Annotated in this window: 216 protein-coding genes, 1 tRNA gene and 5 pseudogenes (1 of these 222 cut by a window edge); 59 read left to right on the top strand and 163 right to left on the bottom strand. The window is 63.6% G+C overall.

Annotation, left to right across the window (positions count from 1 at the left end; translation table 11 throughout):
* Positions 1-501: 501 nt before the first annotated feature.
* Together tyrS and ABH922_RS11210 are read right to left on the bottom strand one after the other, a co-directional pair.
* On the bottom strand, positions 502-1,779 hold the full coding sequence (gene tyrS / locus ABH922_RS11205; RefSeq protein WP_424806994.1) for a tyrosine--tRNA ligase: 1,278 nt from the start codon (positions 1,777-1,779) through the stop codon (positions 502-504).
* Between the two features lie 19 nt (positions 1,780-1,798).
* On the bottom strand, positions 1,799-2,407 hold the full coding sequence (locus ABH922_RS11210; protein ID WP_424806995.1) for a DNA-3-methyladenine glycosylase: 609 nt from the start codon (positions 2,405-2,407) through the stop codon (positions 1,799-1,801).
* Between the two features lie 85 nt (positions 2,408-2,492).
* Here ABH922_RS11210 and ABH922_RS11215 point away from each other — a divergent pair, with 85 nt between their 5' ends.
* Genes ABH922_RS11215 through ABH922_RS11225 form a run of 3 tightly spaced genes read left to right on the top strand, consistent with a single transcriptional unit; the run spans position 2,493 to position 4,587 of the window.
* Positions 2,493-3,227 carry an ABC transporter ATP-binding protein gene (locus tag ABH922_RS11215; RefSeq protein WP_424806996.1) on the top strand — a complete coding sequence of 245 codons (735 nt, stop codon included), beginning with the start codon at positions 2,493-2,495 and terminating at the stop codon, positions 3,225-3,227.
* Complete coding sequence (locus ABH922_RS11220) at positions 3,224-3,979, top strand: ABC transporter permease (protein ID WP_424806997.1); 756 nt, start codon at positions 3,224-3,226, stop codon at positions 3,977-3,979. The genes ABH922_RS11215 and ABH922_RS11220 overlap by 4 nt, the downstream gene beginning before the upstream one ends.
* The gene (locus ABH922_RS11225) at positions 3,976-4,587 is read left to right on the top strand and encodes a TetR family transcriptional regulator (protein WP_424806998.1); all 612 of its coding nucleotides are present in this window, start codon (positions 3,976-3,978) and stop codon (positions 4,585-4,587) included. Before ABH922_RS11220 ends, ABH922_RS11225 begins: the two co-directional genes overlap by 4 nt.
* Here ABH922_RS11225 and ABH922_RS11230 read toward each other — a convergent pair.
* From ABH922_RS11230 to ABH922_RS11285, 12 genes and pseudogenes are all read right to left on the bottom strand, one after another.
* The gene (locus tag ABH922_RS11230) at positions 4,584-4,790 is read right to left on the bottom strand and encodes a Trm112 family protein (protein WP_424806999.1); all 207 of its coding nucleotides are present in this window, start codon (positions 4,788-4,790) and stop codon (positions 4,584-4,586) included. The genes ABH922_RS11225 and ABH922_RS11230 overlap by 4 nt on opposite strands.
* 62 nt (positions 4,791-4,852) lie before the next feature.
* Complete coding sequence (locus ABH922_RS11235) at positions 4,853-7,834, bottom strand: acyl-CoA synthetase (protein ID WP_424809632.1); 2,982 nt, start codon at positions 7,832-7,834, stop codon at positions 4,853-4,855.
* Between the two features lie 136 nt (positions 7,835-7,970).
* Positions 7,971-9,392 (bottom strand): argininosuccinate lyase, encoded by a 1,422-nt coding sequence (argH, locus tag ABH922_RS11240; protein WP_424807000.1) that lies wholly within the window; start codon positions 9,390-9,392, stop codon positions 7,971-7,973.
* 2 nt (positions 9,393-9,394) lie between these two features.
* The gene (locus tag ABH922_RS11245; RefSeq protein WP_424807001.1) at positions 9,395-10,594 is read right to left on the bottom strand and encodes an argininosuccinate synthase; all 1,200 of its coding nucleotides are present in this window, start codon (positions 10,592-10,594) and stop codon (positions 9,395-9,397) included.
* 47 nt (positions 10,595-10,641) lie between these two features.
* The gene (locus tag ABH922_RS11250) at positions 10,642-11,157 is read right to left on the bottom strand and encodes an arginine repressor (protein WP_424807002.1); all 516 of its coding nucleotides are present in this window, start codon (positions 11,155-11,157) and stop codon (positions 10,642-10,644) included.
* A complete protein-coding gene (argF, locus tag ABH922_RS11255; RefSeq protein WP_424807003.1) occupies positions 11,118-12,068 on the bottom strand; it encodes an ornithine carbamoyltransferase in 951 nt (316 codons plus the stop codon). Before argF ends, ABH922_RS11250 begins: the two co-directional genes overlap by 40 nt.
* Positions 12,065-13,282 carry an acetylornithine transaminase gene (locus tag ABH922_RS11260; RefSeq protein ID WP_424807004.1) on the bottom strand — a complete coding sequence of 406 codons (1,218 nt, stop codon included), beginning with the start codon at positions 13,280-13,282 and terminating at the stop codon, positions 12,065-12,067. The genes argF and ABH922_RS11260 overlap by 4 nt, the downstream gene beginning before the upstream one ends.
* Positions 13,279-14,202 carry an acetylglutamate kinase gene (gene argB / locus ABH922_RS11265; RefSeq protein WP_424807005.1) on the bottom strand — a complete coding sequence of 308 codons (924 nt, stop codon included), beginning with the start codon at positions 14,200-14,202 and terminating at the stop codon, positions 13,279-13,281. The genes ABH922_RS11260 and argB overlap by 4 nt, the downstream gene beginning before the upstream one ends.
* Positions 14,199-15,401, bottom strand: a complete 1,203-nt coding sequence (gene argJ, locus ABH922_RS11270; protein ID WP_424809633.1) for a bifunctional glutamate N-acetyltransferase/amino-acid acetyltransferase ArgJ — start codon at positions 15,399-15,401, stop codon at positions 14,199-14,201. The genes argB and argJ overlap by 4 nt, the downstream gene beginning before the upstream one ends.
* 50 nt (positions 15,402-15,451) lie before the next feature.
* Positions 15,452-16,507: an N-acetyl-gamma-glutamyl-phosphate reductase gene (gene argC, locus ABH922_RS11275; RefSeq protein ID WP_424807006.1), complete on the bottom strand. Its 1,056-nt coding sequence runs from the start codon at positions 16,505-16,507 to the stop codon at positions 15,452-15,454.
* Between the two features lie 50 nt (positions 16,508-16,557).
* Entirely contained in the window at positions 16,558-17,046 is a 489-nt protein-coding gene (locus ABH922_RS11280; RefSeq protein WP_424809634.1) for a PspA/IM30 family protein, read from the bottom strand.
* A gap of 88 nt (positions 17,047-17,134) precedes the next feature.
* Positions 17,135-17,323 (bottom strand): annotated as a pseudogene (locus tag ABH922_RS11285) (winged helix-turn-helix transcriptional regulator); the annotation flags it as partial.
* A gap of 31 nt (positions 17,324-17,354) precedes the next feature.
* On the opposite strand from ABH922_RS11285, the gene ABH922_RS11290 reads away from it, so the two are divergent.
* Positions 17,355-17,822 carry a hypothetical protein gene (locus ABH922_RS11290; protein WP_424807007.1) on the top strand — a complete coding sequence of 156 codons (468 nt, stop codon included), beginning with the start codon at positions 17,355-17,357 and terminating at the stop codon, positions 17,820-17,822.
* A 301-nt stretch (positions 17,823-18,123) separates the two neighbouring features.
* Complete coding sequence (locus ABH922_RS11295; protein WP_424807008.1) at positions 18,124-19,395, top strand: restriction endonuclease; 1,272 nt, start codon at positions 18,124-18,126, stop codon at positions 19,393-19,395.
* Between the two features lie 178 nt (positions 19,396-19,573).
* Here the strand turns inward: ABH922_RS11295 and pheT are convergent, their stop codons facing one another.
* From pheT to infC, 6 genes are all read right to left on the bottom strand, one after another.
* A complete protein-coding gene (gene pheT / locus ABH922_RS11300) occupies positions 19,574-22,060 on the bottom strand; it encodes a phenylalanine--tRNA ligase subunit beta (RefSeq protein WP_424807009.1) in 2,487 nt (828 codons plus the stop codon).
* A gap of 63 nt (positions 22,061-22,123) precedes the next feature.
* Positions 22,124-23,194, bottom strand: a complete 1,071-nt coding sequence (gene pheS, locus ABH922_RS11305; protein ID WP_424807010.1) for a phenylalanine--tRNA ligase subunit alpha — start codon at positions 23,192-23,194, stop codon at positions 22,124-22,126.
* A gap of 121 nt (positions 23,195-23,315) precedes the next feature.
* Complete coding sequence (locus ABH922_RS11310) at positions 23,316-24,119, bottom strand: TrmH family RNA methyltransferase (RefSeq protein ID WP_424807011.1); 804 nt, start codon at positions 24,117-24,119, stop codon at positions 23,316-23,318.
* 23 nt (positions 24,120-24,142) lie between these two features.
* A complete protein-coding gene (rplT, locus tag ABH922_RS11315) occupies positions 24,143-24,532 on the bottom strand; it encodes a 50S ribosomal protein L20 (protein ID WP_424807012.1) in 390 nt (129 codons plus the stop codon).
* A 62-nt stretch (positions 24,533-24,594) separates the two neighbouring features.
* A complete protein-coding gene (rpmI, locus tag ABH922_RS11320) occupies positions 24,595-24,789 on the bottom strand; it encodes a 50S ribosomal protein L35 (RefSeq protein ID WP_424807013.1) in 195 nt (64 codons plus the stop codon).
* A 42-nt stretch (positions 24,790-24,831) separates the two neighbouring features.
* Entirely contained in the window at positions 24,832-25,470 is a 639-nt protein-coding gene (gene infC / locus ABH922_RS11325; RefSeq protein WP_424809635.1) for a translation initiation factor IF-3, read from the bottom strand.
* A gap of 391 nt (positions 25,471-25,861) precedes the next feature.
* Between infC and ABH922_RS11330 the strand changes: the two genes are divergently transcribed.
* Both ABH922_RS11330 and ABH922_RS11335 read left to right on the top strand, forming a co-directional pair.
* The gene (locus ABH922_RS11330; protein ID WP_424807014.1) at positions 25,862-26,230 is read left to right on the top strand and encodes a DUF1844 domain-containing protein; all 369 of its coding nucleotides are present in this window, start codon (positions 25,862-25,864) and stop codon (positions 26,228-26,230) included.
* 7 nt (positions 26,231-26,237) lie between these two features.
* A complete protein-coding gene (locus ABH922_RS11335; RefSeq protein ID WP_424807015.1) occupies positions 26,238-26,651 on the top strand; it encodes a DUF1801 domain-containing protein in 414 nt (137 codons plus the stop codon).
* A 6-nt stretch (positions 26,652-26,657) separates the two neighbouring features.
* Here the strand turns inward: ABH922_RS11335 and ABH922_RS11340 are convergent, their stop codons facing one another.
* Complete coding sequence (locus ABH922_RS11340; protein ID WP_424807016.1) at positions 26,658-27,362, bottom strand: helix-turn-helix transcriptional regulator; 705 nt, start codon at positions 27,360-27,362, stop codon at positions 26,658-26,660.
* 85 nt (positions 27,363-27,447) lie between these two features.
* On the opposite strand from ABH922_RS11340, the gene ABH922_RS11345 reads away from it, so the two are divergent.
* Complete coding sequence (locus tag ABH922_RS11345) at positions 27,448-28,155, top strand: alpha/beta fold hydrolase (RefSeq protein ID WP_424807017.1); 708 nt, start codon at positions 27,448-27,450, stop codon at positions 28,153-28,155.
* A 60-nt stretch (positions 28,156-28,215) separates the two neighbouring features.
* On the opposite strand, the gene uvrA is transcribed toward ABH922_RS11345, so the two are convergent.
* Positions 28,216-31,191 (bottom strand): excinuclease ABC subunit UvrA, encoded by a 2,976-nt coding sequence (gene uvrA, locus ABH922_RS11350; RefSeq protein WP_424809636.1) that lies wholly within the window; start codon positions 31,189-31,191, stop codon positions 28,216-28,218.
* A 172-nt stretch (positions 31,192-31,363) separates the two neighbouring features.
* Between uvrA and ABH922_RS11355 the strand changes: the two genes are divergently transcribed.
* From ABH922_RS11355 to ABH922_RS11365, 3 genes are all read left to right on the top strand, one after another.
* Positions 31,364-32,050: an MBL fold metallo-hydrolase gene (locus tag ABH922_RS11355; RefSeq protein ID WP_424807018.1), complete on the top strand. Its 687-nt coding sequence runs from the start codon at positions 31,364-31,366 to the stop codon at positions 32,048-32,050.
* Positions 32,051-32,204: 154 nt separating this feature from the next.
* Entirely contained in the window at positions 32,205-32,771 is a 567-nt protein-coding gene (locus tag ABH922_RS11360; protein ID WP_424807019.1) for a hypothetical protein, read from the top strand.
* A 341-nt stretch (positions 32,772-33,112) separates the two neighbouring features.
* Positions 33,113-34,009: a nucleoside hydrolase gene (locus ABH922_RS11365; RefSeq protein ID WP_424807020.1), complete on the top strand. Its 897-nt coding sequence runs from the start codon at positions 33,113-33,115 to the stop codon at positions 34,007-34,009.
* Between the two features lie 23 nt (positions 34,010-34,032).
* On the opposite strand, the gene ABH922_RS11370 is transcribed toward ABH922_RS11365, so the two are convergent.
* Positions 34,033-34,596, bottom strand: a complete 564-nt coding sequence (locus ABH922_RS11370; protein WP_424807021.1) for a PadR family transcriptional regulator — start codon at positions 34,594-34,596, stop codon at positions 34,033-34,035.
* Between the two features lie 122 nt (positions 34,597-34,718).
* Between ABH922_RS11370 and ABH922_RS11375 the strand changes: the two genes are divergently transcribed.
* Positions 34,719-35,135, top strand: a complete 417-nt coding sequence (locus tag ABH922_RS11375) for a nuclear transport factor 2 family protein (protein ID WP_424807022.1) — start codon at positions 34,719-34,721, stop codon at positions 35,133-35,135.
* 10 nt (positions 35,136-35,145) lie between these two features.
* Here the strand turns inward: ABH922_RS11375 and ABH922_RS11380 are convergent, their stop codons facing one another.
* Positions 35,146-35,397, bottom strand: coding sequence for a WhiB family transcriptional regulator (locus ABH922_RS11380; protein ID WP_424807023.1), 252 nt, complete (start codon positions 35,395-35,397; stop codon positions 35,146-35,148).
* A 723-nt stretch (positions 35,398-36,120) separates the two neighbouring features.
* Between ABH922_RS11380 and ABH922_RS11385 the strand changes: the two genes are divergently transcribed.
* From ABH922_RS11385 to ABH922_RS11395, 3 genes are all read left to right on the top strand, one after another.
* Positions 36,121-37,089, top strand: coding sequence for a DoxX family membrane protein (locus tag ABH922_RS11385; RefSeq protein ID WP_424809637.1), 969 nt, complete (start codon positions 36,121-36,123; stop codon positions 37,087-37,089).
* Between the two features lie 156 nt (positions 37,090-37,245).
* Positions 37,246-39,528: a HelD family protein gene (locus tag ABH922_RS11390; protein WP_424807024.1), complete on the top strand. Its 2,283-nt coding sequence runs from the start codon at positions 37,246-37,248 to the stop codon at positions 39,526-39,528.
* Between the two features lie 68 nt (positions 39,529-39,596).
* On the top strand, positions 39,597-40,046 hold the full coding sequence (locus tag ABH922_RS11395) for a DUF732 domain-containing protein (protein WP_424807025.1): 450 nt from the start codon (positions 39,597-39,599) through the stop codon (positions 40,044-40,046).
* Between the two features lie 4 nt (positions 40,047-40,050).
* On the opposite strand, the gene ABH922_RS11400 is transcribed toward ABH922_RS11395, so the two are convergent.
* From ABH922_RS11400 to uvrB, 3 genes are all read right to left on the bottom strand, one after another.
* Positions 40,051-40,503, bottom strand: a complete 453-nt coding sequence (locus tag ABH922_RS11400; RefSeq protein ID WP_424807026.1) for a universal stress protein — start codon at positions 40,501-40,503, stop codon at positions 40,051-40,053.
* Positions 40,504-40,781: 278 nt separating this feature from the next.
* Complete coding sequence (locus tag ABH922_RS11405; protein ID WP_424807027.1) at positions 40,782-41,657, bottom strand: SCO6745 family protein; 876 nt, start codon at positions 41,655-41,657, stop codon at positions 40,782-40,784.
* Between the two features lie 53 nt (positions 41,658-41,710).
* A complete protein-coding gene (gene uvrB / locus ABH922_RS11410; RefSeq protein ID WP_424807028.1) occupies positions 41,711-43,873 on the bottom strand; it encodes an excinuclease ABC subunit UvrB in 2,163 nt (720 codons plus the stop codon).
* A gap of 86 nt (positions 43,874-43,959) precedes the next feature.
* Here uvrB and ABH922_RS11415 point away from each other — a divergent pair, with 86 nt between their 5' ends.
* On the top strand, positions 43,960-44,478 hold the full coding sequence (locus ABH922_RS11415) for a DUF402 domain-containing protein (protein WP_424807029.1): 519 nt from the start codon (positions 43,960-43,962) through the stop codon (positions 44,476-44,478).
* Positions 44,479-44,481: 3 nt separating this feature from the next.
* Here the strand turns inward: ABH922_RS11415 and coaE are convergent, their stop codons facing one another.
* Positions 44,482-45,693, bottom strand: a complete 1,212-nt coding sequence (gene coaE / locus ABH922_RS11420) for a dephospho-CoA kinase (protein ID WP_424807030.1) — start codon at positions 45,691-45,693, stop codon at positions 44,482-44,484.
* Between the two features lie 162 nt (positions 45,694-45,855).
* Between coaE and ABH922_RS11425 the strand changes: the two genes are divergently transcribed.
* Positions 45,856-46,074 (top strand): hypothetical protein, encoded by a 219-nt coding sequence (locus ABH922_RS11425; RefSeq protein WP_424807031.1) that lies wholly within the window; start codon positions 45,856-45,858, stop codon positions 46,072-46,074.
* Between the two features lie 197 nt (positions 46,075-46,271).
* On the opposite strand, the gene rpsA is transcribed toward ABH922_RS11425, so the two are convergent.
* Positions 46,272-47,759 carry a 30S ribosomal protein S1 gene (rpsA, locus tag ABH922_RS11430; protein ID WP_424807032.1) on the bottom strand — a complete coding sequence of 496 codons (1,488 nt, stop codon included), beginning with the start codon at positions 47,757-47,759 and terminating at the stop codon, positions 46,272-46,274.
* A 303-nt stretch (positions 47,760-48,062) separates the two neighbouring features.
* Between rpsA and ABH922_RS11435 the strand changes: the two are divergent.
* A pseudogene (locus ABH922_RS11435) lies at positions 48,063-48,907 on the top strand (class I SAM-dependent methyltransferase).
* Between the two features lie 3 nt (positions 48,908-48,910).
* On the opposite strand, the gene ABH922_RS11440 reads toward ABH922_RS11435, so the two are convergent.
* The 6 genes from ABH922_RS11440 to ABH922_RS11465 all read right to left on the bottom strand — a co-directional run bounded on the left by ABH922_RS11440 (position 48,911) and on the right by ABH922_RS11465 (position 54,089).
* Complete coding sequence (locus ABH922_RS11440) at positions 48,911-49,672, bottom strand: amino acid ABC transporter ATP-binding protein (RefSeq protein WP_424807033.1); 762 nt, start codon at positions 49,670-49,672, stop codon at positions 48,911-48,913.
* A complete protein-coding gene (locus ABH922_RS11445) occupies positions 49,669-50,679 on the bottom strand; it encodes an amino acid ABC transporter permease (RefSeq protein WP_424807034.1) in 1,011 nt (336 codons plus the stop codon). The genes ABH922_RS11440 and ABH922_RS11445 overlap by 4 nt, the downstream gene beginning before the upstream one ends.
* An 85-nt stretch (positions 50,680-50,764) precedes the next feature.
* Entirely contained in the window at positions 50,765-51,646 is an 882-nt protein-coding gene (locus tag ABH922_RS11450) for an ABC transporter substrate-binding protein (protein ID WP_424809638.1), read from the bottom strand.
* 171 nt (positions 51,647-51,817) lie between these two features.
* The gene (locus tag ABH922_RS11455; RefSeq protein ID WP_424807035.1) at positions 51,818-52,915 is read right to left on the bottom strand and encodes an isocitrate/isopropylmalate dehydrogenase family protein; all 1,098 of its coding nucleotides are present in this window, start codon (positions 52,913-52,915) and stop codon (positions 51,818-51,820) included.
* A 53-nt stretch (positions 52,916-52,968) separates the two neighbouring features.
* On the bottom strand, positions 52,969-53,904 hold the full coding sequence (locus ABH922_RS11460) for a DMT family transporter (protein ID WP_424807036.1): 936 nt from the start codon (positions 53,902-53,904) through the stop codon (positions 52,969-52,971).
* Entirely contained in the window at positions 53,901-54,089 is a 189-nt protein-coding gene (locus ABH922_RS11465; RefSeq protein ID WP_424807037.1) for a hypothetical protein, read from the bottom strand. The genes ABH922_RS11460 and ABH922_RS11465 overlap by 4 nt, the downstream gene beginning before the upstream one ends.
* A gap of 29 nt (positions 54,090-54,118) precedes the next feature.
* Here ABH922_RS11465 and ABH922_RS11470 point away from each other — a divergent pair, with 29 nt between their 5' ends.
* Complete coding sequence (locus ABH922_RS11470) at positions 54,119-55,117, top strand: helix-turn-helix domain-containing protein (protein WP_424807038.1); 999 nt, start codon at positions 54,119-54,121, stop codon at positions 55,115-55,117.
* Positions 55,118-55,190: 73 nt separating this feature from the next.
* The gene (trxA, locus tag ABH922_RS11475; RefSeq protein ID WP_424807039.1) at positions 55,191-55,562 is read left to right on the top strand and encodes a thioredoxin; all 372 of its coding nucleotides are present in this window, start codon (positions 55,191-55,193) and stop codon (positions 55,560-55,562) included.
* 60 nt (positions 55,563-55,622) lie between these two features.
* Here trxA and polA read toward each other — a convergent pair whose 3' ends face one another.
* Complete coding sequence (polA, locus tag ABH922_RS11480) at positions 55,623-58,370, bottom strand: DNA polymerase I (protein ID WP_424807040.1); 2,748 nt, start codon at positions 58,368-58,370, stop codon at positions 55,623-55,625.
* Positions 58,371-58,707: 337 nt separating this feature from the next.
* Here polA and ABH922_RS11485 point away from each other — a divergent pair, with 337 nt between their 5' ends.
* The 4 genes from ABH922_RS11485 to ABH922_RS11500 are packed head-to-tail and all read left to right on the top strand — an operon-like array spanning position 58,708 to position 62,615.
* Complete coding sequence (locus ABH922_RS11485; protein ID WP_424809639.1) at positions 58,708-59,922, top strand: branched-chain amino acid ABC transporter permease; 1,215 nt, start codon at positions 58,708-58,710, stop codon at positions 59,920-59,922.
* Positions 59,923-59,927: 5 nt separating this feature from the next.
* Positions 59,928-60,917: a branched-chain amino acid ABC transporter permease gene (locus ABH922_RS11490; protein ID WP_424809640.1), complete on the top strand. Its 990-nt coding sequence runs from the start codon at positions 59,928-59,930 to the stop codon at positions 60,915-60,917.
* Positions 60,910-61,839, top strand: a complete 930-nt coding sequence (locus ABH922_RS11495) for an ABC transporter ATP-binding protein (protein WP_424807041.1) — start codon at positions 60,910-60,912, stop codon at positions 61,837-61,839. Before ABH922_RS11490 ends, ABH922_RS11495 begins: the two co-directional genes overlap by 8 nt.
* Positions 61,836-62,615 carry an ABC transporter ATP-binding protein gene (locus tag ABH922_RS11500; protein ID WP_424807042.1) on the top strand — a complete coding sequence of 260 codons (780 nt, stop codon included), beginning with the start codon at positions 61,836-61,838 and terminating at the stop codon, positions 62,613-62,615. The genes ABH922_RS11495 and ABH922_RS11500 overlap by 4 nt, the downstream gene beginning before the upstream one ends.
* A gap of 39 nt (positions 62,616-62,654) precedes the next feature.
* Here the strand turns inward: ABH922_RS11500 and ABH922_RS11505 are convergent, their stop codons facing one another.
* Positions 62,655-63,977: an ABC transporter substrate-binding protein gene (locus tag ABH922_RS11505; RefSeq protein WP_424807043.1), complete on the bottom strand. Its 1,323-nt coding sequence runs from the start codon at positions 63,975-63,977 to the stop codon at positions 62,655-62,657.
* A gap of 182 nt (positions 63,978-64,159) precedes the next feature.
* Complete coding sequence (locus tag ABH922_RS11510; protein WP_424807044.1) at positions 64,160-64,789, bottom strand: ANTAR domain-containing response regulator; 630 nt, start codon at positions 64,787-64,789, stop codon at positions 64,160-64,162.
* Between the two features lie 98 nt (positions 64,790-64,887).
* Here ABH922_RS11510 and ABH922_RS11515 point away from each other — a divergent pair.
* Positions 64,888-64,964, top strand: a tRNA-Leu gene (locus tag ABH922_RS11515).
* 176 nt (positions 64,965-65,140) lie between these two features.
* On the opposite strand, the gene ABH922_RS11520 is transcribed toward ABH922_RS11515, so the two are convergent.
* The 6 genes from ABH922_RS11520 to ABH922_RS11545 all read right to left on the bottom strand — a co-directional run bounded on the left by ABH922_RS11520 (position 65,141) and on the right by ABH922_RS11545 (position 69,839).
* Positions 65,141-65,884, bottom strand: a complete 744-nt coding sequence (locus ABH922_RS11520) for a tetrahydrofolate dehydrogenase/cyclohydrolase catalytic domain-containing protein (RefSeq protein ID WP_424807045.1) — start codon at positions 65,882-65,884, stop codon at positions 65,141-65,143.
* A gap of 184 nt (positions 65,885-66,068) precedes the next feature.
* Positions 66,069-66,392, bottom strand: coding sequence for a transcriptional regulator (locus tag ABH922_RS11525; RefSeq protein WP_424807046.1), 324 nt, complete (start codon positions 66,390-66,392; stop codon positions 66,069-66,071).
* Positions 66,382-66,969: a hypothetical protein gene (locus tag ABH922_RS11530; protein ID WP_424807047.1), complete on the bottom strand. Its 588-nt coding sequence runs from the start codon at positions 66,967-66,969 to the stop codon at positions 66,382-66,384. Before ABH922_RS11530 ends, ABH922_RS11525 begins: the two co-directional genes overlap by 11 nt.
* Before the next feature lie 33 nt (positions 66,970-67,002).
* A complete protein-coding gene (locus ABH922_RS11535; protein ID WP_424807048.1) occupies positions 67,003-68,202 on the bottom strand; it encodes an MFS transporter in 1,200 nt (399 codons plus the stop codon).
* 75 nt (positions 68,203-68,277) lie between these two features.
* Positions 68,278-68,886, bottom strand: a complete 609-nt coding sequence (locus ABH922_RS11540) for a TetR/AcrR family transcriptional regulator (RefSeq protein WP_424807049.1) — start codon at positions 68,884-68,886, stop codon at positions 68,278-68,280.
* A 20-nt stretch (positions 68,887-68,906) separates the two neighbouring features.
* Positions 68,907-69,839, bottom strand: coding sequence for a zinc-binding dehydrogenase (locus ABH922_RS11545; protein ID WP_424807050.1), 933 nt, complete (start codon positions 69,837-69,839; stop codon positions 68,907-68,909).
* A 246-nt stretch (positions 69,840-70,085) separates the two neighbouring features.
* On the opposite strand from ABH922_RS11545, the gene ABH922_RS11550 reads away from it, so the two are divergent.
* Positions 70,086-70,589 carry an SRPBCC domain-containing protein gene (locus ABH922_RS11550; RefSeq protein ID WP_424807052.1) on the top strand — a complete coding sequence of 168 codons (504 nt, stop codon included), beginning with the start codon at positions 70,086-70,088 and terminating at the stop codon, positions 70,587-70,589.
* 12 nt (positions 70,590-70,601) lie between these two features.
* Here the strand turns inward: ABH922_RS11550 and ABH922_RS11555 are convergent, their stop codons facing one another.
* The 9 genes from ABH922_RS11555 to ABH922_RS11595 form a co-directional block, all read right to left on the bottom strand.
* Positions 70,602-71,483 (bottom strand): acyl-CoA thioesterase, encoded by an 882-nt coding sequence (locus tag ABH922_RS11555; RefSeq protein WP_424807053.1) that lies wholly within the window; start codon positions 71,481-71,483, stop codon positions 70,602-70,604.
* Complete coding sequence (gene pyk / locus ABH922_RS11560; protein ID WP_424807054.1) at positions 71,484-72,902, bottom strand: pyruvate kinase; 1,419 nt, start codon at positions 72,900-72,902, stop codon at positions 71,484-71,486. It lies immediately after the preceding gene.
* Positions 72,903-73,119: 217 nt separating this feature from the next.
* Positions 73,120-73,929 (bottom strand): NINE protein, encoded by an 810-nt coding sequence (locus ABH922_RS11565; RefSeq protein WP_424807055.1) that lies wholly within the window; start codon positions 73,927-73,929, stop codon positions 73,120-73,122.
* 135 nt (positions 73,930-74,064) lie between these two features.
* On the bottom strand, positions 74,065-75,072 hold the full coding sequence (gene lgt, locus ABH922_RS11570; protein ID WP_424807056.1) for a prolipoprotein diacylglyceryl transferase: 1,008 nt from the start codon (positions 75,070-75,072) through the stop codon (positions 74,065-74,067).
* Positions 75,069-75,872, bottom strand: a complete 804-nt coding sequence (gene trpA, locus ABH922_RS11575) for a tryptophan synthase subunit alpha (protein WP_424807057.1) — start codon at positions 75,870-75,872, stop codon at positions 75,069-75,071. The genes lgt and trpA overlap by 4 nt, the downstream gene beginning before the upstream one ends.
* A complete protein-coding gene (gene trpB / locus ABH922_RS11580) occupies positions 75,869-77,212 on the bottom strand; it encodes a tryptophan synthase subunit beta (protein WP_424807058.1) in 1,344 nt (447 codons plus the stop codon). The genes trpA and trpB overlap by 4 nt, the downstream gene beginning before the upstream one ends.
* 75 nt (positions 77,213-77,287) lie before the next feature.
* Positions 77,288-78,097 (bottom strand): indole-3-glycerol phosphate synthase TrpC, encoded by an 810-nt coding sequence (gene trpC / locus ABH922_RS11585; protein ID WP_424807059.1) that lies wholly within the window; start codon positions 78,095-78,097, stop codon positions 77,288-77,290.
* Between the two features lie 131 nt (positions 78,098-78,228).
* Positions 78,229-78,861 (bottom strand): TIGR02234 family membrane protein, encoded by a 633-nt coding sequence (locus ABH922_RS11590; protein WP_424809641.1) that lies wholly within the window; start codon positions 78,859-78,861, stop codon positions 78,229-78,231.
* Positions 78,862-78,923: 62 nt separating this feature from the next.
* The gene (locus tag ABH922_RS11595) at positions 78,924-80,510 is read right to left on the bottom strand and encodes an anthranilate synthase component I (protein WP_424807060.1); all 1,587 of its coding nucleotides are present in this window, start codon (positions 80,508-80,510) and stop codon (positions 78,924-78,926) included.
* A 57-nt stretch (positions 80,511-80,567) separates the two neighbouring features.
* Here ABH922_RS11595 and ABH922_RS11600 point away from each other — a divergent pair, with 57 nt between their 5' ends.
* Complete coding sequence (locus ABH922_RS11600; protein ID WP_424807061.1) at positions 80,568-81,032, top strand: peroxiredoxin; 465 nt, start codon at positions 80,568-80,570, stop codon at positions 81,030-81,032.
* On the opposite strand, the gene ABH922_RS11605 is transcribed toward ABH922_RS11600, so the two are convergent.
* The gene (locus ABH922_RS11605; RefSeq protein WP_424807062.1) at positions 81,020-81,802 is read right to left on the bottom strand and encodes a dioxygenase; all 783 of its coding nucleotides are present in this window, start codon (positions 81,800-81,802) and stop codon (positions 81,020-81,022) included. The two genes, ABH922_RS11600 and ABH922_RS11605, sit on opposite strands and share 13 nt — an antisense overlap.
* A 156-nt stretch (positions 81,803-81,958) precedes the next feature.
* Between ABH922_RS11605 and ABH922_RS11610 the strand changes: the two genes are divergently transcribed.
* Positions 81,959-82,468, top strand: coding sequence for a MarR family winged helix-turn-helix transcriptional regulator (locus ABH922_RS11610; RefSeq protein WP_424807063.1), 510 nt, complete (start codon positions 81,959-81,961; stop codon positions 82,466-82,468).
* A gap of 129 nt (positions 82,469-82,597) precedes the next feature.
* Here the strand turns inward: ABH922_RS11610 and ABH922_RS11615 are convergent, their stop codons facing one another.
* The 6 genes from ABH922_RS11615 to ABH922_RS11640 form a co-directional block, all read right to left on the bottom strand.
* Positions 82,598-82,777, bottom strand: coding sequence for a tautomerase family protein (locus ABH922_RS11615; RefSeq protein ID WP_424807064.1), 180 nt, complete (start codon positions 82,775-82,777; stop codon positions 82,598-82,600).
* Positions 82,778-82,810: 33 nt separating this feature from the next.
* Entirely contained in the window at positions 82,811-84,238 is a 1,428-nt protein-coding gene (locus ABH922_RS11620; RefSeq protein ID WP_424807065.1) for an FAD-dependent monooxygenase, read from the bottom strand.
* Positions 84,239-84,435: 197 nt separating this feature from the next.
* Positions 84,436-85,053 (bottom strand): SRPBCC family protein, encoded by a 618-nt coding sequence (locus ABH922_RS11625; RefSeq protein ID WP_424807066.1) that lies wholly within the window; start codon positions 85,051-85,053, stop codon positions 84,436-84,438.
* A 440-nt stretch (positions 85,054-85,493) separates the two neighbouring features.
* A complete protein-coding gene (locus tag ABH922_RS11630; protein WP_424807067.1) occupies positions 85,494-85,625 on the bottom strand; it encodes a hypothetical protein in 132 nt (43 codons plus the stop codon).
* 10 nt (positions 85,626-85,635) lie between these two features.
* Positions 85,636-85,980 (bottom strand): phosphoribosyl-AMP cyclohydrolase, encoded by a 345-nt coding sequence (hisI, locus tag ABH922_RS11635; protein ID WP_424807068.1) that lies wholly within the window; start codon positions 85,978-85,980, stop codon positions 85,636-85,638.
* A gap of 50 nt (positions 85,981-86,030) precedes the next feature.
* Positions 86,031-87,521 carry a flavin-containing monooxygenase gene (locus tag ABH922_RS11640; protein WP_424807069.1) on the bottom strand — a complete coding sequence of 497 codons (1,491 nt, stop codon included), beginning with the start codon at positions 87,519-87,521 and terminating at the stop codon, positions 86,031-86,033.
* 87 nt (positions 87,522-87,608) lie between these two features.
* On the opposite strand from ABH922_RS11640, the gene ABH922_RS11645 reads away from it, so the two are divergent.
* Positions 87,609-88,223, top strand: coding sequence for a TetR/AcrR family transcriptional regulator (locus tag ABH922_RS11645; RefSeq protein ID WP_424809642.1), 615 nt, complete (start codon positions 87,609-87,611; stop codon positions 88,221-88,223).
* A 23-nt stretch (positions 88,224-88,246) separates the two neighbouring features.
* On the opposite strand, the gene hisF is transcribed toward ABH922_RS11645, so the two are convergent.
* From hisF to hisD, 10 genes and pseudogenes are all read right to left on the bottom strand, one after another.
* Positions 88,247-89,020: an imidazole glycerol phosphate synthase subunit HisF gene (hisF, locus tag ABH922_RS11650; protein ID WP_424807070.1), complete on the bottom strand. Its 774-nt coding sequence runs from the start codon at positions 89,018-89,020 to the stop codon at positions 88,247-88,249.
* Positions 89,017-89,851: pseudogene (locus tag ABH922_RS11655) on the bottom strand (inositol monophosphatase family protein). Before ABH922_RS11655 ends, hisF begins: the two are co-directional and overlap by 4 nt.
* Before the next feature lie 11 nt (positions 89,852-89,862).
* Entirely contained in the window at positions 89,863-90,597 is a 735-nt protein-coding gene (priA, locus tag ABH922_RS11660) for a bifunctional 1-(5-phosphoribosyl)-5-((5-phosphoribosylamino)methylideneamino)imidazole-4-carboxamide isomerase/phosphoribosylanthranilate isomerase PriA (RefSeq protein ID WP_424807071.1), read from the bottom strand.
* Between the two features lie 19 nt (positions 90,598-90,616).
* Positions 90,617-90,868: a hypothetical protein gene (locus ABH922_RS11665; protein ID WP_424807072.1), complete on the bottom strand. Its 252-nt coding sequence runs from the start codon at positions 90,866-90,868 to the stop codon at positions 90,617-90,619.
* Entirely contained in the window at positions 90,865-91,500 is a 636-nt protein-coding gene (gene hisH, locus ABH922_RS11670) for an imidazole glycerol phosphate synthase subunit HisH (RefSeq protein ID WP_424807073.1), read from the bottom strand. The genes ABH922_RS11665 and hisH overlap by 4 nt, the downstream gene beginning before the upstream one ends.
* A 10-nt stretch (positions 91,501-91,510) precedes the next feature.
* On the bottom strand, positions 91,511-92,632 hold the full coding sequence (locus ABH922_RS11675) for an MFS transporter (RefSeq protein WP_424809643.1): 1,122 nt from the start codon (positions 92,630-92,632) through the stop codon (positions 91,511-91,513).
* A gap of 44 nt (positions 92,633-92,676) precedes the next feature.
* Positions 92,677-92,826 carry a hypothetical protein gene (locus tag ABH922_RS11680; RefSeq protein ID WP_424807074.1) on the bottom strand — a complete coding sequence of 50 codons (150 nt, stop codon included), beginning with the start codon at positions 92,824-92,826 and terminating at the stop codon, positions 92,677-92,679.
* Positions 92,827-92,956: 130 nt separating this feature from the next.
* Positions 92,957-93,571 (bottom strand): imidazoleglycerol-phosphate dehydratase HisB, encoded by a 615-nt coding sequence (hisB, locus tag ABH922_RS11685; protein WP_424807075.1) that lies wholly within the window; start codon positions 93,569-93,571, stop codon positions 92,957-92,959.
* Positions 93,568-94,716 (bottom strand): histidinol-phosphate transaminase, encoded by a 1,149-nt coding sequence (locus ABH922_RS11690; protein WP_424807076.1) that lies wholly within the window; start codon positions 94,714-94,716, stop codon positions 93,568-93,570. The genes hisB and ABH922_RS11690 overlap by 4 nt, the downstream gene beginning before the upstream one ends.
* Positions 94,713-96,035 carry a histidinol dehydrogenase gene (gene hisD / locus ABH922_RS11695; RefSeq protein WP_424807077.1) on the bottom strand — a complete coding sequence of 441 codons (1,323 nt, stop codon included), beginning with the start codon at positions 96,033-96,035 and terminating at the stop codon, positions 94,713-94,715. Before hisD ends, ABH922_RS11690 begins: the two co-directional genes overlap by 4 nt.
* Positions 96,036-96,280: 245 nt before the next feature.
* On the opposite strand from hisD, the gene ABH922_RS11700 reads away from it, so the two are divergent.
* Positions 96,281-99,538: an arabinosyltransferase domain-containing protein gene (locus ABH922_RS11700; RefSeq protein ID WP_424807078.1), complete on the top strand. Its 3,258-nt coding sequence runs from the start codon at positions 96,281-96,283 to the stop codon at positions 99,536-99,538.
* A gap of 106 nt (positions 99,539-99,644) precedes the next feature.
* Here ABH922_RS11700 and ABH922_RS11705 read toward each other — a convergent pair whose 3' ends face one another.
* The 7 genes from ABH922_RS11705 to ABH922_RS11735 form a co-directional block, all read right to left on the bottom strand.
* Positions 99,645-100,304 (bottom strand): nitroreductase family protein, encoded by a 660-nt coding sequence (locus ABH922_RS11705; RefSeq protein WP_424807079.1) that lies wholly within the window; start codon positions 100,302-100,304, stop codon positions 99,645-99,647.
* A 56-nt stretch (positions 100,305-100,360) separates the two neighbouring features.
* Positions 100,361-100,801 carry a GGDEF domain-containing protein gene (locus ABH922_RS11710; protein ID WP_424807080.1) on the bottom strand — a complete coding sequence of 147 codons (441 nt, stop codon included), beginning with the start codon at positions 100,799-100,801 and terminating at the stop codon, positions 100,361-100,363.
* A complete protein-coding gene (locus ABH922_RS11715; protein ID WP_424807081.1) occupies positions 100,785-101,474 on the bottom strand; it encodes a hypothetical protein in 690 nt (229 codons plus the stop codon). The genes ABH922_RS11710 and ABH922_RS11715 overlap by 17 nt, the downstream gene beginning before the upstream one ends.
* Before the next feature lie 106 nt (positions 101,475-101,580).
* The gene (locus ABH922_RS11720; protein WP_424807082.1) at positions 101,581-102,969 is read right to left on the bottom strand and encodes an ATP-binding protein; all 1,389 of its coding nucleotides are present in this window, start codon (positions 102,967-102,969) and stop codon (positions 101,581-101,583) included.
* Positions 102,970-102,971: 2 nt separating this feature from the next.
* Positions 102,972-103,631 (bottom strand): DUF1345 domain-containing protein, encoded by a 660-nt coding sequence (locus ABH922_RS11725; protein WP_424807083.1) that lies wholly within the window; start codon positions 103,629-103,631, stop codon positions 102,972-102,974.
* A gap of 21 nt (positions 103,632-103,652) precedes the next feature.
* Positions 103,653-104,975: a class I SAM-dependent methyltransferase gene (locus tag ABH922_RS11730; RefSeq protein ID WP_424807084.1), complete on the bottom strand. Its 1,323-nt coding sequence runs from the start codon at positions 104,973-104,975 to the stop codon at positions 103,653-103,655.
* Between the two features lie 115 nt (positions 104,976-105,090).
* Entirely contained in the window at positions 105,091-105,789 is a 699-nt protein-coding gene (locus ABH922_RS11735; protein ID WP_424807085.1) for an SDR family oxidoreductase, read from the bottom strand.
* Between the two features lie 97 nt (positions 105,790-105,886).
* Here ABH922_RS11735 and ABH922_RS11740 point away from each other — a divergent pair, with 97 nt between their 5' ends.
* Positions 105,887-106,396 carry a winged helix-turn-helix transcriptional regulator gene (locus ABH922_RS11740; protein WP_424807086.1) on the top strand — a complete coding sequence of 170 codons (510 nt, stop codon included), beginning with the start codon at positions 105,887-105,889 and terminating at the stop codon, positions 106,394-106,396.
* Positions 106,397-106,400: 4 nt separating this feature from the next.
* Here the strand turns inward: ABH922_RS11740 and ABH922_RS11745 are convergent, their stop codons facing one another.
* The gene (locus tag ABH922_RS11745) at positions 106,401-107,915 is read right to left on the bottom strand and encodes a pyridoxal phosphate-dependent decarboxylase family protein (RefSeq protein WP_424807087.1); all 1,515 of its coding nucleotides are present in this window, start codon (positions 107,913-107,915) and stop codon (positions 106,401-106,403) included.
* Complete coding sequence (locus tag ABH922_RS11750) at positions 107,912-109,330, bottom strand: MFS transporter (protein ID WP_424809644.1); 1,419 nt, start codon at positions 109,328-109,330, stop codon at positions 107,912-107,914. Before ABH922_RS11750 ends, ABH922_RS11745 begins: the two co-directional genes overlap by 4 nt.
* Before the next feature lie 275 nt (positions 109,331-109,605).
* Here ABH922_RS11750 and ABH922_RS11755 point away from each other — a divergent pair, with 275 nt between their 5' ends.
* Positions 109,606-110,643 (top strand): iron-siderophore ABC transporter substrate-binding protein, encoded by a 1,038-nt coding sequence (locus tag ABH922_RS11755; RefSeq protein WP_424807088.1) that lies wholly within the window; start codon positions 109,606-109,608, stop codon positions 110,641-110,643.
* Between the two features lie 62 nt (positions 110,644-110,705).
* Here the strand turns inward: ABH922_RS11755 and ABH922_RS11760 are convergent, their stop codons facing one another.
* Together ABH922_RS11760 and ABH922_RS11765 are read right to left on the bottom strand one after the other, a co-directional pair.
* Positions 110,706-111,224, bottom strand: a complete 519-nt coding sequence (locus ABH922_RS11760; RefSeq protein WP_424807089.1) for a GbsR/MarR family transcriptional regulator — start codon at positions 111,222-111,224, stop codon at positions 110,706-110,708.
* A 71-nt stretch (positions 111,225-111,295) separates the two neighbouring features.
* Positions 111,296-111,772: an Lrp/AsnC family transcriptional regulator gene (locus ABH922_RS11765; RefSeq protein ID WP_424807090.1), complete on the bottom strand. Its 477-nt coding sequence runs from the start codon at positions 111,770-111,772 to the stop codon at positions 111,296-111,298.
* 144 nt (positions 111,773-111,916) lie between these two features.
* Here ABH922_RS11765 and pdhA point away from each other — a divergent pair, with 144 nt between their 5' ends.
* From pdhA to ABH922_RS11790, 5 genes are all read left to right on the top strand, one after another.
* Entirely contained in the window at positions 111,917-113,002 is a 1,086-nt protein-coding gene (gene pdhA, locus ABH922_RS11770; protein WP_424807091.1) for a pyruvate dehydrogenase (acetyl-transferring) E1 component subunit alpha, read from the top strand.
* Positions 112,999-114,021: an alpha-ketoacid dehydrogenase subunit beta gene (locus tag ABH922_RS11775; protein ID WP_424807092.1), complete on the top strand. Its 1,023-nt coding sequence runs from the start codon at positions 112,999-113,001 to the stop codon at positions 114,019-114,021. Before pdhA ends, ABH922_RS11775 begins: the two co-directional genes overlap by 4 nt.
* A gap of 18 nt (positions 114,022-114,039) precedes the next feature.
* Positions 114,040-115,353, top strand: coding sequence for a dihydrolipoamide acetyltransferase family protein (locus tag ABH922_RS11780; RefSeq protein ID WP_424807093.1), 1,314 nt, complete (start codon positions 114,040-114,042; stop codon positions 115,351-115,353).
* Between the two features lie 73 nt (positions 115,354-115,426).
* Positions 115,427-116,806, top strand: coding sequence for a dihydrolipoyl dehydrogenase (gene lpdA, locus ABH922_RS11785; protein WP_424807094.1), 1,380 nt, complete (start codon positions 115,427-115,429; stop codon positions 116,804-116,806).
* 77 nt (positions 116,807-116,883) lie between these two features.
* Positions 116,884-118,176 (top strand): MFS transporter, encoded by a 1,293-nt coding sequence (locus tag ABH922_RS11790; protein ID WP_424807095.1) that lies wholly within the window; start codon positions 116,884-116,886, stop codon positions 118,174-118,176.
* On the opposite strand, the gene ABH922_RS11795 is transcribed toward ABH922_RS11790, so the two are convergent.
* Entirely contained in the window at positions 118,151-119,173 is a 1,023-nt protein-coding gene (locus ABH922_RS11795; protein WP_424807096.1) for an ABC transporter substrate-binding protein, read from the bottom strand. The two genes, ABH922_RS11790 and ABH922_RS11795, sit on opposite strands and share 26 nt — an antisense overlap.
* A gap of 176 nt (positions 119,174-119,349) precedes the next feature.
* Here ABH922_RS11795 and ABH922_RS11800 point away from each other — a divergent pair, with 176 nt between their 5' ends.
* Positions 119,350-119,913: a peptide deformylase gene (locus ABH922_RS11800; protein ID WP_424807097.1), complete on the top strand. Its 564-nt coding sequence runs from the start codon at positions 119,350-119,352 to the stop codon at positions 119,911-119,913.
* Between the two features lie 126 nt (positions 119,914-120,039).
* On the opposite strand, the gene ABH922_RS11805 is transcribed toward ABH922_RS11800, so the two are convergent.
* The 21 genes and pseudogenes from ABH922_RS11805 to ABH922_RS11905 form a co-directional block, all read right to left on the bottom strand.
* On the bottom strand, positions 120,040-120,303 hold the full coding sequence (locus tag ABH922_RS11805; protein ID WP_424807098.1) for a GlsB/YeaQ/YmgE family stress response membrane protein: 264 nt from the start codon (positions 120,301-120,303) through the stop codon (positions 120,040-120,042).
* Between the two features lie 151 nt (positions 120,304-120,454).
* Positions 120,455-120,636: pseudogene (locus ABH922_RS11810) on the bottom strand (ABC transporter ATP-binding protein); the annotation flags it as partial.
* A gap of 71 nt (positions 120,637-120,707) precedes the next feature.
* Positions 120,708-120,830, bottom strand: a complete 123-nt coding sequence (locus tag ABH922_RS11815) for a hypothetical protein (RefSeq protein WP_424807099.1) — start codon at positions 120,828-120,830, stop codon at positions 120,708-120,710.
* Positions 120,831-120,911: 81 nt separating this feature from the next.
* Positions 120,912-121,823 carry a GGDEF domain-containing protein gene (locus ABH922_RS11820; protein WP_424807100.1) on the bottom strand — a complete coding sequence of 304 codons (912 nt, stop codon included), beginning with the start codon at positions 121,821-121,823 and terminating at the stop codon, positions 120,912-120,914.
* Between the two features lie 135 nt (positions 121,824-121,958).
* Positions 121,959-122,882: a GGDEF domain-containing protein gene (locus tag ABH922_RS11825; protein ID WP_424807101.1), complete on the bottom strand. Its 924-nt coding sequence runs from the start codon at positions 122,880-122,882 to the stop codon at positions 121,959-121,961.
* Positions 122,883-123,297: 415 nt separating this feature from the next.
* The gene (locus ABH922_RS11830; RefSeq protein ID WP_424807102.1) at positions 123,298-124,941 is read right to left on the bottom strand and encodes a PucR family transcriptional regulator; all 1,644 of its coding nucleotides are present in this window, start codon (positions 124,939-124,941) and stop codon (positions 123,298-123,300) included.
* A gap of 501 nt (positions 124,942-125,442) precedes the next feature.
* Positions 125,443-125,922 carry a hypothetical protein gene (locus tag ABH922_RS11835; protein ID WP_424807103.1) on the bottom strand — a complete coding sequence of 160 codons (480 nt, stop codon included), beginning with the start codon at positions 125,920-125,922 and terminating at the stop codon, positions 125,443-125,445.
* Positions 125,919-126,545, bottom strand: a complete 627-nt coding sequence (locus tag ABH922_RS11840) for a hypothetical protein (protein WP_424807104.1) — start codon at positions 126,543-126,545, stop codon at positions 125,919-125,921. The genes ABH922_RS11835 and ABH922_RS11840 overlap by 4 nt, the downstream gene beginning before the upstream one ends.
* A complete protein-coding gene (locus ABH922_RS11845; protein WP_424807105.1) occupies positions 126,542-127,054 on the bottom strand; it encodes a hypothetical protein in 513 nt (170 codons plus the stop codon). Before ABH922_RS11845 ends, ABH922_RS11840 begins: the two co-directional genes overlap by 4 nt.
* Positions 127,021-127,581, bottom strand: coding sequence for a hypothetical protein (locus ABH922_RS11850; protein ID WP_424807106.1), 561 nt, complete (start codon positions 127,579-127,581; stop codon positions 127,021-127,023). The genes ABH922_RS11845 and ABH922_RS11850 overlap by 34 nt, the downstream gene beginning before the upstream one ends.
* Positions 127,578-128,999 (bottom strand): MCE family protein, encoded by a 1,422-nt coding sequence (locus tag ABH922_RS11855; RefSeq protein WP_424807107.1) that lies wholly within the window; start codon positions 128,997-128,999, stop codon positions 127,578-127,580. The genes ABH922_RS11850 and ABH922_RS11855 overlap by 4 nt, the downstream gene beginning before the upstream one ends.
* Complete coding sequence (locus ABH922_RS11860; protein WP_424807108.1) at positions 128,996-130,159, bottom strand: MCE family protein; 1,164 nt, start codon at positions 130,157-130,159, stop codon at positions 128,996-128,998. The genes ABH922_RS11855 and ABH922_RS11860 overlap by 4 nt, the downstream gene beginning before the upstream one ends.
* A complete protein-coding gene (locus tag ABH922_RS11865) occupies positions 130,156-131,433 on the bottom strand; it encodes an MCE family protein (protein ID WP_424807109.1) in 1,278 nt (425 codons plus the stop codon). Before ABH922_RS11865 ends, ABH922_RS11860 begins: the two co-directional genes overlap by 4 nt.
* Positions 131,430-132,569: an MCE family protein gene (locus ABH922_RS11870; protein WP_424807110.1), complete on the bottom strand. Its 1,140-nt coding sequence runs from the start codon at positions 132,567-132,569 to the stop codon at positions 131,430-131,432. The genes ABH922_RS11865 and ABH922_RS11870 overlap by 4 nt, the downstream gene beginning before the upstream one ends.
* Positions 132,570-132,583: 14 nt before the next feature.
* Complete coding sequence (locus ABH922_RS11875; RefSeq protein ID WP_424807111.1) at positions 132,584-133,603, bottom strand: MCE family protein; 1,020 nt, start codon at positions 133,601-133,603, stop codon at positions 132,584-132,586.
* Positions 133,600-134,760 carry an MCE family protein gene (locus ABH922_RS11880; protein ID WP_424807112.1) on the bottom strand — a complete coding sequence of 387 codons (1,161 nt, stop codon included), beginning with the start codon at positions 134,758-134,760 and terminating at the stop codon, positions 133,600-133,602. The genes ABH922_RS11875 and ABH922_RS11880 overlap by 4 nt, the downstream gene beginning before the upstream one ends.
* A gap of 41 nt (positions 134,761-134,801) precedes the next feature.
* Positions 134,802-135,611, bottom strand: coding sequence for an MlaE family ABC transporter permease (locus tag ABH922_RS11885; RefSeq protein WP_424809645.1), 810 nt, complete (start codon positions 135,609-135,611; stop codon positions 134,802-134,804).
* A gap of 43 nt (positions 135,612-135,654) precedes the next feature.
* Positions 135,655-136,371 (bottom strand): MlaE family ABC transporter permease, encoded by a 717-nt coding sequence (locus ABH922_RS11890; RefSeq protein WP_424809646.1) that lies wholly within the window; start codon positions 136,369-136,371, stop codon positions 135,655-135,657.
* A 331-nt stretch (positions 136,372-136,702) separates the two neighbouring features.
* Positions 136,703-138,325: a diflavin oxidoreductase gene (locus ABH922_RS11895; RefSeq protein ID WP_424807113.1), complete on the bottom strand. Its 1,623-nt coding sequence runs from the start codon at positions 138,323-138,325 to the stop codon at positions 136,703-136,705.
* Between the two features lie 57 nt (positions 138,326-138,382).
* A complete protein-coding gene (locus ABH922_RS11900; RefSeq protein ID WP_424807114.1) occupies positions 138,383-139,627 on the bottom strand; it encodes a cytochrome P450 in 1,245 nt (414 codons plus the stop codon).
* Between the two features lie 185 nt (positions 139,628-139,812).
* The gene (locus ABH922_RS11905; RefSeq protein ID WP_424807115.1) at positions 139,813-140,709 is read right to left on the bottom strand and encodes a dihydrodipicolinate synthase family protein; all 897 of its coding nucleotides are present in this window, start codon (positions 140,707-140,709) and stop codon (positions 139,813-139,815) included.
* 71 nt (positions 140,710-140,780) lie between these two features.
* Between ABH922_RS11905 and ABH922_RS11910 the strand changes: the two genes are divergently transcribed.
* Positions 140,781-141,674: a LysR substrate-binding domain-containing protein gene (locus ABH922_RS11910; RefSeq protein ID WP_424807116.1), complete on the top strand. Its 894-nt coding sequence runs from the start codon at positions 140,781-140,783 to the stop codon at positions 141,672-141,674.
* A 14-nt stretch (positions 141,675-141,688) separates the two neighbouring features.
* On the opposite strand, the gene nadC is transcribed toward ABH922_RS11910, so the two are convergent.
* Genes nadC through nadA form a run of 3 tightly spaced genes read right to left on the bottom strand, consistent with a single transcriptional unit; the run spans position 141,689 to position 145,166 of the window.
* Positions 141,689-142,561 carry a carboxylating nicotinate-nucleotide diphosphorylase gene (gene nadC, locus ABH922_RS11915; protein WP_424807117.1) on the bottom strand — a complete coding sequence of 291 codons (873 nt, stop codon included), beginning with the start codon at positions 142,559-142,561 and terminating at the stop codon, positions 141,689-141,691.
* A complete protein-coding gene (locus ABH922_RS11920; RefSeq protein WP_424807118.1) occupies positions 142,561-144,132 on the bottom strand; it encodes an L-aspartate oxidase in 1,572 nt (523 codons plus the stop codon). The genes nadC and ABH922_RS11920 overlap by 1 nt, the downstream gene beginning before the upstream one ends.
* Positions 144,129-145,166, bottom strand: coding sequence for a quinolinate synthase NadA (nadA, locus tag ABH922_RS11925; protein WP_424807119.1), 1,038 nt, complete (start codon positions 145,164-145,166; stop codon positions 144,129-144,131). Before nadA ends, ABH922_RS11920 begins: the two co-directional genes overlap by 4 nt.
* Before the next feature lie 99 nt (positions 145,167-145,265).
* Between nadA and ABH922_RS11930 the strand changes: the two genes are divergently transcribed.
* From ABH922_RS11930 to ABH922_RS11940, 3 genes are all read left to right on the top strand, one after another.
* Positions 145,266-145,994, top strand: coding sequence for an NUDIX hydrolase (locus tag ABH922_RS11930; protein WP_424807120.1), 729 nt, complete (start codon positions 145,266-145,268; stop codon positions 145,992-145,994).
* A gap of 224 nt (positions 145,995-146,218) precedes the next feature.
* On the top strand, positions 146,219-147,991 hold the full coding sequence (locus ABH922_RS11935; RefSeq protein WP_424807121.1) for a diguanylate cyclase: 1,773 nt from the start codon (positions 146,219-146,221) through the stop codon (positions 147,989-147,991).
* A gap of 79 nt (positions 147,992-148,070) precedes the next feature.
* On the top strand, positions 148,071-148,256 hold the full coding sequence (locus ABH922_RS11940) for a transposase (protein WP_424807122.1): 186 nt from the start codon (positions 148,071-148,073) through the stop codon (positions 148,254-148,256).
* A 177-nt stretch (positions 148,257-148,433) separates the two neighbouring features.
* On the opposite strand, the gene ABH922_RS11945 is transcribed toward ABH922_RS11940, so the two are convergent.
* The 5 genes from ABH922_RS11945 to bioB all read right to left on the bottom strand — a co-directional run bounded on the left by ABH922_RS11945 (position 148,434) and on the right by bioB (position 152,126).
* The gene (locus tag ABH922_RS11945) at positions 148,434-148,766 is read right to left on the bottom strand and encodes a short-chain dehydrogenase (RefSeq protein ID WP_424807123.1); all 333 of its coding nucleotides are present in this window, start codon (positions 148,764-148,766) and stop codon (positions 148,434-148,436) included.
* Between the two features lie 107 nt (positions 148,767-148,873).
* Positions 148,874-150,247, bottom strand: coding sequence for a DUF2252 domain-containing protein (locus ABH922_RS11950; RefSeq protein ID WP_424807124.1), 1,374 nt, complete (start codon positions 150,245-150,247; stop codon positions 148,874-148,876).
* Between the two features lie 27 nt (positions 150,248-150,274).
* On the bottom strand, positions 150,275-150,877 hold the full coding sequence (locus ABH922_RS11955; protein ID WP_424807125.1) for a DUF2567 domain-containing protein: 603 nt from the start codon (positions 150,875-150,877) through the stop codon (positions 150,275-150,277).
* Positions 150,878-150,888: 11 nt separating this feature from the next.
* Positions 150,889-151,113 carry a hypothetical protein gene (locus ABH922_RS11960; protein WP_424807126.1) on the bottom strand — a complete coding sequence of 75 codons (225 nt, stop codon included), beginning with the start codon at positions 151,111-151,113 and terminating at the stop codon, positions 150,889-150,891.
* On the bottom strand, positions 151,110-152,126 hold the full coding sequence (gene bioB, locus ABH922_RS11965; RefSeq protein WP_424809647.1) for a biotin synthase BioB: 1,017 nt from the start codon (positions 152,124-152,126) through the stop codon (positions 151,110-151,112). Before bioB ends, ABH922_RS11960 begins: the two co-directional genes overlap by 4 nt.
* Before the next feature lie 184 nt (positions 152,127-152,310).
* Between bioB and ABH922_RS11970 the strand changes: the two genes are divergently transcribed.
* Both ABH922_RS11970 and ABH922_RS11975 read left to right on the top strand, forming a co-directional pair.
* Positions 152,311-152,967 carry a TetR/AcrR family transcriptional regulator C-terminal domain-containing protein gene (locus ABH922_RS11970; RefSeq protein WP_424807127.1) on the top strand — a complete coding sequence of 219 codons (657 nt, stop codon included), beginning with the start codon at positions 152,311-152,313 and terminating at the stop codon, positions 152,965-152,967.
* Positions 152,968-153,127: 160 nt separating this feature from the next.
* Positions 153,128-154,483: a hypothetical protein gene (locus tag ABH922_RS11975; protein WP_424807128.1), complete on the top strand. Its 1,356-nt coding sequence runs from the start codon at positions 153,128-153,130 to the stop codon at positions 154,481-154,483.
* A 9-nt stretch (positions 154,484-154,492) separates the two neighbouring features.
* Here ABH922_RS11975 and ABH922_RS11980 read toward each other — a convergent pair whose 3' ends face one another.
* On the bottom strand, positions 154,493-154,813 hold the full coding sequence (locus ABH922_RS11980; protein ID WP_424807129.1) for an AzlD domain-containing protein: 321 nt from the start codon (positions 154,811-154,813) through the stop codon (positions 154,493-154,495).
* Positions 154,810-155,487 carry an AzlC family ABC transporter permease gene (locus tag ABH922_RS11985; protein ID WP_424807130.1) on the bottom strand — a complete coding sequence of 226 codons (678 nt, stop codon included), beginning with the start codon at positions 155,485-155,487 and terminating at the stop codon, positions 154,810-154,812. The genes ABH922_RS11980 and ABH922_RS11985 overlap by 4 nt, the downstream gene beginning before the upstream one ends.
* A gap of 64 nt (positions 155,488-155,551) precedes the next feature.
* Here ABH922_RS11985 and ABH922_RS11990 point away from each other — a divergent pair, with 64 nt between their 5' ends.
* The 3 genes from ABH922_RS11990 (at position 155,552) to ABH922_RS12000 (ending at position 156,997) form a co-directional block, all read left to right on the top strand.
* Positions 155,552-156,127: a helix-turn-helix domain-containing protein gene (locus ABH922_RS11990; RefSeq protein WP_424807131.1), complete on the top strand. Its 576-nt coding sequence runs from the start codon at positions 155,552-155,554 to the stop codon at positions 156,125-156,127.
* A gap of 85 nt (positions 156,128-156,212) precedes the next feature.
* Complete coding sequence (locus ABH922_RS11995; RefSeq protein WP_424807132.1) at positions 156,213-156,626, top strand: VOC family protein; 414 nt, start codon at positions 156,213-156,215, stop codon at positions 156,624-156,626.
* Positions 156,626-156,997 (top strand): VOC family protein, encoded by a 372-nt coding sequence (locus ABH922_RS12000; protein ID WP_424807133.1) that lies wholly within the window; start codon positions 156,626-156,628, stop codon positions 156,995-156,997. Before ABH922_RS11995 ends, ABH922_RS12000 begins: the two co-directional genes overlap by 1 nt.
* A gap of 23 nt (positions 156,998-157,020) precedes the next feature.
* Here ABH922_RS12000 and ABH922_RS12005 read toward each other — a convergent pair whose 3' ends face one another.
* The 4 genes from ABH922_RS12005 to ABH922_RS12020 all read right to left on the bottom strand — a co-directional run bounded on the left by ABH922_RS12005 (position 157,021) and on the right by ABH922_RS12020 (position 160,920).
* Positions 157,021-157,185 carry a hypothetical protein gene (locus ABH922_RS12005; protein WP_424807134.1) on the bottom strand — a complete coding sequence of 55 codons (165 nt, stop codon included), beginning with the start codon at positions 157,183-157,185 and terminating at the stop codon, positions 157,021-157,023.
* Between the two features lie 344 nt (positions 157,186-157,529).
* Positions 157,530-158,930 (bottom strand): diguanylate cyclase, encoded by a 1,401-nt coding sequence (locus ABH922_RS12010; RefSeq protein ID WP_424807135.1) that lies wholly within the window; start codon positions 158,928-158,930, stop codon positions 157,530-157,532.
* A 158-nt stretch (positions 158,931-159,088) separates the two neighbouring features.
* Positions 159,089-159,778: a dethiobiotin synthase gene (bioD, locus tag ABH922_RS12015; protein WP_424807136.1), complete on the bottom strand. Its 690-nt coding sequence runs from the start codon at positions 159,776-159,778 to the stop codon at positions 159,089-159,091.
* A complete protein-coding gene (locus ABH922_RS12020; protein WP_424807137.1) occupies positions 159,775-160,920 on the bottom strand; it encodes an 8-amino-7-oxononanoate synthase in 1,146 nt (381 codons plus the stop codon). The genes bioD and ABH922_RS12020 overlap by 4 nt, the downstream gene beginning before the upstream one ends.
* A gap of 38 nt (positions 160,921-160,958) precedes the next feature.
* Between ABH922_RS12020 and ABH922_RS12025 the strand changes: the two genes are divergently transcribed.
* The 4 genes from ABH922_RS12025 to ABH922_RS12040 all read left to right on the top strand — a co-directional run bounded on the left by ABH922_RS12025 (position 160,959) and on the right by ABH922_RS12040 (position 168,007).
* Complete coding sequence (locus tag ABH922_RS12025) at positions 160,959-162,254, top strand: adenosylmethionine--8-amino-7-oxononanoate transaminase (RefSeq protein WP_424807138.1); 1,296 nt, start codon at positions 160,959-160,961, stop codon at positions 162,252-162,254.
* Between the two features lie 54 nt (positions 162,255-162,308).
* Positions 162,309-164,639 carry a glycogen debranching protein GlgX gene (gene glgX, locus ABH922_RS12030; protein ID WP_424807139.1) on the top strand — a complete coding sequence of 777 codons (2,331 nt, stop codon included), beginning with the start codon at positions 162,309-162,311 and terminating at the stop codon, positions 164,637-164,639.
* Positions 164,640-164,650: 11 nt separating this feature from the next.
* A complete protein-coding gene (gene treY / locus ABH922_RS12035; RefSeq protein WP_424807140.1) occupies positions 164,651-166,996 on the top strand; it encodes a malto-oligosyltrehalose synthase in 2,346 nt (781 codons plus the stop codon).
* A gap of 81 nt (positions 166,997-167,077) precedes the next feature.
* Positions 167,078-168,007, top strand: a complete 930-nt coding sequence (locus ABH922_RS12040; RefSeq protein ID WP_424807141.1) for an NADP-dependent oxidoreductase — start codon at positions 167,078-167,080, stop codon at positions 168,005-168,007.
* Positions 168,008-168,031: 24 nt separating this feature from the next.
* On the opposite strand, the gene ABH922_RS12045 is transcribed toward ABH922_RS12040, so the two are convergent.
* From ABH922_RS12045 to ABH922_RS12065, 5 genes are all read right to left on the bottom strand, one after another.
* Positions 168,032-168,790 carry a MerR family transcriptional regulator gene (locus ABH922_RS12045; RefSeq protein ID WP_424807142.1) on the bottom strand — a complete coding sequence of 253 codons (759 nt, stop codon included), beginning with the start codon at positions 168,788-168,790 and terminating at the stop codon, positions 168,032-168,034.
* Positions 168,791-168,899: 109 nt separating this feature from the next.
* A complete protein-coding gene (locus tag ABH922_RS12050) occupies positions 168,900-170,420 on the bottom strand; it encodes a flavin-containing monooxygenase (protein ID WP_424807143.1) in 1,521 nt (506 codons plus the stop codon).
* Complete coding sequence (locus tag ABH922_RS12055) at positions 170,417-171,337, bottom strand: ferritin-like domain-containing protein (RefSeq protein WP_424807144.1); 921 nt, start codon at positions 171,335-171,337, stop codon at positions 170,417-170,419. Before ABH922_RS12055 ends, ABH922_RS12050 begins: the two co-directional genes overlap by 4 nt.
* A 1-nt stretch (position 171,338) precedes the next feature.
* Positions 171,339-172,232, bottom strand: coding sequence for an SDR family NAD(P)-dependent oxidoreductase (locus ABH922_RS12060; protein ID WP_424807145.1), 894 nt, complete (start codon positions 172,230-172,232; stop codon positions 171,339-171,341).
* Between the two features lie 2 nt (positions 172,233-172,234).
* Entirely contained in the window at positions 172,235-173,266 is a 1,032-nt protein-coding gene (locus ABH922_RS12065; protein ID WP_424807146.1) for an alpha/beta hydrolase, read from the bottom strand.
* Positions 173,267-173,368: 102 nt separating this feature from the next.
* Here ABH922_RS12065 and ABH922_RS12070 point away from each other — a divergent pair, with 102 nt between their 5' ends.
* A complete protein-coding gene (locus ABH922_RS12070) occupies positions 173,369-174,439 on the top strand; it encodes a 2Fe-2S iron-sulfur cluster-binding protein (protein WP_424807147.1) in 1,071 nt (356 codons plus the stop codon).
* Between the two features lie 13 nt (positions 174,440-174,452).
* Here ABH922_RS12070 and ABH922_RS12075 read toward each other — a convergent pair whose 3' ends face one another.
* The 8 genes from ABH922_RS12075 to ABH922_RS12110 all read right to left on the bottom strand — a co-directional run bounded on the left by ABH922_RS12075 (position 174,453) and on the right by ABH922_RS12110 (position 183,082).
* Complete coding sequence (locus ABH922_RS12075) at positions 174,453-175,640, bottom strand: lipid-transfer protein (RefSeq protein ID WP_424807148.1); 1,188 nt, start codon at positions 175,638-175,640, stop codon at positions 174,453-174,455.
* Between the two features lie 36 nt (positions 175,641-175,676).
* Positions 175,677-176,948, bottom strand: a complete 1,272-nt coding sequence (locus tag ABH922_RS12080; RefSeq protein WP_424807149.1) for a PucR family transcriptional regulator — start codon at positions 176,946-176,948, stop codon at positions 175,677-175,679.
* Positions 176,945-178,363, bottom strand: coding sequence for a phytoene desaturase family protein (locus ABH922_RS12085; protein WP_424807150.1), 1,419 nt, complete (start codon positions 178,361-178,363; stop codon positions 176,945-176,947). The genes ABH922_RS12080 and ABH922_RS12085 overlap by 4 nt, the downstream gene beginning before the upstream one ends.
* The gene (locus ABH922_RS12090; protein WP_424807151.1) at positions 178,360-180,165 is read right to left on the bottom strand and encodes a DUF3556 domain-containing protein; all 1,806 of its coding nucleotides are present in this window, start codon (positions 180,163-180,165) and stop codon (positions 178,360-178,362) included. The genes ABH922_RS12085 and ABH922_RS12090 overlap by 4 nt, the downstream gene beginning before the upstream one ends.
* 83 nt (positions 180,166-180,248) lie before the next feature.
* A complete protein-coding gene (locus ABH922_RS12095) occupies positions 180,249-181,718 on the bottom strand; it encodes a class I adenylate-forming enzyme family protein (RefSeq protein ID WP_424807152.1) in 1,470 nt (489 codons plus the stop codon).
* Between the two features lie 171 nt (positions 181,719-181,889).
* Positions 181,890-182,045 carry a hypothetical protein gene (locus tag ABH922_RS12100; protein ID WP_424807153.1) on the bottom strand — a complete coding sequence of 52 codons (156 nt, stop codon included), beginning with the start codon at positions 182,043-182,045 and terminating at the stop codon, positions 181,890-181,892.
* Positions 182,045-182,401 (bottom strand): PLD nuclease N-terminal domain-containing protein, encoded by a 357-nt coding sequence (locus ABH922_RS12105; protein WP_424807154.1) that lies wholly within the window; start codon positions 182,399-182,401, stop codon positions 182,045-182,047. Before ABH922_RS12105 ends, ABH922_RS12100 begins: the two co-directional genes overlap by 1 nt.
* A gap of 54 nt (positions 182,402-182,455) precedes the next feature.
* A complete protein-coding gene (locus ABH922_RS12110) occupies positions 182,456-183,082 on the bottom strand; it encodes a TetR/AcrR family transcriptional regulator (RefSeq protein ID WP_424807155.1) in 627 nt (208 codons plus the stop codon).
* 192 nt (positions 183,083-183,274) lie between these two features.
* On the opposite strand from ABH922_RS12110, the gene ABH922_RS12115 reads away from it, so the two are divergent.
* The 3 genes from ABH922_RS12115 (at position 183,275) to treZ (ending at position 187,674) form a co-directional block, all read left to right on the top strand.
* On the top strand, positions 183,275-185,272 hold the full coding sequence (locus tag ABH922_RS12115; RefSeq protein ID WP_424807156.1) for an MFS transporter: 1,998 nt from the start codon (positions 183,275-183,277) through the stop codon (positions 185,270-185,272).
* A complete protein-coding gene (locus tag ABH922_RS12120; protein ID WP_424807157.1) occupies positions 185,269-185,808 on the top strand; it encodes a TetR family transcriptional regulator in 540 nt (179 codons plus the stop codon). The genes ABH922_RS12115 and ABH922_RS12120 overlap by 4 nt, the downstream gene beginning before the upstream one ends.
* A gap of 144 nt (positions 185,809-185,952) precedes the next feature.
* The gene (gene treZ, locus ABH922_RS12125; protein ID WP_424807158.1) at positions 185,953-187,674 is read left to right on the top strand and encodes a malto-oligosyltrehalose trehalohydrolase; all 1,722 of its coding nucleotides are present in this window, start codon (positions 185,953-185,955) and stop codon (positions 187,672-187,674) included.
* 28 nt (positions 187,675-187,702) lie between these two features.
* Here treZ and ABH922_RS12130 read toward each other — a convergent pair whose 3' ends face one another.
* Positions 187,703-189,247 carry an MFS transporter gene (locus ABH922_RS12130; protein ID WP_424807159.1) on the bottom strand — a complete coding sequence of 515 codons (1,545 nt, stop codon included), beginning with the start codon at positions 189,245-189,247 and terminating at the stop codon, positions 187,703-187,705.
* A 127-nt stretch (positions 189,248-189,374) separates the two neighbouring features.
* On the opposite strand from ABH922_RS12130, the gene ABH922_RS12135 reads away from it, so the two are divergent.
* Positions 189,375-189,896 (top strand): TetR/AcrR family transcriptional regulator, encoded by a 522-nt coding sequence (locus tag ABH922_RS12135; RefSeq protein WP_424807160.1) that lies wholly within the window; start codon positions 189,375-189,377, stop codon positions 189,894-189,896.
* 23 nt (positions 189,897-189,919) lie between these two features.
* On the opposite strand, the gene ilvA is transcribed toward ABH922_RS12135, so the two are convergent.
* From ilvA to ABH922_RS12150, 3 genes and pseudogenes are all read right to left on the bottom strand, one after another.
* Entirely contained in the window at positions 189,920-191,269 is a 1,350-nt protein-coding gene (ilvA, locus tag ABH922_RS12140; RefSeq protein ID WP_424807161.1) for a threonine ammonia-lyase IlvA, read from the bottom strand.
* A gap of 64 nt (positions 191,270-191,333) precedes the next feature.
* Positions 191,334-193,111 (bottom strand): annotated as a pseudogene (locus ABH922_RS12145) (pyruvate dehydrogenase).
* Between the two features lie 94 nt (positions 193,112-193,205).
* Positions 193,206-193,640 (bottom strand): nitroreductase family deazaflavin-dependent oxidoreductase, encoded by a 435-nt coding sequence (locus ABH922_RS12150; protein WP_424807162.1) that lies wholly within the window; start codon positions 193,638-193,640, stop codon positions 193,206-193,208.
* Between the two features lie 197 nt (positions 193,641-193,837).
* Here ABH922_RS12150 and ABH922_RS12155 point away from each other — a divergent pair, with 197 nt between their 5' ends.
* Positions 193,838-194,065, top strand: coding sequence for a hypothetical protein (locus ABH922_RS12155; protein ID WP_424807163.1), 228 nt, complete (start codon positions 193,838-193,840; stop codon positions 194,063-194,065).
* Between the two features lie 98 nt (positions 194,066-194,163).
* Here ABH922_RS12155 and dnaE read toward each other — a convergent pair whose 3' ends face one another.
* Genes dnaE through lspA form a run of 5 tightly spaced genes read right to left on the bottom strand, consistent with a single transcriptional unit; the run spans position 194,164 to position 200,781 of the window.
* Complete coding sequence (gene dnaE, locus ABH922_RS12160) at positions 194,164-197,700, bottom strand: DNA polymerase III subunit alpha (protein WP_424807164.1); 3,537 nt, start codon at positions 197,698-197,700, stop codon at positions 194,164-194,166.
* A 36-nt stretch (positions 197,701-197,736) separates the two neighbouring features.
* A complete protein-coding gene (rarD, locus tag ABH922_RS12165; protein ID WP_424807165.1) occupies positions 197,737-198,669 on the bottom strand; it encodes an EamA family transporter RarD in 933 nt (310 codons plus the stop codon).
* A complete protein-coding gene (locus tag ABH922_RS12170) occupies positions 198,666-199,310 on the bottom strand; it encodes a hypothetical protein (protein WP_424807166.1) in 645 nt (214 codons plus the stop codon). Before ABH922_RS12170 ends, rarD begins: the two co-directional genes overlap by 4 nt.
* Positions 199,307-200,233 (bottom strand): RluA family pseudouridine synthase, encoded by a 927-nt coding sequence (locus tag ABH922_RS12175; protein WP_424807167.1) that lies wholly within the window; start codon positions 200,231-200,233, stop codon positions 199,307-199,309. The genes ABH922_RS12170 and ABH922_RS12175 overlap by 4 nt, the downstream gene beginning before the upstream one ends.
* Entirely contained in the window at positions 200,230-200,781 is a 552-nt protein-coding gene (gene lspA / locus ABH922_RS12180) for a signal peptidase II (protein ID WP_424809648.1), read from the bottom strand. The genes ABH922_RS12175 and lspA overlap by 4 nt, the downstream gene beginning before the upstream one ends.
* A 174-nt stretch (positions 200,782-200,955) precedes the next feature.
* Here lspA and ABH922_RS12185 point away from each other — a divergent pair, with 174 nt between their 5' ends.
* Positions 200,956-201,894 carry a hypothetical protein gene (locus ABH922_RS12185; protein ID WP_424807168.1) on the top strand — a complete coding sequence of 313 codons (939 nt, stop codon included), beginning with the start codon at positions 200,956-200,958 and terminating at the stop codon, positions 201,892-201,894.
* Positions 201,891-202,667, top strand: coding sequence for a sensor domain-containing protein (locus ABH922_RS12190; protein ID WP_424807169.1), 777 nt, complete (start codon positions 201,891-201,893; stop codon positions 202,665-202,667). Before ABH922_RS12185 ends, ABH922_RS12190 begins: the two co-directional genes overlap by 4 nt.
* 242 nt (positions 202,668-202,909) lie before the next feature.
* Here the strand turns inward: ABH922_RS12190 and ABH922_RS12195 are convergent, their stop codons facing one another.
* The 24 genes from ABH922_RS12195 to ABH922_RS12310 all read right to left on the bottom strand — a co-directional run.
* A complete protein-coding gene (locus ABH922_RS12195) occupies positions 202,910-203,428 on the bottom strand; it encodes a hypothetical protein (RefSeq protein WP_424809649.1) in 519 nt (172 codons plus the stop codon).
* 116 nt (positions 203,429-203,544) lie between these two features.
* Positions 203,545-204,897: a DNA polymerase IV gene (locus ABH922_RS12200; protein WP_424807170.1), complete on the bottom strand. Its 1,353-nt coding sequence runs from the start codon at positions 204,895-204,897 to the stop codon at positions 203,545-203,547.
* Between the two features lie 131 nt (positions 204,898-205,028).
* Entirely contained in the window at positions 205,029-208,142 is a 3,114-nt protein-coding gene (ileS, locus tag ABH922_RS12205) for an isoleucine--tRNA ligase (RefSeq protein ID WP_424807171.1), read from the bottom strand.
* A gap of 368 nt (positions 208,143-208,510) precedes the next feature.
* Positions 208,511-208,660 (bottom strand): hypothetical protein, encoded by a 150-nt coding sequence (locus ABH922_RS12210; RefSeq protein ID WP_424807172.1) that lies wholly within the window; start codon positions 208,658-208,660, stop codon positions 208,511-208,513.
* A 50-nt stretch (positions 208,661-208,710) separates the two neighbouring features.
* Positions 208,711-209,526, bottom strand: a complete 816-nt coding sequence (locus ABH922_RS12215) for a DivIVA domain-containing protein (protein WP_424807173.1) — start codon at positions 209,524-209,526, stop codon at positions 208,711-208,713.
* Positions 209,527-209,651: 125 nt separating this feature from the next.
* Positions 209,652-209,930 carry a YggT family protein gene (locus ABH922_RS12220; RefSeq protein WP_424807174.1) on the bottom strand — a complete coding sequence of 93 codons (279 nt, stop codon included), beginning with the start codon at positions 209,928-209,930 and terminating at the stop codon, positions 209,652-209,654.
* A 210-nt stretch (positions 209,931-210,140) separates the two neighbouring features.
* A complete protein-coding gene (locus ABH922_RS12225) occupies positions 210,141-210,788 on the bottom strand; it encodes a cell division protein SepF (protein WP_424807175.1) in 648 nt (215 codons plus the stop codon).
* 85 nt (positions 210,789-210,873) lie between these two features.
* Positions 210,874-211,620 carry a YggS family pyridoxal phosphate-dependent enzyme gene (locus ABH922_RS12230; RefSeq protein ID WP_424807176.1) on the bottom strand — a complete coding sequence of 249 codons (747 nt, stop codon included), beginning with the start codon at positions 211,618-211,620 and terminating at the stop codon, positions 210,874-210,876.
* 5 nt (positions 211,621-211,625) lie between these two features.
* On the bottom strand, positions 211,626-212,357 hold the full coding sequence (gene pgeF, locus ABH922_RS12235; RefSeq protein WP_424809650.1) for a peptidoglycan editing factor PgeF: 732 nt from the start codon (positions 212,355-212,357) through the stop codon (positions 211,626-211,628).
* Between the two features lie 198 nt (positions 212,358-212,555).
* Positions 212,556-213,746: a cell division protein FtsZ gene (gene ftsZ, locus ABH922_RS12240; RefSeq protein ID WP_424807177.1), complete on the bottom strand. Its 1,191-nt coding sequence runs from the start codon at positions 213,744-213,746 to the stop codon at positions 212,556-212,558.
* A gap of 201 nt (positions 213,747-213,947) precedes the next feature.
* Positions 213,948-214,586: a cell division protein FtsQ/DivIB gene (locus ABH922_RS12245; protein ID WP_424809651.1), complete on the bottom strand. Its 639-nt coding sequence runs from the start codon at positions 214,584-214,586 to the stop codon at positions 213,948-213,950.
* A gap of 164 nt (positions 214,587-214,750) precedes the next feature.
* Positions 214,751-216,262: a UDP-N-acetylmuramate--L-alanine ligase gene (gene murC, locus ABH922_RS12250; protein ID WP_424807178.1), complete on the bottom strand. Its 1,512-nt coding sequence runs from the start codon at positions 216,260-216,262 to the stop codon at positions 214,751-214,753.
* A complete protein-coding gene (gene murG / locus ABH922_RS12255) occupies positions 216,259-217,428 on the bottom strand; it encodes an undecaprenyldiphospho-muramoylpentapeptide beta-N-acetylglucosaminyltransferase (RefSeq protein ID WP_424807179.1) in 1,170 nt (389 codons plus the stop codon). Before murG ends, murC begins: the two co-directional genes overlap by 4 nt.
* The gene (gene ftsW / locus ABH922_RS12260) at positions 217,425-218,912 is read right to left on the bottom strand and encodes a putative lipid II flippase FtsW (RefSeq protein WP_424807180.1); all 1,488 of its coding nucleotides are present in this window, start codon (positions 218,910-218,912) and stop codon (positions 217,425-217,427) included. Before ftsW ends, murG begins: the two co-directional genes overlap by 4 nt.
* Positions 218,912-220,426, bottom strand: a complete 1,515-nt coding sequence (gene murD, locus ABH922_RS12265; RefSeq protein WP_424809652.1) for a UDP-N-acetylmuramoyl-L-alanine--D-glutamate ligase — start codon at positions 220,424-220,426, stop codon at positions 218,912-218,914. Before murD ends, ftsW begins: the two co-directional genes overlap by 1 nt.
* A gap of 11 nt (positions 220,427-220,437) precedes the next feature.
* The gene (gene mraY, locus ABH922_RS12270) at positions 220,438-221,520 is read right to left on the bottom strand and encodes a phospho-N-acetylmuramoyl-pentapeptide-transferase (RefSeq protein WP_424807181.1); all 1,083 of its coding nucleotides are present in this window, start codon (positions 221,518-221,520) and stop codon (positions 220,438-220,440) included.
* Entirely contained in the window at positions 221,517-223,058 is a 1,542-nt protein-coding gene (locus ABH922_RS12275; protein WP_424807182.1) for a UDP-N-acetylmuramoyl-tripeptide--D-alanyl-D-alanine ligase, read from the bottom strand. The genes mraY and ABH922_RS12275 overlap by 4 nt, the downstream gene beginning before the upstream one ends.
* Entirely contained in the window at positions 223,055-224,680 is a 1,626-nt protein-coding gene (locus ABH922_RS12280; RefSeq protein WP_424809653.1) for a UDP-N-acetylmuramoyl-L-alanyl-D-glutamate--2,6-diaminopimelate ligase, read from the bottom strand. Before ABH922_RS12280 ends, ABH922_RS12275 begins: the two co-directional genes overlap by 4 nt.
* A 141-nt stretch (positions 224,681-224,821) precedes the next feature.
* On the bottom strand, positions 224,822-226,696 hold the full coding sequence (locus ABH922_RS12285; RefSeq protein WP_424807183.1) for a peptidoglycan D,D-transpeptidase FtsI family protein: 1,875 nt from the start codon (positions 226,694-226,696) through the stop codon (positions 224,822-224,824).
* A complete protein-coding gene (locus ABH922_RS12290) occupies positions 226,693-227,355 on the bottom strand; it encodes a hypothetical protein (RefSeq protein WP_424807184.1) in 663 nt (220 codons plus the stop codon). Before ABH922_RS12290 ends, ABH922_RS12285 begins: the two co-directional genes overlap by 4 nt.
* Positions 227,352-228,356, bottom strand: coding sequence for a 16S rRNA (cytosine(1402)-N(4))-methyltransferase RsmH (gene rsmH, locus ABH922_RS12295; RefSeq protein ID WP_424807185.1), 1,005 nt, complete (start codon positions 228,354-228,356; stop codon positions 227,352-227,354). Before rsmH ends, ABH922_RS12290 begins: the two co-directional genes overlap by 4 nt.
* A gap of 156 nt (positions 228,357-228,512) precedes the next feature.
* The gene (mraZ, locus tag ABH922_RS12300) at positions 228,513-228,944 is read right to left on the bottom strand and encodes a division/cell wall cluster transcriptional repressor MraZ (RefSeq protein WP_424807186.1); all 432 of its coding nucleotides are present in this window, start codon (positions 228,942-228,944) and stop codon (positions 228,513-228,515) included.
* Between the two features lie 507 nt (positions 228,945-229,451).
* A complete protein-coding gene (locus tag ABH922_RS12305) occupies positions 229,452-229,886 on the bottom strand; it encodes a DUF3040 domain-containing protein (RefSeq protein ID WP_424807187.1) in 435 nt (144 codons plus the stop codon).
* A 240-nt stretch (positions 229,887-230,126) separates the two neighbouring features.
* Positions 230,127-230,686, bottom strand: partial view of an SAV_6107 family HEPN domain-containing protein gene (locus ABH922_RS12310; RefSeq protein WP_424807188.1) — the 3' portion only. It continues 37 nt past the right edge of the window; the window shows 560 of its 597 coding nt (coding positions 38-597); the start codon falls outside the window, past its right edge; the stop codon is at positions 230,127-230,129.

Below are 230,686 nucleotides of genomic sequence, written 5' to 3' on the forward strand. Positions count from 1 at the left end.
TTCAGACGGAAGAATGAACAATCACCGACAAAAAATACTCACACCACACACAAACCAACCAAACCCCAAAAGGCAGTTGATCATTCGCGGATGTGAAGCACCAAAAAATTGGCACTGACATTCATCGACACACTGTTGAGTTCTCAAAGAACACGCACACACCATCGCTTCAACCAAGTTGAGCTCCGGGGCAAGGCCTATAACCTTAACGTATTCGCTCCGAGGAAGCAAGTTCCCGCAGAGCATCTTGTGCGACCGAGATTCGTAAGGATTCCCTGTCGCGACCGTCTCCGACTGCGTACTACCTCGTGTCACTCACCCTCACAGGTGGGAGTCGGTGTCCGTGTCACTCTGACTTGGACAAAGTTACGCGAATGAAAACTGAGCGTCAAACTGCCAGGTCGCAGGTGTTCTTCTGGTTAAATCCGCTGGTAGCCCGCCTGTCCGGCGGACCACCAGCGACCACGCGGGCCACTTCGGCCTACTGTGACCCCTCACACGTCAGCCTTGCAACACCTTCACGCCCGCAAAGTTGCGCTTTCCACGGCGAACCACCAGCCAGCTGCCATGTAGCAGATCGGTCGCGGCCGGCTCCCAGTCCTCGGCCGACACCTTCTCGTTGTTCACGGCAGCACCGCCCTCTTTCACCGCCCGGCGGGCAGCGCCCTTGCTCTCACACAATCCGCTCACGACGAGAAGGTCGACGATCGTGCGCGGCTCGCCAGGCTGCAACTCACTGACGGAGGCTTCCTCGAGTGCGGATGCCAACGTCGCCTCGTCCAGCTCGGATAGTTCCGCCTTGCCGAACAACGCCTGGCTGGCCAGTTCGACAGCGCGGGTGTTCTGTTCCCCATGCACCAGCGTCGTCATTTCCGCAGCCAGACGCTTCTGCGCTTGACGAGCGTGGGGACGCTCGGTGGTGGCGGTCTCGAGTTCGGCAAGCTCTTCTGCCGAGAGGAAGGTGAACCAACGCAGGTATTTGACGACATCGGCGTCACCGGTGTTCACGAAGTACTGGTACCAGGCATACGGGCTGGTCATCTCCGGATCCAGCCACAAGCTGCCACCACCGGTGGACTTGCCGAATTTCTTCCCGTCCGCCGACGTCACCAGGGGAACTGTCAGAGCATGGACACTTTCACCGTCTGCCCGGCGATTCAGTTCGACACCGGCGATGATGTTGCCCCACTGATCGGAACCACCGATCTGCAAGGTGCAGCCGCGATCGCGTCGCAACTGCAGGTAGTCGTTGGCTTGGAGCAGCATGTAGCTGAACTCGGTGTAGGACATCCCATCGGTTTCGAGACGCCGTTTTACCGTGTCGCGGGCCAGCATCACGTTCACCGAGAAGTGCTTTCCCACGTCTCGAAGGAAGTCGATCACCGACATCTTGCCGGTCCAGTTCATGTTGTTCTCGATCACGGCACTACTGGGCGAATCGTCGAAGTCCACGAAGCGCTCGAGTTGACCCCGGATGCGGCCGGCCCAGTCCGCGACGGTGTCGGCGGAGTTCATGGTGCGCTCTCCGACATCACGGGGATCGCCGATGAGACCGGTAGCCCCGCCGGCGAGGACCACTGGACGGTTTCCGGCCCGCTGGAATCGCCTGAGCGCGAGGAGGGGAACGAGGTGTCCGGCATGAAGGCTGGGGCCGGTGGGGTCGAATCCCGCATAGAGCGTGACCGGCCCGGTCTCGAGATCCTTACGCAGAGCATCGAGATCGGTTGATTGGGCGATGAGCCCACGCCAGGTCAGTTCGTCGAGAATATTCTCAGTCACGGATTCGATCATCCCATCCTCACGAGGGGGCCGGTGCTCGCGGGCTTCGCCGGTACTCCGAGAGAGCGGCCGAATTCGGAATCCAGAGTCGCCAGGGCACATCTGCCGCCGTACTGACGCCGACCCGAGGACCTGACATCCAGCAGTCGACCTCGTCCAGCTCGAGGCGAATCCTCGATTCCGGATCGAAAACATCTGTTCCGTTGTCGGACAAAGTAATTCCCGCTGATTCCCCAAGGTTGCCCGGCCCTGCAGCCCAGCGGTGGGGCGACTGGCTCGCGGGCCGTCGTGTAGCCACCACGTCGTGACCGCTCTCGATCTCGGCGGCTCGGAGCAGCACTCCTCCGGCAACACCGGCAGGACCGTACGAGATGTTCATGCACAGATGTATTCCGTAACTGCGATAGACGTACAGAAGTCCTGCCCGCTCGAACATGATCCGGTTTCTCGATGTCAGCCCGCGATAGGAATGCGCTGCGGAGTCCGGCCACGGACCGTTCTCTTCGCCCCCGTAGGCCTCTACTTCGACGATCCGCAGCGACACGTCGTCGACCGTCAACAGCGAACCGAGGACGACCAGACCCGCCGCCAACGGGCCGTCCACGTCCGACAACGCCTCGATACTCACTCCCCGATTGTGCCCACCCCATTGACCGATCGTCGACCGGACCCACATAATTCAACACACGATGAATTCATGAGACGAGGCAGACATGACAACTCCCGCAGCTGTCCACATCCGCGACCTGCGCGTCACGCGCGGCCAACACGAAGTCCTGCACTCGCTCAGCATGCAGGTGCCGTCAGGCTCGATCACGGGACTCCTCGGACCGTCAGGTTGCGGGAAGACGACGTTGATGCGCGCGATCGTCGGCACACAGGTTGTAGCGAGCGGCACCGTCGCTGTGCTCGGCGACGCCGCCGGTTCACCCGCCCTTCGCCATCGCGTCGGATACGTCACGCAGTCCCCCAGCGTCTATTCCGATCTCTCCGTCGCTCGCAATGTCGCCTACTTCGGCGCCCTGTTCGGCAAGGGCAGCACCGAAGTCGCGGCCGCACTCGACTCGGTAGGCCTCACCGGCCATGCCGGACAGCTCGCCGGCAATCTCTCCGGCGGGCAGCGTGGCCGGGTCTCCTTGGCCTGCGCGTTGGTTGCCGAACCCGAACTGCTGATCTTGGACGAGCCCACCGTCGGGCTCGATCCTGTTCTGCGAGTAGAACTCTGGGACTACTTCGCAACCCTGGCAGCGGGCGGAACCACCCTGTTGGTCTCGAGTCACGTCATGGACGAGGCGGATCGCTGCGCGCAACTGATTTTGATGCGAGACGGGCTGATCCTCGCGCAACTCACTCCGCATCAGCTCCGAACGGATACCGGTTGCGACAGCCTCGAAAATGCTTTTCTCGAGCTCATCCGCGAGTCCCCGAGTGAAGGCGGATTGCGGTGAACATCAAGATCTTCGGAGCCACCACGGTGAGGCTTCTCCTGCAACTCGCGCAAGATCGCCGAACGGTGGCGATGATTCTGGTAGTGCCGTCCCTATTGATGGGACTGCTCTACTTCCTCTATCAGGACGTCCCGACTGCCCCCGGACAGGAGTCGCTCTTCCAGCGTGTTGCCGTCACCATGCTGGGGATCCTCCCCTTCGTGGTGATGTTCCTGGTGACGTCGATCGCCATGCAGCGTGAGCGTAGCTGCGGCACGTTGGAACGGCTGCTGACCACACCCATGGGCAAACTCGATCTGTTGGCGGGATACGCCGCGGCGTTTTCGCTGTCCGCGGCCGCGCAGGCAGCACTGGCCTGCGCCGTCGCATTCGGCCTGCTCGGACTCACGATCGCCGGCAACCTGGCGTGGGTGTTCGTCATCGCGATTCTCTGCGCAACGCTTGGTGTAGCACTGGGACTGTTGGCCAGCGCATTCGCGAAGACAGAATTCCAGGCCGTCCAATTCATGCCACTCGTGGTGATCCCCCAGCTGTTTCTGTGTGGACTCCTCGTGCCCCGTGACCAATTACCCACCTGGCTCGAGTGGATCAGCAATGCACTCCCGTTGAGCTACGCCGTCGACGCACTGCAACAGGTCTCGGCACATGCGGAAATCACTGCTCAGATGAGGCGAGACCTCGCGGTGATGGTTTCCTTTACCGCCGCGGCACTCGCGGTGGCAGCTGCGACTTTGGATCGGCGAACACCGTGAACGACTCGGCGCCACGTCCCGTCCGCGCGGGCCGACGTCGCGGAAAATCCGAAACGCGGACTCACATTCTCGACAGTGCGCGACAAGAGTTTTCGAAAAACGGCTTTCGGCGAGCAACTGTCCGTGCGATAGCAAAGAACGCCCGTGTCGACCCGGCGATGATCAACCATTATTTCGGTAGCAAGGAGCAGTTGTTCGCTGCCGCCGTCTCGTTACCGGTCGATCCGACCGAAGTGCTCCGGCCGGTGCATGCGGCCCCGGACGATCAACTTGGTGCCGCACTCTTGACGGCCGTGATCGGTCTGTGGGAATCCGAGCACCAACCTGCGATCCTCGCAGCGTTTCGATCGGTGATCGCGGGAGACGACGTCCAGCTGATCCAAACTTTCCTGCTCGACATCGTGCTCCGCGGTGTGATCGAACGGGTGGATTCACCTACCGGCACCGGACTGGTCCGTGCCGAGCTGGTCGCATCGCAGATGGCCGGACTGCTTCTGACGCGCTACGTACTCGAACTCGAACCACTACGGTCGGCGAGTGTCGACGCGTTGGTACAGCTGGTGGCTCCGAACCTCCAGCACTATCTGACCGGCGAGTTGCCGATCTAGCTCTCGGAGCGGGTCAGGAGCTGCTCGTGTTCGCTCTCGGCCACATCGCGTGCTTCGTCTATCAACAGAACCGGGATACCGTTCTCGATCGGGTATGCCCGGCGAAGACGTGGATTGTAGAGCAACTCGTCTCCGATCAGCAGTAAAGGTCCCTTGTCTTGCGGGCAGGCCAGAATGCCGAGCAACGTCGAATCAATAGCCACGTGAGTCCTCCCGAACCGATCACTTCAGAACAGGTTCAGGCTACCCGCAGCACCGCTGCGACCTACCCCGCACCCGTTCCCACTCGCGTCGGCATCATCTGCGCCGCTATCGCCTTGGTCAACGGTCGGTATGTCTGCGAATCTGCGTCGAGGTACCAGGCCCGTGGCCCTGGAGTCGGAATCCCGGCTTCGATCAACGACGACGGATTCGGGCGGAACGACGAACCCACCGGAATCCGGTCGACGACGTGCACGATATCCGGCTTCGCCGAGGGCGCCAGCTTCGACAGGGCCTCGTCGATCTCGGTAAATCGGAACTCGCGCTCGTTCTGCCACGTCAGGGCTGCGACAACCAGCTGGCGGGGAGCAGATCCGACTCCGTACGCCACCGACAGATCCACGTGCGGCACGTCCGAGAGCACGTCGACGATCGGCTGGGTGAACACCGCTCCGCGCACCGTCGACATCACGGTGTTCTTGTGATCCACGAGCCAGAAGTCGCCGTCGGCATCGCGTCTGAACAGATTTTCGGTGGGAATCCACGAATCGCCTGCCTGGAACAGCCCGCGCAGTGCAGTGCCGGAGAAGTCGCCGTACGATCCGGTGCGACCGAGTAGCAGCCCCACCTCGTCGACCGCACACTCGCGGACGAAGCCGTTCTCGTCCTCGAGCAGCCGACCGGCAAGGGGGTCGTAAGCTCCCAGGCGTACCCACGCACTACCCGGCAGCGGTCGACCTTTGGAACCGACCTTCGCTCCGGCGACGTTCGCGAGGATGACCTCGCCTTCGGTGGAGGCGTAGAACTCGAGAACCTTGGCCGGATCGAACACCTCGACGGTGCGCCGCCAGAGTCCACGCGGCATCCCCGAACCGATGAAGAGCCGCACCGGATGACTGCCGTCGAGAAGGAGAAGGTCCTCGTCGAGAATGTCGCGCATCATCGCCCAGGTGTAGCTGACGACCGTCACTCCGTATCGATGGATTTCCTCCACGAAGCGCGCCGGATCGAGCCCACGCGAGAGCGCAATACGCGACCCACCGGCCATCGCTCCCCCTATCGTGGACAGCAGGCTCGACGAATGGTGCAGCGGTGCAAGGCAGTAAACCGTATCGCCGCGATCGAGATCGGCGGCGCTCGCCGTTCCGAACGCCGACAGCGCCCAGCGGTGGTTGGTGATGTGTTTGGCCTCGAGTTTGCCGCCGGACTCCGCGAAGATGACGAAGGCCAGTTCGCGGGCAAGCCCGGGGTCGGGTCGGTACCAGCCGGGTAGGTCGACAGCTGACGGATTTATCTGTTCGAGGTCGACCACCCCCAAGGACGGGTCGACCGGCAGTCCACGGGCATCGCCACCACCCAGAACCAGTACCGGACGACCAGTGTCGACGGCAACGGCGACGTTCTCGGGGTCGGTGATGATCCGATCCACGCCGCCCAGCGCCACCGCGGTCACCAGGTCGGAACCCGGAGGCAGCATCACCGCCACGGCACCGAGTCGCGACAGAGCCGCAATAGCCGCGAGGGCACTCGGTCTGGTTTCCATCAGAACACCGACATGCGCGGCGGGCCGAACCCCTACCGAGATCAAACCACGGACGACGTTGTCGATCCGGGTATTGACAGCCTCGTAGGTGTGCACCCGGTTGTCGAAGAGGAAGCACTCCCCGTTCGGCGCCTTACGCCGCTGCTCGGCCAGTAACTGACTCAACGAGATCTTGGTGTGCGGCTGAATCTGATGCAAGCGGGCCAACCGTGGCAGCGCCCGGGCGGCCTCACCGGACAACTCGAACGTGCCGCGCAGCGCGCCGGTGGCAAGATCGCTGATCCCCTTGGCAACTCCCGTACCGACCTCCGCCACCGAGGCCACGGTGTGGATGATCCGATTGGTCAGCGACACCCCGGTCTCGTCGTCGACGTGCGCGCCCGCGACCATCGCCGCGACCCGATCCGGAATTGGGCCCCCGGCTTCGGTCCAGTGCACGAACTCCCCGGTCACCGGCCAGGTGTGACCGGCCGCCGTCGAACCAACTACCAAGCCGAAATGTCCAGCTCGTAAGGTAGTTTCGTACGTCTCGGCTCGGGGCGCCGCCTTGCTGATCCCACGCACAGCCTGCGGCTGGCCGATATCGTCGACCTCACCGATGAACGCGAGTACCGGACAGGTGATCTCGGCCAGGGTGACCAGTTGGTCCTTGATGACGAACCCGCCCGTCATCATGCGGTTGTGCACGACGAACTGTTTGAGCAGCTCGGCGACGGCGGGCCCGGACCATGCCACCCACCCGTCGGTAGCGAGGAACCGACGCTGTTGTTCGCGGGGCAACAGCGCCTCACGGTCGTGCAGCTGCAGCAGGAAATCGACACGCATCTTCAGCGACTTGACGGGATCGAGGAGTTGGAAACCGGTCTTTGCCATCCAACCGGTGACAGCAAGACGGTTGAAGACGTGATCGGCGAGGAAATCTGCGCCGGTGCTGGCGATCCCGGCAGGAATGCCGAACGGCAAGGCCGCCAATGTGTCGACCGGACTTCCGAAGGTGACGAGGCTGGCGATATTGCGGCTGCGGCGGTAGGCAGCAGCTTGGTAGGCGAACATTCCGCCTTGCGAGTACCCGGACAGATGGACATCACGTCCGGTATGTCGGTGTACGTGATCGACGATGTCACTGAGCGCGATGATGTGGTCGGCGAGAGTGCGATCCCAACCACCCTCTTCGACGTCCGGGGAACCGAAGTCGACCACCCACGGGTCGAGCCCCATCCCATGCAAGATTCCGACCGCACCCTGATCTCTGGTGACGTCGTACAGATTTGCCGACATCATCATGGGCGGAATCAAGACCACCGGCGGACCGGCATCTTCGCGGGCACGGTCCGGGAAGTAACGGCGTAGACGGTACATCGGTGCAAGCTCGACAATCTCGAACGGCGAGGTACTCGAGTCTGTTTCCAGACCTCCCAACCGCACCACTTCGAGCCCGTTCTGAGCCGTGGCGATAACACGACGTATCGGACCGAACACCGATTTGGAATTAAACCGCACCAGTTCACCCCCGCGCCTCTCGCAATGTGACGTCGGACTCACCGACTCACGCATTGACAGCCTACTGTCGTCGAAAAGGACTACGCGGCCGGGAGCACTCAACGATGCACCCGGCCGCGTACGAACAATTCATCCCGCCCTACAGGGCCCACTCCCGCAGTGACTGCGCTCGTGCACGAACACCGTCCAACTGCTCGGCTACTCGCACCCCGGCGGTACCGCCGCGGGCATCACGGGAGGCAATCGACCCTTCGACGGTCAGCACCTCTCGAACTGCAGGGGTCAACGCACTGTCCACGCCGGCCAACTCGTCGTCGGTCAGATCCTCGAGACCGACGCCGCGAGCTTCGGCGACACGCACGCACGCACCGGCAGCCTCGTGCGCCACCCGGAACGGAACGCCTTGCCGGACCATCCACTCCGCTATGTCGGTGGCCAAGGTGAATCCGGCCGGAGCCAGTGCCGCCATCCGCTCGGTGTGGAACTCGAGTGTCTGTACCAGACCGGTGATGGCCGGCAGCAGCATCTCGAGTTGAGCAACCGAATCGAAGACCGGTTCCTTGTCCTCTTGCAGATCACGGTTGTACGCCAGCGGCTGTGCCTTGAGTGTTGCCATCAGACCGGTGAGGTTACCGATCAAACGACCCGACTTACCGCGCGTCAGTTCCGAGACATCCGGATTCTTCTTCTGCGGCATGATCGACGATCCGGTCGACCAAGCGTCGGCGAGAGTGATGTATCCGAACTCCGGAGTGCTCCAGATGATGACCTCTTCGGCCATCCGCGACAGATCCACACCGATCATGGCGAGAACGAAGGCCGCCTCGGCCGCGAAGTCTCGTGACGCGGTGGCGTCGATCGAGTTCTCGGCCGAACTGTCGAACTCGAGTTCCGCCGCGATGGCCTCGGGGTCGAGGCCGAGCGAAGAACCGGCCAGTGCGCCGGACCCGTACGGGGACACCGCAGCCCGGACGTCGAAGTCACGAAGGCGCTGCACGTCGCGCAGCAGCGGGTGCGCATGTGCAAGCAGATGATGCGCCAGCAGAACCGGCTGAGCTGCCTGCAGATGCGTCTTGCCCGGCATCACGGCATCCGGATGGGCACCGGCCTGCGCGGCGAGGGCATCGACCACGTCGAGAACACCTGTAGCGACACGACGTACCGCATCTCGCAGCCACATCCGGAAGAGCGTAGCCACCTGGTCGTTTCGCGAACGACCGGCGCGTAGCCGCCCACCGACCTCGGGCCCGACCCGCTCGATCAGGCCACGTTCGAGCGCCCCGTGCACATCCTCGTCCGAATCACTCGGACCGAAGGCGCCGCTCGCGACGTCGGCTGCCAGACGGTCGAGACCGTCGAGCATCGTCGCGAGATCGGCCTCACCGAGAAGTCCGGCCTTGTTCAATACCCGGGCGTGCGCCTGCGAAGCCCGGACGTCGTACGGGGCCAGAACCCAGTCGAAGTGAGTCGACTTGCTCAGCGCCGCCATGGCGGCGGCCGGTCCGGACTCGAACCGACCACCCCACAGTGCACCTTCGTTGGTACCGTGATGTGCGGTCACGATCAGAGTCCCAGATCGCGCTTCGCCGCGACCTTCGACGACAGTCCGTGAATCTCGACGAAGCCCTTCGACGCGGACTGGTCGAAGCTGTCGCCCTCGTCGTAGGTGGCGAGGTTGAAGTCGTAGAGCGACTCCGGGCTGCGACGGCCGTTGACAGTGATCGCTCCGCCGTGCAGGAAGAGACGGATGTCGCCGGTGACGCGTTCTTGCGTCTTGTTCACGAACGTGTCCAGCGCGTCCTTGAGGGGCGAGAACCAGAGACCGTCGTAGACCAGCTCGGACCAGCGCTGCTCCATCTGGCGCTTGTAACGGCCGAGTTCGCGTTCGAGGGTGACGTGCTCGAGTTCCTGGTGCGCGGTGATGAGAACCATCGCACCGGGAGCTTCGTAGATCTCGCGGCTCTTGATGCCCACGAGGCGGTCCTCGACGACGTCGAGGCGTCCGACGCCCTGCGCCCCCGCGCGCTTGTTCAGTTCCTGAATCGCCTCGAGAACCGAGACGGGGCGTCCGTCGATGGCGACCGGGCGGCCGGCTTCGAAGCTGATGATGAGCTCGTCGGGTGCGTTCCAGTTGACCGTCGGATCCTGGGTGTAGTCGTAGACGTCCTTGGTGGGCGCGTTCCACAGATCCTCGAGGAAGCCGGTTTCGACGGCGCGGCCCCACACGTTCTGGTCGATCGAGAACGGCGACTTCTTGGACACGTTGATCGGGATGCTGTTCTCCTCGGCGAAGGCGATGGCCTTCTCCCGGGTCCAGGCGTAGTCACGGACCGGCGCGATGACCTTCAGGTCGGGCGCGAGAGCGCCGAAGCCGACCTCGAACCGAACCTGGTCGTTTCCTTTGCCGGTGCACCCGTGCGAGACGATGGTGCCGCCGTGCGAGCGCGCAGCTTCGACGATGTGCTTGACGATCAGCGGGCGGCTGATGGCCGAGACCAGCGGGTAGCGATCCATGTACAGCGCGTTGGCGGCGATGGTCGGCAGGCAGTACTCGTCCGCGAACTCGTCACGAGCGTCGACGACGACGGATTCGACTGCACCGCAGTCGATCGCGCGCTGACGCACGACCTCCATGTCCTCGCCGCCCTGTCCCAGATCGATGGCGACGGCGATGACTTCAGCGCCCGTCTCCTTGCCGATCCAACTGATGGCGACAGAAGTGTCCAGCCCGCCCGAGTAGGCGAGTACGACGCGATCGGCCATGGTTTTTGTGCTCCTTCGGTTGAAAATCTCTAACAAAGAATAAGGGGTCAGGCCAGAGATTCGATCTTGGCCGCGAGTTCCGCTCCGGAAAGCGGTTCGCGAGCGACGACGACGATGGTGTCGTCCCCGGCGATGGTGCCCACGATCTCGGGCATCGACGCACGGTCGAGTGCACTCGCGAGGTAATGCGCTGCACCCGGTGGGGTTCGTAGAACGGCGAGGTTTCCACTGTGGTCGGTGGAGACCAACAACTCCCCCAACAGGCGCGAGAGCCGATCGGTGCCGCCGGACACGCCACGGACCGGGCTACCGTCCTCAGGCACCACGTACACCCCCGCGCCACCGTCGGCGGCACGTAGTTTGACCGCTCCCAACTCTTCGAGGTCACGGGACAACGTGGCCTGGGTGGCTTCGATGCCCTCGGCCCCGAGCAGCGCCGCCAGCTCGGTCTGGCTGCGGACCGGATGAGCCGCCAGCAGCGCGATGATGCGCGACTGGCGACCGGCCCGGGTGGGAGCGAGGCTCACCCCTGGTCCTGGTTCGTTCGCTGTTCCAGCAGCCACACCAGCAGCGCCTTCTGCGCGTGCAGGCGGTTCTCCGCCTCGTCCCAGACGACGCTCTGCGGGCCGTCCATGACCTCGTCGGTGATCTCTTCGCCCCGGTGCGCGGGCAGACAGTGCAGGACGACGGCCTTCGGGTCGGCCTTCGCGAGCAGTTCGGCGTTGATCTGGAAGGGACGGAACGGTCCGACGCGATCCAGGCCGTCGTTTTCCTGGCCCATCGACGTCCAGGCGTCGGTGACGAGGGCGTCGGCGCCGACGACGGCCGCTTGCGGGTCTTGGGTCACCGTGATGGTCGCACCGGTTTCCTCGCCTCGCTTGCGGGCCGCGTCGACGATCCATTCGGCGGGCTCGAAACCTTCGGGGCTGGCGATGGTGACGTGGATTCCGGCAGTCGCACCGCCGAGCATCAGGGAGTGCGCCATGTTGTTGGCACCGTCACCGAGGTAGGTGAGCTGGAGGCCCTTCAGGTCACCCTTCTGCTCCGCGAGGGTCTGCAGGTCGGCGAGAACCTGACACGGGTGGAACTCGTCCGAGAGCGCGTTGACGATGGGAATGGTTGCACCGAGCGCCATCTGCTCGAGACGCTTCTGGCCGAAGGTACGCCAGACGACGGCTTCGACGTAGCGGGAGAGCACACGACCGGTGTCCTGCAGCGTCTCCTCGCGGCCGAGCTGAGTGCTCCGGCCGTCGACGACCACGGCATGACCGCCCATCTGCGCAATACCCATCTCGAACGAGAAACGGGTACGCGTCGAGTTCTTCTCGAAGATCACGCCCACCCCGCGGGGTCCCTCGAGTGGGCGGCGCGAGAACGGATTCTTCTTGAGTTCCGCTGCGAGCGCGAGCACCTCGGCCTGTTGTACAGGCGTCAGATCGTCGTCCCTGAGAAAGTGTTTCACCACGGTTGTCACTTCTCCTCCGGCTGGTCAGCCGTTTGTGCGTTGTCGAAAATGGCAGGCAGTGCCGCCACGAAGGTCTCGGCCTGCTCGTCCGTGAGAACGAGCGGCGGCGCCAACCGGATCACTCCGGGTTGCGCCGCATTGACAAGGTACCCGGCTTCACGTGCAGCATTTTCCACCGCAGGTGCGATGTCCTCGGTGAGCACGACGCCCAGTAACAGTCCCGATCCTCGAACGTGGTCGACCAGGGGGTGCGCGAGTTCTTCGATGCCCGCCGTGATGGCCTTGCCGAGACTGTCCGCGCGGGAGACGAGGTCTTCGTCGGCGACCGTCTTCAGGACGGCAAGAGCCGCTGCCACGCACACCGGGTTTCCACCGAAGGTGGTGCCGTGCTTGCCCGGCCCGAGCAGCTCCGCCGCCGCACCGGTCGCGATGGCGGCGCCGATGGGCAGCCCGCCTCCCAGTCCCTTCGCCAAGGTGATGACATCGGGCACGATGCCGACCGCCTGGTGTGCGTAGAACCAGCCGGTGCGTCCGATTCCGGTCTGGACCTCGTCGAGCACGAGCAGGGCCCCGCGCTCTGCTGTGATCCGACGTGCCTCGACCAGGTAGCCCTCGGGAGGTACGACGACTCCGCCCTCACCCATGATCGGCTCGAGGAACACCGCTGCGGTGTCGGAGTCGACGGCGCGGTCGAGTGCCTCGATATCGCCGTAGGGAACGTATTCGACGCCGGCAGGCATCGGCTCGAACGGTGCCCGCTTGGCCGGCTGACCGGTCAAAGCCAGTGCACCCATCGTGCGGCCGTGAAAGGAGTTCTCGGCCGAGATGATCTTGCTCCGGCCGGTGGCCCGAGCGATCTTGAATGCAGCTTCGTTCGCCTCGGTACCGGAGTTGCAGAAGAACACCTTGCCGGTGACGTTGCCGTGTTCGCCGCCCGCACCCAGATGTGCGAGCAGCTGCTCGGCCAGCTCGATGGCAGGCTCACTGGCATAGAGGTTCGACACGTGACCGAGGGTCGACAGTTGCGTGGTGACGGCTTCGACGACAGCCGGATGCGCGTGTCCGAGGATGTTCACGGCGATACCGGCGAGGAAGTCGACGTACTGCTTGCCGTCGGCATCGGTCAGTACGGCGCCCTCACCGCGGACCAGAGCCACCCGAGGTACGCCGTAGTTGTTCATCAGCGAGGCGGACCACCGCTGCTGCAGGTCGACAGTGCTCATGAGGTAACTCCTTGGTGGCGGTCTGCGACGTCGGCACCAGGCACGACCATCGTGCCGATACCCTCGCCGGTGAACAGTTCGAGTAGTACGGAGTGTTCGAGTCGGCCGTCGATGACGTGCGCCGACGGCACTCCCCCGCGCACCGCGCGCAGGCAGGCCTCCATCTTGGGGACCATGCCGGCGTCGAGGCTGGGCAGTAGTCTCGCCAACGCTTCGGTATCGATTTCAGTGGCCAGCGACGAGCGGTCCGGCCAATCCGTGTACAGCCCTTCGACATCGGTGAGGACGACAAGCTTTTCCGCGCCGATCGCCTCTGCCAGTGCGGCTGCTGCCGTGTCCGCGTTGATGTTGTGGACCACCCCGTCCATGTCGGGCGCAATGGTCGAGACCACCGGAATGCGTCCTGCCGCAATGAGATCGAGAACAGCATCCGGATTGACGGTGGTGACGTCGCCGACCAGGCCGATGTCCGTCTGCTGCCCGTCGACGGCGACAGTGCGCCGGGTAGCGGTGAACAGGTGAGCGTCCTCACCGGAGATACCGACCGCGTACGGACCGTGCGCGTTGATCAGGCCGACGAGTTCACGCCCGACCTGCCCGAACAGCACCATCCGGACGACGTCCATCACCTCGGGAGTCGTGACGCGGAAACCGCCGCGGAACTCACCCTTCATGCCCAGACGCGCCAGCATGGCATTGATCTGTGGACCGCCACCGTGCACGACGACGGGGTGGATGCCGACTGTGCGCAAGAACGCCATGTCTGCCGCGAATGCCGTCTTGAGGGTGTCGTCCACCATGGCGTTTCCGCCGTACTTGACCACGACGACCTTGTCGCGGAACTGCTGCAGCCAGGGCAACGCTCCGGCGAGGACGTGCGCCTTCTGATGCTCGCTGATCGCGGCGAACTCCGCGCTCACGACGAGTACGCCGAGTTCTCTTCGACGTACGCGTGCGAGAGGTCGGTGGTCCGGATGGTCACCGAATCGGTACCGAGGCCGAGGTCGATATCGAGGTCGATATCGATTCCGCTCAGGTCCACCTCGCGGGCGCCCGGCGCGCCCACCCCGTCGATACAGACAGGATTGCCGTTGAACGACACACTGATTCGATCGGGATCGAGTTCTATCGGCGCGATGCCGACAGCGGCGAGAACTCGTCCCCAGTTGGGATCGGAGCCGAAGAGCGCCGTCTTGACGAGGCTGTCGCGAGCGACGGTTCGCGCACCGATCAACGCGTCGGATTCCGACACCGCGCCGCGGACGGTGACTTTGACCCGCTTGGTGACGCCCTCGGCGTCGGCCATCATCTGATCGGCCAGGTCGTCACACACGGCAAGCACTGCGGCGTTGAGTTCCTCCTGGCTCGGCGTGACTCCACTGGCGCCGGACGCGAGGAGTAGCACGGTGTCGTTGGTGGAGGTGGCGCCGTCGACGTCGAGCCGGTCGAAGCTCAGATGTGTTGCGGCACGCAATGCGGTGTCGAGTTGCTGCGCCGTGGCAACCACATCGGTGGTGACCACGCACAACATGGTGGCCAATGCGGGCGCGAGCATGCCTGCGCCCTTGGCCATGCCGCCGACGTTCCATTTGTTCGCATGGTGGAGCGACGCCTGCTTGGGGACGGTGTCCGTGGTCATGATCGCGTAGGCCGCGTCGGTGCCGCCGGAAATTCCGCCGGCCAGCTCGTGCACCACTTCGGTGACGCCGGGCAGGAGCTTGTCCATCGGAAGCCGGTCGCCGATCAGTCCGGTCGAGCACACCGCCACCTCGACGGCGCCCGTGTCGGTCCCCCAGTTGCTCAGCGCCGCCGCGACCTCTTCGGCCGTCTTGTGCGAGTCCTGGAATCCGCCCGCACCCGTACAGGCGTTGGCGCCGCCGGAGTTGAGGACCACAGCGCGCAGCTTGCCGGTCGTGAGCACCTGCTGCGACCACAGCACCGGAGCGGCCTTGACCTTGTTGAGGGTGAAGACACCGGCGGCAGCCAGCTCCGGCCCTTCGTTGACCACCAGGGCGAGATCGGACTTTCCACTGGCCTTGATCCCGGCGGCGATCCCGGCGGCGCGGAAGCCTGCCGGTGCCGTGACGCCCTGCGTGCGCACGAGGCGACCGCCGGCGATTTCGACTGCATCGGCCTGCGCGGCGTCGTCGGCCTGTGAATTGTCGGTGGTCACGGAGCTACTCCCACGGTAGAGAGACCGGCGGTCTCGGGTAGGCCAAGGGCGAGGTTCATCGATTGCACAGCGCCACCGGCCGTGCCCTTGGTGAGATTGTCGATTGCGGAGATGACGACGAGTTGCCCGGCGTCGGCGTCGACCGTGACGCCGATCTGCACGGCATTGGATCCGATCACGGCACCGGTCTGCGGGAACACTCCGGCAGGCAGCACGTGAACGAAAGGCTCGTCGGCGTACGCCTTTTCGTAGACCGCCTGCGCGTGCTCCGCGGTGACCGTGGTGGCTGCGGTGCAGGTGGCCAGAATGCCACGCGGCATCGGAGCGAGGACCGGAGTGAACGAGACGGTGATGTCCCTACCACCCGCTGCAGTGAGGTTCTGCACGATCTCGGGAGTGTGCCGATGGACGCCGCCGACGCCGTATGCACGGACCGATCCCATGACCTCCGAGCCCAACAAATCGGCCTTGGGTGCCCGGCCCGCACCCGACGTGCCGCTGACGGCAACGACGTTGACATGCGAGTCGATGATGCCTGCCACAACGGCGGGCGCCAGCGCGAGGCTCGCTGCCGTCGGGTAGCAACCGGGAACGGCGATGCGCGTGGCTCCGATCAATTTCTCACGGGCGCCCGGCAATTCGGGAAGTCCGTACGGCCATGTACCGGCATGGGCACTCTTGTAGAACTTCTCCCACGCGCCTGCATCGGTGAGCCGGAAATCTGCGCCGCAGTCGATGATGATCGTCGACTCGGGAAGCGCCTTCGCGTACGCGGCGGAGTTTCCGTGCGGAAGTCCGAGATACACGACATCATGGCCGGAGAGGATCTCCACCGTGGTCTCCTCGAGGACCCGTGAACTGAGCGGAAGCAGATGCGGATGGTGCTCGCCAAGCGTCGAGCCGGCATTTCCGCCGGCTGTGAGCGAGCCGATCACCATGCTGCCGTCGGCGTAGGACGGGTGGCCGAGAAGCAGACGCAGAATCTCACCACCGGCATACCCACTGGCACCGGCGACGGCGACTCTGATCGGCTTACGCGTTTCCTCAGTCATGCCCACAAGTATGCATCATTCTGCACTAGAATGCATAATTACTTACCAGGCTACTTGCCCATCGAACGTCGAATCTCGTCGAGCTTCGCCCGTGCTGCGTTCTGCCGCTCGTCCCACTGCTCGTCGATGGATTTTCCGGCCGGGCTCTCGTGCGCCAGTTCCGCAGATCCGATCGAGGTTCCGACACGCCCCTCTATCTTCTCCCGGACCCGGTCGAAAGTGGGAACCCCGCCTTCGGTGTAGTCCGGCTCCGGCGCAACCGGACCTGCGGTCGACACGATCGGGACGTCGATGATCTCGTCGACGTCCACCACGACGGGAAGATCGACCACCTCTGCCTCGTGGACCAGAGTGACGTCGTCGACGCTGTCCACCTCCACGTTGTCCACATCGTCGGCGAAAGGCCGGATCGAGGGAAGAAGACCGGACAAACCCGGCCGCTGTTCGACGAGAGCGCGGATCACCGCAAGCACATCATCGTCACCGAGCGTCTTCATCGCCTCGACAACACTGCGCACGGAACTGTTCTGCTCGGGCATCGCCAGTCCTTCCTCCACCGAATCCGTCGACAGCCGACGGGCACTGCCGATCATTCCACGGTCGGTCGGACCACTTTCGAACGCAACATCAGGCCATGGACCGTATCCAGCCGAGAAAGGGCCCGAGGTGTGTCGTTGCGGCAGTGCCGAGATCCGTCAGTTCATAGGTCACGGCGGTCGGCGACGTGGGAACGACGGTGCGTTCGACCAATCCGTCAGCAGCGAAGTTCCGCAGAGTCTGGGTCAGCATCTTGTCGCTGATGCCGTCGACAGCCGATCGGAGCTCGTGCGTCGGCCACCATGATCACATGCACAACACACACGACATGGTCGTCATACCAGGAGCGAGAGGTGGGATCGGCGCTGCGATTGCGCACAGGCTCGCCGGACGCGGCGCTCGGGTTGTCGTGAACTACCGCTCGAACCGGGCGGCCGCCGACGACACCGAACCCGAAGACGTGGCGAATCTGGTTGCCACAGTTCTCGATCCAGCGATGCGAATCGCCCCCGGCTCGGTCGTCCACGCCGACGACCTGACTGCCGTGGAGCGCCGACTCCCCGCACTGCCGCCGCGACAACCCTGGCCTCCGACGACGCGCCGGAAGCCCGCAAAAGTCCGAACCATCAGAGTGTGCTGCGCAAGTGCAGGCAGTCGAACACTGCTGCGATTGGATCGTCGACATACTCCACTCGGGTTGTGTCACCAGCTGCAGAGCTCATATCGGTTACAGATGAGATTCATCAGTCGACATACACGCCACAAGGTCGGTCGATGATCGACAAGTTCCGGAGCCAATTCGAGTTCGACGGTGAGCCGATATGAGAACATCACAGCACCAACCGGCCGAGTCGAGGTCTGATCGAAAACTGTCATCCAGACCAATTCCAGATGGACCGGCAGACCGAATGACGAAATCGAGGATACGAGACGGCAGGCAACGTCCAGGTGAAGCTTGAGAATTCGATGATCCCGAACCTCGACGAATACTACGGATAACCATCATCGGTCGGATTGGCATCGGTCAGCCTGGACACGAGCCGAAGCTATTCGATGACTGCACGCTCTGAGAGGAATACATGGCTGAGATGATCACCCCGGCCGAAGCGGAAGAATTCGCTGCATCGCACATGCGCAAGGTCGGCTTCGAGGACGCGTGCGTAACGGGCCGTGGTTCGGACGGTGGCGTGGACGTGACCTCATCCGGAGCAGTCGCTCAGGTCAAACTACATTTCAAGCCGACCGGTCGACCAGATCTGCAACGGCTGTTCGGTGCTCGTGCACACGAAACGTCCAAGGCGATGCTGTTCTACACGTTTGCCGGCTTCTCCAAAGCCGCAGTGACATATGCGGACTCCGTGGAAATGGCACTGTTCCGAGTGGATATCGGCGGTACCGTCACCCCCTTGAACGAGTCTGCTCAATCAATCGCCACCCGACGCCCCAAGCCTGCCGTCTGGGTAGCGCCACCGCCTCGCGTCTTCTACAGCACGCCCGCAGAATTTGCCACACCCGACCCGGTTCGACAACCTGATACGCCGGAACCGAAATCGAAACGTACCCCCAGCGATAAACCAAAGTGGTATGACACCAGCGACGTCGAAGTCACCCAATCCGCGAAGGTGAAGCAGAAGGTCTCTTCCAAGACCAGGACCGTCGGTAAACCAAGAGGTATCGGCAAAGGGCTCCCTCCGAAACCGGTCGAACCCGTACTGACTCGATCGGAACAACGAAGAATTGCCCACCGCGAGCTGTTGGCCGAACAGAAGGCAACTCGCCACGCGGCGATGTCGTCTCGGACCAAGTCGCTCATCGCGGAGTGGAAAAAACTCCCACTCGATACCGTCATTGTTCAGATGTCTGCCCCACGCAAGAAAGCTGTGCACGAAGATCAACTCGAGGAATACGTTCGTCTTCGACGTGAGAACGAGCCACTACCCGTCCCGGTAGCCGTGAAGTCGTTACCCGCGAAATCCAATCGAGAATCCGAGCGTCCGCCCAGCGAGAAGGAATCAGACACCCGCACACCACACCAGATTTCCGCACCGACAGTTACCTACTCCGGCGTCCCGGAGCAGCTGACGTTCGATCCATCCCAGGCTCCTGCATCAAAACCGAAACGCCAGGCACCACCCGAAACATCGACGTTGCAACAGTCTCCGGTCGACCCCACACTGGAAGCGGAGAATCGGCGGGCGCGACGCATCTTGGTACCTGTTTTCGGTGCATGCTCGATGGCGACGCTGCTCCTGGTAATCGTGAGCGGTCTCTACGGCATGATCGCCCTCCCTCTGATCTTCGCCGTTTTCGCCGCGCTGGTGACTATCTATTCGAGAAGCCCGCACGAGTAGAGGCCTCGTATTCCCCGAGGACAATTTGCGCTGTTCTACCCGTCTGACGTTCTGCAACGCGCGGCGTCACTTACATGGTTCGTGCGCGCACTGTTCTGATTTGGACAAGAGACCACAAAGACAGAGGAGCCCACGATCACCGAGTGGCGATCGTGGTCTCCTGGTGGATATTCGGGTATCAGCCGCGCATCTGGGCGCCGACGGCCTCGGCCGCAGCCGCGACAGCCGCGTCACGCGCCGCGCTGGCCTCGTCCTCGGTCAAGGTGCGATCCGCGCCGCGGAAACGCAGAGCGAAGGCCAGCGACTTGCGTCCCTCACCGACCTGCTCCCCCTCGAACACGTCGAACAACCGGATGTCCTCGAGCAGGTCGCCGCCGCCCGATCGCAATGCTTCCTGGACCTTCGCGGCCGGAACGTCACGATCGACGACCACGGCGACGTCCTGAAGGACGGCGGGGAACGGTGACACGCGCGGAGCCGGCAGGTTCTCCACCAGTGGCAACGCGTCCAGATCGATTTCCAGCGCGCAGGTTCGAGCCGGCAGACCGGCCCGCTCGAGCACAGCTGGATGCAGTTCACCGGCATGACCGACCACGACGCCGTCGACCAGGACCTCGGCGCACCGCCCCGGATGCCACGGCAGGTACTGCGCCGAACGCAATTCGACGTCCACGCCTGCCGCCGCTGCGACGACTCGCACCGCCGCGAACGTGTCCGACGCCTCGGCCGCGCGGCCGGAGCCCCACGGACCACTCGGCTCACGCAGGCCCGTCAACACAGCCGCGATGTGGACCGGCTGGGACGGCAACGACGCGATCAGGTCGGCGATCTGATCGTCGGTGGGGCGACGGTCCACCGGCAGAGCGTCGACAGGCTTGGTGTTCGGTCCTGGCTCGACCACCTGCGCGATGCCGTACAGCGACAGATCACGCTGCCCACGTGAGGTGTTGCGGGCCAAGATCTCCAACAGACCCGGGAGCAACGTGGTAGCCAGTTCGGGGCGATCTGCCTCGAGGGGGTTGAGCACCTTGCTGGTGTTTCGACGCGGATCGTCGACGTCCAGACCCCAGACGTCGAAGACGTCGGTGGGTAAGAACACCGGCGGCAATACCTCGACGTACCCGGCGTGCGCAACAGCTTTGGATACAGTCCGCTTGCGACGTTGGGCAGGTGTCAGTCCGCGTCCGGCGGGCGCGGTGGGCAACACCGACGGAATCTGCTCGAGCCCTTCGAGGCGGAGCACTTCCTCGACCAGATCTGCAGGCTGTGTCAGGTCCGGGCGCCACGACGGCGGTGTCGCCACCAACTGGCCGTGTCCGTTGTCGCTGACACCGACCTCGACGACACATCCGACCTGGGTGAGCCGTCGTGCCGCGGTGCCGTTGGCGTAAGTGACGCCGGCGACCCGATCGGGCAGGTCGATGTCCATTCGAATGGCGTCACGAGGAGCGACGGAACCCACATCGGTGAGCAGTGATTCGATCTGGCCGCCCGCGATCTCGACCAGCAGCGTGGCCGCGCGATCAACCGCCGCCAACGGAATCTCCGGATCGACGACCCGCTCGAAACGCTTGCTGGCCTCACTGGGCAACTTGTGGCGGCGCGCCGTTTTGAACACGGAGATCGGATCCCAGGTGGCAGCCTCGAGGAGGACGTCCGTGGTCTCGGAACCGACCTCGGTGGTGGCGCCACCCATGACCGCGGCCAGGGAGATCACACCGGAATCGTCCACGATGACAACGTCGTCGAGGTCGAGGGTCCGCTCTACGTCGTCGAGGGTGCGAAGCGTCTCCCCCGCTTTGGCACGCCGTACCACCAGTTCACCCTGCACTGCATCGGCGTCGAAGGCGTGCAGTGGCTGACCCAGTTCGAGCATCACGTAGTTGGTGACGTCGACGGCCGGCGAGATCGGCCGGACACCCGAAAGCAGGAGTCGACGCTTGAGCCACCACGGGCTGACTGCCGTGGGATCGATACCGGTGACCTTACGTAGGACGAAGCGCGATGCCTTCGACTCCGGCTCCAGACGAACCGGCAGACCCGGACCCTCGACCGGATGCGTGGGAACCGTAGCGGGATCGGCAAATTCGAGATCGAACCCGCAGGCCAGTTCGCGAGTGAGACCACGAACGGAGAAGCAGTAGCCGCGATCCGGCGTCACGTTCAATTCGATGATCGTGTCCCCGAGACCGAGCAAGTCGTTGCCGTCGTCACCAGGAGTGGCGCTACCGGGCTCGAGGACCAGGATTCCCGAATGATCCTTGCCGATGCCGAGTTCCGAAAGCGAACAGATCATGCCGTCGGAGACCTGGCCGTACGTCTTGCGAGTCGCGATGGCGAATCCACCAGGCAGAACAGCGCCGGGCAGGGCAACCACCACCAGGTCACCTTCGGCAAAGTTCCGCGCGCCGCACACGATGCCACGCGGTTCGGATTCCCCGACCTCTACCTGGCAGAACCGGATGGGCTTCTTGAACTCGGTGAGTTCGGTGATCGACACGACCTTGCCCACCACGAGTGGTCCGTCGATCTTCTCGAGTGTGTCGAGTTCCTCGACTTCGAGTCCCACTCGGACGAACCCCGCGTCCAACTCCTCGGGGGTCACCTCCCACTCGGGGGTTGCCCGCTGCAGGATCTCGGTCAGCCAGGATTGCGCTACTCGCACGTCTGCTCAGCTCTCTCGTTTGTCGATAAGTCCGTAATCGATTTGTCCGCGTACCGGGACCGGTCAGCCTGCAACACCGAAGGGCAGCGTGAACCGCACGTCACCTTCGACGATGTCGCGCATGTCCGGGATGCCATTGCGGAATTGCAGGGTGCGCTCGAGGCCCATGCCGAACGCGAATCCCGAGTACACCTCAGGATCGATTCCACTGGCGCGCAGGACCTTCGGGTTGACCATGCCGCAGCCGCCCCACTCGACCCAGCCCGCCCCACCCTTCTTGTTCGGGAACCAGACGTCGACCTCGGCCGACGGTTCGGTGAACGGAAAGTAGTTGGGGCGCATACGCGTACGAGTCTCCGGCCCGAACAGAGCGCGAGCGAACGCGTCGAGAGTGCCACGAAGATTCGCCATGGTCAGGCCCTTGTCGACGGCCAGACCTTCGACCTGCGAGAAGACCGGGGTATGGGTCGCGTCGAGCTCGTCCGTGCGGAACGTGCGACCGGGGCACACCACGTAGATCGGCACCTCACGCGCGAGCATGGTGCGAACCTGAACGGGAGAAGTATGCGTACGCAGCACCTGCCGCGAATTCTCGGGCGCCACGTGGAAGGTGTCCTGCATGGTGCGTGCCGGATGGTCGGGCAGGAAGTTCAGCGCATCGAAGTTGAAGTGTTCGGTTTCCACCTCCGGGCCCTCCGCAACCTCCCAACCCATCGCTACGAACACGTCGGCGACCTGCTCGGAAATCAGGCTGATGGGGTGGCGCGCGCCTACGGGGCGGCGATCCGACGGCAATGTCACGTCGATGGTCTCGGCCACCAGCACAGCAGCGTCCCGCTCCGCGAGAAGAACCTCACGGCGGGCGTCGTACGCGGAGTTGATCCGGGTCCGGAAGATGTTGACCCGCTTGCCGGCTTCGGCCTTCTCCTTACCCGGGAGTTTGCCGAGACCGCGGCGCGCGAGGGCGATCGGGGACTTGTCACCCAGGTGCTCGACTTTGACGAGCGCCAACGCGTCCAGATCGTCAGCGCCGGTGAGCGCTTTCTCAGCGCTCTCGGCTGCGGCTGTCAGCGCCTCTTCGGTGAGTACACTCGCGTCGACGTCCGGCGGTGTCGCGCCCTCATTATTGGCCACGGCTGTGACGCTCCTGTCGCTTCTCGGTTTGCTTCTCTAACTGCATTCGAGCTCTGTTGCTGCTCTTGTATTGTCTCAGGTTTCCGCAATCGGAATTCCCCGAGGTCTCGGGTGCGCGCGGTCAGGACCGATTCTGCACTCGTGCGCTGGCGTACAGACAGATCGCGGCAGCGGTGGCGAGGTTCAGACTCTCCGCGCGGCCGTGAATCGGGATCCGAACTCGGTGATCGGCTTTCGCGGCGATCGCCGGATCAAGTCCGTGCGCCTCGTTGCCGAACAACCAGGCCGTCGGCTTGCCCAACAACTGATCGGCATTGTCCAGATCGACCTCGCCGTCCGCTGCGGTGGCCAGGATCTGGATACCGGCTGCCCGGATCTGCTCGACTACCGATTCGGTGTCTCGTTCGCGGACGACCGGTAGATGGAAAAGACTGCCGGCCGACGAACGGACCACTTTCCCGTTGTGGGGGTCGACGCTCTCGCCCGCAAGGATCGTCGCGTCGGCTCCGACGGCGTCGGCGATCCTGATCACGGTTCCGGCATTTCCCGGTTCCTTGATCGCCACGGGCACCGCCAGGAGTCGGGTACCGGAGCGAACTGCATCGTTCATCGAAACATCGAGAAGGTCGCTGACGGCTACCAGGCCGGGCGGTGTCACGGTGTCACTCAACGCTTTGGCCGCACGATCGGTGACCAGAGATGTCCGCACACCCGCGGCCTGGGCCCGGTCGATGACATGCTGATATCGCTCTGCGGCGTCCTCGGTGTAGAAGAGGTCGTGCACGGAGCGGGCCCCGCCGCCGAGAAGTTCCGCGACGGAATTCTCACCTTCGACAAGGAATCGTCCTGCTTTACGTCGTTCTGCTGTGCGCAGGAGCTTGACAGCAGAAACGACCCGCGGAGTCCGCTCGGTGAGCGGGTCCACGGGCCGTTGCTGTGATTGGTGAATCAGGCTGCTTCTCCGGCAGGAGCGTTCACATCAGCCGGCAGTGCGGCCTTCGCAAGTGCGACCAGACCGGCAAATGCCTCGGCGTCGGAGACGGCGAGCTCAGCCAGGATCTTGCGGTCCACCTCGACCTCCGCCAGGCGAAGACCCTGGATGAGGCGGTTGTAGGTGATGTCGTTGGCGCGAGCTGCAGCGTTGATACGCGTGATCCACAGCTTACGGAAGTCACCCTTGCGCGCACGACGGTCGCGGTACGCGTAGGTGAGCGAGTGGAGCTGCTGCTCCTTGGCCTTGGTGTACAGGCGCGAACGCTGTCCACGGTAGCCGCTGGATGCAGCAAGAATTGAACGACGCTTCTTCTGGGCGTTGACCGCCCTCTTTACGCGTGCCACGTGAAAATCCTGTCAATCTAGGGGCTGAAAAAACGGCCCCGGATGGTCAATAAGGGGGCGACTCAGATGCCGAGCAGGCGCTTGACGGTCGGGGTGTCGGCCTTGGCGACAACCGCGACACCGTCGAGACGACGAGTGACCTTGCTGGCCTTGTGCTCGAGCAGGTGGCGACGTCCGGCCTTCTGGCGCAGGATCTTTCCGCTACCGGACACCTTGAATCGCTTCGAGGCGCCGCTGTGGGTCTTCATCTTGGGCATGGAGTCCTCAGTTCTGTGTTACGTGGAGGTGCTGGAAATCGACTAGCTGGTCGGAGCTTCCGGCGTGGTTTCGACTGCCGCCGGTGCTGCGGGGGCTTCGGGAGCGGGCTTCGGTGCGGCTTGAGCAACCGGTGCCTGTGCGCTTTCCTGAGCCTTGACACGAGTCTTGGCACCCTTGTGCGGGGCCAGGACCATCGTCATGTTGCGGCCGTCCTGCTTTGCCGAGGTCTCGACGAAGCCGAGATCTGCGACGTCTGCTCCCAGACGCTGCAGAAGGCGGTAGCCGAGCTCGGGACGTGACTGCTCGCGTCCGCGGAACATGATCGTGACCTTGACCTTGGAACCGGCCTCGAGGAAGCGAACAACGTTGCGCTTCTTGGTCTCGTAGTCGTGGGCGTCGATCTTCGGCCGAAGCTTCTGCTCTTTGATGACCGTCAACGTCTGGTTCTTACGCGACTCGCGTGCTTTCTGCGCTGCCTCGTACTTGAACTTGCCGTAGTCCATGATCTTGCAGACCGGCGGACGTGCGTCAGGTGCTACCTCGACCAGGTCGAGGTCGGCTTCGAGTGCCAAGCGGAGTGCATCTTCAACACGCACGATGCCTACCTGCTCGCCGCCGGGTCCGACCAAGCGAACCTCGGGGACGCGGATACGATCGTTGATGCGGGTCTCAGTGCTGATGGGGCCTCCTAGGTTGAACGGTGCGTCTTCGTGACCGCACGCAGCCCGTACGCCCGCGCCCCAACAAAAAAGCCCCGCTGTGATGATTTCTCATCCGCGGGGCCCGATGTAGACCGATCACACGAAACCCAGCTCACGCCGAGAATTCGCCACCTCCACCTCGGAGGTACCTGACGAAGAACGAATCCTTCGAGTGCCAGGTGACCGGAACCACTGAACTGCAGTTTCACCTGCCGCGCAGAGGTGGGAGTCGGACTCCACTTGCTGCCCCCGAACAGGTCGGAGGCGGTCGTTACGACAAGAGTATCAGGATCGAGCAGATCGAACCAATCGTCCCCTCTGCGACAGGCCGGCGTCGGCGCTGTTCGGCAGTGATGGAATCCTTGCACCCATGAGTGAGAACTTCGAGACCGCCCAGAACTCCGCCGACGCGAACCCGGACGTCCGCGAACTCTCCGAGGTTCCCGCGGTCGAGGTGATCAGCCGCGCCGCCGTGATGTTGATGAGCTCAGCCGCCGAGAAGCTCGGCCTGTCCGAAGCGGATCCCGCTACGAGCCCTTACCTCGACCTGGACGAAGCGCGACGCGTCATCACCGCGCTGGCCGGCCTGGTCACCGCGTCCGTCGAATACCTCGGCCCCCATGCCGGTCCTATCCGCGAAGGGCTCCAAGCATTGCAGCGCGCCTTCCGTGAGGCCTCCGCCTACCCCGACGAGCCGGGCAAGGGACCGGGTGAGAAGTTCACCGGCCCGGTGTACTGAGCCGACCATGACCGAGGCGAACAAGACGCGTCCGACCAGTGCCCTCGTTGCGGACTTCTTCGCCACAGTCGCCGATCCGGTCAAGCGCGCGGACAGCGAGGCATTGACCGCCATGCTGTCCGCCGTCACCGGCGAACCTGCGGTGATGTGGGGAACGAGCATCGTCGGTTTCGGCTCGCGACACTACCGCTACGCCAGCGGACACGAAGGCGACACCGCGCTGATCGGATTCTCGCCGCGGGCGGCGGCGCTGACACTCTATCTGTCACTCGATTTCGCGGATCATGCCGAAACCCTCGAACGCCTCGGAAAGCACAAGGTCGGTAAAGGCTGCCTGTATGTGAAGCGGCTGAGCGATGTAGACGTCGAGGTGCTCGGTGAACTGATCGAAGCATCGGTCGAGGCCGCTCGCGAACTGTAGCGGTCTTCACCGCTCGTGCGCCGCCGATCGCGCTCGCGACGGCGGCTCCCCGAAAACCGTCAGCGCTCTCGGCTCGAACACCTCCCTGGTGAGCGTCGCGCGGCGCACCCGATCCAGCCGAAACCATCGCACGCCGTTCCGCTGGCGGCACCACCCGATCACATACCAATGGTCTTCGTTCTTGGCCAGGATGTGGGTCTCCACCAAACGCACACTCTCGGCACCGTCGCCATCCGTGTACTGCAGCGACACCACCAGATGATGTTCGAGCCCGTATTCCAGAGCACGCCGATTCGCCCCGGATTCGACCGCCCTCTCGTGCTTGTCGTGAATCCAGACTCTGCCACGCAGTTCCTCGACCCGAGACCGACTCTCGTCGTCCATGACGTCCAGAAGCTTCGCCAACGCCACCCTCCCGTCGTCGGCGAACGGCGCGTCGATCGCCGCGGTCAGCGCGAGCGCAATCGAAACAGCTTGTGCCACCGTGAAATTGACCGGCGGCACCGTCGCCCGACCAACGAGGCGATACCCGCCGCCGGGACCGGAGCGGCCCTCGATCGCCGCCCCCGATCTCATCAGGGTCTCGACGTCCCGCTTGACCGTACGGGTGGTGACCCCGAACTCCTCCGCCAGGCGAGCACAGGTCGATCCGCGATCGCCGCGACGGCGCAATTCTTCGAGAAGTGCATGCAATCTCGCTGCTCGATCCACGCTGCCAGTGTTTCAGGTTTCGAGACCGAACAGTGACATCAACGGTGACACCCAGCTGTCACCGAACCCGCGGCACAGTGTGCTCATGACAACTCATCTCGTCCTCGTCCCCGGATTCTGGCTCGGCGCCTGGGCCTGGGAATCCGTACTCCCCCACCTGCAGCGGTCCGATGTTCGGGTGACGGCCCTGACGCTCCCCGGACTGGAATCGCTCGACGCGGATCGCTCTGCGGTGACCTTCGACTCCCACGTACGCGCAGTGATCGACGCCGTGAACGCGTCGGGCGATCGGACCGTCCTGGTGGTGCACAGCGGCGCCGGGCCGGTGGGATATGCGGTCACCGATCGGATACCGGAGCGGATAGCGCGGATCGTGTACGTCGATTCCGGTCCGATGCCCGACGGCGCGGCACTTCGCCCGGATCTAGCCGACGACGTGACGGAGATTCCGCTGCCGACATGGGCGCAATTGGAGTCCGAGGGCAGCAGCCTCGACGGTCTGGACGCCGACATGCTCGCCGCGTTTCGGGCCGGCGCAATACCCGAGCCGGCCGGTCCGGCCCGCGAACCTGTCGCGCTAAGAGACGAGCGCCGTTTCTCGGTTCCGGCGACCGCAATATGCAGTAGCTTCTCCCTGGAGATGATCGCGCAGATGACCGATGCCGGACATCCGATCGGCGTCGAGTTCGCGAAGCTGCCGACGACGTTCGTCGACCTCCCGACAGGACACTGGCCGATGTGGCCGCGTCCGAAGGACCTTGCCGCCTGCATTCTCGACGCCGCCGACGCCTGAGTCGGACGAGTGAGGCCGAGCCGGGACTCCCGGCTCGGCCTCGATCAGACGATCCATCTGTCAGCGAACAGCAGCTGCCTTCTTACGCGGTGCCGCCTTCTTGGCTGCAACCGCCTTGGCTGCAACAGCTTTGGTGGCTCGCTTCTTCGTGACAGCCGGCGCCTTCGCTCGGTCGTGATGAGCGGCGAGAACTTCGCTGAGGAACTTGCCGGTGTAGCTCTCCGGAACCTCGGCAATCTCCTCCGGAGTACCTTGTGCCACCACGGTTCCGCCGCCCGAACCGCCCTCGGGCCCCATGTCCACGACCCAGTCGGAGGTCTTGATCACGTCGAGGTTGTGCTCGATGACGATCACACTGTTGCCCTTGTCGACCAAACCGTTGATCACGATCAACAGTTTCCGGATGTCCTCGAAATGCAGGCCCGTCGTGGGCTCGTCCAAGATATAGACGGTGCGTCCGGTAGATCTCTTCTGCAACTCGGCGGCAAGCTTCACGCGCTGCGCCTCGCCACCGGACAGGGTCGGAGCAGGCTGCCCCAGTCGCACATACCCGAGCCCGACGTCCACCAGTGTCTTCAGGTACCGGTGAATCGAGGTGACCGGCTGGAAGAACTCGGCCGCCTCTTCGATGGGCATGTCGAGAACCTCGGCAATGGACTTGCCCTTGTAGTGAACCTCGAGGGTTTCGCGGTTGTAGCGCGCACCGTGACATACCTCGCAGGGCACGTACACGTCGGGTAGGAAGTTCATCTCGATCTTGAGCGTGCCGTCACCGGAGCACGCTTCACAGCGTCCGCCTTTGACGTTGAAAGAGAACCGTCCCGGCTGGTAGCCGCGCACCTTGGCTTCGGTGGTCGCGGCGAAGAGCGTGCGAATCTTGTCGAACACTCCGGTGTAGGTGGCGGCGTTCGAACGCGGGGTACGGCCGATCGGCGACTGATCGACCTGCACGAGCTTGTCGAGTTGATCGAGCCCGTTGATGCGAGTGTGCCTGCCCGGAACCTGGCGCGCGCCGTTGAGCTTGTTCGCCATGACGGTTGCGAGAATGTCGTTGACCAACGTCGACTTGCCCGACCCTGACACTCCGGTCACCGCGGTGAGAACACCGAGCGGGAAGCTGACGTCGATCCCGTCGAGATTGTGTTCTCGCGCACCGACAACGGTCACCTGACGCTTACGATCGACCGGCCGTCTGATCTCGGGTACCTCGATGAAGTTCCGACCCGACAGGTATGCGCCGGTCAGCGATTCCGCACACGTCAGGAGCTCTTCGTAGGGCCCGCTGTGCACGACCTTTCCGCCGTGTTCGCCCGCGTACGGCCCGATGTCCACCACCCAGTCCGAGGTACGGATGGTGTCTTCGTCGTGCTCGACGACGATCAGGGTGTTACCCAGATCGCGCAGGCGCGTCAGCGTTTCGATGAGCCGACGATTGTCGCGCTGATGCAAACCGATGGACGGCTCGTCCAGAACGTAGAGAACGCCGACCAGTCCGGAGCCGATCTGTGTTGCCAGTCGAATGCGCTGAGCCTCGCCACCGGAGAGTGTTCCGGCTGCGCGCGAGAGTGAGAGATATTCGAGTCCGACATCGAGAAGGAATCCGAGACGTGCCTGAACTTCTTTGAGAACCTGGCCCGCGATTGCTTCTTCACGCGATCCGAGAGTGAGACTGTTCAGGAAATCGGCACAGTCGGAGATCGACAGCTCGCACACTTCGGCGATGGACTTGCTACCGAATTCACCCGCTGCAATGGTGACCGACAAGATCTCGGGGCGAAGACGGGCACCACCACAGGCCGGGCACGGGGTGTCACGCATGTAACCGTCGTAGCGTTCCTTCATCTGATCGGACTCGGTCTGCTCGAGCCGACGATGCAGGAACGGCATCACGCCTTCGAATTCGGCGTAGTACGAACGGGTTCGGCCGTAGCGGTTCTTGTAGCGGACGTGGACCTGTTCGTCACTGCCTTCGAGAATCGCCTTGCGCGCCTTGGCCGGGAGTTTGTTCCACGACGTCTTCATGTCGAAGCCGAGGATGCTGCCCAGACCGGAGAGCAGGCGTCCGAAGTACTCCGAACTCTGCCCCATCGACCACGGGGCGATCGCACCGTCCTCGAGACTCAGATCGGGATCGGGGACCACGAGATCCGGATCGACCTCCTTCCGAATACCGAGACCGGTGCACTCGGGGCAGGCACCATACGGCGAGTTGAAGGAGAACGAGCGCGGTTCGAGATCGTCGATGGCGAGCGCATGCCCGTTGGGGCAGGCCAACTTCTCGGAGAATCGACGCTCGCGGTCTGGGGCATTCTCTTCACGGTCGACGAAATCGAGGACCACGATGCCCTCGGCCAGACGAAGTGCGGTTTCCACCGAGTCCGTCAGACGTTGTTTGGAACTGGACTTGACCTGTAAGCGGTCGACGACAACCTCGATGTCGTGCTTTTCCTGCTTCTTGAGCTTCGGCGGATCGGCCAGAGAATGCACGACACCGTCAACCCGCACACGCGAGTACCCCTGAAGATTGAGCTGATCGAAAAGATCGACGAACTCGCCCTTACGGGTACGCACCACCGGAGCCAGAACCTGGAACTTGATCCCCTGTTCCATCTCCAGAACCTGATCGACGATCTGCTGCGGGGTCTGCCTGGCGATCTTTTCACCGCACGCCGGGCAGTGCGCCGACCCGGCACGCGCATACAGCAGACGGAGGTAGTCGTACACCTCGGTGATGGTCCCCACCGTGGATCGAGGGTTGCGATTGGTCGACTTCTGGTCGATCGACACAGCGGGCGACAAGCCCTCGATGAAATCCACATCGGGTTTGTCCATCTGGCCGAGGAACTGGCGTGCGTACGCCGAGAGCGATTCGACGTAACGGCGCTGTCCTTCGGCGAAGATCGTATCGAACGCGAGGCTGGATTTTCCCGAGCCCGACAACCCCGTGAAGACAATCAGGCTGTCCCGCGGGAGATCGAGATCGACCCCTCGCAGATTGTGCTCACGCGCACCTCGCACGATCAGGCGATCCGCCACACCAAGTCCCTTCATCGTCAATATTCCGAAGCCCCCCGCCAGAGAGGTTCCGGCGATCGCAGAAATGCGAGTCCTCGACCGATCGTCATCGTAGGCCGAGCCACCGACACGATTCATTCGAGAACCGGGCCGCCCGTTCTACCTGCTCCTATTCGAAGGTAACCTGCGTCTCATGACGAATCAGCCCATCGTGATCGACGACTCGTACACCGGCCGGCTCTCCCCCGATTCAGCCCCACAGCGTCGAACCCTGGACGGTGCGACCATCACCAAGATGTCGGTCGGCCCCATGGACAACAACATCTACCTCGTCGTATGTTCCGCGACGCAGAAGGCGCTGTTGATCGACGCCGCCAACGAGGCCGAGAAGATCATCGCCCTGATCGAGCAGGAAGCTCCAGGTATCGATTCGATCGTCACCACCCACCAGCACGGTGATCACTGGCTGGCATTGCAGGACGTCCACGCCGCCACGAAGGTACCGACAGCCGCTCACCGACTAGACGCCGCCGCCCTCCCAGTATCGCCCGATGTGATCCTCGAAGACGCCGACACGATCACCGTCGGACGCCTCTCGCTCGACGTCATCCACCTTTCAGGCCACACACCCGGATCGGTGGCACTCGCCTTGACCGAACCGAACGGTCGAGCCCACCTGTTCACCGGCGACTCCCTGTTCCCTGGCGGCGTCGGCAAGACCGCAGGGCCGGACGAGTTCACCTCGCTCCTCGATGACGTGGAAACCAAGCTGTTCGGCCGGTATTCCGATTCGGCCGTGGTATACCCCGGCCATGGAAAGGACACGACACTCGGTGCCGAGCGCCCACACACTACCGAGTGGCGAGAACGCGGCTGGTAACCCGTCTCGGGCGTCCTCGGCGCTCGGCGATAGGAGTGCCACGACCTGATGTCGCACGATCGAGGTAGCTCACCGTTCACCACCACCACCGCGAGAGACGACCTCCGACACTCCCACCATCTCCTGCTGCACCCTGATCGAAAGGTGAATCGCCGTGCCCTCCCGTGTGTATCCCTCGGCCACCGAAGACAACTACCTGAGGTTGACACAGTTGTACGACCTGGAACTGACCGTCGGGGTGGCGAGCGACTACCTCGACGCAGCGATCACTGATCCACAGGAGACCATTGGCACCGGATGGTCGATCAGCTGCCTGCCCTCGACCAGATCGAACCAGCGACTGTTCACCGTGAACGTCGGATCGGTCGAGGGCGCGTACATGTGCGCGACGGTGAAGCACAAGGTCGTCACCGGCTACTTCGCCAAAATCTTCGTCGATCGCCGCACCGTGGAAACCGAATCGGGATGCTCACTCGTGGAATTGGAACGGCAGTTCGGGGACCGTGTGTGCTTCGAGGAGGCCCCGCATGCGAGGTTCAAGGGCCGTGCGATCAGTCTGTGCACCGAGGTCGCCGGCACGGGCACAGGGCTGCCGGACGATCTGCCTTGGCAGCGGGCGGCGGCTGTCCTTGCCGATCAACTCATCGCCGAAAGCGCCTGCAACTACTCCAATTATCACAATCGGTGGCTGGCAGAGCGTGTTCTGACCTCCGCACACTGACCAGCGGCACCCCGACGTTCCGAGTCACTCGAATGCCCGACATCTTGGTGATCTGCACAACGCGCACACCACCCTCGCCGAGGCAGGCATCGAAATACAACTACCTACGAGTGTTGCTCCACAAATCGACATCGCCACTACCGCGCTCGGCGATCCGATCCTGAAACCCGGGCACCCCTCTCGCACAGGACACACACGATCTCGCGACGAGTGCCACGTCGGGCCCTGAAAGTCAGCCGTCCGGTGGGATACGATTCGCCAGTTCGACAAACGCACACGGCGGGTCTGCGCCCTCGGATGTGCATGACCGGCAGCGATCACATCGAGACAGGGTGGGGTGCATGCGGCAAGTCCTCGTCGACACGGACTGTGGCGTCGACGACGCGCTTGCTATTGGCCTCGTTGCCCGACATCCCGGTGTGAACCTGGTTGCGGTGACATCGACATGGGGGAACTGCACCGCCGACGAGGCCGCCGCCAATGCCGAATACGTACTACGAGTCGCCGATTCGCGGCACGTGCCCGTTGTCGCGGGCAGGCAACCGGACGACTCGTGGCAGCGGGGCGAAGCGCACGGACTCGACGGTCTCGGTGGAACCGAACCACCCAGACCTCGGTGGGCCGGACCGACAGGCGCAGCTCAGGCCGTTGTCGAGTTCGCCCGAACACACGCAGACTGTGCCGAAATTCTGTGCATCGGGCCACTGACCAATCTGGCTGCCGCCCTCGATCTGGAACCGGACCTCCCCCACCTGCTGAGACGAGTTGTCGTCATGGCAGGGCACGGCCGATCCGACGACGACTGGTTACGTGGGGTCGGCGACACCAACACCGGACACAATCCTCGCGCAACGCAGGTAGTTGCCGATTCCGCACTGCCGGTGACCTGGGTCGGCATGGATGTCACACGCCCGGTTCTTCTCGCGGACAATGACTTCGACGACAGTGCGTTCGGTCGCGTGCTGCGTCGTGTCCACCACTCGTACGGGGTCCGTCGAGGCGATTTGTTCGGCTACGACGCGAGGATCCGCTGGAAGGTTCCGGCGCACGACGGTGTCGCCGCCGCGTGTCTTGTCGACGCCGCAGGTGCCGGACTGTGCACCGTCAGCGGCCGGATGAGCGTGACTGCAGGTGAACGTGGTCCGGTGTTGCGCGCCGTGGGCCCCGGACCTCACCAGATCGCAACCGACGTCGATCCTGCCGCTGTTCGTGCACTGCTCGGGTCCGCCACTCGGTGATCACGGCTGCGTACGCGGTCGCGTCAGATCTCAGCGGTGGCTCTACGGTCGATGACCGACAGGACGAACTCGGCCCAGCGCTGGTTTTCCTGTTCGAACGAGATGCCGCGCAACAGGGTCAGATAAGGTCCGACCCGTTCGACTTCCGCGAGATAGGCGTGCTCACTGCGTCCGTCCAGCAAGCGGTTCCGAAGGCGTTCGTAGCGGGCGAGTTTGGCGTGCGACCACTCCAGATGTTCAGCCGCCTCGGCCCGCACCACCGGGGCGTCGTCGGCATCCATGGCCTGCACCTTCACCATCATCTCGTCGCGGATGGCAGTCGGTTTGGAGGGTGCGGCGATGAACGTGTGCAAGGCTTCCCGACCGGCCTCGGTGATCGAGTGCAGGCGTTTGTTGGGACGACGCTCCTGCTGCACTTCGCGCGTCTCGATCAGCCCGTCCGCGGCCATCCGTTCGAGTTCCTTGTACAACTGCTGCGGGGTTGCCATCCAGAAGTTGGCCACCGAGGCGTCGAAGCCCTTGCCCAGGTCGTAACCCGACGCCGCACCTTCGAGAAGCGCGGCCAACACTGCGTTACGTAGCGCCATCCAGGCAGCATAACAGCGTCACACTATAATCAACTTATTGTCCTTTAGAAAATAGACAACTCCGATTCAACAGGCTAGTTTCGAGAAATAGTATTCAATTATTTGACTATGAAAGGCGAGACATGCACCCCTTCCGAGCAGCTGTCGAAGACCGTGACGAAGACGCCATCACCGCACTGCTCGCCGACAACGTCGTGTTCACCAGCCCAGTCGCGTTCACGCCGTACCCTGGTAAAGCCATCACAGGTGCCATTCTGCGAGCAGTCATCCGCGTCTTCGAGGACTTTCGCTACGTACGCGAGATCAACGACGTGGACGGCCACGATCACGCGTTCGTCTTCGAAGCCACAGTGGACGGAAAGAAGCTCACCGGCTGCGATTTCCTCCATTTCGACGAGGACGGCAAGATCGACGAGTTCACGGTCATGGTGCGCCCGCTCTCGGCAGCGCAGGCACTCGCAGCACGGATGGGCGAACAGTTCGAGCAGATCAAGGCTGACGCAATGACGCAGTTCGAACGGGAGGCCACCCAGGCATGACGGCACGTCGTCAGCGAATCACCTTGCCACGCCGATACTCTCGACCTCCCCATACCCCTGACTGCCCAGTAGTGATCGCGTATTCACCACACGCGGCCGCGATGGGGCAACTCACGCAGATGCTCCAGGCGTAGTCGAATCCTTCCGTTGGATCCGGAAACCAACGGTCGGGGTGCACATCTCCCCGACAGGCGGCCACGTCCCAGTCCTCTACTTCGAAGGTCACCGGTAGAAGGTCGGCGAGTGTCAACGCAACGGTCATGGGACTCTTGTTTCCTTTCAAGATGATTCGCGGAACGATTGTTCACCGATTCGGGGCCAGGTCTCGCCGGATCGCACGTTGCCACTTGTCGGAAATGCACGTAATCGACGAGCTGGATCGTCCTGGGGAGCGCGATTGGACATGCTGGACCGGACGGCAAAACGCGGAGAGTGCTCCACCAGGACCGCCGCACGTTCGGCCGGCTATCGACATCACGGCACGCGCCGACGGCACGACGTCGGAATCCTCGTAGGACGCGTTCAGCACACGCACGCTGGTGTTAGTCCAGGACCGTGACGTGACTGGAATCGGTGGGACCATGACAGTCGACAACTCGTTCCCTCGGGTGCGAATACGCGTTCGTGAGGCGTGAAAATCCCGAATGTCACCAGATGAAGGCGAAGGCATCGGGGCGCACACGCCCCGAGTGGGGCATCAGACGACGCGGGATCTGGCTGTATTACCGGGCTTTTCGGCAGCCGAAACCGAAAACTGGATCACCGGCCGCCACGTATGGCTCAGCTGCGAGCTGGTGTGCATTCGCATAATCCTTCCTGACCGTAGCTGTCTGTGCCGTGCTCGAGTGTGTCACCGGATCGATTCATGCGTAAAGGCATTTATCCAGCTCGCACGGAGGCCGCAACGCCCGGACACGCTCCTTCCCCACCGAGATCTCGCCGAATGGCTAGGGTGGATTCGGGAAACTATCAGGAAGGCTTCAATATGCTGGTACGTCGAATTGCTCGTCCACTGCTTTCCACCATCTTCATCGTCGGGGGGATCGACACGCTTCGCAACCCGGCTCACCGAGCAGTGAAGGCGACACCTCTGATCGACAAGTCCGTCGAGGTGTTGCCCGGAACCGTGACACAGAAGTTGCCCGCCGACCCCGAGACGTTGGTCAAGATCAACGCCGTCGTCCAGGTAAGTGGCGGTCTCCTGCTGGCCAGTGGGAAAGCTCCACGACTGGCGTCGTTGGCCCTGGCGGGAAGCCTGGTTCCGACCACACTTGCAGGACACGATTTCTGGAATGAAACCGATCCGGCCCTCAAAGCCGCGCAACGTACCAACTTCATCAAGAACGTCAGCCTGCTCGGCGGCCTGATCATCGCATCTGTCGACACCGAAGGAAAACCCTCACTCGGGTGGCGAGGCCGACGCGCAGCGCGAAAGGCACAGGCCTCGATCGCCTCGGCACTGCCGCTGATCTCGTCGTCACAAGCCGATCAGGCGAACGAACGTGTCGAACACGCCCTGGCCGTCGCCTCGGAACGAGGTTCCGAGCTTGCCGATGCCGCCAAGACGCACGGTGCCGAATGGCTCGAAACCGCGAAGGAGCGCGGGGCGGGCTTGGCGGAGCTGGCCGGCAAGCGGGCGGCGGAGTTGAGCGAGACAACCAAGGATCGCGGACCCGAGATCCTCGAGTTCGCGCACAAGCGCGGTATCGAACTCGCCGAGACGGCGCGAGATCGCGGAGCTGAACTGGCGGAGACCGCGAAAGAGCGTGGCGCCGGTCTGGCCGAGTTGGCGAGCAAGCGCAGCTCCGAGCTGGCCGAACGCGCTCTCGACAAGAGCAACGAGTGGGCGGAGACCGCGTCCGACCAAACCGAGGTTCTCGGCCGGCGTGCCCGCAAACGCGCAAAGGTAGCCTTGAAGAAGGCCCGCGCCAAGCGCGACGAATTGACGAACTGAACACCTCGCAACCAAGGTCAGGCCACCTGCGGGTGGCCTGACCTGTATTTATGACGAATACCTCCCGGGCGACCTAGACTGTCATGGCGCTTTTGCAGCGCACGAGTGCCTCTCGTCGAACCGCACGAGTGCCCTCGTCAAACCCTAGGAGATCTCTTGCCCGACGCGGACCCGTCACAGACCGAGCGTGAGCTCGAGCAGCAGTACGTGACGATGCTGTACTCCCGCCTCGACGATCTTCGGAAGTACGCACAAACCCGCTTGAGTGCTGTCCTTCTCGAAACCGGCGGCACACCGCAGGCGAGGAGTGAGAGAGAGTCCTTCAACGCGATGTACACCGAAGATCTCGCCAAATACGATGCGGCCGAGAACGGGATGTGCTTTGGCCGCATCGATTTCGACGGTGAGCGTAGATACGTCGGGCGCCTGGGATTGCTCGACTCCGACAATGACTACGAGACGCTGCTACTCGACTGGCGCGCACCGATGGCGCGACCGTTCTACCTGGCCACCCCGGCCGCACCGGACGGTGTCACGCGTCGCCGTCATATCCGTAGTCGCAGCCGAACCGTGACCGGGATCAACGACGAGTACTTGAGTCTGGATGCTGCCCGCGCTGCCGGTGTGGTCAGCGAGTCGGGCGGCGTCGCAGGGGAAAGTGCGCTACTCGACGCGTTGAACGCCGCACGTACCGGTCAGATGAACGACATCGTCGAAACCATTCAGAGCGAACAGGACGCGATCATCCGCTCGGAGCACAAAAGCGTCCTGGTAGTGCAGGGCGGCCCCGGAACCGGCAAGACGGCTGTCGCCCTGCACCGCGCTGCGTATCTGCTCTACACGTATCGCCAGCAGTTGGCGAAGGCAGGCGTTCTCATCATCGGGCCGAACGCGACTTTCCTGGACTACATCGGGCAGGTTCTTCCCAGCCTCGGCGAGACCGGGGTATTGCTGTCCACGATCGGCGATCTCTATCCCGGTGTCCGCGCAACCCGCACCGATTCTCTCGCTGCCGGTGAACTCAAGGGTTCACTCGATATTCTCGACGTTCTCAAGAACGCGGTACGTGATCGACAGGAAGTACCGTCGAAGCCGATAGTGCTTCGATTCGACACCTACGAGCTGACGCTCGATCGCAAAACGGTCACGAAGGCTCGCGGCCGAGCCCGATCGTCGCGACGCCCACACAATCTCGCGCGTCCGGTATTCGTCTCGGCGGTCATCGACGCTCTCGCGCAGCAGATGGCAGAACTGATCGGCGGCAATCTGCTCGACGGCGGGTCTCTGCTCAGCCGCGACGACATCGCCGATATTCGCGACGAGATGCGCGAGGACTCGAACATCATGTCCACCATCACGGCGTTGTGGCCCGAACTTTCCCCGCAGCAGGTACTCGCCGAACTGTGGACGTCACCGAGTCGACTTGCCACGGCCGCACCGCACCTCGACGACGACGAACGCGCACAACTGTTGCGGGGCCCTGGCCCCGGATTCAGCGCTGCGGACGCACCCCTCCTCGACGAGCTGGCCGAGATCCTCGGAGTCGACGATGCGGCCGAACGCGAACGCGCACAACGACAATGGCGGGCACAGATCGCCGACGCCCAAGGCGCGCTCGATATCCTGACCGGCTCCGCGCCGCAGGATCTCGAAGACGAGCTCGATCCCGAGATCCTGATGGCATACGACCTCATCGACGCCGGCCAACTCGCGGCGCGCCACGAACAAGGCTTGCAGCAGACCACGGCCGAGCGGGCGGCGTCCGACCGAACCTGGACCTACGGGCACGTCATCGTCGACGAGGCCCAGGAATTGTCGACGATGGCGTGGCGCATGCTGATGCGTCGAATCCCCAACCGGTGGATGACACTGGTGGGCGATACCGCGCAGACCGGCGATCCCGCCGGAACGCAGTCGTGGCAGACGATTCTGGAGCCGTACGTCGCCAAACGGTGGAAGTTGACCGAACTGACGGTGAACTACCGCACACCCGCGGAAATCATGGCGATCGCTCACCGGGTTCTCGCGGAAATCGATCCGCACCAGTCCATTCCGCGATCGGTGCGCGAAAGCGGTAGCTCGCCATGGGCCCTGCACACCACGGCCGAGGACCTCGAGGACACCGTCCGTAGTTGTCTCGAGAAGAACACGCAACCAGGACTGACGGCGGTTGTCGCGGGCACTCGAGTAGCAATCGAGTTGGCCGCACTTGCCGATGAATCAGTCAGCGTCCTGTCGGTCAAGGACGTCAAAGGACTCGAGTTCGACACCGTCTTCATCGTCGAGCCACTCGACATCCTCGAGGAATCTCCACGGGGAATGAACGATCTGTACGTTGCACTCACCCGGGCCACACAACGACTGGGCATCGTCCACGTTCGGGAGCTTCCGGATGTACTCGACGGGGTTGCCGCCGCGGAATCAGCCACTGCCGGCTGAACTGCGGCGACAGTGCCCGAACATCGCGTCGCCGATGATCCCACCCCGGACCGGAAGTAGGTTCTCAGATGCCCAGCACGTCAGTATCGACCCAACGCAAGCGCTGGGCCGCCATGGGCGCGGCCGCCACACTGTTGACCTTCACGGCCGCATGCTCGGCCCCGAGCCAGGAACCGGCGATCGATGCCGCGATGACCCCTTCGGTCACGGCAGAAGTTCCCGACGAGAATCGAGCAATGACGGATGCCCGGCACTACCGCGCCGCCATAGAATCGGCCGGCCTGTCGACGGCGATGTCCGACGACACACTTCATGCCCTCGGGGACGGTATCTGCCAACAACTTTCGGTCGGCACCGATCCCCACACGATCGCCGACAACCTACGATCGGCGGCGCTCAACGGGGCGAACAAGCGCTCGCCCACCGGCAGCGGTGGCGCCGCGGCCGGCTCCGCTCCTACCGATGCGGATCGAGCGGCGTCGGTTTTCGTCGACGCCGCTCGATCCGCGTACTGCTGACACGTCAGCGAACGGTGTGAACGATCAGAACATCCGACGTCGCCTTACGCGCGGCGTCAGAAGGTACCGAACCGAGCAGACGCCCGGTGAGAGTATTCAATCCACGGTTCCCGATTACCAGCAGATCACCGTCGACCTCTTCGAGCAGCGCAAGTAACGATTCCACGGGCGCACCGACGATTGCCCGCTCCACGATGTCCTTGGCGCCTTGCACCAGCGCACGCTCGCGAGCCGTCCGGAGAATCTCGTAGGTGGGCGCCGAGCCGGTGACCTGGTAGCCCTCGTCCCGCAACGCATCAGCGGCAGCGCTGACGTCCTTGGGATCTGCCGGATAGTAGGCGCACGCGATAACCAACTGCGCCACCGAGTCTGCGGCGATACCGGCAGCCCGATCGACTGCTTTCAAGGACGACTCTGATCCATCGGTTCCTACGACAACAGTCCGATAGGCACTCATTCATTCCTCCGTGGTGATTGACGGCGCGGACACGTACTGAACAGCCAGGCAGGTGCCGCATCCGCCTCGCTCGGCGAATCAACCCGACAACCGCTTGGCTGAGGTTATCGGGATAACCGCGAACGTAGGGCCGATTGCAGCAGAGAACACAAGCAGATGATGAATGTGATGCTACGTCACATTCATCATCGACTCGAGTGGACCACTCAGCATCTACTCGAGTGGACCACTCAGCATCTACTCGAGTGGACCACTCAGCATCTACTCGAGTGGACCACTCAGCGAGCCTCTCCAAATCGCGGACCGAACAATGCGGCCGGAAATACTTCCTGCTCGAGCAAAGACGTTCGCCACGGCGCCGCCAATTCCGTCAATCTCGCCACTCCCGACTCTCCGAGGGCCTCCCACGGCGCGAACGCCAGCTCATCCGTCAAATCCTCGACGACCTCTCTGAGCTCCCGACCTTCCTCCGTCAACGCTCCGGTACGCCGGTCGAGGAGTTCGCGATCCTCGAGGCTCGCGACTCCGTCTTTCCACTGCTCAGCCGACCAACCTCGGCGCTTACGGGCGAAATCTTCCTCGAAGCCGATCCCCGTTGCGGTGTGAGTGATGAGAGAGTCCAATCCGTCCAGACCGGCCGTAGCCAGCGCAGCGATGTGGCCGTCGCCGCGATATTCCCGTAGAAGTGTCAGCGCGTGCCAGAAGACCAGGTGCTGCGCCGTCGGCCAATCCACTGCCGCCCATGCCGCATACAGGGGCCTTCCGGACACTCCGGGGATATTCTGTGCTGCAATGGAAATTAGCTCGGCAGCTTCCGCCATCTCCGCGGAATCGATCACGTCACGGCCGAGCAACCGGACGTATGCCGCATCGATGGCACGATAACGGGCTTCGACTATCGACCGAGGCGTCGCCAACTCCCACGCCCTCGGGACGACGCTCTCGATCAATTCGGGGTTGAAATTGTAGAACGTGGCCGTCACCACCGAGGCAGGCGGAGTACCGAGCGGCGCGCTACGGCCGGCGAAGTACAGCATCCGCCCACGCTCGAGACCCACCGCCACCAGTTCGTGCTCGGTTTCGGGAACGAAGTAACCCAGCGAGTGAAGTAATTCCAGAGACCGTCCGGCCCGTCCTGCAGTCTGTGCATCCATATCGTGAACCGTAGCGGGCTGCCCCCGAACCGGTGGACGGGTGCTCGTACGTTCTACGAAAGCCCCGCCGCATCCATACCGCGCAACTCCTTCTTCAAGTCCGAGATCTCGTCGCGCAACCGACCGGCGAGCTCGAACTGCAAGTCTCGGGCCGCATTCATCATCTGGTCGGTGAGCTGCTTGACCAGATCCGCCAATTCGGCTCGCGGCATCGACTTGGTGTCGCGGCCTTCGTACACTCCGGCGCTGACGGCCCGACCCGCTTCGCCCTGCGCCCGTCGCCCACGCGAAGCATTGCGGCCCGAACCGCCCACGTCCACCGATTCTGCGGTGTCGTCGGCTTCTTCGTACACCTGATCGAGGATGTCGGCGATCTTCTTGCGCAACGGCTGTGGATCTACACCCATCTCGAGGTTGTAAGCAACCTGCTTCTCCCGTCGACGCTCGGTCTCCTCGATCGCTCGCGCCATCGAATCGGTGATCTTGTCGGCGTACATGTGCACCTGGCCGGACACGTTGCGAGCGGCACGACCGATGGTCTGGATGAGGCTGGTGGAACTACGAAGGAAACCCTCCTTGTCCGCGTCGAGAATCGCGACCAGGGAGACCTCCGGGAGATCGAGTCCCTCGCGCAGCAGGTTGATTCCGATCAGAACGTCGTACTCTCCCAGCCGCAGTTGGCGTAACAGCTCTACTCGACGCAGGGTGTCGATGTCCGAATGTAGGTACCGGACGCGGATGCCCAGTTCCAGGAGATAGTCGGTGAGGTCCTCGGACATCTTCTTGGTCAACGTGGTGACCAGCACTCGTTCGTCTCGATCGGCCCGCGCACGGATCTCGTGAACGAGATCGTCGATCTGTCCCTTGGTGGGTTTGACGATGACCTCGGGGTCTACCAGTCCGGTGGGCCGGATCACCTGCTCGACGAACTCGCCACCGGCCTGTCCCAACTCGTACTTGCCCGGCGTCGCAGACAGATACACCGTCTGGCCGATACGCCGGCTGAATTCTTCCCAGGTGAGGGGTCTGTTGTCCGTCGCCGACGGGAGCCGGAAGCCGAATTCGACCAGATTTCGCTTACGCGACATGTCGCCTTCGTACATGGCACCGATTTGCGGCACGGTCACGTGTGACTCGTCGATCACCAGCAGGAAGTCTTCGGGAAAGTAGTCGATCAACGTAGCTGGAGCAGTCCCGGCCCCGCGCCCGTCGATGTGTCGGGAGTAGTTCTCGATGCCGGAGCAGAACCCTACTTGCTTGATCATCTCGAGGTCGTACTGCGTGCGCATCCGCAGACGCTGCGCCTCCAGCAGTTTGCCCTTGCCCTCGAGTTCGGCCAGCCGCTCCTCGAGTTCGGCCTCGATGTCCCTCGCCGCGCGTTCCATCCGCTCCGGTCCGGCCACATAGTGCGTGGCGGGGAAGATTCGTACCGTGTCGACTTGCCGCACGATGTCACCGGTCAGCGGATGCAGATAGTAGAGCGCCTCGATCTCGTCCCCGAAGAACTCGATCCGCACAGCCAGTTCCTCGTACGACGGAATGATCTCGACGGTATCGCCCCGCACTCGGAACGAACCGCGAGTGAACGACATGTCGTTGCGGGTGTACTGGACGTCGACCAGCAGACGCAGAAGCGCATCTCGAGGAACCTCGACGCCCACGTCGAGCTGAATCGACCGGTCGAGATACGACTGCGGAGTACCCAGACCGTAGATGCACGACACCGAAGCGACGACCACGACGTCGCGGCGCGACAACAAACCGGACGTGGCCGAGTGACGCAAGCGCTCGACATCGTCGTTGACGGACGAGTCCTTCTCGATGTAGGTATCGGTTTGCGCGATGTACGCCTCGGGCTGGTAATAGTCGTAGTACGAGACGAAATACTCGACCGCGTTGTTCGGGAGCATCTCTCGTAGTTCGTTCGCCAACTGCGCGGCGAGAGTCTTGTTGGGTGCCATCACCAGAGCCGGGCGCTGCAAGCGTTCGATCAACCAGGCGGTGGTGGCGGACTTGCCGGTTCCGGTTGCGCCGAGCAGGACCACGTCCTTCTCCCCGGCGTTGATCCGCCGTTCGAGCTCCGCGATGGCCGCGGGTTGGTCACCGGCAGGCTCGTACTCGCTGACCACCTCGAAACGCGCATCGGACCGCTCTATGTCACCAACCGGACGAAATTCGGAATGGGCGACCACGGGATGTTCGGAAGCAAACGCCATGAAACCAGAGTAAGCGCACCTACCGACACAGTGCGCGACGCCGAACATCCGACTTAACCGGGACGTCGCCGGTAGGTTCAACCACCATGAGCGATGCGCGCCCCCATATCCATCCACCGAAAATAGAGACCTTCGATCTCGACGCTCGTACGAACGTCGATCCCAAGGGCCACGTTCGCCTGGTCGAGCGGTACCTGGAGAAGCCGTGGGGCCTCTACATGGGACGCCGCGCCGATCATCCGGAGTTCGATTATCTGGAATCGTGGATCCTTCCCGAACTCGGAATACGGATCTCCATATTCCACTTCACGCCCGGAAACGAACGCGACCAGGACTACTACGTCGACATCGGCGAGTTCACCCGCCGCGAGAACCGTTGGCGATCGGAGGACCACTACCTCGATCTGATCGTGCGCGTCGGCCGCGGCACCGAACTTGTGGACGTCGACGAGTTACTGATCGCCCATGCCTCCGGTGTGATCGGCACCGGTACCGCCGACCGCGCGATTCACACCGCCATGCGAACCATGGAAGGCATCGCCGCGCACAGTCAAGACCCGACTGCCTGGCTCGCGTCCCTGGGAATGCACCTCACCTGGCGGTGAGCCTCAGGGAGTCCATCCGGTCTGGCCGGCCCATTCCCAGGCTCGGTGAAACGCAGTGTCGAACCAGGGCGCCTTCGTGGCAGCGTATGTCGCCCTGGCCTCGTCGTCGTCGAGAGCGGCCGCGGCCTTCGACGCCGACGCACCCACCTCGGCGTACTCGGCACGGGCGTCGGGGTCCGCAGCGAGCCAGTCGCGCAACAACAATGCGAACTGCTGCCCCGGCCAGCCGTCCACTCGGAGATCGATGTCGACCGGCCGCAGCGGGTCGGCACCACCGTGGGTGCGCTTGGCCCACACCGCCGGATCAGTTTCACCACCGAGATACGACGGCTTGGGCGCATCCGAGACCACATCGGCGACCCGAGGAAACCCGGCGGATGTCAGGGCTTCGGCGAGGTCGTCTGCCACCTCGAGGTTCGCCACGGTGATCTGCACGTCGATCACATCACGCGCCGCGAGCCCGGACACCGCTGTCGATCCGACGTGATCGATACGCACCGCGCGATCCCCGCATGCCTGAGCAAGACGCTTGACGATCCGCTCGGCCTGTACCGGCCAGGCGGAATCGGCAGGTACGACCTTCGGGCGAGGATTGGCCACAGTGCCCGATCGCAGGTTCGCCTCGAACGGAACCAGTCGTGTATGCCAGAGCTCGCGTACGGCGTCGTCGATCGCCCCGGGTTCTCCGCTGTTGTCGAGCCAGACATCCGCGACTGCTCGCCGCTGATCATCGTCGGCTTGCGCTGCGATACGAGCACGCGCGTCCGACTCCGGCATACCCCGTAGTTCGACCAGTCGACGCACACGCTCGTGCGCGTCGACGTAGACGATGACCACCAGGTTGAACATCGGGGCCATCGAACCCTCGACCAACAGTGGGATATCTTGCACCAGAATAGAATCCGCGGGAGCTTGCGATATCAGCTCCATGGTCCTCGCACCCACGAGCGGATGCACGATCGCGTTCAGAGTGGCGCGCGAGGTGTCGTCGGCGAAAGCAATCGAAGCGAGCGCAGGTCTGTCGAGACTCCCGTCCTCGGACAGAATCGCGTCACCGAACGCATCGACGAGGGCTGCGAGCCCGGGCGAGCCGGGCTCGACAACTTCACGGGCGATCACGTCCGCGTCGACGATCACCGCTCCCAGCTCCGCGAGAATTTTCGACACTGTCGACTTGCCTGCTCCGATGCCTCCGGTGAGGCCGATTCTCAACACACCGATCAGTGTCTCATTTGACGGATGGACACGAGGCGACACTCCCAAGAATCGAACACGCCGGGCGACTCGTCACTCAAATAACACAGTTTCGCCTCACGTGCGGTTATGTTCTAGCGAACACGCTTTTTTCACCCGCACCCTCTCGAGAAAGTGGACGCCATGCGAGCAGATCGCGGCCATCACGGTCAGCACCGCCTCGGTATGCCGAACGGCGTCCATTGCGTCGAATACCCCGAAGTTGCCCTGGCTCTCGCCGAACACCGACGAACCTGGATCACCATGCTCGTCAGCCAGGGTCGTCACAGCTTCGCGTCGATGCGCAAGCGCACTGCCGACGCCACCGCGACGTACTGGGTACCGGCGCCTACGACTGCTTAGATCCTTCGGGGCTCACTCTCGACCTTCTCGGCCACCAGTCCGCAACGACTGGTGGTCTTTTCGTTCGGCTCGACGATCGCAGGGCAGCGACGGTATCGACGCACACTCGGCCCGTACACGACGAAGAACCCCGTCCCTGCGGATGCAGGGACGGGGTTCTTCGTCAGATCTCGCTCGAGCAGATCAAGCGGTGACCCTTATGCGTTGCCGGACAGCTTCTCACGAAGTGCGGCAAGCTGCGCATCGCTGGCGAGCGATCCGCCGGCGGACTCGGCCGGAGCGGAACCGGCAACAGCGGCATCCTCGGCGTCGTCAGCGGTGGCGGTCTCCGAGGAGTAACCGGCAGCAGCGGTGGCAGCCTCAGCGGCCTCGTCTGCAGCGGTCTTCTCCATCTGAGTGGTGTGCATCTTGTGGCGACGCTCAGCCTCGGCGTAGCGGTTCTCCCACTCTTCACGCTGCTTGTCGAAGCCCTCGAGCCATTCGTTGGTCTCGGGATCGAAGCCCTCGGGGAAGATGTAGTTGCCCTGCTCGTCGTACGAGTCGGCCATGCCGTACTTGGACGGATCGAACTCGGCGTTGTAATCCTCGTTGGCCTGCTTCAGCGAGAGGGAGATACGACGACGCTCGAGGTCGATGTCGATGACCTTGACGAGTGCATCGTCGCCGACGCCGACAACCTGGTCCGGAACCTCGACGTGGCGTTCTGCCAGCTCCGAGATGTGAACGAGGCCTTCGATTCCCTCTTCGACGCGCACGAATGCACCGAACGGAACCAGCTTCGTGACCTTGCCGGGCACGATCTGTCCGATGGCGTGCGTGCGGGCGAACTGACGCCACGGGTCTTCCTGTGTTGCCTTGAGCGACAGGGAGACACGCTCGCGGTCCAGGTCGACGTCGAGAACCTCGACGGTGACCTCGGTGCCGACCTCGACAACCTCGGAGGGGTGATCGATGTGCTTCCAGGACAGCTCGGAAACGTGAACCAGACCGTCGACGCCACCCAGGTCCACGAATGCACCGAAGTTGACGATGGAGGACACGACGCCCTTGCGGACCTGGCCCTTCTGGAGCTGGTGCAGGAATTCGCTGCGAACCTCGGACTGGGTCTGCTCGAGCCATGCACGGCGCGAGAGGACCACGTTGTTGCGGTTCTTGTCGAGCTCGATGATCTTGGCCTCGATCTCCTTGCCGACGTACGGCTGGAGGTCGCGGACACGACGCATCTCGACGAGCGACGCGGGGAGGAAGCCACGAAGACCGATGTCAAGGATGAGGCCGCCCTTGACGACCTCGATGACGGTGCCCTTGACGGCCTCGTCCTTCTCCTTGAGCTCCTCGATGGTGCCCCAGGCACGCTCGTACTGAGCGCGCTTCTTCGACAGGATCAGTCGACCTTCTTTGTCCTCCTTGGTGAGGACGAGAGCCTCGACCGCATCTCCCACGGAGACGACCTCGTTGGGATCGACGTCGTGCTTGATGGAGAGCTCACGAGAAGGGATGACGCCTTCGGTCTTGTAACCGATGTCGAGCAGAACCTCGTCGCGGTCGACCTTGACGATGGTGCCTTCGACGATGTCACCATCGTTGAAGTACTTGATCGTGGCGTCGATGGCGGCGAGGAAGTCCTCGGCGGAGCCGATGTCGTTAATGGCTACCTGCGGCGAGGTGACGGTTGTGGAGGGCATATGTTGAATTGCTCCGGACGAGTTGTGGTCGGTTGATGGACTTTGTCGGACGAGATGCACCACCGAGAGTGAAACCATGTGCGATGCCCGGCCGAAGCCGGACCTCGTGCATCCGAGATGTTCCACACCGAAGTTGTGCACCACGAGCACCGCATTCAGAGCGATTTTCGATTCGAGGTAAAGACCTCGTAAGGACAATCGGTCGAAAGACAGACACTCGCGTGCATAAGACTACGCGCCGTCGTCGCAGGTGGGCAAACCCGGGTACCCTACACGCGAATCGTCGCCTCTAGTGTGTTCGTTATGTCTGACGAGCGCCATGCCGCCGCCAATTCCATTCTCGGTACCACCGGTGCCGGCCGGGTCCGCGTCGACTCCGACGCCAGCGATCGCGCCAGCCGCGCCTGGTGGGATGCCGACGCCGAGGACTACCACCGGACACACGGAGAATTTCTGGGCGTCAACAGCAGCGACGGCGAATTCGTATGGTGCCCGGAAGGCCTGCACGAAGGCGACTACCACCTGCTCGGCGACATCGTCGACAAGGACATTCTCGAGGTCGGATGCGGATCTGCTCCGTGCGCGCGCTGGCTGGCCGGGCACGGCGCACGGGCGGTCGGACTCGACATCTCGATGGGAATGCTCTCGCGCGGTCAGGCTGCTATCGACAACGGGGGCCGCGAGTGCCGCTGATCCAGGCGAGCGCGGAACGCCTGCCGTTCGCGGACGAGAGTTTCGACACGGTATGTTCGGCGTTCGGCGCGGTGCCGTTCGTCGCGGATTCGCAGCAGGTGATGAACGAGGTGGCGCGGGTGCTACGCCCGGGCGGCAAGTGGGTCTTCGCCGTCAATCATCCGATTCGCTGGATCTTCCCGGACGATCCGGGCCCGAAGGGACTGACCGCATCACTGCCCTACTTCGACCGCACCCCGTACGTGGAGGTCGACGACGACGGCGTACCCACCTACGTGGAGCATCACCGAACCGTCGGCGACCGAGTCCGCGAGATCGTCGCCGCCGGACTGGAATTACGCGACATCGTCGAACCCGAATGGCCGGAATGGCTCGATCGCGAATGGGGACAGTGGAGTCCCCTCCGCGGCCAACTCTTTCCGGGTACCGCGATCTTCAGTGCCGTCAAATCCTGACGATCACAGAAGATTCGACAGAAATGCCTTGGTCCGTTCGTGCTGCGGATCGGACAGCAAGCTCCGGGGTTCACCGGCTTCCACGACGACTCCACCGTCCATGAACACCAGCTGATCGGCAACCTCACGGGCGAAACCCATCTCGTGGGTGACGACCACCATCGTCATTCCTTCCTTGGCCAACTGCTTCATCACAGTGAGGACTTCGCCGACGAGTTCCGGGTCGAGCGCCGACGTGGGCTCGTCGAACAGCATCAGTTTGGGGTCCATCGCCAGCGCTCTGGCGATCGCAACCCGCTGCTGCTGGCCACCGGACAGCTGTGCCGGATACGCGTTGGCCTTCGCGCTCAGACCGACCTGATCGAGAAGGTCCTTCGCCCGTTCGACTGCCTTCTTCTTTCCCACCCGCTTCACCTGGGTGGGTGCCTCGATGATGTTCTCGAGGGCGGTGCGGTGTGGAAAGAGATTGAAGTGTTGGAACACCATGCCGATGTCGCGGCGCTGTTTCGCAGCCGCCCGTGGATGCAGTTCGTAGAGTTTGCCGTCCCGCTCCGAGTACCCGACGAGGTCGCCGTCGACGTACAAGCGTCCGGCATTGACCTGTTCGAGATGGTTGATACAGCGGAGAAAGGTCGACTTTCCCGAACCCGACGGCCCGACCAGGCAGAGAACCTGACCCGGATCGACCTCGAGTGACACCCCTTTCAGGACTTGAAGTGCGCCGAAGTTCTTGCAGACTCGATCGGCCTTGACCATCGGTGTCATGTTCGTTCCCCTTCGGGGGTATCCGGGTTTTCCTTCGCCCCTTCGGGGACATCCGGGGTTGCCTTCGCCCCTTCGGGGACATCCGGGATGCTCGTCGCCGGTGCACCTTTACTCTGCGCATCGGCGAGGTCCTGCAGCTGACGGGTAGTGAGAGTTCGGGTAGCGCCCTTCGAATAGTGGCGCTCGACGTAGAACTGTCCGACCATCAGCACGCTGGTCATCGCCAGGTACCAGGTGACTGCCACCATCAGAAGGGGAATCGGCTCGAAATTGGCGCCCGAGATATCCCGGGCGCGCCCGTACAATTCGGTGCTCAACGGTACCGCCGTGACCAACGAGGTGGTCTTGAGCAAGCTGATCAACTCGTTGCCGGTAGGCGGGATGATGACCCGCATCGCTTGGGGAAGAACAGTGCGACGCATGGTCTGGCCCCAGGTCATCCCCAGAGCGATCGACGCTTCGCTCTGCCCTTCGTTGACCGAACCGATTCCGGCCCGGACGATCTCGGCCATGTACGCGGCCTCGTTCAGAGCCAGGCCGATGACGGCGAACAAGAACGCGGCCTGGATCCCCTGCAAGTCGATGTGAACGAACTGGTGAACGAACGGAATTCCGAGGTCGAGACTCTTGTAGATCGACGGAAACAATCCCCAGAAGACCAGTTGGACATACACCGGGGTGCCGCGGAAGATCCACAGATACACCCACGACGTGGACTTCAGCACCGGGTTGGGCGACAACCTCATCACCGCCAGGACGACACCGAGGACGATCGCGAACGCCATCGACAACACCGTCAACTGAATGGTGACCCAGGCAGCCTTGGAAATACGCGCGTCGAACAGATACTGACGATAGGTCGGCCAGCCGAACCCGTCGTTGGTAGCCGATCCGTAGACGAAAAGCCCGACCAGCACTATCACCACGAGCGCGGTGATCCACCGGCCGGGTCGACGTAATGGGACGGCCCCGATCGGTACCGGATCACCGCTGTCGTTCGTCGTCAAGATCGACCCCTCCCCGCTTCGGTGTTGCACATTCGGTACATGAGCGAAGTATTCGCCCACACCGGGTTAGTCAACTCTGGGTTAGTCAACTCTGGGCTCCGTTGATTTTCGACTCCTCGATCACGCCTGCCTCGACGCTCCACGTCTGCGCGATCTGTCGATACACGCCGTTGTCGATCAGCAGTTGCATCGCCTTCTGCAGCGCGGGCCCCAACAGCGAGCCCTTCACGATCGGCCAACCGTACGGCGCCGATTCGAAAGGATCCCCCGCTGCTTCCAGGCGCCCCTTGCTTCGCTTGATCGCATACCCGGTGACCGGTGAATCGGCTGACAACGCATCAACGCGGCCCAGTATCACCGCGTTCGCCGCGTCGTCCTGGCTGTCGTACTTGATCTTGTCGATCGGGGGTTTCCCGGCAGCAACGCAGGCGTCGCTCTTGGCCGGGATCTCGTCGATGTCCTCGGTGGTCGTCGTCTGCACCGCGACACGCAGACCGCATGCGTTGTCGGGATCGATATTGCTTCCGGGACGCTGCGCCCATTGAATACCGGCACTGTAGTAGGTGACGAAGTCGACCGTCTTCTCACGTTCCTTCGAATCCGTGAAGGACGACATTCCCATGTCGTAGCTGCCGGACTGGATGGCCGGAATGATCTTGTCGAAGTCTGCCTGGTTGAAGACCGGTTCCACTCCCAGCACTGCCGACACCGCCTTCATGACGTCGACGTCGAAACCGACGATGTTGCCGTCCGCATCCTTGAATTCGTTGGGTGCGTAGGGAATGTTGACACCTATCTGCAGCTTTCCGGCTTCGGTGACTTTCGGCGGCAACAGCGCGGCGATCTCGGGCACCGTCTGCACCTCGAGCGCGGGACCGTCCGGCACGAGGCCCTCGTCGTTGACCACGCAGCCGCCGCACAACGCGACCACCAAGCCCACCAACAAGACTCGCAGCGCGCTGAGCACGACACCGCCACCGCGACTTCCGGGCACCTGCGTGTTTCCACCGACCACGACTCTGCTCTCCACTCACCGATCGCCGCACGTGCAACATCGACCCGAACTCCGGTGGAACGGAAGGTTACGGCAGGAGTTCGGACTGCGCCCGTTCAAAACTCCCGGCGCGTCGTACAAGAATCAGCGACGGATGGTGCGCGCGTACAGGACTTCGGCAAATTCGCTGGTCGACGCCAAGCCTCCGAGATCAGCGGTGGCCACCCCGGAACCTATCGTGGTGCGCACCGCCTCGCGAATTCGTCGAGCCGCCAAGGACAACACAGGATCCGAACGAGCCTCTCCGAGCCAATCCAGCATCATCGCGCTCGACAGGACGAGAGCGGTCGGGTTCGCTCTGTTCTTCCCGGCGATGTCAGGCGCCGCGCCATGCGCTGCCTGCGCCATGACGCGGCTTTCGGACGCGTTGATCGACGGTGCCGTTCCCAAGGATCCGGACAGTTCACCGGCCAGATCGGACAGAATGTCGCCGAACATGTTCTCGGTCACCACAACGTCGAAGTCGCCTCCTCGTCGGACCAGATGTGCGGCCATGGCGTCGACGTGCTCGTCGTCGACCACCACGTGCGGATAGTCGGCCGCCACGGTCCGGCACACATCGCGGAACAGCCCGGTGGTCAGCGTGAGGACGTTCGCCTTGTGCACGATGGTGACATGGTTGCGTCGCCGGGTCGCGAGCGCGAAGGCGGCGCGGGCAATCCGCTCACAGGCCGCCCTGGTGAACACTCCGACGGCGAGCGCTACATCTGGTGTCGGCATGAATTCGCCGCTGCCGACGACCATGTTCCGATCCGCGTACAAGCCCTCGGTGTTCTCCCGGACGATCACCAGATCCATATCGGGCACCGTGGACTTCACGCCCTCGAATGCGGCCGCCGGACGAATGTTCGCGAACAGGTCGAACTTCTTACGGATGACACCCCCTGGAGTGAGTCGATCACGAAACTCCGCCGGGTACGACGCGCTGTCGTGCGGCCCGAGTATCCAACCGGGAAGCGTTCCGAGCACGTCGAGAGTCTCCTCGGGAATCGGAGTTCCATGGGTCTCGATCGCACTGCTTCCCAACGCGAGTTCCACCCAGTCGACGGGTGGCGCGTGAACGACGGACAGAGCCGCGTCCACGATCTGCCTGGCCACCGGGACGATCTCGGCACCGATCCCGTCACCGGCCATGATCCCCAACCGCAGGGTCGAGGTGTCGATTGCGCTCACAGCTGTCATCGGTCGATCATTGCTCACCATGGTCCGGTCGGTGGAACTGCTCCTCGATCCGGTCAGTGAATCGGCGGTACCTGCCGCAGTGGGACAGACTTCGGCGGCGTCGTGGATACCGTCACTGCCTGCGTCGCCCGGCGGGTGACGAGTATGCCGGCGATCACCGCGAGCGCCCCCAGCGGCTCGTTCCAACCGATTTTTTCCCCGAGGATCACGGCCCCGAGTGCGACGCCGACCACCGGGCTCAGATACGTGACGGTGGACGCAGCAGCCGGACCCCACTCTCGCACTACGTTGGTACTCCAGATGAACGCGAGCCCTGTTCCCAGAACACCGAGGGCGGCCGTCGACAGCACCACCGCCGGTGTCAGCCGCATCGGTGTCCACGCGATGAGCGGCGACGTGAGAATCATCAGCAGAGCGGCAATGCCGATCTGCAGCAATGCCACGGCGCGGGCACCGACGCCGAGCGGAAGCAGGTAGCGCCTGAGGTAGACATACGAAACACCGTAGGCTGCAGTCGCTCCCAGGCAGGCAAGCTGCGCACTCGTGTCACCGGCGACACCCAGGTTCCACGGCGCGAGAACAACCATCACCCCGCCGAATCCCAGTAACAGTCCCGTTGCCTTGTACCGCGTCAATACTTCTCCCGGCAGATACACGAGCGAGAGAGCCATCGTCATGAGCGGTGTGGTGGCGTTGTAGATACTGGCGAGGCCCGACGACAACTGTTGCCCAGCCCAGCTGAACAACAACCACGGCACGATGCACTGCATGATCGCCAGGGCTGCCGCGTGCATCCAGACACGTCGATCCCGAGGAATTTCGATTCGACCGATCAACGCGATCGCGACCAAAGCGATTGCACCGAATACCAAGCGCCACAACACTACTTGCGTGAATGACAGACCCTCGAGCGCGATTTTGACGAAAAGGAAACTCGCTCCCCAGACAAGTGCTGTCGCACCGAACTGCAGAACTGGAACTGACCTCACAACGTGAACTCGCCGTGCGAACTCCCGTCTCGACGCGAGTCGGGGGTTCGTCCGATCAGAACCGCCACGTCGAGGGCGAGTACGACCACGATGACCAGAACGATGATGTCCATGATTCGATCATGCTGGCGCGGCAACCCGAACAACAGTGGCAGAAATGCCAACGTTCCACGAATTTCTGCCACTACTGGTTTTTTCTGCCAGACTCGGAGGCATGCTCGAAAATGTGGTTGTGCCGCTGCTACCGATGACCGAGGCCTTCGAGCTCGGTGTCGCCTGCGAGGTCTTCGGTTTCGACCGGTCGGACGATGGTCTGCCGACGTACGATTTCTCGCTGGTAGCCGCCGTGGACGAACCGATTCGAACCCGGTTCGGATACAACATCGACGTCCCTCACGACCTCGACGCTCTCGACCACGCCGATCTCATCGTGGTCACCGCCGGCGGAACCTACACCGCCGAGGACACGGGTTATCAGTGCTCGACGCGACCGGGCGCCGGTGCCGATCCCCTACTGGAAAAGCTCCGAGCTGCTGTCGATCGCGGAGCCAAGGTCGCCAGTTTGTGCACCGGAGCTTTCGTCCTGGGTGCGGCGGGGTTGCTGGACGGGCGACGATGCACCACACACTGGCGGCATGCAGCCCTTCTCGCGAAGACGTACCCGCGCGCCACCGTGGATCCGGACGTGCTGTACGTCGACGAAGACCCGGTGTTCACCAGCGCCGGAACCGCGGCGGGAATCGACTTGTGCCTGCACATCGTGCGCAAGGAACAGGGCAGTCGGGTCGCGAACGGCATCGCTCGCAGAATGGTGGTCCCGCCCCACCGCGACGGCGGGCAGGCCCAGTACGTCTGCGTCCCGCTGGCACCGATTCCGGATTCGTCGCTCGGCCCGGTGCTCGACTGGATGACAGCCAACCTTGCGGTCGATCTCACGGTCGCGGTCGTCGCGGCGCGCGCCGGCATGTCTCCCCGGACGTTCGCTCGTCGTTTCCTTGCGGAAACGGGCGCCACCCCGGCGCGTTGGCTCAACGATCAACGCGTACTGGCAGCCCAGAACCTTCTCGAGAACTCCGATTTGTCGATCGATGCCATCGCAGATCGCGTCGGATTCCACGGCGGCGCCGCGCTGCGGGAACATTTCGTACGCCTGCGCTGCACCACCCCGCAGGCGTACCGACGCACATTCCGAACCACCGTGTCGGCAAGCTGAGGGTCGGTACGGGAAGATTCACGGGGCGCTCAGCGTTGCAGGAGCGAAAGCCCGAACTATGGAAAGGACCCTCGTGGCCACCCAGACCCTCACTCAGCAGAACTTCGACGAGACGATTCAGAGCAGCGATGTCGTCCTCGTGGACTTCTGGGCCTCGTGGTGCGGACCGTGCCGCCAGTTCGCCCCGACGTTCGAAGCATCGTCCGATCAGCACCCCGACGTGGTGCATGCCAAGGTCGACACGGAAGCAGAGCAGGGCATCGCCGCTGCCGCGAACATCCGGTCGATCCCCACGATCATGGCGTTCCGTGAAGGAGTGCTCGTGTTCAACCAGGCAGGCGCTCTGCCTCCCGCCCAGCTCGAGGAACTGGTCACCCAGGTCAAGGCTCTCGACATGGACGAGGTCCGCAAGCAGATCGCGGCGCAGTCCGCCCCGGCCGAGTAGAAGAGCAGCCGAGAAAGCCGGGGCGATCGATTCGATCGCCCCGGCGTGCGTGCATCGGACTCAGTGCGCGGCGCTGTCCCAACTACGGCCGGTGCCCACCGAGACGTCGAGTGGCACCGACAGTTCGATGGCAGTGGCCATCTTGTCCTTGACCAGAGCGGTGACCTGCTCGAGTTCGGACTCGACCACTTCGAGTACCAATTCGTCGTGCACCTGAAGCAGCATGCGCGAGGTGAGCCCGGCGTCGAGAAGTCCCTGCTGGACGTTGATCATCGCGACCTTGATGATGTCGGCCGCAGTGCCCTGAATGGGTGCGTTGAGTGCGGCGCGTTCTGCCACCTCGCGGCGCTGCCGGTTGTCACTGTTGAGATCGGGAAGGTAGCGGCGACGCCCGTAGAGGGTGGAGGTGTACCCGTCCTTACGCGCCTGTTCGACCACGGCGTGCAGATAGTCACGTACTCCACCGAACCGCGCGAAGTACGCGTCCATCTGCTGCTTCGCGTCATCGGTGGAGATCTTGAGCTGCGACGCCAACCCGTAGGCACTCAACCCGTAGGCGAGGCCGTACGACATGGCCTTGACCCGACGACGTAGTTCCGGTGTGACCTCTTCGATGGGGACACCGAATGCTCGTGAACCGACGAAACTGTGCAGATCTTCGCCGGTGTTGAACGCCTCGATGAGCCCTTCGTCTCCGGACACGTGGGCCATGATGCGCATTTCGATCTGGCTGTAGTCGGCGGTGAGCAGCACGTCGAAGCCCTGACCGACGACGAATCCGTCGCGGATCTCGCGGCCTGCATCGTTGCGAACGGGGATGTTCTGCAGGTTCGGATCGGTGGACGACAGTCGGCCCGTTGCCGCGACCGTCTGATTGAAGGTGGTGTGAATCCGACCGTCCTCGGCTACCGCCTTGAGTAGCCCGTCGACGGTGACCTTCATCCGGGTCGCGTCGCGGTGCGCAAGGAGGTGTTCGAGGAACGGATGCCCGGTCTTGTCGAAAAGCCCCTGCAGGGCCTCGGCGTCGGTGGTGTACCCCGTCTTGGTCTTCTTCGTCTTCGGCATGTCGAGTTCGTCGAACAGGACTACCTGCAACTGCTTGGGTGAGCCGAGGTTGATCTGCTTGTCGATCACCGCATACGCCGAGTTGGCGGCGTCCGAGACCTGGGAGGCGAATCTGCTCTGCAGGTCGTGCAGGTGCGCGCTGTCGACGGCGATGCCGGTTGCCTCGACGTCGGCGAGGACGACCGTCAAGGGCAGTTCCATGTCCGTCAGGAGAGACTGCGACTCGATGGATTCGAGTTCGACGTCGAGGGCTGCAGCCAGGTCACGGACGGCCGACGCGCTGAGCATCGCGGTGTCGGCAGCTTCGGTATCGATCTGATCGGTATCATCGAGCAGTGAAAGTTGTTCCTGCCCTGTAGATTCAGCGCGCAGTTCACGCTTGAGATAGCGCAGTGACAGGTCGTCGAGGTTGAAGCTGCGCTGACCCGGACGGACCAGGTAGGCAGCCAGGGCGGTGTCACTGGTGAGCCCGCCGAGGGACCAGCCCCGACCACGCAGGGCGTGTATCGCCCACTTGGCCTCGTGTACCGCCTTGGGCAGAGTTGCGTCCGCCAGCCAGTCCCCTAGCGCCGCTTCGTCTTCCGGCGTCGCCGACGATGTCGATACGTAAGCGCATTCCCCGTCGGGAGCTGCAATGGCCAGGGCCGTGACGTCACCGGCGAACGGGGTACGCGTTCCCAGAACCGTGACGCCGTGGCGAGCTCCGGTTCGCGCATGAGCATCGAGCCACTGTGCCACATCGCCCGGAGCGAGCGCCTCGCCGCTGACGTCGAAACCTTCCTCTGCTTCCGGCTCGGACGAGGACAGCGTGGCGAACAGCCGATCGCGGAGCACCTTGAATTCGAGATCGTCGAAGAGCGCATGGATTTTCTCGCGATCCCACGGCGCGAGCACCAACTGCTCGGGGGTGTACGGCAATGCGACGTCGCGGATCATTTCGGTGAGCTGACGATTGAGCAGGACGTTGGCGAGATTCTCGCGCAACGAATCCCCCACCTTGCCGCGGACCTTGTCGACATTGTCGACCAGCCCCTGCAGATCGCCGTACTCGCGGATCCACTTGGTGGCGGTCTTCTCGCCGACGCCGGGGATTCCGGGCAGGTTGTCACTCGGGTCGCCACGCAACGCCGCGAAATCGGGATACTGGGCCGGAGTGAGACTGTACTTCTCCTCGACGGCGGTGGGGGTGAACCGGGTCAGATCGGAAACACCCTTCTTCGGATACAGCACCGTCACGTTGTCCGTCACCAACTGCAGCGAATCCCGGTCGCCGGTGACGACGAGAACACGGTATCCGAGCGCCTCGGCTTGCGTGGTGAGCGTCGCGATGACGTCGTCGGCCTCGAAGCCGTCTTCCGCCATCACCGGGATACCCAACGCACCCAGGACATCCTTGGTGATGTCGATCTGGCCCTTGAAATCGTCCGGCGCCTTGGCCCGCTGGGCCTTGTACTCGGGAAAGAGCTCGGCACGGAACGTCTGACGTGACACGTCGAACGCCGCTGCCAGGTGAGTCGGCTGTTCGTCACGTAGCAAGTTGATCAGCATCGACGTGAAACCGTAGACGGCATTGGTGGCCTGACCGGTGTTGGTTCTGAAGTTCTCGGCCGGCAGCGCGTAGAAAGCCCGAAAGGCGAGAGAATGCCCGTCGAGAAGCATCAGCAGCGGACGGTCGTCTTTTCCGGCGGTTGATCCGCCGACGGCGGTGGACGTGCTGGACCGAGGTGTGGTTGCAGGGCTCACGGTTCATCAGTCTAGGGAGTGCACCCGACAAGGACTCCCTTGCCGGGGTTCACAGCCGGCGCAACGCCGGATTTCGCGCACCTCGACCGTCACTTCGAGTTTTGAAACAGGACCGAAACCTCACGGCAACTCGCAGGTCCGCTCGAGCGCGAACAGAGCCGCTAGAGTCCGGAAATCACACCACCTGAACGTCGCCCGAAGCAGCCGGCCGGCTGTTTCACCCCGAGCAGTTCGGAGGATCTACGTGTCCGTAGTCCAACGGCACGATCGACCGTTCGTGCGCAGAATCGTGGCGGGTGCACTGTTCGCACTATTTGCCGTACTCGCTGCCACCGGTATGGCAGCTGCCCAGGAGTCGGCTGACCCACCTACCGGGAGCGTGCCGGTGAGCGGCACCCTCAACAACGGCGGCGCCAGGATCGCCGGAGCCACCGTCCAGGCCCTCGATGCAGCCGGTACCGAGGTGGCATCGGTTCAGTCCACCCAGAACGGTAGTTGGGAACTGGCGCTACCCCCGGGAACGTACTCATTCGGCGTCGTCGCGGACACCCTGCCACCGGGCGTGAGTGTGCAGGGGGCCGTCGTACGGGACGTGGCAGCCGGACGCGCGAACACGGTGATCTTCTCGTTCGGCGAAGTTCGTACGGCCTCTGAGGTGAGTCCGGGTGAGAAACTGCTCCGCACCACCGTCGACGGACTCCGATTCGGTCTGGTGATCGCGATCGCGGGGGTCGGCCTGAGCCTGATCTACGGAACCACGGGCTTGACGAACTTCGCACACAGCGAGATGGTCACCTTGGGTGGCGTCGCCGCCTGGGTGTTGAACACCACGTTGGGCATCCCGTTGATCCCCGCGACGGGCCTGGCGATCGTCGTCGGAATCGGTATCGGCGTCCTCGCCAACGCCGCCGTGTGGAAACCGCTACGGAAACGCAAGACGGGTCTGATCGCCCAACTGGTCGTCTCGATTGGACTGGCAATATCCGTTCGGTACTTGATCCTGATCTTCTTCTCCGACCGCTCGGAACCATTCGACGACTACCAAGGTCAGGTGGAGAAGAAGTGGGGGCCGATCGCGTTGACCGATGCCAACGCCACCGTCATGGCCGTCAGCCTGGCCGTGCTCCTCGCCGTCGCAGTTCTTCTCAGCCGCACTCGCATCGGCAAGGCCATGCGCGCCGTCGCCGACAATCGGGACCTCGCCGCATCGTCCGGCATCGACGTCGAGCGTGTCGTGATGTTCGTGTGGGCGCTCGGCGGCGGTTTGGCAGCGTTGGGCGGGGTGCTCTACGGAATTTCCGAACTCGGTGGCCGCGTGCAATGGGAGATGGGTTTCAAGCTCCTCCTCCTCATGTTCGCCGGCATCACGCTCGGCGGACTCGGAACGGCGTACGGGGCGTTGCTCGGCTGCGTGGTCGTCGGCCTCCTGGTGCAACTGTCGACACTCGTCGTCAGCCCCGACCTCAAATACGTCGGCTCACTCCTGGTCTTGATCGTCATTCTCGTCATTCGCCCGCAGGGCATCCTCGGATCACGCCAAAGGATCGGGTGACGAACATGGATATCATCGGTGCATTACAGGTTTCGTTCGCCCAGTTGATCGGGCCGTCGGCGGTTTTCTATGCTCTCCTGGCTATCGGATTGAATCTGCACTTCGGCTACGCCGGTCTGCTCAACTTCGGTCAGGTCGGATTCGCCCTGCTCGGCGGATACGGTGTCGGCATCATGACGGTGACTTATGAACAACCGTTGTGGGTAGGAATCCTCGTGGGTTTGGCTGCGGCCGGCTTGCTCGCAGTCGCCCTCGGAATACCGACCCTACGATTGCGGGCCGACTATCTCTCGATAGTGACCATTGCGGCATCGGAAATCCTTCGCCTGATATTTCGTTCCACCACAACGGATTCGGTAACCGGCTCCACCAACGGGCTCTTCGGTTTCGCCGGTCCGTTCACAGCCTGGAGTCCGTTCGATTCGTCCAAGCAGTACTCAGCTCTCGGCGTGAAGTTCTACGGCGACGATCTGTGGGCGATGCTCGTGGGGTGGACCCTGGTCGTGCTTCTCTGCGGGCTCGTGTACCTCCTCACGCACAGTCCATGGGGTCGGGTTCTCAAAGCCGTCCGGGAGGACGAGGATGCCGCGCGGGCACTGGGCAAGAACGTCTTCGTCTACAAGATGCAGGCACTGGTACTCGGTGGCGTGATCGGCGGTGCGGGCGGCATCTTCAACGCGCTGCAGACCAAATCGATCAATCCCGACTTCTACTCGACCGCGCAGACGTTCTTCGCCTTCGGAGCATTGATCCTGGGCGGTGCCGCCACGGTCTTCGGGCCGGTACTGGGCGCAATGGTCTTCTGGTTTCTGCTGGCAATACCCGATGCCTTGCTCCGGCAAGCAATTTCAGGTGACAACCCACTGCTGCCCCTGACGGAGCAGCAGGTCGGCGCAATCCGGTACGTGCTTTTGGGATTGACGATCGCACTCCTGATGGTCTTCCGGCCGCAGGGGATACTGGGAAACAAGCGAGAGGTCCAACTCAATGCGTGACGCCGAGACCAGAGCGCAGATCTTCACCGACGTGGCGCACCTGCCCGGCTCGGCGAAACCCGATCCGGTCCTCGTCGCCGACCAGATCTCACGTACCTTCGGCGGACTCAAAGCCGTCGACGTGGATCATCTCGAAATCCAACGAGGCTCCATCACCGGGCTGATCGGCCCCAACGGGGCCGGAAAGACCACCCTGTTCAACGTGCTCACGGGCTTCGACCACGCCGACACCGGGACCTGCACGTTGGACGGCCGAGCACTGTCTCGGATGCACCCCCACCAGATAGCCCGAAACGGGATGGTGCGCACCTTCCAATTGACCAAGGCGCTGTCCAAGCTGACGGTGCTCGACAACGTCCGCCTCGGCGCGAACGGTCAACGTGGCGAACACATGATGACGGCGTTGCTGCCGTGGACCTGGCGAGCACAGGAACGGGACGTCACCGACCGCGCCCACGATCTTCTCCAACGGTTCACCCTGGACACCAAATCCGGCGACCTCGCCGGATCACTGTCCGGCGGCCAACGCAAGCTCCTGGAGATGGCCAGAGCACTGATGACCCGGCCTTCGGTGGTGATGCTGGACGAGCCGATGGCCGGGGTGAATCCGGCACTCACCCAGAGCCTGCTCGGCCACATCATGTCCCTCCGCGACGACGGCATGACCGTGGTGTTCGTCGAGCACGACATGGACGTCATCCGTGAGATCAGCGACTGGGTAGCGGTGATGGCGCTGGGCAGCGTCATCGCCGAGTCGACCCCGGACGAGCTGTCCGGCAATCCGGCGGTGGTCGACGCCTATCTGGGCGCCCATCACGATCAGGCCCTCGAGTTCGACGACGAGGGAAACCCGATCGGAGAAACGGCCGCCCTCGCGGCCGAACTGTTCGTGGACGAATCGACCGGAAGGCATCAGGCATGACTGCCGATTTCGACGCTACCGCAGAGCAACACCGACAGCTTTCGGCAGGAGCGTTACTACGGGCGGACACCCTCGTGGCCGGCTACGTCCCCGGTGTCGACATTTTGCGAGGCTGCAACCTCTACCTGCGAGAAGGCGAAATCGTCGCGGTCATCGGCCCTAACGGTGCCGGAAAATCCACCCTGCTCAAATCGCTGTTCGGTCTGATTCCCATCCGAGGCGGCGCGGTGACGCTGCGGGACGACGACATCACCGCCCAACCGGCACACGTTCTCGTCAAGAAGGGGGTCGGCTACGTCCCACAGACGCAGAATGTGTTTCAGTCGTTGACCATCGAGGAGAACCTTCAGATGGGAATCTATCTGCGGCCCAAGTCCTTTGACACGCGATTCGCGTTCGTCAGCGAGCTCTTTCCGCTGCTGAGCGATCGCCGCGGCGTCAAAGCCGGGGCACTCTCCGGCGGCGAACGCCAAATGGTGGCCATGGGACGCGCACTGATGATGGATCCGTCGGTGCTGCTGCTCGACGAGCCGTCCGCCGGCTTGTCGCCGATGTACCAGGACGAGGTTTTCATCCGCTGCAAGAAGATCAACGCGGCCGGAGTGTCCATCGTGATGGTCGAGCAGAACGCGCGTCGCTGCTTGCAGATCTGCGATCGAGGATACGTACTCGACCAGGGCACGAACGCCTATACCGCGTCCGGTACCGCACTGATGACCGATCCCAAGGTTGTCGAGCTCTATCTCGGAACTCTCGCCGGGAGCAAGGAGAAGTGAGCGAGGACCCCACCGGGGTCCTCGCTCACCGTCCTGCGACTACTTGCGCACCACCACATACCCTTCGGTGGTCAATGTGTTGTCGGGACCGAACTTCAACTTGCCGTACGAGCCGACCGACGGCTCACCCGCAGGCGTGAACGCCAGGGCTCCGGTGATACCGGCGTACGCGATACTCGTGCCCGCCTGAACCAGGGGTAGACACTCTGCATACGAGGCGCATTTGGTACTGCCGTTGGTGACGCTGTCGATGTTGGCGGCGATGTCGGTACCGGCCGTCGACTTGGCCTGCGCTGCCGCGAGCGCCGAGATCACGACGGCATCGTAGGACTCGCCACCGTAGTTGAAGTCGATCAGCGCCGGATTGACGCCTTTGAGCCGGTCCTGGAAGGCGGGCCCCACATCCGTCAACGGCGTCGTGCCTTGCATGGTGTCGAGAAGCGGTTTGGCCACCGCCTCACCCAGCGCGTTACCCATGTTGCCGTCCACGCCGTACACGGCCTTTCCGTCGGACGGACCGATTCCCACCTCGTGCATGCGCGTGATGATCTTCGCCGACTCGTCGAAACCGATCACCGCTATCGCATCAGGGTTGAAATCCTTGACCTGATCGACTTCCGCATTGAACGACTGCGCATTGGGGTCGTAGATGATCTTGTCGATCTGATCCGAAGCCACACCGGAGTCCGTCAAGTCCTTCTCGAGATTGGTGGCCAGGCCGGTTCCGTACGGATCGTTGAGCGCCAGGACGGCGACCCGCTGGTGCCCGTCGTCGGAGATCAGCTGCGAGAGCGCCTGCGCCTGAAGCACGTCCGTCGGGGCGGTGCGGAAGTACATGCCCTTGTCCGGATAGCAGACGAACTGGTCGGAGGTGTTGGCCGGGGAGAACATCACTACTGCGGCACTGGAAATCTTGTCGATGACCTTCAGCGACACCGCTGACGACGCCGCCCCCACGATCACCTGCGTACCGGCCGAGAGTTCGCGGTCGACCGTCGTATTGGCCGTATCGGTGGTGGTGTCTCCCGAATCTCCCGCATCGAGCTGAACCGGCGCTCCGAGGACTCCGCCCGCCGCATTGACGTCGCCGACAGCCAACTGCACCGCCGCCACCATCGGCGGGCCCAGAAACGCCAGACTGCCGGTGTCCGGGAGCAGAGTGCCCAGACGCAACGGCTCCGTGGACGGAGTGGCCTTGGCGGTGGCCTTGTCCGGGGTGCAGTCGGTGGTGACCGTCGTGGCCGCAGCCGACGCCGAGCTACTCGACGCCGTATTGTCGGAATTGTTCGAGCTACAGCCTGCCAGTGCCAGCGACGCTACGCCGAGAACTGCGGCGGTACGCACGAGTGTTCGTCCAGCCATCCCACGCTCCTTCGATCAGCCGGTGCCGGCGCCGACTGATCCGGCGCCCGCTGTGGGACTTGACGCTAGACCTCGATGTTGCGTTGCGATCGCTGCGGAAAGGCGGTTGACGCGACTGTCATCCGAAGGTAGTCAGTGTTAACACGGCACTTGCGATCCGCGACATTCGCGATGACGCCTCGTCAACTCTCGGCCGGATCACCGCCGAGCGTTTCGAGCACAACTTCGGCCACGGACTTCATGGTTGAACGACGATCCATTGCGGCGCGTTGAATCCACTTGAACGCTTCGGGCTCCGTGAGCGCCTGACGAACCATCAACACACTCTTGGCCCGTTCGATCAGCTTCCTGGTCTCGAGGCGATCCGCCAGATCTGCAACTTCGCGCTCGAGCGCAGTCACCTCCCGGAACCGACTGACGGCAAGTTCGACTGCAGGCACCAGATCACTGATGGAGAACGGTTTCACCAGATACGCCATCGCACCCGCATCTCGTGCCCGCTCCACCAATTCGCGTTGACTGAACGCTGTGAGAATTACCACAGGTGCAATTCTCTTGGCTGCGATCTCCGAAGCCGCGTCGATACCGTCCCGCCTGGGCATTTTGACGTCCATGATCACCAGATCAGGCCTGAGTTCTTCTGCCAACTCCACGGCAACCTGTCCGTCGCCCGCCTCGCCGACGACGTCGTACCCCTCCTCGCGAAGCATTTCGACGAGGTCCATGCGAATCAGCGCTTCGTCCTCCGCGACCACAACACGACGGGGAATCTGCTGATTGCCTTGCGGCTGCGGCGAATTCATGGCCACCATCCTCCTCGATCGAACCGCCCCGAGGCGAGGCGCGAACATTAAGAGGGTACCGGTGCTTGACTCTGAAAACGCATCTTCTAATGTAGTCATCGCAACAAGCCCTCGTATCCCAATTGGCAGAGGAAACGGATTCAAAACCCGTGCAGTGTGAGTTCGAGTCTCACCGAGGGCACCAGCACCGAGAAGGCCGTCGTGTCAGGCGGCTCCGATCACCGACGTATGTCGAGTTCATCGTGGCACCTCTGCGCGAGCCGGCTGAATCGACCGGTGCGCCAGCACTGCGGCGGTCACGGCGTGGTCGAGAAGAACAGCCACCGTCATCGGCCCGACCCCCGCCGGGCACCGGAGTGATCAGCGCAGCGGAGTTCGGACGCTTACCGATACTCGACGTCTCCGACTCCGCCCGGGTCGTACCCCGCGTCGACGACCACCGCTCCCGGCCTGACCCCATCGCCTTCGACCAGTTCCGGCACTCCCACCGCCGCTATGACGATGCCTGCTCCCCCGGTGAGCTTCGAGATCCTCGGTGTGTGAATGGCAGTACGTGACGGTGACGTCTCGCCGCAGCAACATCGCCTCGGCCGACAACCGGAGGATCGGACTTCGTCCCACGACGACTGCGTTGGCACCGGCCAACCGGACACCCACCGAATCGAGCAAGCGGAGTATCGCACTCGGCGTCCACGATTCGAACAACCGCCCGGTCAGTGTCATCGACGCGAACGACGCCGAGGTGACACCGTCGACGTCCTTGGCCGGTGCTGTCGAATCGAATGCGGCGCGTTCGTCGATATGGCTCGGCACGCGATGTTGCAACAGGATTCCGTCCACCAGCGGATCAGCCGACAAATCTTCGAGGACCGCCATGGTCGTCGTGGCCGGCCACTCGATCACCCGGGACGCAATGCCGACAGTTGCGCATCTGCGTGCTCTCATCGCCACGTACGCGCGCGAGGCCGGGTCCGATCCCACGACGACTGCAGCAAGGCACGGGACGTGCGCCGTACGCGCAGTGCACTGTTCTACCTCCGCAGCCGTATCGGCGGCGATGACCGCTGCTGCCGTCTTGCGGCCGTCGATGATCCGAGCGGGCACAGGCACTCCTTGACACGTGGTGCGTCAAGCACCCAGGCGGACGACGCCTCGCGATATGCACTCTCCGGTGGTCGGACTCACCTACCCCAGTCGTGTGCACTCACAGCAGCGCACATCGCCCTGTCGCGTGGAGTGATGTCTCGAGGTTTCGCAGGCGGTGGTTTGGCACCACAGGGTTCGAACGTCAGTGAAAGTCGCTGATCTGCCCCAACATCGAACGTAGCGCGTCGACTTCTACAGCCAAGGCCGCACGTCCGCCGTCTGTGATGGTGAGCCACGAGCGCGCTCGACGCCCGTTGTACGTCCTCCGCACGCAGATGTATCCCGCGGTGAGGAGAACGTCGAGGTGGCGACCGAGATTTCCGTCGGTCAGTTCCAACGTCGATCGCAGGAAACCGAAGTCGACCTCCACGCCGCCGGCCAGTATCGACAGAATTGCCAGGCGCGCCTTCTGATGCACTGTGTCGTCGAGCTGCAGGTATGGGTGACTGGATGAACTAGGCTGCACGAGAGTTGATCTCACGATTCTCTCGAAGGAAGCTGTCGCCGCCGAGTGCCAGGACCAGCACCGCGACAGGTCCGGTCGTCACAGTCGCGATCCGCGTCACGAGTTCGACGGTATCGAATCCCACATACCTGGCGAGGAGTTCAGGCGCCGTGCCGATTCCGTACACAGCCAGTACCGATCCGGTGATCCAGATACGCCGAGATTGCTCACGCCATCCGATCAAGACGAACCCGGCCCCGATGATCGTCAACGGCCCCAATACCGCCGAACCGAGCATGACGTATCCGAGGCCGAGGACCGACGCCACCGCCAAGGCGCCGTAGCCGATTCGCACTCCCCGCACTCCGGTGCGCCACGAGCGCCATGCCGTCACCGCCCACACCGCACTGAATGTCGCCGCGACCACTACCCCGGCGAACAACGATGCGGTACCGATTTCGTTGGTCAATCCGGATGCCGCGACCGTCGCGACGGCGAGTCCGATCACGATCAGATTAGTCGATTCCACTCTTCGGGACGATCGTACGGCCCGCGCGATCGACGATTCGGTCCAGTACGTCTGCTGGGTGGTCGACATAGAGCCCACTCTGTCTTACAGAGTAAAGAAATGTCAACGGCGCTTGTCCGGTGTAGCGGAAGCAAGCGTGCGGCCGCAGCCGAAACCCCCGCGAGAACGTTCACGCACCAGATCAGGAATCATCGTCGCGATGGCCCCGAGAGCCAGGACAACCCCGATCCACAGCGGCGCTCGCAATCCGGCGACGTGAATTCCTACACCGCCCAGCGCCGAGCCGATGACGACGCCGAATGTGATCATCGACGAGTGCACGGTGTTGACCAGGGCACCGGCGTTTCCACTACGTTGAACTCGCGTCACCAGGGCCGGGTTCATGGTGACACCCACTAGCCCGATACCGAGCATCGCCGGAATCGCCGCCCACGGATTCTGAGCAGCTACCGCAAAGACTGCCAAGAAGGCCGCACTCAGCGTTGTGCCGACTACCAGAGTGGCCGTGGTGAAACGATCGGCCAGCCGCCCGACCAACGCGTTTCCGACCACGGTCACGGCTCCGTACACCACCAGCAGAGCCGGAATGGCACCCAGGCCGATTCCGGTCTTCTCGGTCAGAATCGGCGTGAAGTACGAGAATCCCGCGAACGCAGCACTGATGACGAGGGTGGACGTGCTCATCACCGCCCACAACCGTCGACTGCGAAACACTCCCAACTCGCTGCGAAGGTTCTGAATTTCCTTCGGTTCCGTCTCCACCAGCGGAACGAACCGTGCGGTCGCCACTGCGGCGACGACGGTCAGCACCCCGATTCCGGCGAACGCTGCACGCCATCCCCACAATCCGCCGATCCAGGTCGCGAGCGGAAGCCCCAGGGTGGTGCCGAGCATCAGTCCTTGCAGAGCGGTCGCGGTTGCCCGAACCCGCAGTGTCGGGGACACCGCCTGGCCCGCCGCAGTGATGGCGACGCCGAAGAATGCACCCGATGCGGCACCGGTGACGAGGCGCGCGAGGAGAAGGACCGAGTACGTAGGTGCCACGGCGGCAAGGAGGTTGCCCGCCAAGAACACCGCGAACAACACGAGCAATGCGCGTCGGGGTGGCCATTCGAGCAACAACATGGTGAGCAGCGGTCCACCGATTGACATTGCCAGGGCGAAAGCTGTGACGAGATAACCTATGTGCGACACGTCGACGTGGAGCCCCGTGGCAAGTTGAGGCATGAGACCACTGACGGTGAACTCACTGGTGACCATCGCGAATATTCCGGCGGCGAGTATGTAGACGACTTTCGGCACAGGGCCGTCCTTTCAGTTATGTATTTTCAAATACAAATTGCGGGCAGGTCAAGACAACGGTTCCGACATCGACCGCTAGTCGATCGCGAAGAGTGTGCGTATCCCGTCATGAGCGACACGGCCCAGAACCGAACTCGGCGCACCGGCCGCCGCACTGACGCGGATGCCGGAGATCACGGTCACAACTTGCCATGCGGCCTCGAGCGGCGTGACCTCCGCGACGATGGAACCGTCGGCCTGACCGCTACGAACACAGTCCTCGAGAGTCCCGAGCCGATGCCGCAGATCACGATCGAGAACGTCCGCTATGCGCGAGTCACGCGCCAGAAGGTCGGGCGTCATCACGGTACCTACCGTCATGCATCCGGCAGCATGATGCCCCTTCGCGGAATCGGCCTCCTCGGCGAGGATCAGATCCAGAAGCATCGTCAGACGCTCTGCACCGGTGGCGTCCGACGTGGCGAGAACATCGGCCTGGCGCTGCGCCGTGGTGATCGTGTATCGCTCGAGCGTCCGCACGAACAATTCCTCCTTGGAGACGAACGTGTTGTACAAGGTGCTACGACCGACACCTGCGGCGTCGCAGAGTTGCTCGGTCGAGGTGTCGGCAAACCCGTGCACTCGGAACTCACGGGCGGCAGCGTCGAGAACCGCTGATTCGTCGAACTTGCGTGGCCTACCCATGTACACCGACCTCCGAAGAACTATTCAGTACCGACAGACAGTTCAGTACCGACAGACAGTGACACCTTTCCACGCGCGAGCAGCGAGTCCGCAGCCCCGTCGACGATCTGCTCCCAACCGCCCACGTCACGAGCATGTACCACGAGTCGGCCGTCGGCGATCAGATCGAGCAGAAGTTCGAGATCCGCACCGGCAACCCCGTAGTCCCCGTACGTCAGAACATCCAGCCCCTTGGCGATCACGGCATCCGTGTCCACCTCGGCGTCCGATCCACCGGCGCTACCGATCGACAACACCGATCCACCGGACTTGATCACAGGCAGCAGAGCCGAAAGCACCTCACCGCCCACTGTGTCGATCACCGCATCGTAGGTTCGATCACCTGACAGTTCCGCCACCGTCTCGATAGAACCTGGTGGAATTCCGTTGCCCTCGAGCCATTGTCGACCGTCGTCGTCTCTGACGACCGCCGTGACCTCGGCTCCGACATCGGAAGCCAACTGGACGACGAGATGTCCCACGCCGCCAGTGGCCCCGGTTACCGCCACCGAAGTACCGGATCCGATCCCGAGGCCCCGAACCGAGCGAAGCGCTGTCAGACCGGCAACCGGCAACGACGAGGCCATCAGATCCGAAACCCCGACGGGCACCTTCGCCACATTGGCGTGATCCACAAGGCGATACTGCGCCCAGGCCCCGGAGAAACCCCACGTCACGACCGGTGTTCCGGCAGCAGGACCGACACCGTCCGCACTGGTTTCGACGACGATACCGTAGGCATCCCATCCGACCGCGACACCGGCGTCCCAACCGAAGGTGAGTTCACCTCGATTGAGAGAGACTCGCCGCACCGCGACCACCACGTCGCTGTCGGTCGCCCGCTGCGGCCACGCCGACTCCACGAAGCGAAATTTCTTCCCGTCGGACTCGATTGCCCGCATTCGACGACTCACACGCGTCCTCCATCTTCGATGTCCGACCACACACTAACACTTTTTGTATTCTGAAATACAAATCGCTCGTGATCGGTATCGATTCCAGAACATTGCAGCTCGATCCAGACCACTCGTATAGTGATTCACATCACCAAGGTGTCGACCTGGCGTGATGGTGACCGTCTGACCTGCACCTGCTCCGTCCCCATCGCAAAAATGGCACCATGGTTGACAACCGCACGGGCACCGACAGTGGAGGCACCGATGGACAACGGAACGATCAATCTGACATACGACGGACGAGTAGCTACCAGTTTTCGACTCGCCACGACGCACTCACCGGTTCAGGTATGGAAGGTCATCACCGCCCGCGAGTACCTCGACGTGTGGTTCCCGGCCGAAGTGGACCTCGATGTCCGACCCGGGACCGAACTTGCCTTCAAGGCAACTCCCCGACAGATTCAGCGGCACGGAACCGATATCCGACACCTCACGCACGGCACGATGATCAGCGTTCACCCACACCACATTCTGGAGTACCTCTGGGAAGGTGACACTCTGCACTGGGAACTGGCACCGAACGGAACCGGTGGCTGTTGGCTCACCTTCACCCATACAGTCGAGAACGAAGAGTCTGCCCGCGAACACGCGTCCGGCTGGCATGCGGGCCTGGAAGTTGTTGCAGCCCAACTCGATGATCAGGCAATCGATTGGTCGCCGTGGGACCGTGCCGACGAACTCTCGGCGCAGTACCGCATATCAGCCTGAGAGAGTGTCGGGTCACGCCCGCCGGCGCGGGAAGTGACGAACGACGCCCTCCTGTACGACGGTGGCCAACAGCAAACCGTCACGGGAAAAGCAGTGACCGGTAGCCAGTGCCCGAGATCCGGCCGCAACCGGCGATTGCGTCGAGTACAGCACCCAATCGTCGAATCGGAACGGGCGGTGAAACCAGATGGAGTGGTTGACCGTGGCCGCCACGATGCGATCATGACCCCACGACAGTCCGTGCGTCGTGAGGATCGAATCCAGGACCGTGGTATCCGACGAATAGGCCAGTGCCGCGGCATGAACGAGCGGGTTGTCCGGCATGTCGCCGTCCGGGCGCATCCACACCCTGTTGTGTTCGAGTTTCTCGCCCGCGTCCTTGAGCACCCACGCGGGATCGTTGGCGTACCGCAGGTCTATCGGCTTGAGCGCATTGCTGAAGAACGGCAGCGTCTCCTCGTAACCGCGTAGGTGTTCACCGATGGTCGGTAACGTCTCCGGCAACGGAACATCCGGAATCGACACCGCATGCTCGAGTCCCGTACCCGAATCCTGGAAGGCCGCGAGCATCACGAAGAGTTCGTGCCCGCCCTGGTACGCGATTACCTGCCGATTGGCGAATGCCCGACCGTCACGATGTCGATCCACTCGATAGTCGATGGGCGCCTTGACATCTCCGCCGCGTATGAAATGTGCATTGATCGCGTGGATCGGACGTTCGCCGTCCACCGTCCGTCCGGCAGCCATCAGTGCCTGCGACACGAGTTGACCGCCGAACGTCCGGGAGCCGACCTGAGCCGGGTGATGCCCACGGAACTCGTCCTCGCCGAGCTGCTCGAGATCCAACAGACCGAGAAGCGTGCTCAGGTCGGTGGACGAGTTCACGTGGGTCACTCAGTGGTCCTCTTCGCCGATACGGTGCACGTGAATGAGGTTGGTGGACCCGACGGTTCCCGGGGGCGAACCGGCGACGATGACCACGAGGTCGCCCTTGACGTACCGGCCGAGGGCGAGCAATGCACTGTCCACCTGACGCACCATCTCGTCGGTGGTGGCCACCGCATCGACGAGGAACGTCTCGGTTCCCCACGTCAGGGTCAACTGGCTTCGCACCGCAGGCAACGGCGTGAACGCCAACAGCGGCAGCGGGGTGTGCAGTCGCGCCAGCCGGCGGACCGTGTCCCCGGACTGGGTGAAGGCGACCAGTGCCTTGGCGTCGAGACGCTCGCCGATATCACGGGCCGCATACGAAATCACGCCGCGCTTGGTGCGAGGAGTGTGCGTCAACGGAGGGACTCTCGTCGTCTCGCCCTCGACGGCTTCGACGATCCGGGCCATGGTGCGCACGGTTTCCATGACGTACTTGCCCACGGAAGTCTCACCGGAGAGCATGACGGCGTCGGCGCCGTCGAGAACGGCGTTGGCGACGTCGGAAGCCTCGGCGCGGGTGGGACGCGAGTTCTCGATCATCGACTCGAGCATCTGCGTCGCGACGATCACCGGCTTCGCGTTCTCCCGGGCGATCTGAATGGCCCGCTTCTGTACCAGCGGCACCTGCTCGAGGGGAAGCTCGACACCGAGGTCACCACGCGCCACCATCACCGCGTCGAATGCGAGCACGATCGCCTCGACGTTGTCGATCGCCTCCGGCTTCTCGAGCTTCGCGATGACCGGGACCCGACGGCCGACACGGTCCATGACGGCGTGAACCAGTTCGATGTCGGCAGGCGATCGCACGAAGGACAACGCGATGAAGTCGACACCGAGCTTGAGTGCGAACTCGAGATCCGCGATGTCCTTACCGGACAGAGCCGGAACCGAGACGTTCATCCCGGGCAACGACAAACCCTTGTTGTTGCTGACCGGGCCACCCTCGGTAACTCGACACACGACATCGTTACCGTCTACGGACGTGACGACCAGACCGACCTTGCCGTCGTCGACGAGAAGGCGGTCACCGGCCTTGGCATCACGCGCAAGTTCCTTGTACGTGGTACCGACGCGATCGTGCGTTCCCTCGACGTCGTCGACAGTGATGCGAACCTCTTCGCCGTTCGCCCACACCGTGCGCTCGTCCTTGAATCGACCGAGGCGGATCTTGGGGCCCTGAAGGTCGGCCAACACGCCGACTGCCTTCCCCGTCGCGTCCGAGGCCTCACGGACCCGGATGTAATTCTCTTCGTGATCGGCGTGCTCGCCGTGGCTGAAGTTCAGCCGGGCCACGTCCATCCCGCTTTCCACAAGTTCGCGGATGCGGTCACCAGATGCTGTCGCAGGTCCCAAGGTGCATACAATTTTAGTCCGTCGGTTCACGCGAATGAGCCTAGTCGCTACCCCAGAGCACTTCTATCCGACGCCTCCGACGTGCACTTTCTGTTCTTGTTCGATTCAGTCGGCAGTCAACCGAGCGAGTTCCCGAAACGCCGCGAACAGCACGTCTGCAACGGGTCGAGCAAAAATACGCCAAACGTACAAATGCACCTATCGGACACGGTGGTGTCCGATAGGTGCATCAGCGAGCCACGCGGCCTCAACTTCGCAACGGTCGACCGTTCCGATCGCGAACGTTTCCGGACAGCATCATGATGCCGTCGATCAACGGCCAGATACCGCCGATTCCACACGTCAACCACGTGGCTGCGATCTGAGCGATCGCCACACCGGGCTGATTCAGGTAGAACCGGCCGGCACCGAATGCGCCGAGAAAGATACCCAACAGGCCCGATGTCAACTTCGACTTCTCGGACAACGGCTCGCCGGTCAGCGGATCGCGTCCGTACGGCGCCGAGGGATCTGCGTACCCGAAGCCCCCGTAGCCGGGGTACCCGGGCGGTGGCCCGTAGGCCGGCGGCGGAGCCCCGTACGGCGCATATCCGGACGGTGGCCCGTACGGCTGCTGCGTGTGCGGCGCATCCCCGTAGGACGGCTGAATGTACGGGTTCGTGGGGTCGGCCGGAGCGCCGTACACAGGACCGTCGGGCGCCGCGCCGAACTGCGAAGTCTGCGCGCCCGGTGGCGGATAGGCACTGTGCTGTGGATATCCCGGCGCGCCGTCCGGTGGTAACCCGCCGGACGAATCGTTGCCGGGCGGCGGCGGGTAGATCGGATGACTGCCCCAGCCCGGACCGTTACCGACCCCGGCGTAGGTATCCCAACCAGGACCGGTGCCGGTCGTCTCGGTGGACGGGGTCTTCTCCGTGGGCGCGGACGTTTCGGTCAACGATGCGTCCGCCGTGGCGTCGTAGTCGAAAGGCGAGCCGAACTGTGGCGGAACCGGGGACTGGGATCCGGAGGAATCCGACGGATCTACGGGCTCCGGGTACTTGTTCAGGTCGGGCAACGTACGTTCCTTACATCTCGACAACAGTTACGCAGGGGCGGTGACAGTTGACCGAACAGTTGACCGAACAGTCGACCGATCCCCCACACATCAGCCAACGCTCCTGCCGGATGACACCTCGACGATACGGCTATGTCAGGATTTTCCGTTCGTGTCGAGCCTCGTCGAATCCGACGTTCCGTCGCCGGACCGATCCGCCTCCGAGCCGGAGTCGACATCGACCGGGGTATCGGTATGTCCTGAAGTGTCGTCCGGACCGACTGATTCGGCAATGTAGCTCTTCGACTTCAACTCCGCCGGCGCCTCCCGTCCCTTCGTCGCGAGGACGAAGTACGCGGCTGCCGCGAGGAACACGATTCCCGAGGTGAACGAGTTGACCCTGATTCCGGCGATTTCGTAGGCGAAATCGTCGCGCATGAGTTCGACCACGAAGCGGCCGACGCAATAGCCGGCCACGTACAGCGCGAACAGTCGACCGTGGCCGATCTTGAACCTGCGGTCGACCAGAACCAGAAGAACGACGATCAGCAGACTCCACAGCGCTTCGTACAGAAACGTCGGGTGCACCACCCTCATCACTTCACCGTTGGACACTCCGGTCAACTGATCGAACTGCCCCGACGAGTTGACCCGCTCGAAGATTTCCAGGCCCCACGGCACAGTGGTTTCGCGGCCGTACAGTTCCTGGTTGAAGTAGTTTCCGATCCGCCCGATCGCCTGCGCGAGAAGAATACCCGGCGCGATGGCGTCACCGAGCGCGGCAACCGGAATCCCGCGTCGGCGGCAACCGATCCATGCACCGACACCACCGAGGAACACCGCTCCCCAGATCCCCAGACCGCCCTGCCAGACCTTCAACGCATCGACGGGTGAGCCGTTGCTACCGAAGTAGGCCGGCCAATCCGTCAGCACGTGATAGAGGCGGCCACCGATCAACCCGAACGGCACCGCCCAGATCGCGACGTCGAGAACCGTCCCCTTCTCACCGCCACGCGCCACCCAACGACGATCGCCCCAGACGATCGCCACGACGATGCCCAAGATGATGAACAGGGCGTACGCACGGAGAGCAAGCGGCCCCACGTACCAAACGCCTTGAGGCGGGCTGGGAATGTACGCCAGCAGGTCCACTGATGAAGTCACGACACCACGCTAGCCGAGCGGACACCCTCTGCGAGTTCTTCGGTGAGGGTGCGCACTGCTCCCAAGCCCTTCTCGACTGCGGACACCAGGGCCGAACCGACGATGACTGCGTCTGCGTAGCCGGCGATCTCCGCTGCCTGCGCACCCGACCGCACGCCCAGTCCGACACCGACCGGGATGTCGGAGTGCGCTCGAATACGCGCGGTCAGCTCGGGTGCCATCGACGACACCGCGTCACGAGCGCCGGTGACACCCATAGTGGACGCGGCATAGACGAATCCGCTGCTCGCCTCGACGGTCATCGCCAGACGTTCCTCCGTCGACGAGGGAGCCACCAGGAAGATTCGATCCAGATGATGCTTCTTCGATGCTTCGACCCACTCGTCGGCCTCGTCGGGAATCAGATTGGGTGTGATCAATCCGAGACCACCGGCTGCCGCCAGGTCTCGCGAGAACTTGTCTACGCCGTATTGCAGCACCGGGTTCCAGTACGTCATGACCACTGCCTTGCCACCGACCGAACTGATCTGTTCGACGACGGTGAATATATCGCGTAGTCGGACGCCATTGGTGAGAGCAGTTTCCGCTGCCTTCTGGATGGTCGGACCGTCCATCACCGGATCGGAGTAGGCGACGCCTACCTCGATGACGTCGCAGCCACCGTCGACCATGGTCTTGAACACGTCGATGGAGCCGGAAACCGTCGGGTAGCCGGCGGGCAGGTATCCCACCAGCGCTGCACGGTTCTCCGCCTTGCACGCGGCGAACGTGGGGGCCAGGCGTGCTGAAAGTTCGCTCACTTGTCGGAGCCTTCCGTGTCGTCGTTCTGTTCTGCCACAGGGGAGTTGGAAGATCCCTCGGACTTGGGCGATCCGTCGACCAGACCGAACCACTCGGCGGCGGTGTCCATGTCCTTGTCGCCGCGTCCGGAAAGATTGACGACGATGATCGCTCCCTCCCCCAGTTCTCTGCCCAGGCGGAGCGCGCCTGCGACAGCATGCGCGGACTCGACGGCGGGAATGATTCCCTCACGGCGGGAGAGCAACAGCAACGCGTCCATCGCTTCGGAATCCGTGACGGGTTCGTACGTCGCCCGACCGATGTCGTTGAGATACGCATGTTCCGGACCCACACCCGGGTAGTCCAGGCCTGCCGAGATCGAGTGAGATTCGGTGGTCTGACCGTCTTCGTCCTGAAGAAGATACGAGTAGGCACCCTGGAAAGCGCCGGGCGTGCCACCGGTGAATGTTGCTGCATGCCTACCGGTCTCGACCCCGTCACCGGCTGCTTCATATCCGACGAGGCGAACGGAGAGGTCGTCGAGGAACGCATGGAAGATGCCGATCGCATTGGATCCACCGCCGACGCATGCCGTCACCGCATCGGGAAGTCGACCCGTCAGCGCCTGCACCTGTGCGCGGGCCTCGAGCCCGATCACCCGCTGGAAGTCGCGGACGAGCATCGGGAAAGGATGGGGGCCGGCCGCAGTTCCGAAGCAGTAGTAGGTGTTGTCGGCATGCGAGACCCAATCGCGCAGAGCTTCGTTGATGGCGTCCTTGAGTGTGCGCGACCCGGTCTCCACCGACACCACCTGGGCACCGAGCAGTCGCATCCGGGCCACGTTGAGTGCCTGGCGTTCCGTGTCCAGAGCACCCATGTAGACCACGCATTCGAGACCGAGGAGCGCGCAGGCCGTAGCCGAGGCCACGCCGTGCTGACCGGCTCCGGTCTCGGCGATGATGCGGGTCTTGCCCATCCGCTTGGCAAGGAGAACTTGACCGAGCACGTTGTTGATCTTGTGAGAACCTGTGTGGTTCAAGTCTTCTCGCTTGAGAATGATTCGCGCACCACCGGCGAACTCACTCATTCGGGTTGCTTCGAAGATCGGTGACGGCCGGCCGGTGTAGTCGCGCTGAAGACGGTCGAGTTCGTTCAGGAACTCGTCATCGGCTCGCGCCTTCTCGTATTCGGCGGTGACTTCCTCGATGACGGCCATGAGGGCTTCCGGAACGTGCCGACCACCGTAGACGCCGAAATGCCCTCCGACGTCCGGATCGTGGCCGGAGCGCTCGGTGAGTCCGACACTGGCTTGCGGCAGGTTGGCGCCCTTGAAGACTGGTCCCTGAGTACGTGAAGTCACTGCACCAGTCTGCCTCGAGCGTGTCGCTGCTCACCGCTCGGGTGTTGACTGACGACACCCGAGCCGTGAGCTATGTCAGCGTGACGGTTTGGGGCAGGACGGATGCGCTCCCGCGTTGACCAGATCGGCTACCGCCTTGCGCGGATCACCACTGGTCACGAGTCCTTCACCGACCAGAACAGCGTCGGCCCCGGCGCCGGCGTACGCAAGCAGATCCGCCGTACCGCGCACTCCGGACTCCGCGATCTTGATCGTTTCCGTCGGCAGGCCCGGAGCGATCCGGCCGAAGGTGTTCTTGTCGACTTCGAGCGTCTTGAGGTTGCGCGCATTGACGCCGATGACCTTCGCACCGGCTTCGAGTGCTCGATTGGCCTCTTCCTCGGTGTGTACCTCCACCAGAGCCGTCATCCCGAGTGATTCGGTGCGATCGATGAGCGAGGCGAGCGCTTGCTGCTCGAGAGCGGCCACGATCAACAAGATCACGTCTGCGCCGTGCGCACGAGCTTCGTGAATCTGATACGGACCGACGATGAAGTCCTTGCGTAACACCGGTATCGTCACGGCCTTGCGAACCGCGTCCAGATCGGCGAGCGAACCGTGGAAGCGACGCTCCTCGGTCAGCACGCTGATGACGCGGGCACCACCGGCTTGGTAGGCCGCGGCCAACTCCGCCGGATCTGCGATATCGGCCAACGGGCCCTTGGACGGACTTGCCCGCTTCACCTCGGCGATGACGCCGATGCTCGATTCCAGAAGCGCTGCAGCGGCATCGAGCGCGGGCGGTGCAGTAGCGGCAGCGGCCTTCACTGCGGCGAAGTCGAGAACAGATTCGCGGGCGGCGACGTCAGCGCGCACCCCGTCGAGAATCGAGTCGAGTACGGTCATCGTGGCCCGAATCCTTTCTGGGCAAGAGCCCGATGTGAGATACGTCATCAGGGTGGTGTCAGCCTAGTTGGGTGGGTTTTCCAGGCTCCGATCGGGTACCCGAGCCCACCCGCCTCGAGGCCCGAACATCGTCAGGACCGGGGGGTCGATTCGCCGTTGCCGTCGCCGGGACCGTCGACTGTCGGGTCTTCACCGGCGTCGAGGGCATCCCAGAGCATGCGCTGCGTCACCGGCCCGTCCTCGCCGGCGATCTCACCCTGTCCGAGTTTCGATGCCGCCTCCCGCCGTACCGCCGGACTGTCGTACTTCGAAGACAGGCCGCCGCGTGAGGACGGTGCCCGTACCAATTGCGCGGCGGCCACAAAGGCAGCCACCGCCCCCAGCAGCGCCAGCAGCGGAGGTAGCAGCGAATAGTCGGCAGCGAGCTCCTCCGGGTGACCGGACAACTCGGCCAGTTCGGCGGCGCGATCCGCCGAGGCGCCGGAGACCAGCAGCTGCACCGGCGGACCAGCGACCGCGACGGCCACCAGCGCCACCAGCACCCCGACCACCCGAACAGCCCAACCGCGTACGGCGAACGACGCGGCCACCGCCGCCAGCATCGCCAGCGCCAGCGGTGTCATCGCCGCCGCCCACGTGCTGCCGTCCAGTGCCGTCGTCCGCTCCAAGGTCTTGCCGTCACTGGACGTCAGGTGCACCCACGTCATCCGCGAACTACCCCACAGCGCGGCCGCAGCCACCAACAGCAGCAATGTCCGCACCACGGTGGAGCGCCGGGCGTTCGGCGGCGGCGTCACCGTGGTGTCGGTGCTCGAATCGTTGTCGGTCACTGGTCGTCACCTCCGATGGTGCGCAAGGTGTCTGCGGCGGCGATGGCGCTGAGCACAGCCATTGCCTTGTTGCGCGCTTCGGTGTCCTCGTAGACCGGATCCGAGTCCGCGACCACGCCGGCTCCGGCCTGCACGTACGCGACACCGTCCTTGATCAGTGCGGTCCGGATCGCGATCGCGGTGTCGGCGTCCCCGGCGAAGTCCAGGTAGCCGACGATGCCGCCGTAGATGCCGCGCCGAGTCGGTTCGAGCTCCTCGATCAGTTGCATGGCACGGACCTTCGGGGCCCCGGACAGCGTTCCGGCCGGAAAACACGCCGTGACGGCGTCCAGCGCGTGCTTGCCCTCGGCAAGCCGGCCGGTGACGGTGGACACGAGGTGCATGACGTGGCTGTACCGCTCGATGTGGCGGTAGTCGTGCACCTTCACCGTGCCGGGACGACAGACCCGGCCCAGATCGTTGCGGCCGAGATCGACGAGCATCAGATGCTCGGAGTTCTCCTTCTCGTCCGCGAGAAGGTCCTTCTCGAGCAGGATGTCGTCCTCCTCGGTGGCGCCGCGCCATCTCGTTCCGGCGATCGGATGGGTGGTCGCCACCCCCTCGGACACGGTGACCAGCGCTTCGGGGCTCGATCCGACGATGGAAAATGCCGTCTCGCCGTCACCGTTCGGGACGTTGAGCAGATACATGTACGGACTCGGATTCGACGCTCGCAGCATTCGGTACACGTCGATCGGTGCCGCGGCGCAGTCGATCTCGAACCGCTGCGAGAGCACCACCTGAAACGCCTCACCGGCCTCGATGTCCCCGATCAGCTTCTTCACGTCCACACCGAAACTCTCGGTGGTGCGCTGGCGGCGGTACTGCGGGGTGGCCTTGGAGAATGTGGACACCGTGGACTTCGCGGGAGCGGCCAGCGCCCGCGTCATCGCGTCGAGCCTGGCCACCGCGTCGTCGTAGGCGGCGTCGACGTGCTCGTCGGTGCCGTTCCAGTTGACGGCGTTGGCGATCAGGGTGATCGCGCCCTCGTGATGATCGACCGCGGCGATGTCGGCGGCGAGCAACATGACCATCTCGGGAATCTGCAGATCGTCCACGGCCGAATCGCCGAGCCGTTCCAGACGCCGCACCGCGTCGTAGCCGAGGAAGCCGACCATGCCGCCGGTGAGCGGCGGCAGATCGGGTAGACGCTCCGATCGCAGCAGTTCGAGGGTGGCACCGAGTGCGTCGATCGGGTCACCACCGGACGGCGCACCGGCAGGAACATTGCCGTACCAGGCAGCTTCACCGTCGACGACGGTCAGGGCTGCCGGGCTACCGACGCCGATGAACGACCACCGCGACCACGAGCGTCCGTTCTCGGCAGACTCGAGGAGGAACGTCCCTGGGCGGTTACCGGCCAACTTCTCGTACGCCGAAAGCGGAGTTTCGGAGTCCGCCAACACTTTACGGGTCACCGGAACCACCCGGTGCTCAGCTGCGAGAGCGCGGAACTGCTCTCGCGTGGTGGTGGAATCGGACGCGTCACCGACGATCGCGGTGAGAGACGACCGTGCGGACATGGAGGTGGGCTCGCCGTGCATGTCCCCATCATCCCAGGCGCACCCGTTCGGCCGTCGTGCGCGGGTAACCTCGACCGCATGAAACCCGGTCAGCTCGCACCAGACTTCACCCTGTCCGATCAGGACGCAGAGTCGCGCTCACTGAGCAGTCTGCTCGGGAACGGTCCGCTCGTGCTCTTCTTCTACCCGGCCGCGTCCACACCGGTCTGCACTGCGGAGGCCTGCCATTTCCGGGACCTCGGCGGCGAATTCGCGGCGGTCGGCGCATCGAGGGCCGGGATCAGCACCGACACCGTCGAAGCCCAATCGACCTTCGCGACAGCGCAGTCCTTCGACTACCCCCTGCTCGCCGACACCGACGGCACCGTCGCCGAGCAATTCGGCGTCAAACGTGGCCTGCTCGGCAAGCTGGCACCGGTCAAGCGGTCCACCTTCGTGATCGACGTCGATCGCACCGTCCTGAAGGTCATCTCGAGCGAACTGCGCGCCAACACGCACGGCGATCAGGCACTGGAGTTCCTGCGTAGCCGTCAGCGGACCTGAATCGACCGTTTCGCCAGACCCATCCAGAAACCGTCGATGACCTGGGTGGGCACCTGTTCCGGATCGGACGATGCACCCAGGGTGACGAACAGCGGTGCGAAGTGTTCGATCGTGGGGTGCGCGTACGGCATCCCCGGCGCCTGGGCCCGGAAGTCGATCAGCGAATCGACATCGCCGGCAGCGAAGCGTTCGCCGGCCCAGGCGTCGAATTCCGCCGACCACCCCGGTGCCTGCGCCTGCGGCGACGGATCTCGCAGGAACGGCAGCCCGTGAGTGGTGAAGCCCGATCCGACGATCAGCACACCCTGCTCTCGCAGCGGGCGCAGACGTTCTCCCAGATGCAGGAGCCGCTCGGGATCGAGAGTGGGAAGCGATATCTGTAGAACCGGAATGTCCGCCTCCGGGTACATCACCGTCAGGGGAACGTACGCACCGTGATCGAGGCCGCGCCGGGGCTGTTGCACCACCTGCTCACTGTCCGGCATGAGCGCCGCCACCTGTGCGGCCAGATCCGGGGCACCCGGCGAGTTGTACCGCGCCTGATAGAAGCGTTCGGGGAACCCGCCGAAGTCGTAGATCAACGGCGTGCCCGTGGTGGTGGAACCTATGGTCAGCGGTGCCGATTCCCAGTGCGCGGACACGATGAGGATTGCGGTCGGTCGCGGAAGTTCCGCAGACCACTCCCCGAGTTGGCGCACCCACAGGGCGCTGTCCACCAAAGGCGGTGCGCCGTGGCTCAGGTACAGAGCCGGCATGACTGTTGCGGACATAGCTGCCTCGTTTCACGAACGTTATGGTTGAAGCTTCAAGTTAATATATGTCTCAACAGTTGTGAACCACAAGTATTCCCTGAGTGAATCGGCTGGACACTCGTCTGAGAACCTGTACGAGGAGCAACGCCAGAATCACCCGAAGGAGAGCCGCCGGTGAGTGACCCGAACGTGCGAGACGACGCGCCTGCCGAACCGAAGTGGCTGACCCCGGAACAGCAGCAGGCCTGGCTCGGTCTGATCTCGTTCGTGACCCGACTACCCGCCGCACTCGATACCCAACTACAACGCGATTCGGCCCTGACACACTTCGAGTACTTCGTTCTGGCCGCACTCTCCGACGCCGAGGACCGACGACTGCAGCTCTCCACACTTGCGCAGCAAGCGAACGCGTCTCTCTCACGCCTCTCACACGTCGTCACCAAAATGGAGAAGACCGGGTGGGTCAGGCGTGAGGTGATCCCCGGCAGCCGCGGTTCCAATGCCGTTCTCACCGACGCAGGCATGGCCAAGGTCGTCGAAGCCGCACCCGGACACGTCGCCACCGTGCAGGGGCTTCTCTTCGAAGGCCTCGACGACGAGCAGGTGGCGCAGCTCACTGCACTGGGTACCGCGATGCTCACCCAACTCGACCACGGTCTCGAGCGGGGCCTGGGAAGAGCCTGATCGGCTGTACTTCACCCTCGCGCCGTCGCCGTCGCGGCGGCGACCCGGAACTTCCGTCACGGCCGCGCACTCGTGCGCGCGGGGATCAGCGCAGCGAGAAGGGCTGACGGAAAGGCGAAAACGCCACCGTCATCCGAGTGGCTTACCGCCAACGCCCCAATGCTCGCGCGGGACCTCGGTGATGGTGACCCACACCGAATCGGGATTCTTGCCCGTCGCCTCGGCGTACGCCTTGGTGACGGCCTCGATGGTGGCTTTCTTCTGCTCCGCGCTGATACCGGGTGTCTGGCTGATCTGAATCAAAGGCATGTCGAACATCCTGCCATCGACGCGCCCGCACTTTCAGCCGACCGGATCTCCGAACCACACCCGCAACCGGTCGACGAGTCCGTGCTGGTCGGCCCCCACCCACGCCACGTGGCCGTCCGGGCGCAGCAGTACGGCCGCCTCGTCCACCTCCGCGCTGCGATCGATGATGCGATCCACCCGGTCCGCCCAGCCCTCCACACTCAGTCCGCCGCTCCGGTCGAGCAGCAGCCCACGGCCGGCGTGCATCAGCCCGTAAAGATGCCCGTGGTTCAGGTCCATGTCACGCAGCCTGCGACCGACCAGCCGCTGATCGTCACCGAAGTCGTAACGGATACCGATTCCCGTGATCGCCTCGGTAAGATGGATGTTCACATTCTCGAAGGCCGCCAAGTTGGACAACAGCTTTCGCAGCGCCCTGGCGCTCGCGTCGGTTCCCAACAGCGCGCTCTGGGCACGCGTGTTCTCGAGGACGTCCGCGGCCACCGGATGACGCTCGTCCTGATAGGTGTCGAGCAGCCCTGACGGCGCCCGGCCCTGCACCTGCGCGGCCAGCTTCCAGCCTAGATTGAACGCATCCTGAATCCCGAGGTTGAGGCCTTGCCCACCGATCGGCGGGTGAACATGCGCGGCGTCACCGGCCAGGAACACCCGACCGACCCGATAGCGCTCGGCTTGACGGGTGGCGTCACCGAAACGGGAGAGCCACCGCGGCGAGTGCACCCCGAAGTCCGTGCCGGCCAGCTCCCGGAGCCGGGCGGTAAATTCCTCGAATGTTGTTGCGGCCGTCCGATCCTCCTGCACTTCGGCGGCGCGGACGACAAAACGATACCGCCCCACCGAATCCGGCGCGGGCCCGAACCGCAGATCGAAATTTCCGAATTCTTCTGCCGCCGAAGACATCTCCTCCGGCGAGAGCCTGGACTCCATCTCGCCGAGAAGCCGCTCGATCCCGGCGGGTTCACCCGGGAATCCGACTCCGAGCAGCCCGCGCACGGTGCTTCTGCCGCCGTCGCAGCCGACGAGGTATCGCGACCGTATCTGCGACCCGTCGTCGAGTTCGACACTCACACCGTCCGCATCCTCGATCAGCCCGACCAACTCGCTCCCGCGGCGAATCTCGGTGCCGAGCCCGAGCGCGTGTTCGGTCAACAGCTCCTCGGTAGCGGTCTGCGCGATACCGAGAATGTAGGAATGTGCGGTATCGAGGTTCTCCGGCCATGTGTTGTCGATGCCCGCGAACACACCATGGTCGGAGTACTTCGTGCCACGAGCGAGGAACTTCTCGAGCAGCCCGCGCTGATCCATGATCTCGATACTGCGAACATGCAGACCCAGCGCTTTGGCCTGTACATTCGCCTCGATTTCCTTCTCCAGGACCAGTACATCCACGCCGTGCAGGCGTAACTCACTCGCCAACATCAGTCCGGTCGGTCCGCCACCGGCAACGATCACGTCGATCACATATCCCCCTCGTTCGGCACCATCATCGATTTCCGCTGATCAGAGCTTCGAGGGAGAGTGTGCACCCCCATCAGGGTCTTGCCGCAAGGCCCCCGGTGCGTTATAGATTGAAGTGGGCAAGGAAAACTTCGCCCCGTCCGCAGCTACGGCCCGCCCCGGTACGAACTCGAATCTCGCACATCGAACGTCGACGACACTCAACCCGTGTAGAACGTGGTTGTCCGATCAGCAGCCGCATGCGCGAGGGCGGCATCCGCACCCGCCGCGATCGCGGCCTGCGCCCACAGGCCACTACTTCCCGCCATCGCGGCTTTCGCCTCGTCGGTGAACACCCACTGCGGGTTGTCCACCGGCGTGTCGATGCCGTTCTCGACATGCCAGGTGAGGCCGAGCAACACCATGTCCCAGCCGATACCGACCGCGGCGGGGCCGTACTCGTCCCATCGCTCCGGATCGACAGCCGCGGCATGCTCGAGAGCGAGAGCTGTTCCGCCATCCGCTGATTGAGACAAATTGACCCCGACTCGACTATTCTCGCCGCCGAATTCCCAAGTCACGTCGAATGACTGCGGCGGGTCACACGAAAGGACTTCGCCGCCGGCATTGCCTTCCAGCTGATAACGGCCGCCGGTTCGCAACTCCCCCGTGATCGGCAGAAACCACCGCGAAATCCGCTCCGCCGAGGTGAGTGCGTCCCAGACGTCGGCAATCGGAGCGGCTACGGTAAGGCTCAGCGTCAGAGACCGGGTTCCTTCGGCAACCGGTTGGACCGACCTCTGCACCGTGTCCAGAAATTCAACTGCATTGACAGCCATGTATTTTCCTCGAATCGGTGGGAAATTCTCTGCCGCCCAAACATATCCCGGTATCGGGCACCGCGGCAGACCTATCCCGTGGAAGGTACCGACTCCCCTGGCGGTTCCGAGCCGCTATCCGAGACTCGCGGTCATCGGAAAGGACATATCGCCAGGGCGACCTGTCGGGACTTCGAATGGCCGATTCGCGACCACCCGGGGACCGAATACGATCTGTGGACCGGCGGTTGAGGGATGTCGGGGTCGACGCCGACACGGATGGACCGATGCCGGCAATCGTGAAAGCGCTGACCGCACTACGACCGGATCTCGAGCCGTGCTCTCCACCCGAATCCGTCGGGTGAACCGTCGCCGGTGTGCTGCGACGTCGGTCCCGAACCGTCCAGGTGGAGTTACCCGCGAATCATCGTCGTCTCGCCGGATGCGGTCCTCTCGACATCTCACCTACCGAAGTCGACGCCCTTACCGATCTGCGGCGTGGCGATCCCGTCCACCGTGATCGCCTGCGAATCGTCGAACACGGTGACCGCGCCGCCCGTCATGAACCTTTCGGTGACATGTGCGGACATCACGCGACCCACTTCATTTTGCCGCGAGGAGCACATCCGCGTCGAAGCAGGTGTGATCGCCGGTGTGGCAGGCGGCGCCTTCCTGATCGACGATCAGCAGAACCGAATCACCGTCGCAGTCGAGGCGTACCTCGTGCACGTACTGAGTATGACCCGAGGTCTCGCCCTTGACCCAGTACTGCTCACGCGAGCGCGAGTAGTACGTTCCCTTCCGGGTGTGCAAGGTGCGAGCGAGCGCCTCGTCGTCCATCCACGCCACCATGAGCACGTCGCCGGTGGACTTCTCCTGCGCCACCGCGCTGAACAACCCGGCGTCGTTTCGCTTCAGCCGCGCTGCAATCGCGGGATCAAGACTCATAGGACGTTTATACCGTCAACCCAGGCGTAATGCCGCATCCGCCCGGATGGCTATCGTGAGGCACTGATTGTGTAGTGCGAAAGAGGGAAACGATTGGCCTCGACAAAAGCATTTCGGGTCGAGGTAGGGCGAAGTATCGCCGCTTCCCCGTGTTGATTGAAGTAGTAACTGCGCGACGTCTGGCAGCTACCGCCGTAAAAGACCGAATCTGCCAGATTCTCGGTCATCCGATCGAGGAACTCCGCATTCGCCGCCTCGGTCACCTCGAACGTGTCCGCACCCCGACTCTCGAGTGCACCGAACAACCGCGTGATGTGCGCCATCTGGGTCTCGATGGTGGTGAAGTACGAGAGCCCACTGTAGGCATACGGACTTGCAAGAGTGAGGAAGTTCGGGAAATGCGGCACCGAGACACCTTCGTAGGCTTGAAAACGATTCTCCCGCCACCACTGTCCGAGATTTCGACCCTCCCGTCCGACGATCTCGACGGCGGGAAAATTGACGTCCCACAGATTGAAGCCGGTCGCGAGTACCAGAGTGTCGATCTCGGTCTTCCGGCCGTCCGCGGTCACGATTCCGTCAGCGGTCACGTGATCGATCGGCGCCGTCTCGAGGTTGACGTTCTTCTTGGTGAACGTACGGAAGTAGCTGTTGGAAAACGTGGGCCGTTTGCAACCGAAGTCGTAGTCGGGCGTGAGTTGCTTGCGCAGCGCAGCATCACGAACCTGAGAACGGAGGAACGCTCGTGATGCTGCTGCCGCGCCCTTGTTCAACAGCTTGACCTGCTTGTAGTGCAGGACAGCGCTCACCATGATCATCTCGAGTATCCCCGAGCTGACGCTTCGCGCCACCCGCTGCGTGAACGGCACGCGAGCGAAGAGTTTCTGCACGACCGAAGGGATGGGCACGTCCACCTTGGGTACAACCCAGATCGGGGTGCGTTGATACACCGTGAGTTCGGCGGCCCGCGCGGCTATTTCCGGAACGAGTTGTACTGCCGTGGCCCCGGTTCCGATGACGGCGGTCTTGGTACCGGCCAGATCATAAGTATCGTCCCAGGCAGTGGTATGGATGACTTTGCCGGCGAAGTCGTCGATTCCGGAGATGTCCGGGCGATGCGGCTGCGACAGAAAGCCCGTCGCGGTGAGCAGGTACTTCGCGGTGATATCCGGTTTGCCTTCCACCGAGACCACCCAGTGTCCGGTTGCCTCGTCCCAGCGAGCTCCTTCGACAACCGCACCGAAGCTCATGTGCCGGCGCAGGTCGTATTTGTCGGCGACGTGGTCGGCGTACTTCTTCAGTTCCGCACCCGGCGCGAAGAGCCGCGACCAGTTCGGATTCGGCTCGAAAGAGTACGAGTAGGTGACCGAGGCGATGTCGACGGCCAACCCCGGGTAACGATTGACGTGCCACGTCCCCCCGAGGTCGTCTTCGCGCTCGAGTATCGCCAACTTCTTCAGGCCCAGCCGCTTGAGCGCGATAGCCGCCCCGATACCGCCGAAACCGGCCCCGACCACTACTGCGTCGAATGTGTCCGCCATTGTTGAATCCTCCCCCTGAACTACTCATCAGAAAATGACATGCGATTCCGCTTCTGATGAAGCTATCATTCAGACGTGACGAACGCCATGACCCGAGCAGAACGAAAAAAAGCCGAACTACGCCGCGAGATCATCGATGCGTCGTTCGACTGCTTTGCCGAGCGCGGGTACCACGCCACCGGAATCGCGGACATAGCAGCAACTCTCGGCATCGGACACGGTACGTTCTATCGATACTTCGAGAACAAGCGAGACATCGTCGATCACGTGATCGACGATCTGATCGCCAAGATACTGACCGCCCTGGCGTCCGAAAACGCCCCGAACCAGGCAAACAGCCTCGAGGACTACCGAGCGCAGGTAGCCCGGATCGCCGAAGCACTTTCGCGGATCTTGTTCGCCGACCCCCGCATTCCGAGAGTGCTGCTGTTCGAGACGGCCAGCATCGACAGCGATCTCACCGGCAAGATGTTCGGGCTGCTCGATCAGTCGACGGCCGTGATCTCCGCCTACCTCACCCACGGAGTCGACCGCGGATACCTGCGCGCCGGCCTCGACGTCGAGAACACAGCTCGTGCGGTCAACGGCATGATGCTGAGCAGCGCCATCGAGAGCGCGCGCCCCAACTCCACGGTGGACTGCGCAGCTCTCGACCGCGCCATCAGGGCCCTGATGTTCGACGGGATCCGATCGGACAACTGAGCGGGCCCCGCCGAGGACAGGGTCTAGCGCACGACGATCCCCTCGGCCCTCATGGCATCCTTGACCTGCGCGATGCTGAGGTCACCGAAGTGAAAGACGCTGGCAGCGAGTACGGCATCGGCACCGGCGTCCACCGCCGGTGCGAAATGCTCGACCGCGCCGGCGCCACCGCTGGCGATGACAGGTACGTGAACAGCGGCTCGGACGGCCCGGATCATCAGAAGATCGAAACCGGCCTTCGTGCCGTCCGCGTCCATCGAGTTCAGGAGAATTTCACCGACACCCAGTTCGGCGCCTCGCTCGGCCCACTCCACCGCGTCCATACCGGTGCCGCGTTTTCCGCCGTGGGTGGTGACCTCCCAGCCGGACCGTGTGTCCTGCTGACCGTTCGGAACAGTTCTCGCATCGACGGACAAGACGATGCACTGCGATCCGAATCGCTCGCTCAATTCTCGGAGCAGTTCAGGACGCGCAATCGCTGCAGTGTTGACGCTCACCTTGTCCGCACCAGCACGGAGCAGCCGATCCACGTCGGCCACGGTACGCACACCACCGCCGACGGTGAGTGGAATGAAGACCTGCTCGGCGGTGCGACTGACGACGTCGAGCATCGTGCCACGATCCGAGGTGGACGCGGTGACGTCCAGGAAGGTCAGCTCGTCCGCACCCTGCGCGTCGTACGCGGCGGCCAGTTCCACCGGATCACCCGCGTCGCGCAGGTTCTCGAAGTTGACACCTTTGACCACGCGACCGGCGTCGACGTCCAGACACGGGATCACGCGAACTGCCAGAGTCATGTTGTTGGTCCTCCTGAGGACGGAGCGCTCGGATCACCGAGCGATGCGAGAATGTCCAGTATCTCACCGTGGACGCCCGGCGCGGCGGCGAGCACCGACTCGGATCGGAACGTCCATGGATCTCCGGCCAGGTCGGTGACCACGCCACCGGCAGCGCGAACGAGCGCAACTCCTGCCGCGTTGTCCCAGGCATTGTGCCCGTATACGACCGCCGCCCCCAGCGTGCCTGCCGCGGTGAACGCCAGATCGACGCCGATGGAGCCGTGCATCCGTATCCGCGACGAGACCTTGCTGATCTCGGCGAGCAACTGCAAGCGGAAGGTGCCCGGGATCCGGCCGCGACTGTTGACGTTGAGAGCGCCGAGACCCACCGTCGACGACGCCAGGGTCCGATGCTCCAGACCGGCAACGGCTTTGCCGTTCACGAACAGCGGGCCGCCGACCGCCGCCGCGTAGGTTCGCCCGATCAGCGGCAGCCACGTCAACCCCAGAACCGGGGACCCCGTCGTCGAGAAGCGCCAGTAGCGTTCCCGCCGAGGGCAGCCCGGCCGAATAGTTGAAGGTCCCGTCGATCGGATCGAGCACCCACACCAGACCCGACGCCAGGTCCGGGCCGCCGAATTCTTCACCATGCACCTCGATTCCGGTGCGCTCGGACAATTCCGACGACAAACGACGTTCGAGTTCGAGATCGATTTCGGTGGCGAAGTCGTCCCATCCCTTGTCCACCGCGCTGGGTGCTCCGACCCCGGCCACGAATCGATCGCGCACACCGTCCAGCAGTTCACCGGCCGTGGACAACAACTCACCGAGGTCATGCGCGCGGGTCATCGGATATCTACCTAAGCCGACACAGCGGCGAGCGCTTCGGGAAGCGTGAATCGACCGGCATAGAGGGCCTTCCCGACGATAGCGCCCTCGACACCCTGATCGACGAGACTCGAGATCGCCAACAGATCGTCGATGGTGGACACCCCGCCGGAGGCCACGACGTGGGCGTCGGTGACCGCACAGACCTGGCTGAGCAGTTCGAGGTTCGGGCCGGTGAGGGTGCCGTCCTTGGAGACGTCGGTGACCACGTACCGGGTGCAGCCGTCACGATCGAGACGAGCCAAGGTCTCCCAGAGGTCGCCACCGTCGGTGACCCAGCCGCGCCCGCGCGTGCGGTACTGCCCGTCGACAAGTCGAACGTCGAGTCCGACGGCGATCTTGTCCCCGTGTCTGGCGAGGGCGCGGGCGCACCAGTCGGGATCTTCGATGGCTGCGGTTCCCAGATTGACGCGGGCACAACCGGTGGCGAGTGCCGCGTCGAGCGAAGCGTCGTCACGGATTCCGCCGGACAGCTCTACCTTGACGGTCAGGTCGCCGATGACACCGGCAAGAAGTTCACTGTTTGATCCGCGTCCGAATGCGGCGTCGAGATCGACCAGATGCACCCACTCGGCACCGTCGTTCTGCCACGCCAGGGCGGCGTCGCGGGGCGACCCGTAACCGGTCTCACTTCCCGCCTCTCCTTGCACGAGGCGAACAGCTTCACCGTTGACGACATCCACAGCAGGTAAAAGGACCAGGCTCACGTGCGACAACCCTAGTCGCTCAGGTGCCGGAACTCTGGGGCGGGTCGGTGTGGTCGGTACCGAACGCTTGTCGGGTCATCCGTTTCGACACCGCCCCCATCGCCGCGATCGCCACGACGATACCCAGCAGACCTATAGTCAGGGCTACCGTCGGGCCCGGCTTCGCGAGCACGATGACCACCGTCGTGACGGCCAGAACCGCCACCGCCGCCCCCAGCGAGAACAGCGCCAGCTTGGCCAACGAGAAGCTGTCCCCGCGTTGGTCGCTCACAAACCTTTCACCCAGTTCTCTAGTAACTCGGCACCGGCGTCACCGGACTTCTCCGGGTGGAACTGAGTAGCGGACAGAGCACCGTTCTCCACCGCTGCCAGAAACTCTCCACCGTGTTCCGCCCACGTCAGCGCGGGCGGCGCGATGTGTTCGGACGGGGCCAGTTCCCAGTTCTGCACGCCGTAGGAGTGCACGAAGTAGAAACGGGTATCGGCGTCGATACCGTCGAACAGCGTGCTCGACTCGGGTGCGGAGACGGTGTTCCATCCCATGTGCGGGAGCACATCGGCTTGCAGGCGTTCGACGGTTCCCGGCCATTCGCCACAACCCTGTGCCTCGACACCGAACTCGACGCCACGCTCGAACAGGATCTGCATGCCGACACAGATACCGAGAACGGGGCGACCGCCGGCGAGGCGGCGACCGATGATGCGTTCACCCTGAACCGCGAGCAGACCTTCCATGCAGGCGGCAAAGGCACCGACGCCGGGGACCACCAGGCCGTCCGCTGCCAACGCGACCTTCATGTCGCTGGTGACCTCGACCTGCGCGCCGGTACGAGCCAATGCGCGAGTGGCCGAGTGCAGGTTGCCGGAGCCGTAGTCGAGTACGGCAATTGTGGAAGCGCTCATGGGTGCAACTCTATCGGCCGACTCGCGCGCCCATCACCTTGCCGCCCGCAGCGAGCGCCGGAATCAATGCAACCGCCAGCGCCGACACGGCGAATACCCAGGGGTACCCGGCTGCCGCCGCCACGAACCCCAGTGCCAACGCGCCGATACCGGTGCCCGCGTCGAACGAGATGTTCCAGACCGCGCTCGCAGAACCGAGCCGACTCGGGCCGGCCGCACGAAATGCCATCACCAACGACTCGTTCTGAACGGCTCCGAAGCCCAATCCGAAAAGCACTGCTGCACAGAGCAGAACGACGGTGGCACCGTCGTCGACGGCCAGAGTGAACAACACCGAGCCGGCAGCGGCGGAGACCAACGCAGGCACCAGCATCCGGCCCGCACCGAACCGGTCTGCGATCAGACCGGCCCCGAACCTGCCCACCAGAATCGACACACTCGCCACCGCGAGCACCACACCTGCCACGGCAGCCCGGTCCGCGATCGCAATCGGCAACAGTGACGTCAGACCACCGAACACGGCAGCCACACACGCCAACGCGACCACTGGGACGAGTACCACGACCACACTCAACCGCACGGACGTGCCCGTCGGCCGCGCGAACAGCCGAGGCAGCCTGGCGATCGCCACCACCGCCAGAGCCGGGACCAGAGCGCCGAGGACGAACACCGGGGCCGTAGACCAGCGCTCCGCGATCGCCAGCCCCAGCGGAAGACCTGCCATCTGAGACGACGCGATGGCAATGCCCTGCGCACCGGTCGCCCTGCCCAGTACCTGCGCCGGCGCCAACTCGGCGACCAGCGCGCTCCCGGCCACCGTCAACATCCCGAACCCGACCCCGCGCACCGCCGACACCGCCAGAACCGCAACGGCGTCGGCGGAAAGCAACAGCACCAGCGACGGCGGCCCGAGCAACAGACACCCCGCCACGAGCACCGCGCGGTACCCGTAGGTACGCAACAGTCGAGGGACGAGAAGCTGAGTCAGCACCGTTGCGGCCATGAACACCGCTGTGACCGAACCGGCCAGCGCATCGGACCCACCTGATCGCGCTAACTGCAACGGCACTACCGGAAGCAGTAGCGACCAACCACCGAATGCGGCGGCAGCCATGATCAGCACACCGACCATTCCAGGAATCCGAAGCACACCCCGTGGCGCGTCGGTGTGTCCGGTCAAAGGCGCAGGATGCCCGCGACTGCCGCGAGAATCGCCAGCGCCAGCAAGATACCCGACGCCAACTTGTTGGTCTTGAACATCGAGTACGCACCGCCCACGGCGATACCCGCACCGATGAACAGCAGATACGTGAAGACTACGTCCATCGGTGCACTCCGCAGGCTCCGCGCACACTCACCCGGTGCACTCCGCAGGCTCCGCGCACACTCACCCGGTGCACTCCGCAGGCTCCGCGCACACTCACCCGGTGCACTCCGCAGGCTCCGCGCACGGCACTCACAGGCTGCCCTTCGTCGACGGCACACCACTGACCCGAGGATCCGGTTCCACGGCCTCACGCAGAGCTCGTGCAACTGCCTTGAACTCGGCCTCGGTGATGTGGTGCTGATCGCGCCCGTACAGAACCCGGACATGAAGTGCGATACGCGCATTGAGTGCAATGGACTCGAAGACGTGGCGGTTGATCACCGCGTGATACGGCACGCCGGGATAGCCGCCGATGACCGAGTTCACCATGTAGTCCGGCTCACCGGTGTGGACGCAGTACGGGCGGCCCGACACGTCGACGGACGCGTGCGCGAGAGTTTCGTCCATCGGAATGAAGGCGTCACCGAAACGGCGAATACCCTTCTTGTCGCCCAACGCCTGACCGAGCGCCTGACCGATGACGATCGCGGTGTCCTCGACGGTGTGGTGGGCATCGATCTCCACGTCACCCTTCGCCTTCACGTCGAGGTCGAAGCTGCCGTGGGTGCCCAGCGCCGTGAGCATGTGGTCGAAGAACGGAACGCCGGTGGAGACGTCGACGATGCCGGTCCCGTCCAGGTTCAACTCCACGGTGATGCTCGACTCGCGGGTGGTCCGTTCGATGCGCGCAATGCGATCGGTCATGCCGTCTCTCCTGTGGTGCCGTCGGTGACTACAAGGTCGGTTGCCGCGATCTCGTCACTGGCCGTGACGAAGGCGTCGTTCTCTGCTTCGAGACCGATTGTCGCCCTGAGGAATCCGGGGATTCCGACGTCCCGAATCAGCACACCGCGATCGAGATACGCTTGCCAGGCCCGAGCGCTGTCGGTGAAGCGACCGAAGAGGATGAAGTTGGCGTCACTGGGAACCACCTGGAAACCGGTATCCGCCAATGCCTTCGACACCCGGTCTCGCTCGGCTGAGAGGGCGTGCACACTGGCGAGCGTCTCGTGAGCGTGACGCAACGCAGCACGCGCCGCCGCCTGGGTGACCACCGAGAGGTGATACGGCAAACGCACCAACAGTAACGCCTCCACAAAGGCCGGCGCGGCAGCAAGATAGCCGAGGCGACCACCGGCAAACGCGAACGCCTTGCTCATGGTGCGAGAGACCACGAGTTTGGCCGGATACTCCTCGATGAGCGTCAACGCGCTCGGTGCTGCCGAGAACTCGGCGTACGCCTCGTCCACCACGACGATTCCCGGTGCCACGTCGAGGATGCGGCGTAATTCCGCAAGTCCCACACTGTGACCGGTGGGATTGTTGGGGCTGGTCACGAACACGACGTCCGGGCGACGCTCGGCGATCACAGCAGTAGCCGCGTCCACGTCGAGCGCGAAGTCGTCGCGTCGGAACACCGGCACCCACTCGGTGTCGGTGCCGCCGGCGATGATCGGGTGCATCGAATAGGACGGGACGAAACCCATGGCGCTGCGCCCGGGGCCGGCGAATGCCTGTAGCAATTGCTGCAGGATTTCGTTGGACCCGTTGGCCGCCCACACGTTGTCGACGGTTACCGCCACGCCGGTCTGCGTGCTCAGGTACGCAGCCAACTCGGTGCGCAACGCAACCGCATCACGATCCGGGTAACGGTGCAGTTCCCTGGCCGCTACTCGCACGGACTCGGCGACGTCGTCGACGAGGGCCTGTGTGGGCGGGTGCGGGTTCTCATTGGTGTTGAGCTGCACGGGCACGCTCAACTGCGGGGCGCCGTATGCCGACTTGCCACGTAAATTCTCCCGGATCGGGAGTGCGTCGATCGAGAGACCGTAGCCCGGAGCCGCGCTCATCGCAGCGCCTCGAACCGCAGACGCACTGCCTCACCGTGTGCGGGCAGATCCTCAGCGTTGGCCAGCGTGATGACATGTCCGGCAACATCTTTCAGTGCCGACTCAGAGTAGTCGATGACATGGATACCGCGCAGGAAAGTCTGCACACTCAGCCCCGACGAGTGCCGCGCACATCCGGCTGTGGGCAGAACGTGGTTGGAGCCGGCGCAGTAGTCGCCGAGGCTGACGGGCGCCCACGGGCCGACGAACACGGCGCCCGCACTGGTGACCCGGGCGGCGACGGCGGTCGCGTCCTCGGTCTGGATCTCGAGGTGCTCGGCAGCGTAGGCGTTGACCACGCGCAGGCCGGCCGAAACATCGGAGACCAGGACGGTTCCGGACTGACTGCCGGTCAGAGCGGTGCGTACGCGCTCACGGTGCTTGGTGATCTCGAGTTGCGCCGTCAGCGCCTCGTCCACGGCAGCTGCCAATTCCACACTGGTGGTGACCAGCACGCTCGCTGCCATGACGTCGTGTTCGGCCTGGGAGATCAGGTCGGCCGCCACGTGCACCGGGTCGGCGGTGTGATCGGCGAGGATCGCGATCTCGGTGGGTCCGGCTTCGGCATCGATTCCGACCAGACCGCGGCACAGACGCTTGGCGGCCGTGACGTAGATGTTGCCGGGTCCGGTGATGAGATCCACCGGAACGAGCTCGGTTCCGTCGGTATCGGTTCCACCGTAGGTCAGCAGGGCGACGCCCTGGCCGCCACCGACTGCCCAGACCTCGTCCACCCCGAGGATGGCGGCAGCGGCGAGAATGGTCGGGTGGGGCAGTCCGCCGAAGTCGGCTTGCGGCGGCGAGGCCACGACGAGCGAACCGACACCGGCTGTCTGCGCCGGTACGACGTTCATCACCACACTCGACGGGTAGACCGCGTTACCGCCCGGAACGTAGAGGCCGACACGCTCCACCGGAACCCACCGTTCGGTGACGGTGCCACCGGGGACCACCTCGGTGGTGGTGTCCTTGCGTCGCTGATCGGCATGCACCTTGCGGGTCCGCTCGATGGCCACCTCGAGTGCCTCCCGTACCGCCGGGTCGAGCTCGCGCAGCGCGCGCTCCAATTCGGCGGCCGGGACACGGACGGATGCGGGGCGAACACCGTCGAACTTCTCGCCGAACTCGAGCGCCGCTTCCGCGCCGCGCTCTCGGACGGCGTCGACCATGGGGCGAACCTGATGCAAGACCGCGTCCACATCCACTCCACCTCGGGGAAGCGCGGCGCGAAGTTCGGCCGTGGATGGGGTACGACCACGCAGGTCGGTGCGGGCAAGCATGAGAGGTCCTCTCGTACGCGAACGGGGCGTGTGCAACCGGTACCGAGAACGCGGTGGTACCGAGAACACGGTGGTGCCGAAAACACAGAACTACTGACAATTATCCAGGATAGGTGGACCGGATTTCGCACCGGTCCGCCCGCGCGCGAATCGGGGTGTCTCGACCGGTCGCGGACGCGGACACGCCAGGGCGGTGACGACAGGGTTTATAACAACCACGTCACGGACGGCTAGTGTCCATTGACGTGACAGACAGTGCCGTGACCACCGCTCCCGCATCCGATGCCCCGCCACCCGGGCGAAGTCCACACCCGCGAGCGCGGATCGTGGCGATAGTAGCGTCCATCCTCGGAATCGTTCTGTGCGCCTCCGTTCCGATCCTGCCCGTCGTGCAGGACACCGCGACGATCGCATGGCCTCGGAACGGCGACACGACCAGCGTCACGGCACCGCTCGTCTCGTACACACCGCTCCGGTTCGAGGCCGCCCTTCCGTGCGCCTCGATCGACGCGCTCGCCGATACCGGCGGCACCGTCGCCTCGACCGCACCCACCGGCGCCGGCGATGCGCGCCGCTACGGTTTCGTGGCATCTGTCAGTGCCGCCACCACCGATCAACCCGCCAGGCTCGACGTCGTCCTGCGCGACACCCTGCTGCTCTCGACCCCGGTGAACGAATTGTCCCCGGGATGCTCGGTGGACATCGTCGCCGAACCGACCGTCACGACGTTCACGGTCAGCGGTGCCGAACCGCGAGTCCTCGACGGAGACTTCCGACCACAGGTGGTGGGCGTGTTCAGTGACGCCGCCTTCGCCGCCCCCGGCCTCGACGTCACGATCGAACCGGACTCTCGATTCACCTCCAGCCCGTCGGCCCTCAAACTTCTCGTGATGGTCGTCGGCGTACTGACCACGATCGTCTCGCTGATCGCCCTGCACCGCCTCGACTCCCTCGACGGCCGACGTACCCGCAAGTTCCTGCCCGCACGGTGGTGGAAGTTCTCGGTAGTCGATTCGGTCGTGATCGGCACGTTGGTGCTGTGGCACTTCATCGGCGCCACCACCACCGACGACGGCTACCAGTTCACGATGGCCCGAGCCTCCGAGCACTCCGGGTACATGGCGAACTACTTCCGCTGGTTCGGGGTGCCCGAAACTCCGTTCGGCACGCCCTACTACGACATTCTCGGACTACTCGCTCACGTCACCACCGCGAGCCCCTGGGTACGACTGCCCGCGCTCCTCGCCGGGATCCTCGCCTGGATGGTGATCAGCCGTGAGGTGGCTCCGCGACTGGGAGCCGCGATGCGTGGGAACCGGCTGGCGCTGTGGACCGGTGCGCTCGTGTTCCTCGCATTCTGGCTGCCGTACAACAACGGATTGCGTCCGGAGCCGATCGTGGCCCTCGGTGTGCTTCTGACCTGGTGCTCGGTGGAACGCGCCATCGCGACGCGACGCCTGCTTCCGGTTGCGGTCGCCATCTTGATCGCCGGCTTCACGTTGACAGCAGGGCCGTCCGGGCTCATCTGCTTCGCCGCCTTGATCGCCGGGATCAGGCCGATCATCGGCATCGTCGTCGAACGAGCCCGGTCTGTCGGTTTCATCGCGTCGGTGGGGCCGTTGATCGCCGCAGGGCTGTCCATCCTCATTCCGGTGTTCGCCGATCAGCCGTTGGCAACCGTGTTCGAGATGCAGCGTGTGCACTCGTTGCCGCCCAACCAACCCTGGTTCGACGAGTATCTGCGCTACCAATATCTCCTCAACGATTCCGTCGACGGCTCGGTGACCCGCCGATTCGGTGTGTTCGTGTTGGTTCTGTGCCTCGCCGTCTGCATCACCGTCATGTTGCGCAAGTCCGGCCGTATTCCGGGCGTCCCGGCCGGCCCGCCCCGGCGCATCATCGGCGCCGTCATCGGCGGTGCCGCGCTACTGATGTTCAGTCCCACCAAGTGGACTCACCACTTCGGAATCTTCGCCGGACTCGCGTCGGTGGTTGCCATGATGGCGGCGGTGGCGGTCGGGGCGACGCTTTTGCGCTCCGCGCGGAACCGCGCCCTGTTCGCCGCGGCAATTCTGTTCCTGCTGGCGCTCGCGTTCACCGGCCGGAACGGGTACTACTACGTCTCGAGCTACAGCGTCCCCTGGTGGGACAAGCCGGTCTCGATCAGTGGACTCGGCGCCAGCACGGTCCTACTGGGTTCCAGCGTCCTGATGCTCGGACTGGCAGCCTGGTTCTTCTTCCGTGAGCCCTACGCCGGTGGCAAGAGGACGGTAGGGGCGCGACGCGCCCGCATTCTCGCTGTCACACCGCTGACGGTCGCGGCAGCGGCGATGGTCCTCTTCGAAGTCATGTCGATGGCGAAGGGCACGATCACGCAATACCCGGCATTCTCGGTGGGCAGAGCCAATGTCGACGCCGTGCTCGGCGAGCCGTGCGGACTAGCGAACGACGTCCTGGTGGAACCAGATCCGAACGCGTCCATGCTGACCCCACTCTCCGGAGACCGGGCGAGCGCTCTCGCTGCCGGAGGCAGCACGGGATTCGATCCGAACGGTGTCGCCGGTGACCTGCGGGCCGACAAGGAAACCGTGGCCACGGGTGGCGCGAACACCGTCGACACCGATCAGGACACGGCCGGCAATTCCGCCGGGACAGGCGGTGGTGCGGGCCAGACCGGCGTCAACGGCAGCTCGGTTGCGCTCCCCTTCGGGCTGAATCCGGCAACCACGCCGGTGATGGGCAGCTACCGACAGCCGGTTCCCGGTTCGTTGACGAGCGGGTGGTATCAACTTCCCGACGTCGGTGCGAATGCGACCCGCGGCGACATCGTCTCGATCGCGGCGGCGGGCCGAATCCGCTCCGTCGACAAGGACGGGATTGTCACCTACGGACAGAACGTCGAGGTCGAGTACGGCACTGCCCGCGGTTCCGAGCCGGTGGAAGTCCTCGGTCGTCTCACTCCGATCGACATCGGACCGACACCGTCGTGGCGCAATCTGCGTGTTCCTCTTTCCGATATACCCGTCGAGGCCAACAGCATTCGGATCGTCGTGGCAACTCACGACAACAACCCCGATCAGTGGGTAGCCGTCACACCACCACGCGTGCCCAAGACCGAGAAGCTGCAGGACGTGGTGGGTTCGCAGACGCCCGTCATGCTCGACTGGGCGGTGGGTCTGCAATTTCCGTGTCAGCGGCCGTTCGACCATCGCGTCGGAATCGCAGAGATTCCCGAGTACCGCATCCTCCCCGATCATTCGGGCGCACTGGTCACCAGTGCGTGGCAGGACCACTTCGGTGGCGGGCCGCTGGGTTGGATCGACTTGTTACTCGACGCCCGGACACTTCCGTCGTACCTGGACAACGACTGGGCACGGGACTGGGGCTCGATCGAGAAGTACTCACCCCGAGATCCGGCAGCCGTACCCGCTCAACTCGACGAAGCGCAGGTCAGACGGTCGGGTACATGGAACCCGGGCCCGATGACCATGTCGTTCCCCTGACCGGACCAAGTAGGGGCAGGTCGGTCGGGGCTTGATCATCCCCGACCCGCATGACCGTGGGGACCCGGCACGGTGTCGGGCCGGGTCCCCCGTCGGGGCTGATCGGTCACCAGCCGTCCACGTGGATCACATCGGCCAGCGGCTGCCGAGGGGCACGCGAGAAGGTGTCGCCGGTGTAGTAGGCGGTGGGAAGAAGCGCCCCCTGATGAACACCGACGGGAATTCCCAGGATTTCGGCGACTTCTGCCTCACGCTGTAGGTGCAACGTCGTCCAGGCGGTGCCGAGACCGCGGGCGCGGGCAGCCAACGCATAGTTCCATGCCGCAGGCAGCAACGAGCCCCACAGCCCGGCCTGGTTTCCGGCAGGCAATACCGCGTCGTCGGTGGCGATGCACGGAATGACCAACACCGGAACCTGCCCCATGTGTCGGGCGAGGTGTGCCGAACTCGACGACACCCGCTGCTGCACGTGAGCCCGCTGCGGGTCGTCGGCGAACAATGCACCCGCCGACGCCTTCGAGGTGAGGTACCGCTCGGTCACGTCTCGATAGATGTCGCCGATCTGGGCGCGGAGTGCGGGATCGGTCACCACCATCCACTGCCAGCCCTGCCGATTGGAACCGGACGGAGCCTGCAAGGCAATGTCGATGCACTCCCGGACGAGGTCCAACGGGACCGGCCGCTCGAGGTCGAGGCGTTTACGCACCGTTCGTGTGGTGGTGAGCAACTGGTCGGGAGACAGGTCCAGAATCGGGTGCGGCGTCATCGGTCGATCATCGCATCGTGGACCCCAGGCCCGCTCACCACGCAAGTACGCGCAGCTCAGTTCTCGTCGCCTTCGACCGCAACCTGGTTTCGACCGTTGGTCTTGGCACGATACATCGCGCGGTCGGCGCGATCCACGGCGTCGACGATGTCGAAGTGGGTCGACGGATCCTCCGCCCGCCTGCCGGTGCTCGTCGCAACACCGATGCTCACCGTGATCGGACATTCGTCCGTACTCACGTGGGCCTTGCGCAGAACCGTCTCCGCCAGAACCCGGAGGTCCGATGCAGACCCGGCACACGCGACAGCAAACTCGTCGCCACCGGTTCGGGCCACCGCCACCGACGGACCGGCCAGCGCGTCGAGTCGACCCGCGAGGATCTCGAGCACTCGGTCACCGCAGTCGTGCCCGTATCCGTCGTTGATCGACTTGAAGTTGTCCACATCGATCAAGATCGCCCCGGTGCAGGCACGACCTCGTTCAGCCGCGATGGACACCCACAGTTCGAAACCGCGACGATTGAACAGCCCTGTCAGTGGATCCCGGTTCGCATCCGCGAACTGCGCTCGATACGACTTCCGCATTCCGGTCGAGAAAGCGTTGAGCAGAAGTACCGTCCCGTTGACGGCCAGAAGTGACGTCGCTGCACGCGCGACCACGCTCGCACCGTCGTGCTCGCCCTGCCGCCAGGTCAGCAGGCCCAGCCCCACGATCACCCACACTCGTGAACCCGACGTGCGCCAGATTTGCTCCGCGCCCGGCGAAGTGGGCGACGTACGCGCTGATCACGGCGAACAGCGCGGTCCCGTACATCGCGAACTCCCGATCGGTGAAGGTGAAGAGCACCACCGCAACACCGAGATCCGCGTAGAGGGCGAACAACACTCCGGCCACCAACGCCGACCGCCGAGCTGCCCGCCGGTCCCACCACACCTCGCCCAGCCGGAACCGGCTCGCCGCAAAACACATCGGCAACGTCGTCATCATCACCGCTGCCGCGACGATCAGGTCAGCCGGCCGCACCGGGCCTTCGTCGGACAAGGCGGCGAACATACCGATCAGGGCAAAAGTGGGGACGAGTCCCGCAATCGCGAAACGCATCCGTCGCTCGGGCACGTCGATGTGCGTCCGGACCACCCCGTGGTGAACCCGGCCTGCGTCAAATGTCACTACTCTCCCCGGATCAGCAACCAGCCGGACAAACCAGAACGAATCTACTGGAGCGGACACACCACGCAACCCCGGACCGTTCTCGCACCCACACCTGCACCGACGATCACGACGAATCACACACGTGCAGCGGCAGCCGAATATCGAACCGGGCGCCTCGGTACGGCGACTCCGTCACGACGATGGCTCCGCCGTGCGCTGCGACGATGCCCGCGACTATCGCCAGTCCGAGTCCCGCTCCCCCCTCGTCACGAGTACGCGAGTGATCCAAACGAACGAAACGGTCGAACACGTTGACTCGCTGTGCTTCGGGAATCCCCGGACCGTCGTCGTCGACGATGATCGTCGCGAACCCGTTCTCCTCGAAACAGGACAGATCGATTCGGCCTCTCGCATGTCGTACCGAGTTGTCGACCACGTTTCGCACCATTCGCGCCAACGCGTCCGGGTCTCCCGCCATTCGGACCGGAACCAATGCAGACCCGACCTCGAGATCGGTCATCCCCGCCACTCGTTTGCATTCCTCGTACAGAAGATCGTCGAGGTCGACGTCGACGCTCGACCGACTCCTCGCTGTCTCGTCCGAGCGGGCGAGTAGGAGAAGATCATCGATGAGCTGGCGCATCCGGTGCGCTTCCGGCAGCAGGGACTCGCCGATCAGGGCGTCGTCCAGGAGGTCCGGTCTGGACGCGGCCAATTCGAGGGCTGCGGTGATGGTGGACAGTGGACTTCGCAGCTCGTGCGAGGCGTCGCTGACGAATCGTTGTTGAGCACGCTGGCCGGCCTGTAACCGCTCGAGCATCTCGTTCAACGTGATCGCGAGGCGGGCCACCTCGTCACGCGCATCGGGAACCGGGATTCGCTCGTCGAGGTCTCGACTGGAGATGGACGCCACCCGAAGGCGCATCCGCTCGACCGGACTCAACGCAGCTCCCACCAAGCGGTACGTGGCGAACGCGACCAAGGCGATCACTACCGGACCAACTGCCACGAGCAGGATCGCCACCGTCGTGACCACCTCTTCGACCGGTTCACGATCTGCTCCGACCAATACCGAGAACGATCCGAACGGCGACGTCACACCGCGTCCGGACACCCAGTAGTCGCCACGCGCCCCCATGTCCACCCGCCCCAGCTCCCGCGTCGTGGCGGGCTCGAGAGCCGCGGTCGAGAGCGGCCCGCCTACGTCACCCTGCGAACGGGCGACCACCACCGCGGACGAGTCGACGATCTGGACGATTCCGATCTGCCCGTCCGTTGCCAGCAGGGAATCGTCGACGTCCGACGCCGCCTGGGTATCGAGTCGTTCGGCAATTTGTTCGGCTCGCGCGTCGGCCGCGGCGCGGGCCGAACTTTCCAGCGAGGTGAACAGCACCGCCGAGAGCGCACCACCGGCGAGAATCAGACAGACAGCGACGACCATCGTCGATGCCACCGCAGAGCGCACTCGAACGGTCCACGATCGAGGTCGTACCAGATCGAGACGGGTTCGCATTCTCAAAGGTCGACAATCAGATTGACGATGGACGCGACGATGACCGCACCGAAAACGTACGACAACAGCCCGTGCACGAGAGCGGTCGCTCGCATCTTCGAGGATCTGAGATTCGTGTCCGAGATGGCGAAGCTCATCCCGACCGTATATGCGACGTACGCGAAGTCGGTGTAGCGCGGCGGCTCTTCCTGGTTGAAGTCGATACCGCCCAGCGGCTCGGAGTAGTAGAGCCGCGCGTATCGCAGGGCGTAGAGGGTATGGACCGCAAACCAGGAGATGACGACGCTGGCCGCGGCCACCGCCGTGGCGACCAGTTGAACGCGATGACTGGACGGCGACGCCGTCAAGATCACGCCGATTCCGGCCAGACTGGCAACGGACGCCCCGAGGACCAGCAGGTGGGCGACCTGCCGTTCCGGCGCTTCGAGGGTGGCGTGCGACGCCGTCTTCTCGGAGTCGAACCGCCAGATCACCCCCCACGTCCAACAGACGAACACGACCCCCACCACGTCCCAGGCCACGAGAAAGGAGAATCGCGGATACCCGGCCATCGCTACGGCGACACCGGCAACCACACCGAGCGTCACACCGACGGCGAGCCGTGCCGCCGGACCGACACCGAAGCGCGAGTACGAAACCGATTCTTTCGGACCACTGTTCACCAATTCAGTGAATCATCTCGCCTACAGTTGATCGTGATCCGACGCGACAGTCGATTCTCGATACCAATCCGCTCTGGACTTCGACATTCCGGACCGACCGTGATCGTCGGGCTTGACCACCAGTACCTGGTGGATGGTCAGACGATGTGGCTCCTCGAATCCCAACGCACTCGCCGCCAGGTACAACAACCAGGTTCGCGCCCGCTCCTCGCCGACTTCGGCGACGGCGCGGGCCCAGTTGCCACGCAGCGTCGACACCCAGGCACGCAAGGTCAGCGCGTAATGCTCGCGCAGCGCCTCGCTGTCCCGAACTTCGAAACCTGCCCGCTCGACGGCGTCGATCGTTGCGCTCAACGGAAGTATCTCACCGTCCGGAAAGATATATCGATCTATGAAAGTTGGTGCCTGGACCGGCTTTTGCGGAAGTGGCGCCACCGACGCTATGGCGTGATTGAGCAGTCGCCCACGCGGGCGCAGCAGCGCGTGCAGCGTCGACGCGTAGAGCGGCAGATTCGCCAGACCTACATGCTCCGACATACCGATGCTGGAAATTGCGTCGTACGGACCGTCGTCGACATCTCGATAGTCCTGGACCCGGATCTCTATCCGGTCCTTCAGTCCGGCCTCGTCCACTCGCGTGCGGGCGTAGTCGACCTGTTCGCGGCTGAGCGAGACCCCCACCACGTCGACACCGTAGTTCCTGGCCGCATGCAAAGCCATGGAGCCCCATCCGCAGCCGACGTCGAGCAGCCTCATGCCGGGTTGCAGGGCAAGTTTTCGGCATACCAGGTCGAGCTTTGCCTCCTGAGCCTTGTCGAGTGCGTCGACACCTTCCGGCCAGTAACCACACGAGTACACCATGCTGGACCCGAGGAACTGCTCGTAGAAGGTGTTCCCCACGTCGTAGTGATGCGACACCGTGGCAGCATCGCGCGACTTGCTGTGCCGTCGGCCACGCTTTGCTCGCATTTCGATCGGGGGCGGAGCCGGAGGTAAACCCACCAGACCCAATCCGACGAAGGTTCTCAATGCCCGGCGCAGAGCGCCGGGCGGTGCACCAGCGAGTGGACTGCCACCGATTCCTTTCACCAGATCTGGAATCGACAGCAACGCGAAGATGTCACCCTCCACCACCAAATCGCCACTGATGTACGCCCGCGCCAACCCTAATTCGTTGGGCGCGTAAAGCACTCGACGCAAGGCCCGTCGATTGCGGAAGAACACCCCGGCCGCCGCGCCGGACGGTCCGGCTTCCGATCCGTCCCAACACCGAACGTGTATCGGTAGTGCAACCCCTACCACTTCCTCGAAAACCTGCAGAATTCTCGTCGCGGCGCCGGTCACGAATCGTCCTTCCACCGAAAGATCGTCTGTCGACCTCGAAACCTACGCCCGATTGGTGGAAATCTCGCGATGTGTGGGCACCGGCGGGTACCGGTCGAATCCGAAGGACGCGATGTCAGGCGAGATGGGGGTAGAGTGCGTGAACTCCACCCGAGAGGTTTTCCTGAACAGTACGACTGAGCTCGTCCGCCAGGATTTCGTACTGCCCGGCCTCGATGCCGTCCACTGCACGCTTGGCCGCAATCTTCGGATCCAGCTTCGGCCCGTCGACCGCGGCCGCCATGTCGGTGTCCATGTAGCCGACATGGAAACCACTCACCCGCACGTTCTTGTCGGCCAGTTCGAGGCGAACGGCGTTGGTCAGCGCCCACTCGGCACTCTTGCCCGCCGAGTAGGCCTCGACACCCGGCGCGGTGAACCAGGACAGAACCGAGAGTACGTTCAAGATCGCACCGCCACCGTGGCCGACGATCACCGGAGCGAAGGCTCGGGTCATCGCCAGAGTTCCGAAGTAGTGGGTCTCCATCTCGAGCCGGATGGCATCGATATCACCATCGAGAACATCAGCACCGGTGGAGGTTCCGGCATTGTTGATCAGTACGGTGACGTCGGTCGCCACGTCGGCGGCACGGGAAACCGACGCCGAGTCGGTGATGTCGAGCTGGATCGGGGTCACCCCGGCGAGGGCGAGATCCGCGGTGTCACGAGCGGCTGCGTACACGGTTGCCCCCCGCGCCACGAGTTCTTCCGCGATGGCTCGACCCAGGCCGCGATTGGCGCCGGTGACGAGAACTGTCTGCTCGGAAATATTCACGGGTACTCCTGATATCGATTCGCCAACTGGCTTGCACTTCGCAAGTTACAGTCGTGACGCTAGCATCGAGTCATCAGACTTGCAATGTGCAAGCGAGATGGGAGAGATCGACATGAAAAACGACGACAGCCCGTTCGGCCCATGTCCGTTGGGACGCGCGGCCGGCGTACTCGGCGATCGGTGGACGATGCTGATCATGCGCAACGCGATGCTCGGCACCACCCGTTTCGACGAATTCAAGTCTCGCCTCGGCATTGCCGACAACATCTTGTCGAATCGACTCTCTCGACTCGTCGACGCGGGACTACTGACCAAGGTTCCGTACCTCGACGTGAACCGGACCCGCGAACGTTACGCGTTGACCGGCGCCGGCGCCGGCCTGCGCCCGGTACTTCAATCACTCGCCGAATGGGGCCACACCTACGTCAACCCGGACGAGCCGTCCGGGGCGGTCACGGTGATCCACCATACGTGTGGCGAAACGACTACCGACGGCAGATACTGCGCCGCCTGCCAACGCCCTGTCCCCTACGACGAGACCGCATGGATGATGCCCTGGCTGTCCGAGACGCCACAACCACTGGCCGAAGTCCACGGCACGCCCTGACTCCTCACGGCTCGACCAGCCCGGCGAGGAACTCGACCAACAGACGAGCGGTCACCGCGCGCGGGAGGGCCTCGACGGCAGCGAGAACCGCGGCCATGTCCAGCTGCGAACCCCCCGAATCCTCACCTCCCGCCCCGTTCCCGGAATCCTTCGGGTCCAAGCCCGCCGACACCAGGGCCGCTGAGAGCGCATCCGCCGGGAGAGCGAGCACGTCGGCCACCGTCACCTCGCCGCTCTCGAACGCCGCAGCGAGCTGCCGCAGAGCAGCGGGAGCTTCTGCGGCGGCCACACCTCGCGCGTCGTCGGCACCGACGATCAGGGCCTCGGCGAGCTCCGTGAGCACCGATTCGGTCACCGGCGTGATGGTCAGATGGGTAGTGCGGGGAAGGGTGGTTCCGTCCCTCTGGGTCGACTCCGGCTGACCTTGGAGCACGAAGCCACGTCTACCCACTGCTGCCATCCAGCGATGCGGATCCACCCGGCGATCAGGCGCGACGTCGAGGTCCGCTGCCACGGCGAACAGGGGTCCCACCGGATTCCCGACTACCCGAAGCCCCTCGATGCGGGACACCGTGGACACCAATTCGGCGGTTGCCGAGCGTGCTCGGGAAACCAGATCGGAGTAACCTGCCGCGCCCAGCACATGCGAGATAGCCCAAGCGCCTGCCAACGCCGCCACGGATTTCGACCCGAGCAAGGTCGGATTGACCACCGGATACCCCGGCCAATCGGTGAGTCCGAAGTACTGCTGACGGTGCAGATCTCGGCCACGGTGAAGCAGTACCGACACACCCTTGGGTGCGTAGCCGTACTTGTGCAGATCAGCGGACATGCTGGTGACTCCCGGTACCCGGAAGTCCCACGGCGGGAGGTCACCCCACCACGGCAGCGCCAGCCCACCGATACACGCATCGACATGCAATGGAATCGAATGTGCCAGTGTGATTTCTGCGACCTCTACGACGGGATCGAGTGCCGCGAAAGGATAGCTCGGCGCCGAGACGACAACCAGCACGGTGTCCTCTCGCAGCGCAGCGCCCACTGCTTCCGCGTCCACGACTGCGGTATCGGGATCCACTGGTACCAGCACCAATTCGAGACCGAGGAGGCGTGCCGCCTTGTGGAATGCCGCATGCACGGTGGTCGGGACCACCAGCGATCCGCGCCCCGGCGGTAGCCCGCGAAAATCGCGGGCGGCCTTGACGGCAAGTATGCAGCTCTCGGTACCGCCGCTGGTGACGTTCCCGAACACCTCGCCCGAACCGTGCAGAGTGCCCCGCACGAATTCGACGAGCTCTCGCTCCATCACACCGGCGGACGGAAACACCGTCGGATCCAGCCCATTGACCGGTTGCACCAATCGCGCGGCATCTGCCGCCAGTTGGTCCAGCGCCGCCAACCCGCTGTCGTAGACATAGGACAACACCCGACCCCCGTGCGTCGGTGCGTCCTGCGCCCGAAGAGCCTCGAGCCTGGCCAACACGTCGGAACAGCGCCGCTCGAGCGTGTGGTCCGTCATCGTGATTCTCCCGTTTTTCCGTCGACTTCCACTTCGGCCCTAGTCGTGGTGTTCTCGGCAGTGAATCGGCGCAGTACGACGAGGCTGATCGTCACCAGAAACGCGGGAACCACCGAGAACCCGAGCGCAATTCCCACCACCGCGGAATCGGGCTGAGTCACCGACTCCGCCGCCGTCGACGACACGAACCCGGTCGTGGCGAGGACCCCCAGGAACACCGCGGGGCCGAGCGCCATACCTGCCGTCTCGGCCGCGGTCCAGACTCCACTGAGTGAACCGCCGCGTAGTCTGCCACCGATCCGGGCGTCCTCCTCGATGACGTCCGGAAGCATCGCGAGCGGAAAGACCTGCATTCCCGCGTACCCGATGCCCGCCAGTGCCACGGCGCCGTAGATCCACACTCCCGCACCGACCGCCGCCGCCACCAGAAACAGGGTCGCAGCCAAGAACACGATCGACGACACGAAGTATCCGCGCTGCTTGCCGTACCGATGCGAGAACCGATACCACAGCGGCATCACGACCAGAGCCGGTCCGACGAGGGCCGCGAAGACTGCGGTGAGCGCCGATTCGTTACCCATCACATACGTGGCCAGATACTGAGCGCCCGCCAGCATGACGGCCGTGGCAAGCGCCTGGAGCACGAACACGACGACCAACTGCCGAAACGGCCGGGTTCTGCGCAGCGCGTCGAACCCGTCGCGGTACTGCGACGCCAACGATCCGACCGGCGCGTCGGCGCGGGTGACGGTGTGCCGCGCTGCCCCGCGCACGGCCCAGATCATGGCGGCGCACATCACCGCCGACACCACGACGGCCATCACCAGATATCCGGTGGCACCCCCGCCGGCGCTGTCGCGCAGCGCCGGCCCACCACCACCGATCAAGAGAATCGTCAGCGCCAGCACCGCGATTCGGACGGATACCAGTCGAGTTCGTTCGTGATAGTCACCGGTCAATTCGGTGGGCAGTGCGATGTACGGGACTTGAAAGAAGCTGTAGGTCACTGCGGCGAGAAGGAAGACGACAAGTACCCATGTCCCACCGAATACCGGTCCGAGATGCACCGGAGCGGTAAAGGTGAGGACGAACAGCACCGGTAGTCCCAGCGCGCCTGCCACCATGAGCGGCACGCGGGTTCCGGTTCGGTAGGAGCTTCTGTCGCTGAGAGTGCCGATCAACGGATTGACAATGACATCGACGATCTTCGGCAGCACTACCACCACCGACGCCCACACCGCCGAAACCCCGAGGGTGTCGGTCAGGTAATAGGCGAGGACAAGTCCGGGTAGCACCCCGAATCCGCCGGTCCCGATGCTGCCCGCCGCATATCCGGCCACGATGCCTCGCGGGAGTTGCCGCAGCGAGCTCGCTACCGGGACGTGGATCGGTTTGTCGGTTGTCACCGTCCACACCTTAGGTGCCCGCACTCTCGCGGGGACCACAAAGAATCGACCCGATGCCAAGTTCACCGGGCCGTGACCCAATTTTCGGACAACTGACCAGTTCGGCTGCGATCCAGACCGACGTGGACTTGACCGGACCACCCGGCCGATCCGGGCGAAGTTTCACAAAATTTGAAATTTTAATGAAGGCAAGCCTAGGCTACGCCTCACGCCGAGGTGGTGCCGAGCACTTCCTACTTCCCGAGACCGACCCCACTGGCGCTTCGACAAACGAAAGGTTCCACATGAGATTCGCCGCTGCACGGTCCATTCGACGAACGATCGCCGTGAGCGGTCTGGCGCTCGCCACCGTCATCGCCGCAGGCTGCTCGTCGAGCTCCGACGACTCCCCGACCTCCGACGGCACCAGCAACTTCGAAACCGTCTCCATCGAGTCCGCACTCGGCACCGCTGTGATCACCGAGAAGCCCGAACGGATCGTCACTCTCGGAATGGGCTCGGCGGAAACCGCCATCGCATTGGGCACCGTTCCTGTCGGCGTAGAGAAATACACCTGGGGAAGCGACGACACCGGCTACCTTCCGTGGGTCCACGATGCTGTGACCGAGCGTGGCGGCGCACTACCCGAGCAGTTCGACGGTGGTGCGGACCTGAACATCGAGGCGATCGTGGCACTCGAACCGGATCTGATTCTCGCACCGTGGTCCGGCCTCACTCAAAACCAGTTCGACTCGCTCAACGCGTTCGCCCCGACCGTCGCCTACGCGGAGAGTCCGTGGACGATCACCTGGGAAGAGCAGATCACCACCATCGGCAAGGCCATGGGAGAGAACGAGAAGGCCGCTGCGGAGATCACGAAGATCAAGGACCAGTTCGCAGCGGCGACCGCAGCGCATCCGAAGAACGCCGACGTCACGTTCTCGTTCATCTACAACACCGGCCCCGGTACGCTCGGCGTCTTCTTCGCCGACGAGCAGCGAGTAGCCATGGTGCGAGCTCTCGGCCTGAAAGTCGACCCGGTCGTCGACACCCTGACGGAGTCCGAGGGCACGGATTCGGCGGTCATCGGACTCGAGAACGCCCACCTGCTCGACAACTCCGACCTGCTGTTCACGTTCTACTCGGACCCGAAGAACCGTTCCGAGATCGAGACTCAGCCTGCCTATCAGGCAATCCCCGCGGTCGCCCGCGGAACGGTGGTCGCTCCGACCGATCAGCCGTTCGTCACGGGCTCCTCGATGATCAATCCGTTGACCGTCCCGTGGTCACTCGAACGCTATGCTCCGATCATCGACGACGCCGTGGCGAAGTTGAACAAATAGGTCGCACAGCCGTTACAGGCCTTGGGCCACACAGCCGTTACAGGCCTTGGGCCACACAGCCGTTACGGGCCTGCCTCCGCCGTGGAGGCAGGCCCGTTCTCGTCTCGTTGGGCTTTGAAGCGCGACCATTCACTGCTGAGCATCCGGTTGTCGATGATCCAGCCCATGTAGTCGCGCATGTTGAGCACCCGCAGATACGCCGGCCCGGCCGGGTTCGCATGCGCGAGAGCCTCGTCGGCAAGTTTGCGCTGATTCTCGAGATACCCGGCTTCCGTCTCGAGGAATCCACCCCACACGTCGGAATCCATCACGAAATAGTGGGTACGATCTCGGGGCTTGCGGATTCGCTGGACAAATCCTCGATCGATCAGTCGCCTGACGTAGTTGGACACGGACCCTCGACTGGCTCCCAGAGCATTCGCCAGTTCGTCGGCACTGACGCCCGGCGATTCACTGATCATCAGGTACCCCGCGATCTGCCCTTCGATGCGAGCGCCCCCGCCCGACTGCCAGTACAGCGCGAACTGCTCGACGAACCACGCCGAGAAATCCTCGGAGCGCCGCGCTCGGACATCACTCACCCGTCACGCCTCCAGCCTCGATTCGAAATCCAGCAGACGAAGAACCATTCTGCCAGTGCCGAATCCGCCACTCACGGGCGCGCTCCGGCGATCTGCTCGAGCAGTGGCGTCGTTCGATACGGAACCAATTCCTTCATCGCGATTCCCATGTTCGTACGCTCGACTCCGGGGATGTCGAGGATCAGTCCGGCGACACGGTAGAGGTCGTCGGTGTCCGCAGCAGCTATCCGAACCAGAAGGTCGGACTCCCCGGAGAGCCCGAAGACCTCGATCACCTCGACAATTTTTCGCAATTCCTCGGTGACGAAGCTGAGTTTGTGCTGATCGACACGCATGGTGACGAAGGCAAGTACGGGATGTCCCAGTTCGGCGGGCTTGACTCTGGCATCCATGGGCGCGAGCGCGTTCTCGTTGTGCCAGCGGTTCATCCTGGCCTGCACGGTATTCCGGGACAGACCGAGAATCGATGCCACCTCGACCCCCGTCGCGCGAGGGTTGTTCGCGAGTACGAGCAGGATACGAGCATCGGTCTTGTCGAAAGGGGTCATAGCGACCAATAGTATCCGCTGCGGTTCGGGAGATTCGTGCATCCTGCGCAGTCGGAGCGAGGTTGGTTGCGCAGGTTGCGTCCAGGTGCTTCGCTGTTACCAACGTCACGCCCCACAGGCGTAGGATTTGCAAGAGGAGTTCCCGTGACCGACAACGATATTCCCCTCCAGCTTCTCGACGAGAATGGTGACCGCGTCCACCACAGCGAGTTCACTGCCCTTGTCTCCGACATCGACGACGTCCGCCTGCAGAACCTGTACGAGGACCTCGTCGTCGTGCGGCGCATCGACGCCGAAGCCACCGCACTGCAACGCCAAGGCGAACTGGGTCTATGGGCTCCGCTTCTCGGACAAGAGGCCGCCCAGGTCGGCTCCGCCCGCGCCCTCGAAGCGGACGACTTCGTCTTCGCCAGTTACCGCGAACACGGTGTCGCGTACTGCAAAGGAGTGGACCCCACCGAGATGCTCCGATTCTGGCGCGGCTCCACCCATTCGGGCTGGAATCCCCTCGAATACCGGATGACGACGCCCGCGATCATCGTCGGCTCGCAAGCCCTGCACGCGACCGGTTACGCCCTCGGCATGAAGCTCGACGGCTCGGCCGGTGCCGCGATCACCTACTTCGGTGACGGTGCCACCAGCCAGGGCGACATTTCCGAGGCATTCGGCTTCGCCACCAGCTTCGCGGCCCCCGTGGTGATGTTCTGCCAGAACAACCAGTGGGCCATCTCGGAGCCTGTTTCGTTGCAGACACATGTCAGTATCGCCGAGCGAGGCCGAGGCTTCGGACTACCCGCGATCCGTGTGGACGGCAATGACGTCCTCGCAGTCCTCGCCGCGACCCGCCATGCCCTCGCCCATGCACGAGAAGGAAGCGGGCCGATGCTCGTCGAGGCCGTCACCTACCGAATGGGCCCGCACACCACCTCGGACGATCCGAGCCGCTACCGCCCGGCCGCACTCGACGAGGAATGGAAACTCAAAGACCCCCTCGACCGGGTCCGCAAATACCTCGAACGCCACGACCTACTCGGCCCCGACGTACTCGCTCGCATCAAGGACCGCGCCGACACCACGGCCGCCGACCTGCGGCGGGGTTGCCTCGAAACCGTCGAGCCGACACCGATGTCGATGTTCGAGAACGTCTACGCCGACCCGCACCCGCTCATCGACGACGAACGTGACCAGTTCGCCCAGTACCTCGCCGGCTTCGAAGGGACATCACGATGACCAGCACGCTGCCCCTCGCCACCACACTGCCCCTCGGCGCCACCACTCTCCCACTTGGCAAGGCCATCAACGCCGGATTGCGCCGGGCGATGGAAGATGATCCCAAGGTCCTGCTCATGGGCGAGGACATCGGCAAACTCGGTGGCGTCTTCCGCATCACCGACGGTCTGCAGAAGGACTTCGGCGATCATCGCGTCCTCGACACGCCCCTCGCCGAATCCGGCATCCTCGGCACTGCAGTCGGGTTGGCGATGCGCGGCTATCGTCCGGTGTGTGAAATCCAGTTCGACGGTTTCATCTATCCGGCGTTCGACCAGATCGTCTCCCAGGTAGCGAAGCTGCATTACCGCACCGGCGGAAACGTCAAGATGCCCATCACTATTCGTGTTCCGTACGGCGGCGGAATCGGTGCGATCGAACACCACTCCGAATCCCCGGAAGGCTACTTCGCACAGACCGCCGGACTGCGCGTGGTGACCTGCTCGAATGCCGCGGACGCGCACCTGATGATTCGTCAGGCAATCGCCTCCGACGATCCCGTGCTGTTCTTCGAGCCGAAGCGCCGCTACTGGGAGAAGGGGGACCTGGACCTGAATGCGGCTCTCGACTCGTACCCCCTGCACAAGGCCCGAGTTCTACGCGCCGGTACCGACGCGACCCTCCTCGCCTACGGCCCGATGATCGCCACCTCGCTGCAAGCCGCTACCGTCGCCGCCGAAGAAGGCATCAGCCTCGAGGTGATCGATCTGCGCTCCCTCTCCCCCCTCGACCTCGACACCATCGAGGCCTCCGTCCGAAAGACGGGCCGTCTGATCGTCACTCATGAGGCGTCCGTGTTCATGGGCCTCGGCGCCGAGATCGCCGCCCGCGTCACCGAGCACTGCTTCTACCACCTACAGGCCCCTGTGCTGCGCGTCGGCGGATTCACCGTCCCCTACCCGCCGGCCAAGGTCGAAGAGTTCTTCCTTCCCGACGTCGACCGCATCCTCGACGCCGTCGACCGCTCCCTCGCCGCCTGAACCGCCCGGAGACCAGCCATGAGTATCCAGAGTTTCCTGCTGCCCGATCTCGGTGAGGGATTGACCGAGGCCGAACTGATCGCCTGGACCGTCGCCGTCGGCGACACCGTCGAACTGAACCAGATCATCGCCGAAGTCGAAACCGCGAAAGCATCCGTCGAACTGCCCTCCCCCTACGCCGGTGTCGTCACCGCACTGCGCGCCGACGAAGGAACGACCGTGGAGGTGGGCACCCCCGTCATCGACATCGACACCGGTGGCAGTGACGACGTCGAGTCACCGAGCGCACCGGCCACCGAGCGTGTCCCAGTCCTCGTCGGCTACGGCGTCGCGGACGAAGGTAAAAGCCGGCGCCGCAACCGGAACCACGTAACCACCCCCGCTCTGTCTGCGGACTCGGCCGAGGTGCCGGCGGTCGTGTCGACACCTACCGATGTCACCGTTCTGGCGAAGCCACCCGTGCGATTCCTCGCGAAGCAGCACGGCATAGATCTGCGTTCCGTCACGCCCACCGGAGCGCACGGTGACGTAACCCACGAAGATCTTCTCGCTGTGGTCGACGCGATTGCGGCCACACCGCCGCCGCCTGCGATCACCGAAACCGTCACCGCTGCCGAGGTTGTCGCCGATTCGCGGGAGACCCGCACACCGATCAAGGGTGTGCGCAAGCACACCGCCGCCGCCATGGTGTCGAGTGCCTTCACCGCACCGCACGTCACCGAATTCGTCACCGTCGACGTCACCCCGACGCTCGAACTTCTCGACACCCTGCGCGCGTCGAAGCTCTTCACCGACATTCGCCTCACCCCACTCGCCTTGGTCGCCAAAGCACTGTTGATCGCGTTGCGCACCAACCCGAGCCTCAATTCCGCCTGGGACGAGGCGAACCAGGAGATCGTCACCAAGCATTACGTGAATCTCGGCATCGCCGCAGCCACTCCCCGTGGTCTGATGGTTCCCAACATCAAGAACGCCGACCGCCTCTCACTGCGTGACCTGGCAGCCGAACTGGTCGATCTCACCCAGACGGCGAAGGACGGAAATACCGGCCCGGCCGATCTCGCGCAGGGCACCATCACCATCACGAACGTCGGCGTCTTCGGCGTGGACTCCGGCACCCCCATCCTCAATCCGGGAGAGGCCGCGATTCTCTGCTTCGGCGCGATCCGCCGTCAACCGTGGGAGTACAACGGCGAGATCGCGCTGCGATCCGTCACCACGCTGAGTTTGTCGTTCGACCATCGTCTCGTCGACGGCGAACAGGGATCGCGTTTCCTGGCCGACATCGGCCGTCTCCTCGCCGACCCCACCAATTTCATTGCCCTGGGATGATTTTCCCGGCACACGATCGCACGGGAGTGCTCGGCACTCCCGTGCGATCGACCATTACGGAAGGTTCGATTCGATGACCGACACCCCCGATCTCGTCGTCCTCGGCGGCGGCTCCGGCGGATACGCCACCGCCTTCCGCGCCGCCCAACTCGGATTGTCGGTGACCCTGGTCGAGAAGGACAAGGTGGGTGGCACCTGCCTGCATCGAGGCTGCATCCCCACCAAGGCGTTGCTGCACTCCGCCGAGGTAGCGGACACGCTGCGCGAGAGCGCCGCGTTCGGTGTCCTCGGCTCGCTGCACGGCATCGACTCCGACGCCGTGCAGAAGTACAAGGACGGCGTCGTCGGCAAGCTCTACAAGGGGCTACAGGGCCTGCTCTCGCACCACAAGATCACCGTGGTCTCCGGTCACGGTCGTTACGTCGGGGACCGCACCGTCGACGTGGACGGCACGCGCGTCACCGGAAAATCCGTGGTACTCGCCACCGGGTCCTACGCCAGGACCATCCCGGGACTCGAACTCGGAGAACGCATCGTCACCAGTGACCGGGCACTGACCCTGCGCAGTGTCCCCAAACGCGTGGTCATTCTCGGCGGCGGCGTTATCGGCGTCGAATTCGCCAGCATCTGGGCGTCGTTCGGTTCCGAGGTGACCGTCGTCGAAGCGCTTCCCCGGCTCGTCGCGAACGAGGACGAGTGGGTCTCCAAACAACTCACCCGTGCATTCCGCAAACGCGGCATCATCACCAAGACCGCCACCAAACTCGTCGGCGCCGTCGAACACGACGACCTCGTCACCGTCACGCTCGACGGCGGCGAGGCCATCGACGCCGACCTTCTGCTCGTCGCTGTCGGCCGCGGACCCAACACCGACGACACCGGATTCGCCGAAGCCGGGATCACTCTCGACCGTGGCTTCGTCGCAGTCGACGATCGACTACGCACCAACCACGAGGGTGTGTACGCCGTCGGCGACATCGTCCCCGGACTTCAACTGGCCCACCGCGGCTTCCAGCAGGGCGTGTTCGTGGCCGAAGAAATCGCCGGCCTCGATCCGACGATCGTCGACGAGTCCGGCATCCCGCGCGTCACGTACTCCAACCCCGAACTTGCCTCCGTCGGACTGACCGAGGCGCAAGCCCGCGCACGTCACGGCGAGATCACCACCCTGGTCTACGATCTGGCGGGCAACGGCAAGAGTCAGATTCTCGGCACCAGCGGTGGCGTCAAACTCGTCAAGGCCGGTGCTCGCGGTATCGACGGCCCGGTGGTCGGTATCCACCTCGCCGGTGCCCGCGTCGGGGAGATGATCAGCGAAGCTCAGCTGATCGTCAATTGGGGCGCTCATCCCGGTGAGGTCGCTCAACTCGTCCACGCGCACCCTACTCAGTCCGAGGCGCTCGGCGAGGCGCACCTCGCGCTCGCCGGAAAACCGCTCCACGCGCACGGCTGAACCGGGAATCCCGCCACGGCGACCTCGAGTACGGTCGATTTTTCATCTGTATTACCGGAGCCATAGTGTTCCTCTTCGTGGTCCTCCGTTCTCGTGCGCTCCCCGGCAGCAAGACCGTCGCGAAGGTTCGCCTCCTTCCGCCTGTCGTGAAACTTCTGCTTTTGTCGATGGTGCTGTTCAACATCGGCTTCTATCTGGTCGTTCCGTTTCTCGCAGTGCACCTGTCCGAGGATCTGGGGTTTGCCGCCTGGATCGTCGGATTGGTACTCGGACTGCGGATGTTCAGCCAGCAAGGCATGTTCTTCCTCGGTGGCAGTCTGGCCGACAAGTTCGGCAAACGTCCGATCATCTTGCTGGGTATCGCAGTTCGAGTCGTCGGTTTTCTCATGCTCGGGTTGGCGGAGAGTTTGACGCTCGTCATCGTCGGCATTCTCCTGGTGGGGTTCGCTGCCGCCCTCTTCGCTCCTGCAGTCGAATCCGCCAATGCCGAATACGGTCGAGAACTGGAAATGTCCGGCGTCATGCGCCGGACGGATCTGTTCGCGTTGGAACAGATGTGCAGCCGGCTCGGAACGGTGATCGGGCCCGCACTCGGGGCGGCGCTACTCGTCTTCCCGTTCTCGTGGACGGCATCGGTTGCAGCGCTTCTGTTCACGATCATGTGGTTCGGATTCGCAGTGTGGTTTCCGCGCCCTGGCAACTCCGATGGCGGCCTACCGGTATCGACGTACACTCTGCGCGACGTATGGCGAAGTGTTCTGACCAATCACAACTTTCTCCTGTTCGCGACCCTGTGCAGCCTTCAACTGGTTGCGTACAGCCAGCTGTACCTGATGCTTCCCGAACAACTGGAGCGTGGAATCGGTTCTCAATCGACGCTCGGCTGGTTCTACGTCGGCGCGGCCGTGCTGGTCATCGTCGGGCAGGGACCGATGGTCTCGTTCGCCCACCGGCTCGGGCATCGCCGAGCGATCGTGTTCGGTCTGGTGCTGATTTCCGTTTCGTTCCTGATTCCGCCGGCAATTGGCGTCGCCGTCGCCGTGCCCGTTCAGATCGGCGCCCTGGCGGCCTGGATCGGGCTGCTCCACCTGGGACAGATGCTCATGGTGCCGCCGATGCGAGACACCATCGCCGTGCTCGGGCGCGAAAGCAATCTCGGAGCTCATTTCGGCATGCTCAATACGATCGGAGGGCTACTGGCGCTACTGGGAACAGTGGGTGTGGGAGTCGTCTACGATCTGGTCGACAACGACCACGCAGCACCGGCGTCACCGTGGGTGATCGTTGCGGTCTGCGTGGCCGTGGCGGCCGTGACATTGTGGGTCTGGTCTGGTCGGACGAAGATTATCGAGCCGCGATCGTTTGATTGATCTTGGCGACGAAATCCTCCAGGACAAAGGGAATCGTCAACGGGTTGGGCATGGACACCGCGTCGCTGACAATAGGATCCAGGCTGATCAGGCCACCCGTCTTGACGACGTTCAAATTCGTGAACGCCGCCTGCGTCTCCATCTCGGCACGGGCCTTCTCGTAGTTGTCGAACAGAAGGTAGTCGCATTCGAGCAGGTCGTAGTTCTCCGCGGAAATCTCGTAGTTGAGTTTGCCCGCAAACCTCTCCCGCAGCGCCGCAGGGGCTTGGAACCCCAGCTGTGTGAGCAGCTGAGCCCGCGCTGCCTCCGGACTGAACGCGCGCAGATTTCCGTCACTCCACCGGATGACGAGCGCCGCGGTCTTACCCTCGAACTGCGGATTCTCCGCCCGAGTTCGAATGACGAGATCTTCGACGTCCCGGACCTCTTGCCTCGCCTGCGCCGGAAGCCCCACCGCCGTGCCGATGCGAGTGGTCACTTCCTGCCACGGCAGAACCCAATCAGTCTGGTCAGCGGCATGCAGAATCGTCGGCGCAATGGCACTGAGCTGCTTGTAAAGATCCTCGTCGATCGCATTGTTGACGGCGATGATCAGGTCCGGTGCCGATGCGACGATCGTCTCGATGTCGAAATCGGTGGTCGCGTTGGCCAGCGGTGTCGGTTCGGCGCCGTGGACGCTGGAATCTGCCCACACTCCGATTCCGTCGTCGGTCGAGCCGTTCCACACCGGAACGAGAACCGGTGTCAGTCCGAGCGAAAGCAGTACGTCCGCGTCCCCGATTCCCACCGCTGCCACTCGGCTGGGCGCCTTCTCGACAGTGGTGGAACCGAACTTGTGATCGATCGTCACCGGGAAGGCGTTCGGCTCGGCGTGGCCGCCTTCGACGCCGGAAGTGTTGCCTTCGCCGGAATTGTCACCACAGGCAGCGAGAACGAAACCGGCCGCGGTCGCGAACGTGACCGACAACATGGCGCGACGACTCAACAATGGGTTCACGAAAACCTCACCCTTCTAGTTTGGATACCCTAAACATAGCGGATCAGCCGGAACCACCCGAGCGCGAGCCGACCTCCACGTGCGGCGCATGATCGGTCGAGCCGCTCACTGATCGGCTCGGCACCACGACTGGAACACCCTCGGCTACACCGATTCCGACGCGTATCCTCACTTCCATGACCGTCAGACCGATTCTCGTCGTCGGAGACCCGCAACTGACCACACCAGCCGTCGCCGTTACCGTGTTCGACCGCGAACTCGCGATACTGGTAGACGACCTCTACGACACGAACACCGCTGCCCCCGGGGCGGGGTTGGCCGCCAATCAGGTGGGCGACCCCCGGTCCGTGTTCGTCTACGACCTCGTCGACGGCGGAACACGACATCGAGGTCACGTCGTCAATCCGGTACTGGAAACCTCGGAAATACCCGAGACCATGCCGGAGCCGGACGAGCTGGAAGGGTGCCTGTCCGTACCCGGTGTGACCTACCCGACGGGCCGAGCCGACTGGGCACGCGTTGTCGGGGTCGACATCGAGAACAACCCGGTCTCGGTCGAAGGGACCGGCTACCTGGCACGATGCCTTCAACACGAAACCGATCACCTCGACGGCAGGCTGTACGTGGATCGGTTGATCGGCCGGAACAGACGCGCAGCCCGCAAGCTCGTCAAACAACTCGGATGGAACGAACCCGGAAATGTGTGGATGCCGGGATCGGACGCGATCGTGCGCCACTGACGAACCGGCATAGCCCGGCGCGCACCTGCCCGTCACCGCTGAACCGACGCTCGTCCCCCGCACCTCTGAACCGAGGTATCTGTCCATCGACAACGCACTGCCGGATCGGTTGATGCGAACCGATTGTCAGGAAACCGATTTCGTCGATCTGACTCGATACCACACAGCTGTCACCACGACGGCCCCGAGGACCGATCCGATGATGCCACTGGGCCTCAGGTTGATCCCGTCACCTGCGATCAGACTGACAACCAGACCACCGACCAGCGATCCCACGAGGCCCGCGACAAACGCCAGAGTCCAATCGACAGATCTCGCGTTCTTTCCGAGAATCATCTGAGCGGCTCCACCGGCGATCATTCCGAACAGGATAATTCCGATGAACAACATGAAGACTTCAGTACACCTTTCGATTTTCCGGACACTCCACTGCCATCCGGAGCGGGGACAACCCGCACGTGCAATATAGCGACAATATGGACAATATGTCGCCAGTTGCCGGAGTGAGCTCTCCGTCTACCGCACGTCGCCGATACGCGGACCAGGCTTGCCACAGTTCGCTGTACCGTCGTCCCCCGGCCGCGACCAACTCGGCGTGCGTACCACTCTCGACGATCCGGTCGTCATGACCACCACCACGTCGGCTATCGCCGCTTGACTGAGGCGATGCGCCACCACAACGGCGGTACGGCCCGCGACGAGCGCCTCCACCGAACTCTCGAGCAGAGCAAAGCAGCGCGCGCCAAGGCGAGATATTCGACAGCGCACACCGGCCGGACCCCGGTCACACAGTGTCAGCCCGCGCTGGTCAACCGACGTAGGCCCGTCCCGCAATCACCGATCAGATCTACGGCACCGGTCATCGAGGTCGGCAGGAAGTCGGTGCTGCCGTAGGTGGGGACGGCGTTGACGGACACGATCCGCTGCGGATCGAGCGGAACCCGTACCTCTTCCTCGCCCCGACGGCGTTGCGGTGCCCCGCACGCATCGGCGCCGGGTCAGTGTTCTCCACTGTGTCGTGCGCGTTTCACCTCGTAGAGATTGAGATCCGCACGCCGGTGCGCCGCAGTGACGTCCAGTTCCATCGGTTCGACCCGGGAGATACCCACACTGACCGCTGGTATCCAGGACGACACGTCCGCACGCAGAAACTCGAGTGAGCGAGCGCTGTTCGCCGAAAAACAGACGGCGAATTCATCGCCACCGAGACGAGCAAGCACTGCCGAGACCGGTAGCCGGGCGCAGAGAACGTCGGTGATGTCCACCAGAACCTTGTCGCCCACGTGATGTCCGTACACGTCGTTGACGGCCTTGAAGTTGTCGACGTCGAGAGCCATGACCACGATCTGCGTGTCCGGATGTTCCGGGGGAAGGACCACTTTGGCAACAGCTGACTCCCAGCCGGCCCGGTTGAGAACTCCCGTCAGCGGATCCACACTGACGACGGAAATCAGGTACTTCGAGATCATTCCCGCCATTTCACCGGACGCTACGGTACTGCCCACGAAGACCAGGTACGTCTCGACCGGGAGGTCGAGGTCCGAGATCGCCAACGCGACCAGGACACCGATCGCCGTCAGAGCGACGATAATCCGCCCGGTGCGCACTCGATGAAATGCGCGCACGTACATCGCGAGGAACATGACCGACACCAACCCGAGGACCAGCCCGCCTGGCTGACGCAGCGATGCCAGGAGCACCATGATCTGCGCTGTCGCGCAGAACAGAAATATGTTCATCCCCGTCGTTTGCGTCGATCTTGTCGCGAACGGCAGCCACGCGACTGCCCAGAATCCGAAAGCGACGAGGACAAACCGCGGTTCGTTGTTCGCAATCCCGCGACCGAACACGATTCCGATCAACGAAACGAGGTAGCCGGCGGCGCACATCGTGAGAAAAATGCGAGCCACCTTGACCTGCATTCGCCTGTTCGAGCGACTACCGAGGGGTAGCACAACCCTGGTCGGCACTATCGTCCCCTCCCGACCACGCCCGGTACGACGGTCATTCGGTCATCCGTAATGCCAGGACGTTACTCGCGCCCCTCACGGATGAGGCTTCCGCCGGGCCCGCTTGACTTCGTACAGATTCAAGTCCGCTCGCTTGTGTGCTGCTTTCACGTCGCTCTCGAGTGGTTCGACTCCGGAGATACCGACACTCACGGTCGGTATCCACGAGGAAACGTCACCACGCAAGGACTCCAGACTTCTCGCGCGATGAACGCTGGCACAGATCGCGAACTCGTCGCCGCCCATTCTGGCCAACACCGCCGACTCCGGAACATGCGCCAGCAGCACTCGGGTGATGTCGATGAGGACCTCATCGCCTACGTGGTGGCCGTGAATGTCGTTGATCGCTTTGAAGTTGTCGACGTCGAGTGCCAGTACCGCGATGTGGTTTTCCGAATTCTCGTCGGGTAATTCGAGCTTCGCGACCGCCAGTTCCCAACCGGCCCGATTCAAGATACCGGTCAAGGGATCGACTGTAGCCGCCGAAATCAGGTGTCCGGTGACCATTCCGAACATTTCGCCGGCACCGATCATCACGAGAGCGAACACGAAATACATTTCGTAGGGAAGACCGGTCGGCGACAACGCAACAGCGGCCAGAACTGCGAGAGTCATCAGTCCGAGAATCAGTCGCCCCGCCCTCACCGGATTGAATGCGCGGACGTACATTGCCAGAAATGCGAACGAGACGACACTGGCAATTTGTCCATCCTGCTCGTGCATGGATGCCAGGAACACGATCGCCTGAGCTATGGCAAAGAACTGGTACCAGGCCATGGCTGTGGGTCCGGGCTTCTTTCGCAGAACTGTCACCCACGCAGCGATCCAGAGCGCCATCGCGACGAAGCCCAGCGTCAGGTTGCCTTTCGACACGTCCGGCTGAAGAGCATCGGGGATGACGCCCAGGAAGTAGCCGACGCTCGATGCCGCCAAGAAGATACGGGCGACGCGAACCTGCATGCCATCCATCGCACGAATGCCGAAGGAAGGTTTTAATCTAGGCCTCATCCGACTCGCACCTGTGGAATCTGGCTATCTTTTTACAGATAGTAGATACTTCAATCACCTCGTTCGGCGAAATTTGGGCGATTCACCCGGTCTCGCGTAACCGTACCGACATCCACCGCTCAGGTCGAATCAAGACCTTAGTCCTATAGTCGAACGCAGCGATCATCAAGAGACAGACACGTCCGACGTGCATATCAACGCTAACATGCAGAGCGACACCACAATGTGTTGGTGTCCGCAATGACATCGCGCCAGGGCGCCGGCCGACGCTTCTTCTGGCAAGTACTGTGCAAACAGCCAGCGAATCTTTCGTTCAGAAGGTGCGCATCCCCGCGAGGCCGTGAACCCGGCGGCCGGCGATCCGGCGCTATCCGGAATCCGCCGTCTCGTGCATCACCTTGAGATAGTGCCGAGTTTGCAGTTGGACGACCAGACGCTCGTCCGGATCGTCGAAATCGATCGCACACATCTCGCTGATCCGCGCCATCCGGTACTTCAGCGTATTTCGATGGACGAACAGACTCCGGGCAGTTGTTGTCAGATCGCATCCGAACTGGAGATACCGGTGCAAAGTCATCACGTACTCCGTCCCTCGAAGCAGATCGGCCTGCGAAAGCTCTTCCAGACGCCGATCGAAGAGGTCGACATTCGTACTGATGAACTCGTCCAGGCACGACAGCATCATCTTCGATTTGACCGCGTCGAATGTCGTCACCGCACGCTCGGGCGTGTACTCCACGGCGTCGAAAACTCGATACAACTCGGTGAATTTGCTCGGCAACGTGCTCAGCGCACTGATCTCCGATCCCACGGCCGCCTGAATCGACACCGCGAACCTTCTCGTCGCGCGAGCAATCACCAAATCTGCCCATTCCACTTCCTTGGGCAGCGCCGCAGAACCGGAATCCGGTACCAGAACCACAATGAAATCTCCGATAACCAACGGAGTGGTCCGCCTCTTGGACACCTCCATCTCGAAGGCGACCAGAGAGAGCACTGCGGTTCGGAAGAGCTCCCCCTGTGTTTCCGGATCGGTGAATCGGAAGGCCACCAGCCTCGACGGACGGATCTCCGAGACGTCGAGATGCCCTACCAATTCGTCCGGATCGATCTTTCCTCGAATCACTTCTCGTAACAGATACGACCGGGCATACCACTCCGGCTGACCTGAGCTCTGCAGCTGCGCTCTGATCATCACTTGCGCGGCACGCTCCGCGATCTCGGTCAACACCGACATCGCGCCGGGTTCGACCGAGCCCGAGGTACTGATCGCCCAGATGAAGCCCAATGTTTGTCTCCCGGCCCTGATCGCGGAGACAATCCTCTGGCCGGCGCCGGGAATGTCCACCGCGACCGGCCCGCCGTCGTCGGCGAGCTGTCGGAAAACCCCGGCATCCTCACACCACTCGCGAATTTCCAGTGGCGGCCGCTGGTCCACTATCGACTGCCGCCTGACATCGTCGATCTCGTCGTCAGCTTGCGAATAGGCGATCACTTCCATCCGGTCGTCGTCGATGATCACCGGGCAGTCGAGAATGGTCGCAGCCATATCGGCCAGTGCGAACAATTCCGACGACGACGGCAGCCCGTGTGCAAATGCCGATCGCGAATCGGCGGTGTTGAGGGCAGACTCCACGATGGTCTGCAGTCGCTCCCAGCGAACACCAGAAGGTAGGGCCAGCAGGCACAACTTATGCCTCTTCGACAGTTCGGCCACAAGATCGTGCTCGGATCGATCGAGAACACGACACGCCACCGCAGCGCACCGACGATCGGCGGCCTGGGCGAGAAGCTCGTCGAACTCCGCTCCGTCGGGACGATGGCCGATCGCCAGAACCATGTCGCCCGCTCGGAGGTCGAGGCCGGCTCCAGGGTCGCAGGTCACGACACGATGAAGAATCCGCTCGGGATTGTCGGCGACGACGGACTCGTCGGCCACCAGTGAACCCAGCATTCTCAACAACGACTTGAACGAACCCGTCGTCAGCGGAACTTCGCTACCGATGCGCATCTCGCGTGAGATCCAACTCCTCTACATCCAGTCGACGTCTGTTTCGTGACGGTAGCAAAGCGGGCCGTCACTGGCGGGGCTTCGACGCAATTGCCCGCTAACGGATCACGTTGTCGCCGACATCCGACTCCTCGATTTCGACAACTGACTGCCGGACAGCGCCGCGCGGGGTACGGTTGATCAAGCACGCGGTCGTCACCGTGACATTCGAACTCGCCCCACTCATCCCCGGAGAGATTTCATGCGCATCGATTTGGTCGACATCATCGAGGGCTTGATCACGTTCATCGCGTCGCTCCTGTTTCCGTGACGATTCGAACTCCACCCTCAGCACGACGAGAGTGCAGCCCGAATCCTCTGGTAACAACAATGATTCGAACTACAGCGCACCACCACCAAGCCTTGACACCACAATTCGGTTCGGGCTGAACAGATCTCGCGTCTGATGACAATGCACCCGATTGCCGCCTCGTTACCGAATCCAGCCAGTGACTCGCGTGCTCAGAAGATCGGATCGAAAGAAACCAGCAGCCACTGGTTCCCGTCGTGGTGGACCCTGACTCGCACTACGGTTTGCACCGTCCGGGGCTCCGTGCGATCGACCGAGACGGTGGTCTGGTCGACGTAGACGACGGCAACCGCATCATCGCCGTTCACGCTTTCCAGGGCAACACCTTTGACGTCGCCGCGTTGCGCGACCGACCGCTCGGTCGACAACGGAATCACGGCAGACCTGCTGTACTCCTCGAACTCTCGGCGAAATGTTCCGCCGAGCCCCCGAGCGGCAGCCTCGAGATCATCGGCGACGGTCTCCGGCGCGTACGTGAGCATGCGGGACACAGCCAGCGCTGTCATCGCAGGTAGCGTGTCACGAGCGTGTTCGTCACGATGCGCGGGGCGAACGTGGAGGAACCACGTTGTGGCAACGACGACGGCGAGCACCACCGAGATGCACTGCCAGGTCCTGCGACGTCGGCTCATACGATCACCACCTGCGAAACCTTGAAAGTGCCGCCCGACTCCGTCATCGTCATCCGCAGCCGCACGGTGCGGGTTCCGTCCGTCCCGTCGTCGGGGCGGACGACGGCCACACCGTCGGACTCAGGGCTTGTGCGTGCGGTCACCAGGACGATCGCCGTCGCACCGTCGGTCCATTCGGATATCCCTGCTTCGAGAGCCTGCGCCTGCGTCATTCCCGCACCGGTGGCAAGCAGGGAAGCAACATCGGACTGCCGTCGATCGAATTCGTCGTGGAACTCGCCCGTGGTCACGGTGAGGACCTGTTCGGCATAACGACGTGTCTCGGCCGGGTCCACCGTCAGTAGGATCGCCGCGGCTGAACGCGCAGAATCGATCACCTGCCGATCCCGGTCGAGGGCGCGAGTATGCAGAACATGAAGTACGACAATCGACGCCGCCAAGAGCACGGCCAGGACCGAGGCACCCAGCACCGCCCACCACCGTGGCGGGATCCGGCGAAGCCGCGACGGGATCCGGCGAAGCCGCGACGACCGGCCCGACTCCGTCTGTCCGTCCGAGACATCCGACTCGTCGACCTCGCTCGGCCACTCCGGGTCGATGCTCGGATCCACATCGATACTCACAAGGCGTCCAATCCGTCGATGAGCCAATTCCCGTCGACTCGAACCAGATGCAGGCGCAGACTGCTCACCATGTCGATCGGGTCGGGTCGATCGTTCCTGAACGTCTGCCCGTCCAGGTACACGAGGGTGGTGGCGGTGTCGACGTCAGCCTGCACAACTGCACTGTCGACGACCTTCCACGTCGTCGAAATCTGCAACTGGCGAGCTTGCGGGATCACCGTCGCCGCGGTGTACCCGATGAAATAGTCTCGAAAGTCACCGGTGAGCAGTGCCGTGGACGCCGCGATGTCATCCTCGACCTGCGACGCCCGGTACGTCAGCACGCGAACCGCCATGTCACCGGAGGCCGCCCCCAGATCGCGAATATTGTTCTGTTGCTGTCGATCCGGCCCGATCGTGAAAAATCCTGCCAACAGCGCTCCGACAAGCATCAGCGCACTCGCGCCGCCGGCCAACGGCAGTGCCCACCGCGCCGTCACACGATCGGTTCGATCCGCGAGATCTTCCATGTACCGTCCACCTCCTTCACCGTCACACGGAGCCGCCACATACGACCCTCGTCCTTCGCCCCGGCGACATTGCTGACCGTCGACACGGCTGCGATCAGCAACGTGCGACTTCCGTCGTCATCTCGCCTCTCCACCGCCGCGGTCACGACTTCGCCGTCGGCCTGCGTACGCGACTGCGCCAGAACAGCTTCGAACTGCGATGCGTTGGGTTCGAACTCCTGCGCCCAGACACCCGTCGCCTGGCTCAGAATCTGCGCGGCCACGTCGGCATCGGTGTACGACGCGCTGATCAACCTCGTCACCGCTGCCGTCCCGGCATCGACGGCGGCAGAATCGGCGCGCACAACCGCATGCGCCTGAAATCGGTCCACGCCCATCACCACGGCGGCGAGCACTGCGCACACTGCCACCACCGCGAACAGCACGGTCCCAAGCCTTACTATCCAGCTTCGGTGTCGAGCTCCGACGGCGTCCGCACCATTGTCGAGATCCGGTTCGTCCTTGTCGAGACCCCGTGTGACGGTCATCGGCCTCCGATCAAGTCCTGCCACGACCGAACTCCGGCCGAGACGGGATCCTGCAGGACGTAGGAGTTTCCGTCGTCACCGGTGTAACGACCGTCAGACGACGTGGAATCCGCCACAGCCACCTGTCGAGTGCTCGGTGGCGACGGAGGCGGCGTGAACATCCGATTCGCCTCGTCGGCCAGTGGATTGTCGAAAGTCGGCGTCGGATTGCCGATCCACGGGTTGGTGCCCTTGGGCTGATACTGCTCGTCGCTCTTGCACATCACGACGGTGGGTGCCCGCTTGCCCGGAGTGTCCATGCACGGGAGATTGCGCGCACCCCGAACATCGATCTGCGAATCCTGCGGCAGTGCACAGTAGATCGGGTCGGCGGTCCGGGTCGGGGAATCGAGCGCGGCGCCGCCGCGACGCTCCGAAGCGGGCAGGAAACCGGTGGTGCACGGTTGCTGGTTGTTGAGGTTGAGGTTGAAGGACAGATAAGCTCGGCCGTCGTCCGCCCGATTGGGAGTGCCGATCGTGGTCAGCATGCTCATCGCCTGCGGGAGAATCACCAACACCTGCTCCAGGGAGGCGTTGTACGTCACCCCCACCTGCCCGAGACTGGTCAGATTGGCAAGCAGCAGTGGCACGGTGGGCGAAAGCGACTGGAACATCGCGGTCATCTCCCGCGCAGCCGATGGCGCCACATCGAGGATGCCGCGCAGTGCCGGATCACCGATGCGGTACTCGCCTGCCAGCGTGGCGACGTTTCGCGCCCACCCCGCGATCGCGGCGCTGCTCTGCTGTTGGGAGCGAAGTACCGGTTCCGCATCGACGACGAGATCGACGATCTCCTGTCGAGTATCGAGTGCGCCGGTCGTCAACGTCGAAGCCGAGTCCAGAATTCGGCCGATGTCACGACCGGTACCGTTGAACGCCGCATATCCCTCGTCGAGAAGATCACGCAGCTTGTCCTCTGGAATTGCCTCGAGACTGGCGCTGACGGTGTCGAGTAACGGCGCGATGTCCTGCGGAACCGAACTCCGACTCTCGGGCACCACGTCACCATTGCCGAAGTACGGGCCCTCGGCGATGTCCGCGACGAGATCGACGTACTGTTCGCCGATCGCGGACCGGCTGTGGACCTCGGCGCGGGCTGCTACCGGAATCTTGACGGCGGAATCCATGTCGAGGGTTGCGATCACGCCGCCCTCACGTAGGTCCACTCCGGCGACCCGGCCTACCGTGGCACCTCGGTACGAGACGTTTCCGGTCTTGTACAACCCGCCGGTCGTCGGCAACTCGACCGAGAGCGTGTAACGACCGATGCCCACCATCGACGGGATCCGCATGTAGAAGATCGCCATCGCACCGACCGCGGTGACGGTCAGTAGGGTGAACACCACCAACTGGAACTTGACGAAGGTGGACAGAATCATCGTTCTCCCCGATCGATCAACGGACCACCTGGTGCAGTCAGCGGGTTGGTAGTGGTCGACGGCGACGGCTGACGCCCCTCGGTGCGGCCCATCGCCGTTTCGATCGCAGTGAGACTGGCGTCGAACGGAGTGCCCTGCAGCAGGCCGTTGTCGATCCGACCGAGAGTCAGATCGATGACCGCGGAGAGGTTTCCGGCGTCACCACGAATGAACTTCTCGATTCCGTCCGCAGACCACGGAAAAGCCGGAATCACGTCCAGCCCGTCCAGAAGGGCCGGACCGGCGTCGGCTATCTCACGCATCACCGGACCGAGATGACCGAGGTTTGCGGCGATGTCGTCGAAACTTCGCGAAAGCGCCTGATGGGATACGTCGGCAAAACCGCCGATCGACCCGATTGCCCTGGCAAGCTGTTCTCGCTGTTCGGCGAGCACTGCAAGAGCCGGCGGAATCGCCTCGAGAGCGGTCTCCATCGTGTCGGTCCGCCCGACGACTTCCGCTGCCAGACGGTCCATTCCGTCCATGGCGTAAATGATGTCGTTCTTCTGCCGGTCCACGTCGGCGATGAACACGTCGAGCTGGGTCAGGAACGATCGAATCTCACCTTCGCGTCCGTTCATCGCCGCATTGAGTTCGGTGTTGATCTCCTGCAGTCGCCCCAATCCGCCGCCGTTGAGTACCGTCGACACCGAGGCGAGTGTCTGTTCAGTGGTCGGATACTGCCCGGCGCGCGAGAGCGGAATGCGATCACCGTCGGCGAGCGCGCCCACCGGCGCTTCCCCCAAGGGCGGTGCCAGTTCCAGATGCAGGGTGCCGAGCAGACTGGTCTGGCCGACCTTCGCGACGGTGTTCGCCGGAAGGACCACCGAGCCGTTCACCGAGACGGTGACCAGCGCATGCCAGTCCTCGAGCTTGATCGAGGTGACCGTACCGACCGTCACGTCGCTGACTCGGACGCGGCTGTTCTGTTGGACCGCAGAAACATCCGGCATCTCGATGGTCACGGTGTACGAATCTTCACCGACGCCTTCGGTGCCCGGCAACGGGAGCGAGTTCACCCCGGCCCACCCGCAACTCGCTGTCGATGCTGCCACCACTGTTGCCAAGATCGTCGGAATCACCCGACGCCGACTACCGCCGGCTCGCAGTGCGGCGCTCATCGAATTCCCTCCGACAGTCCGAGTAGCCCACCGAGAGCGATCGCCTGCACCGGCGGCGCCGAAGTGAACACGCCGGGGACATCTGTGTCCTGCATGCCCGCCGGTGGTCGAAGGTAGTCACGGCTGTAGTCGATCTGTTCCGGCCTTACCTGCACCCCCGCAGCAGCATTCCACCCGACAGGTGGATAGTTCATCTCCAAGCTCGTCAACGTGGGGCCGAGATATTCGGCGCATTTTCGCGCAGATTCCTCGGCACCCAACCTGCCCGCAGATTGAATTGCACCACAAATGAATTGAATCGGATTCTGAAACTGCGTCACGGCCACTACCCCGGTCAACGTGCCCTGCGCGGGCTGATAGATGTTGTAGAAGTTCGCAAACGCGGTGGGCCCGACATGTAACAGTTGTTCGAGATCGGGCTTGGACTGATCCAGCGCTGTGGTGACCGCGGTCAGATGTGCGACCGACGTCTCGAGCCCGTCGCGATGTTCGTCGACGAAGTCGCGAACCAGTTCGGTGATCGAATCGATGCCCTTCATCGCCGTGGACAACTCGGCATCGGTGTCGGTCAACGCGCCGGTCACCGATGCGAGATCACGATTGAACGATGCCAGTTGCCGCTCACTCGACGACAATGCCGACACGAAAAGCTGTAGGTTTCGGATCGTGGTGAACATGTCGTCGCTACCGGTGGCCAACGTATCCATCGCCCTGGCCATCTCGCGCAGCGTCGTGTTGATCGACTCCCCGTTTCCGGCGAGTGCCTGCGAGGCGTCGTCGACCAGACCGCCGAGTGGTCCGTCCGGGAACTCGACACTCGGACCGATGGCAGATGCGAGCTTCTCCAGCTGAATTCTCAGGTCGTCCCACTCGACGGGAACCGCGGTCCGCTCGAGCGGGATGACGGCGCCGTCATCGAGAGTCGTTCCGCCGGTATAAGTTCCGACCAATTGTATCGCCCGTGACGAGATGAGGCTCTGCGAGACGATCACCGCCTTCGCATCAGCGGGAACGTCGTACTTCGAATCGAAACGCAAGGTCACCTTCATCCGATCGCCGGCCGGCTCGATCCGATCGATCTTTCCGACGTCGACGCCCATGATCTTGACGTTGTCACCGGCGAACGTGCCGTTGGTGTTCTCGAAGTACGCGACGACAGTCGTCGTACTGCGATCTCGATACACCATCGAAGCACCGACACCGGCTGCTGCCACTACGACGAGCGCAGCCACGCCCACTACCGTCCTCCGATTGACGAACCTTCCGAGCTTCATCGTCCCGGCTCCGATCGAGTGTTCTCAGGTGAATCGTGCGGACAGTCTCCGGGGTCGGGAAGTGGGTCGGTGCCTCCGGGCGGGACGGTTCCCGGCAACGAGTTGTAACCGCACAACGTCGGGAAAGACGTGTTTCCCGGAACCAGGGACTCGGGATCCAAGCCCTTGTCGCGGAACGCGCGGTCGATGAACGGCTGCAGGAACTGGCCGGGCAGCAGGTTCATCACGTACGCCTTGAAGAACGGTCCACCGGCCACTGCTTCACCGAGCGAGGTGACGTACTGCCCCAACGGCAGTAGCGCCCGCTGAACGTCCTCCTTGCGATTGTCGAGAATCGACAATGTGGTGTTCAGCTGGTCCAGCACCGGCCCGAGTTGCTGGTCGTTCTCTTCGATCAACGCCTTGACCTGAACGGTGAGCGCCGTGACGTTACCGAGCACGGTGTCGATCGCGTCCCGGCGGGCAGCGAGTACGGCGAAGAGTGCACTGCCGTCCGTGACCATTCGGTACATCTGCTCGTGACGGTCCGCCAGTACCTGCGAGACCATCGCGGCGCGATCGAGCATACTGCGCACCAGTTCGTCCCTCGATCCGATGGACGCGGAGAACCGACTGAGCCCGTCGAGAGCGGCGCCCAGGTTCGGTGCCGCGGCATCGAGTGTCGAGCCGAGGGTATCGAGTGCCTCGGTCATCGCTCTGGTGTCGAGGCCACTGACCGTCGTGGTGAAGTTCTCGAGAGAATCGGTGAGAAGATAAGGAGATGTCGTCTGCGACAACGGGATCACGTCTCCACGCCTCATCGAATCACCGTTTCCCGGAATCACCGCCAGATACTTTCGACCTAGTAGCGTCTGGGTCTTTATCTCGAGGGTGGTGTTGCGCGCCAGTTCGAGGTCGCCGGCGTCGAACACTACTCGTACGGCGTCGCCGTCCACCTCGAGATTTTCGACCGTGCCCACCCGAACACCGGAAATCTGGACCCGGTCGCCGACCGCCAGCCCGCCGGTATCGGTGAACCTGGCTTGGTAGACGTTGCCACCGGAGAGGAAGGGCAGACTCTGGAAGTTCTGGCCGACCAGGACCACCATCAGTACCACGGCGATACCGATCACGCCGTTTCTGGCTGTGGGATTCATCTTGCGGCGCACCATTATTCGCATCTTCCTGCGCGTTGTCCGATGAGATCGACGTACTGGGGATTTCCGTTCTGCCCGTTCACCTTCAGCGTGACGTCGCACAGGTAGAAGGTGAAGAAGTCGCCGTAGAGTCCGAGCCGCGAGAGCTTCTCGTAGATCACCGGTAGCCGGGACAGCAGATCGTCGACGTAGTCGGTGTCCTGATTGATCTGCCCGGCTACCCGCCCCAGCTGTGCGATGTCGTCGGCGATGTCCGGACGGGTCTGTTCGAGAAGGTCTGCCACGGTCCGGGTCGAGGCGTCGATGTGCGTAAGAGATGCCGCGATGGTCTCGCTCTGCTCCCCCAACCCGGAGATCAACTGCGCCAGCTTGTCCACGCCCTCGTCGAACTGATCTTGACGCTCGGAGAATATTCCCAGGGCGCCGTTGAGATTGGACACCACCGACCCGAGCAAGGCGTCCCGATCGGCGAGCGTGGCCGTCAAAGCGCCGGTGTGAGCGAGAATGTCGGAGATCGTGCCACCCTGATCTTGGAACACGGCGACCAGGGAGGCCGACACATCGTTGACCTGTTCGGGGTCGAGCGCCTGCAGCAGCGGCCGGAATCCACCGATCAGAGCATCGAGATCGAGCGCCGGCCTCGTCCGTTCGACCGGAATGGCCGAATCGGACGCCAACGCAACGATAGAACCGGACCCTTGACGTAGTTCGAGAAACCGATCGCCGATCAGATTGTCGTAACGCACGAGTGCCTCGGTGGACTCGGTGAGGGTAACCGAGGTGTCCACCGAGAACTCGACGTCGACGAGATCGTCCGGCCGCAGTGCGACGGACTTGACCTTGCCTACTTCGACACCCGCAATCCGCACGAACTGTCCGGTCCGCAAATCGGATACGTCGGCGAATTCGGCTCGATACGTCGACGCATTCTCGAATCGCACGTTGCCGAAGACCACCACCAGGCCCCCGGTCACCAGCAACATCACCACCGCGAACAGCGAGAACTTGACGACGGTGGACGTCATACCCTTCATCGAGCTCCTCCGGTGGCGGCTTGAACCACGTAGTCCACGAAGCCGGGATCGGCGGCGCGCACGGTGGTGGAGTCGGCGATCGACGCACCGGTGTCCATGACGAGATACGGTGCCGGGTAGTTGTCGAGCGTGATCGGCGCATAACATCCCGGAGCACCGCCCGGGCCGCCGGAAGCAGCAACTTTCGGGAGGTTCTGCGGGTAGGTGTACGGGTTGTCACCCGCAAGGAGGGCGGCGTCGATGATGCCCGACCGTCCGTTACCGCCCGCGGTCCGCCCCATCGTGTCTGCCGCAGTGACCATGTCCCGGATCATGCAGGTGTACTCCGGGCTGTACTCGTGCAGCAGGGCGGTGGTCGGCACGAGCAACCGGTTGGCGTCGACCCATGTCTCGACCGACGGTGCGATCAGTGCGTGACCGGAATCGCCCATGGCGATAGCCGCGTCCAACACGTCCGCGAACTGGTCCGGCATGTCGGTCAGTGTTCGCGCGGTGTCCTCGAACCGCTCGAGCGCGTCCAAGATGTCAGGTGCGGCATCCGCATAGGTCATTGCGACCTCGCCTGCCAACCGGAAGTCACGCTGCATCGTCGGCAGCACCGGTTGGAGGGCGTCGAGCAACTGGCCCGCGCCGACCATCGTGTCACCGAGCGCCGCACCGCGTCCGCGCAGGCCGTCCGAGAATGCGCTCAGTATCGCGTTGAGTTTGACCTGGTCGACACTGGTCATCACCGAGTTCAGATTCTCGAACAGAGTGTTGACCTCTGTGGTGACATTGGTCGAGGTGATCACAGCACCGGCCGCAATAGGCTGTGAAACAGGCTTTCTCGGAACATCGAGTTGGACGTACTTCGCTCCGAACGCCGTGGTCGACTTGATCTGGGCGCTGACGTCGTCCGGAATGTCATCGACCCGAGCAGGATCAAGGTCCAGCCGTAGGACCGCCTTGCCGTCCTTCTCGTCCACCCCGGCCACCCGGCCCACCAGCACACCGCGAACCTGCACCTTCGCTCCGGTGTCGAGCACCAGGCCGGAGCGATCGGAGACCACGGTGACCTGCACCTTGTCGCTGAAGCCGTCGCGGAACTGGATCAAACACACGACGATCGTCGCTACCAGCACCGTCACCATTGCCGCGCCGGCACTCTTGTACGGCACCTGGCGATACTTCCGCCTCGATGTACGTTCGTCTTTCACGTCTATCCCGCCAGATCGAAGTTGCCGGATGTTCCGTAGATTGCGAGCGAGCCGAGCAGCGTCACCATGACGACGGCGATCAACGAGGTCCGCACGGCGCGTCCGACTGCATCCCCCACACCGGCGGGTCCGCCGGAGGCATTGAATCCGTAGTAACAATGAATCATCATCACCACCAAGGCCATGATGATCGCCTGCAGGAAGGACCAGAACAGATCCGCCGGACGCAAGAAGGTGGCGAAGTAGTGGTCGTAGACCCCACTCGACTGTCCGTAGACGATGGTCGTGGTGAATCTCGAGGCCAGAAAGGACATCAGGACTGCCATCGAGTAGAGCGGCACGATCGAGATCAGTCCGGCCATCAGCCTGGTGGACACCAGATACGAAAGACTGCGGATACCCATGACCTCGAGCGCATCGATCTCCTCGGAGATCCGCATGGCCCCGACCTGCGCTGTGGCGCCGGCACCGATGGTGGCGGCCAACGCAATCCCCGATATGACGGGGGCCACGATTCGCACGTTGATGAATGCCGCGAAGAAACCCGTCAACGCTTCGACACCGATGTTGCCGAGCGAGGAAAACCCTTGTATCGCCAGCAGCGACCCACCCGAGAGGGTCATGAATCCGACGATCACCACTGTCCCACCGATGACTGCGAGAGCTCCACTGCCCATACCGATCTCGGCGATCAGTCGAACAGTTTCCTTCTTGTAGCTCTTGGCCGCATGCGGCATGTAACGAACGGTGTCGAAGAAGAACACGGCCTGACGACCGGCGCCCTCGAGCAGTCGGCCAGGCGCTCGAAGCAGGCGGAGGGCATTGGCCGCTCCCGGATGTGAAGTAGTTGCCACGTCAGCTTCCCGTTCCGAATTTGACGCCGATCGCCGTCACCACGACGTTGATGGCGAACAAGGCGATGAATGAGTACACGACCGTTTCGTTCACCGCGTCCCCGACGCTCTTGGGGCCGCCTCTGACGGTCAAACCGCGATAGCAGGCCACCAGCCCGGCGACGAGCCCGAACAACGTCGCCTTCACCATCGAGATGATCACTTCAGGCAGGCCGGTCAACAACGTCAAGGATGCGACATATGCTCCGGGAGTCACATTTTGGATGTACACCGAAAAGAAGAAGCCGCCGACCAGACCGATGACGACCACCAATCCGTTGAGCAGGAACGCCACCACGGTCGACGCGAGCACTCGCGGGACGACCAGACGGTGAATCGGATCGATCCCCAGCACGCGCATGGCGTCGATTTCTTCACGAATCGTGCGCGCTCCCAGATCTGCGCACAGTGCAGTAGCTCCGGCGCCCGCCACGATCAGCACGGTCACCAACGGGCCGATCTGCGTCACAGCACCCAAACCCGTTCCTGCTCCGGACATGTCGGCTGCACCGAACTCGACGAGAAGAATGTTCAAAGTGAACACCACCAAAACGGTGAACGGGACCGCAACCAACAGCGTCGGGACCAGCGCCACCCGCACGATGAACCATGCCATCAGGAAGAACTCCTTCCACTGCGGGGGCCTGCGAACAGCGGCAGCGGCTGTTTCCGAGCACATTTCGAAGAATCCACCTACCGCGACCAGTACGCCCTCGACGTACTTCGCATACCCGGCGGCCAACAATTCTCGATAGCCGACCGGCCCTGGGCGACCGGCCGGCGACGAAGGGTCGGTCGCCGATGTCACGGATTCCGTCGTCATCGTTTCCACATCTCCTGGAAGGTAGGTGCATTCAGCGGAACATCGCTCCGGTATTGGTCATCCGACCGGCAGATGCCACCGAGAGTCCGGCGTCTGGACGCGAGAGATGCCGCCCGCGGTCGACGCGTCGGATGGCATAGGCACGCCGCAGACACGCACGACGCGACAGGTACGGAGTTGTCGGGAATCAGTAGACGTCGCGACGGTAGCGCGCACTGCGGCGTAGGTCGTCGAGGTACGCCGCGGCATCACCGTCGGAAAAGCCGCCGTGCTCGGCCACTATGTCCCCGAGCGCGATCTCGACGTCCTTCGCCATGCGTTCGGCGTCCCCGCACACATACACGTAAGCACCTTCCTCGAGCCAGGAGAAGAGCTCTTTCCCGTGCTCACGCATCTGGTGTTGGACGTACACCTTCTCTTCCTGATCGCGGGAGAAGGCGACGTCGAGGCGATCGAGGGTGCGATCGTGTGTCCACCCCGACAGGTCGGGCTGATAGAGAAAATCGTGTTCACGAGTCCGGTCACCGAAGAACAACCACGTGCGCCCGGAAGCGTTCGCCGCCGCTCGCTCCTGCAGGAAGGCCCGGAACGGTGCGATACCCGTCCCCGGTCCGATCATCACCACCGGCACGGAATTGTCTTCCGGTAGCCGGAACTCGTTGTTTCCGGCCAGAAACACACCGACCGTGGATCCGACCGGTGATCGATCGGCCAGATAGGTCGAGCACACCCCGGCACGATCACGGCCACCGCCGCGGTATCGAACGACGGCAACGGTCAGGTGTACCCGGTCCCCGTGAACAGACGGAGCCGACGAAATCGAGTAGGTCCGATCCTGCAGCGGTCGCAGCACCGCCAGGAGTTCCGTCGGCGTCGGACGAAGATCCTCCGGAAGGCCGGAAATCAGGTCCACCACGTCTTTCCCACATAACCAGGCCGCCCGTTCCGGGCCGCCGCTGTCGAGAACCTCCCGCTCCGCCCGCTCGGGCCATCGCTGGGCCACCCAAGTGATCAACGCCCTGGACGGGGTACTGATTTCGTATCCCGTTGCCAGTTCTTCGCGCAAGTGGGTGTCGGACTTTGCCGCAGGAGCCAGAACCGACAGCACGGCGTCGACCAGAACCGGGTCGTTGACCGGAACTACCGAAAGTCCGTCACCGACGACATACTCGAAGCCGCCGCCTGCCAGATCGAGACTCAGATGACGTACTTCCTTGTCCGATCCCGGTCCGGTGAGTAGACGATTTTCCAGCACACGAGCCCGGAACGGATTCTTCGCCGTCCACTGCCGCACCGACCTGACCTCGGGGTCGGCCAGGGTAGCTTCGGAGCCGGCACGCTCGGGAACCAAGGCCGCGAAGGTCGATTCGAGCCACGGCGGCGCAACGTCCTCGTAATCCAGATCGCATTCCAGTCGGCATGCTCGCCGCACAGCGCCCAACTCCGCGAGCCGTTCGTCGATACTTCGGCCCGCCTGACAGAACTGCTCGTAGTCGGAGTCGCCCAGCGCCAGAACCGCGTAATCCAGACCGTCGAAACGGCGTGACGATTCCTCTTCGATCGCAGCCCAGAACAGTTGGGCATTGTCGGGCATTTCACCCTCCCCGTAGGTGGAAGTCACCACCAACACCCTGCTCATCGAAGCCAGGGCATCAAGATTCACTGAATTCAGAGTCCTTGTCTCGGTGTCGATTCCGCGAACACGAGCAAGTGCTGCTGCGTCGTCGGCCAACTGCTGCGCCCCACCGGTTTGACTACCGTAGAGAATATGCAGGCGAGTATCGGACAAATCCAGGGGTGACGGGGGCATCGTGTCTCCAGAACGCGGTAGAACGGGTATGGGCACAGACGGTCTCGCTGCGGCGGATCAGCGTTCGAGGGTCACCGGTCGGTGCTGCCAACCGCGAGCGACCACGTTCGTCACCTTTCTCGTCGGCTCGCTCGATCCGTGCGTGATTCCCGGGAACTTCTTGAGGATTCGTTCCAGACCGACCGCACCTTCCATCCTTGCCAGCGGAGCACCGACACAGAAGTGAATGCCGTGGCTGAATGACATGTGCCTTTTGTTCTTACGATCGATATCGAAAACGAGCGGGTCCGGAAATTCTCGTGGATCCCGATTGGCGGCGGCGATCAGATGGAATACCGGGGTCTGCGCCTTGATCTCGCGGCCACCGAGCTCGTGATCACGGGCGGCCTTGCGGAAATCCAGGTGGAACGGAGGGTCGAAGCGCAGGATCTCTTCGACGGTCTTGGGGAACAGCTTCGGATCCTCGAGAAGTCTGGTCTTGAGTTCCGGCCGGTCGATGAGGATCGAGATTCCGTTACCGAGCAAGTTGGTGGTGGTGTCGTTGCCTGCCGCCAGCAGAATAACGGCTTGCGAGAGCGCCGTCTTGTGGTCGATCGCGCTCCCGTCCTCCGCCGTGGTGTTCACGATCAGCGAGATCAAGTCGTCCTTCGGATTCTTCTTGCGGTCGACCGCGATGGCATCCATGTAGTCGATGAGTTCGACCGCGGTGTAGATCGCCGCCGTGCGCGCCTCGCCCTGCACTGACGGATCAGTGGAGAGCGAGAGCGCGTCGGTCCACGTGGCGAACATCGGAAAGTCCTCGCGCGGGACGCCGAGAATGGTGGCGATGACTTCGATGGGGATTTTCGCGGCCAGCCGCTCCATGAAATCGACCTGATCGCCGTAGTCGTATTCCGCTAGCAGATCGTCCGCGATCTGCTCCACGGTAGGACGCCACCCCTTGATGGCCTGCGGAGTGAACGCATGACGGAAAATCGATCGAACTGCCGTGTGCTCGGGCGGGTCCAGAAAGAAGAGGAACTTGTCGGCGATCTCCGCGTACTTGACCTCAACGGGGTCGGCCGGGTTGTGTGCGTTGGCGCCGGTGACAGCCGCCATGTCGTTCGAGTACGTGTCTGGATCGTCACCCATCGCACGCAGGTCCGATGCTCTGGTGACGAACCACGCGTTCAGTTCGTTCGACCAGTGGACACCTTCGTCGAGCTCACGCAGCTCGTCGTACTTCGGAAACGGGTCTTGAAGCCCGCCGACGATCACTTCGGTGAGTAGTTGTGAACCTGCGAGAGATTCGGTTGCGGTCATGAAAACGACCTCCATCCGCTTGGCACGATTACAGAGGCACAACGGCCCTGAGAACCTCCCAAGTGTGACACCCGACACTCGCCATCCCTATGGCGAAAACAGACCAGGGCGAGCGTAAGTCCTGTCATTTCCGGACAGCGAAAACCACACGCGACGAACTCGGAGCGGATAAGCAATCCCCGTGTTCACGCTGATCGCAGCACAAGACTCGACGCCCGAACAATGTCCGATCGTTCGGCAGGCAGAAGCGGCAATCTGACATCTGCCGTCGGAATTCGACCTTGCGCGTGGAGAACCCCCTTGACGACCGTAGGGTTCGGGGCCGCGAACACCGCGCGGGACAGCATCGCCAACCGACGGCCGAGCGCCCGGGCGGAAGCCACCTCCCCCGCCTGCCAGAGATCGACAGCTTCGACGTACGAGCGGGTGGACAGATGCGCCGACGCGAGAATCCCGCCGGTAGCCCCGAGCGCCAGTAACGGAACGAGAAATGCGTCGTCTCCTGCCAACACGGAGAACGCCGGCGGAAGATCTGCGCACAACGCCACCAACGCTTCGTCGACACAACCGGCGGCGTACTTCACTCCCACCACCGACGGTAACCGCCCCACCTCGGCCAGCGTCTGCGCATCGAGATCACACGCAGTCCGGTACGGAACGTGATAGGCGACAACCGGCACCGGGCTCGATTCCGAGAGACGGCGAAAGTGTTCGATCACCCCTGCCGCCGACGGCCGAGTGAAGTACGGAACGGGAACCAGTGCAGCACGCACCTGCGGCCACCGAGCCAAGGCGGAGAGCGCAGCGACACTACCGCCGGTGTCGTTACTCCCGGAGCCGACTATCAGCGACGCATCGAACTCGCGGCACACCTGGGCGCAGATGGTGACCACGGCGTCTCGCTCGTCCTGACTCAGCGTCGCGGTCTCGGCCGTCGTACCCAAGGCGACGACGCCGGTGGCGCCGTCGGTGAGTACGTCACGGGCCAGACGTTCGAGCGCCGCCTCGGCGAGACTGCCGTCGATGTCGAACGGGGTGATCAGAGGTACGTAGATGCCGGCCAACGGCGGTGACGAAATCATGTACCTCAGCCTGACGGGCTCAATACTGCAGGTCTAGTTCACAGATTCGAGATCGAGCGTAAGCTGAGCCGATGCTCGATGTTCGGCGCCTACGACTGCTGCGCGAGCTCGCACTCCGCGGCACCATCGTCGCGGTGGCACAAGCGCTCTCGTACAGTCCGTCGGCGGTCTCGCAACAACTCTCGATACTCGAACGCGAGGCAGGCGTCCCGCTGCTCGAGCGAACCGGTCGACGAGTCCGGTTGACGCCGGCCGGCGTGAATCTGGCCGACCATGCCGAAGCCATTCTCCAACGTCTCGAACAGGCATCGAGCGAACTCGTCGACGTACGCCACGGACTCGTCGGACCACTGCGGATCGGAACATTTCCCACGGCCGCGCGCTCCATACTGCCGACCGCACTGATCAATCTCGCTCGCGAACACCCGGGGCTGGAACCGATGGTCTCGGAAATCGATCCGGCCGACGTCGCCGACGCCCTCCGAGCCGGAGAGTTGGATCTGGCATTGATACACGACTACGACTTCGTCCCGAGAATCCCGGACGCCGGCCTGATTCGCCGCCCTCTGTGCAGCGAACCGGTGTATCTGGCGTCCGACGAGACCTCCGTCGTCTCGACGATCGACGAGTGCAGCGACTCTGCGTGGATCACGGCTGTCTCCGGTACCGCATGCCACTCGATGACCATCCGGGCGTGTCAATCCGCCGGTTTCACACCGCGCATTCGCCATCACATCGACGAATTCGCCACCGTTCTCGCGCTGGTGGCTGCGGGGCAGGGAGTGTCTCTGGTACCCGAACTCGGCGCGGTGGACCCGCCACCGGGAGTGCGGTTGGCCGCGACGCCGATTCGGCGGCGGACGATGATCGCGCACCGTGCCGGTGCCGAATCGCACCCGGCCGTTGCGACGGTCACGGGTGCGCTCCGTTCGGCAGTTCCGCAATACCTGACCGCCGAACGGTAGCGCGAACGCGAAATCTACATGTCCAGACCCAGATCGAGCACCGTGACCGAGTGCGTCAGAGCGCCGACGGCCAGGTAATCGACGCCGGTGCGGGCATAGTCCGCAGCCACCTCGACTGTCAGACCGCCCGAGGACTCGAGTTTCGTCCCGGGGGCCGAGCTGTCCCGACGCTGCACGGCAATCTGAGTTTGCCACAACGGAAAGTTATCCAGCAGAACCAATTCGACATTCTCGGCAAGAACCTCGTCGAGTTGTGTCAAGGTGTCCACCTCGACCTCGCATTCGATGTCCGGCGCGAGTTCACGCACGGCACGGAGCGCCGCCACCACCGAACCAGCGGCGGCAACATGATTGTCCTTGATCAATGCCGCGTCACCGAGTCCCATCCTGTGGTTCACTCCGCCACCGACGTGCACGGCGTACTTCTGCAGCGACCGCAAGCCCGGCAATGTCTTCCGGCTGTCGCGGATCCGCGCGTGCGTGCCGGCGACGGCATCGACCCACTGCGCGGTGGCCGTGGCGATCCCGGACAGATGGCAGACCAGGTTGAGCATCGTCCGCTCGGCCGTCAACAGACCGCGCGTGGGAGCAACCACGGTCAACACCGACTGTCCCGGCGCTACTCGCGTTCCGTCCGCGGCACGTTCGGTCACCTCGTAGTTGTCGGCGCCGATCACCTCGTCCAGGACCAGGAGTCCGACGTCGATTCCGGCCACTGTGCCCGTCGCGCGGGAGACCACCGAGGCTTTCGCTACCGCATCCGCGGGAACTGTTGCAGCAGAGGTGACATCCGGCCCGTAGCGCAGATCCTCGTCCAGAGCGGTGCGGATCAGATCTCGCACCTCGTCGACGTCCAACGGTGCAGGCAACGTCTTCGGCTCGGTCATCACTGAACTCCTGTCGACAAATTCTCGGGTAGACCCAGCACTCCGTCGGCGCCGAGTGTGATCTGTGTACTGCGGCGCTGGTTCGGGTCCGTGTTCGGGTAGTCGACGCGGGTGTGGCAACCGCGACTCTCGGCACGAGCGGACGCCACCTCGAGCAACGCGGTCGCCGTCAGAGTCAGAGCCGCGTCTTCGAGTTCCGAAACCCCCACGGCTACACAATCTTCGGCTTCGGCAAGCGCCTTCCGGGCCACGTCCAGTCCCGCGCCGTCCCGCACCACCGACGCATGTGAGGTCATGATCGACTGCACCACTTCGCGAGGAAGGGCCGGGAGTGGAGTACGCACCACATCGACGACTTCGGCGTGTACACCGCGCCGCTCGGCGGCCGCTGCCCCGGCACGCTCTCCCACCACCAAGCCTTCGAGGAGACTGTTGGACGCGAGCCGGTTCGCACCGTGCAAGCCGGTGCGGGCAACCTCGCCTGCAGCGTAAAGTCCGGGGACCCCGGTCCGGCCGTGCACATCCGTTGCAACTCCCCCGCACGAGTAATGCGCGGCAGGCGCTACCGGAATCAGTTGCGTGCGTGGGTCGATCCCGGCCTCGAGGCAGGATGCGGTGATGTTGGGGAAGCGGGTCTCGAACCCGTCGAGCGTGCGCGCGTCGAGATAGACGTGGTCGGCGCCCAATTCTCGCAAGCGAGCGGCGATGGCCCGAGAAACCACGTCCCGTGGTGCGAGATCGCCGAGCGGATGAACGCCGGCAGTGACGGAATTTCCCTTGGTGTCGACGAGAATTGCGCCCTCACCGCGAACCGCCTCACTGATCAGCGGACGCCTGCCCACTCCACCCGGCGTGTAAAGCACCGTCGGATGGAACTGCACGAACTCGAGGTCCGCAACAGCCGCGCCGGCCGTCAGGGCCAGCGCGATGCCGTCGGCGGTGGCACCGGCCGGATTGGTGCTGCACGCGTACAACTGTCCGAGGCCGCCGGTGGCCAGTAGAACCGCCGGGGTATGGATGACGCCGAGACCTTCCGCAGAGGCCACGACGAGTCCGCACACCCCGTGGGGCCCGGTGACCACCTGAACTGCAGCCGCACCGAACAGCACGGGAAGACCGGCTGCGTTGAGCGCCCGCTGCACCTCGGCGCCGGTCGCGTCCCCCCCGGCGTGAATGATTCGGCGAGTGCTGTGGCCACCCTCGCGCGTGCGAGACACTTCACCGTCCCGCCCGCGGTCGAACACTGCACCCAGTGCCGCAAGCGCCGCTACTGCGTCGCGACCTGATTCGACGATCGAGTACACGGCAGCTTCGTCACACAAGCCGACACCGGCCTCGCACGTGTCGACGACGTGAGACTCGACCGAATCGGTGTCGACGTCCCCGACCACGGCGATACCGCCCTGCGCGTACTGCGTGGACGTATCGGTGGGCCCGCCCTTACTGACCGTGAGTACGTCGAGGCCGCGCAAGGATGCGGTACGGGCGGCAGTGAGCCCCGCCACACCGCCGCCGACCACAACCAGATCGGCGCGGGCCTCCCAGGCGTAACGCCCGGCGGGGCTGGTCACTCGCCGCCGCCCGGGTTCCCGATTTCGATCATGCGCTGCACGGACTTCTGGGCACGCTCGGCCATCTCGAGGTCGACATGCACCTCGTCCTTGCCCTCGATGAGGCAACGCAGCAGAGCTGCGGGCGTGATCATCTTCATGTACGGGCACGACGCTCGATCGTTGACCGCCTGGAAGTCCACGTCCGGCGCCGCCTTGCGCAGCTGGTGCAGCATGCCGATCTCCGTGGCGACGAGCACCTGCTTGCTCTTGGTGACCCGTGCCGCATCGAGCATGCCGCCGGTGGAGAGAATTTTCACCTTGTCCTCCGGAACGGCTCCTTCACCGGCAAGGTACAGAGCTGAAGTGGCGCAACCACATTCAGGATGAACGAACAGCTCGGCATCGGGGTGGGCCTTGGACTTGGCGGTCAACTCGTCGCCGTTGATACCGGCATGGACGTGGCATTCGCCGGCCCAGATCTGCATGTTCTTGCGACCGGTGACGCGCTTGACGTGGGCACCGAGGAACTGGTCCGGCAGGAACAGCACCTCACGATCGGGATCGATCGACTCGACGACGTCCACCGCGTTGGACGACGTGCAGCAGATGTCGGTCAACCCCTTGACCTCGGCCGTGGTGTTCACGTACGAGACGACCAGCGCACTCGGGTTGTCGGCCTTCCACTCGCGAAGCTGCTCCGCATTGATGGAATCGGCCAGCGAGCATCCCGCCCGCTCGTCGGGGATGAGCACTGTCTTGGTAGGCGCCAGTATCTTCGCCGTCTCCGCCATGAAGTGCACGCCGCAGAAGACGATGGTGTCTTCCGGGGCTTCGGCTGCGATCCGCGACAGCGCCAACGAGTCACCGACATGGTCGGCGACGTCCTGAATAGCCGGCAGTTGGTAGTTGTGCGCCAAGATGGTGGCTCCGCGCTCACGCGCCAGGCGTTTAACCTCTGCGGCCCACTCCGGTGTTGCTTCGACGCCTGCGTAACCGCCAGGTCCGTCGTGAATCTGCGAGGTCGATCCCTCCCATAACGTCGTGGTCGTCATGGCGCTCTCCTTCACCGTGAACGGGCGCGAGCCCAGTTCAAATCCGGACGGGCTGGTCCGGATTTCCGTTATCGAGGTTTTCGACTTAGAATCGAAAACGTGCCCAATAGTAACACCACTCACGAAGTGCTCGCCGCGGTGTTCCAAGTTCGCACCTTCACCGCACCCATTGCCGCAGGTGACGACGGTCACTGCCCCCCGGCGCGCGAGGAACTGGCCGTCCTGCTCTGGCAACGCGCGCTCAACCCCCAGAAAGGCACGTGGTCTCTTCCCGGTGGAATGTTGCGCGAGGACGAAGATCTCACTACGTCGGCTCGCAGACTTCTCGCCGAGAAGGTCGATCTCCGCAAGGTGGCACACCTCGAGCAACTCTCGGTGTTCAGCGATCCGCAGCGTGTACCCGGCCCGCGGAGGATAGCCTCGACCTTCCTGGGTCTGGTCCCACTGAGTGCCGATCCACAACTTCCACCGGACACCGCCTGGCACCCGGTCTCGAACCTGCCACCGATGTCGTTCGACCATGGGACGGTGGTTCGTCACGCGCGTAATCGGCTGGCCGCGAAACTCTCGTACACCAACATCGCCTTCGGTCTGGCACCCGAAGAATTCGCCATGTCCACTTTGCGGGAAATTTACTGTGCGGCGCTCGGCCACCAGGTGGACGCAACCAACCTGCAACGCGTGCTGGGCCGACGTGGGGTACTCACTGCCACCGGGAATACCGCGCCGTCCGGCAGAGCGGGCGGCCGTCCGCCGGCTCTGTACAGATTCACCGATTCCACGTTGCGTGTCACCGACGAGTTTGCGGCACTACGTCCACCGAGCTGAATATCCGAAATGCCTGACATGCCGAGTAAGCCTCTCGGCACCACGGACGTTTCGACGATCTCGCGTGCACGAAACGGCACGTTGATCGGTATGGTAATCCCTATTACACCTGATGTGTCGTTCAGGACCATTGGCCGACGATGTTCGCAGATGTCGCCCCAATCGGTCATAAGACCCACCGGGGACATGAGATTGGTGGTGACTTGTTACTCAGCGCGGCGTACGTGGCATCGATTGTCAGCAGCCTCTACGTCGTCGCGGTAGCTTTTCAGCGCAGAATCCAACTGCGCGGTAACGCCCTGGCACTCGGTGTGATCGGTACCGGTCTCGCCTGGTGGGCCCTGGCGGACCTACTCGGTTGGGCGATCGGGGGTCCAGCCGGTTATCCGGGAACCAACTGCATCATCCTCCCGGTCGCGATGCCGGGAATCACCGTCGCGACCGCCGGTTTCTACCTTCTCGCCCGGGCCACGGTCGATCCGGACGGAGCTGTGAAACCAGTCGTGATCGGACTGCTCTCCATCGAGCCCGTCCTGATCATCGTCGCCGGAGCAACCAACTCGCTACACCACTCGGTGATCTCGTGTTCGGCAGAGAGCGCAACCGGTAGTGCGTCGATAGCCTTCGGTTCGATGTTCTGGCTGCACTCGCTCTACAGCTACGTGCTCGTCGGCCTGGGGGTCTTCGCAGTCTGCCGTAATCTGATCAGGACCATCGATCGGCGCAAACGCAAGATGGCACTGGTCATCGTCGCCGTCTCGATTCCGGTGGCCGGAAACGTCGTATCTCTGAGCATCGGCCCTCGCTGGCCGGACGTGACCGCATTGTTCTTCTCCGCATCGGCGATCCTGATCTGCGTAGGAATTCTCCGCGCACGAATCTTCGACGTGCTCCCGATCGCCCGAGCAGGAGTGTTCGACCTTCTCAACGAAGGTGTAGTCGTCTTCGACGAACGCGGCCGACTCGTCGACATCAATCCGACCGGCGAGGAACTGATCTTCGGCGCCCGGTTCGAGGATCTACCGTCGCGACCGAACACCGAGACCACCGAGACCGAACTGGCCACATTCACCCGCCTGATCGGTCCTCCGTCTCCGGACCCGACCATCGTCACCTGGCGGGATCGACTGCTCGAAGTCCGGTTCTCCGAGGTGAGCGACGCCCGGGAGCGGGTACTCGGTCGGGCTCTGATGATCTGGGACGTGACAGTTGCACACCGCCAGCGAGAAGCCCTCGACGCAACCAACCGGGCGCTGATCGAGAAGCTGGCCCAGATCGAAGAACTGCAACGTGACCTCGCCTACCAGGCGGCACGAGATCCCCTGACCGGACTCTACAACCGTCGATATCTTCACGACGTCGTGGAAAATCGCGTTCGCGGCTACCACGAGAACCACGAGAACATCAGCCTCGTGATCATGGACATCGACCACTTCAAGCTCATCAACGACACGTTCGGACACCACTACGGAGACCACGTGCTCGCCACGGTTGCCGACCGGATAGCCGACGTGCTCGGTCCACTCGACACCGCAGCCAGAATCGGCGGCGACGAGATCGTCCTGATCCTGCCCACCACGAGCGAGGACCGTGCGGCTGAGCTGCTACAGCTTCTGGGCAACCGATTGCGCACGACACCCGTCGAATTCGGAAGTGGACTCACCCCGGACACGGTGACGTTCAGTGCCGGAGTCGCCAGTACCGACACCACCGACATCGACAGTGGCGAAATCATCCCGCAACTGCTCCAAGCCGCCGACGCCGCCATGTACGAAGCAAAACAACGCGGCCGAAATCGCATCGTGACGGCAGCCGATCGTCGACGCCGCCCCAACACGAACCACGGATCCGCCCTACCGGGCGGATATCGCGGACCTGACGTCGCCGACCGACTCCGCACGGCGACCGTCGTCGTTCGTGACGTTCGAGCTGCGGGCTCGCGCCACACGATCACCCCGGACCCGGCCACCACCTCGAACGACGACACACGTCGCTGAGAGCGTGTGTGAGAACTCGCGATTGTGGGCGTGAACGAACCTCGCCGAGCACTGCCGACGCAGGCTCCTGGTCGGGTCGGTGATCACCAAGCCCCCACCCCCGCCGGAAAGCCCACAAATCGACTCGCAGACGGTGCCGGTTGCCGACACCGTGCCCCGAGCGAGCCGCGGCCGAGATGGCGGCAAGAGAACGAACGGCGTCAAGCGATACATTGCCGTGGATGTGAACGGACTCTCGCTCGCCGTTGTCGTCACCGCTGCCTAGATCCAGGACCTGCGTGGATCAACAAGCACCGCCGCTGCGTGCGAGACTACGCAACCAGACCCCGATCACCACGAGGCCATGGTTCACATCGTGACGATCGCGACCATGACTAGTGGGATCGGCGACCAGTGGGATCGGCCCGGACCTGACGGTTGTCAAAACACACTCCGACACCGATCACGCGGTCGCATCTACGTGCCGGGACCGGCGCCACACGGACTCGACGAGGCCGGTGCGATCGACCACTCGATCGATCATCCCGAATCTCGTACTCGCGCGATCGAGAATTCGGTCCGCCTGCCGTCGATCGGACGGATCCGCCACGATGGCGAGGAACCGGTGAGCCGGTTTTCCCGCCATGATGCGGATCAGATCTCGTATCGTCCGAGCGGTGACGGCCACGTTCCATCCGGCATCGAGATATTCCGTCGCCACCCGTTCTCCGTCGGCGCATTCGACGTCGACGACGAGGACGACACCCCGGGCACTGACCACTTCGCGAACATTCATCTCACGGCCTCCATACGAATCGATCGACGTATGTGTCCAGACAACGCCGCCGTCATGACCGGATCACGTGCTCGGGCTGTGAAGGTGCCGGCAGTGCTGCTCGCCGGTCACCAGCCGTTCGTGGCCTCCACCGATCCGTCGGCGATCGCCGCCACCAGTTGCGCATGGTCACGTTCGTTCTGGTCCGCGTACTTGCGCGCAAACCGAGCCAGGGCTCCGATCGGTTTGTCGGAGCGACCCAGATATTCGGAGATCGCTTGCGCGTCACCGCTGCGAGCGTGCGCACGGGCCAACACCTCACCACAGGCCGTGCCGAACTCGGCCAGGTGCGGCCCCACCGTCGGGCCGTCCGGAATCACCTTCATGTCTCGGAACTGGCGCACATAGAATTCCAGGTCACCGACGGTGGTCCACCCCACGAACATGTCCGTCGCACTCTGCAGCATCCGCTGCCCCTGGACTACTCGTTCGCCGTGCCTGGCGTACCGGCTCGGCGCGACGAACGGCGCGTACACCGACGGACCTGCCTGCTTGATCTGCAGGAAGAACGGATCACCCGTCCGACGTTCCTCCAACAGAGCCAGAAACACGCGCATCCCCACGCTGCCGACGCCGACAACTTGCCGAACGGCATCGGAGGTGACGTAACGCGACAGCAGACTCCAGATGTGATCGGGCAGTGAACTTCGATATCCACCGATCACCTCGGCGGCCAGGCCTTCTTGTTGGCTGCCGACGTGAATGCGGAACGGCGGATCTTCGCGAATGCGGTTCCGTCCGTCCACTGATTCGAGCAGTTTGCGCGAGGCACCCCGGCTGGTCCGACGCTCGGCGCGAGTTTCGATGACCTTCTCCGCGCGCTTGGCGGTCTCGGCCGTGAAGTGCTGCAGAAGTCGGTCGACGTCGACACGGTCGTACCAGATGTCGATCGCCGGAGTGTCGGCGTAATAGAACATCTTGTCGCGATACGCGGTCACCGCAGCGATGACTGCTGCCTGCGCACGCTCCTCCGACACTCCGTTGTCCCGCGCCAGAACCACGATGCTCGACGCGAGTCGCTTCACGTCCCACTCGAACGGACCCGGTATCGTCTCGTCGAAGTCACGCAGATCGAAGGACAGATTGCGCTCGGGAGTGGCCCACAGCCCGAAGTTGAGCACGTGGGCGTCACCGCACAGTTGGACACCGATACCGGTGTTGGGCGCGGAGCCGAGATCGGCGGCCATGACCGCAGCCGCACCGCGGAAGTACGTCCACGGCGATGCTGCCATTCGGCCGTGCCTGATGGGTAGAAGGTCCTGGGCGCGAATGGAGTTCTGCGCGAGGATCGTCGCGAGTGCGTCGTGCCCGCGGCTGCCTTCGTCCCAGGTTGCCAACTGCGAACGTTTGATCAACGTACGCGCCGACTTCCCACTGTGTCGGAATTCAGGGTCGACCACTGTCGCGTGGGAGGTACCGATGACGGACTCGAGTGACTTCACCGTTAAATTATGGCCGATTCGCCCGGTTCAGTGCTCGGTTTCCCCGAGCGGTCGACTGCTTGCCTGTTCCGCGCCGCGCCGCGCGGCACTCTCTCGTTCCGCAGATTCCGGGTCGGAGCCGCAATGACGCCCTGAGCCGAGGTCGTCGTCCGGGCTCAGCACCGCGAGAACCAGGATCACGATACTTGCGGCCAGCGGCTGGAAAATGAGAACCAGGAGCGTACCGATGCCGGGTGGGCGTGCCACCACGTCGTTCACCGCGGGGTTGTCGACCACCGGATAGAGCAGTGTCGCCATCGCGAGCCCCGTCAACGTCATGAGCCCCGAGCCGACCACGGAACCGATCAACAAACCGGCGAACCCCACCGGACCGCGGGCGCTACGGACAGTCCACGTCGCCACGGCCGACACGACCCCGATGATCAACGCCTGCCAGACGAAGATGGCCGAAGAGTCGAACTGATGCAGGCTCTGCCCGGTCAACGCGATACCGCGACCGTCGGACACCACCAGCAGATGCTCGGGCGGAGCCAGAAAGGCCCACAGCACACCCGCAAGTGCACTCACGCCCGCCGTGATCGATGCGATCGACAACGGGACGCGTAACCGGGGGCGGCGAAGAGAGATCACATCCGGTGACGCTACCTGCGCCCCGCGTCGATCGAGTCGAACACACCGTGACGTGAACATTTCGCCCACCACCCGTCGGGGCTGACCTGCACGATCATCCGTCGACCACACTCTTCACAGAATCTGGGCGGCTCCAGGCCCATCGAGGCAGCAGCCGGAATCGGGTCGTCGACTCCGGCCACGACCCGACTACCCGTGAAAGGGTTGTACCGCTCCTCGGTCACCCTGGCGCTCACAACGTGTCGTTGAGCGCTTTGATCGGCATCTGCAGATCCACCAGCAGATCCAGGTCCTTCTCGGCCGGGCGACCCAGTGTCGTCAGGTAGTTCCCGACGATGACGGCGTTGATTCCGCCGAGGATCCCCTGTTTGGCGCCGAGGTCACCGAGGGTGATCTCCCGTCCGCCGGCGAACCGCAGGATCGTGCGGGGAAGTGCCAGCCGGAACGCCGCAACAGCCTTGAGAGCCTCGCCGGCCGGTAGCACCTCGAGATCACCGAACGGGGTTCCGGGACGCGGATTCAGGAAGTTCAGCGGCACCTCGTCCGGCTCGAGTGCGGCCAGATTTGCCGCGAATTCGGCTCGCTGAGCCAGGCTCTCCCCCATGCCGAGAATGCCGCCGCAGCACACCTCCATGCCGGCGTCGCGGACCATCCGTAACGTGTTCCAGCGCTCTTCCCAGCTATGGGTGGTGACGACATTCGGGAAGTGCGATTTGGCGGTTTCGAGGTTGTGGTTGTAGCGGTGCACGCCCATCGCTGCCAGTTGGTCGACCTGCTCTTGCGTCAGCATGCCGAGGGAGCAGGCGATCTGGATGTCCACCTCGTTCCGGATCGCCTCGATCCCGGCAGCAACCTGGGCGAGCAACCGGTCGTCCGGGCCGCGGACGGCGGCAACGATGCAGAATTCGGTGGCACCGGATTTAGCGGTCTGCTTGGCTGCCTCGACGAGGCTGGGTATGTCGAGCCAGGCGGCACGGACCGGAGACTGGAACAGGCCGGACTGCGAGCAGAAGTGGCAGTCCTCGGGGCAACCACCGGTCTTGAGGCTGATGATGCCCTCCACCTCCACCTCGGGGCCGCACCACTTCATCCGAACGTCGTGCGCCAGAGCCAGCAGATCCTCGAGTCGGTCGTCACCGAGTTCGAGAACTTCGAGTACCTGACCTTCACTCAGACCGTCACCGCGCTCGAGCACCTGCTCACGGGCGAGATCGAGAATGTCGACGGTCACAGGGGTGGGGTCGGTCAACGACGAGGTCACACGCGTCTCCTTCGAATACCTGGTCGATGCCAAGGGCGTGGACCGACCGATCGGGCAAAATTGAACACCGTACAAGTTGAACGGTGTTCACGTTAGAGACGTGGTGGAATACTGTCAAAGGCAGGTGCGAACCACACCGGGCGTCCGCCCGAGCGAAACGAGGGAATGACAAGTGCAGTTGCGACGCGGCGACGTACTGGACGGCGCCATGGCGATACTCGACGAATTCGGACTGGCAGACCTCACGATGCGCAGGCTCGCCACCTCACTCGGGGTTCAACCCGGCGCACTCTACTGGCACTTCCCCAACAAGCAGACCTTGCTCGGCGCCGTCGTGGACCGCATCCTCGACGACGTGGACTCCCCCGTCGACACCGACAGCTGGGAAGAGTCGTATTCCGAACTGGCGCACCGACTTCGGTCGGCGTTGCTCGCACACCGAGACGGCGCAGAATTGGTCAGCGCCACCTTCGCCTCACGCATGACGAGCAGTCACGTTCGCGACCACTTCGTCCTCGCCGGTGAAAACTCCGGACTCTCGCGTGAGCACGCCCAACTTGCCGCGTACGCGTTGCTGTACTACGTCCTCGGCCATACCGTCGACGAACAGTCACGTGCGCAAATGGAGGAAATGGGAGCTCTGACTCGGGCGCCGCTTTCTCCGGACGCCCCCGAGTTCGTCGGGAGCGGTTCCGACGACGACCTACTCGACGGTGATCCGACGGTGCGCTTCCAATTCGGGCTCGACTTGTTCGTGGACGGCATCCGTGCTCGCCTGAGCCTTCACACGCCTGCCCCACGCCTCGACAAAGCTCTACCGATCACCTGACGGCACCCGAACTGCACGAGCGCTGTGCCCCGGCGGATGAACTGCGACGGCGGATGAACTGCGACGGCGGATGAACTGCGACGGCGGTTCGAGTCATCGGTCTCGGCGCGGAATCAAACTTCGATCGACCCGGGGGGGTACGTTGACGGAACCGACTGACATGAAAAAAACCTACAACACGAAATTGATTGCGTCCGCCCTGCTTTCCGTAGGGGCCGGTGTTGCGGCAGCCGTTTTGCTCACACGAAAATCCGAGCCTGACGAACCGGTGAAGTCCGATGTTTCCGACGATATCGTTGCCGCGGCCGTGGCCAGGGAAGCGATCGAGAACGCGCGAGTCTCGGAGTCCAGCACCCAGTCCCGCCGCAGGCTCGTAGCCGGTGTGATCGGAATACCGCTTATCGGTGTCATGACCGTCATCGTGTTCATGATCGCACTCTCGATTCCGACCAACACCACGGTGTACGAAGGTTCAAGCCGGCACGTGTGGCAAGGACGCAGTAGTGGCTGGCTCGGTCTCGCGGACAGCCTCACCGTCAATCTGTACATGTTGACAGTTATCGCCACGGTCAACATTGCCGTGAGTTTGACTCATCCCTCCGACTCTGCGGCCGACCAGATTTCGACGTCGTTCTGGGCCCAGCGGTTGTCCACGTTTGCGTTCATGACCGCGGTGGCAAGCGTGTTCGTCAGCATTTCGGGCTGGCTGTCCGTGGCAGCGGCAGTGCATACCGGCGCCGAGTGGTCACGTGAAAACGTCGGCACCGCGACCGCAGTGACCGTGATTTCCGTGGGCTGCGTATATCTCGCAGCGACTATCTCGGGGAAGACCACAACCGACGCCGACCGACGACTGGCCTTGGTCCAGATTCAGGACCAGCTCGAAGAAATTTCGATCCGCAGAGATCGGTTGAACCCTGGTAACAAGCCGGATATTCTGCATCACGAATATCAGCCGACTATTGGAAAATACATACCATCGGCCGTCACCATCGTGATTTCTTCGACGATTGTCTCAGCAGTTCCGGTAGCTCTGGTCTATTTTCTCACGAACCACCATCCGCCCCTGTCGAATACTCTGGCCGTGCTGATCCTGCTGGCCCTCTTCAATGCCGGAGCAACCAGTGCCGTCCTGTTCTTCACCCACGCGCGATGGACCGACACCACCACGAACCCGACCTGGTCGCAACGCATTCGCCCGTGGACGATGCGGATGATGTGGTTCGCGCTCGTCGTCTTCGTCGTAGTCGGACTAGCGATCACGGGTAGCAGTGGCAGCGACGCCGACGCCGACGCCGTCGTTCGACAACTCACCACATGCCTCGGCGTGTTACTCACCCCCGTGATACCGGTGCTCTATCTACAGGTCACCCGCTCGAGGGTGTCCGCGGGCACGATGGCGATGTCCGAGGCCCCCTCCTGGGCTTCGATCGAGGTGGCCTTGCGCACACGTCGTGCGGATCTCGAAGACCGTGTGACGAGAATCGAATCGCTGATCGCGCAGCGACATTCCTGAACATTCTCTCTACACGACGCCTGCCAGGCGTAGCAGCGCAGTGGTTCCGGCGGCAACGAGCACCACGACGACCAGCGGGGCCTTGAACCACGCGAGTAACCCACCTACCGCCACCCCGAGTACACGGGCGGTCCCGGACAGCTCGTGCCCGTCGAACATCGTGGACGTAACGGCCACTGCCAGCAGAAGCACGACGATACTGCGCTCGAGCGACTTCTCCACCGCCCTGGAGAGGGTCACTCGTGCACGCAACAAGACGCCACCGACCCGCAAGGCGTACGAGCCGCAACCGAAGGCGACAATCGCCACCCATACGGACGAGGTGTTCACGCGGTATCTCCGTGCAATCGCATGGCAACCGCCATGGCAGGCAGCGCGAACAGCGGTGCCATTCCGGCCGGGACGAACGGGGTCGCGCATACGGCGATCGGTACCCCGATCGCACTTGCCGACAACACCGTCCGTTCCCTCGCTCCCGGGATCGCGAGTGCCAGGATCACAGCTGGAAACGCTGCGTCCAGACCGAGGACCGCCGGATTCGCGACCACCGAGCCGAGGATGGCCCCGACGACTGCACCCAGCGGCCACAACAGCGCGATTGCGATCCCACAGAGCCAGAATGCCGCCCGTTTGGACACGGCGGAATTCTGCGCGCTTGCAAGCGCGAGAGTCTCGTCGTTGACCAGATGCGCACCGAAGAGTCGCTGCGTCCGGGTCTGCAGGAACGAACCGGCCGCCATCGCGTAGACGAAGTTGCGCGAGTTGACGAGCAGTCCCGCGAGTACACCCACCATGGGGTGCCCACCGGCGGCAACGATGCCGACGAACAGGAATTCGGACGAGGCTCCCAACACCAGGATCGCCGGCGCCAGTAGTTGCCAGATCGAGAACCCGCCCGCACCTGCAGTTACCCCGTACGAGACGCCGACGATCCCGACCGACAGTGCGATCAGTACCGATGCCCGAACAGTGCCCTGATCAAGTGTTCGCCATATAGAACGCATGTACCCTATGTTGAACGACATGTAAGTGTTCGTCAAATCAAACGAATGATCGGAGAATCGAACGATGTCGCCCAGCGTGACGAACCCCGCCGACCGCACCCCGCAAGAAATGGTCGCAGTCGCGCTCAAACGTGAGCGCCTCCGGTCGGGTTTGAGCCTCTCGGAAGTAGCCCGACGGGCAAATATCGCGAAATCAACTCTGTCCCAGCTCGAATCGGGCCTGGGCAATCCGAGTTTGGAGACACTCTGGGCGCTGGGTAACGCCCTGGATGTCCCGTTTTCGCGCCTGGTGGACTCGCCGATCACGCCGGTGCAGTTGATCCGAGCCGGCGATGGACCGGCGATCGCATCGACAACGGCCTCCTACGCGGCCACACTCCTGGCGCCGAGCCCTCCGACTGCGCGCCGCGACCTCTACCGGATCGTCGCCGAACCCGGAGAACCGCGGCTTTCCGCGCCGCACGCTCGTGGCACCACCGAGCACGTGGTCATTGCGACCGGACGCGCCTTGGTGGGGCCGACCAGCAGCCCGATCGAACTGGAGACCGGAGATTATCTCTCGTATCCCGGCGACGTCGAACACATCTTCCGCGCACTCGCACCCGGCACCACTGCAACTCTGATTTCCGAACACATCTGACTGCCTGCGATGATTTTCCAATGCCCGTGGGGTCTGTACCGGCGAGGTGATATCACCGTCCGAAACGACCGCAACAGGAGAACCGATGTCCGGACCACGCATCAACAGCATTCTGCTCTCGAGTACCGATCCCGATCGCCTACGCGACTGGTATGCCGACGCTTTCGCACCTACAGTGGATCGGACACCGGGGGCGCCCGGCTACGACGTCCTGATCTTCGACGGTTTTTACGTGATGCTCGACAAACGCCAGGATATCGGCGATTCGAACCCCCAACCCGGCCGGATGTTCTTGAACATCGAAACCGAGGACGCCCGAAGCATTGCCGATCGAGTCGATGCACTGGGATTCGGCTGGTTCGCCCCGCTGGAGAATCGTGACGGAAGTTGGTTCGCCACCGCGATCGATCCGGACGGCAACTACATCCAGATCGTCGAATTGAGCGAACAGGCTCGGACCGAGATGGATTCCGCGGCTCCGGCAAACGGAGAACGGTAATGCTCACGGAGAGCAGAGCCTTCAGCGGATTTTCGGTGGTCGACATCGACGCCGCACGACGATTCTATGCGCAGACGCTCGGACTGACCGTGACCGACGAAGCCATGGGGCTCATACGTATTCACCTGACAGGAGGCTCCGAAGTGCTCGTCTACCCTAAACCCGATCACGAACCGGCTACCTTTACCATTCTCAATTTCGTGGTGAAAGACATCGATGCCACGGTCGATCAACTTGCCGCTCGCGGCGTCGAGTTTCTGATATACGAGGGTTTTCCGCAGGACTCGAATGGAATCATGCGCGGCAACGGTCCTGATATCGCCTGGTTTACGGATCCGTCCGGCAATGTTCTGTCGGTCATCGAGGAATAGGTCACCGCAGGACCGATTTCCGGTTACCCGCTGAACAACTGGGACTGCCGTTGTTCGGCGGTAGCCGAATTCGCGCGTTCCGCTCGAGCGATCTCACGTTCGGCCGCCAATTGTTCTGCAGACTTGATCTCTTCGACCACCGTAGTTGCACTGTGGTCGGAAAAGAGCCCGCTGTTCGATTCGTTCATTTGCCACCCTTTTGTCTGTTCGCCGCAACCGACTGCAGAAAGAAACTGCTCACTATCTCGGACGACGCATTTCCACCGCTGTCATCGCAACAGCACCACTCGGTGCGGATGACCAACCAGCTCGTCCCCCAGTCTTGCACGAACGCGCCGACTACGAGCGACGCGGCCCCGGCGTGGCGTCGTCCAACCGCCCCGATCTGTCTTTTCATTCCGGTCGATCGGCACATTCTCGGGAAGGACCGATTACGCCCGGCGGTATTGCCGCCCGGTGAAACCCAGGGCAGAGTACGAAAATTGGCAGAAGGCGCCCGTACCGCAGGCAGCCGAGCCGGCTGGACCCGTCGTCAGCTGTCGGCTCCGATCACCAGTGACACGGTTCGATTGCGGTCCAGTTTCTTCGCCTGGTACAACGCTTCGTCCGCGCAATCGGTCAGCTCCGCCAATCCGGCGCAGCCGGTACTGCAACTCGCCACTCCGATGCTGACGGTGGGCCCGAACTCCGACCATATCGACCGTGAGTGCTGCGCCTGGGATATCCGAACGGTCTCGGCCAACTCGGTCGCCTCGTCAAGGCCCACACCTGCCATCAAGACGACGAATTCTTCCCCGCCCAAGCGCGCGAAGAGGTAATCGTCGTCAAGGTGCCGCCGCACCAGGTCGGCGAAACTCGCCAACGCCATGTCTCCGGCTCGATGGCCCAGGTTGTCGTTCACCCGCTTGAAATGGTCCAGATCCATCATCAGGACCGAGACCGGCTCACCGGCCAGATGTCGAGAAATCATCGCCTCACCCGCCCGACGGAGAAACTCGTCGCGGCGCAGCGCGCCGGTGAGATCGTCGTGAGTGACCGCTTCGGTCAACGCTGCCCATGCTCGGCGACGCTCGATGGTCACACAGGCCACCGCAATGGGTGCCACTGCCAGTAGGGACAGTCCGATCTGGACCGACGAACCGACCGGCGTCGCGCTGCCACCCGCGAATCCGAGATGCCCGGACCCCGCCAATGTCAATGTCCACGCCGTGGATACAGCCGTCAGCAGCGCGGTGACGAAGACATTCGTCACCAGCGCTGCCGTGACCAGAGCCGGCATTGCGAACGCGATGGCCCCTGGACCCCCGACCACCCATTCGAGTGCAATGGAGACCGCCAAGAGAGCCGTCGGTACCGACGATTGTCGTAGCATCGCGACCGCGTCGTCTGTTCCACGGAGCGAACCGAGCAAAGGAAAGGTCAGTACCAGTGGAACCATGGTCATGTAGTTGACGAATTCCGATGCGAACCATTCCAGCCATCCATCCGACCACCCGCCGTCGAAGAGGAACTGATTCGCGATCCCACCCACCAACGCCGCACTCGCCGACGCGACGAGTGTCGTGGACACCAGGTATCCGACGGATTGGATGCTCGCCAACCGACGATCCTCGTCTCGGACCCATCGAAATGCGTAGAAGCCTGTCGCAACTCCGACGATGTTCGCCGCATTGAGCCACAAACTGGTGGCGAGTTCACTTCCGGTGACGAGGTCCGCGGCGAGGTAACCGGCCGCCGCGCTCGACCAGGTAAGGAGGGTTGCCGACCGAGGAGAGCGCAGCAGTATCCCCAGCAACACGGCATTGGCGGGCCAGAAGACTGCGAGTGTGCCGGGAAGCCGGCTGACGATTCCGACGATGCAGCAGGCGAAAACGGTGAGCCCGATCATCAGTGAGCAGCGAGCCACCTGAACAGACCGTGATTTGTCGACCATGACCACCCACCTGAAACTCGGATTCCCCAACCCAAGGTTACTTCATGGCTAACATTCGATCGTCACTTATCGGTGAACCATTCGGTCCACCACCGCACCGAGGTGTTCCCGCCGGCGCAGACGTCCGTCTTCCACGTGCCAAGACGGCCCTAATAGTATCAAACCGGCAAATACTCCACCAGATCGTTCACTGCGATATCGGCGATTGCTTTGAATTCGCCCGCGCCGAGCAATCCGGCGCCCGCCGGAACAGCGCCACGCACCGGAACTCCACTCACCGATGCCAATTCGTCCCGGTTCGTGTAGTCGGCTAATTCGGGATGCCGCGGCCACGAGCCGATCACGAGCCCCGCACAACGCACTGCCGACATGCGCAACGCTTCCACCGTGAGGGCCGTGTGATTGAGTGTCCCCAAGCCCGAAGCCACCACCAGAACAACCGGCGCCGACAACGCCGTCGCAACGTCGCGAAGCGTGAAGCCCTCCGCCCCGAGCCGAACGAGAAGGCCGCCGGCTCCTTCGATCAACGTCAGATCGTGACCGACGTCCAAGTCCGTCGCGGCGGCAACGACATCTGCGAGAGTCGGTGACGGCAATCCGCTGCGGCGCGCTGCGACGTCCGGAGCAAGCGGATCCGGGTAGCGGGCCAACTCCACCAGTGTCGCTCCGCCCCCGGTGAGGCGATCCACCTCGGCCAGGTCTCCCGGCTCCCCCACACCCACTCCGGTCTGAGCGGGCTTGAGGACGGCGACCGACCGGCCGGACCCCAGTGCGACGGAGGCCAACGCAGCTGTCACCACGGTCTTTCCCACGTCGGTGGACGTTCCCGTCACAAGCACAATGCTCATACCCGCGCCTGACTCAGGACATCTCCGAGCACCTGCGAGATGATCTCCATCTCCGAGAGCGACAGCGTCGCACGGGCGGTAAGTCGCAATCGCGACGTGCCCTCCGGCACCGAGGGCGGGCGGAAACAGCCGACATGCAGTCCGCGATCACGGCACGCCACAGATGCGTCGTACGCGCGGCGAGGGTCGCCGAGAACCACGGACACCACCGCGGATTCGGGCGCCTCGACGCCCGCGATCTCCGAGAGGGCGGTTGCGCGCGCGCGTACGTCGGTTGCTCGCGTCGGCTCACGCGCGAGAACCGCCAGCGCCGCTCGCGCTGCACCCACGGCCGCAGGCGCCAGTCCGGTGTCGAAGATGAAAGTGCGTGCCGCGTCGACCAGATGAGCACGCACCTTGTCCAGACCGAGGACGACTCCGCCTTGACTGGCCAAGGATTTCGACAGAGTAGCTGTGATCACGACGTCCGGTTCGCCGGCCAGACCGAGTTCGTGGACCAACCCGCGTCCACCGTCGCCGCGTACACCGATGCCGTGCGCCTCGTCGACCAGCAGGATCGCCCCGTGTTCGCGACAGACCCGATGCATCGCCCGTAACGGCGCGAGATCTCCGTCGGCGCTGAAGACGGAGTCGGTGACGACCAGAGCGCGCTGTTGGGTCCGGTTGCGCAGAGTCTCGGCTATGAATTGCGCATCGGCGTGCGGTGCCACGACGACTCGGGCGCGGGACAGCCGGCAGGCATCGACCAGCGATGCGTGCGAACCGGCGTCGGAGACGATCAGCGATCCCGGACCCGTCAACGCCGTCACCGCACCCAGATTTGCGGTGTACCCGGACGAGAAGACCAGCCCGGCTTCGGCTCCCACGAAGTCCGCCAACTCGGATTCGAGGCGTTCGTGCTCGGTGGTGGTGCCGGTGACCAGACGTGATCCGGTCGAGCCCGCTCCCCAGCGCCGCAACGCCGTAACGGCGCCGTCGATCACATCGGGGTGGCGCACCAGGCCGAGATAGTCGTTGGACGCGAGGTCGATCAGCGCCGAATCCTCGGGGCGCGGACGTAATTCGCGGCGAAGCCCGGCCGCGCGTCGTTCCGCTTCCACGTCGGCGAGCCAATTGAGCGAGGTGTTCACATTTTCGACCATACTTGAACGGCGTTCAACTCTGCGGTTAGGGTGCAACCATGCCGACAACCAGCCAGGAATCGACAGCTGTCTCCGACATCGACGCGAACGTACTGTGGCATCCCTACGGTTCGTTTCCCGCCACGACGCGCCCCCTCGTGGTGGACAGCGCTCGGGGGGCCGTACTGACGTTGGCCGACGGCAGGCAACTCGTCGACGGGATGAGCTCCTGGTGGGCGGCAATCCACGGGTACCGACACCCGGTGCTCGATGCGGCCGCGGTGGGCCAGTTGGACAAGATGAGTCATGTCATGTTCGGCGGTCTGACGCACGAACCAGCAGCTCGATTGGCTGGATTGCTCGTCGACATCACACCGCCAGGGCTGGAGAAGGTCTTTCTGTCCGACTCCGGTTCCGTGGCCGTCGAGGTCGCGGTCAAGATGTGTTTGCAGTATTGGCGAAGTGTGGGAAAGCCGTCGAAGAATCGGCTGATGACGTGGCGCGGCGGATATCACGGCGACACGTTCACCCCGATGAGCGTGTGTGATCCCGACGGCGGAATGCACTCGATCTGGACCGACGTGCTGCGTGCCCAGATCTTCGCCGACGCTCCGCCTGTGCACTACCGTCGCGAGTACGTTCGGCATTTGGAGGCGGTGCTCGCGCAGCACCACGCCGAGATCGCCGCCGTGATCGTCGAGCCTGTGGTGCAGGGCGCCGGCGGCATGAGATTCCACGATCCCACCTATCTGACCGATCTTCGAGATCTCTGCGACAAGTATCAGGTTCTGCTGGTCTTCGACGAGATCGCCACCGGTTTCGGAAGAACCGGTGAGCTGTTTGCCGCCGATCACGTCGGCGTCAGCCCGGACGTGATGTGCATCGGTAAGGCGTTGACCGGCGGCTACCTGTCGTTGGCCGCCACCCTGTGTACGACGGACATGGCCGAAGCCATCACCGCCGGTGAAGGGGGCGGCCTGATGCACGGCCCCACCTTCATGGGTAATCCCCTCGCCTGCGCCGTAGCGCTGGCTTCCACCGAGCTGCTGCTGAGCAGGCCGTGGCGCGAGGAGGTGGCGGCGCTGCAGGACGGCCTTACCCGAGGTCTGAGCGCTGCACACGCGATACCTGGCGTGGTGGACGTCCGCGTCACCGGCGGAATCGGAGTTGTCGAACTCGATCGGCCGGTGGACATGCGCAGTGCCACCGACGCCGCGGTCGAGGCGGGCGTCTGGCTTCGACCCTTTCGCAACCTCGTCTACGCCATGCCGCCGTACATCTGCTCTGCCGAGGAGGTGCAACAGATCACAGCAGGCATGCTCGCAACAGCCCGTAGCCAGGCCAAAGGCGGGTAGCGGGCGGAATGCGTCGACAAGATGGGTGACGACGCACCCGATAGGGTGCGATACATGGATCATCCGCCGAGCGATCAGGTTGCCTCCCCTATTCCCGTCTGGCCAGGCAGCGCCTACCCACTCGGCGCCACCTACGACGGAGCCGGAACGAACTTCTCGCTGTTCTCCGAGGTCGCCGAGGCCGTCGAGCTCTGCCTGATCGCCAAGGACGGAACCGAGACCAGGATCCGGTTGGACGAGGTGGACGGCTACGTCTGGCATGCCTACCTGCCGTCCGTCTCCCCCGGCCAACGATACGGATACCGGGTCCACGGGCCGTACAACCCGGCCGCGGGGCTACGGTGCGATCCGAGCAAGCTCCTCCTCGATCCGTACGGCAAGGCGTTTGCCGGTGCTTTCGACGGCGACCGCTCCCTGTTCTCCTACGACCTCGACGCCGCCGGACCGGACGAATCGGCCGAGGTAGCCGACATCTCGGTTGTGGAAGACTCCGAGCCGGCATCGACGGCCGAGCCGACCGACGGCAGCCCGACATCGACGGCCGAGCCGATCGAGAACAGTACTGCCGAGAACACCGTCGATCCGAACGTCGAACTTATCGATCCGATCGTCGACGAACCTGCCACTGCCCCTTTCCCCCAGCACGATTCGCTCGGACACACGATGACCACCGTGGTGATCAATCCGTTCTTCGACTGGGCGTCCGATCGCTCCCCGAAACGCCCGTATCACGAGACGGTCATCTACGAGGCCCACGTCAAGGGCATGACCGCCACCCATCCTGGTGTGCCGGAAGAGCTGCGCGGAACCTATGCCGGGCTCGCACACCCGGTGATCATCGAGCATCTGACAAATCTGGGTGTCACCGCCATCGAACTGATGCCGGTCCACCAATTCATGCACGATCAGGTCCTCCTCGACCAGGGGCTGCGAAATTACTGGGGCTACAACACGTTCGGATTCCTCGCCCCACATACCGACTATTCGTCGTCCGACAAACCCGATGCCGCGGTGGCGGAGTTCAAAGCCATGGTGCGCAGCTTCCATCAGGCGGGTATCGAGGTCATTCTCGACGTGGTCTACAACCACACCGCCGAGGGCAACCAGATGGGCCCTACCATCAGCTTCCGCGGTATCGACAATGCCGCCTACTACCGTCTCGTCGACGGCGACGAGGCGCATTACATGGATTACACGGGCACTGGTAACAGCCTCAACGCTCGCCACCCGCACACTCTGCAGTTGATCATGGATTCATTGCGGTACTGGGTCACCGAAATGCACGTGGACGGGTTCCGTTTCGATCTCGCGTCGACACTCGCCCGCGAGCTGCACGACGTCGACCGCCTGTCCGCGTTCTTCGACCTGGTACAGCAGGATCCGGTGGTCAGCCAGGTGAAGTTGATCGCCGAACCGTGGGATGTCGGCGAGGGCGGGTACCAGGTAGGTAACTTCCCCGGCCTGTGGACCGAGTGGAACGGAAAGTACCGCGACACGGTTCGTGACTACTGGCGTGGCGAACCGGCCACTCTGGGCGAGTTCGCGTCTCGCCTGACCGGATCGTCGGACCTGTACGAGGCCACCGGGCGCCGCCCGGGTGCCAGCATCAACTTCGTGATCGCCCACGACGGTTTCACCTTGCACGACCTGGTCTCGTACAACGACAAGCACAACGAGGCCAACGGCGAGAACAACAACGACGGCGAATCACACAATCGTTCGTGGAACTGCGGGGTCGAAGGCCCCACCGACGACCCGCAGATCCTGGAACTGCGCGCCCGGCAGAGCCGTAACATCCTGGCCACGTTGATGCTGAGCCAAGGCACTCCGATGCTCGCGCACGGAGACGAGATGGGGCGCACCCAGCAGGGCAACAACAACGTCTACTGCCAGGATTCGGAACTGGCGTGGATGGACTGGTCGCTGGCGGACACGAATGCGGACCTCGTGGAATTCACCAGGCGCGCCATCGCATTACGCGCCAAGAACCCGGTGTTCCGGCGTCGCCGCTTCTTCGCCGGACGCCCGATCCGCAGCGGCGATCAGAGCCGGGACATCGCCTGGCTGACCCCGGCAGGTGAAGAGATGACCCCCGCCGACTGGGACAGCGGCTTCGGGAAGTCGCTGGCCGTGTTCCTCAACGGAGACGTCATTCCCGAACCCAACCATCGCGGCGAGCGTGTCACGGGGGATTCGTTCCTCCTCTGTTTCAACGCCCACTACGAGGATCTCGAATTCTCCACGCCCAACGCCGATTACGCGACGGAGTGGTCGGTCGTACTGGACACGTCGGTGCCTACCGGCGAGAGCGACGTGGTGATCAAAGCGGGAACCGTTCTGGATGTGAAAGCTCGTGCCCTGACGGTCCTTCGACGTACAGCTTGAGGAGATTCGTGATGGCCCCCGTCACCGGAACCTACCGACTGCAACTGCGTGCGGACGCCTTCACGCTGCGTGACGCCACCGCCGTGGTGGACTACCTCGACAGGTTGGGGGTTTCGCACCTCTACCTCTCGCCGATCTTGACGGCCACGTCGGGATCCACCCACGGCTACGACGTCACCGATCCGACGACGGTGTCCGAGGCGCTCGGTGGCCGGACTGCGCTGGTCGAATTGTCGCGAGCGGTGCGCGCCCGTGGGATGGGGCTGATCGTCGATCTGGTACCCAATCACGTCGGGGTGTCGAAACCGCGAGAAAACGCCTGGTGGTGGGACGTGCTCCGGCGGGGACGCGAGTCGGTGTACGCCGGTTTCTTCGACATCGACTGGGCTGCGGACAACGGTGCCGACGGAAAACTTGCACTTCCGGTGCTGGGCAGTGACACCGATCTCGATTCCTTGACGGTGCTGGTCGACGGAGCCGAGAGCCAGCTCGCCTACTTCGAGCACCGGTTTCCGGTGGCGCCGGGTACCGGTTCGGGTTCGGCGCGGGCGGTACACGAGCGACAACACTATCGACTTGTCCCGTGGGACGCCGGAATCGTCACCTATCGACGATTTTTCTCCGTCAACGAACTCGCCGCGCTGCGCCAGGAAGACCCCGACGTGTTCGCGGAATCGCACCGTGAACTGAAGTCGTGGGTGGACGAGGGGCTGATCGACGGCGTTCGAATCGATCATCCGGACGGACTGGCTGCCCCGGCCGACTACCTGCGGCGACTGCGCGAGCTTCTCGGCCCCGATCAGTGGATCGTGATCGAGAAGATTCTCGGCCACACCGAACCGCTCGATCCGCTGCTTCCGGTGGACGGAACCACCGGATACGACGCGCTGAATCAGATCGGCGGCGTGTTCGTCGACCCGCGAGCGGAGCCGGAGTTGACCGCTCTGTCGATCGAATTGACCGGTGATGCCGGGGACACCGAATGGCTGCGCGCAACGGAGCGCCAGTTCAAAGTCGACACCGGCCGCGCAGATCTGGCGCCCGAGGTCCGGCGACTGGTACGCGCGATTCGGCGCGAGAGCGGGAGCACGTGCACAGATTCCGACCTCGAGGACGTCGTGACGGACTCGATTGCGCGGATACCGGTGTACCGCACGGATTACAGTCCTCTCGCGGGTCTGACGTCGCGGATCCTGGGAACAACGTCCGGCCCTCCTACCTCGACGAACACCCTTGCGGACGCCTTGACACGCGGCGGGGAGTCCGCGGTGCGTTTTCAGCAGGTATGTGGTGCCGTGATGGCCAAATCCGTCGAGGATCGACTCTTCTACCGCACCGCACGTCTGATCTCGCGTCAGGAAGTCGGCGGGAACCCGGCTGCTACGGCGGTCTCGGTCGCCGAGTTCCACCTCGCGAACGCCGACCGTGCGGCACGGTGGCCGAAGGCGATGACCACGCTGTCCACCCATGACACGAAGCGTGGTGAGGACGTGCGGGCCAGGATCGGGGTGCTCTCGCAACTGCCGCAGATATGGTCGACGGCGGTCCGTGCATGGGAGAGAATCTGCCCGAGCCCCGACGCGTTTACGGGATTGTTCTTGTGGCAGAACATCATCGGAATCTGGCCGGCAGACGGGCGCACCGCAGCAGCGGTGCCGGATCTACGTGAACGTCTACATGCGTACGCCGAGAAGGCAATTCGGGAAGCAGCCTTGCTCACCTCCTGGAACGCTCCGAATTCGGATTTCGAAGCAGCCGTGCATTCGTGGTTGGACACTGTGATCGACGGGCCGGTCAGCGATCATGTCGATCGACTCGTCGGCGTCATCGCCCCTCACGGTTGGTCGGATTCCTTGGGCCAGAAGATTCTCCAACTCTGCGGCCCGGGTATTCCCGATGTCTATCAGGGAACGGAACTATGGGAAGACTCCCTGGTCGATCCCGACAATCGACGTGTGATCGACTACGCCGCCCGGACGGAACGACTCGACGCGAGTGCGCGTCGGGTCGATGCAGACGGCGTCGCGAAAATGGAACTGGTCCGCACCGCACTCCGCCTTCGACGTGACCGCCCCGACTCGTTTGTCGGTGGCGCATATCTACCGGTGCTCGGGTCCGGCCCGGCCGCCGAGCACATCGCCGGCTTCGCCCGTGGACCGCAGACACAGTCCCCTGATGTCGTCGCTCTGGCGACCCGGTTCTCACTCGTTCTCGCCGAAACGGGGTGGGGCGACACCACGGCTTTGTTGCCGCCGGGCAAGTGGACCGATGTCGTGAGCGGACGCCCGGTCACGACATCGCGCGCATCGGATCTCTTCGCCCGACTGCCGTACGCGCTCCTCGTCCGTGACCGTTGACGAGAGCCCCACCGATCGAATCGGTGCGGCGTCGAACCGGAATCCGGGAACACCGATCAGTCGAACCTCGTTGAGCAGTTCATGAGCCGAAAAGTCGTTGCGCCGACGTACGGAGCGCCCGAAGTACTACAGGTCGTCGAATTCGAGGGCGCTGCGCCCACCTCGGGTGACGTCGCCGTCGAGGTGAGGGCGATCGGCGTGAATCCGTTCGACTACAAGCTCTACAGCGGGGCATTCGGCTCCGACGAGAGCGATCTGCCCATCAGCATCGGCGGTGAAGCGGCCGGAACAGTGACCGCAGTGGGGCCCGACGTGACCGGCATCGCTGTCGGCGACGAGGTGATCGTCAATCCCGGTAACGGTCTGTACGCAGACCGAGTGGTCGTGCCCGAGTCGTCTCTGACGCTCAAGCCTGCCTCCGTCAGTTGGGAAGAAGCCGCCGGTCTCCTCCTCGTCGGCGGGACTGCGGTGGATGCGCTCGATGCAATCGCGGTCGGATCGACCGACACCGTGCTGATTCACGGCGCGTCCGGCGGAGTCGGCGCCCTCGCCGTCCAACTCGCGGTCGCGCGTGGGGCTACTGTGATCGGTACCGCAGGCGCGGCCAATCAAGACTACGTCCGCTCGCTGGGCGCCACGGCGATCGTCTACGGCGACGGACTGCTCGACCGGGTCCGTGACAGCGCTCCGAACGGCGTCGATGCCGCTTTCGACACCGTCGGAACCGACGAGGCGGTGGATGTGTCGCTCGAGGCCGTTTCGGATCGGAAACGGATCGTGAGCATCGTTGCTTTCGGACGCGCCGCGTCGGACGGCTTCCTGACGGTAGGTGGCGGAAACCCCGACAGCGCCGATGTTCGAGCGAAGGCTCGACAGGAATTGGTCGAGCGGGCCGCAAGCGGCGCTTTGACCGTCAAGATCGCCAAAACATTTCCGCTCACCGATGCCGCGCAAGCTCACACCGAGCTGCAGGGTGCTCATCCGGCCGGAAAGTTCATCCTGATTCCGTGATTGGCGCAAGACACTCGCGAACAATCAGGCCGAGAGACCCGATTGTCCGCGAGTGTCGAGGTCCAGCGCAGCCGCCAGATGATCGCCCAGTTCGCGTTGCAGATTCTGATCCAGTGCCCGAGCGAGTGCCGAATGCACCGAGGACACTCCGAGAGCACGCATCTTGTTCAACATGTCGGCAGTGACCGCGACCTCGTCGCCTTCCGGAAGCCAGCCGGGCCCGTGTTGTCCACGGATGTGCGCGGTGACGGTACCGATCAGATCCTTCGCAATCGCGTCGACGGCGGTGTGGACGCGAACATGAATGTCCACGAGTTCGCGAGGGGTGAATCCGAATTCGGCGATCTCGACGATCCCGGCGAGTAGTTCGGTATCACGAATGATGCACTCCTCGCCCTCGACCTCCACCACGCCGACCTGCACCAGACGATCGAACTGTTCTCCGGCGTCGTCACCGAGGAACTCGCGAGCCACGGCCAACGGAATCCGCGCCGGCTCACTGGTGGTCCACGGCTGAGTGACGGCGTCCTCGAGACCGAGGACCTCGCCGAGGTCCTTACCGTTCTCCCACCCGATGATGAAATCAGCGATATGTGCTGTGGTGAATCCACGTTGGAGCAACGAGTCCACCAACTTCAGCCTGGCCAGATGCGCATCGGTGTAGATCCCGACCCGCCCCCGTTTCTCCGGGGGCGGGAGCAGTCCACGTTCCTGATAGGCACGCACGTTTCGCGAAGTAGTGCCCGCGACCCTGGCCAAGTCGTCGATCCGATACTCGGGCATCGCGATCACTCCTCATCCTCGTTCGATTCTGTCCGTCCAATCTAGTGGAAACGTCGTCGACTCCGATCGGCCACGGTCGATCAACGCACCGTCACGAATCGGGCACGCGTCAGATTGCGGTGACCACTTCGGATTCACCGGCCCGAACGACCGCGTTCGAGCCGGTGCGTTCGGTCAAGGTGTAATCGCTCAGTTTCAACGTCTTCAGCTGATTGGTGTACTGGGTGGCAAAACCCGGGAACATCGTTGCGTTGAAACCGCTCTCGGTCAGGTACCAACTCGAGCAACCCGAATTCCAGGTGGTCTTCGCCAGTCTCTTCTGGATGTCGACGTTGTACGCGTCCTCCACGTCCTTGCGCACGTCCAGTGCGATCAGATCTCGATCGACAACGGTCTTGATCGCCTCGACGAGATAATCGAGCTGCGCCTCCATGTACACCAGCGCCGAACTGTGGCCGGGGCCCGAGTTCGGTCCGAACGTGAAGTACATGTTCGGGTAGCCAGATACGGTGATGCTCTTGTAGGCCCGGGCTCCGGTCTTCCACTGTTGCGCGAGAACCCTGCCGTCGCGGCCCACGATCGGTACCGGGGTGCCGGTTTTCGACACGTCGAAGCCGGTGGCGAAAACGATGCAGTCGAATTGGTGCTCTACACCCTCGACGGTGCGAATCCCCTTGGGAGCTATACGCGCGATCGGCCAGGTGACCAACGTGCAGTTGTCCTTCTGCAACGCCGGATAGTATTCGCTCGTCATCAGAAGCCGTTTGCAACCGGCCCGGAACTGCGGCGTCAACTGTCGACGCAGCCAAGGGTCCTTGACCTGCAGTCGGAGGTGGATCTTGCCTACCGTCTCGACCACACTGGTTGCCGGACTTTCCCAGACCGCACCGAGCGCCACGGATTCGTGACCCCAGAACCAGGCCTGCCGTGCCAACGCCTGAACCTTCGGGTACCGGCGATAGATTTCCTTCGTGATCGACCTGGTCCGCAGATTGGTACGTGGCAGTGCCCAGCCGGGCGTGCGCTGGAAGACCTTCACGTGTTCTGCCTGCTTGACCAACTCCGGAACGATCTGGACGCCACTGGCACCGGTGCCGACTACCGCGACCCGCTTTCCCCGGAAATCGTAGTCGTGGTCCCATCGCGCACTGTGAATCTTGTGGCCCTCGTAAGTTTCGATGCCGTCGATAGCGGGCAGGGAGACGTTGGCCAGCGGTCCGGATGCCATCACCACCGCCCGCGCCGAAATCGAGTCCTTACCGTCGACGTCGATGTGCCACAGGCCGACCTCTTCGTCCCAACGAACTCCGTTCACGTTGTGCCCGAATCGAATCGACGAAGCCAGACCGAATTCTTCGACCATGGAGTCGATGTAGCCGAGGATCTCGGCGCTGGCCGAATACGTATGTGACCAGTCCGGGTTGGGCGCGAAACTGTACGAGTACAGTCGGGAAGGAATATCGCAGGCAGCGCCCGGATACGTGTTGTCTCGCCAGGTACCACCGACGCGTTCGCCACGTTCGATGATCGCGAAGTCCTCGATTCCGCTCTGCTTGAGCCTGATCGCAGAACCGATTCCGGCGAATCCGCCTCCGATGATCGCCACAGTCAGTGGCTCACGCACGCTCATGCCGTCGGCTCGTAGGTCAGTTCCTGGGACCAGGTGGGCTCGGAGTTCAGCTTCTCGCCGGAGTTGCGGGCAGTGCGCTTGACCATCCAGTCGGCGAAGCGGTGATAGGGGTGATTGCGATTGATGACGATCTCACCGTGCCACTTCACCACCTGGTACATCGGCACTCGTAACGCTTCGGGAGCGCGCTCACCGACACTCTTGAACCGCCTCATCGCAGTGTAGAGGCGTTCTTCGTTGACACCCATCGCGACGATGTTGTCCCGCATCTTGTTGAGCAGCGGAATGTAGCGAAGAGTACCGATGATCAACGCCGGATTCATCCACGCACCGACCGACTCCACTATCAACTTGCGCGTGGAGGAGTGTCCGAGCATTTCGATGACTGCGAAATCGACTGCCAGATGTCGTGATTCGTCGGCATTGATCTTCTTGAACACCGCCTGACACACCGGATCGTCGATCTCGTCCATGATGAACTTGACGAGAGCTCCGTCGAGGGCCACTTCGAGCATCGGAATGACGGTGCCGAGGATCGACAGCGACAACCCGTCCGAGTACTTGTCCAGCCAATCGATGACGAGCTTGACGTTGATGTTGGGCTCCGGCATCGCATCACCGTCGAGCATTCCCCAACGCCGCATCAACGCCAGCTCCGCATTGGCGTGCTTTTGCTCCTCGGCATGGAAGTATTCGTAGATCGTCCTGAGCGTCGGCGTGGGCGCCTTGCGGGCCATTGCCGCGAATCCTCGGGCACCGACGTTCTCGATCCACATCAGATCCGACATGAACGGCTTGAGCTTGGCGTGCAGCTCGGGGCTGATCGTCTCGGCCCCCGGCCCGTCCCAGTCGATGTCGACCAACGCCCACTGGCGGTCCTTGATCTTCTGAAGCATGTCATCGAAATCCATAGCCATGTCAAACTCCTGTCGCGCTGGAGGAAGGAACTGTCAGAGCGTCCGAGGCGGGAGAATCCGCTTCAGCCGGCATCAATCGATTGAGAACGCCTGCACCCCAGGCGTAGAGCGAAGGATTCGCACGTTTGAGTAACCACACCACTTTCGCGTCGATCTGCGGCACCACGTACAGGCGGCCCTTGTCGTAGGCGTCGAGAGTGGTCGCAGCTACCCGATCCGCTGAGAAACCGGTGTATCGCATCAAGGTGTCTGCCAGGCGGTTCGCCTTCTGCGTGATCCGGCCGTCGACGGCGACATTGGTCTTGACAAAGGTAGGACACAACACCGTCACCCGAACCCCGGTGCCCGCGAACTCGGCGGACATGGTCTCCGACAACGACATCACCCCGGCCTTGCCCACGTTGTACGCACCCATCATCGGCGCCGCCGCGAATCCTGCCGCCGACGCGACATTGATGAATCCGCCCGCCCCGGCGGTTCTCAGTTGTGGCGCGAATATTTCACTACCGTGAATGACGCCCCACAGGTTGATCCCGAGAGCCCAGTTCCAATTCTCGAAACCGATTTCTCCGACCGGGAGTCCGCCGATACCGACTCCGGCGTTGTTGATCACCAGCGTGGCGGGGCCGTTGAATTCCAATTCTGCGAACAACGCCAGATCTTCGACCTGCTCCCGGATCGAGACGTCACAGGCAACCGCGTGAGCGGTACCGCCCAGTTCGTCGATCAATCGCACCGTCTCCCGAGCCCGGTCGAGTGAAATGTCCGCACACACCACCTCCCCACCCCGTCGTGCGAGTTCGAGAGCGAAAGCGCGCCCGATACCGCTCCCGGCCCCCGTGACCACCGCTCGCGCCTCGTGTGACGCCTTCTGCTTGTCGGATCCGAAAAACATGATCAACCCACCCTGTCTGCTGTATCGGTTCTTGCTGTATCTGCAACTGCCGTATCGGTTGCCTGCGCCAGCACGTCCGCTACGAATTGCGCGGCGCGGCGCAGGGCAGGGCCCGCCTCCGGGATCAAACGCGGTAACGCCTGGAACACGTGCATCTGACCGGGCCAGATCTGCAGGTCACACGTGCCGCCTGCGGCGCGAAGCAGCTCCGCGAGGTGGCGCGCGTCGGCACTGAGCATCTCCGCTCCCCCGGCCTGAACCAGAAAAGGAGGTAGTGCGTGTCCGGCCGGCGCGGTCAATCGCAATCGCGGCGAGTCCTCCGGGTGCTCGTGCGTGTAGAGATCGACCAGCCGGCGGGCAGCTTCGGCGGAAATCATCGGATCACGCCGATGCTTCTCCTGCTCGGCCGCCAAACCGAACGTCAGGTCGATCAACGGGGAGAACAGGACTACTGCTGCCGGCTGCGCGATACCGGCCGACATGTTCTCGATCACCAGGTCCAAGGCGAGATGCCCACCCGCGGAGTCCCCGGCAACCACGACGTTCTCCGCCGCGTACCCCTGCTCACGAATCCATCGGTAGCCGGACTCGACGTCGTCGGCCGCGGCCGGAAACAGATGCTCGGGAGCAAGCCGGTAGTCGAGAACGAATACCGGCAGTCCGGTGTCGCGGGAAAGATTCGACGCGAGAGCCCGATGGGTTCGAGCGGAACAGACGACGTAGGCGCTGCCGTGCAGGTAGTAGATCGCCGACCGGCTGTTGTCACGGGAGACGCCGGGGGCGCAGACCCACTCACCTACCACCGCGCCGTCCGCGACCGGTATCACCCGGGTGCCTCGCACCACAGACCCGTACAACCCCATCGACATGGCCACCAGTCGCCGACTGAACCACACACCGGACGAGGTGAGTGGAATCGCCGCGAGCAGTGGACGGACGGCCGAACCGGTCACCGCCGCTGCCACTGCGGCGCGGCGTGACGGTCGGGCAGGGATCTGATCGGCATACGAGCCTGGTGATCGGTGATTCGACATGGCTACAGCGTCACCCCAAACCGTGCCAGTTGTCAATGGCCTAGATTTTAGTGGCGAGATGAGCAAGGATCGACACCACAGCAGAAGGGCGGACGTACGCGAATGAACACCACACAGCTCGACTCCACCACCAACAGCCGTTCGACCACGCCGACAACACACAAACTCCTGGTGCGCGAGGTCCGGAGAGAAACAGCGGACGCGGTGACCCTGGTCTTCGAAACACCGGAGGCCGGCCTGCCGTACTCGTCCGGCCAGTTCCTGACCCTGAAGATTCCCTGCGGCGACTCCGGACACGTATCGCGCTGCTACTCGTTCTCGAGCTCCCCGAACGTCGACCCGTACCCGGCAGTGACGGTAAAACGCACGGCGTCGGGTCTCGCCTCGAATTGGTTGTGCGACAACGCCGGGCCGGGAACCGTCCTGGAGGCGCTCCCGGCCGGGGGAACGTTCGTACCGCGATCGTGGAGTAACGATCTTCTGCTGTTCGCAGCCGGAAGCGGAATCACACCGATCCTGTCCATCGCGAAAACCGCTCTCGCAGAGCACGATAACGCGGTCAACCTCGTCTACGCGAATCGCGATCGGCAATCCACGATATTCGCCGACCAACTCGCCGGTCTCCAATCCGAATACTCGAATCGGCTCACCGTCCACCACTGGCTGGAATCCGAATCGGGCTTGCCCACGTCCGAGGGGTTACATGCACTCCCCTGGCCGCACGCGGATGTCGACGCCTATCTCTGCGGGCCGACTCCGTTCATGCAACTGAGCGAAGAAGTGCTCGATCGGCGCGGCGTGCCCCGTGATCGCGTCCATCGCGAGGTGTTCCGATCCCTGACCGGCGACCCCTTCGACTTCATGCCCACCGCGACCGAACCTGCGGCGTCGCCGGGCGAGTCCGCAACCGCCACCGTCGAACTGGACGGCGAGACCACCATCGTGTCCTGGCCCCGCGAGAAACTGCTACTGGACACCCTTCTCGACAACGGTCTCGACGCCCCGTACGTGTGCCGCGAAGGTTCGTGCGGAGGCTGCGGATTCCGACTACTCGACGGCGAGGTACGAATGCTCGTCAACGAAACTCTCGACGACTACGAACTCGGCCGCGGTGTCCGCCTCGCATGCCAGTCGCTTCCTGTCAGCGACTCGGTGTCCGTCGAATTCGAGTAGGCGTCCGGAGACCTCAGCCGACGCGCTCGTACAGCGTCACCACGCACGCCCCACCCAGGCCGAGGTTGTGTTGCAGTGCCACACGGGCGCCGTCCACTTGCCGGGGACCAGCCGAACCGCGCAGTTGCCAGACCAATTCGGCACACTGCGCAAGTCCGGTTGCACCGAGCGGGTGGCCTTTGGACAGGAGCCCACCCGAGGGGTTCGTGACGACCTGGCCGCCGTAGGTGTTCTGGCCGTCCAGGATGAACCGTTCGGCGGTTCCTTCCTCGGTGAAGCCGAGGCCCTCGTAGGTGATCAACTCGTTGGCGGTGAAGCAGTCGTGAAGTTCGCTGACCGTGACGTCTCGCGGAGAAATTCCGGCCTGCTCGTAGACGTTCGCGGCAGCCGCGGCGGTGAGGTCGTATCCGACCACCCGGCGCAAGTCGGACGGGTCGAACGAGCTCTCGACGTCGGTCGTCATCGACTGAGCGGCGATCCGCACTCGGGTGTCGAGACCGTGCCTGCGTGCGAAACCCTCACTGCAGATCACCGCCGCCGCGGCGCCACACGTGGGCGGGCAGCACTGCAGTCGTGTCAACTCCCCGTAGATCTTCGGCGATGCCATGACCTCCTCGACGGTGACCGGGTTGCGAAAGACCGCGTACGGATTACCGGCCGCGTGCTTGCGCGCCTTGACGGCGATCTGCGCGAACGTCTCCGGTGCCGTACCGAAACGCTCCATGTGTTCGAGACCGGCGTTACCGAAATACCTCGGCGCCACCGGAGAATCAGGCTCAGCGCCGCGTCGCCGATCCACGGTCTCGTCGAATCGCGCGAGCGGCGACGGGCGGTCCGTGAAGGCCACACCGAGTGCGCCTGGACTCATCTGCTCGAAACCCAGAGCCAACACGCAGTCGGCGGCGCCACTGGCCACCGCTTGACGGGCCAGGAACAGAGCGGTGGAACCGGTGGAACAGTTGTTGTTGACGTTGATCACCGGAATGCCCGTCAAACCGAGCCCGTACACACTCGCCTGCCCCGACGTGGAGTCACCGTAGACGTACCCGACATAAGCCTGTTGCACCGCCGCGTAGTCGATTCCGGCGTCGTCGAGCGCCTTCCGTGCGGCCGTCGACGCCATCACGTCGTACGGCTGTCTCGCGCTGGGTTTGGTGAACGGCACCATGCCGACACCGACTACCTGGACATGGCTGGACATGGTTGTTCTCCTCGAGGTCTCACACGTACACGTGTGTCAGGACGTGGTTTTCGCCGGCGAGAGCACGGCGCTCCCGTACCAGCGGCAGATTTCCAGCGCAGACGTCAGCGCGTAGGAATCGATATTCTCGATCGGGTGGCCGAAATCATCGATGATCTGCTGAATTCGATAACGAATAGTATTGCGGTGCAATATCATCGACTCGGCTGCGGCCGCCGGACTCCGGTGGTGCGCCAGATAGTTTCGCAGAGTCTCGCGCAACTCGGCATTGCGGACGGTATCGACCGACAACGGTCCGAGCACGCGGCCGACGAACTGGCCGAGCGCGTCGGGATCGTCGTCGAGCATGGCTACCGGCGCGATGTCGGTGAAAGCGATGAACTGCGGGGCCGGCGGTACGGCCGAGTGCGCCAACGCTTTCAACCGGATCACCTGACGGTGGGCGCGGCGAAAGCCGTCGAGGCCGGCGCCGGGTAGTCCGATCACGACGCTTACTGCCGTCGATTCCGCCAGCACCACCGATCGGAAACGTTCGACCAACGCCGGAAACGGGTCCGACGTCGACACCCAGGTGCAGACGGATCGTTCACCGGTGGGCATCGTCAGGCTGGGTCGATGCCCGAGCACCGTCGAGGTGATGCGGTGCGCCGATTCCGCGATGTCCACCGGATGCGTGTCCGCGCCTCGATACCACGTTTCGACGGCGAGGTGCATGCCGTCCATCGGATAACCGAGCGCTGAACTCGCCTCCTGCGCTTCGATTTCCGTACCGTCGAGCAGTTGCGCGATCCGCCGCTGCGTCAATCCGTTTCGACTCGAGATGCTGCGCTCACGCTCGTGCTCGTAGGTCAGTGTCACCTCTTCGCAGATGTGGTCGATGAATGCGGCGATCTTCGCGACCATCGTCCGCAGCGCGGTCAAGTCGTCCATCGCCGTCATCGCGTTCGCGGTGTCGAGGCACAGCGCCGTGAACTTCGCCTGCCCGATCCGATATGCCCGCAGCAACGACGCCAGCGAAATCTCGTCGCGCGCCAAATCGCGGGCGTAGTCCACGGCGCCCACCGGAGGCGGAGCCGTCGACGGGTCGAGTCCGTTCGAGAGCGCGTCGATCAGGACGATCGTGTTCTCCGCGATACTCGCATGCAACGAGTCCAATGCATCGGACTGCGCGGCCAGCTCCGGGATGCCGGCTACCGTCGCCTCGAAGAGTGCCTCGATGAACTCGTCGCGTTGCGGCAATACGCGCTCGGCGATCCGACGTGCGGTCAGGTCGTCCTCGTCGGACCAGTCCACGAACAGGGAATTCATCGACTGCCCGCGACGTGGTCGAGCGCCGACAGCGCTGCGTTGTGCCCACACATTCCGTGTACGCCCGCTCCCGGCGGGGTGGACGCCGAGCAGATGTACACCCCCGGAATTCCGGTGCCGTACTGGTCACGTCCGGCGCGCGGTCGCAGCACCACTTGCAGCGGATCGTTCGCACCGCCGATGATGTCACCGCCGACGAGATTCGGATTGCCACGTTCGAGGTCCAGTCCGGACGTGGCATGCATCCCCACGATCCGATCGCGGGTACCCGGGGCGAATCTTTCGATCTGCGCCAGGATCGCCGCACTCGCGTCACCCGAGTAACCGTGCGGAACGTGAGCGTAGGCGTAGACCGGGTGCACCTCGCCCACGGATCGAGACGGATCAGCCAGGTATTGTTGCGCGAGAAGGACAAACGGCGCAGCGGGCATTGTGCCACGAGCAATCGCCTTCTCCGTGGCTGCCACCTCCGCTGCGCTGCCACCCAGGTGCACCGTGCCAGCCTGACGCACGTGGCCGTTGGTCCACGGGATTCCGCCCTCGATCGCGAGATCGAGCTTGAACGCCGACGGCGCCCTGCGGAACCGTCGGTACGATCGCGCCACGCGCTTGGGCAGTCGGTCACCGGCGAGCGCTGCCACCGCCGCAGGCTCGAGGTCGAGCATGACCAGATCCGACGACAATTCCGACAGCGAGCGCACCCGTCGGCCCGTCTCGATCCTTCCCCCGTGTGCCAGCAGGATCGCGGCCAGCGCGTCGGTGATCCTGGCCGATCCGCCGACTGCTACCGGCCAGCCGTATCGATGGGAAATCGCGGCGAACATGAGCGCATACGAGGAGGTCAGGGGCCGACTGAGCGGGTACCAGCCGTGCGCGGCGTTGCCGGCGAAGAGTGCGCGCGCCTCATCCGTTCGCCAGATCCTGCCCAGTGTGCTTGCCGGAATTGCCGCCATGGCACCGAAGCGGGCGAGTTCGATCGGATGGCGTGGTACGTGCAGCAGGGGCCGAAGAACCTCGCCGGCCAGATCGTCGAATGCCGCGGACAACGGCCCGAACAGCCGGCGCCACCGGTCACCGTCCACGCCCAACAGCGCTGCGGTGTCGTCGAGCGAATGCTTCATCACACCCGCTCCACCACCGTCGAGCGGATGGGCGAGGTCTACCTCCGGCCACGCCCATCGCAACCCCTGCCCGGCCAGATCGAGCGAACGGAAGAACGGCGACGCCAATGCGATGGGATGCACCGCCGCTCCGTCGTCGTGGATCAGGCCGGGCAGGATGCGCTCACTGGTCTTCGTGCCGCCGCCGATGACGTCGGCGGCTTCGAGCACAGTGACGTCGATTCCCTCTCGGGCGAGTGTCACCGCCGCCGCGAGCCCGTTCGGGCCCGCGCCGACGACAATTGCGGTGGTCATGAACTTCGCGACTCCAACTGTTGTGCAACCTCGTAGCGGCTGCGTTCGTTACGCCGGAGCGGTACGGGGTACACCGGCAATGGACCGTTCTCGAGCCACGGCTGGTTTGCCACCAGATCGGCTACCTCGACGTAGCCGCGTTCGATCTCGCCGAGAGCCAGATCGATCACTCGATACTGTTGGCGTGCAATATGAACCGGCTGCGATTCGATATACACGACGATCACCTCACCCGGCGCGAAGTTGCACCGCTGTTGAACAGCTGCCATGAAATTCTCGTTGTGCGTATGCGCATCACCGAATTGCCACCCGAGCAGCGTTCCGGCGACGAACTCACCTTCACGGACGTCGTAGTTCTCGTACGAATCGACGTGCCTGCCGATCAGTGTACTCAGAGCGCGACCCTGCGAGTGCATGGATCGCCAGGCAACGGCCTTCTGCAACAGCATTTCCGCGGCCTCGGGTCCGTAGAGGTCCGTGAGCTGGTTGATCTGATTGGGTGCGGCCTTGACGATGTGTGTGTTCAACCGGGCCTCGGCGCCCGGATCGCCGTCGCCGTCACCACGGCGGAACGCCCACTGCGTGGTTGCCCAGTTACCGGCGTAGTACCGCATCGACGGCAGGAACGAAATCTTGTCCGGGAAGAGGTTTCCCAGGACCGGGAACAGGAACAGCGCACCGATCAGCGCGGCCAGCAGCCACGGCGAGATCGCCGTGACACCGTATTCGGGCGCCATGTTCAGGCCGAACAGCCAGACTGCACTGAAGCAGTAGAAGATGTTCCATTCCAAGGGAACTGCCAACGGGAACGTGGAGGTGATGAACACGTGGAAAATCACGATCACGATCAGCGCGAGTACCGTGAGCGTCCGGTTTGTGGAGAACAGCAGGATCGCGGGAATCACGAACTCGATGACCGTTCCCTGGTGTGCGACGAACGCTCCGAGCTTCGACGGCCGAAGATCGGTGGGATAGTTGCGATACAGCTTGCGTTTGAGACCGGGAATCCGGAACCAGGGCGCGTTGCTCAGCATCGGCGGAACCACGTACGAGAAGTGCTTACCCAACTTGGAGAACGCGGCCCACCACCAGACGGCACACATGATCAACTTCATCGCCACGATCATGTCGACGTACGGCAGGACTGCGAAGAAAACGGCGGCAACCCAGTACTGCTCACCGCGCGCTACCAGGAACAGCACCTTGTCACGCAGGCCGGCAACGACCATCAGACCGATCAGGACGGCCAGGATCTTAGGATTCAGCAAACCGACGCTGTCGGCCGGCTGCCCGGACTTCTCGACGCCGTCCGACAGGAGCAGCGTCAGCAGTGTCGCGAGAATTGCCACGTAGAGCACGACGTCGAAAATCGTACGGGTGGACCCTCGGGTGAAGGGCACCTTACCCGGCCATGGTGGGGACCTCAGGGTCTTCGGACGCACCCAGTGCAGCACACCACCGATCGGCGGGGCGAACCGGAACGCGAGCGGCCCGGACGACGCACCGAGCCCGAGGATCTCGAACAACATCGTCCACAGCAGGACCTTCTGGTAGAAGATCGGCTGGCTCCAGAACGAGGCGACGTCCCAGAAACCGCCGAAACCGCTGGTGAAACTCGCGAGAACGATTCCGAGGAATATGTAGAACACGAGTTTGAACACATAGAGCAGGTGCACGCTCCACGGCGTGCCGAAACCGTACTCGGCCCAGTGCTGCGACAAGATTCGCATGCGCTCGAGGTGAGGGCGCTTACCGTACGTCGCCAGATCTACGTCGGGTAGATCTGCATCTTTGAATCCCATGGTGATCCTCGATCAGGATAGGGGCCACCACACCGCCGACCCGTGGTCGGCAGCTGTAGGTGACTGTCGTTATGTGAGAAGGGTTATGGAGCGGGTGTGCGCAGTTCGGCCCGCAATGCAGGTTTGTCCAGCTTGCCCACTGCGTTTTTCGGCAGAGATTCCCGGGTGACGATCTCCACCGGAAGTTTGAACTTGGACAATGTCTTTCGGCAGACGTCGAAGAGATCCTCACCCGTCAACGGCGAACCCGCACGCAAGGTCACGTACGCGACGGGCACTTCGCCGTACACCGGGTCGGCCGCTCCCACGACTGCCGCCTCGAGAACGTCCTCGTGGTGGTAGAGCGCGGTTTCGATCTCCTTCGGGTACAGATTCTCGCCGCCACGGATGATCATGTCCTTGATGCGGTCGACGAGAACGAGGTAGCCGTCCGCGTCGAGGTAGCCGACGTCACCGGTCCGAAGACGTCCGTCCACCAGCACTTTTGCCGTCTCGTCGGGTTTGCCGAGGTAGCCGGCCATGACGTTGGGTCCGCTGATCGCGACCTCGCCTGTCTCCCCCTCGGCAACGGGAGTGCCGTCGGACCCGAGGATCTCGACGCGCTGCCCGGGAAGCGGGAGCCCGACTGTGCCGGGCTTTCGCACGCCGTGCAGCGGATTGATGACGGAAGCGCAAGTCCCCTCGGACAATCCGTAACCCTCGACGAGCGGGAACCCGTAACGCGATTCGATCCGCTCGATCAGTTCGGCAGCCATCGGTGCCGCACCGCCGATCGCGAACCGGAGTGACGAGACGTCCGGCTCCGTGCCGGACGGAAGTGCGTCGAGCATCGCGTACACGGTGGGGACCGCCGAGAAATAGGTGGGCCGGAACTGCTCGACCAGCGGGAAGAAGGTGTCCACCGAGAACTTCGGAGCAATGAACGTGCTCGCCCCGGCCAGAAACGGCGTGAGGGTGCTCAAGACGATGGCGTTGGCGTGAAAGAGCGGAAGCACCAGCAGGCACCGGTCGGCCGCAGTGATCTCGAAAGCCTCGGTCAGGCTCGCACACATGGCCGTCAGATTGGCGTGGGTGAGCATCACGCCCTTGGGTGAACCCGTGGTGCCACTGGTGTAGATCACCAGCGCCAGATCGTCTCCCCCGACCTTGTGAGGTTGCGGGCGCACGTCGGCGTCGGACGCCGCCACGATATCGGAAATATCCAGGTAGCGGCCGTCGAAGGGCAGTTCGGCCCGGCCGTCACCGATCAGGACGGCCGCTCGGGCGTCGCGTACCTGATGCTCGGTCTCGTAGTCCGTCAGGTTCGGGTTGACCGGCGTGACCGCCGCCCCCACCCGCCAGGCGGCAAAAATCGCGATGACCAATTCGACCCGGTTGCGAAGTTGGACGGCCACTACCGAGCCCGGTCCAGCTCCGAGGTCGAGAATTTGTGCAGCAAGGGTGTTCACACGCTGTGCGACATCACCGTTCGACAGAGTCAGATGCTGATCGGCAAGGCACAGGCCGTCCCGATCTGCGCGTACTCGATCATCCAGTACAGCAGCCCAATTCATTGCGAAGATCCTCGTTTCCCAAGTCGTGTGCCGACTTACGAGGACCAACGATAGATATCCGATGTGATCTGGACCATATGCCGCGAGGTCAGAGTTGACATCGGAGTTTGTACTTCACGCACAAATCATCGATCGGCGGAGTCTCACGAGCAACCCCGCGGGCCTCTGGTGTCACTTCGCGAGCGCGCGCATTCCGTCCGCCGATCGTTCGGGAACCACCGTCTCGCCCCGCCGGAGGTAGACGAGCACCCGGCCGAGCACCGACTCTGCGATAACTCCGCCACCGATCGACCGATCGCCGGCCTGCGCGGATTTCACCGCCCACATCAGGCCTCGTCGGGGCCGATCTCACCGCGCTGCCGCTTCGCGGTCCGTCGCTGCTGCTCGGCTCGCTCTCGACACATCTGCAGAAACGCCTCGTCCTCGGCAGCGCTCTGAGCGACCGCGCGGCCGGGCCGTTCGTACTCGCCGTAGCCGGTAGGTGCTACGGGCGGCCGTGACAGATTTGCCCCCCTGCCGATGACGAGCCACAGGATGGATCCCACCGTCGGCAGGATGATGATGATCATGATCCACAACACCTTCGGAAGATGCTGAATGTAGGCGTCGTCACGGGTGATCGCATCCACGATGCAGAAGATCCACAACACCATGGTGATCAATCCGAACAGGGCGTACGGCATTGCGCGAAACCTCCCGATCGACGTCATCTCGCCCGGCCGACGAGAACAGACCGACTAGTACATTAGGTTCCGTCTGATGTTGAACTCCACCCAGGTCCGGTAATCGTCCACGTCCCACCCACCGAACCGTCGCATCTGCTGATGCAGTTGGGGCGAGACGAACGCCGCCAGGATCGTCGCCGCCTTGTCGAGGGAGATGTCGGATCGAAGTAGACCGTGCTCCGCGAGCCCTTCGGCGATGGACGCCGCATTCTCGGCCGACTGTTCTGCCGTCTCCTGCGCCAGGCGCCGCATGTCAGGATCTGCACCGGAGGATTCGACGGCGACCATCATCAATGCGCCCGCCCGCTCGAGCAGCCCGATTCCCTGCGTCACGATCTGAGCGACGATCCGCCGGACCTCGTCCGGGTCGGCGCCGTTGTCGGTCGGTTCCGGAATCGGAGGCGAATCCTGCTCGAGCGCGGCGGCGAGGACTGCCTCGAAAACCTCACGCTTGCCACCGGGATACGCCGTGAACACGGTGCGGGTGGCAACGCCGGCTTCTTCCGCTATCTCTTTCGCAGTGGTACTGACGTACCCGTTACGCAGGAACAACACGGCCGCACCGTCACGAATCAGGTCGTGGGTACGTCGCGCCGCATCCTCGCGCACCCGTGAACGATATGCGCGCTTGTCGTCCATGTCGTGCACTCTAGCCGCATTCGATGCAGCCCCGGTGCACTCCGGTATTGCCCCCCCCGCATCGAGTGGTCGCGTGCGCTCACCGTGACGCACCACACGGAACGCGCAGATGACACGAGGGGTGAACAGTGGTTCACTCTTAGGTGAATTACCGTTCACCACCACGCACCGAGGATCACTAAGGATTCGGCCTTGGCACTGCACTCAGCTCCGAACGCTCGGCGCTCCAGCAAACTGATCACCGCGATTCTCTGCCTGTCCGGCACCGTCGTGGCACTCCAGCAGACTCTCGTCATCCCCCTTCTCCCCGATTTCCCCCACATTCTCGGCATCACATCGGACGACGCATCCTGGCTCGTCACCGTCACTCTGCTGACCAGCGCCATCGCGACACCGATCGTGTCCAGACTGGCCGACATGTTCGGCAAGCGCCGGATGATGCTCGTCTCGATGACGATGATCGTCCTCGGCTCGCTCGTCGCGGCGATCGGCGGAAACTTCGTCAGCCTGCTCGTCGGACGCGGACTGCAGGGCTTCGCCATCTCGATCATCCCGGTCGGGATAAGCATCATGCGCGACGAGCTCCCCAAGGAGAAGGTGGCGTCGGCGACCGCGTTGATGAGCGCAACGCTGGGCATCGGCAGTGCACTCGGGCTGCCACTGGCAGGGCTGATATTCGAACGATTCGGTTGGCCCGCCATCTTCTGGTTCTCCGCCGTGTGCAGCGCTCTGTTGATGGTGGCTGTCGCCGTGGTCGTACCGGAATCCAGTCTGCGCACACGCGGCAGGTTCGATTTCCTCGGTGCCGCCATGCTGTCGATCTCGTTGACCGCGATACTGCTGGCGATCTCCAAAGGTGCCCGCTGGGGATGGACCAGCGAACCGACGTTACTCATGATCGTGATCGGTATCGTCACGCTCGCACTGTGGTTCCCCTACGAACTGCGTGTCACCCAGCCGATGGTCGATCTGAGAACTTCCGCGAAACGCCCGGTCCTGTTGACCAACATCGCCTCGATCATGGTCGGATTCGCCATGTACGCGAACAATCTCAGCACCACTCAGCAGCTGCAGATGCCGAAGATCTCCGGATACGGCTTCGAACTCGGTGTCATGGCGGCCGGTCTGTGCATGATTCCCGCCGGTCTCGCGATGGTCTTCTTCGCGCCGGTGTCGGCGAACATCACCAAGAGGTTCGGCGCGAAGTCGACCCTGATAGTCGGTGGATCGGTGCTCGCGCTCGCGTACGTCGCTCGCGTTTTCCTCACCGGTTCGGTGGCGCTGATCATCGTCAGTGCTGCGGTGGTCAGCATCGGCACCGCCATCGCGTATTCGGCCATGCCCATGCTCATCATGCGCTCGGTGCCGATCACGGAAACCGCATCCGCGAACGGTCTCAACTCGTTACTGCGATCGATCGGGACCTCCACATCGAGTGCCGTCGTCGCCGCGATGCTGACCGCCATCGTCATCCCATCCGGGCCCGGCGAAGGTCTGCCGTCCATCGACGCCTTCAAGTACACGTTCTGGCTCGCCGCACTTGCCGCCGTCGTCGCGGTGGCCGTCACCGCGTTCATCCCCCGGCACGGCGCAAAGCCGGAAACCGACCTTCGCCCGGTGACACCCGAAGGATTCGAGATACCGAATGCGGCAACGTCGGGCACCGAGATCGTGGTCGCGGGCAGCGTTGTCCGGCAAGACGGACAGCCGGTCAAACAAGCCGTCGTCACCGCGATCGGGCTGCAGGGCCACCCGATCGACTGGAGCCGCGCCGACAACGAAGGAACGTTCTCCCTCGCTCTTCCGGCGCCGGGCAGGTACCTCGTGGTGAGTAGCGCCGACGGCTGGTCGCCCCGATCGCAGGTACTGGACTTCCCGGACGCGCAGACCAGGCATCACATCGAACTGGGTGAACGCCTCACCATCTCCGGCACCGTCGCAGTCGGCGGCCATGCGAGAGGCGGAACGCTGGTGACATTGACGAAACCGACAGGCGAGTTCGTCGCGTCCACGCTCACCGACGCCACCGGACGTTACGGCATGTCGCTGCCGACCTCCGGACGCTACATACTGACCGCACTTGCCGAAGGTGGGACCGGAACCCACGCCCGGCAGATCGCAGTCATCGCCCAATCGACGGTGATCGACCTCGACGTATCCGTCGACGCCGCTCCGCTCACGACCGCATGAGCACCGCCGAGGAGATCGTGCTCGCGAGCGCCCGCATGCTGTTCGCCGAACGCGGGTATGCGGCGACCACCATCAAGGACATCGCCACTGCCGCCGGATACTCCCCCGCCTTGGTGATGAAGATCGGCGGAAGCAAGGCCGGCCTGTACGCCGCGACCAAACCCTCGGCCCCGCCGCTGACCGACGACAACTCCGCGACGGTGGGAGCGAGGGTGGGCTACGAGTTGGTGGGCGCTCTCGTGGCCCGCCGCGACCGTCGAGACAACGAACCGTGGGCGATGATTGCCGTGCACGTCCACGAAGCACCAAATCCACAGCAGGTCCGCGCCGAGATCCGTGAGCGGTACGTGGGCAAGATCGCGGAACGTATCGGCGACACCGAACCCGGTCGGGTACGAAGCCAACTGGTGGTATCGCTCTTGCTCGGACTGGCAACCGGGCTGCGCACCGTAGAACTGCTCGAGACCGACTCGGTGTCCGCCGCCGAGTTGACGCAGCGTTACGGCGCGTTGGTGCAGGCAGCGATCGACGGATAGTTCCCGCGGGGACGGTAGCAGGTGCACCCGAGCGGCCTCTGGATGACACATCCCGTCCGGTGAGCACGCGTCGGGTACACCAGCGCCCGCCCGTATCGTCGCACTCGGGCTGCCGTCCCCGTCCGAACAAGGCATGCTGATTCGGTGCACACTTTTCAGGTCTGGGCGCCCACTCCGACATCGGTACAGGTAGACGTCGACGGCACCGTTCACGCGATGACACGCAGCGACGACGGCTGGTGGCGATCGGACGTCGACTGCCGTGCGGACGCTCGCTACGGATTTGTCGTCGACGGCGACACCCTCCCCGATCCACGCTCCCCGCGTCAGCCGGACGGGGTTCACGCCCTTTCCCAACTGCACCGGCTCGACGACCGGGCGTGGACCGATACCCAGTGGACCGGGCGCCAACTCGCCGGCTCGTCCGTCTACGAGCTGCACATCGGAACATTCACTCCGGAAGGAACTTTCGACGCCGCGGTCGAGCGCCTCGACCATCTGGTCGAGCTCGGCATCGGATTCGTCGAGATCATGCCCGTCAACGGCTTCAACGGAACCCACAACTGGGGATACGACGGCGTTCTCTGGTACACGGTCCACGAGATCTACGGCGGCCCGGACGGCTTGCAGCGGTTGGTCAATGCCGCGCATCAGCGCGGGCTCGGTGTAATCCTGGACGTGGTCTACAACCATCTGGGACCGTCGGGGAACTACCTCGAACGGTTCGGCCCCTACGTCGCGAACGGCGCGAACACGTGGGGTCGAACCATCAACGTCGGTGGCCCCCGATCCGGCGAAGTGCGTCGATACGTCATCGAGAACGCGCTGCGGTGGATGCGCGAGTTCCACATCGACGGGTTACGGCTCGACGCTGTCCACGCGCTGGTCGATCACACGGGCACGCACATCCTCGAGGAACTCGCCGTCCGCACCGAAACACTGTCCGCTCACGTCGGGCGCCCGCTGACCCTGATCGCCGAGAGCGACCTCAACGACACCACCCTCGTCACCCCGCGCGCCGGGGGCGGTTTCGGACTGCACGCCCAGTGGAACGACGACGTCCACCATGCCGTACACACAGCGGTGTCCGGCGAACGGCAGGGCTATTACGCGGATTTCGGAACACTCGAGACGCTCGCGAACACGTTGCGGCGCGGCTTCTTCCACGCCGGAACGTACTCGTCCTTCCGTGGCCGCGTCCACGGGCGGCCCGTGGACATCGGCAAACTGGCCGCCAGTGCTCTGCTCGCCTACACGTGCACTCACGACCAGATCGGCAATCGGGCGATCGGTGATCGCCCGAGCGCATACCTGACACCCGGCCAGTTGGCGGTGAAAGCGGCGCTGGTCCTGCTCTCGCCGTACACGCCGATGCTGTTCATGGGCGAAGAGTGGGGCGCATCCACACCGTTTCAGTTCTTTACCTCCCACCCCGAACCCGAACTCGGCCAGGCGACCGCCGAGGGCAGAAAAGCCGAGTTCGGCGATCACGGCTGGAACAGCGACGACATCCCCGATCCACAGGACCCGCAGACTTTCCTACAGTCCAAGCTGAACTGGGACGAACTCGACGTCGATCCGCACACCCGGATCTTGACGTGCTACCGCGATCTTCTGACCCTGCGCCGCACACGAATCGAACTGACCGACCCGTGGCTCGAACATCTTCACGTCGACTACGACGAGGGCGCGAAGTGGATCACAATGCGGCGCGGAACTTTACAGGTGGTCTGCAACCTCGGTCCGGACGCGGCGCACGTCCCGGCCGGCGGCACCCCGGTGCTCTGGTGGGATCCGCCGGCCCAGGACGAGACCGCGTCGTCGACGGTGGTGCCTGGGCACTCCTTCGTCGTTCTGGAACACTGACCTGCTTCGCGTTCTACCGAATCACGGACTATCGCTTCGCGTTTTCCGGTGTGCTCCGCAGCATCCTCAACACCAGTGCCGCACTGACGAACATGATGATCGCCGTGGCACCCGCGGCGACGTGCATGCCGTCGACGAAGGCCGATTTCGCGGAATCGACGAGCACCGATCCCAGATTACCCGGAAGGTACGACGCCTCCTGCAAGGCGCCACCGAGCGTGCCCTGAGCGGCATGGGCCTGCTCGTCACCGAGCATGGACGTGTCGATTCCCTTGCGGAAGATCGCCATGACCACACTGCCGAGGATCGCGACGCCCAGTGCGACACCGAGTTCGTACGCCGTTTCGGACACGGCGGACGCCGAGCCGGCCCGCGCTGGTTCCACCGAGCTCACCACCAGGTCCGACGTCAGCGTCAACGCGACGCCGACACCCGCACCGGCCAGCCCGAACCCGATGACGAACATCGCCGGTCCGGTGTCGACGCCGAGTGCGAGCAGCATTGCCGCACCGACGCCTGCCACCGCGAGTCCCACGCTCAGCACGTGTGACACGGACCAGCGGCGAACCAGCCAGGCAGCGGCAACCGCGGTGATCGCACTGAGCAACATGCCGGGGAGCATCAACAGGCCGGCATTGAGCGCGGTGTTTCCGAGCACCAACTGCAGGTACTGCGAGCCGAAGAACAGCACACCGGCCAACGCGAAGATCGAGAGCAGGTTGGTCACCACCGCGGTGGAGAATGCGGGGTTTGCGAAAAGAGTCAGATCCAACATCGGATCCTTCAGGGTGCGCTGACGGCGAATGAAGACGTAACCCGCCGCGAGACCGACCAGTCCGACGAGAAGCAAGGCCAGGCTCGGGCCGTGCACGACCGATTCCTTGATCGCGTAGACGAGGGGCAACATGGCAGCCATCGACAGACCGGCACTGAGGAGATCGAAGCGTCCGGGATTGGGGTCCTTCGACTCCGGGATCAGGATCGGGCCGACGATGATCAACGCGATCATGACCGGAATGTTGATCAAGAACACCGCGCCCCACCAGAAGTGCTCGAGCATCCAACCGCCTACCAGTGGCCCTGCTGCGGTTCCGCCACCCGCCATGGCGCCCCAGATACCGATGGCTTCGGTGCGCTGACGTGGGTTGACGAACATGCTGCGGATCAATCCGAGCGTCGCCGGCATCAGGGTTGCGCCTGAAATACCCTGCAACACACGGGCCGCGATCAACATCTCGGGACTGACGGAGAACGCTGCGACGATCGACGCGAGACCGAACCCGACCGCGCCGATCAGCAACAGCTTTCGTCGTCCGATGCGATCGCCGAGTGTGCCCATGGTGATCAAGAGACCGGCGAGGATGAACGAGTACACGTCGATGATCCACAGCAGCTGTGTGCTGCTCGGTTCGAGGTCGGCGCTGATGAACGGAAGGGCAAGGTCGAGCACCGTGCCGTCGACTGCGATGAGCAACACCGCAAACGCAAGGACTACCAGGCCTGCCCAATCGCGCTTTGTCGCCCGAACCTCGTCGGGATTGATTGCAGACGTGTGATCTGCCGACACTGACATTTCTCCCTGCGACTTTCCAATAAGTGATCTTCGAAATTTCGACTGAACCGTCCAGCCGGTACAGTAGACATACGTTAACAGTGAACCGTCCAGACGGTAAAGTTATTTCCAGGTAGGGATACATCACATGGCTGCAGATACCCGCGATCGGATTCTCGACGCATTGGAAAAGCTCCTGCTGGTCAGCAGCGTTGCTCAAGTAACTCTCGAGGGCGTTGCCGCCGAAGCCGGCGTGTCCAAGGGCGGCCTTCTGTACCACTTCCCCAACAAGGAAGCTCTCCTGGCTGCAATGATCCGACGACTCGGAGACAGATCGGACTGCCAACTCGACGACGCCGTCACCGGCGGCACCTCGGTCACCGAGTTCTACCTCCAGATACCCGATACCTCCAGCAGCGAGGAACTGTCGCTGTTTCGGTCCATCGTCGCAGCTCTGCGCACCGTGGACGGCCAACACGGCGAGATCCAGAAGGCCGTCACCGAGGTGATGCGCAGCTGGGACAAAGGTCTACACACCGAGATCGCGGACCCGGTGCAGGCCGAAATCATCCGACTCGTCGGCGACGGCATCTACCTGGCCGCGATGCTGGGCCTGCCGCAACCCGATCCGGAACTGCACCGCCAGGTGGTCGAGCGACTGATGCCGTGATCGCCGGACGTAACCGGCTCGACCTAGGTGAGGTAGCGGTATGCGGGACTACCCGGCTCGAGCCGCTCCACCTGCATCGGTGAGCGCTCCATTCGATCGAGCAACGACGACAAGCCGTCGGCGGCACCGAGTTCGACACCGACGAGTGCCGCACCGGTTTCGCGGTTGTTGCGCTTGACGTACTCGAAGAGCGCGATGTCGTCCTCCGGGCCGAGCACCTCCGAGAGGAAACGGCGCAGCGCCCCCGGCTCCTGCGGAAAGTCCACCAGAAAATAGTGTTTGAGCCCCAGATGCACCAAGGAGCGTTCGAGAATCTCACCGTAACGCGAGACGTCGTTGTTTCCACCCGAGATCAGACACACCACGGTCGAACCCGGTTCGAATGCCAAATTCTGCAGTGCCGCAACGGACAACGCACCCGCCGGTTCGGCGATGATCCCCTCGCTCTGATACAACTCGAGCATCGCCGTGCAAATCGCGCCCTCGTCGATCTGGTTGACGACGAACGCCCCGGGGCCCGGAGTGCTGCCCCCGGCGACGAACGGCAACGACGCATGTGAGTACACCTGCGCCCCCAACCGGGACACGACCTCGTACGGCAGATCCCCGATGCGCTTGACCGCGGCACCGTCGACGAACGGGTCCACGTCCGGCAAAGTGACCGGACCGCCTGCCACCAACGCCGCCGTCATGGACGCCGCACCGGAGGGCTCGATACCGACTATCGCCGTGTTCGGGGAGCGCTCGTGCAGGTAGGTGGCAATACCGGCGATGCAGCCGCCCCCGCCGACCGGAACGACGACAGCGTCGAGAGGTCTGCCCAGTTGCGACAGAATTTCCGCGGCAATGGTCCCCTGACCCGCAGCGGTGCGCACATCGTCGAACGGCGGGACCATCGTGGCGCCCGTCCGGGCGACATCCGCCGCTGCCGCCGCGGCAGCAGCGTCGTAGGTCTCGCCGATCGTGAACAGCTCGACGAAGTCGCCGCCATGCGCGCGGATTCGGTCCCGCTTCTGTTTGGGTGTGTTGGCCGGGACGTAGATGCGTCCCTTGATCTGCATGGTCCGGCAGGCGAAAGCAACGCCCTGGGCGTGGTTACCGGCGCTGGCGGCAACCACGCCGGCGGCTCGTTCAGCCGTGTCGAGTTGCGCGATCAAGTTGTACGCACCACGGATCTTGTAGGAACGCACGCCCTGCAAATCCTCGCGCTTGAGGTACACGTGCGCGCCGGTCGACGCCGAGAGCCGATCGCTGTACTGCAATGCCGTCGCCGCGATGACGTGCTGAATTCGCTCGATCGCCGCATCGATTGCCTGCGCGTCGAGCACAGGTACGGAGGACTTCACCAAGGCGACATCGGGCGGGTTAGACACTGGAGTATTTTCGCACGTCCGGACCGCTGCGTTACACCCCACCTCCGCAACCGGGCCGGCCCGGTCAGCCGCGCGGATCCAACTGCGAGGGCCGTGGAACGTTGCGGAGATTGGACTTGGCCAACTTCACGGCCTCTCCCACTCCGCCGTTCATGACGACCTTCGACATCGCCAATGCGAAGCCCTTGATCTGACCGCCGGTGATGGTGGGCGGCAACGACAGAGCCAACGGGTCGGTCACCAGGTCCACCAACGCCGGCCCGTCGTGTTCGAGCGCCGCCCGTAGCCCGCCCTCGATGTCGGCGGGGTTCTCCACCCGCCGCGAGAAGATGCCGAGAGCGGCAGCGACTGCGGCGTAGTCGACCGCGGGAACGTCCACCCCGAAATCCTGCAAACCCTCGACGAGCATCTCGAGCTTGACCATGCCGAGGGTGGAATTGTTGAACACCACGATCTTGACCGGCACCTTGTACATCGCGACGGTGACCAGTTCACCGAGCAGCATCGACAAGCCGCCGTCACCGGACACCGAGATCACCTGCCTGCCCGGGCTCGCCCACGCTGCGCCCAGCGCGTGCGGAAGTGCGTTGGCCATCGATCCGTGCAGCGCGGACGAGATGAACCGCCGCGATCCGTTGGGGTTAAGATATCGCGCCGTCCACACATTGCACATGCCGGTGTCCGCCGTGAAAATCGCATCCTCCGCGGCCAGATCGTCGAGAATGGACGCCGCGTACTCGGGATGGATCGGCGTCCGCTGCTTCACCGGATCCGTGTACGCACCAACCACTTTGGTCATCAACGTCTCGTGTTTGGCCAACATACCGTCGAGAAACCCGCGATCGGTCTTGCGCTCGACGAGCGGAATCAGTGCCGCCAGGGTGCTCGCGACGTCACCGTGCACCGCCAGATCGAGATTGGTACGACGCCCCAGGTGTTCGGCGGCGACGTCGATCTGCGCAGTCCTGACCTCGTGCGGGAGGAACTGGTCGTAGGGGAAGTCGGTACCGATCAGCAGTAACAGGTCGGCACCGTGTATCCCGTCGTGCGCGGCGCCGTACCCGAGCAGCCCTGTCATACCGACGTCGTAGGGATTGTCGTACTGGATCCATTCCTTCCCCCGCAACGAGTGCCCGACGGGGGCACCGATCGTCTCCGCCAACGTGATCACCTCCTCGCGGGCGCCGCGAACACCGATACCGGCGAAGATCGCCACCTTCTTCGACGCGTTGATCACATCCGCGAGCGCCGGTGGACGTCGCCGGAATCCGGGACCAGTCTCGGTCGTCGAGTCTGGACGAGAGTAGGCGGCGTCCCTTCGGCCGGGCAGTCTGCGATGTCCCCGGGCAGCACGACGACCGAGACCTCGTTCCGCCCCACCGAGTGGGCCAACGCGGCGTGTACGACGCGCGGGGCCTGCGCGGCCGTGCTGACCAGTTCGGTGTACCCCGAACATTCGACGAAGATGCGCTCGGGATGGGTTTCCTGGAAGTAGCCCATCCCGATCTGAGCACTGGGGATGTGCGAGGCAATGGCAAGGACCGGCGCACCGGATCGATGGGCGTCGTACAGACCGTTGATCAGGTGCAGATTTCCCGGACCACACGAACCGGCGCAGACCGCGAGCTGTCCGGTCACTTGCGCATCGGCTGCCGCAGCGAAGGCCGCCGCTTCCTCGTGACGGACGTGAATCCAGTCGATACCCCCCTCGGCTGAACCGCCGGTTCGACGTACGGCGTCGACCACGGGGTTGAGACTGTCGCCGACGATGCCGTAGATCCGGCGAACTCCGGCATCGACGAGCTGCCGAATCAACTGATCTGCAACGGTTTTCGAACTCATCGAACCTCCATGACAGGGCAGCGGAGGCCGGCCGCTACCGGCCTGCGCTCACAACGATTACCGACGACGGGGATCGAGATCCCCACTGAGATCCCTATTTGGGTTCGAGGACGAATACCGGGATCTCTCGATCGGTCTTACTCTGATAGTCCGCATAGTCGGGATATGCCGCTACCGCACGTTCCCACCACAGTGCTTTTTCGTCCCCGGTCACTTCGCGGGCCACGAGGTCGAACACCTGCGTGGCGTCACGTAGGGACACCTCGGGGTTGGCGACGACGTTGTAGTACCAGACCGGATTCTTCGGTGCGCCGCCCAGCGAGGCGACGGCGGCATAGGAGCCATTGTGCTCGACCCGCATCAACGGCGTCTTCCTGATTTTGCCGGACTTCGCTCCGATCGTCGTCAGGACGATGACGGGCAGACCGTTCAGCTCGTTACCCTCGGCGCCACCGGAGTTCTCGATCTGCGCAACCTGATCGGCTGCCCACGTCGCCGGACTGGGTTCGTACTCTCCTGTGATTGGCATGAGTACCAGTGAACACCCGCAAATCAGACTTACGCCACCGTTGGCGGGAAACCGCAGGTCCATCGACCCACAGGGTGGCCGACGCGGAAAGTTCGCTTGCCCGAACAATCTTATCCGGCTACTCTGAAGTGGCGGCGTCGAGACGCTGCGACCCCGATGTGACCACACCTGGAGCAAGGCCGAAGAAAGGTGACGACATGACCACCGCCGACATCGCCACCCGAGAGACCGTCGCCGCCACACGCGCCGTCGACATCGCCGGTACCGCCTGGCCGCTCTACAAGCTCGAAGCGCTCGTGCTCGGCTTCGTGCTGTTCGTCGTTGCCGGCGCGCTCACCCAGTCCCTGCAGGTCGCAGTTCTGACCGCGGCGGCGGCGAGCGTCGTCACCTGGTGGGTTCGACGGTTTCACTACGCCCGACTCTGACACATCGCCACATATCGACACCGATCGGACGACGACGGGGTCACGAACCGATCGGTTCGTGACCCCGTCGCGACGTTCGGTCCAGACCGAACCAGCTCCTATACCGACAGACAGCTCGGCCCGAGAAGAGCCTTCAAGTCCCCCATCAGGGCCGAGGACGGCTCGACACGCAAGACGTCATCGACCTTCCACATGGTGATCTCGGTGCCACCGATCAAACGGACGTGGACGTCCGACGTCCCGGGATGACGAGTGAGCACCTGCTTGAGCGCGCCGAGCTTGTCTCTGGTGCACTGACGAAGCGGCAACGACACCGACAGCGGCTTGGCCACTCCTACCGCCGAAAGATCTGGCACTGCAAGATCATTGGCGATCAGCGAAATACGATCGTCGCGAACCGATACGCGGGCCTTGACCAGGACCACGGAGTCCTCGGTCACGTCCATTCCGTACACCGCATACGCCTGCGGGAAGAACAGCACCTCGATGCCACCGCTGAGATCTTCGAGCTGCGCCGACGCCCACGTCAGACCGTTCTTGTTCACACGGCGGTTGACGGAGGCGAGAATTCCGGCAACCGTGACCTGGGTACCGTCTTTGATGTCACCTTCGAGAATGGTCGGGATATTGGTATCCGACTGCGCGGCCAGGACGTGCTCGACGCCGTTGAGCGGGTGGCCGGACACGTACAGACCGAGCATTTCCCGCTCGAGTGCCAACCGGTGCTTGGACTCCCATTCCTCGTCCGGAATCTTGACGTTGAACACCGACGTGATCGATTCGTCGGCCTCGTCACCGCCGAAGAGGTCGAACTGGCCGATCGCCTCGGCTTTCTTGGTGCCCATCACCGCGTCGATGGCGTCGGCGTGTACCAGCATCAGACCTTTACGCGGATGGCCGAGCGAGTCGAATCCGCCTGCCTTGATGAGGGATTCGGTGACCTTCTTGGAGCACGCAGCCGCATCGATCTTACCGAGGTAGTCGGAGAAGTCCGTGAACTTCGATTTCTCCTTGCGCGCGTTGATGATCGACGCGACGACGTTGGCGCCGACATTGCGGACGGCGCCCATCCCGAAGCGGATGTCCTCGCCGACGGACGCGAAGTTGACCTCGGACTCGTTGACGTCCGGCGGCAGCACCGTGATGCCCATCTTGCGGCAGTCCGCGAGATAGATGGCAGCCTTGTCCTTGTCGTCACCGACGGAGGTGAGCAGCCCTGCCATGTACTCGGCCGGGTAATTCGCCTTGAGGTAGCCGGTCCAGAACGAGACCAGCCCGTACCCGGCGGCATGCGACTTGTTGAACGCGTATCCGGCGAACGGGAGAATCGTATCCCACAGCGCCTTGATCGCCGGCTCGGAGAATTTGTTGGTCAACATCCCCTCACGGAAACCGGCGTACGCCTCCTCCAGCACGGACAGCTTCTTCTTACCCATGGCGCGACGCAGGATGTCGGCCTGACCGAGTGAGTAGCCTGCCACCTTCTGAGCGATCTGCATGATCTGCTCCTGGTAGACGATCAGGCCGTAGGTGTCCTTGAGGATCTCGGCGAGTGGCTCTTCGAGTTCCGGATGGATCGGCTTGACTTCTTGGCGCCCGTTCTTGCGATCGGCGTAGTCGTTGTGCGCGTTCATGCCCATCGGGCCGGGACGGTAGAGCGCCAGCACGGCGACGATGTCCTCGAACCCGGTGGGCTGCATCCGCCGCAGCAGATCTCGCATGGCACTACCGTCCAGCTGAAATACTCCCAAAGTGTCTCCACGCGAAAGCAATTCGTATGTTGCCGGATCATCGATAGGCAAGGTATCCAGATCGATGTCGATCCCACGGTTGGCCTTGATGTTGTCGATCGCATCGCCGATGACAGTGAGGTTACGCAGACCCAGGAAGTCCATCTTGAGCAGGCCGATGGCCTCGCACGACGGGTAATCCCAGCCGGTGATGATCGCACCGTCTTGCGCACGCTTCCACACCGGAATCGCATCCATCAACGGCTGCGAGGACATGATCACCGCACATGCGTGCACACCGGCATTGCGGATCAGGCCTTCGAGCCCCTTGGCCGTCTGGTAGATCTTGGCCACATCAGGATTGGAATCGATGAGTGCCCGGACTTCGGTGGCTTCCTTGTACCGCTCGTGCTCGGGATCGGTGATACCGGCCACCGAGATGTCCTTGGCCATGATCGGCGGCGGCAACGCCTTCGTGATCTGATCCGCGATCGCGAAGCCGGGCTGCCCGAACTGCACGCGCGCCGAGTCCTTGATCGCAGCCTTGGTCTTGATGGTTCCGAACGTGATGACCTGGGCGACCTTGTCGCTGCCCCACTTGTCCGTCGCGTACCGCACCATCTCACCTCGACGGCGATCGTCGAAGTCGATATCGATATCGGGCATCGACACACGCTCGGGGTTGAGGAACCGCTCGAAGAGCAGACCGTGCGGCAACGGGTCGATGTTGGTGATCCCCATCGCGTATGCCACCAACGAACCGGCAGCCGATCCACGACCGGGACCCACCCGGATACCGACGTCCTTCGCATGGTTGATCAGGTCACCGACCACCAGGAAGTAGGCCGGGAACCCCATCTCGTTGATGACGCCGATCTCGTAGTCGGCCCGCGCGAGATACTCCTGGCTGGGACCGTCCGGGAAACGTCGATCCAGACCTCGCAACACCTCTGCCCGCAGGAACGTCTCCTGCGTGTATCCCTCCGGAACCGGGAAGATCGGCATCCGGTCGTGATGCGCCCACACATCGTCGTACGACTGGACACGCTCGGCGATCAACAAGGTGTTGTCACACGCCCCCGGCACCTCGTCGTCCCAGATGGCCCGCATCTCCGCCGCCGACTTGAGGTAGTAGCCGTCACCGTCGAACTTGAAGCGGGTGGGATCGGAGAGTGTCTTACCGGTCTGGATGCAAAGCAGCGCCTCGTGATTCTCCGCCGCGTCCTTGGTGACGTAATGGCAGTCGTTGGTGGCCAAGGGCGGAATACCCAACTGCCTGCCGATATCGAGAAGCCCCTCCCGCACCCGGCGTTCGATCGAGAGACCGTGGTCCATCAGTTCGAGAAAGAAGTTGTCCGGACCCCAGATCTCCTGCCACTTCGCCGCAGCCTCGAGAGCCTCGCGATCATGGCCGAGTCGCAACCGGGTCTGAATCTCCCCCGACGGACAACCCGTGGTGGCGATGATGCCCGCGGCGTTGGCCGCGATCAATTCCTCGTCCATTCGCGGCCACTTTCCGAGCTGACCTTCGATGGAGGCCAGCGAGGACAGTTTGAACAGGTTTCGCAGACCGGTCGCGTTCTCGGCGACCATCGTCATATGGGTGTAGGCACCACTACCGGAGACGTCGTCTGACTTCTGGCTGCGATCTCCCCACAACACACGCTTGGTGTTGAACCGGGACTCCGGCGCGATGTACGCCTCGATACCGATGATCGGCTTGATCCCGGCGCTCTTGGCCTCGTTGTAGAACTGGCTGGCACCGTACATGTTTCCGTGGTCCGTCATACCCACGGCAGTCATGTTCTGCTTGTCGGCTTCCTTGAACATGGCACCGACCTTGGCAGCACCGTCGAGCATCGAATACTCGGTGTGATTGTGAAGATGTACGAACGAGTCAGCCACGAGCGCCTCTCTGAAGGTCTGGGAGCGAAGTCGAGTCTATGCCGCCCCACCGACGCTCCCGCCCTCGGTCCTGGCGACACGTCGAGACCGGCTTGCGAGCACGGCGTCCGTCGTGAACACCACCAAGGCGATCCAGATCAGCACGAATCCGATCCAGCGTGAGGCAGGCATGTCCTCGTGCAGAACCGCGACACCCCACGCCATCTGGAGTGCCGGCGTCAGATACTGCAGCATGCCCATCGTCGTGAGCGGCACCCGCTGTGCCGCCATGCCGAACAGGAGTAGCGGCAGCGCCGTCACCGGACCGGCGGCCAGCAACAACAGGCTCGGCGAGATCCCGCCGCTCAGGAAGGCACCGGTGCCGGTGACTGCGAGGAAGATCAGGTATCCGAGCGCGAACGGGGCGGCCACCAGGCCCTCGGCCGTCAAGCTGGTCCGCGGGTCGAGCGGCACCACCTTCTTGATCACCCCGTACGTCGCGAACGAGCAGGCCAGAATCAATGCCACTACCGGTGGCTTGCCGAAATCCACGGTGATCACGACCACGGCGACGGCGGCGAGTACCAGCGCGACGACCTGCGACCGCCGCAGTCGTTCCCGGAAGATGACCACCCCGAGCAAGACGCTGACCAGCGGATTGACAAAGTATCCGAGCGCCGCCTCCACAACGCGGCCCGACACCACCGCGTAGATGTACACACCCCAGTTGACCGCGATGGCCACCGAAGCGCCGGACACCAACAGCCATGTCCGCCCGCCCAGACCGCGCAGCGACCCGAGCGTGCGCGTGAGCGCCAACACCAGCAACATCAGTACGAGAGTCCATACCACTCGATGGGCCAGGATCTCAACCGGGTCGGCGAAATCGAGGGCACCGAAAAACGCCGGAAACGCCCCCCACAAAAGGAAGGCCCCGGCTCCGAAGGCGATCCCCGAGGGCATCACCCCTGGCGCCTTCCGGCCGCTCACGGCACCGGACCGTCGTCGGGCCCCGCGGCCACCACATCCACGTACTCGGGCAGGAGTGGGCGAACAGCTGCCAGCCACGGGACACCGTCGTGGGCCATCGCCTCCACCGCTCGGATGCCGGGTTCTGCCGCCAGCGCCTCGAGAGCCGCCGACGTTCCACGAACCACAACCGCCACCGCACATGCACATCCGGAAGAGAGCGCACGCACCGATGCCTGTACCACCTGCACCTGTCGATCGTCCGCACCGCCCGCCGTGGCCAACTGCGTTGCGGCCGTCGCAGCCGAACGCCGAATCGCGACCTCGCTACCTGACACCTTGACCGACGCCAACGGAGTCAGCACCCGATCCATCGGCACTCGGTAGAGCACCTGGGAAACCCGCACGTCCGCAGTCGACGCGACGACGTCGTCGGCGGTCTTCGCCTCGGCGAAGGACACCAGGGCCCATGCCGAACCGTCGACGGCCGACAGCGAGTCGTCAGCGCGATCGAGATACGCTGCCACCGGCTCGCCGTTGTCCGGACCCAGAACGTCCGTGCGGATCAGCGGCGCCGGAACCGGATGCGTGATCCCCGCGACGACCACGACGGCAACAACCACGGCAGCTACCAGCGCGGGAATCAACCCGCGCAGTGTCACGACGACCGGAGTACGTCGAGCGCGTTCTCGAGATCCTTCGGGTACTTGCTCGTGATCTCGACCCAGCGACCGTCGGACGGATGCGCGAACCCCAGGGACACCGCATGCAGCCACTGTCGCTCGAGCCCCAGACGCTCGGCCAGACGCGGGTCGGCGCCGTACGTCAGGTCACCACAACACGGATGCCGCAGCGCCGAGAAGTGCACCCGAATCTGATGGGTACGACCGGTTTCCAGATGCACGTCCAACAAACTCGCGGCCTGGAATGCTTCGATGGTGTCGTAATGCGTGACACTCGGTTTACCGTCTGCGGTCACGGTGAACCGCCAGTCGTTTCCATGATGCCTCCCGATGGGTGCATCGATGGTTCCGCTGCTGGGATCGGGATGGCCCTGCACCAGCGCGTGATAACGCTTGTCGATGGTCCGCTCCTTGAACGCCCGCTTGAGCAGCGTGTACGCCCGCTCGGACGTCGCGACGACCATCACGCCCGATGTTCCCACGTCGAGTCGATGAACAATCCCCTGCCGCTCGTGTGCACCCGAGGTCGAAATCCGGAATCCGGCTGCCGCGAGGCCACCGATCACCGTCGGCCCGGTCCACCCCACACTCGCGTGCGCGGCAACGCCCACCGGCTTGTCGACGGCCACCACGTCGTCGTCGGCGTAGAGAATCTCCATCCCTTCGACCGGGGTCGGGTCGATGGTCAGCGGCCGCGGCGGCTCGGGCAACTGCACCTCGAGCCACGATCCGGCAGTCAATCGATCCGACTTACCGACGGCTACACCGTCCACCTCCACCGCACCTTCCTCGGTGAGTGCGGCAACAGCGGTCCGTGACAATCCGAGCAGCCGCGCCAGACCGGCGTCGACACGCATGGCGTCGAGGCCGTCGGGAACCGGCATCGAACGAGACTCCCTCATTTACCTGCTCCCGTCGAGGTGGTCTTGTGATCTCGGGTCCGCTCACCGTTGGGTTCGAAGCCGAAAAGGGTGAGGACCACGAGGAGTACCGCGCCGCAGACGATCGCGGAATCGGCGACGTTGAACACCGGCCACCAGCCGACCGAGACGAAGTCGACGACGTGTCCGCGCATGAACCCGGGCGACCGGAAGAACCTGTCGGTCAGATTCCCGAGGGCACCGCCGAGTACCAGGCCGAGGCCCAGAGCCCACCACGGCGACCGCAGCGTTCGTCCGATCTTGATCACGCCGACGACCACGCCGATCGCAACCAACGTGAGGATCCACGTCATCGACGTCGCCATCGAGAACGCCGCGCCGGGATTGCGCACCATCGTGAAGGTGACGACGTCACCGATGATCTCGATGGGCTTTCCCGGTTTGACGGCGGCGACGGCCCACACCTTGGTGAGGATGTCCGCGACCAGCACCACGACCGCGATCAGGACGAGCAGACGCAGTCGAAGCGGGCGCAGCACCGCGGTCGTCACCGAGTCCCCAGCGGTCACCGCTTCGGCTTCCGGCTTCGATTGCTTCGACGAGTTCTCGTCTGTCGAGTCGACGAACGGTTGTTCCTCCGCGTGGACATCTCGGTCTGGGTGGTCAGTGCTCACTCGACCATCATCCCTCATGTCCCGAGCGTCACGGTCATCCACTCTGGAACTACAGCTAACCTGGAGCGCGTGCCACTGTTGTCCGCGTCCGGTCGATGCGCCTCCTCCGCTCTCTCCGCTCTTGCCCTCGTGACATTTCTCACCGCGTGCGGGAGCACCGAAGGATCGTCCGATCCGGGCACCGCAGCACAAGCCGAGGTGACCATTCCCTTCAGCGCCGCTCGGGTCGAGGTACTCGACGCCGGACGCGAACCACGGGAAGTCCTACGTATGGACGCGGCCACCGGGACGGGTCAATCGACGACGTTGACCACCTCGAGCCAGGTGACCCAACAGATCGACCAACAGCCGGCCCAGGACTTCTCCTCACCGGAGACGACCATCCCGCTCGAGGCGGAGGTGTCCTCGGCGGTATCGAGCGAGTCACCCAACACCGTCATCGACATGACCCTGTCCGGGATGTCCACCCCGGACACGACGATGCAGGCCGCCCTCGACGGCGCCGACGGCTCTCGGGCGGGACTGAGCGTCACCGCAGCCGGCGCCGTCACCGCGCTGCGCCTTCGACCATCCACCGCCGCCCCCAATCCGGCGCGCGCTGCCATCGAGCAGGCGTTCGGCCAGGCGGTTTATCGCACTGTCGCCCTACCGGATTCAGCCGTCGGTATCGGTGCGCGATGGGTCATCCGACAAGATGTCACCAGCGAGATAGCACTCGACCAGATCACCACGGTCACGTTGACCGCGAAGGAAAACACTCGACTGACGCTGACGGTCGAGGTGAATCAGACACCGAAGAACCCCGTGTGGGAGTTGGCAGGCGATGCCGGAACTCTCAACATCGACCAGTACGTGATGACGGGGACGGGAACCGTCACCATCGATACCGGCCTTCCGCTTCCGGTGGCCGGCGCCATGACCGTCGGCGGGGATCAGTCGTACAGCGATCCAGGCGGACAATCGGTAATTCGCCAGACCATCGCCAATTCCATCCGGTGGTCCGAATGAGGCGCGGTCAATTCCTCGTTCCGGCGGTCTGTGGAGCCCTGACCGTGCTGGCGATGAGCGGCTGCAGCTCGAACGACGCCCAATCCCAAGACGCCGGTAGCGCCTCCTCGGCCGTCGTGCCGCCTACCGTGGCGATGCCGACGTTCACCCCACTCGCCCCGGCCGCGCCGCTACGCGGTACTCCGCCGGACGGAGCCGCCCTGGCCGATTCGGCGCTGACGACCACCGATCTGCCTGCCGGATTCACCGTCAATCCCGATCCCGTAGCGGATCTCGACCTCGCCCCGGCACCGGCGGATGCGGACACCGACAAGTCGACCACCGACCCCGCCGCCTGTTCCGCTGTACTCGAACCGATTTCGGCTCAGATCGGTCGAACAGCGGCTGCGCACTCGGTGATGTTCACCGGACCAGGCTTCACCAGCATCGACCAGGATCTCGCGAGCTTCACCGACGGGCCCGCCACCGAAGCGGCCTTCGATCGACTCCAGTCGACCCTGGCCGGCTGTGGTTCCTATTCGGGAACCGATGCCGACGGCACCTCGGTGCGATACACCCTCGGCGCAGGCACCGTACCGATGGTCGGCGATACTTCGTTTTCATTTCGAATCATCACCGAGAGTGCAGGTTTCACCCTGGTCACCGATGTCGTCACGGTAGCGGTAGGCGCCAGTTTGACTCAGGTATCCGCCACCGGACCTACCCCGATCGCGGCAGATACCCTCGGGGCTCTGGCCCGTACCGCAGCAGACCGGCTCGCCGCGCACTCCTGAGAGTTCCGGTGCGGCGCCTACCAGGCGCCGGCCTCCGGGAGGGTTCGCCGCGCCGTCGCGGCAGACCGATGCATCCGCAACCCGTCCACCGGAGCAATACCAGTTGAGCAGAGAACCGACTTGCCGCCCCATACCCCGTGCGACGGAACGCTTTCAGCACTGAAAGCACCACACACGAGCGAACGGCCACCGACACTCCCCAGGGAGGTCGACGGCCGTTCGAGGTGACGCGGAAGGTCAGATCACGCTGCGCACGCAGGCGTGGTCAATCCGGCCATCGCGACGATGGTGCACGCAGTGACCTTGGCCAGCTTCCAGGTGCCGTCCTCGTAGACGAACGAAGCCTGCGAGCTCGGCAGTGCCTGGCCGTTGACGATGATGTTCAGCGAGGCAGAAGCGGTGTCGCTTCCGGTATCGACGACGGGATCGACGATCTCGACCTGGGCGTTGTTCGCCTTGGCCGCCGCGACAACCTGGTTGATCAACTCGGGATCAGCTTCGGATCCCTGGACGAGGCTGGTCTTGTCCCCGGCCGGAACACCCTCGTCGAGTGCCTGCGTGAGCTTTTCGTTGAGCTCGGCAGCGGTCGGCAGGGCTGCGGCAGGCTCGTCGACCGTCGTGGTGGTGGCGGCCGCTGCCGCGGACGTGGTGGTCGACGCCGTGGTGGTGGTGTCCGTCTTGTTGTCGTCCGAGCTACATGCGGTCATTGCCAGAGCGGCGGCGACGGCGACGGCGGCAACTGTCATCTTGCGAATCATCAAGTTCTCGGTCCTATTCATTCGGGTGTTCACATTCGAGAGCGAGGCGAACAACATGCGTCTTCGAAGGTCCTGGACAACATTACCCAACGGTAAGACGAAAAAGTCTAAGGACATCCTCAGAGAAGGCTCGCCACCGCGTCGGCCACGTCGAGAACATCGTCGGCATCGGTGAAAGTCTTGGCAATACCCGAACCCGTAGTGCGGGTTTCGAACCTGACCGTGACCACGCCGTGTCCGGCGCCCTGGACCCAACCGTGTCCATATTCTGGATGCCGAACATCAAGGCCTGGATGCCACTGTCGTTCCGGTACTCGCGCGACGACCGGCATCTCGAGGCCGAATCCGGTCGACGAATCGCCGTGATAGCCCGGAACATCCTGATCCAACTCGGGAAAGAGCGAACCTTGCCGCACCGTCGACAGACCCGCGAAACCCACTCCCACCAACCTGATCGGCCCCAACTCCAACGGATCGATCACCTGCCGCTGAGCCGTTGCGATGAGCACCTGCCGATCCAACGTCGCGTACGGAAGCGTCACCGAACGTGTCAACACACTCATATCCGACTTCCTCAATTTGAGAACCACCGTCCGCGCCGCCCGGCCGTCCTTCGCCAACCGAGAGAATGCCGAACTACCGCTCGCCTCGACGGCATTGCGCAACTGCGCCATCGTCACGATGTCGGTGGCAAACGTCGACTCCGCGCTGATCTGCTTGGCCTCGGCCCGCTCCGCCACCGGACGATCGTCGATTCCCTGCGCCATCCGATGCAAACCCGGGCCCATCGTCGTTCCCAGAATGGCTGCGACCTCGGCCGTCGGTGTTCGCGCGAAACCCCCGATCGTCTCGATGCCCAACCGTTTGAGCTTCTCCTCGGCAACCGGACCGATGCCCCACAACTTGCGAACCGGCAGGGCATCGAGCAACGCACGCTGCTCCCCTGCACTGACCACCGTCACGCCGTTCGGCTTCGCCAGGCCGGACGCGATCTTCGCGACCTGTTTTCCGGTTCCCGCGCCGATCGACGCGACCAATCCCGTCTCGGCGAGCACCAACGCCCGCAGATCTTCACAGAATGCACGAACCTCGGCCGCTGTCGCTCCCGCGAGTTCGTGGGGTTCGCCGAACGCCTCGTCGACCGACAACTGCTCGAGGATCGGCATGCGAAGCCGCAGCGCGTCGAACGCACGCTTGCTCAAGACGGAATACAGCGACATACGCGGTGGCAACACCACGGCGCGTGCACCCACCAGCCGGCGAGCCTGATGCATCGGCATCGCCGAGCGGGCACCGAATTGTCGAGCTTCGTAGCTGGCACCTGCCACCACACCACGGCCGCCGAGCCCGCCGACCAGCACGGGCCGCCCCCGTAGCGTCGGCCTGGTGAGCTGTTCCACGGACGCGAAGAACGCATCCATGTCGAGATGGAGCACCCAGCGCCGGCTTCGAGTGCCATCACTTTCGTTCATCGGCCCGAACTGCTCTCTTCAGCGAAGGTGACGCGCACCCGATTCCACTTTCGTACCCGAGAATGCACGCTACCCCGACGCTCGGACAATTACGGAGCATCGGGGTAGCAGAACCGTCTCGATCGGCGCGTTCAGGCCTTGGTGATCGACGCCCTTATTCCGTCACCGAGATCGACGGCACCGTCGCCGGCCTCACCGACCGCAAACGAGGTGGCCAGAACTTCACCGGCGATCAGATCACCGTGACGCGTCGCCCACTCCGCGACGTCCTGCGGGACCTCGAGCACCACCGTGATCCGGTCGGAGACATCCAAACCGGCCGAACGACGCGCGTCCTGCAGCTGACGGACCCGGTCCTTGGCCCACCCTTCTGCCTCGAGCTCCTCGGTCACCGCTGAATCCAGCACCACGAGCCCCGCACCACCAGGCAGAGCCGCAGTCGAATCAGGCTCGGCCGCAACCAGTTTCTGCGTGTACTCCGAGGGAAGGAGTTCGATGCCTGCCGCGACCACGACGCCGTCCGCATTCTCGGTCCAGTCGCCCGCCTTGACCGCCTTGATGACCGTCTGCACGGTCTTGCCCAGACGCGGGCCGGCGGCACGAGCGTTGACCGCGATCTCGAACCGGCCGTGCACGTCGACGTCCTCGGTCAGGTCGACCTTCTTGACGTTGACCTCGTCGGCGATCAGTCCGAGGAACGGACGCAACCGCTCGGCATCGGGCGCCGCCACCGTCACCTCGGGCAACGGCAACCGCACCCGCAGGTTCTGGGCCTTGCGCAGGCTCAGCACCGTCGAGCACACCGTACGAACGTCGTCCATCGCCACGACCAGTTCCGGATCGCCCGGCAGTTCGGTCTCGGACGGCCAATCCGCCAGATGCACAGAACGCCCACCGGTCAGTCCGCGCCAGATCACCTCGGACACCAGCGGCAACAGCGGTGCGGCCAGCCGGGTCACCACTTCGAGGACCGTGTGGAGCGTATCGATGGCGTCCCGATCTTCGTCCCAGAAACGCGAACGAGACCGCCGCACATACCAGTTGGTGAGCGCGTCACAGAACTGACGGAGCTCGTCGCATGCACCGGCGATGTCGTTGACCTCGAGCGCGTCGGTGATCGCATCGCGGGTCCCAGCCAACTTGGCAAGGATGTACCGGTCGAGGATGTTCGCCGAATCAGTGCGCCATACACCGGATTCCGGGGCATAGAGCTGCAGGAAGCTCCACGCGTTCCACAGTGGCAACAGAGCGTGCCGCACGCCTTCACGGATACCCTGCTCGGTCACGATCAGATTTCCGCCACGAAGGATCGGCGAAGACATCAGGAACCAACGCATGGCATCACTGCCGTCACGGTTGAACACCTCGTTGACGTCCGGGTAGTTACCCTTGGACTTACTCATCTTGAGGCCGTCGTCACCGAGGACGATGCCGTGCGCAGCAACGGTTTTGAAAGCCGGACGGTCGAACAGCGCAGTCGCCAGAACATGCAAGGTGTAGAACCACCCCCGGGTCTGACCGTTGTACTCGACGATGAAATCGCCCGGGAAGTGCCCCTCGAACCAATCACGATTCTCGAAAGGGTAGTGAACCTGGGCGTACGGCATGGAGCCCGACTCGAACCAGCAGTCCAACACCTCGGGCACACGCCGCATCATCGACTTGCCGGTCGGATCATCCGGGTTCGGCCGCACCAGATCGTCGATCATCGGGCGATGCAGATCCGTCGGACGCACGCCGAAATCGGCCTCCAACTGATCGAGTGACCCGTACACGTCGGTGCGAGGATACTGTGGATCGTCCGACACCCACACCGGGATCGGGCTGCCCCAGTATCGGTTTCGGCTGATGTTCCAGTCGCGAGCGCCTTCGAGCCATTTACCGAACTGGCCGTCACGGATGTGCTCGGGTACCCAGGTGATGTCCTTGTTCAGCTCGACCATGCGATCACGGAACTTGGTGACGGCAACGAACCAGGACGGCACGGCCATGTAGATGAGCGGCTGCCCACTACGCCAGCTGTGTGGGTAGGAGTGCTCGATCGTCTCGTGACGCAACAACTTTCCGAGCGCCTTGAGATCCTTGATGATCACGGGGTTGGCGTCGAAGACCATCAGGCCCTCGTACGGCGGCACCATCGACGTGAACTTTCCACCCGGATCGAGAGGCTGTACCACCTCGATACCGTGTGCCGTCGCCACGTCCATGTCCTCTTCACCGAAAGCCGGTGCGAGGTGCACGATTCCGGTACCGGAATCGGTAGTGACATAGTCCGCCGACAAGACCACGTGCGAATTCGGATGACCCACGAAGAAATCGAACGGCGGAGTGTACGACAAACCGACGAGCTCACTGCCCTTGTGCCGCGAAAGGACCTCGGGGTCCTCGCCCAGCTCACGCGAGTAATGCGCGACCCGCGCTTGCGCGAGCACGTAGCGATTTCCGTCCGCTCCGGAGACCTGCACGTAATCCACATCGGGGTGCACCGCAGTAGCCAAGTTCGAGGGCAGCGTCCACGGCGTGGTGGTCCAGATGATCGCGTTGGCACCGTCGAGCGGAGAATCCGGAGCCACCAACGGCATCGCAACCGTCACGGCGGGATCTTGACGCATCTTGTATGCGTCGTCGAGGCGGGTTTCCTGATTCGACAACGGCGTCTGCTCGTACCAGCTGTACGGCAGTACCCGGAAACCCTGATAGATCAGGCCCTTGTCGTGCAATTCCTTGAACGCCCACATCACCGACTCCATGAAGTCGACGTCGAGCGTCTTGTAATCGTTGTCGAAGTCGACCCAGCGCGCCTGTCGAGTGACGTACTCGCGCCATTCGTCGGTGTACTTCAGAACCGAACTCTTGCAGTACTCGTTGAATGTGGCCAGACCCATGACCTCGATCTCGGCTTTGTCCTTGATGCCGAGCTGCTTCTCCGCTTCGAGTTCGGCCGGAAGACCATGACAGTCCCATCCGAAGCGACGATCGACCTTGCGGCCTCGCATGGTCTGGAACCGCGGCACCAGATCCTTGACGTATCCGGTCAGGAGGTGGCCGTAGTGCGGAAGACCGTTCGCGAAGGGCGGTCCGTCGTAGAAGACGAACTCCTCGCTGTCCTCCCGATTGGCGATCGACGCCCGAAACGTGTCGTCGTCAGCCCACTGCTCGAGAACCTTCTGTTCCAGCTCGGGGAACTTCACGCCCGAATCCGCAGCAACGCCGTAATCGACCCGCGGATACCTGTTGTTGACCACTAGACCTCCTCGTGCCCATGTGACTCGGCACGGGGACGACATGGCGCTTTTGCTTCCACACCGCGGTACCACCCCGCTTGCACCTCACGACCGGTTCGATGACCGTGCACGCCAGGTGCCTCTCTGCAATGAGCGATGACGGGCTCTCCCGTTCGGTTCTACCAGGCGATCTCACGACGAAACGACGCGAGAAAACCGTTCTTCCGAAAGCTCCCCGGTGATTGCCGGATCTCAGCCACGTTGTTCAGTTATCGCCCGAAGGTCCCGAATCGGCCGGGCGCGACCGGCCCGGTCCGGATTCGGTGTCGACAGTACTCGTATCTTCGTGCCGGTGCTGCCCGGCCGAGCTTTCGGGTAGCTGCGATTTCTTACCGCCCAGGTGCGCTGACGAGGAGGAGTACCGCACCGATGATACAAACACCGATACATGCCCATGCCCAGATCACCGACCCCGTTGTCAGAGCCACGACCAGCAGGGCGAATCCCACCCCGGCGAGAACCAGCGTCAAGACCAACACGATTCAACCCTCGACCGGTCGGACAAGATGAGCCGAAGATACGTTCTCGGTCAGCTGTTGCCCTTGGCGAAGGACGGACTGAAGGACTCTTGTCCACCATCGACGGGAACAGCCGAACCACGCTGCTCGAGTTCCTCGAGCTGCGACTCCAGGTAGGACTTGAGCCGTACCCGGTACTCCCGCTCGAACGTCTTGAGCTGCTCGATCCGGCCTTCGAGGACCGAACGCTGCTGGTTGATGGTCGCCATGATCTCGGTGTGCTTCTTCTCGGCATCAGCCTTGAGCGCGTCGGCCTTCTCCTGTGCCTGACGAAGCTGGGTTTCGGACCTCGTCTGCGCATCCGTCAGCATGGCTTCGGACTTGTTGCGCGCGTCGGCGATCATTCCGTCGGCCTTGCCCCGAGCTTCACTCATCAGTTGCTCGGAATTGGTCCGGGCGCTGCCGAGAAGTTGCTCGGACTCCGACTTCGCATCACTGGTCAGGCGGTCGGCCATCTCCTGAGCCAGACCCAGAACCTTGGCTGCCTGCATGTGCGTGTCGCCACTGGGCGCGGGAGCGGGCGCGGCGGCGGGAACCGGAGCTGCGACAGGTGCGGGCTTGGGCGGCTCGACCACCCGCACCGGTTCCGGCTTAGGCTGCGCCACCACCGGCTGAGCGCTGACCGGCGCCTTCTTGGCAGCGGAAAGCTCCTGATCCAGCTCGTTCACACGCTGGCGCAGGTCTGCGTTCTCCTCGATGAGCTGCGAAAGTGCCTGCTCGACGAGGTCGAGAAACGCATCGACTTCGTCTTCGTTGTAGCCACGCTTGCCGATAGGCGGCTTGCTGAACGCAACATTGTGCACGTCAGCTGGAGTCAGTTGCGGCATGGAAGGATCCCTTCACGCGTCATTAGGCGGTCTAGCAAGCATTCAGTTGCAGCACAGTCTACGGAGTGGCAAACCGCCATATGGGTTATACGTTCCATTCTGGCACACCACCCCTTCGTCTGCGCTCAGCGAACAACCGACATCAGGATGATGACGATGAAAAGCAAGACCATGATTGATAGATCCAGTCGAACTCCACCCAGATTGATCGGAGGGATCAACCTGCGTAAAAGTTTCACCGGTGGATCTGTGATCGTGAAAACTGCTTCGAGTATTACCGCGACCAATCCGCTCGGACGCCAATCTCGGGCGAAAGAACGGACGAACTCGACAATTACCCTGCCGATCAATAACAGCCAAAACACGACCAGCACTAGATAGATCACAGAGAGAAGCACGTCCACCACTTCACTCTGCCTGACTTCCACGCAGTGTCCAAAACGGACACACCGTGAAAATTGTCCGCCGCCGGCCGCGCAGGCCCCCGCCGCGGCTGTTGATCCCGGTCATGTTAGCGCCGTGGTAACCCGTCGATGTCTGGCAAGACGCCTCGTCCCCCCGAGACTGGTACGCGGCATCTGTCCTGATCATCAGGCTATCTGAAGTCGAGAAAATCATTTTTGGCTGTAAAAGCCCGTCTCCGCGATACGACGGCGCTCCTCGGCCGAGACGTCGATGTCGGCTGGTGAGAGAAGAAACACTTTCGTGGCAACTTTGTCGAAAGATCCGCGCAGAGCGAACGCCAATCCGGCAGCGAAATCGACCAGTCGCTTCGCATCGGCATTGCTCATGTCCACCAGATCCATGATCACCGGTGTCCCGTCACGAAAACGCTCGCCGATCGTGCGGGCCTCCGCATAACTCTGCGGACGTAACGTCGTGATCTTCGCCATCGGACCACCATCGTCGAGCGGGGCGACGGCACGTCGCGGTTCGGGTCGATCGGAACGAGCGTCGACAGCAAGGTTTCCACGACTCGCCGGACGCGGGGCCATTGCCGGTCGCGGACTGCGGGCGCTCACCGAATCGACACGCTGGCGGGACTCGTACCTGTCGAAGTCCTGTTCCTCGTCGCGTCGACTCGCGGGGTAAGCGGCCTTCGAGAACGTCGGCTCCGCGAATTCGCGGTCGTCACGCTCGGCATAACCATCGTGACGTCGCGCCGGCCGACGAGCCTGCTCCGGCTCCTCGACATATTCGTCCTCGTAGTCATCGAGAGGAACCATGCCGAAGTACGCCTTGAACTTGTGTAGGTTGCTCATTGATCGACCTTCCTTGGCGCGGCGGATTTGATCCGACTGCGACCGGTCGCAGCGGTGTGGACGGGTTGGGCGATCACCAGAGCGATCAAGTCGAGATTACTTGTCGTGAGCCGAGTAGTGCAGTTCCGACACGCACGCACGTCGATCCGTGGCGCACCGCAGCCTCCAGATCACCGGTCATACCTGCCGACAATTCGACGGCACCGGGATGCGTCCGAAGAACAGCGTCGTGTGTGCGTCGGAGGATGTCGAACTGCACATCCGGGTCGGAGCCCAGCGGCGGTACCGCCATCAACCCCGCGAATTCGAGGCCCTCGGTCGCGGCGATCCGATCGGCAAGGACACCGACATCCGCGACCGGAACGCCACCGCGACTCGGATCAGCGTCCAGACTGACCTGAACGAGCGCTCGAAGCGGCTCGGTTCTCCCGCCGTCGGACAACACGTCGACAGCGGCCCGACCCAAGGCGTCGACCAGACGCGCGCTGTCGACCGAGTGAATGGAATGAGCCCACTGCGCAACCGACCTGGCCTTGTTGCGTTGCAGACGCCCGATCATGTGCCATCTGACCGGTTCGTCGACACGTTCGGTCGACCCGAAGTCGGCGACCTTCGCCACCGCCTCCTGCTCCCGGGACTCGCCGAACTCTCGAACACCGAGATCGTAGAGAATTTTCGCATCGGACGCCGGAAAGAACTTGGTGACCGGTAGCAAGGCGACATCGGACATCGAACGGCCGGCCGCACTGCACGCCTGGGACAACCGGGTACGAACAGACTCGAGCGCCGACGAAATCTCGTCGATCCGGGCCAGATCATCGCTGTTGCTCATTCGGTTCACCCCTGGCCGAGCCGATCGACGGACGACGCGTCCATCCAGATCACCGCGGCCTGCCGACCGGTGACCGACTCACGCCGATGGCTGAACAGAGCCTTGTCCTCGATCGTGCAGCGCGGATCCTCGGCCACCCCGGACACTCCGGCCGCCAACAACTGCTTGCGAATCCCAGCCCGAAGATCAAGCCCCGGAGTGCCCTTGACGGTACGAGTTGCGCTTCCCGGCAGGTGCTTTTCGACGTCTGCACGCATGTGCGCAGGAACCTCGTACTGCCTGCCGCTGGCAGCGGGCCCCAGGAATGCACCGATCCTGCTCACCTCCGCACCCTGACGAACCATCTCGTCCAGCACCCGCGGCACGATACCGATACGAGCACCCACTCGGCCCGCGTGCACGGCCGCGATGACACCGGCGCTCTCGTCCGAGAGCAAGACCGGCACACAGTCGGCACTCAGCGTCGCCAAGGCCAGACCCGGCACCGTCGTCACCAGAGCATCTGTTGCGGCAATCACCTCGTTCGTCGGTTCAGTCACCACGGTGACGTTGCGTGAGTGAATCTGTTCCATCCAGACGAGATGGTCGGGTTCGACGCCGATCTCTCGGGCCAGCCGGCGACGATTGGCCAAGACAGCGTCCAGATCGTCACCGACGTGATCGCCGAGATTGAAAGAATCGTAAGGGGCAACCGAGGCACCACCGGTCCGACTGGTCACGACACGGCGAGCACGAATCGGGTTGGACGACTGCCGGGCAGTCGGGGCTGGGCTGCTCGGGGCGGGATTACTCGGGGCAGGGTTACTCAAGGTGAGGGCGCTCGCAAACGTCGAATCGAATGGTGTGTGGCATTTCCGCGACCGGATGGCCGACCACGACAACAGGGTACCCAGAAAATCCGGGCACCCTGTCGATCTGGCTGAGTGACGTACGCGTCAGCGGCGCATGAACACCGGTACGTCGACGTCGTCGTCACCGTCGTCGTCCTGCGGCGGCAGATGGCGCGGCGCCGTCCCCAGTGGCGGCAAGCTGCCCTGCCCGATGGGTTCACGCGCGGGCGGAAGCGGTTGCTCGGCTGGGGTCTCCGCGCCCACGGGTGACCGTCCGACCTCCCCGGCTCGACCGGCACCGATAGGTCCACGTCCCGGAGCAGCCGACTCGACCGGTCGACGGGCAGGCGCACCTCCGTCGAACCCGGCAGCGATGACCGTCACCCGGACCTCGTCGCCGAGCGAGTCGTCGATCACCGTTCCGAAAATGATGTTGGCGTCGATGTGCGCAGCCTCCTGCACCAGCGAGGCGGCCTCGTTGATCTCGAACAGACCGAGATCGCTGCCACCGGCGATGGACAGCAGGACACCACGGGCACCCTCCATCGACGCTTCGAGAAGCGGGGAGTTGATGGCGGATTCGGCAGCCTTGATGGCGCGCCCCTCGCCACGCGAGGAGCCGATACCCATCAGTGCGCTACCGGCACCGGACATGACACCCTTGACGTCTGCGAAGTCGACGTTGATCAGACCGGGGGTCGTGATGAGGTCGGTGATGCCCTGGACGCCGTTGAGGAGTACCTCGTCAGCGCTGCGGAACGCGTCCATCAGACTTACCGCCGCATCACCCAACTGCAGCAACCGGTCGTTGGGAATGACGATCAGCGTGTCGCAGGATTCGCGCAACGCCTGAATTCCGGTGTCCGCCTGTCCCCCACGGCGCTTGCCCTCGAACGAGAAGGGTCGTGTCACGACACCGACGGTCAGCGCTCCGAGCTTGCGGGCGATGCTGGCCACGACGGGTGCGCCGCCGGTCCCCGTTCCGCCCCCTTCACCAGCGGTGACGAAGACCATGTCGGCACCCTTGATGACCTCTTCGATTTCGTCCTTGTGATCTTCTGCTGCCTTCCGACCCACCTCGGGGTCGGCGCCCGCTCCGAGCCCGCGGGTCAGCTCTCGACCGACGTCGAGTTTGACGTCGGCGTCACTCATCAGCAGCGCTTGCGCATCGGTGTTGACCGCGATGAACTCGACTCCCTTGAGTCCCTGTTCGATCATCCGGTTGACGGCATTGACGCCGCCGCCGCCGATGCCGACGACCTTGATTACGGCGAGGTAGTTGTGCGGGGGCGTCATCGGCTCTCGCCTTCCGTGTCGTGTTACGCGCTGTTTGTCTTTTTCCAAGGTAAAGCTGGTGTTCTCGCGGGGCCTTCGACGAAAACCCTCAACCACAGGCTTAGGGTTATGTCAAGTGTGGTGCCTGAGACGAAACGCTATGCACCGCCATGGCAATCCGCCACTAGGCGCGCCGTGGCTTTCCGAAGTATTTGCGCCGGTTCACCGCACCGTCGGAAGATCAGGACTGGAGACGTCGTACGTCTGCCCCGGCTGGGTCAGCAGCGGGAGCGTCACCGCCGCCTTACGATCCGATTTCTCGGCGCCTCCCCAGTTTACTATGCGACCGTCGAGCAACGTGAGCGAGACATTCGAAATCGACCTGGCAGCAACCTCTCCCACCTGGGCCCGAAGATCGGGCGGCAAAGCCGTCAGCACTGTCAGCGCCGCCGCTGTCGGCGCGTCGTTCCACCCTGGCGTCGCGGTCACCAACCGCGGAACGCCTGGCGGCGGCACCCCCATCTCGAAGTCCACACCCTTCTCGTCCAGAAGATGCGCGCCTTCGGGAGAATCCACGAACACCGCGGGCACCCGCTCGGTGACAGTCACGCGGATCGTAGACGGGTACATCCGCTGGACGCGGGCACTGGACACCTTGGGGATCGTCGCCACCCGCGCTGCCGCAGCACCGGTGTCGACCCGGAGCAGCGGCTGTCCACTCGGAACGTCGAGGAGTTCGAGTATCTGCTCCCGACCTACTGTGCTCGCCCCCACCACTTCGGTCTCACGGACCGACAACAACGGCGAGAACCACACAGTCACAGCAACACCCACGATCAGCACCACCACCACCGACACGATCAGCGTCGGCCGTCGAAACCACTTCCTCGGTGGGCCCGACGCGACCGGCGGTTCCGCCGGTCGCGTCGAGTATCGCGACCGAGTCCGCTGCTCCCGGCGACGCGAACCGGTCGCCTGCCTGGACTTCGTATCACGACGTCCGCGACGACTCCGAGGATCCGACGTCATCGCGCGGAGCTGCGGTGGGGCGCCGAACCCAGAGCATCGAGGATCTGCTTGCCCAGCATGGTCACATCACCTGCACCCATCGTGATGACGATGTCACCGGGGTACGCCAAACCCGCGACCTGCCGCGGCACCAAGGACAAATCAGGCTGATAGTGAACGGATTTCGTGACCTGCTGCGCGATCAGCGCACCACTGACGCCCGGCAACGGTTCTTCACGGGCCCCGTACACATCGAGCACGACCACCTCGTCGGCCAGGTCCAACGCCTGCGCGAACTCGGTGGCGAAGGTGGCGGTCCGCGAATACAGGTGTGGTTGGAACACGACCACGACGCGACCGGCAGCCGAGTTCGTCGACGACGAATCGTCACGGGGGCGAACCAGATCCGCCGCCGCTCCGAGCACAGCACGAACCTCGGTGGGGTGATGGGCGTAATCGTCGAACACTCGCACGCCACGCTCACGGCCGGTGAACTGGAAGCGGCGATGCACTCCCCCGAAACCGGCCAGGCCTTCCACGATCTCGCCGACCTCGGCCCCGGCTTCGCGGGCGGCGAGCAACGCCGCCAGCGCGTTCGAGGCCATGTGCCGCCCCGGCACCGACATGCGGATCGTACGAGCCGAATCCTCCCCGGCGATCTGGAACTGCAACACCCCGCCGACATCATGGGCGTGGAATCCGAGTAGTCGAACACCGACCTCGACTCCGTCGACGCTCGCGAACGCCGAACCGTCGGCTACCGCATCGCTGTCGGCCGAACCGTAACCGAGAACACGGATATCGGTACGGTCCGACGCCACAATGCGCTTGGCTAGATCCGCCGATCCCGGATCGTCGAGGCACGCGATCACCAGTCCACCCGGCTGCAGTTTGTCGACGAAGTCGTCGAATACCTGCACGTACGCCTCGGCACTGCCGAAGTAGTCGAGGTGATCTGCCTCGATGTTGGTCACGACGACGACATCGGGGTCGTACTGCAGAAGCGATCCGTCACTCTCGTCGGCCTCGGCGACGAACACGTCACCGCTGCCGTGGTGCGCGTTGGTACCGGCTTCGTTCAGCTCACCACCGACCGCGAACGACGGATCGAAACCGCAGTGCTGCAAAGCAACCACCAGCATCGAGGTCGTCGACGTCTTGCCATGCGTACCCGAGACCAGCAACGTCCGATTTCCCTGCATCAGCGAGGCCAGTACAGCGGGACGAAGGATCACCGGAATTCCCCGGCGACGCGCCTCGACGAGTTCCGGATTGTCCTTCGGGATCGCGGCATGGGTCGTCACGACAACCGTGGGACCCCCGGGCAGAAGATCGAGTGCATCACCGGAATGGCCGATCCGAACCTGCGCGCCGCGTGCGCGCAGCGCCAGCACTCCGCGACTCTCCTTCGCGTCGGAACCCGACACGAGCCCGCCTCGCGAGAGCAGGATTCGCGCGATACCGGACATGCCGGCACCACCGATACCGACCATGTGAACCCGCTCCAGATGCGCAGGCAGCGCGGTCATCGATTTCCCCTCGAGTTCTCGTGTGCCGATCGGTTCTTCGCCGCGATGTCCAGCACGATGCCGGCGATCTGCGACGCGGCAGTTCGATGGCCGACGTCGGCGGCGCCGCGGCTCATCTTCGCGAGTCGGTCGCTGTCCGTCAGGAGCGAGACGACATCGTCTGCAACGTAGTCGGGAGTGAGGCCGTCGTCGGAGACCAGGACCGCACCGCCGGCAGCCACCACCGGCTTTGCGTTCAACTCCTGCTCGCCGTTTCCGTGAGGCAAGGGAACATAGACGGCGGGCAATCCGACAGCGGACACTTCCGCCACCGTCATGGCACCGGATCGGCAGATGGTCGCGTCGGCGGCGGCATACGCAAGATCCATTCGGGACAGGTACGGCACCGCCACATAGGGCGCGGCGTCACTGAACTGAGGGACCGTCAACGAGTTCTTGGGCCCGTGCGCATGCAACACCGAGATTCCCGCCTCGGCAAGTTGGCGGGCAGCGCCGGACACCGCGTCGTTGAGAGACTTCGCTCCTTGAGAACCACCGAAGACCAGCAACACGGGACCCTCCGCCGGCAGACCGAAGTACTCCCGTGCCTGCGCCCGCAATCCCGCACGATCGAAATCGGCTATCGAGGCCCGAACCGGGATCCCGACGACATCAGCGTCCTGCGCGCCACGATTGCGTACCCCGGAACCCGGCACGGCGGCAAGCACGCGGGTGGCGAACCGGGCACCGATCTTGTTGGCGATACCGGCACTCGCGTTGGCTTCGTGAATGACCACCGGGATCGCCGTGCGGCGACGCAGCAGCCCCCGACGCGCAGCGAGATAGGCGGGCAATGCCACGTAGCCACCGAAGCCCACGACGACGTCCGCGTCGACGGCGTCGAGTATCGCCCGAGTCCGGCGCACCGAACGCACCAGTCGCGTCGGCAACTTCAGCAGGTCCACGGTGGGCTTACGCGGAAGCGGCACCGGAGGTATCAGTTCAAGGGTGTAGCCGCGAGCAGGCACCAACGTGGTCTCGAGTCCCCGCGCCGTGCCCAGAGCGGTGATCCTCGTGTCCGCTCGTGCGGCACGTACCGCGTCGGCCACCGCCAGAGCGGGTTCGATGTGCCCGGCGGTACCCCCGCCTGCCACCACTATCGACAGCGCCGATTCTGTGCCACTCACCTACTGATTCCTCGCTCTCGATAACCTTGATGATCTTGTCGGTGATCTTGTCGGTGATCTTGTCGACCACGCGTCGGCACCTGCCGACCTCGTCCATTCTGCCCTGTACCGACGGCCCTTCTCCCCCGCGTCGAGGTGCGGTCACCCGCGACGTCGGAAGCACGCCGTTCCCGAGGCTCGAGCGCCCGCCGATTCTGTGCAGCGTTACCCCGACGAGGAGGGTCGATCTGGCGAGCGCGGCCCGGCCGACGCAGAGGTCTACCGGCCACCGGTGGCCGGTACAGAACTGGCTTCGGCAGCCGCAACAGTCGCGAGATCTTCCCGTCCTGCCCCGAATTGAGTGCAGCGACGGCCTCGGGTTCGTGCCGGGCGGCATTGGCGATGACGCCGAACATGAACAGGGTGATCGCCAACGACGAGCCGCCTGCGGACACCAACGGCAACTGCAACCCGGTCACCGGTAGCAGGCCGATGACATAGCCGATGTTGATCATGGCCTGACCGACTATCCACGTTGTCGCGGTGGCGGAGAGAATCCGCCAGAACGGATCGATACTGCGCGCCGCGATTCGGAGCCCGGTGTAGACGAAGACCGCGAAAAGACCGATCACCACGAGGCACCCGATGAACCCGAGCTCCTCTCCGATGATCGCGAAGATGAAGTCGTTGTGCGCGTTGGGCAGATAACTCCACTTGGCGACACTCTGTCCGAGCCCCCGACCGAGGATGCCTCCGTCTGCCAGCGAATACAGGGCCTGTTTCGCCTGGTAGTTGGCACCTTGAAGGTCGTCACCCGGATTGAAGAACGCTTTGACGCGATCGGATCGGTAGCCGGCCGTGACCGCCAGGATTCCCGCTATCACAATTCCGGTGAGCGCGATGGAACCGAACATCTTGAGCGGCAGACCACCGAACCACAACAACGCTCCGACGATGATTCCGAGCGCGATGGTCGTGCTGAGGTTCGGTTGGGCCACGACGAGGGCGAATACCAGCAGCGCAGCCGGTACCAGGGGAACCAGGATCGAACGCACCGATCGGTCGTCCTGACGCCTCGACGCCAACAGGTGTGCGCCCCAGATCGCCAACGCCACCTTCATGATCTCGGACGGCTGCAACGAGAAGCCGCCGACGGTGAACCAACGGCGCGCGCCCTGCGACACCGTGCCGATCCCCGGAATGAGCACCAGAACCAGCATGATCAGGACGATCACGAACAACGGGAACGAATACTGGCGCAGCACTCGCGCCGGAATCCTGAGGGCGATGTAGAACATCACCGCACCGAGCAGCGCGAACACGACCTGTTGAGTGAACAACGAATACGCGGACTCGCCGTTGGCATACTGCTCCACCCCGGACGCGGACAACACCATCACCAGCCCGAGAACGGTCAACATGACCGCGATGGTGACGACCAGGTGGAACGACGCCAGTGGACGTGCCAGCCAGGCACCGATGCGGGTCTTGGGACCCGGTGTCATCAGGAGATCCCGGTCTCGTTCGGGGCATTCGAGACGTCGGCGGCCAGACGAGCCACGGCCGACGCGAAACAATCCCCCCGGTGGCCGTAACTCTCGAACTGGTCGAACGACGCGGCCGCCGGGGCGAGAACGACCGCGCTACCGGCGGTCGCCAACCCCACTGCCTCTCGAATCACGGCATCCATCACCTCGTCCGAGCTCGCGTCGGCTGCCAATCGCACCGACCGCGAGTCCCGAACGTCGTTTACGCTCACCACTGCATCGTCCTCCGTGATCACACGGACAACGCGAACGTCGGGTGCGTGTCGCGCCAGCGCCTCGTCGATCTGTCCGGCGTCACGGCCGATCAGCACGGCACCGGACAAGCGCGCACGCACGTCGACGACCAGATCGTCGACGCTCGCCCCCTTCAGTAGTCCGCCCGCGACCCACACGACGTCGTCGTGGGCGAGGATCGATGGCCTGGCAGCATGCGGATTGGTTGCCTTGGAGTCGTCGATGTACACCACTGCACCGACCGTACCGACAACGGCACCGCGATGCGGTCCCACTCGGTGTGCTGCCAAACCGGCACGTACCGCGTCGACCCCGAAACCGGCGGCCCGAGCCAGCGCTGCCGCAGCAAGCGCGTCCATCACACCGGCCGGTCCGGCCGGATCGATCGACGCCGCGTCTGCCAGCCGGAGCCTGTCGCCGAACGCGTTGTCGATCAGAGCGCCGTCCTCGACCCCGAACTCTCCCGATGCCGGGACGCCGAGGCGAAATCCGACAACCCGATCTGCGGGCGAACGGCGCCCCAGTTCCGTGGCGGTCTCGTCGTCGAGCCCCACCACCGCGATCTCGCCGCTGAGCGCGCCGGCTTTCGCCTGAGCGTAGGCCGCCATTCCGCCGTGCCAGTCCAGGTGGTCTTCGGCGACATTGAGAACGACACCGGCGGCCGGACGGACCGACGGCGCCCAGTGCAACTGGAACGAGGACAATTCCACCGCGAGGTAGTCGACCCGCGGCGCAGTCTCGCGCAACGCGGCCAGGACCGGCAGACCGATGTTTCCGCACGCACGGCCCGACACACCGGCCGCGTCGAGGATCGAAGCAAGCATCGACGTCGTGGTCGTCTTCCCGTTGGTACCGGTGACCACGAGCCAGGTGCGCGGCGGGCCGTAGAGACCGCTGTGATCGACTCGCCACGAGAACTCGACGTCGCCCCAGATCGGAATGCCGTGGCCGGCCGCCGCCGCGAGTATCGGAGAGTCCGGCCGAAAGCCGGGGCTGGTGACGACGAGTTCAAAGGTGCGGATCGATTCGGGGTCGGATTCGATCGATTCGACGGTGACGGTGTCGGCACCGAGCTCCGCGCACCGCGACGCGAACTCGAGAGTGGAATCGGCGACCGTCACCGTTGCCCCGAGTTCGACGAGCGGCTCGATGGTCGCCTGCCCGGACACCCGACCGCCGGTGACGAGTACGCGCGCACCGCGCAGCCAGGTCAGGTCGTATTCGGTCGCTGTCGACATGCTCACGTGGATCAGCCTCCGAGTGCTGCGAGATATTCGCTGTAGAACAGGGCCAGACCGATCGCCGACGCGATAGCTGCGAGCAGCCAGAACCTGATGATGACCGTCGTCTCCGCCCAGCCACCGAGTTCGAAGTGGTGGTGGAACGGGGCCATCCGGAAGACTCGCCGTCGGCTGGACCGGAAGACCGCTACCTGGATCACCACCGACGCGGCTTCGGCGACGAACAGCGCACCGATCACGACCATGAGCAGTTCGGTACTGGTGGTGATGGAGAGACCGGCAAGCATGCCGCCGAGAGCCAGCGATCCGGTGTCACCCATGAAGATCTTCGCCGGGGCGGCATTCCACCAGAGGAAACCGATACACGCACCCGCACCGGCCGCGCACAGCAGCGCGAGATCGAGCGGATCGCGAACGTCGTAGCAACCCTTGCCCGGGTTCATCTCGCAGGAGTTGCGGAACTGCCAGAACGTGATGATGACGTAGGCGCCGAGCACGAAACTCATCGCTCCGGCCGCGAGCCCGTCGAGACCGTCGGTGAGGTTGACCGCATTGGACCACGCACTGACCAGCAGGTAGCAGAAGGCGATGAACACCACGGAGCCGAGGGAGATCGTGGCGATGTCACGGACGTACGACAGGTGCACGCTGCCGGGGGTTCTGCCGTCGGCGCCCTTGAACTGCAGGGCCAGGATGCCGAAAAGTACCGCGGCGACGAACTGCCCAACGAGCTTCGCGGTCTTGTTCAGTCCGAGATTGCGTTGCTTGCGAATTTTGATGAAGTCGTCCAGAAACCCCACCCCGCCGAGCGCGGTGGTGAGTCCGAGGACCAACAATCCCGATGCCGAGGGTCCACCTGCGTTGTCCATGCCGAGACCGATGAGGTGCGTTCCGAGGTATCCCGCCCAGATGCCGGTGAGGATGGCCACGCCGCCCATCGTGGGGGTGCCACGCTTGGCCTGATGACTTGCCGGGCCCTCGGTCCGGATCTCCTGCCCGAAGCCCTGTTTGGAGAAGGCCTTGATCAGGACCGGTGTCAGCATGATCGATACGGCGAGTGCGATCGCCGCGGCGACGAGGATCTGGATCACCGAGATGCCTCCGTGTCCGGCGTTTCGGTCGGATCGGGTGTGACGGTGTCCGGCTTCGCGGTGAGCAGCGCATCGGCTACGGTCCACAATTCGACCGATTTCGACGCTTTCACCAGGACCAGATCACCGGGTTCGAGTTCTGCTTCGAGAATCGCAATCGCAGCGGCAGCATCCGGGACGACTACCGACTCGTCTCCCCACGAACCCTCCATGACCGCACCCTGATGCATCGCGCGTGACGTTCTACCCTCGCCGACCACGATCAGCTTGCTGACGTCGAGCCGAACTGCGAGTCTGCCGATCGCGTCGTGTTCGACCACAGATTCTGGTCCGAGTTCGCCCATCTCACCGAGCACCGCCCAACTACGGCGGCCGAAATGTCGATCGGATCTGGCCATGGACACCAGGGCCTTGAGCGCGGCACGCATCGAGTCGGGGTTGGCGTTGTAGCTGTCGTTGACAACAGTCACACCGTCGGGTCGTTCGGTGACCTCCATGCGGCGCGCGGACGCAGCTCCGGTCCCTTCGAGGACCTTGGCGATCTCTGCGACCTCGAGCCCGCTCTCGAGCGCGACGGCGGCTGCTGCGAGAGCGTTCCCTACCTGGTGTTCACCGTGAACAGCCAACCGAATCCGCGCCGAACCTTTCGAACAGACCAGCGTGAAGCTCGCTCGCGCCTGATCGTCGACTACGACGTCGGTGGCGCGAACATCCGCGGCTTCGCCCTGCCCGACCAGCACCACGCGGGCGCGAGTGCGAGTAGCCATGGCCGCGACCATGCGATCGTCCACGTTGAGCACGGCGACACCACCGTCCTCGGCCGACGGTAGTGCTTCCACCAATTCGCCCTTGGCCGTCGCGATTGCATCACGCGAGCCGAATTCACCCAGATGTGCGGTGCCGACGTTCAACACCACACCGATCCGAGGCGGCGCGATCTCGGTCAATTCGGCAATGTGGCCGACCCCTCGGGCCGACATCTCCAGCACCAGGAAGCGGGTCGTGTCGTCGGCACGCAGGACCGTCCATGGGAGCCCGAGCTCGTTGTTGAACGATCCGGGCGGCGCTACCACCTCACCACGCTCGCGTAGCAGCGCTGCAATCAGATCCTTGGTGGACGTCTTGCCCGCCGAGCCCGTCACACCGACGAGCATCAGGCCCCCCGCCGACGACAGTTCGTCGACCGCGACGCGCGCCAGCAACCCGAGAGCGTGCAACACCGCCGCCCCGGACCCGTCGGCATCGAATTCGAGAAGCATCACCGAACTGGGACCGTCCGTGGGCACCGGTGGGACCACGATCGCCGGAACACCGACCGGGCGCGCGGCCAGAACCGCGACGGCCCCCGCCGCGGTAGCCGCGCGGGCATGGTCGTGCCCGTCGACGCGAGCGCCGGGAAGCGCCAGGAACAGTCCTCCGGAACCGACCTTGCGTGAATCGAACTCGACACTGCCGGTCACCACGGTCGACGGATCGTCGACATCGTGCAGGGTTCCTCCGACGATCTCGGCTATCCGAGAGAGCGTCATCGGGATCATTGTGTTCCTCCATGTGCTGTGTCGATCGCGAATCGGCCGATCATCTCGCCCAACACCTCGCGGTCGTCGAACGGGTGTTTCACACCGTCGATTTCCTGACCCACCTCGTGACCTTTACCGGCCACCAGGACTACATCGCCGGGCTTGGCCCACCGAACTGCCTCTTCGATCGCCGCCGCCCGGTCGCCGATCTCACGCACCAACCCGCGCTCGGCCTCCGGCACCGCGAGTGCGCCGGCAACCACCGCGGCGCGAATGAGCGCCGGATCTTCCGTGCGGGGATTGTCGTCGGTGACGATCAACACATCAGCACCGCGCGCCGCCGCTTCCCCCATCAGTGCACGTTTACCGGCATCGCGATCGCCGCCCGCACCGACCACGACGACGACCCGACCGGGCACCTGGGCACGAAGCGTGGCGATCACTGCCTCGACTGCAGCCGGTTTGTGCGCGTAGTCGACCACGGCGAGAAATTTCTGGCCCCGATCGATTCGCTGGACCCGGCCCGGGACGTCCACGGTTCCCAGTGCCCGCACCGCCACCGCCGGATCGATCCCGACCTCGAATGCGGCCGTCAACGCCAAGGCCGCGTTCGCCACGTTGTACCGACCGGGCAACCGAAGCGCGACTGGCAACGAGCGCCCGCCCGGTCCCGTCAGGTCGAATGTCTGCGACCCGTCGTCGCCCACGTCGACCGCGCCGACGGTCCACGCCGCATCGACATCGGACGTGGACACGGTGACGGCAGGTTCGGAACCGGACGACGCCAACGCGGCCATCCGCACCCCCCACCGGTCGTCGACGCAGACGACCGCTCGGCGGGCCCGAACAGTCGATGCCGGGTCGAACAGTCGGGCTTTCGCGTCGAAGTACTCCTCGAAGTCGCGATGGAAGTCCAGATGGTCTTGCGACAGATTGGTGAATGCTCCGATGTCGAAGCGAATCCCGTCCACGCGGCCCAGTGCCAAGGCATGACTGGACACTTCCATCACCACGGTGTCGATACCGTGCTCGGCCATCACTGCGAACAACGCGTGCAGCTGGGGCGCCTCCGGAGTGGTCAATGCGCTCGGCATCCGTCTGCCGTCGATTCTCGTCTCGATGGTCCCGACCAGTCCCGGTTTGCGGCCGGCGCCGGCGATCGCGGCTTCGAGCAGATACGACGTGGTGGTCTTACCCGACGTACCGGTAATACCGACAACTCGCATTTTCTCGGACGGTCGCCCGTAGATTTCCGCGGAGATCTCCCCGAGCACGGCACGAGGTCGATCGTGCACGAGAACCGCCACCGGCCTGTCCACATCACCGAGTCCGGCGGCGCGGATCTTCTCCAGTCCCAGACCGTCGGTCAAGATCGCTACTGCTCCGCGTTCGACTGCATCCGCCGCGAACTCGGCACCGTGGGTTCGGGTCCCCGCCAGCGCAGCGAACAGGTCGCCCGCAACTATTGCCTGCGCGCGCAGATCTACTCCACTCACCGACACGGCCGACTCTCGTCCACCCACCCACTCCACGCGCGCACCGGACAGGTCGGCCAACGCGGTGATCGCGGTGAGATGCGGACGCGCGGGCCGTGTTCGCGCCGCGTCCGTATCTCGCGAGGATTGCGAAGCATTCGGCACTCTCACTCGACTCCTGGCATCTGTCGTTGAACATTGGTTGTCGCAGCGCCTGAACTGAATGTCCGAATCCGATACACTGCGGCATTTGAGATTACCGTGCCCAGGATTCACCCGAAGACCGGTCGAGCCTGACGGTCACCGTCAATCGGCCTGCAACACCAACTTGCGGCCGGGATCCGGAGACATCGGGATGCTGTCGCGCTGCAGCATCCAGGAAGCGATGTCGTGGAACAACGGCGCTGCTGACTGCCCGCCGCCACCGTCGACTCCCCGAACCGGAGCGTCGAGCATGATTCCGATCACGAACCGAGGGTTGTCGGCCGGCGCGATTCCCGCGAAAGTGATCCAGTAGTTCGAGTTCGAGTAGCACTTGCACGCCGGATCGACTTGCTGGGCCGTTCCGGTCTTCCCGCTCACCTGGTAACCCTCGACACCGGCGGCAACACCGGTGCCGCGCTGGTTGCCCGTGTCGTCCTGGGTGACGGCACGAAACATGTCGCGCACCGTCGCCGCAGTCTGCTCGCTGACAACGTGCACACCCTCTGGTTGCGGTGTCTCGGTGCGATCTCCGTCCGAGTCCACCGTGGCCTTGACGATCCGAGGCGCAATCCGCACACCGTCGTTGGCAATGGCCTGATACATCCCCGTCATCTGCAGCAGCGTCATCGACAGACCCTGGCCGATCGGCAGGTTCGCGAACGTTCCACCCGACCACTGGTCGAGACTCGGTACGCTTCCGGCACTTTCACCCGGGAGACCGACCTCGGTGCGTTGACCCAGGCCGAACTTGTTCAGCATGTCCGCATACCGTTGCTCCCCGACGCGTTGCGCGAGCATGAGGGTACCGACGTTCGACGACTTACCGAACACACCCGTCGTCGTGTACGGCGCAACCCCGTGATCCCAGGCGTCCTTGACCGACACACCCGACATCTGAATGCTCCCCGGGACCTGCAGAACTTCGTCCGGGGTGGTCTTTCCGTCCTCGATCGCAGCGGCGGCGGTGACGATCTTGTTCACCGAACCCGGCTCGAACGGCGTGCTGACCGGAAGATTTCCCATCTCGGCGGTGGGCGCGTTGTTTCCCACTCCGATCGCCGGATTGAAAGTGCCACTGTTGGCCATGGCCAGGACTTGACCCGTCTTCGAGTCGAGCACCACTACCGACGCGTTCTTCGCGCCTGACTTGTCCTTGGCGATCTGCGTCTGCTGCTGGACGTAGAACTGCAAATCCGAATCGAGCGTCAGTTCGACGGCGGAACCGTTCACCGCAGGCTGCTTGTCCCGCCAGCTCCCGGGGATAACCGCGCCGTCGGAGCCTCGGTCGTAGGTTTCCGAACCGTCGGTTCCCGCCAGGGTCGAGTCCATCGAATCCTCGAGGCCGAGCAACCCGTGCCCGTCCCAGCCGGTCGCTCCGACGACATTGGCTGCCAAGGATCCGCCGGGATACTCACGGATGTCCTGCCGCTCCAGCCCGACCTCGCGGAACTGCGCGACGATGTCCGCGGCGACAGCCGGATCGACGCTGCGTGCCAGATAATCGAAAGTGTCGTTGCTGTTGAGCTTTTGGAGAACGTCGGCTTCGGGTGCCGCATCACCGAGTCGCTGGTGAATTCCGGCCGCGATCTCTTTCAATCGATCGGCGACCTCCGGTTGCAGTTTGTCCCCGCTCGCGCCGTCCTTGACACTCTTGTCTCGCGCTTCCTGAAGTTCCTGACGGACCCGCACCGGTTGGAACGTCAAGGCTTTCGCCTCCATGGTGAACGCGAGCGGGTTGCCGTTCCGGTCGGTGATGGAGCCGCGGACGGCCGGATCGACCTGCGTCGTCGTACGCTGATTTGCAGACTGAGCGGCAAGGCTGGGCGCATCGACACCCTGAATCCAGAGCAGCTGCAGCGCCGCAACCGCCAACGCTCCGCACATGGCGACACGGCCGACGCGCTGACGAAACGGAAACGATGCCGTACTCGACTTTCGTGGGCGCCGCGGCGCAGACCCTCGGCGGTCCGGACTCACCGGTTTGCCTCGGGCACCACCGTCGTCGGAGTAGGCGGCGTCGAGGCCACCGGAATCAGCTGTTCACTCTGGGCCAGGTTCTGTGTCGCGGCCGGCGGGGTCGACGGCGAAACAGGCACCGTGGGAACAGTTGTCACTCGCGGCGCGGGAGCCGGCGGATTGGGCGTCGGCGGCGCGTCGAGCGGCGGCAACGCTCCCGGCGTGGCCGGCGTCGGCGTACCGACCACTTCCACCGTCCCGTCCGGATGAACCACCAGACGAGCCGGGTCCTTGGCCGGCACCATACCGAGGGCACTCGCTTCGTTCGCCAACTCCGGCGCCGAGTTACGGGACTGGAAATCGCGTTCGAGAGCAGACTTCTGCTCCACCAGAGACTTGTTGTACGCCCTCGCGTCGCTGAGCTGATAAGAGTCCTCGGCGGCACGAGTGGTCAACAGCAGAGTGACCGCCAGACCTACCGACAACAGACCGATGATGGATACCACGAACGGGATTCGCGATCGCAGAACTCCACGCCTCGACGTCGTCACCGTCGCCGACGACGTCACCGGAGCGCGGCCCGCCAGACGCGCGGTCCTTTTGTCGTACGCGCGCTGAGCCGCCCCCGAACGTGCTTCTCGGTTCGGCCGCTCACCGTTGGACATACCCTGACCGCTCATCCCCGCCTCCTGGAAATACGTTCCGCGGCACGCAAGCGCACCGGAGCTGATCGTGGGTTTTCCTCGACTTCCGCTTCGGAAGCACGCTCCGCGCCGCGCGTGAGCACCCGAAACTCCGGCCCCATGCCCGGCAATTCGACCGGTAATCCCTCCGGACTGGTGGACTTCGAACGAGGAACCAACTCCGCCTTGACAACTCGATCCTCGAGCGACTGGTAGGACATGAAGACCACCCGACCACCGATCGCAAGCGCATCCAATCCGGCGGGTACCGCAGTGCGCAGGGAATCGAGCTCCCCGTTGACCTCGACTCGCAAAGCCTGGAAGGTGCGTTTAGCCGGATGTCCGCCGGTCCGACGCGTCGCCGCGGGAATCGTTCGATACAGCAACTCGACGAGCGCCGCACTGGTGGTGAACGGCTCCCGCTCACGCTGCCGCAGAACTTCGGAGGCGATCTTTCCCGCGAAACGCTCTTCCCCGTACGTACTGAGGATCCGAGCGAGGTCACCGTGACCGTACGTGTTGAGTACCTCGGCTGCGGTCAAACCCGACGTCTGATCCATGCGCATGTCGAGTGGAGCGTCGATCGAGTACGCGAATCCACGGTTCGCCTCGTCGAGCTGCATCGACGACACACCGAGGTCGAACAGGATGGCGTGAACCGATCCCACCGTCGGCAGGCCCGCCTCGGCCAGGGCATCCTCGATGCCGTCGTACGTGGTGTGCACGAACGTCGTCCGGTCCGCGAAACGTGCCAACCGCTGTGACGCGATCTGCAAAGCGTCCGTGTCACGATCGAGCCCGATCAGATGTAACCCCGGGTACTTTCCGAGAAAGAATTCCGAATGCCCCCCGAGCCCGAGAGTCGCGTCGATCATGACGGCATGATCGCCCGCGGCATCGATAGCGGGGCCGAGAAGATCGTCCGCGCGATGCAGAAGAACCGGAATGTGCGCAAAACCGTCGACGTCCGAGGGTTCGTTCACCTCGTGATCAACCATAATTGCTCCGGCTCCTACTTTCGTGACATCAGGTGAAGTTGACTGGACAGCCGGAGAATGCTTCGAGGTCCCTGCCCGAATGAGAACCTGGCGCTGGGGAAGTGCGTCAGGGTCTTTTCGGGCAGAGGCCTCGCGGCATTCTCCGTCTACATCCGCCTAGACGATCTCGCTGAGAGATTCGCCGGTCGCTTGGGAGTAGTCCTCTTCGTTCTCTCCGAGATACCTCTCCCAGGCGGCAAGATCCCAGACCTCGAGGTAGTCCACAGAGCCGGTCACTACGCATTCCTTTGTCAGGTTCGCGTACCGCCGATGGTCTGCCGAGAGGGTGATTCGCCCCTGGGCATCGGCGTGTTGTTCGTCGGTACCCGCCGCCAACGCACGGACGTACGCGCGTGCTGCGGGATCGTTCCTCGGTGCTGCCGCGGCCTTGCGAGCAAGCTTGACGAATTCGTCGCGCGGATAAATAGCCAGGCTGTGATCTTGACTCTTCGTGACCATCAGCCCTCCTGCCAATTCGTCTCGGAACTTTGCCGGCAAAGTAAGTCGTCCTTTGTCGTCGAGCTTCGGCGTGAAGGTACCGAGAAACACTCGACACCTCCTGCGAGCCTTCGCCGACACCCTCCCGGTCGTGCGATAGGAGCGCTACCTCTCCGCCCGGACCCACAGTACCCCACTTTCCCCCACTTACAAGGTGCGAAGTGTCCTTATTCGGCAGAAATTGCTGAGAAATTGCAGGTCGGAGCGGGTGGAGCAGGGTGGGTCCGAATCGAATCGTGTCCCGAGACACACGAACCGCGTGCCCGCCCGTCACGCCTCTCCGGCCGGTGTACTCGACAAAGCCCGAGAACAAGGCGGTCGGCGAGCCTGATCATGACGATGCAGATGCGCGCGTCCTGCTCGATCGGAACATTCAGGGGGAAGAGTGGGGGTGACGACAGGCGCGCCGACAACCCGCCCGATCGACCGGTATTCGAATGTTCGACGGGAGGGCAATATCACTCGAACGTAGGAAGGCGTGGTGATCGACACCATGTCGGTCACCACGCCTTGAAGTTCGATCGGGCCACCACTTTCAGGGAGCGGGGCACCGACAACTCAGTCCTGTTCGAATCTCCGCTTGAAGCGGTCTTCCATTCGCGACGAGAACCCACCGCCGGATTTACGGCCGCGTGAGCGCCCCGCATTGCCACCGGTAGCTCCCGGCGGTGGGCCCGATGCACCGGCAGCGCCGTCGGCTGCCGCATCAGGTGCACGTCCCCCGCCCCAGATGGCAAGCACACCTGCACTGAACATAACGATGAATCCGACCAGACTGATGATCGGGAAATCGCCCAATCTGACGGGGAGGGCCACTCCCGCTATCAGAAGGATCAGACCCAGCACTAACAACGCCGCAGACTGGAATCGTCGTCTACTCGACGGCACCCGCATACGGCCGCCCCTCACATTGGAGGCGAACTTGGGGTCTTCGGCATAGAGAGCGCTCTCGATCTGATCGAGCATGCGCTGCTCGTGCTCGGAGAGTGGCACGGTACCTCCCCCGGCACTGGAAGTTAGGCAACCACCCCACGGTGTGAGGTGGCGGGTAATCAATCTCGCTGACTACCTGTCTTCATAATACGAGCAGTTTAGGTCTCGGACCACCAACTACGGGTACGAGTTCCGCCACAAGCGTAAGGAGTCAGCTTTCGACACCGGTGATCGGCACCCGCTATCCCGAAAACACCGACATAGTTGCACGTCAGCGCGCCTTCGGCAAGACCCGTGATCTCACGAGGCCTTCAGGTGTCCGCGCGTCTGCTGTGCGAGAAATTCCTCGACGGCCGTCAGGAAACGTTCGACTTCGGCAAAAAAGCCGTCTGCATCGACCGAACTGACGTCGACACTGACCCCCGTCTCCACTGCCGCGCGAGTATCCGACCATCCGGCGAAGTAGTCTGCCCACTCCCCGAACATCGGCGATGCACCCGCCAACAGGACCCAGGCATTCCCGGTTCGTCGTCGTGCCGACGCTCGAGTGACGACACTGCCCGCGAGCACTGCGCCCGCCCCTCGCAAGGCGGCAAGGTACGAGCATCGAAATCGGTCGGCCGGATGGCCTGCGTCGAGCGATTCGGTCAGCAACCCGCCCGCCTTCACCAACAGACTCCAGGCGTGTCCACGCTCTGCCGCGCCCGTACCGACACCGCGATGGTGGCGCGAGCGGACGACTTCCGACCCCACCCGAGTCCCATCGGAGGGCACCGGACCCCGCGGACGCGCCAAGTCGGCCGGAAGGGCCCGGGCGGAGCTCGACCCCTGCGACACCGCTCGTTCGGGCGCCACTCGCT

The organism is Rhodococcus sp. 27YEA15 (genome assembly GCF_049739425.1).
GTDB lineage: Bacteria > Actinomycetota > Actinomycetes > Mycobacteriales > Mycobacteriaceae > Rhodococcus_F.

What these genes read in the sequence shown, in the direction of transcription:
- ABH922_RS11215 (WP_424806996.1), top strand. Translation starts at nt 2,493, where the DNA reads ATGACAACTCCCGCAGCTGTCCACATCCGCGACCTGCGCGTCACGCGC.
- ABH922_RS11245 (WP_424807001.1), bottom strand. Translation starts at nt 10,594, where the DNA reads ATGGCCGATCGCGTCGTACTCGCCTACTCGGGCGGGCTGGACACTTCT.
- ABH922_RS11260 (WP_424807004.1), bottom strand. Translation starts at nt 13,282, where the DNA reads ATGAGCACTGTCGACCTGCAGCAGCGGTGGTCCGCCTCGCTGATGAAC.
- argC (WP_424807006.1), bottom strand. Translation starts at nt 16,507, where the DNA reads ATGACTGAGGAAACGCGTAAGCCGATCAGAGTCGCCGTCGCCGGTGCC.
- ABH922_RS11280 (WP_424809634.1), bottom strand. Translation starts at nt 17,046, where the DNA reads ATGCCCGAGCAGAACAGTTCCGTGCGCAGTGTTGTCGAGGCGATGAAG.
- ABH922_RS11290 (WP_424807007.1), top strand. Translation starts at nt 17,355, where the DNA reads ATGCACAACACACACGACATGGTCGTCATACCAGGAGCGAGAGGTGGG.
- ABH922_RS11295 (WP_424807008.1), top strand. Translation starts at nt 18,124, where the DNA reads ATGGCTGAGATGATCACCCCGGCCGAAGCGGAAGAATTCGCTGCATCG.
- rpmI (WP_424807013.1), bottom strand. Translation starts at nt 24,789, where the DNA reads ATGCCCAAGATGAAGACCCACAGCGGCGCCTCGAAGCGATTCAAGGTG.
- ABH922_RS11330 (WP_424807014.1), top strand. Translation starts at nt 25,862, where the DNA reads ATGAGTGAGAACTTCGAGACCGCCCAGAACTCCGCCGACGCGAACCCG.
- ABH922_RS11335 (WP_424807015.1), top strand. Translation starts at nt 26,238, where the DNA reads ATGACCGAGGCGAACAAGACGCGTCCGACCAGTGCCCTCGTTGCGGAC.
- ABH922_RS11345 (WP_424807017.1), top strand. Translation starts at nt 27,448, where the DNA reads ATGACAACTCATCTCGTCCTCGTCCCCGGATTCTGGCTCGGCGCCTGG.
- ABH922_RS11355 (WP_424807018.1), top strand. Translation starts at nt 31,364, where the DNA reads ATGACGAATCAGCCCATCGTGATCGACGACTCGTACACCGGCCGGCTC.
- ABH922_RS11365 (WP_424807020.1), top strand. Translation starts at nt 33,113, where the DNA reads ATGCGGCAAGTCCTCGTCGACACGGACTGTGGCGTCGACGACGCGCTT.
- ABH922_RS11370 (WP_424807021.1), bottom strand. Translation starts at nt 34,596, where the DNA reads ATGGCGCTACGTAACGCAGTGTTGGCCGCGCTTCTCGAAGGTGCGGCG.
- ABH922_RS11375 (WP_424807022.1), top strand. Translation starts at nt 34,719, where the DNA reads ATGCACCCCTTCCGAGCAGCTGTCGAAGACCGTGACGAAGACGCCATC.
- ABH922_RS11380 (WP_424807023.1), bottom strand. Translation starts at nt 35,397, where the DNA reads ATGACCGTTGCGTTGACACTCGCCGACCTTCTACCGGTGACCTTCGAA.
- ABH922_RS11385 (WP_424809637.1), top strand. Translation starts at nt 36,121, where the DNA reads ATGCTGGTACGTCGAATTGCTCGTCCACTGCTTTCCACCATCTTCATC.
- ABH922_RS11395 (WP_424807025.1), top strand. Translation starts at nt 39,597, where the DNA reads ATGCCCAGCACGTCAGTATCGACCCAACGCAAGCGCTGGGCCGCCATG.
- ABH922_RS11400 (WP_424807026.1), bottom strand. Translation starts at nt 40,503, where the DNA reads ATGAGTGCCTATCGGACTGTTGTCGTAGGAACCGATGGATCAGAGTCG.
- ABH922_RS11405 (WP_424807027.1), bottom strand. Translation starts at nt 41,657, where the DNA reads ATGGATGCACAGACTGCAGGACGGGCCGGACGGTCTCTGGAATTACTT.
- uvrB (WP_424807028.1), bottom strand. Translation starts at nt 43,873, where the DNA reads ATGGCGTTTGCTTCCGAACATCCCGTGGTCGCCCATTCCGAATTTCGT.
- ABH922_RS11415 (WP_424807029.1), top strand. Translation starts at nt 43,960, where the DNA reads ATGAGCGATGCGCGCCCCCATATCCATCCACCGAAAATAGAGACCTTC.
- ABH922_RS11425 (WP_424807031.1), top strand. Translation starts at nt 45,856, where the DNA reads ATGCGAGCAGATCGCGGCCATCACGGTCAGCACCGCCTCGGTATGCCG.
- rpsA (WP_424807032.1), bottom strand. Translation starts at nt 47,759, where the DNA reads ATGCCCTCCACAACCGTCACCTCGCCGCAGGTAGCCATTAACGACATC.
- ABH922_RS11440 (WP_424807033.1), bottom strand. Translation starts at nt 49,672, where the DNA reads ATGACACCGATGGTCAAGGCCGATCGAGTCTGCAAGAACTTCGGCGCA.
- ABH922_RS11455 (WP_424807035.1), bottom strand. Translation starts at nt 52,915, where the DNA reads ATGACAGCTGTGAGCGCAATCGACACCTCGACCCTGCGGTTGGGGATC.
- ABH922_RS11470 (WP_424807038.1), top strand. Translation starts at nt 54,119, where the DNA reads ATGCTCGAAAATGTGGTTGTGCCGCTGCTACCGATGACCGAGGCCTTC.
- ABH922_RS11485 (WP_424809639.1), top strand. Translation starts at nt 58,708, where the DNA reads ATGGCAGCTGCCCAGGAGTCGGCTGACCCACCTACCGGGAGCGTGCCG.
- ABH922_RS11490 (WP_424809640.1), top strand. Translation starts at nt 59,928, where the DNA reads ATGGATATCATCGGTGCATTACAGGTTTCGTTCGCCCAGTTGATCGGG.
- ABH922_RS11495 (WP_424807041.1), top strand. Translation starts at nt 60,910, where the DNA reads ATGCGTGACGCCGAGACCAGAGCGCAGATCTTCACCGACGTGGCGCAC.
- ABH922_RS11500 (WP_424807042.1), top strand. Translation starts at nt 61,836, where the DNA reads ATGACTGCCGATTTCGACGCTACCGCAGAGCAACACCGACAGCTTTCG.
- ABH922_RS11505 (WP_424807043.1), bottom strand. Translation starts at nt 63,977, where the DNA reads ATGGCTGGACGAACACTCGTGCGTACCGCCGCAGTTCTCGGCGTAGCG.
- ABH922_RS11510 (WP_424807044.1), bottom strand. Translation starts at nt 64,789, where the DNA reads ATGGTGGCCATGAATTCGCCGCAGCCGCAAGGCAATCAGCAGATTCCC.
- ABH922_RS11530 (WP_424807047.1), bottom strand. Translation starts at nt 66,969, where the DNA reads ATGTCGACCACCCAGCAGACGTACTGGACCGAATCGTCGATCGCGCGG.
- ABH922_RS11540 (WP_424807049.1), bottom strand. Translation starts at nt 68,886, where the DNA reads ATGGGTAGGCCACGCAAGTTCGACGAATCAGCGGTTCTCGACGCTGCC.
- ABH922_RS11550 (WP_424807052.1), top strand. Translation starts at nt 70,086, where the DNA reads ATGGACAACGGAACGATCAATCTGACATACGACGGACGAGTAGCTACC.
- trpC (WP_424807059.1), bottom strand. Translation starts at nt 78,097, where the DNA reads ATGACCGTACTCGACTCGATTCTCGACGGGGTGCGCGCTGACGTCGCC.
- ABH922_RS11595 (WP_424807060.1), bottom strand. Translation starts at nt 80,510, where the DNA reads ATGCACGGCGAGCCCACCTCCATGTCCGCACGGTCGTCTCTCACCGCG.
- ABH922_RS11600 (WP_424807061.1), top strand. Translation starts at nt 80,568, where the DNA reads ATGAAACCCGGTCAGCTCGCACCAGACTTCACCCTGTCCGATCAGGAC.
- ABH922_RS11605 (WP_424807062.1), bottom strand. Translation starts at nt 81,802, where the DNA reads ATGTCCGCAACAGTCATGCCGGCTCTGTACCTGAGCCACGGCGCACCG.
- ABH922_RS11615 (WP_424807064.1), bottom strand. Translation starts at nt 82,777, where the DNA reads ATGCCTTTGATTCAGATCAGCCAGACACCCGGTATCAGCGCGGAGCAG.
- ABH922_RS11625 (WP_424807066.1), bottom strand. Translation starts at nt 85,053, where the DNA reads ATGGCTGTCAATGCAGTTGAATTTCTGGACACGGTGCAGAGGTCGGTC.
- hisI (WP_424807068.1), bottom strand. Translation starts at nt 85,980, where the DNA reads ATGAGTCTTGATCCCGCGATTGCAGCGCGGCTGAAGCGAAACGACGCC.
- ABH922_RS11640 (WP_424807069.1), bottom strand. Translation starts at nt 87,521, where the DNA reads ATGGCGGACACATTCGACGCAGTAGTGGTCGGGGCCGGTTTCGGCGGT.
- ABH922_RS11645 (WP_424809642.1), top strand. Translation starts at nt 87,609, where the DNA reads ATGACCCGAGCAGAACGAAAAAAAGCCGAACTACGCCGCGAGATCATC.
- hisF (WP_424807070.1), bottom strand. Translation starts at nt 89,020, where the DNA reads ATGACTCTGGCAGTTCGCGTGATCCCGTGTCTGGACGTCGACGCCGGT.
- hisH (WP_424807073.1), bottom strand. Translation starts at nt 91,500, where the DNA reads ATGAGCGCTTCCACAATTGCCGTACTCGACTACGGCTCCGGCAACCTG.
- ABH922_RS11675 (WP_424809643.1), bottom strand. Translation starts at nt 92,632, where the DNA reads ATGGTCGGTGTGCTGATCATGGCTGCCGCCGCATTCGGTGGTTGGTCG.
- ABH922_RS11680 (WP_424807074.1), bottom strand. Translation starts at nt 92,826, where the DNA reads ATGGACGTAGTCTTCACGTATCTGCTGTTCATCGGTGCGGGTATCGCC.
- hisB (WP_424807075.1), bottom strand. Translation starts at nt 93,571, where the DNA reads ATGACCGATCGCATTGCGCGCATCGAACGGACCACCCGCGAGTCGAGC.
- ABH922_RS11690 (WP_424807076.1), bottom strand. Translation starts at nt 94,716, where the DNA reads ATGAGCGCGGCTCCGGGCTACGGTCTCTCGATCGACGCACTCCCGATC.
- hisD (WP_424807077.1), bottom strand. Translation starts at nt 96,035, where the DNA reads ATGCTTGCCCGCACCGACCTGCGTGGTCGTACCCCATCCACGGCCGAA.
- ABH922_RS11705 (WP_424807079.1), bottom strand. Translation starts at nt 100,304, where the DNA reads ATGACGCCGCACCCGATTCTGGACCTGTCTCCCGACCAGTTGCTCACC.
- ABH922_RS11720 (WP_424807082.1), bottom strand. Translation starts at nt 102,969, where the DNA reads ATGCGAACCCGTCTCGATCTGGTACGACCTCGATCGTGGACCGTTCGA.
- ABH922_RS11740 (WP_424807086.1), top strand. Translation starts at nt 105,887, where the DNA reads ATGGGAGAGATCGACATGAAAAACGACGACAGCCCGTTCGGCCCATGT.
- ABH922_RS11745 (WP_424807087.1), bottom strand. Translation starts at nt 107,915, where the DNA reads ATGACGGACCACACGCTCGAGCGGCGCTGTTCCGACGTGTTGGCCAGG.
- ABH922_RS11755 (WP_424807088.1), top strand. Translation starts at nt 109,606, where the DNA reads ATGAGATTCGCCGCTGCACGGTCCATTCGACGAACGATCGCCGTGAGC.
- ABH922_RS11765 (WP_424807090.1), bottom strand. Translation starts at nt 111,772, where the DNA reads ATGACCCCTTTCGACAAGACCGATGCTCGTATCCTGCTCGTACTCGCG.
- ABH922_RS11775 (WP_424807092.1), top strand. Translation starts at nt 112,999, where the DNA reads ATGACCAGCACGCTGCCCCTCGCCACCACACTGCCCCTCGGCGCCACC.
- ABH922_RS11780 (WP_424807093.1), top strand. Translation starts at nt 114,040, where the DNA reads ATGAGTATCCAGAGTTTCCTGCTGCCCGATCTCGGTGAGGGATTGACC.
- lpdA (WP_424807094.1), top strand. Translation starts at nt 115,427, where the DNA reads ATGACCGACACCCCCGATCTCGTCGTCCTCGGCGGCGGCTCCGGCGGA.
- ABH922_RS11800 (WP_424807097.1), top strand. Translation starts at nt 119,350, where the DNA reads ATGACCGTCAGACCGATTCTCGTCGTCGGAGACCCGCAACTGACCACA.
- ABH922_RS11805 (WP_424807098.1), bottom strand. Translation starts at nt 120,303, where the DNA reads ATGTTGTTCATCGGAATTATCCTGTTCGGAATGATCGCCGGTGGAGCC.
- ABH922_RS11825 (WP_424807101.1), bottom strand. Translation starts at nt 122,882, where the DNA reads ATGCAGGTTCGCGTCGCCCGTATCTTCTTGGCGGCATCGAGCGTCGGC.
- ABH922_RS11830 (WP_424807102.1), bottom strand. Translation starts at nt 124,941, where the DNA reads ATGCGCATCGGTAGCGAAGTTCCGCTGACGACGGGTTCGTTCAAGTCG.
- ABH922_RS11835 (WP_424807103.1), bottom strand. Translation starts at nt 125,922, where the DNA reads ATGAGCCGACGTCGCAGGACCTGGCAGTGCATCTCGGTGGTGCTCGCC.
- ABH922_RS11845 (WP_424807105.1), bottom strand. Translation starts at nt 127,054, where the DNA reads ATGGAAGATCTCGCGGATCGAACCGATCGTGTGACGGCGCGGTGGGCA.
- ABH922_RS11850 (WP_424807106.1), bottom strand. Translation starts at nt 127,581, where the DNA reads ATGACCGTCACACGGGGTCTCGACAAGGACGAACCGGATCTCGACAAT.
- ABH922_RS11855 (WP_424807107.1), bottom strand. Translation starts at nt 128,999, where the DNA reads ATGATTCTGTCCACCTTCGTCAAGTTCCAGTTGGTGGTGTTCACCCTA.
- ABH922_RS11860 (WP_424807108.1), bottom strand. Translation starts at nt 130,159, where the DNA reads ATGAGCGCCGCACTGCGAGCCGGCGGTAGTCGGCGTCGGGTGATTCCG.
- ABH922_RS11865 (WP_424807109.1), bottom strand. Translation starts at nt 131,433, where the DNA reads ATGAAGCTCGGAAGGTTCGTCAATCGGAGGACGGTAGTGGGCGTGGCT.
- ABH922_RS11870 (WP_424807110.1), bottom strand. Translation starts at nt 132,569, where the DNA reads ATGAATCCCACAGCCAGAAACGGCGTGATCGGTATCGCCGTGGTACTG.
- ABH922_RS11875 (WP_424807111.1), bottom strand. Translation starts at nt 133,603, where the DNA reads ATGAAGGGTATGACGTCCACCGTCGTCAAGTTCTCGCTGTTCGCGGTG.
- ABH922_RS11890 (WP_424809646.1), bottom strand. Translation starts at nt 136,371, where the DNA reads ATGTGCTCGGAAACAGCCGCTGCCGCTGTTCGCAGGCCCCCGCAGTGG.
- ABH922_RS11895 (WP_424807113.1), bottom strand. Translation starts at nt 138,325, where the DNA reads ATGCCCCCGTCACCCCTGGATTTGTCCGATACTCGCCTGCATATTCTC.
- ABH922_RS11900 (WP_424807114.1), bottom strand. Translation starts at nt 139,627, where the DNA reads ATGACCGCAACCGAATCTCTCGCAGGTTCACAACTACTCACCGAAGTG.
- ABH922_RS11905 (WP_424807115.1), bottom strand. Translation starts at nt 140,709, where the DNA reads ATGATTTCGTCACCGCCGTTGGCCGGCATCTACGTACCTCTGATCACC.
- ABH922_RS11910 (WP_424807116.1), top strand. Translation starts at nt 140,781, where the DNA reads ATGCTCGATGTTCGGCGCCTACGACTGCTGCGCGAGCTCGCACTCCGC.
- nadC (WP_424807117.1), bottom strand. Translation starts at nt 142,561, where the DNA reads ATGACCGAGCCGAAGACGTTGCCTGCACCGTTGGACGTCGACGAGGTG.
- nadA (WP_424807119.1), bottom strand. Translation starts at nt 145,166, where the DNA reads ATGACGACCACGACGTTATGGGAGGGATCGACCTCGCAGATTCACGAC.
- ABH922_RS11945 (WP_424807123.1), bottom strand. Translation starts at nt 148,766, where the DNA reads ATGAATGTTCGCGAAGTGGTCAGTGCCCGGGGTGTCGTCCTCGTCGTC.
- ABH922_RS11975 (WP_424807128.1), top strand. Translation starts at nt 153,128, where the DNA reads ATGAAAAAAACCTACAACACGAAATTGATTGCGTCCGCCCTGCTTTCC.
- ABH922_RS11985 (WP_424807130.1), bottom strand. Translation starts at nt 155,487, where the DNA reads ATGCGTTCTATATGGCGAACACTTGATCAGGGCACTGTTCGGGCATCG.
- ABH922_RS11990 (WP_424807131.1), top strand. Translation starts at nt 155,552, where the DNA reads ATGTCGCCCAGCGTGACGAACCCCGCCGACCGCACCCCGCAAGAAATG.
- ABH922_RS11995 (WP_424807132.1), top strand. Translation starts at nt 156,213, where the DNA reads ATGTCCGGACCACGCATCAACAGCATTCTGCTCTCGAGTACCGATCCC.
- ABH922_RS12000 (WP_424807133.1), top strand. Translation starts at nt 156,626, where the DNA reads ATGCTCACGGAGAGCAGAGCCTTCAGCGGATTTTCGGTGGTCGACATC.
- ABH922_RS12005 (WP_424807134.1), bottom strand. Translation starts at nt 157,185, where the DNA reads ATGAACGAATCGAACAGCGGGCTCTTTTCCGACCACAGTGCAACTACG.
- ABH922_RS12010 (WP_424807135.1), bottom strand. Translation starts at nt 158,930, where the DNA reads ATGGTCGACAAATCACGGTCTGTTCAGGTGGCTCGCTGCTCACTGATG.
- bioD (WP_424807136.1), bottom strand. Translation starts at nt 159,778, where the DNA reads ATGAGCATTGTGCTTGTGACGGGAACGTCCACCGACGTGGGAAAGACC.
- ABH922_RS12020 (WP_424807137.1), bottom strand. Translation starts at nt 160,920, where the DNA reads ATGGTCGAAAATGTGAACACCTCGCTCAATTGGCTCGCCGACGTGGAA.
- ABH922_RS12025 (WP_424807138.1), top strand. Translation starts at nt 160,959, where the DNA reads ATGCCGACAACCAGCCAGGAATCGACAGCTGTCTCCGACATCGACGCG.
- glgX (WP_424807139.1), top strand. Translation starts at nt 162,309, where the DNA reads ATGGATCATCCGCCGAGCGATCAGGTTGCCTCCCCTATTCCCGTCTGG.
- treY (WP_424807140.1), top strand. Translation starts at nt 164,651, where the DNA reads ATGGCCCCCGTCACCGGAACCTACCGACTGCAACTGCGTGCGGACGCC.
- ABH922_RS12040 (WP_424807141.1), top strand. Translation starts at nt 167,078, where the DNA reads ATGAGCCGAAAAGTCGTTGCGCCGACGTACGGAGCGCCCGAAGTACTA.
- ABH922_RS12045 (WP_424807142.1), bottom strand. Translation starts at nt 168,790, where the DNA reads ATGCCCGAGTATCGGATCGACGACTTGGCCAGGGTCGCGGGCACTACT.
- ABH922_RS12050 (WP_424807143.1), bottom strand. Translation starts at nt 170,420, where the DNA reads ATGAGCGTGCGTGAGCCACTGACTGTGGCGATCATCGGAGGCGGATTC.
- ABH922_RS12055 (WP_424807144.1), bottom strand. Translation starts at nt 171,337, where the DNA reads ATGGCTATGGATTTCGATGACATGCTTCAGAAGATCAAGGACCGCCAG.
- ABH922_RS12060 (WP_424807145.1), bottom strand. Translation starts at nt 172,232, where the DNA reads ATGTTTTTCGGATCCGACAAGCAGAAGGCGTCACACGAGGCGCGAGCG.
- ABH922_RS12065 (WP_424807146.1), bottom strand. Translation starts at nt 173,266, where the DNA reads ATGTCGAATCACCGATCACCAGGCTCGTATGCCGATCAGATCCCTGCC.
- ABH922_RS12070 (WP_424807147.1), top strand. Translation starts at nt 173,369, where the DNA reads ATGAACACCACACAGCTCGACTCCACCACCAACAGCCGTTCGACCACG.
- ABH922_RS12075 (WP_424807148.1), bottom strand. Translation starts at nt 175,640, where the DNA reads ATGTCCAGCCATGTCCAGGTAGTCGGTGTCGGCATGGTGCCGTTCACC.
- ABH922_RS12080 (WP_424807149.1), bottom strand. Translation starts at nt 176,948, where the DNA reads ATGAATTCCCTGTTCGTGGACTGGTCCGACGAGGACGACCTGACCGCA.
- ABH922_RS12085 (WP_424807150.1), bottom strand. Translation starts at nt 178,363, where the DNA reads ATGACCACCGCAATTGTCGTCGGCGCGGGCCCGAACGGGCTCGCGGCG.
- ABH922_RS12090 (WP_424807151.1), bottom strand. Translation starts at nt 180,165, where the DNA reads ATGGGATTCAAAGATGCAGATCTACCCGACGTAGATCTGGCGACGTAC.
- ABH922_RS12095 (WP_424807152.1), bottom strand. Translation starts at nt 181,718, where the DNA reads ATGAATTGGGCTGCTGTACTGGATGATCGAGTACGCGCAGATCGGGAC.
- ABH922_RS12100 (WP_424807153.1), bottom strand. Translation starts at nt 182,045, where the DNA reads ATGTGGGCGGTGAAATCCGCGCAGGCCGGCGATCGGTCGATCGGTGGC.
- ABH922_RS12105 (WP_424807154.1), bottom strand. Translation starts at nt 182,401, where the DNA reads ATGCCGTACGCCCTGTTCGGATTGATCACCATGGTGTTGTGGATCTTC.
- ABH922_RS12110 (WP_424807155.1), bottom strand. Translation starts at nt 183,082, where the DNA reads ATGGACGACAAGCGCGCATATCGTTCACGGGTGCGCGAGGATGCGGCG.
- ABH922_RS12120 (WP_424807157.1), top strand. Translation starts at nt 185,269, where the DNA reads ATGAGCACCGCCGAGGAGATCGTGCTCGCGAGCGCCCGCATGCTGTTC.
- ABH922_RS12130 (WP_424807159.1), bottom strand. Translation starts at nt 189,247, where the DNA reads ATGTCAGTGTCGGCAGATCACACGTCTGCAATCAATCCCGACGAGGTT.
- ABH922_RS12135 (WP_424807160.1), top strand. Translation starts at nt 189,375, where the DNA reads ATGGCTGCAGATACCCGCGATCGGATTCTCGACGCATTGGAAAAGCTC.
- ABH922_RS12150 (WP_424807162.1), bottom strand. Translation starts at nt 193,640, where the DNA reads ATGCCAATCACAGGAGAGTACGAACCCAGTCCGGCGACGTGGGCAGCC.
- ABH922_RS12155 (WP_424807163.1), top strand. Translation starts at nt 193,838, where the DNA reads ATGACCACCGCCGACATCGCCACCCGAGAGACCGTCGCCGCCACACGC.
- ABH922_RS12175 (WP_424807167.1), bottom strand. Translation starts at nt 200,233, where the DNA reads ATGAGGGAGTCTCGTTCGATGCCGGTTCCCGACGGCCTCGACGCCATG.
- ABH922_RS12190 (WP_424807169.1), top strand. Translation starts at nt 201,891, where the DNA reads ATGAGGCGCGGTCAATTCCTCGTTCCGGCGGTCTGTGGAGCCCTGACC.
- ABH922_RS12200 (WP_424807170.1), bottom strand. Translation starts at nt 204,897, where the DNA reads ATGAACGAAAGTGATGGCACTCGAAGCCGGCGCTGGGTGCTCCATCTC.
- ABH922_RS12215 (WP_424807173.1), bottom strand. Translation starts at nt 209,526, where the DNA reads ATGCCGCAACTGACTCCAGCTGACGTGCACAATGTTGCGTTCAGCAAG.
- ABH922_RS12225 (WP_424807175.1), bottom strand. Translation starts at nt 210,788, where the DNA reads ATGAGCAACCTACACAAGTTCAAGGCGTACTTCGGCATGGTTCCTCTC.
- ABH922_RS12230 (WP_424807176.1), bottom strand. Translation starts at nt 211,620, where the DNA reads ATGAGCAACAGCGATGATCTGGCCCGGATCGACGAGATTTCGTCGGCG.
- ftsZ (WP_424807177.1), bottom strand. Translation starts at nt 213,746, where the DNA reads ATGACGCCCCCGCACAACTACCTCGCCGTAATCAAGGTCGTCGGCATC.
- murC (WP_424807178.1), bottom strand. Translation starts at nt 216,262, where the DNA reads ATGACCGCGCTGCCTGCGCATCTGGAGCGGGTTCACATGGTCGGTATC.
- ftsW (WP_424807180.1), bottom strand. Translation starts at nt 218,912, where the DNA reads ATGACACCGGGTCCCAAGACCCGCATCGGTGCCTGGCTGGCACGTCCA.
- murD (WP_424809652.1), bottom strand. Translation starts at nt 220,426, where the DNA reads ATGTCGACAGCGACCGAATACGACCTGACCTGGCTGCGCGGTGCGCGC.
- ABH922_RS12275 (WP_424807182.1), bottom strand. Translation starts at nt 223,058, where the DNA reads ATGATCCCGATGACGCTCTCTCGGATAGCCGAGATCGTCGGAGGAACC.
- ABH922_RS12290 (WP_424807184.1), bottom strand. Translation starts at nt 227,355, where the DNA reads ATGAGCGGTCAGGGTATGTCCAACGGTGAGCGGCCGAACCGAGAAGCA.
- rsmH (WP_424807185.1), bottom strand. Translation starts at nt 228,356, where the DNA reads ATGGTTGATCACGAGGTGAACGAACCCTCGGACGTCGACGGTTTTGCG.